Below are 162,056 nucleotides of genomic sequence, written 5' to 3' on the forward strand. Positions count from 1 at the left end.
CCAGCTCGGTGACGTCCGAGAGGTCCTCGAGTTGCCAGGCCGCGAGCCGCTCCCGGACCAGCTTGCGGGCCACACCCGCGGCCGAGCCGTTGCCGGGCAGGTCCCACGTGTACAAGTCCGTGCCCAGGAGCGGTGGTTGGGTCGCCGCGACGAGGACGACGGCCTCGTCGAAGCGGGCGCCGCCGCCGGTGACGAGGTCGCCGAGCGCGCCCGAGTCCAGTTCGGTAGGGCTCATCGAGGCGGCCCGGGTCCGCAGCCGGGCCAGTTGTACGTCGATGTCCTCGGTGCGCGACTTGACCAGCCCGTCGGTGTAGAGCACGAGCCGACTGCCCGGCGGGACGGTCAGCCGCAGCGGGTCGTACGGGATCACCCCGGAGCCGATCGGCGCGCCGATCGGCACGTCCACGAAGGACGCCTTGCCGTCCGGGGCGACCAGCAGGGGTGGCGGGTGGCCGGCGCTGACCAGGGTGTAGGTCGACTCGGCCGGATCGTAGACGGCACACAGGCAGGTGGCGACCTGGTCGTCCTCCAGGTCGCGGGCGGCCAGGTCCAGCCGGGCGAGCATGCGCTCCGGCGTCAGGTCCAGGGCCATCAGGGTGCGGGCGACGGCGCGCAGCACGCCGGTGGTGGCCGCGGCGGACAGGCCGTGGCTCATCACGTCGCCGACCACGAGGGCGGTGCGCCCGCCCGGCAGCGGGGCCACGTCGTACCAGTCGCCGCCGACGCCGAGCGGGTCGGCGGTCGGGATGTACCGGGAGGACGCCGCCAGACCGGGGGTGCGCGGGGTGACCCGGGGGAGCAGGTTGCGCTGGAGTCGGGCCACGTGCTCGCGCTCGCGGCTGTACAGCCGCGCGTTGTCCACGTCCACCGCGGCCTTGGAGGCGAGTTGCAGGGCCAGCGCGAGGTCGGCCTCGGAGAAGCCGGGCCGGCCGCCCGCGCGGATGAAGTCGGCGGAGCCCAGGAGCACGCCGCGGGCGATCAGCGGCACCATCATGTAGGTGTGCACGCCCGCCTGGCGCAGCTTGGCGGCGGCGCTGGGGGTGGGCGCCAATTCCTCGTAGTCGTCCGGCCCGAAGCTGGAGATCAGCAGCGGCCGGCCGTCGGCCAGGGCTCGGGTGAAGCGCGAGTCCCGGTCCGGGGAGGACGTGGACAACTCGCCCACCTCGTCGGGTTCCAGATCGGCGACTCGGTCTATCGCCGCCACGGCCATCGCCCGCCGGACCGGTCGGCCTCGGCCGCTGGGGCGGTGTCCCTCCTCACCCTGGATCACCGATTCCAGCAGATCCACCGCGGCACCATCGGCCAATCGGGGGACGGCGAAGTCGGCGAACTCCTGTGCGGTGGTCTTCAGATCCAGCGTGGTGCCGATCCGCAGTCCCGCCTCGTTGAGCCAGTTGAGCTGATCGCGGGTGGCGCGGGTGCGAGTGCCCGCGGCCGGCGCCGCGCTGCGTCGACGCACGTGTCTCCGGCCGCGTCCGCCATCCACTCTCCCGCTCACCCGCACCTCTTTCCGTCGGCACCGGATCGTCGCATGCGACTCTGCCGCCCGTCGTACCCCCGAACCCACCCCACAAGTGATTCGGTCGGCCGACGCGTGGGTTGCGACTGTACCCGCGCCGACTTGCGATTGCATGGAATCGATCGAGGTCGAGGGCGCGGTCGAGTCGTTCCGTGACCTGCGCGGCGATCACCGGCCGGTCCGGATCCGGCCCATCGGGCTGGGCGCGGGGGCCGTCGAGGTGTCGAGCCCGGCGCGTCGGGGCGTGGCGGATGCGACCGCTCGGGCCCTCGCGCGCGCCGCGAAGCCGGTGGTCGGCTCGCCGAAACGTGTCGGCCGATCGGGTAACACAACGGCAGTATGGGCGAGTTCGAGTCACCAAGAGGCTCTGCGGCGGTGGCCGGTCGGTGCGTTCCAGGGGCGATTTCGGGTCGGAATCGGTGTTCGGGTTGCCGGGCCCGGAGCGGGTTTCCCACACTGGCCGGATGGTCCGTTCGGGTCGGGCCCTCACGGAAGGGAATCGATGGCACGGCACGGGGTGGGGAACGGTTCGGGCGTGGCGGCCGGGCGGACGGGGGTGACGGGGTGGGTACGGGGCTGATCGTGGCGGCGCTCGTGTTGTCGGTGGTGGCGCTGGGCGTGGTGGCGGCCGCGGTGGTCAAGGCCGGACGCCGCGAGCGCGACGGCGAACGGGCGCGGGTGGCCGACGAGCAAAGGCTGGACCGGGAGAGGTCGTTGACGTCGGTGGACGCGATGAGCGGGACCGGGTTCGAGGACCACGTCGCGGCCCTGTGTCGGCGCGACGGTTGTACCGAGGTGGCCCGGGTGGGCGGCGGCGGGGACTTGGGCGCCGATGTGGTGGGCCGACTGCCGGACGGCCGCCGCCTGGTGATCCAGTGCAAGCGGTACGCGACGCATCGATCGGTCGGCAGCGGCGACGTGCAGCGCTTCAACGGCACCGCCCGCCTCGAACACGGCGCGGACGTGCCGGTGATCGTGACCGCGACCGTGTTCACCACGCCGGCCCGCGAGTTCGCCGCGAAGCACGCGCTGACCCTGATCGATCGCGACCTGCTGGGGTTCTGGCAGAACGGCACGCCGTTGAGTTCCTTCCTGGCCCTGGACATCAAACGTTCCGGCCGCGCACGACCGCGCCGCCCCTCGAAGCAATAACGCGGATCGCCCGACCACGCGGCGGACGGCGAGCGCGGGCCGGGCGGCGGACGGCAGTGCGAGTCGGGCCGAGGGATTCGACCGACTCGACGCGCCGGTCGACCCGCCGACGCCTCGGCGGGTGCTCACCCGGGGACCCGGGACGGGGCGAAGGCCAGGCCCTAGGATCGTGGACCATGTCGCTTTGGGGTCGTTTCACGTCTTCGCGCTTGCCCACGCCCGTGCTCGTGACCGATGCCGCGCTCGACGACGTCGAGATTCGCGAGATCGGGCAAAACCTCACCCTCGGCGGTGACTTCGCACCCGCGGCGGAATTGCTGAGTCGAATAGGACCGGACTGGGCGCGGCGCGCGGTCGCGGTGACCGCACTGGGCGAGGTCGCCGCCGCGCGGCCCGAGTGGCTGCGGACGTGGCGGGCCGAGCAACCCGAGTCGGCGGACCCGCTGGTGGTCACGGCCGCGGCGATGGTGCGCACGGCCTGGGACGCACGCGGCGCGGCGCGAGCCAGTCTCACCAGTGGCCAACGGTTCGCCGACTTCCGGGAATTGCTGGTCGAGGCGGACCACGCGTGCCTGCTCGCGACCGAGGCCGCCCGGGACGATCCCACCCCATGGGTGTCCTGGCTGCGCGTGTGCCGTGGACTCGGCGTTCCCCGGGACGTGTTCGAGGCCCGCTGGCAGGCGTTGTGCGAGCGCGACCCGCAACACCGCGCGGGGCACGACGCGGCATTGCAGTACCTGTGCGAGAAATGGCACGGATCGCACGACGACATGTACGCCTTCGCCCGCAAGGCCGCGGCCGAGGCGCCGGACGGCTCACCGCTGGTGGTGTTGGTCGTCGAGGCGCACATCGAGTACGCGCTGCGGATGAATTGGAACGGCGACACCGAGGACACCGCCTTCTGGCTGGCCGCCGCACAGCAGACGGACCTGGACACGGCGTTGGACCGCTACCCCGTCGACGCCGCGCCGCGCCATCCGAGCGCCCTGTCCGACCACAGCGCGCTCGCCTACGCCCTGGACAAGGCCCAACGCTGGGCCGAACTGGGCGTGCGCTTCGAGGCAACCGCCCATCAGGGCTCCCACCTGCCATGGTCCTACGGCGGAGGCCGCGTCTACTTCGAACAGGCCCACGCCCGCGCGATGCGCGCGCGCCCACGCGGTTGAGGCGGCGGGGGCCTGGGGTTTGCCCGGTCCGGAGGTGATGCGTGCCCGACGGGGACGGTCGTCGACCGCCGCCCCGCGATCGCGGGACGGCGGTCGGTGCACTCGGCGGAGTGCGAGGGGTTGGTCAGGCGGTCGCCGGGCGGCGGCGACGGATCACGAAAGTGCCGACGCCGAGGACGAGTACGCCGGCGGCGCCTACCGGGAGGGCGAGGTCCGAGGCGGAGTAGCCGTCCTCGTGAGCGGCCGGAGCCGAGGCGGGGTTCGAGGTGAAGCCGCCGATCTTGCCGGACCGCTGGTAGTCCGACCCGGGGAGCTTGTCCGCGTACCGGTCGTGCACGAGTCGGCGGTAGGCGGCCACGGTGACGCCGCTCTCGCCGACCGAGTCCCGCGCGGCCGGGTTCAGGGGCAACACGCGGCCGTCGCGCATGTGGTACCACGCGGCGATCTGGGGTTCGGTGAACACCGTGTCTCCGCCCGCCCGGCGGGAGTAGCCGATCTCGTCGGTGCCGGAGAGCACGTTACTCACCCGCCACTCGCGCGTGGCGCGATCGCGGACCGTCCACACCGTCGCCTCGACTCCGGCGGCCGAGCGGGCCTCGGTCGCCAGATAGGCGAAGTCGGCCACCGGGGCCGACGTCTTCCCCCGGACGAAGTCCGCGCTGAGCGAGTACACCGCGACCGGGTCGCCGACGAGGCGCGGGGCCTGCGCGGCGGCGGCCTCCGGGGCGACCCTCGACTGCACCACCCCGCCCGAGGGGGCCGCGGTGCGCTGGTCGAGGTGGACGAAGAACGCGGCCAGCCGGTTCGTGGTCGCCGGTGTGCTCAACGTCTGCTGGGCCAGCCCTCGGTCGGCGTCGGTCGGTGCGTCGGCGACGACCGGTGCGCCACCGTCGGCGGCCGACGCACTGCCCACGATCGGGGTCAGGAACAACACCGTGCCGATGCCGACGGCGGCGAGCGCGCCACCGCGACGGCGCGTGCGGGAGCGCACGGGAGAAGAGCCGAGAACGGAACTCGCGTCGTGCGCACGGCGGTTGTCTTCGGTCATCGCGCTCACGCCTCTCCGTACACGGACTCGGCCCACCGGAACTGGTAGTTGCTGACATATGAGTCGTAGTCCATCTCGCCGTAGCGCGGGCTGCTCGGCCACGGGTCCGCGTACATGACCGTCCCGTTGTCGGTGTCGTAGCCGTATAGGACGTTGGCGTGCCCGCCGCCCGAGGTCCAGTAGATGCCGACCACGATCGGCGAGTCGGCGTCGATCGAGGAGGCCACCGTGGCCAGGGGCAACGTCCCGGCGAGCCGACCGCGGCTCATCCCCAGGGCGACCCAGGCCCTTTGGATGTCGGTGAGTTCGGCGGGCCGGTTGGGACACGGGTAGCCGGCGGGCAACCCTCGGGCGTAGTCGCAGAAGTTGTTCTGACTGGTGCTCCGGCCGCGACCGAGGTAGCGCGCCACGGACAGGCCGGTGGCGGCCCAGCACCACTGGTTCTGTACCTGGGTCAGCTCGGTGAAGGGCAACTGTGCGGAGCCGTAGGCGGTGTTCGAGTCCGCCGGGGCGCTCAGGGGCGCGGCGACGGAGGGCTTCGCGGGGGTCGCCGACGCGGTACCGGCCGGCGCCGCGAGGCACACCGCGGCGGTCAGGGTCGCGCAGACGGCCCGCCAACGCCGAGGTGGGGAGGCGGGTACGGCCTCGGTGCTCCGGGACGTACCGCGATTCCGCGGAATCATCGGGTCTCCTTCTCGCCCGGCATGCGGGACACCGGGCGGAGATCGAGGGGGACGCGACCGGCGAGGCCACACCGCGAGTGGAACGGGACACGCGGTGTCGGACAACCGGGACGGCGGAGCGGGCGACATGGCGGGCGCACGCACCGACGTCCGGGATGTCGAGGAAGACCCTCACCGGTCGGCGGAGGAGGAACACCTGCAACGCTGATCCACCGCGGGTGCGGCCCGGAACCCCCGACCCGAAAGCAGGGGGTTCCCCCGTGTCCCCCTCGGCGGTCGCCCCCGCCGGGTTGACTCAGGGCGTGACGCGCAGTGCGGGCAGACGCTTCGGGGTGCCCCGGCCGGTCGAGTCCGGCTCCTCGGAGGGGTCGAGGGAGAGCCTGATCAGTTCCGCGCGGGAGCGGATGCCGAGTTTGCGGTACACCCGGGTCAGTGTCGACTCGACCGTCTTGGCGGACAGGAACAGGCGGCCGGCGATCTCGCGGTTGGTCGCACCGTCGCCGACCAACTCCGCGACGCGGTGCTCGGCGGCGGTCAGTGCCCGCGACGGTGTGCGGAGCGGGCCGTCTGCCGACTCCGGATCGTCCACGCTGGTGAGCCGGGCGAGTTCGACGCGGGTCTGCTCGAGCCAGGGGCGGGCCGCCGTCTTGTCGAAGGTGGACTCCGCGGCGCGCCAGGACGCCAGCGCGGCGGCCGGATGACGCCGCCGCAGTTCCACCGAGCCCAGCGCCAGCAGGTCGCGGCCGTGTTCGATCGGCAGACCGAGCTCCAGATGTCGCGCGGCACTCTCGCGCAGGCTCGTGGCCGCGCCCGCCAGGTCCCCGGACTCGCCCCGGACCAGCGCGTGTGCCCGGGCCAACGACGCGAGCACACCGGACCGCCCCAACCGGCCCGCCGTGTCCCGGACTTCGGCCACGATCGCGCGCGCCTGGTCGTGATCGCCCACCGCGACGAGCGCCTCGGCCAGGTCGGCCGACCACGGGATCGCCGCCGGATCGACGATCCCGCGCCGGGCGGCGATCGCCCGGGCCCGACTCAGACAGCCCACCGCGCCCACCGGATCCCGCAGGCGCCCCTGGGCCTGTCCCAGGACGCACAACGCGAGCGGCAGGTACACCAGGTCCCGGTCGGCCCGTGCGGCGCGCACCCCCTCGCGCGCCAGCGCCGCCGCGCGTGCGAGATCCCCGCCCGCGGCCTCCGCGACCGCCGCCGAGTAGTAGGCCAGCCCGAGATGGGCGCCGATGTCGCGGCCCAGGCGCAATGCCTCGTGCGCGACCGTCATCGCCTCCGCGCATCGCCCCGCCCGGACGTCGACGTCCACCTTGCCGCACAGGCCGAACAGTCGCTCCTCCGCGTCGTCGGACTCCTCGGCCCGACGCAACATCCGGTCGAGCTCGGCACCGGCGTCGACGAGGCGGTCGGCGAAGAAGTCGAGCCGGGCCTTGACCCCCCGGGGCCCGGCGTGTCGACCGGTGGGCCCCGCGTCCTGCGGGCGGGCCAGCGCGCGGGCGAGCGGCACGCACGCGTCCGGGCGGCCCTGGAGGGTGCCCACGAACGCCTGGAGCGCCAGCGCCACCTGCTCGGTGCCGCGATCGTCGGCCTGCCGGGCGATCGCGGCGGCACGGGCCGCCTCCGCCCACGCGATCGCCGAGTCACCGTCGCTGATGTGCGCCTTGCAGGCGCGCAGGTAGTGCAGTCGGGCGCGACCGCCCGGGTCGTCGCCGACCTGGGCGAAAGCCTCGGCGAACACCTCGTCCAGGTCGTGCAGGGCCTGGTTGGCGGCGTTGATGATCACGATGCAGGCCCGTACGCGTTGCCCGGGGCTCGGCCCCGACGCGAAGACCTGGTGGGCCAGTTCGCGTGCGAGTTCGAAGTCGGCCGCCGCGTACGCGTGCCCGGCGCCGTCGAGGCAACGTTCGCAGCGACGGTCGGCGTGTTCGTCGGGGGTCCGGGCGACGGCCAGTCGGGCCAGGGCCGCGGCGTCCTCGGACATACCGCGTCGACGGGCCTGTTCGGCGGCGGACATCAAGGTCGCCGCGACCCGTTCGTTCGGCGCGGGCGCGGCCAGCGCCAGGTGCCGGGCCCGATCGATCGGCTCACCCGACAACGCGGCGAGTGCCGCGTGCGCGGCCCGACGCTGCTCCGGCGAGCCGTCCGCGTACAGCGCGGCGGCGAACAGCGGGTGGGTGAACCGGAGTCGACCGTCGTCCCGGTGGGGGTCGAGGATGCCGGCGGAGGTCGCGTCGGCGAGGGTACGCCGGACCAGGTCCTCGCCCGCCCGATCCGCGGCGGCGACCCGCGCGTCGCGGGAGTCGTAGGAGAGCCCGACTGCGGTGCGCAGCAGCCCGACCGTGGGGCGGGCGGCGGCGCCTGCCAGCAGGAGCAGCCGGCGGGCCTCGGGAGCCAGACCCTCCAGCCGGGCGATCAGCAGCCGGCGCAGCCGGTCGGGCACCGGCAACGGCTGGTCGCGGTCCGGCAATCGGGCCGACCTGCGTACTGATCCGGCGAGTTCGAGCGCATACATCGGGTTGCCGGCGCTCGCCTCGTACACCTGCCTGCTCAGCCAGTGCGGCAGGGACCGGTCGGGGAGTCGATCCGGGTCGAGGTCGTGGTCGAGGTCGTGGTGGTCCAGGAGGTCGCGGGTCTCCGACAGGCCGAGCGGCGGGAGTTCGAGTTCGGAGGGTGTGCCGGGACAGAACCGCGTCCCGTGGATCGGGCCGGCGGGTGGGTCGGTGGTCTCGGCGACGATCACGCGTACCCGGGTCGGATCCAGGCGGCGGGCGGCGAACGCGAGCACTTCGGCGCCGGCCGCGTCCATCCACTGCGCACCGTCGATCGCGACGTGCACCGGAGTGGCGGCGGACAACGCGCGCAACACGGTGAGCACGCCCAGCCGCAGCGCGAGCGGGTCGGGGCCGTCGGGTCCGGGCGGTTCGCGGCACAACACGACGCGAATCGCGGATCGTTGCGGGCAGGGCAACGCCTCGATCACCTCGTCCGCGACCGGATCCAGCAGGTCGGCGAGCGAGGAGAAGGCCAACTCCGCTTCGGCGGAAGTCGGTTCGGTGTGGAGTATGGGGATGCCGCGGGCGGCGGTGGGGAGCAGCGAACGCAGCACGAACGTCTTGCCGATGCCGGCCGGCCCGTGCAGGACGACACCGCCCTGGGTGAGTCGGCGGCGGGCCAGCACCATCAGATCGTGCCGCGTGGGATCGGTGTGCGCCAAGAGCCGTCCTCCCCATGCCGAATCCGGATGCGGGTCCACCGAGTCTACGCGGGGCCGACGCACCGCTCACCGACGATGGCCGACGAGTGGAGCGCGAGGCGGGAGTTCGCGCGATCGGCTCGATGTGACACCCCAATCGGCTCGTCAACGGCGTTCCGAACCGCGCCGGTTCGCGCGTGCCGGCTCCCGTGCATCCGCCGGCGCGTGCCGGTCGTCGCGTCGGCTGCCACGCACCCGCCGGCCCGTACCGGCCCCGGCTGCCCCGCCCCGCCGGCCGGCCCCGCCTCCCGCCGCCCCCGCGCCGGCGATCCCGCTTCCGTGATGCCGCTTCGGCATCGTTTTGCCGCGCGTGGCATGTGCAATCCATGGGTTGCGCCTCACGAGACGATGTGCAACCCTGGGGTTGCATTGCATGATGGTGGTCAACGATGGAGGAGTACCTCATGAGCGAGGACCGGATCGAGCGCGAGACCCTGATCGAGGCTTCCCTGGAGCGGGTCTGGGCGTTGGTTGCCGAGCCCGGGTTCTGGGTGGCGGACAAGGCGAGTCTGCCCGGGACCGTGGCCAGGGAGGGCGAGTCGCTGGTGGCGAAGAACCCCGAGTACGGCGACTTCCCGGTACGGGTGGAGAAGGTCCGGCCGCCGACCTATCTGGCGTACCGGTGGGCCAGTGCCTTCCCCGGCGAGGAACTGCGCGAGGACAACAGCACCCTCGTGGAGTTCACGCTGAGCACGGAGGGCGACAAGACGCGGCTGCGCGTGGTCGAGAGCGGGTTCGCGTCGCTGGGTGGTTCCGAGGAACTGCGGGGCAAGGCGCTGCGGGACAACAGCGGCGGCTGGCCCCAGGAACTCGACGCCCTCAAGTCGCGCGCCGAACAGCCATCCGCGTGACCGAGGAACGCCACGGCGGCGACCGGGCGGTGGACGGCGTACTGGTCGCGCTGGCCGACCCGACGCGCCGCCTGTTGCTCGACCTGCTTGCGGCGCGGGGTGAGGCCACCGCGACCACGCTCGCCGAACGACTGCCCGTCTCGCGGCAGGCGGTGGTCAAGCACCTGGCCGTGCTGGACGCGGCCGGGCTGGTCTCCGGCGGCCGAGTGGGCCGCGAGGTGCGGTACACGGTGCGGCCCGAGGCGTTGGACGCGACGGCGCGCTGGATGGCCTCGCTCGCGGCCGACTGGGATCTGCGCCTGGCGACCATCAAGCGGATCGCCGAGGCGGCGGAACGGGACGAGGGATAGCCCGTCCACGCACGCGACGTCGGCGGCGGCCTTGTCCACCACGGGGGCGGACAAGGCCACCGCCGAGTTGTTCGGGGTGACGGTCACCCGTGCGGACACCTGCATCGCGCGTTGTGTGGCCGGCAGCGGCGTCACATTGGCGAGCACCTTCGCGAAGCTGCCCCGCCCGCTTCGGTAGGGCCGCAGCAGGTTGTGCATCTCCTGTTCGCCGTCGAGGCTGACGGTGAACCGCGAATCCGTGCCGCTCGAAGAATGTGCCGTCGTCGGACGTGCGCGCGTAACGACCACCTCCCGCGCGAGGGCCGTGCGGGCCACGGTGACGCGGGAGGTGGTCGTACGGTGTGGCCGCGGCGGTTCAGCCGCGGAGTTCGGACCGGACCTTGTCGATCTGGCCCTGGACGAGGTGGTCGGCGAACGCCGGCACGGTGGTGGTGTTGTCCTCGCCGGTCGCGCGCAGCTGCACCACGGTGGTGCCGACCCGGGCGACGGCCTGGGTCATCGGCGCGGCGTCCGGCCCGAGCCGCAACATCGAGGAGATCTCGATGCTGCCGGGGCCGTAGGCGTCCGGCCGCACACCGAGCACCGAGTACTCGGCCGTGCCGCCGTCGACCTGGAAGGTGAACCGCTTACAGGTCTTCGCGGCGGTGAGGTAGGTCGACCACTGGCGGTCGAGCTGCTCGTTCGGGTAGCTGCTCAGCACGATGTCGGTGTCGGGTTGCACGACTCCCCGTGGCCCGGTGCCACCGATGAGCTTGCGTTCGATCGTGGCGACGCTGGTCCTTCCCTGACCCAGCAGCGGTTGGCACTTGGGGTCCGAGACGGTCGGCACGTCGCGGTTCTGCGGCTCGGCCGTGCCCTTGACGCTCATTCCCGCCGGGAGTTCCTGGGCGTCGAGGAGCGCGGCCACCAGTTGGGCCTTGGTCGCCGGGGTGTTGCCCGCTGGTGGCCCGGTCCGCGGGGGCTTCGGGGCGACGGACTTGTCGTCGACCGGCTTGGGATCCGCTGAGCCGCCGGCACCCGGTGTGGCGTCGCCGGGCTTGCCCGGCTGGGTCGAAGCGGCTTTCGGCTCGGCCGTCTTGGCGTCGTCGGATCCGAACTCGCAGGCGCCGAGGCCCGCGACCAAGACGAGCGTGGACAGCGGCAGCGCCGCCCGGCGTACGTATCGACGGACCGCGTGCCTGGACATGACGGAGTTTCGCACCGTGTTCCCCCCGGATTCGGTGTTGTGGCGGAGACGAGCCGCGGACCCCGTCCCCCGGAGCGGTCCACGTACGAAACGCCTGTGGCGGCCCGTCGTCACTGGAAGCTAGCCGTCGTCGGCGGTCATCCGCCTCGCTGTTACCGGTTCCGCACACGGCCGAGACGGCTTCGGAAACTGTCGTCGCGGCATTCACCCTGGTCCGCGTGCCGCAGCGCGGCAAAAGCAGCGGACGTCCACGACCGGCGGTGTCATGATGCTCGATCATGGACGACTTCACACCGAGTCACGAGACGCTCGCCGCCATTGCCGCTCGGCACGGAGTCAGCGTCGGGGCGGTGGGGTCGATCCTCCCCGGGGCGGCCAATCACGTCTACGCGCTCGGTGACGACCTGGTCCTGCGCGTGCCGCGTACAAGGCGGTTCCTCGTCGATCTGGTCAAGGAGGCCGCCGTCATCCCTGCCGCGCGACGTGCCGGCGTGCGCACGCCCGACGTCGTCGCCTTCGACGACACCTGTTCGTGGGTGGACGTGCCCTACATGGTGCTCGAACGCGCGGCCGGCGAGGACCTTGCCGGGCTGCAACCGTCCGCCGCGGACACGGAGCGTGTGCTGCGCGAGGTGGGCCGGGAACTGGCCAGGCTGCACCGGGTGTCGCCGGACTCGGCCGGCGCGCCGGCCGGGGTTCCGGTGGATGACGACGCCGGGGATCCCCGGGTGTTGGTGCGCCGCCTGCGCTCCGGTGGCTGGATTGATTCCGGGACGGCCGACTGGCTCACCGGCTGGTTCGAGCGGCTGTCGGTACACCTGCCGGCGGACCCACCCCGTGTCCTGGTCCACGGGGATATCGCCGCCCAGAACCTGCTCGTGCGTGCGCGACCGGCGGCCCTGACCGGCATCGTGGACTGGGGCGACGCCCAATGGGCGGACCCGGCAACGGAGTTCGCCAAGATTCCGTTGACCGGAGTCGCGGCGATGCTGGACGGATATCGGCAGGAGACGGGTGAGCAGGCTCCGGCGGGCTCCGGCCCGCGGTCCTGGGAGGCCCGGGTACTCCGGGTGCACCTCACCTGGGCCCTGTACCGCGTGCCGGACCGCACACCACAACCGGGTCGACGGCACTGGAGCGCGCCTCCGGCCGGCCGACTGCTCGGCCTCCTGCGCTTCTTCGCCTCGGGACCGCCGAGCCCGTGGGCGGAACTCGCCTGACACACCCACGGCGTCGACCTCGGCATCGACGGCGAAGGTCGAGTGGTGAGCACCCCTCGACGACCTCGATCTCGCCGGACCTGTCCTCGGCCACTGCCGACGGGCGGTGGGTGGCTACCGTTCGTCCCTGGCACGCGGTGACATGCCGAACGCGGCCATGACGGTGTCGATGTAGGTGTGCGTGTCGTCGTCGGGAGCCGCGTCGACGCGCCGCAGTGCCGCCGTGCCGAGGTAGACGGCGTAGGCAGCGGCGGCGGCGTGCCGGGCCTGCTCGGGGGATCGACCGAGTTCGACGAGGCTCGGCAGCCCGGACGACGAGCTCTTTCCCCACGAATGGGGAAGCGTTCGGGCACCGGAGGGAATCCGCGGCGGCGCACCGTTCCATCACCGCGGCATGCTCTGCCGGATCGAGGCCGCCGAGCCCGGCCGCCGCCTGTGGATCGCCTTCCCACCCGACCACGGCGGTGAGCACGGCTTCACCCTCACCCGGGCGTCCGGCGGCGGCACCGTGGTCACCCACACCCTGCGCGTGCGCCAACGGGGCGCCGAATGGTTGTCCTGGCTCCTGGTGCCATCGCCCGGCGTGCGGAGCGCCTCGCCGCGAGCCGCTGAGGGCGGGGGGCCGGCCGACGGAGGGGCTACTTGCCGACGGGCACCAGCAGAATGGGCGCCTTGGCGTGGTGGAGCACGGCGTGCGTGACCCGGCCCAGGTTGGGGCCGAAGCGGCCGGTGTTGCGATGGGCGGCCAGTACCACCAGCTCGGCGTCGGAGCTCGCGTTGGTCAGGGCGTGCGCGGGGCTGTCGATCACGACCTCCTCGGTCACGACGACGTCGGGGTACTTCGCGCGCACGGGCTCCAGCGCGGCGGTCAGGGTGGTTTGCGCGACCTCGCGCCAGTCGTACATGGCCGGGGCGTAGCCCGCGCTGCCGGCCGCCATCGCCGGGTAGCGCCACGCGTGCAGGGCGTGCAGCGGGAGTGCCCGGGCCTGCGCCTGGTGGAAGGCGGCCTCCAGGGCGGGGGTGCAGTCGACGTCGGAGATGCCGACCAGCACGGGCTTCGGGGTATCGCCGCCGGCCGTGTCCTGGTCGGGGTGCACGACCAGGAGCGGGCAGCGGGTGGTGGCGGACACCGGGAGGCTGACCGAGCCCATCAGCAGGCCGGCGAAGCCGCCGAGGCCCCGGCTGCCGACGGCGAGCAGGGCGGCGCGGTCGCTCGCGGCCTCCAACGCGTCGATGGCGTTGGCGAGTTCGACGGTGGCCAGGACGGACAGGCCGGGCCGGCGCAGGCGGGCGCGTTCCGCGCCCCGGTCGACGACGTCGCGGGCGTCCGCGCGCAACTGCTGCCCGAAGCGGTCGTCGGCGCCGCCGAGTTCGACCCATTCGAGCGCGTACAGCACTTCCAGGGTGGTGTTCCGGCGGACGGCCTCGTCGGCGGCCAGGTCGACGGCGCGTTCCGCACCGGGCGAGCCGTCGAAGCCGACGACGACATGCCCGTGCAAGGGAGTGGGTTCAAAGGTCGAACCGGTGGATGTCGGAGCCTGGTTCACGGCGGATCCCTTCGGTACGCGCGGGTGGGCCCGGGTGGGCCGACCTGGGGCCAGTCTCGGGTGTCGAGGGGACGGAACACAGGGCCGTAGGTCCCGTTTCGGGTGAGCCGGTGGGCCCTGCGGACGCCGTTCGGCGGCGGGGTGGTCATCCGCCGGGTGCGTCAAGTGCCACGATCCATCGGGCGGCGCGCCGGCGCGAGCGGGACACGAGGTCACCGATGGGTCGCGGAGGCGTCGGTGCCGCCGAGCGGGTGATGCGGTTGCCGCCGGCGTACGCCCACCGGCCGCCCGCGGGCTGCTGCGCGCATTCGCGATGGGGACGGGGCGTACGGGTCAGGCTTCGCGCCGCGGCGGCGGAGGCGATGGCGGGGCCGCGTCGGCCTCCGCGTGGGGACGCGGGCCCGGGGACTCCTGGATGAGGTGTCCGGTGACCAGTTCCGTGGTGATGCGGAACCACGCCTGCCCCTCGTCCTGCGCGCCGATGGTCGGCACCAGGTCGTCCAGCCGGGCGACGGCCGACGGGTCGCGGACCAGGGAGGCCTGACCGGTGACCGTCGCGGTCCAGCCGGTTCGGGCGGACGGGTCCACACGGTCGGCCTGGAACGCCACCACGGAATCGCGCGCCGCCCTGGCCAGCCGCGAGTCGAGCGGGGCCCGGAATACGACGTACTCGCGGTCCAGCGCGAAGGGCACCAGGTAGACGGCGGGAAGCGCGCCCTCGCTGACGACGACGCGTCCCAGGGGCGCACTCGCCATCAGGTCCAGCGTCTCGCGGCGGCCGAGGGGACGTCGCGTCCCGGCGTGTTCGTTCATTGCTCAACCCTGGAGTCCGGGCACTAGCGGAAACAGGGCCGAACGGCCCTGATTCCGCCGATCGTGCCGAAACCGCCGGATCCGACGACGGGCACCGCGCCGAGCGTCCCCGGGACCGGTGCCGGATGTCCCGATCCGTTGGCCCGCTCCGACCTTCCGCGCGACCACCGGTTCACCCGCTACATGCACCATTGGTCACCGTGCAGGGACTCACCGTGCCGTACGGCCGGGGCCGGGCAAAGGCCGGGGCCCCGTGAGCGCAGGTGCGCTCGCGGGGCCCCGGGTGTCGGACGCGGAGGAGCGGCCGAGATCGGTGAGTGTGTGCGGTCAGCCGTGGTGGCCGCCACCACCGTGCTGCGGAGCCTCGTGGTGCCGGCCGCCGTGCTCGTCGTCGCCGTCGATGTTGGCGCAGAAGTTCCCGAACGTGGGGTTCACGAAGCCGACAAGGTTGAGGCTGTTCCCGCAGATGTTCACCGGGATGTGCACCGGCACCTGGACGTTGTTGCCCGACAGGACGCCGGGGGAGCCGACCGCGGCGCCGTCCGCCTCGGAGCCCGCGCTCGCCGCGCCGGCGCCGGCCATCACCAGCGCGGCGCTGCCCGCGACCATCACACCGGTCTTCTTGAACGTGTTCACTGCATTCTCCGTATCACCCACCCGCGCCACCCGATTGCGACGCACGACGAGTTCAACGACGTACCTCCACGATGGCAACCATCCAGTGGGTGAGTTCATTCGATCCGGTGAACCCGGCCTCGCGCCCCGACGGCCTCGGAACGCCGGCCCCGGGGCTTGGATCGTATGGCCGCAGTGCTCGATCCTCGCCGGAACCGCCGTTGTTCCGGCTCTGCCGCACTCCGCACTCCGCACGCCGAAGGCCGAACGCCGGAGCACGAATGCAGTGGCGCGCACCCGGAGCGCGGGGCCGGAGAGCGGACGGTCCGGCGCCCACGGACAGCCGGGAGCGGGTGCGATACCCGCCCCCGCTGCCGGCTACGGACGGGCGTACGGCCGGGTCATGATCTCCATGTTGTGGCCGTTCGGGTCCTCGAAGTACGCGCCGCGCCCGCCGAACCAGTCGTTGGTCTCGTCGGCTCGGGAGTGGCTGGGGTCGGCGTAGTAGGTGACCCCGAGCGCCTCCAGTCGCGCGATCATGGCGTCGAACCGGTCGTCGGGGACCAGGAACGCGTAGTGCTGGGACTGGATTGGTTCGTCGTTCTTCTCGTAGTAGTCGAGCGTCACGCCGTTGCCGAGGTCGACGGGCAGGAACGGCCCGAGTGGGGGGCCGACTTCCAGGCCCAGGATCGAGGCGAGGAACTCGGCCGCCTGCTGCCGATCCTTGGCGTAGACGGCGGTGTGGTTCAACAGGACCGTGTTCACCGGAAGTCGATCCCGGTCCTGTTCGTGTTCCTGCCGCCGTTGTTCCCGCTGTTCTTGCTTCCGGTCGTGCGACATCCGTGGAGCCTCTCCAGGTCTCGATTTTCCGCTGGGATTCGGCGCGCGCGGGCGCCGGAGGGGAAGAAAAGGAGAGGAGAGGGCGGGGCTCTGGCCCGCCTCGGACTCACGCCGAGGCCGGGTGCCCTACTCGTGTATGGCCCATGGCCGACCCGGCAGTCACCCGACCGACGTTAGTGCCCGAGCCGGACCGAGGCAACCATCGGGACCGCGGGCGCACGCTGTGTGGTCCGGCGGCGAGGTGCTTCCGGGCGAAGGCGACGGCCCTTGTGTGGGTGTGAACCGACGCGCCACGCCGACTGATTCATCCTGATATGTCGCAGCCTCGACTACATTGACCTCCGAGGAGGCGGATCTTGACGTCGGACACGCCATGAAGCACATGTTGTCGGCCGGCACGGACCCGGCCGGGCGGCGGATGGTGTTGTGGGGGCTGCTCCGCGGCGCGCTGATGTCGGCCCTGATGCTGGTGGTGTACTACCTCATCCCACTGGATCGTCGGCTCGACATCCAGGCCGCCATCGGACTCGTCGTCGGACTCGTCGCGTTCGTCGCGCTGGTGGTCCGGCAGGTCGACGCGATCGAGCGCTCGGAGCGGCCGCGCCTGCGTGCCTACGAGGCGGTGGCCGTCTCGCTGCCCTTCCTGCTGGTGCTCTTCGCCGCGACCTACTTCCTGATCGACTCCGACCAGGCGGACTCCTTCACCGAACGGATGTCCCGCACCGACGCGCTGTACTTCACCGTCACCGTCTTCGCCACCGTCGGCTTCGGCGACATCGCGCCGCAGACCGAGACCGCGCGTGTGGTCACGACGATCCAGATGCTGGTGGACCTGGTCGCGCTGGGCGTGATCGCACGAGTCATCCTGGGCGCGGTCCGGGTGGGCCTGCGCAGGCAGTCGGGTGGATCGGACGGCGATGCCGTTTCCGACCTCGACCCGGACCGGGACGACCTCCCGGAGATGCCTCCCGACCCGCCCCCACCCGGCGCGTAGGGCACCTCGGACGACCGGGCTCGAGGAAGCCGCCCGATCGGGGTTTACGACCATAAACTCATCTGTAAAAACGCCTTGCGATCATCACATCCACCCGGCCTGCTTCCGTGTGTCGACCATTCCCGAAAGGGCTCGACCGGCACAGGATGGTGCCCGTCGTTTCCGGCTGGTCGGAACGGTGGAAAAGCCCGCAAGGAGAGGAAACGACGATGAGCGACGCCCCGGTCGTCACGTACGGAAGCTATCTGCGCCTGGACACGCTGCTGTCCTGCCAGGAGCCGCGGACCGAAGCGCACGACGAGATGTTGTTCGTGGTCATCCACCAGGTCTACGAACTGTGGTTCAAGCAGATCCTGCACGAGGTCGCGTTGCTCCAGCGCCAGTTGGAGGGCGGCAACGGCGCCGGCGCCCTGCACACGGCACGTCGGGTCGCCAAGATCCTGAAGACGGTCGTCGGCCAACTCGACGTCCTCGAGACCATGACGCCCCGGCAGTTCGCGTCCTTCCGCGACGCGCTCGGCACCTCGAGCGGGTTCCAGTCGGCGCAGTTCCGCGAGTTGGAAGCCGTGCTCGGACGCCGGGAGTTCGGGTCCTTCGAAACCGGTCACGAAGAGCGGCTCAAGGCCGCCGCGCACCGCCCGTCGGTGTTCGACTCGCTGCTGCGCCACCTCGCCGTCCTGGGCTACGCGGTCCCCGCGCGGGTCCTGGAACGGGACACGAGCGTCGCGTGGCGACCGGACCCGGAGGTCCAGGAGGTCCTCGAGGCCGTGTACCTCGACGAGACCGCGCACGCGACACAGGTCTGCGAGGCCCTCGTCGACATCGACGAGGGCCTCCAGGAATGGCGCTACCGGCACATGAAGATGGTCGAGCGCACCATCGGCGCCAAGATCGGCACGGGCGGCTCCGCCGGCGCCGAGTACCTGCGCGCGACGTTGTTCTCGCCGGTCTTCCCCGACCTGTGGGAGGTCAGGTCCCAGGCCTGAGCCGCACCCCGCGGCGCAGCCCGGGGCCGGCCCCGGGCCCGGGCCCGGCCCGACTCTGCCCGCCCCATCCGCGGATCGGCGGCGCGCCCTACTCCGTCCGCAGCGCCGTCGCCGTGCGCGCCTTGGCCGCCCAACTCGCGGGCAGGGCCGCGCCCAGGACCGCGATCAGCACGCCCGCGAGACCGAGCAGGACCAGTTGCCACGCGTCGTACACCTCGAGGATGCTCGGCGGCAGGTTGGTGCCCGCCGCGTGCCCCATCACCGGCACCACATAGGCGTGCAGCGCGAACCCGGCCGGCACACCGACCAGGCCGCCGAGCAGGCCGATGCCCGCGACCGAGGCGAGGACCAGGCTCAGCGTCTGCCTCGGCGTCATGCCCAGGGCCTTGCACACACCGATGTCGTGCACGCGCTCCCTGGTGTCCAACACGACCGAGTTGAGCACGCCGAGCGCCGCCACGGCGACCAGCATGAGGGTGAGCAGGACGGCCATCGTGTTCAGGATCAGGATCATGCCCTCCGCCTCGGTGGGGGAATTGACCAGCACATCGCCGCCCAACGGCCGTACCACCGCCTCGAGTTGCCGGGCGTACTCGGCGGGTGACAGGCCCGAGCCGACCTCGACCAGGAAGATGTCGGGACGGGCGGCGGCGAAGGCGGCGAGGTCAGCGTGCAGGCGCATGCCGTCGTCCGAGGTGTCGAAGGCCTCGCCGACAATCCGCAGGGTCTGCGTGTCGCCCCGATAGGTCACCCGTACCGGGTCGCCGATCCTGGTTCCGGTGCGTTCCAGGAAACGGGTGGGCACCGCGACCTCGCCGGGTCCGGCGATCCAGTGCCCGGAGATCATCTCGTAGCTGCCCGGCCGGGAATCGCCCTGGTACAGCGTCGCCCGAACCGAGCCGGCCACCCCGGTCACGGTGACGTCCGCCTGGGCCAGGCCGTAGTACGACGCGGTGCCCCGCTGCGCCTCGATCGCGGCGCGCACCCGTGCCGTGTCGACGGCGGCCTCGGCGGTGTCGCCCTTCCCGGGCTGCGGTCCGCCCGGCCCGACCGGTCCGCCCGGCCCCTCGGACAGCCCGCCGCCGATGACGGTGATCGCGGCGCGGTTCTCCGGGTCCTGCGCCTCGCCGACCGCGTTCAGAGACGAGGTCAGCCCCACCGCGAAGGTCGCCGCGACCGTACCGAAGGCCACCGCGAGCAACATCGCGAGCATCCGCACCGGGTGCGCGAACGGACTCGCGAGGCCGTACGTCAGCGCACGCGGCAGCGGCAGCCGGCCCGCCGCGCGGTGCGCCCACTGGCCCCGTCCGGTACGCGGCGCGCGGCCGATCGCGATGGCCTCGACCGTACGCAGCCGCCCGGCCCGCAGCGCGGGCACCAGCGCCGCGAGCACGACCACCAGCAGGGCCGCCGCCGGCACCAGGACGTCCACCCACCAGGCCACCGCCAGCGACGTGTCGCCGTAGACCTCCTCGGTGTCCGACAGCAGCGGCAGCGCCATCAGGTTGCCCAGTACGACACCCACCCCGATGCCGACGGAGGCCGGGATCAAGGCTTGGGCCACATAGGCCCGGACCACCTCGCGCGGGGTGAAGCCGATGGCCTTGAGGATGCCGATCCGGCGCAGCCCGGTGCCGACCGCGCCACTGACGACGCTGCCGACGATGATCACCGACATCGCGATGCCCAGCGCGCCGAACGCCATCAGGAACGGGATGGTCGGCGCGGCGTTCTGATCGGCGGCGCGTTTGGTGTCCAGGTACGACTGGCTGCCCAACAGCGCGTCGGGCGGTACGGCCGCGGCGAGTCGGGCCCGGGCGGTGGTGATGTCGTCGTTGCCGCCCGCCGCGGCGAAGCGGTAGAGCATCTGGGTGGTGAGCGGCCCGGTCGACGCCGCGATCGCGGTGACCTGCTCGGGCGTGGCCCACACGTCGGCGGTCTTGCTCGCCGACATGGCGATGCCCACGATGGTCAGGGTCGGGGCGTCCGCGGCATCGGACGCGCGCAGGATGGAGCCGAGCCGGATGTCGGGGCCGCCGAAGGAGGCGGACACGACGATCTCGCCCGGGCCGGCCGCCCATCGGCCGGACCTCAGGTCCAAGTCGTCCACGTCGGCATCGGGACCGGGCCGCCCGACCAGGGTCAGCGGTGGCAGGTGCCCGCCGCCGCCGGTCACCGGGCGCAACGTCGTGGACGGGAACGGCCCCGCGGTCGCGGTGACGCCGGACTGCCTTCGGGTGGCGTCCAGTTGTGCCGCGCTCGCCGCGGCCGGGTCGTACTGCACGCTCAGGTGTGCGCCGTGCTGCTGTGCGAAGGCGTGGTCGAACGGCGCGTTCGCGGCGACCATGAGCGACCCGGCGACCACGGCCGAGGCCACCGCCATCATCGTGGCCAGCGCGATCACCAGGGTCTGCACCCGCCGTCGACCCACACCGGAACGCACCACCCGGCCCAGTGCGGAGCCGCCGAGGCCGATCATCGGACGGCCTCCGCGCGCGTGTCGAGCGCGAGGTGCCCGTCGACCAGATGGATCGTGCGGCTCGCGCACGCCTGGGCCAGCGCCAGGTCGTGGGTGACCAGCACGATGGTCTGCCCGTCCCGGTGCAGGTCCACCAGCAGCTCCCGTACGTCGTGCCCAGACGCGGTGTCCAACGCGCCGGTCGGCTCGTCCGCGAGCAGCAGTGCGGGCCGATTGACCAGCGCCCGGGCCACCGCGACGCGCTGGCGTTCGCCGCCGGAGAGCCGGCCCGGGTAGGCGTGGGCGTGCCGTTGGATGCCCAGCACCTCCATCAACTCGGCGGCGCGGGCCGCCGAGTTGCGTCGGGAGGAACCGGTGAGTTGGGCCGGAAGCCGGATGTTGTCGGCGACGGTGAGGTCGTCGAGCAGGTTGAAGAACTGGAAGACCATGCCGATGTGTTCGCGGCGAAAGCGGGCCAGCGCGTGCTCGCTCAGCCCGTCGATCCGCCGGCCGGCCACGGTCACCGCGCCCTCGGTCGGCTTGTCCAGCCCGGCGATCAGGTTCAGCAGCGTGGACTTGCCGCTGCCCGAGGGACCGGTCACCGCGAGCGCCTCGCCCTGGGCGACGCCGAGGTCGAGCGGTCCGAGCGCGGGTGCGCCGGCGCTGTCGTAGCGCTTGGCCACGCCCGCCAGTTCGATCACGTGAGTCATGGGGATCGTCCGTCCTTGACGTCGAGAGGGAGGTGTCATTGCCGGCTCAGCGAACGTAGGGGCGGGTGCCGATCCGGCGCGTCGGCCGCCCAACCGACATTCGGCCCTCCGCGCGGAGGACCCGGGCGCGGGGTCATCCCTGCGAAGTACGTCGCACGGAGCGCGGCTTGGTCGCGCGGGCGGATGCGGCCCCGCGTGGGCGGACCGCACAATGAGCCGGTGGATACCGAAGACGAGCCGGGGGTCCGGCGTGGATGGCGGGCGCAACTGGCGTTCACGCTGCGCTCGGAGGCGGGTACGGCCCCGCTCTCGCGGCGGGCGATATCCGTCGATGTGGTGTTGGCCGTCGTGCTGACCGTGCTCGCGCTGGTGGTGGCGGCTCGGTATCCCGACAGCGGTCCGGTCCAGGACGCGCGGCAGGTCCCGTACGAGTCCGCCGAGCATCCGGCCCCACGGATACCGCCGGTTCAGCCGGTCCAGCCGGTCCAGCCGGTTCAGCCGGTGCCGCCGGGGGTCCGGCCACCCGAGGAACGGAGGCCGTCCTCCGTCAGCGGTCCGGTCCAGGACGCGTGGCAGGTCCCGTACGAGTCCGCCGAGCATCCCTCCCCACCGCGACCGCCGATACCGCCGGAGGGCTGGCCGCCCGACGAACGGGGACTGTCCTCCGTGCCCTGGCCGTTCGTGGTGCTCTCCGCGCTGCCGCTGGCCGTGCGACGCCGGTACCCGCTGGCCGCGTTCGCCGCGGTGCTGAGTGCAGGGGTGGCCATCGGCGAGGACGACGCGTCCTGGATCAACGTGCTGACCTGCGTGATCGGCGCCTACAGCGCCGTCGTCTACAGCCGCTACCGGGTGCGCGCGGTGTCCGTGCTGGTGGGTGCCGCGGTGTTGGCCGGCGCGGCGTTCCGGGACTCGGCGCCGATCCTGCCGGGCTGGTCGAGCCCGGGAGTGGTGCTGCTGGTCGCGGGCGGGATGGCCGGCCTGGTGCTGTTCTGGCGACGGCAGTTGGCGGCGAGCCGGGATCGGTACACCCGGCTCCAGCAGGACCAACAGGAGGCCACCCGCCGGGCGGTCGAGGAGGAGCGGTCCCGGATCGCCGCCGAACTGCACGATGTGGTGACGCACAATGTCAGCGTGATGGTGATCCAGGCGGGGGCCGCGCGCAAGGTGATGGACGCGGCGCCGGAACGCTCGAAGGAGGCACTGCTCGCGGTCGAGGCCGGCGGGCGGGCCGCGATGGCCGAACTGCGCCATGTGATGGGACTGCTCGCCGCCGCGGACCACGAGCGCCCCGACGACCTCGAACCCCAACCCGGACTCGACCGACTGGGCGAGCTGATCGAGCGGGTGCGCGCGTCCGGTACGCCGGTGCGCGTGGCGATGTCGCTGCCGCCGGACCCGCTGCCGCCCGGGGTGGATCTCGCGTCGTATCGGGTGGTCCAGGAGGCGCTGACCAATACGATCAAGCACGCGCCCGGCGCGGCGGCCAGTGTCGTCATCGGCTATACGGGGGACTGCTTGGAGATCGAGGTCATCGACACCGGAGGCACGCACGGCGGCCGGTCGATGGACGGCAACGGCCGGGGGCTGATCGGGCTGCGCGAGCGGTTGGCGGTCTACGGCGGCGAGTTGACCGCCGGGCCGACCCTGGTCGGCGGGTACCGGATCCGGGCCGCGGTCCCGTGGCGGACGGCGTGAATCGACCGGCGCTGCGGGTGGTCATCGCCGACGACCAGGCACTGGTGCGTACCGGCTTCGGGATGATCCTGGCCTCGGACGGCATCGAGGTGGCGGCCGAGGCGGCCAACGGGGTCGAGGCGATCGCCGCGGTGCGGCGCACCCGACCCGACGTGGTGCTCATGGACATCCGCATGCCGCAGATGGACGGCATCGAGGCCACCCGCCGGATCCTCGCCGACGGCGGCTCGGCCGGCACCCGGGTGATCATCCTGACCACGTACGACCTGGACCATTATGTCTACGCCGCGCTCACCGCCGGGGCCAGCGGCTTCCTGCTCAAGGACGTCACCCCCGAGCAACTGGTCGCCGCCGTGTGCCTGGTCCAGGCCGGCGACGCGCTGCTCGCGCCGACCATCACCCGCCGGCTGATCGAGCGTTTCGCGCATCGCGACGAACCGCGTGGCACGCCGCATCGCGATCTGTCCGAGCTGACCCCGCGCGAGTTGGAGGTGCTCCGGCTGCTGGCGACGGGTCTGAGCAACGCCGAACTCGCCGAGCGGTTGTCGCTGAGCCCGACCACGGTCAAGACCCACATCGGCCGCATCCTGTCGAAGCTGAACCTCCGGGACCGGGTGCAGGCGGTGGTGCTGGCGTACGAGACCGGGCTGATCGCACCGGGCGGCGCGGCCTAGCGGCGGCATCCGGTATCGCTCGGCGTCGCCTGCCCGGTCGGGCGAAGGCCGACGCCCGCATCCCGCTCCTGCGCCGGCGGCACGCGTCCGCGACCCGTGCGCCTGGCCGCAGCGCGGCCGGCCACCGAGTCCGGTATCCCGCGCTCGCGCCGGATGCGGCGCTCGCGGGCGGGTGCCGTGCGCGGGCTGCCCCTATGCTGCCGATCATGGGGAGTCTTTCGCGAATATCGGTGTGGGTGCCGCGCGGTCCGGCCATGGGGATGGTGTGCACGGCGGCCGTCGGCGTGCTCGTGGTGGCGTTCACGATCGTGGACATGGTGCCGATGGACGGTACGGACACGCTGGGCCTGGTACCGGTCTTCGCCGCGTGTGCCGCGTTGTTCGCCCGCCGGGATCACCCCATCACAGTGCTGCTGCTGACCCTGCTGGCGTCGGCGGTGTACTACCCGTTCGTGGTGGCGGACGGACCGCTGTTCCTGACCTTCGCCGTGGCCCTGTACAGCGCGGCGGCGCACGGGCACCTGGTGATCACCATGGTCGTCGGCGCCGGATTCGCGACCGCCGTCGGCGTCTCCGAACACCGCGCCGGCGCGAACCATCTCGCGGACGCCGCGCTGTTCCTGATGTTCGGCTGGATCGTCGCGGTGATCGCGATCGGCGGGATGCTGCACAACCGCAACGCGTACCTGGCCGAGGCGCATCGCCGCGCGGAGGAGGCGGAGCACGCCCTGGAGGCGGAGGCCCGGCGCCGTGCGGTGGAGGAACGGCTGCGAATCGCACGGGAGTTGCATGACGTGCTGGGCCACCACCTGTCACTGATCAACGTGCAGTCCGGGGCCGCGTTGCACGGTTTCGCGCGTGCCCCGGACCGGGCCGAGCAGGCGCTCGACGCGATCAAGCGGACCAGCCGCGACGCGCTGCGCGAACTGCGCGAGACGCTCGGCGTGTTGCGGCAGGTGGACGAGGAGGCGCCGACGGCGCCCGCGCCCGGCTTGGCCGCGCTCGACGAGCTGATCGCGCACATGGGTCGGGCCGGTATCGAGGTGCGCCTGGAACTACCCGGCGACTCACGGCCCTTGCCGCCGGCAGTGGATCTGGCCGCGTATCGGATCGTGCAGGAGGCGCTGACGAACGTGACCCGGCACTCGGGGGCGGCGTCGGCCGTGGTGCGGATCGAGTTCGAGGAGAGGCGGGTACGAGTGCGGATCGACGACGACGGGCGGGCCGGCGCGGGGGGTTCCCCGGACGGCCGCGACGCGGTGCGTCCGGAGGATGCCCACGGTGCGGCGGGTGGACCGGGCGGCGGGAGCGGGGTCGCGGGCATGGGTGAACGGGCCCGGGCGTTGGGCGGCGAGTTCGAGGCCGGCGCGCGGCCGGGTGGCGGGTACCGGGTCAGCGCGTCGTTGCCGCTGCGCCGGGAGGGCGCCGCGTGATCCGGGTGTTGCTCGCGGACGACCAGGCCCTGGTCCGGGCCGGCCTGCGCTGGATCCTGGACAACGAGGACGACATCACGGTGGTCGGCGAGGCCGTCGACGGCACGGAGGCGGTCGCGCTCGCGGGCGAACTGCGGCCGGACATCGTGTTGATGGACATCCGGATGCCGCGACTGGGCGGCCTGGAGGCGGCCCGACGAATCATCGCCGACGAACTCCTCGCCGAGGTGCGGGTGGTCATCCTGACCACCTTCGACCTGGACGAATACGTGTACGGTGCGCTGCGCGCGGGCGCGAGCGGCTTCCTGGTCAAGGACACCGAACCGGTCGAACTGATCCACGGCGTACGGGTGGTCGCGCGCGGTGACGCGCTGATCTCGCCGACGATCACCCGCCGGCTGATCGCCGAGTTCGCCGGCCGGGTCGCGCCGCCGGAACCGGACCCGCGGGTCCAGGCGTTGACCGATCGAGAACGCGAGGTGATGGCCCTGGTCGCGGCCGGGTTGTCCAACGACGAGATCGCGGCCCGGCTGGTGCTGAGCCCCGCTACGGCCAAGACGCACGTGAGTCGGATCATGACCAAGGCCGCGGTCCGCGACCGGGCCCAACTCGTGGTGCTGGCCTACGAATCGGGGATGGTGACGCCCGGCTGGCTGGGCTGACCGGATCCGGGCCGGTGCGGGAATGGCCGGGGCCGGTCGGGGGCGGCTCCGGGACCACCCGCAACCGGGGGTGTACACCGGACGCAACCGTGGGGGTATCCGCCGGCGCGGCGGGCCCACCGGGGGCGTCCGGCCGTACCGTGCCTGCGCAGGACGCCCGGCGGCCGTCCTGCCGAGAGGCTTGTGGACAAGAGACACCACGTCCCCAAGCCCCTCCTGCGGATCGAGGAAGCAATGTCCGAGACCCCGGTTTCCTACCCCCCGCCCGGCGTCGACCCCGGCCCGCCGGCCCGGCGACGCACCGACCGCCCGAGCGTGTTCGAGCGCATCGCGGGCTGGGCGCACCGGCGCCGCAAGGCGGCCCTGCTGGCATGGGTCGCGGTGCTGATCGCGGTCAGCGGCATCGCGATGGCGATCGGCAGCGATTACCACAACGACTTCTCGCTCCCGGGCACCGAGTCGCAGCAGGCCGCCGACACGCTGAAGCAACACGGCGCAACCCAAGCCGGCGACAGCGTACAGATCGTCCTGCACGACAAGGCGCCGGTGTCGGTACCCGCGACCCGGGAACGGGTCGAGCGCATGCTCGGCGCGGTACGCGACCTCCCACACGTGGCCGAGGTGCGCAGTCCGTACGACGACGCGAACGCCGTCTCGCGGGACGGACTGACCGCGTACGCCACGGTCACCCTGGACGGCGTCGGCACGGACGTGCCCAAGGACGCGGTGACCAGGATCATCGATACCGCGCAGGCCGCCGAGACGCGCGAGGCGACGCTGCGGGTCGAACTCGGCGGTGACCAGATCCGCGGCGCCCAGGAGGGCGGCGGCGGTGCGGCCGAGGGCGCGGGCATGCTCGGCGCGCTGGTCGTCCTGGTGTTCCTGTTCGGTTCGCTCGTGGCCGCCGCCGTACCGCTGCTGACCGCCATCTTCGCGGTGGGCAGCACCCTCGGCCTGGTCGTGCTCGCCTCGCACCTGGCCAACATCGCCGACTTCACGCCGCCGGTGATGATGCTGGTGGGCCTGGGCGTCGGGGTGGACTACGCACTGCTCATCTTCTCCCGCTACCGCGCCGAACTGCTGCGTGGTGCGGACGCCGAACAGGCCACCCGACGCGCCCTGGACACCGCGGGTCGCACCGTGTTCTTCGCCGCCTGCACGGTGATCATCGCGCTGCTGGGCCTGGTCACGCTGGGCTTGGGCTCGCTGCGCGGCGTGGCGCTCGCCGTCGCGCTGACCGTACTGATGACCATGCTCGCGTCGCTGACCCTGCTGCCCGCGTTGCTCGGCCTGTTCGGCAAGCGCATCCGGCGCAACGTCGAGCGCCGCGCGGCCAAGAGCAAGGTTGTCGAGGGCACCCGCTGGCGCTCCTGGGCCGCCCTGGTACAGCGCCGTCCGTGGCTCGCGCTGATCGTCCCGGTCGTCGCGCTGGTCGGCCTGGCCGCACCCGCGGTCGACATGCGCCTCGGCTTCGCCGACGCCGGCAACGACGCGGCGGCCAAGACCAGTCGGCAGGCGTACGACCTGCTCGCGGACGGGTTCGGGCCCGGCTTCAACGGGCCGCTGTTCGTGGTCGTCGAGGGTGACGCCGGCGCGGCGGAGCAGACCAGGAGCACGCTCGAAGGCACTCCCGGGATCGCCGCGGTGAGCCCGATCCTGCCGTCCGGTGACCCGCGGGTGTCCACGGTGATCGCCTACCCGAAGTCCGCACCCCAGGACGAGGCGACCACCAGGCTGGTCGAGCACCTGCGCGAGGACGTCATGCCGGACGTGGAACGCGGCACCGGCGCCACCGTCCTGGTCGGCGGCGGCACGGCCGCGGTCGAGGACTTCGCGGCCAAGGTCGCCGACCGACTGCCGCTGTTCGTGGCGATCGTGGTGGGTCTGTCGTTCGTGCTGCTCCTGCTGGTGTTCCGGTCGATCCTGGTGCCGCTGAAGGCCGCGCTGCTCAACCTGCTCAGCATCGGTGCCGCGATGGGCGTGATCACGCTGGTGTTCCAACACGGCATGTTCGGTGTGCAGGAGGGCCCGATCGAGGCGTTCATCCCGGTGATGATCTTCGCGATCGTGTTCGGGCTCTCGATGGACTACGAGGTCTTCCTGCTCGCCCGTGTCCACGAGGAGTGGCAGCGCACCCGGGACGCCGGGCAGGCGGTCCGCGAGGGTCTGGCGACCACCGGCAAGGTGATCACCGCGGCGGCGGCCATCATGATCGTGGTCTTCGGCGCCTTCGTACTGAGCGAGGACCGCATGTTGCAGCAGTTCGGCCTCGGCCTGGCGGTCGCGATCCTGCTCGACGCGCTGGTGATCCGCTGCCTGATCGTGCCCGCGGTGATGCGTCTGTTCGGTGCCCGGGCCTGGTGGCTCCCGCGCCCGCTGGAGCGCGCACTGCCGCGGATCGCTCTCGAGCACGACTGACCCGCGAGGCGTCGAGCACACCGGTCGGCCGGCGGTGGCGGCGAAGGACTCACGTCCTTCATCGCCACCGCTCTCGCGCGTTCGACGTGCGGTACGCGGTCGGCCGCGAGTGAGCAGCCTCGGGCACGCCTTCAGGTGGGTGTGCGCGGGGCCGTCGACGCGAGCAGTAGGAGCAGTTCGATCACGAGGGCGACCAGGCAGGCCAGGAGGCCGAGGGCCAACACCGCGCCCTGGACCACCGGATAGTCGCGGTCGAGGATCGCCTCGACCAGGCACGAGCCGAGCCCGGGCCACGCGAACACGCTCTCCGCGATCACCGCACCGCCCGACAACGCGATGGTGGCGGTGAAGGCGCGGTCCAGGCCGCGTCGGTGACCACCCCGGCGGCTGACCGCCACCGCGATCCCGAGCGGGACGGCGACGAAGGGCAGTACCGACACCACGGACAGCGCCGACTCGACGGCACGCGGCAGCCGTTGCGCGAGCACGTCGGTCACCGGCTCGCCGCTGCGGAACGAGGTGCCCAGATCGCCGGACGGCAGCCCGGACACGTAGTCGCCGAACTGTGCGACCCGCGACCTGTCCAACCCCAGTTCGTGCCGCACCTGTTGGGTTCGCGCGGAATCCGCGTTCCGGCCGGCGACGACAGCGGCCGGGTCCCCCGGTATCAACCGCACGATCGTGAACGTGCCCACGACCAGGACGCCCAACACGAGGACGACCCCCACGAGGCGACCCAACAGACGGCGCACGCCATGCGTGGGCGGGTCGTCATCCGGCGCGCACGGATCGACCGGTGGCACGTCGACGCCGATGCTGGTGCCGACACCGTCGGCTCGGTGGACGCGAGTGCCCGGGATGGTCATGAACGCTCCTTGGCCGGGGGAGAGGAACGGACGGGCGGAGCAGCACGGTTGGGACGGATCCGGGGGCGAATGGGTTCCGTGGGAAATGGGATGCCGCAAGCGGGCCGTGGCGCGGACGCGGTGCGCCTGTCACCCGCGGCGGCGGGTCACCGGTGACGGGTCGAGGGCTGCGATATGCGCGCTCCGGCGGCCCGGTTCGGTCTCTCGCTCGGGATCGCCGGCTTCCTCTCGCAGGCCCCGGGCGTCGCCGACGGGCATCACGCGTGCGGCTCGGAGCGCGGGGGCGTCCACGTGAGGAGTCCGGTTGCCGGTCGTGCCCGCGCCGAGGCGGCCGGCTTCCCACCGGTGGACGGCTTTCGGCCCTTCGTCCCGGTGGTGGACGCGGCAAGCGGCGCGCCGGCGGTGTTTCGTGCGCCTCGGTCTCGTGGGCGGTGGTGTTTCCGCGGTGTTGTCCGAGTGGTCGGCCGGGCGTTTCTCGGGTCAGGTCGGGTTGCTTCGGTGGATGTGATCGAGGACCAGGCGGCCGCGTGGGGAGAGCCGGTAGCCGACGTCCAGGCTTTCGGTGAGGCCGCGTTCCTTGAGTTTGCGGACATCCACCTTGAAGGGGAGCTTCTCCCGGTCGACGCCGGCGGCCAGGTCGGCGGCGCGCACCGCGGGATTCGCGTCGATCAGTTCCAACATCGCGGTGGTCCACGGCCCGTGACCGCTTCGTGCGTCCAGGCGGCGCAGTCCCGCGACGATCTCGTCGAGCTCCTTCGCCGACAGGTCGGTGTCCGAGCGCAGGCTCACCCGTGGGTCGGCGCCGACGAAGCGCAGGCCGATCCGGTACAACTGCCGGTCTTCGCCGGGGCGCTGATGGGCAAGCACTTCCGCTCTGGTGGCGTAGCCGGCCCGTTGTGCGTCCCGGTCGGTCACACTCGCCTCCGATACGGCCGCGACCTCGTCCACCTCCAGCACGCCGACCTCCGTGCGCAGTGTGCTGCCGAGGCGGACGGCGGGCGTGCGCCAGCGACGGAAGGCGAGGTCGACGTCGCCGGACGCGATCTTGACCAGTACGTCGTGTGTGAACAACAACGGCAACTCCGTGTCCTGGATCCCGGCCGGCGCATGGCCCCGCCGACGCCGGTGTGCTGCCGGTGTGGTGCCCACGCGGCACGGACGACACACCGGGTCGATCCCCGAATACCGACGATACGGGCCCGGATGCGGGGCGGACGGCTCAGGCCCGGGGTTCCCGGAGGGTGGGGACGAGGAGCGTGGCGACGATTTTGTGGACGGCTTCGGGTGTCGGTGGGGTGCCGTTCCGGTCGGCGAAGAGCATGTGGCCGGTGCCGATCAGGGTGGGGGCGAGCGTGTCGATGTCGGCGTCGGCGGCGATGCGGCCGAGGTCGCGTTCGGCGGTGAGGTAGGAGGCGAGCATGGCGGTGGCCTCCGTCAGGACCGGGATGCCGGTCGGCGTGCTGCGGCGGAGGCGGGTGCGCAGGTCGTCGCGGGAGGTGACGAGGCCGACGATCGCGACGGCCACCGATTCGAACAGGCCGGTCAGCGCGCCGGTGACGTTGTCGGCGACGGTCCCGGTGCCGGCCTCCTCGCGTAGGACGTCGGCTCGGCGGTCGATGCGGGCGATGCGGTCCAGTACGAGGTCGGCCAGGAAGGCGTCGAAGTCGGTGAAGTGCCGGTGCAGTACGCCCTTGGCGCAGCCCGCCTCGGTGGTGACCGCCCGGCTGGTCAGCGCGCTGGGGCCGGCGCGGAGCAGGACGCGCTCGGCTGCGTCGAACAACTGCTCGCGCGCGTCGCGGATGGCCGTTCCGGTGGGCACCGTGCATCGCCTCTTTCTGTCGCCGTCTCTTCGTGCCGTCGCGGTCCGATCGCGCGATCCCCTCGCGCGGGCTTTCGCGCCGTCCCATCGTGCCGTCTCTTCACGTCGTCTCGTCGTGCCGTGTCGATTCCGTCGATTCTCGCGCGTGCGGGTGGCCCTCGTTGACGAGTGGGCATCTGCCCATTCATAGTGGGCGCATGCCCACTATGCCGCCGGGGCCCGAGCGCGTACCCGGTTCCGAAGCCCCGCCCCACCTGCACCGCCGAATGGCCGAGTCGTTCGGCATGGATCCCGAACGCTACGACCGGGCCCGGCCCCGCTACCCGGACGCCCTCGTGGCGCGGATCGTGGCCGCCGCGCCCGGGCCCGCCGTTCTCGATGTCGGCATCGGTACCGGCATCGCGGCCCGGCAGTTCCGGGCGGCCGGCTGCGATGTGCTCGGTGTCGAGGTCGACGCGCGTATGGCCGCGTGGGCGCGCGGGCGTGGACTCGACGTCGAGGTGGCCGCGTTCGAGGAGTGGGACCCGGCCGGCCGAGCGTTCGACGCGGTCGTCGCCGCGCAGACCTGGCACTGGGTGGACCCGGTCGCGGGGGCGGTGAAGGCGGCCGAGGCGTTGCGGCCCGGCGGGCGGCTCGCCCTGTTCTGGAACGTGGAGCTACCGCCCTCCGAGATCGCGGAAGCCTTCGCCGAGGTCTACCGGCGGATGTTGCCCGACTCGCTCGCGGCACGGCGATGGGCGAGCGGCTCGGTCGGACACGCGGCGCTGTGCGCCGGGGCCGAGGACGGGATACGCGCCGCGGGCGGGTTCGACGAGCCGGAGCGGTGGCACTTCGACTGGGAACGGCACTACACCCGGGACGAGTGGCTGGACCAACTGCCCACCACCGGCGACCACACCCGACTCCCGGCGGCCGAGACGGCAGCGTTGTCGGCGGCTGTCGGAGCCGTCGTCGACGCGTCGGGAGGCGGCTTCACGATGCGCTACACCGCGGTGGCGGTGAGCGCGTCGCGCACCGAGGTCCGCTGACCGGGCGACCCGGTCGCGGGCGCCGGGCCGGGTGCTCGCCTTCGTCGCGCCGGGGCTCGCCGTCGCCGCGCCGGGCGAAATCGCGTGTCGGGCGGCACGTACGGATGCCGCCGCCTCGCTATCTTGGGCCGTCTCGGGGGAGCGCACTGGGCGATCCTCCCCGGACCGAGGAGCCGCGTGTGTCCAGGGAACCCGCTTTCGAGGAAGCCGAGGTGATCGTGTTCCGTGATGTCGCGGAGTTCGAGACCTGGTTGGACACGCACGTCGAACTGGCGGTCGGGGTGTGGCTGAAGATGGCGAAGAAGGGTTCCGGCATCGCGTCGCTGACCAGTGACGAGGCGGTCGACGTCGGCCTTTGCTACGGCTGGATCTCGGGACAGCGCAAGTCGTACGACGACGACTACTACCTGCAGAAGTATGTACCGCGCCGCCCGCGCAGCCGGTGGTCGCAGGTCAATGTGGCCAAGGTCGAGGAACTGAGCGCGGCCGGGCGGATGCGGCCCGCCGGGCTGGCCGAGGTCGAGGCGGCGAAGGCCGACGGGCGGTGGGAGGCGGCGTACGAGTCGCAGCGCGACGCCGTGGTCCCGCCCGATCTGGCCGCCGCCCTGGCGGAGAACCCGCGGGCCGCTCGGGCGTTCGAGGAACTCGGCCGGACGCAGCGGTACGCGGTGATCCTTAAGCTGATCACCGCGCGCACCGCCGCGACCCGCGAGAGTCGGCTGCACAAGGCGATCACCGAACTCGCGACGACCGACGCCGCCGGCTGACGGACGCCCGCGCCCCGCATTCCGCACGTGCTCGGGCGCGCCATATCGCCGAGGTGACCGGCTACGTGCTCGCCGCGCGCAGTTCGTCGCGCAGCCGCAGGAGCCGTCGGCCTCGCGCTCGGGCCGGCCGCAGCGCCGACGTGACGACCGGGGTGGCGCCCGTCAGCGCTGTCGTGGTGGTCGCGGTCGTGGTGCCGCGCGCGGCGGCGACCGCGGTGCCGAGGGCGGTGGTCGCGGCGAGGGCGATTCGTCCGCGACCGGCGCCGATTCGAGCGTGCCTCGCGGATATCGGCACCGCGGGCGTGCCATGTATCCACCAGTTCGGTGAATGCCTCTCGCTCCCCGAGTCGGCATCGCACCACCGGCGGTTCGCTGTGCTTGTCCCCGGCCACCACACCTCCTTGCCGACTGTGTGCCGGGTAAGTCGGTGGTGCGGGCGAAAGGGTTCACGACCCGAGGAGTCGACGGGAGCCGTCACACGTCCGTGACTCCCCGGATCCGGCTGATCCCGGCGGTGCTCGTGACCACGACGAACGGGTTGGCGATGGCCGCGCGTTGGGCGTCGAGGTACAGCAGGCCGCGCTCGCCGACGGTGAGCTGCGGACCCTCGGCGATGGTCGCGGTCCACCCGCGCGGGAGCACGTCGTCGGTGAGCGGTGGGTCGTACAGGTCGAGGATGACCTCGATCTCGCCTCGGCCCGGCAGCGACACCGAACCACGCGTCCGCAGGATGTCCATGTGTCGAGTGTCGGTCGGGCGACTCCCGTGCGCCGGCCCGGAAGCGAACGCGCCACCCGGGGTGTGGGGGCGCGGGGGCGCGGTCAGCCCTCGCTCCGGGTGAGGATGACGGCGTAGCGGCACTCGGTGGTGCCGGTGTTGGCGAAGACGCACGGGGTGGGCTCACCCAGTTCGAGCGTGTCGCCCGCGTCGAGTTCGTGGACCGTATCGCCCTCATGGAAGGTCAGTCGGCCGTCGAGCACCCAGACGACCTGGCGGATGAAGGCGAAGGCCGCGGCCGGATAGGGCACCCGGGCGCCGGCGGGGAGGCGGATCTCGGCGATCTCCGCGGGGAAGTGTGGCCGGGTGATCTGTCGGCGGCGATACCCGGTGGCGGGATCGCGCCACTGCGTGGCGTCGGCCAGGCGCCGCACGCGACCGGCATCCTCCCGGCCTTCGTCGTTCCCGGGCACGCCGTTGTCTCCTTCCTGCTCGCCCTCTCCGGCAGTGCCTTCGGCGAGAGCGAGCAGGGAGGAGACGCTGAGTCGGAAGGCGGCGGACAGCCTGCCGAGGATGACGGCGGTCGGGTTGCTCTCGCCGCGTTCGATCCGGTTGATCATGGCGCGAGAGACGCCGGAGGCGTCGGCGAGTTGCGCGAGCGTCCAGTGGCGCCTTTCCCGTTCGGTGCGGACGCGGGCTGCGATCTGCCCCACCAGAGGATCTACTATGTTGGACATGAATCCAATATACGAGAAATCCGAGTCGGCGAGGACCCACCCCGAGATCCCGGGATCACCGACGGCGAGCCGGGAGAACCGCGTCGCGGCACCGACGGCGGGTAGAGAGGGCGTCGGATCGCTCATCCGCCCGGCTCACTCCGGCGACGTGGACGCCGTGCTCGCCATTCGCAACCACGCGATCGAGCATTCGACGGCGCTGTGGACCGAGACGCAGCAGTCCCGCGCCGAGGGGGTCGCGTGGCTGGACGCGCACCTGGATCGCGGCTCGGCGTTCGTGGCCGAGGACGAGGGGGAGGTCGCGGGCTTCGCGGTCTACGGTCCGTGGCGAGGACTGGACGGGTATCGCCATACGGTGGAGAACTCGGTTTACGTCCGCGAAGGTCGGCACGGGCGCGGCATCGGTTCCGCGCTGATGACCACCCTCGTCCGCTCGGCAGGTTGCGCCGGCCATCACGTGATGATCGCGGACATCGAGGCCGGCAACGCCGCGTCGATCCGGCTGCACGAACGGTTCGGCTTTTACCACGTGGGCACGGTGCGCGAGGTCGGCACCAAGTTCGGCCGGTGGCTCGACCTGACGATCATGCGCCTGCCACTGACCTGAGCCGCCGAGGTGGTGCCGCCCCGGTCGATCAGGCTCCGCGGGAAAGGCGGGAAGGGACTTTTTCCCAGGCGGGCGAGCGGGGGCGGCACCATGCACGGCGAGGACAGGGTCGGGCGGGCGGCCGTCACCACCGGGCCGGTACGCAGCCCCAGTGGTCGGCCGGGAAGCCGCCGAGGAGCGAGCGCCCGCGTCGAACCCACCGCCTGCGAAGCCGGCTACGGACCCATCCTCGACGCGTCGGGCGACGGCGTGCCGCTGATGCGTGTGCAACAGCGAAGACGACGTCCGGGAAGCCTTCAGGGGCACTCGTGGAACGAGCGGGCCTCAGGGGTGAGAGGTGCGCAGAAGTCGTCGATTTGGTCGTTGACTTGGCCTGCGACGTAGCTGAGACCGGCTAGCAGGATCGCGTAGGTCACGATCGCGACGACGACTCGACCGTAGGAGGCGGCGGACGCGGCTTGGGCACGGTGCGGCCTGCGGGGAGGGTGGATCAGCGGAACCGGCGAGCCGTGGCGGTGCCGGCCCTCGACCGTACAGCGGTGCGGAACGCCGTTGTGGTCGGTGTAGGCGACGGTGGTCACGTACACGTAGTGGACGTCGTGGCCGGTGCGGTCGGGGTCGGAGCTTGCCCGGGTGCGGCGCTCGAGCCGGGTGGATACGGCGGTGCCGGTCGTACGGATGCCCGACCTGCGCAGGTAGCGGACCCGCAGGGCGATCAGGATGATGACGAACGGGCCGACGAACAGGACGAGTTGCCTCGCCGCGAGGAAGTAGTGCGGGTGCTCGCGCATGACGGGTGTCCTTCGGTGTCTACCGATGTACACCAGTACACACCGATCTGTGTCGGTGCGGGCCGGTGTGCGACCACCGGGTGTGGCCGCTCACCGGGGATGTGGTCGGGGGCGGCGAGATCTCTCCATTTTTCGAGCGCCGATTGCGTGTGCTGCGCTGTGATGCGCGATTTCCCGGACCAACGCTCTTCCGTTGCCGGATAATCGGTCGCGCGAAAGTGGAGAGATCCGCGCCCCTCGGGCCACGTTCCGGGTGACAGAGCCGCGTTGCCATAGCGGAGGGTGCCATGACACAGACCCGACCGGACCTGCCCGGAGACCTGCCGTCGGATCGGCGGCCGTCGGAGCTTCCCCAGGTCCCCGACGAACCGGCCGTGCCGCCGGCCGAGCACACCGAGTCGCCGGGCACTGAGCCTGGTTCGGCCGGGAGTTCGGTCTCGGGCTCGGGTCCGAAACCGGATCCGAGCCCGGGGTCGGACGTGGATTCGGGCGGGGATTCGGAGTTGGACCCGGGTTCCGATGGGGACCCAGGCGCGGATGCGGATGCGGACACGGAAGTGGGTTCGGATCCAGGTGCGGACGACACGTGGCAGCGGTTGCGGGACGGTGACGAGGCCGCCCGGATCGCGTTGTACGAGCGTCACCGGGACGTGTTGGTCCGCTGGTTCCGGGCGAATCTGCCCTCGGCGGCCGAGGCCGACGACTTCGTCAGCGAGGTGTTCGTCCGCGCGCTCGACGGCATCGCCCGCGACCTGAAGCCGCAGCGGGGCGTCGACCGGTGGTTGTGGGGCATCGCCAGAAACCTGTGGAAGGCGGAGTTGACGGCGCGGCGGCGTGCCGCCGGCCGGCCCGTCGAGGAGGATGCCGCGCCGGACGTGCAGAACGCGGTCGCCTCGGGGGCGGTCACGGTCGGCACCGATCTCGGCCACGCGTACGGCAAGACCCAGGCGTTCGCCGCGCTCTACACCGCCACCGACGCGTTGTCGAAGACCCAACGCGCGGTGGTGAGCGCACACTTGGACCACACGCTCGCCGAGATGCGGTTGGTCAGGGGCGCCGAGCTCGCCGCCCATCTGGGGTGGCCACGCGTCAAAGTCGACCGCGAACTCAGCCGCGGCCTGAAGAAGGTGCGCGAGCGGGTGGGGTTGTTGGCGGCGGCGCGCTCGGTGCGCTCCTGCTCCGAGGCCGCCCAAGTGCCGGGGCTCGCACGGTTGTTCGTTGCCGAGGAGGCCGGATCCGCGCTGGTTCCGACCCGCGCGGAGTATCGCGCGCTCGGGACGCACGCGAAGACGTGTGGGCGCTGCTCCGCCGTGGCCAGGGACGCCGTCCTGCAACGCACCTGGGTGCTCGGCCCGGGCCTGGCGTTGGCGGCGGCCCGACAGGGCACGGACGAGGACGAGCGGCGCCGTGCGGCGGTGGCCTGGTGGACGGGTCGTCCCGCCGCGGCCGAAGCCGCGCCCGCGACCACTGCCGAGACGGCCACTGCCGAGGCCGCATCGATGGCACCCGGCGTGACCCCCGAGGTGGTCGCTTCCGCCGCCGCCGCGGCGCCCGCACCGGCCGATCCGGGCCGGTTCGGTGAGATCGGGCGGATCGTACGCCCGGCCCTGGAGGCCGTCGCCCGGCCGCTGGTCACCGGCACGCGCGCCGTACGCGACGCGGTCCTGCAGCAGTTGTTGCGTGTTCCCGGCGTCGCCCCGGCGGTGAGCACCGCCTCCCGGCTCGCCACCGACAACCCCATGGCGGTCCGCGTCGGCGGCACGGTCGTCGCCCTGGTCGCGGCGGCCGCCCTGACGTTGTTGGCCGTCGCGCCCGACGCCGCGCACACGCGGTCCGCCCGGCCGTCCCCCGGCTCTTCGGCGACCCCCGGCGGAGCGGGTCCGGATCCGGCGGCGAGCCCGGCGGCGGACGGCATTCCACCAGCGAGTCCCGCCCCGACGGATGCCTCCGCGCCACCGCTTCCCGGCGACACCTCAGCGCCCGGCGGCGCGACGCCCCCCGGCGATGCGGACACCGGCGCCGGTCGGCCGGGCGCGGTTCCCGGCGAAGCCGGTTCCGGCCCCGGCCCCGACCAAGGCCGTGCGGGCAACACGCCGGGGACGGGCGGCCGAGCCGGCACCGGCGGCAGCACACCGGGCGGCGGTGGCGACGGCGCGAGCAGCGGTCCGGTTCCGGCGGCCTGGGGCTTTTGGCAGGTTCGCTACGCCGACGATCCGATCGGCAGCACGCGCGAACTGTCGCCGTCCCCGCAACGCCCGGACAGCCACGAGCCGAACTGGACCTACGGCGCGTGGCGGCTCGGCAACCCGCCCGTCGTCAAGACGGTACGGGTCACGCACACCGACGTCGGCCGGCATGTGGTGATCCTCCCGGACAGCGGCGCGCCCGGCGGCATCGCCCAGGTCGGGGTGTCCGACTACGCCGCGAACGGCGTGTCCTGCCAGCCCGTCCGATGGTGGCCGGACGGTACCGACGAGAGGATCGAGGTCGCCTGCTTCAACCGCGCCGGCAATCCCGCCGACGTCCCGTTCACCGGCCTGTTCCTCGCCGGCGACCGCAACGGCCCGTACGGCCAGACGGGTTCGCGCGGCTACGTGCACGCCGGCGACCCGACCGCCGCGCGCCAACTCCCCGCCGCGGCGTCCCGGCAGAACACCGGCCCGGTGGCCCGTACCGGCACCGGGCGCTACGCGGTGGCGGTCGCGGCGGACACGGAGTCCGTGCAGGTCTCGCCGATCGGGACGGCGCCCCGGCACTGCGCGGTCGCCGGCCTGTCCGCCGGCACCGCGTCGGTGGCCTGCACCACGCACACCGGCGCGCCGGCCGACACCGCCTTCGTCCTGAGCCACACCGGCCGACAGAGCATGCTCGACGACGGTCGGGTCCCGCACGCGGTGCAACTGACCGTCGCCGACGCACCCGGCGCCGGCGCGCCGACGATCACCCGGTCGTGGATGTCCCGGCCGGGTTCGGCGACCGTGACGCGCACCGCGACCGGCCGCTACACGCTGCGCCTGTCGGTCGGCTACCTGACCAGCTACGCCCACCTGACGGCCACCGGCGGCGGGTACTGCACTACGGTGCTGCGCAACGACTACGGCGCCAAGGACGACGTCCTCATGTACCTGGCCTGCTACACCCCGACCGGCGCACCGGCCGACAACGGATTCCAGCTCGCCTACACGACCGCGTCGCCGCACTACCCGTAGTGTGGCGATCCCGTTCGCCCGGACAAGATCGCCACGCCCGACCGCGCGGAGCCGCTACGCGTCGGGCACGACGCGCAGGGTGCAGCTCAGCAGTGTGGGTGCCGCCGGATCGCTCACCAGGGGCCGGGAGACGCGGGCGGTCTCCACGCAGACGAACTCCCGATGGCCGTCGTCGGGTACGTCGGCCATGGAGCGCGCGAGGTCGGCGCCGGGGTTCCACACGACCACGTCGCTGTGTCCGTCGTGGCGCACCTCGACGACGCGCTTGCCCGCCGGGTCCTGGACCAGGCTCACGTCGCCGGGTCGGGTGTAGACGCGGTCGACGCGTTCGTGGAAGGCGATCCCGTCCGGTTCCGGAGCCGGGTTCGAGTCCACCGGCGGGTCGGGGACCTTGTCGACGTACGGGCCGTCCACGCCGGTGACCCGCGCCTCGTCGAGCTCGCCGACCCGCAGGTAGGTGTGCAGTGCGGCGGTGCTCTCGAAGTCGCCCCGGGCCTCCAGTTCGATCCGGCACTCGCGACCCAGCGTGAACCGGGCGAACACCTCGAACTCGTGCGGCCAGTACGCCCGCGACTGCTCGCTCGCGCGCAGCACCAGGCTCAGCCGCACCGTGTCGTCGTCCTCGCGCGCGTCGAGCAGCGTCCACGGCAGCACCCGGGCGAAGCCGTGGTTCGGCCGACCGGCCGGGCCGAACCACGGCCAGCAGATCGGCACCCCGCCGCGCACGGCACGCCCCTCCGCGAACTCGGTGGCCTCGCTCAGCCACAACACCGGTTCCTCGCCCGTCGGCTGCCAGGACAGGAGTTGGGCGCCCTGGAGGGTGACCGCGGCGCGTACCCGCGGGTGGGTCACCACGACCACCGGTAGCGCACCGACCCGACGCAGCGTGATGTGGGCGTCCAGCCGCCGGACGACGGGAAGGGCGAATACGTCTTCGGGCACGTCAAGGCCTCTCGCGTTCGTCGGGGCGCCGTCGCGCACTGAACCCGCCACGATGCCACAACCGCGTACGCGCGACGGAATCACCCACGACATCCGCGGGTTCACCGCGCCGCCGGCCGCGCGAGCCGGGACGGGGCACGATTTTCGTGGCAGCCGACCACAGGCCGCCGCACGCCCGCGCTTCATCTCGCGCGGCACGCTTCTCGTGGCAGCCCGCCACAGGCCGCCCCACGTCCACGCTCCATCTCCCGCCGGGCTGCGCGAGCAGCGACCGTGTGCTGGACTCCTCGGCATGGAGGACCGCTACCGGTCGCCGGTGGACGCGGCAACGAGTGACGTGACGAGCGGGGTTCGTGGTTCGCGACATGTGCGAGTCGGCGTTCTGCGGGCAGATGACCATCGGACGAGGGAAGAAGGGGGACGGCGGAGCGTGTGGACGAAACGTCGAGGGGCGGGGAGCACCACCGTCGAGGGGCGCGGCTTTCGTGGTGCGGCGGTCGCGGTCGGAGTCGTCGCGGTGGCGGTGGTCGCGTGCCTCCTGTCGGCCGCGTGCTCGACGCGGGAGCGCATCTGTAGGTCGGGCGAGTATCCGGTGAAGGCGGTCGGCAACAGCACCGGCCGAACCTGCGTGCCCAACGGTCGTGAGCCGGAGCCGGGCTGGGTCCGTTACCCCGAGGGCAAGGTGCCCCGATATCTCGACGACAAGTGGGACAAGCACTGGTCCACGACCGTCTTCGACGCCGACGGCAATATCGTCGCGGGCTGACCCGCGTCGGCGCCGTTCCGGCGTGGGCGCGTCGTTGCGGGGTCGAGGTCGCGCGGAGCGGTGACCGGTCGAGCGGCTTGTGCCCCCGGTGTTTTCCCGGCGGTTGCCCCGCGCGGACGCGGTGAGCGCTTGTCCCGAAGGCGACCGACCCTGCGGGACCTCATGGCCCTCGCCGGCCTGCTCGCCTCGGACGCACCGTTCGACAGGCGACGAAGGCGCGACCGGCGGGGAGCGGGCCAACGGGACCGGGCCGGGCCGAACCGCTCACCCGACCTCGGCGGACTCTCGAACGGTCGTGCCTTCGAGCCTCGCGAACACCCCCGCGAGAGCGACGTCGAGGCGACGGAGCCAATCCCGCGCACTGCCGCGCACGCGGGGGTGCTCCGCGCGAAACGCCGCCCAGTCGGTCTCCGCGACCTTGACCGCGTGCGACCCGAACGCACTGCTCGCGGTCGCGGTACGCAACGTGTGGGTGCGCAGCACCTGTCGCAGGAGCGGTACGGAGAGCGCGGTGCGGGTGTCCTCGGCCAGGAGCACGGCATCGTGGAGGTCCTTGCCGCGAGAACTGGCGCCGTCGGCGCCGTCGGCGTACAGCCACAACAGCTTCCAGGCCAGGGACAACTCCCGACTCGCCGTGCGCATCAGAGTGGGCGCGGCACCGTCGGCGCGCGGCACCAGGGTCCACACCGGAGGTCGGTGGAGCGTTTCGTCGAAGGCGAAGTCCAACTGTGCCGCACCGGAGCCCAGTCCCGCCGCGCGCCACGGGACCAGGACGCGGATCCCGCCGGACTCGGATCCGTCATAGGCGTACGACCAGGTGCTGTCGCGGTTCACGCCGCTCGCGTCCAGGGCGATTCCCGGTGCCGCCATCGGGCGGCTCCGCACCCGGTCGACCAGGTCGTGGTAGTCGGGGACGAGTTCCGGCGGGTCCGGGTCCGGGTCCCAGCGCAGCCCGTCGGGGGGAACCCTCGGCCGCAGTCCGCGCATCTCGAACTCTTCCTCACCGTCCGTCCAGATCTCGTACCGGGCCGCGCCGTTCGCCGCCTCGGGCCACTGCTGGACGACCTCGGTGCGCGCCACGAAGGGGTACGGATCCAACGCGTCCACTCGGGCGGGCGGCGCCGTCATCACGACGAAATCCAAGTCGGCCGGCTCACGCGCCCGGTCGCCCACCCACGCGGGCATCACCATGCTGCCGCGCAGGACCAGGCTCTCGCTCCACGGGGCGTCCGCGATCAGACTCAGCAGGTGGTCCAGGACGGCACGCCGGGCCACGCTCTTCCGGTTTGCCCGCACGGCTCCTCCGTTCACCGTCGTCCCGACCTCGACAGACCGCCGAGACGTGCACGGCCGAGGCCGGGAGGCCCTGCCTACCACGCTCCTCGGACACCCACGCGCGGCCCCCGGCAGGCCGTCGGAGGGGACGAGGAACCGCCCGCGTCGCCGACGCGGGGCCACCGGGCCGGCGACGTGCCTGTCGGAGATCGTTAGTACCTTCATCTCCGTCCCGCCGACCTCTCGGCGCGGAATCCCCCTCGGTGTAAAGGAGATGGTGTGTCCTCAGCCACGGAAGTGTGGGAGGGCGCGAGCGCGGCCCGGGTGATACCACCCGCCCGGCCGCGCAGGCTCGCCAAGGTCCCGTTCGTCGAACTGGCCGACGGACGCCTGCAAGGCGTGGTGTCCAGCGGCTCGGACATCGGACGCGTCTACGTCTCGTCGGTCGCGGCCGGCACGTACGCCTTCGCGTGCAGTACCAACAACAACCGGGCGTGCGGAGGCGCCCGGGGCTCGTTCTGCAAGCACATCGAGGCACTGGTCGTCGAGTCGGTGGTGCAGTACGGCGCCGAGCGTGTGGCCCGCTACCTGCGGGTCGAGCCGGTGAACGGCAAGCCGAACGCGCAGAGCATCCTGGCCGACATGCGCGTCACCCGCCCGGCGCAGGCCGCCGCCACGGCCGCCGCACCCGTCTTCAGCCGGTTCCTGCGCCACCTGACCTACCTCGAACTCGCGGCGACCACCACGCCGTTGCCCGAGATGCAGTGGTTCCCGCCGACCAGGGCGGTGGCCTGATGCGGGTCGACCTGCTCGCCGAACCCATCGCCGGGCTCGACGAGGCGCTCGCGGTCGTCGAGGCCTTCGACCGCACCCTCGTCGGCGGCCTGCTGCGACCGCAGCCCGCCCACGCCGGCGCGCTGACCGAACTGGCCGCCGCCGTCGCCGGGACACCCCTGGCCTCCCGGGTCGCCGAAGCGGCCGAGAAGGCGCTCGCCGGCGCCGCGAGCGAGGACCACCTCGTCGTCCTCGCCGCCGCCCGCGCCGCGTTGCTCGGAGCCATCCACGACGCGCTCACCACCCGCGTCGACGAGGCGACCGGCCGCACCCGTACCCGGGACGCCGACGCGGTGCCGGACCGGCCGGCCGCGGTCAACCTGCTTGCCGCCGCCCGCTCCTGGCTCGCCGATCTCGCCCGCGCCGGATGGCAGGGCATCGACCACGACCTGGTCTCCGGGTCGGCACAGGTCGTCTTCGCGATGCTCCCCGACCCGTCACTGCGGCGCCTGGCCACGCTCCTGGACGGCTTCGCCGCCGAACTGGCCGCCTCCTGCCCGGGCGCGGCCCTGGACCGCTTCCCGGTGCGTCGCTGGGCCGATCTGTGGGCCCGCGCGATGTTGCTGACCGTGCCCGGCGCCGCCGCCGCGCCCGCGACCGACACCGTCACCGGCCGACTGCTGCCGCTGGGCGTCGACCTGCACGAGCACGCGACCGCCGCGCAGGCCCAGGTACACGCGGTGTTCGAGCCCGCCGACGGTGGCCCCGCACGCCTGGTGCGGGCGAGCGTCTCGGTTCCCAAGCCGGACACGGTCGTGGGAGTCGGTGTGTGGCAACTGCTGCGCCCGCACCTGTCCCTGCTGGCGGTCGCCGGCGAAGGCCGCTCGATGCACCTGGAGAACATGCCGATCACCGTCGACGGCGACCTGATCTGGGCCGACGAGCACGCCCGCGCCGGTGAACCCGCCGACGCCTTCGCCACCGCCCGGGTCGCCCTGCCCACCGCCGAAGCCGCGGCCGGCGCGCCGCCGGCCAGGCATCCGGCGGGCATCGCGATCCCGGTGTTCCTGGAGAACTACACCGTCGATCGGGACGCGGAGGCATTGGCGTTGGCCCTCGCGGGGCACCGCCTCGCCGTCGACGTCGACCGCATCCCGACCGCCGGCCCGCTCACCCCCGAGGCGGTCGCCACGTCCGGTGCGTGCATCGGGCTGCTGCGCTGGGACGCCGGCGGCTTCCGCGTGCAACCGCTCGCCGTGGAGACCACGGTCAAGAAGAAGACCTCGGTCGTGCACGCCGGGGCCTGGGCCGGCGGCACCGACGACAAGTCGGCGGCCAAGGCCGAGAAGGCGGCCACCGAGGCCGTGGCGGTGCTGCGTGAGCGCGCCGGAAAGCTGCTGCGCACATGAGCGAGCCGCAGACCGAACCCACCCCCGCACCGGATCCGGACGAGAACCGCCGCCAAGTCCTGTATTGGCGACTGCTGGCGCGTCTGTTCGACCACGAGGAGCAGGCTTCGCTGGAATCGGCGAGCCTGGCCGTCGTCGAGGACATCGGCCTGCCGAGCGCGCTGCTGGATCCACAGGCGTCCGTGGACGCCATCGTGCAGCGCCACCCGGACCTGGCCGCCGAGTTCGAGGGCCTGATGGTGCCCGAGCCCGACGAGGACGGGCGTGATCGCGCCGCCGAGGTGCGGCGCGCGGCGCTGGTGTCCAAGGTGCTGCTCAACGTGCTGGGCACCGGATCCGGCACGGTCAGCGCCGAGCGACTCTCCCGCTGGCAGTCCGACGCGGGTTGGCTGGAGCGCACGTTGGGCTGCAAGCCCGGCGAGTTGCGCGGCGGTCGACCCGGCCCGGGCGCGGGTGCCGGTCGCGGTGTGTCCCCGACCGGGACCGGCGGCCGGAGCGGCACCCCCGACCTCGGCAACCTGATCCCCACGATCGGCCCCGAACTCGCGGACATCGAAGCGGACCTGGTCAAGCGCATGCACCTGCGCGAGGTGCTCGCCGACCCCGCGCTCGCGGCCCGACTGACCCCCAGCATGTCGCTGATCGAGCAGTTGCTCCGGGACAAGGACAACCTGTCCGGTGTCGCTCTGGCCAGTGCCAAGGACCTGATCCGCCGCTTCGTCGCCGAGGTCGCCGAGGTGCTGCGCACGCAGGTGGCCAAGGCGAGCGTCGGGACGCTGGACCGCTCGATCCCGCCCAAGCGGGTGTTCCGCAACCTCGACATCGACCGCACCATCTGGAAGAACCTCACCAACTGGAGCCCGGAGGAGGAACGGCTCTACGTCGACCGGCTCTTCTACCGGCACACCGTCCGCAAGACCACGCCCACCCGCCTGATCGTGGTCGTGGACCAATCCGGCTCGATGGTCGACTCGATGGTCAACTGCACCATCCTGGCCTCCATCTTCGCCGGACTGCCCAAGGTGGACGTGCACCTGATCGCGTACGACACGCGCGCGGTCGACCTGACGCCGTGGGTGCACGACCCCTTCGAGACGCTGCTGCGCACCCAACTCGGCGGCGGCACAGACGGCACGGTGGCCATGGCACTGGCCCAGCCCAAGATCGCCGAACCGCGCAACACCGTGGTCGTGTGGATCTCCGACTTCTACGAATGGCACACCGATCGGCTGTTCGAGAGCATGGCCGCCGTGCACCGCTCCGGGGCCAAGTTCATCCCGGTCGGCTCGGTGACCAGTTCCGGCCGCGGCAGCGTGAACCCCTGGTTCCGCGAGCGCTTCAAGGACCTCGGTACACCGGTGATCTCCGGCCACATCCGCAAGCTCGTCCACGAACTCAAGACCTTCCTCGCCTAGAAAGGCCACGAAATGTCCGACCTGCTGCGCGCCCCCGCCGAAATCAAGTACGCCGAGGAACTGGACTGGCTCGAGTCGATCGACGACGGCCCCAAGCCCTTCAGTTGGCGGCTGTCCCCCAAGATGGTCCGCCTGTTCGTGCTGGGCTCCGAGCGCTCCGACGGCCTGGATCGCGAGATCGCACAGAAGTGGTTCGGGGACCGCTCCATCGTGGAGCGAGCCATCGTCACCCTGGCCTCCGACCGAGGTCTGCTGCTGATCGGCGACCCCGGCACCGGCAAGAGCTGGCTGGCCGAACTGCTGGCCGCCGCGATCTGCCGCAACTCCACCCTGGTCGTCCAGGGCACGGCCGGCACCACCGAGGACCACATCAAGTACTCGTGGAACGTGTCCATGGTGATCGCCAAGGGCCAGTCCCGGGAATCGATGATCCCCTCGCCGATCATGACCGCGATGGAAAGCGGTGCGATCGGCCGCTTCGAGGAACTGACCCGCTCCACCAGCGACGTGCAGGACGCGCTCATCTCCATCCTGTCGGAGAAGTACGTCTCCGTTCCCGAACTCGACAGCGACAGCATCGTCTTCGCCAAGCCCGGGTTCTCCATCATCGCCACCGCCAACAGCCGTGACCGGGGCGTCAACGACCTCTCCTCCGCGCTCAAGCGCCGGTTCAACTTCGTGCGCATCCCGGTGGTGACCAACAAGAAGAGCGAGGCGGAGATCGTCCGCTTCCGCACCGAGGAACTGCTGCGCCGGCACCGGATCGAACTGGACGTGCCGCCCACGCTGCTGGACGTGCTGCTCCAGAGCTTCGCCGACCTGCGCGCCGCGGCGGCCGCGGCCGGCAGCGACGACGAGAAGCTGGAGTCGTCGTTGTCCACCGCCGAACAGATCGGCGTCCTGGAGGACGCCATCCTGCACAGCAACTTCTTCGGCGAGCGCGCGCTGACCGCGCACACCCTCGCCTCCTCGCTCGTCGGCTCGCTGGCCCGGCGCGAGCCGGAGGACCTGGCCATCATGAACAAGTACCTGCACGGCGTCGTCGAGCCGCGCGGGAAGGAAGAGGGCGGGCTCTGGCCGGAGTTCCTGGAGGGCGGTCGCCACGCGATCGCCGGCCTGTCATGAGCGGCCCGAACGAGGGCGCGTTCGACGGCCTGCGCGGCCAACTCGAGCAAGCCGCAGCGACGTTCGCCGACGGGCCGGACGCGCTCAAGGAGATCCTGCTGGGCATCGTCGACGACGTGGACCGCGCGGTGCGCGAACCACTGGAGATCTTCCCGGTCTGCCACCACTCGCCCGCCTCGGCGATCGCCATGGCGCGCAGGCTGCGCGAGAAGCGGCCGAAGGTGGTGTACCTGGAACTGTGCGAGGACATGGCGCCGCTGCTGACCGAGCTGCGCAACTGCACCCTCCCGGTCGCGGTGCAGTCCTTCGCCGCCGAGATCGAGGGTTTCCCGGCCGAGTGGGCACCACTGTCGGTGGTCGCGCCGATCACCGAGGCGTCCGCCGAATACCAGGCGATCGCCTACACGTTGGACACCCCCGGCACCGAACTGGTCCTGGTCGACCGCTCCTCGGACCACGTCTTCCAGTGGGAGCCGCGCGGCACCAAGTCCGCCGAACCGGCCGACCCGGACGCGGCGCCGGCCGACGAGGAGAGCGCGCTGCACGGCGACGCCGTCGGCCTGGAGATCGGTGACCTGCGCCCGCGCTTCGCCGAACTGGAGGAGCACCTGCTGCGCCACGGCCGGGTGCGGCACTGGTCGGAATGGTGGCACCAGTACGTCGAACTGCCGCTCGGCGACTGCGACCACGACACCTACCGGCAGGTCATGCTGCTGATCGGCAGCCTGTTCCGGCGGCTGGCCCCCGGCGATCCGCAACGGGTACGGGTGGACGAGGACCGCGAACGCTACATGTGGACCCGGACCCGCGAACACCTCGCCGCGACCGGCACCGATCCGGCGGACTGTCTCTACGTCTGCGGCGCGTTCCACGCGGCCTCGCGGGTCGCCGAGTTCGGCGTGCACGGCGCCGATACGTTCGAGATCACCCCGCGCACCGCGACCACGTGGCAACACGGCCTGATCCCGTCCAGCCACGCCGCGATCGAGGCGCAGTTCGGCCTCGCGGCAGGGTCCGTGTCGATCGCCGCGACGGTGTGGGCGAAGAACCTCTCGCGCACCGGCGTGGCACCGTTCCGGCTCACCGGACAGGCGGGCGCGAAGAAGACCGCGAAGCCCAAGAAGAGCGCCGCACGAGCGACCGCGTCGACGGCGGTCGTCCCGGCGGCCTCCGGGCCGAGCGATCCGCTTCCGGCGGCCGATCGGCTGACCGGCTTCCTCGGCCGGTCGCCCGTGCTGGACCGCCTGGACGAGGCCGAACTGCTCGGCTGGTCGGTGGACGTGGTCCGCGCCGCACGGCGCAACGGCTACCTCGCCTCGACCGCCGACGCCATCTCGGTTTTCGAGACCTCGATCCTGCTCGCCGGGATGCGTGACCGGGCCAAGCCCACGCCGTACGACTTCCAGGACGCGGCGGTCACCTGCATCGAGAAGGACAGCGTGCCGGGCCGCCGCGACGTGCGCCGCATCGTCGAGATCATGATGGGCGGCGACCGGATCGGCAAGGTCGGCTACGACGCGTTGCCGCCGCTGGCCCGCGACGTGCATGACCGGCTCGCCCCGCTGCAACTGAACCTGGAACAGCGGGGCGTACGCAGGGCGTTGCTGGACATCGCGGCCCGGCCGGAACTGGAGCGGTGCGCCGATGTGTTGTGGATGCTCCGCTACCTGATGCCACCCGGCGCGGCCCGCCCGATCATGGGCGAACGCCGACTCGGCGAACGACCGATCCAGGAATCGTGGGACCTGTCGCTGGGCACCCACCAGCGCGCCCTGATCGAACTCGGTTACGAGGGCGTCAGCATCGAACAGGTGCTGGAGCAGCGGCTGCGCCGGACGGCGTACGGCCCGCACGCGACCGCGGCGACCGTCCTGGAGGCGGTCGAGGACGCCACGCTGTACCTGCGTGGCCGCCGCCTGGCCGACGAGTTGGGTACCCGCGCGCTGGAAGTCCTGGCGACCGAACGCAGCGTCGACGGGGCACCGGAAGTATTGCGCCGGGTAAGGCGGTTGCTCGCCTACTACCGGACGAGTGAACCGGTGCTCCCGGCGTGGATCGAGTCGTTCGTCAAGACCGGGTACGCGCACTACTGCACCCTGTTGCCGACGGCGTTCACCGACGAGGACGCCGGCGTGCGTCAGGTCGCGGCGATGCTGGGCTTCCTGTTCAGCATGGAGACCCTGGCGCTGTCGCTGGGCTGCGACCGCACCCAACTGGAGTTGGCGGTCGGGCAGTCGCACCCCGAGGAGCCCGCGAAGGTGGCGTTGTTGTGGGCGGCGCAGGTGCAGTTGGGCGTGCTCTCGCGCGCGGACCTGCGTGCGCGGTGCGACGACATGCTCGACAACCCGATGGTGCTGCCCGCCTATCCGCACTACCTCAGTGGCTTCGTGCACGCGCTGGAGCCGGTGCCCGGGCTGACCGACTTCGTGGTGGAGGCGGTGTCGAACGCCTTCGCCCGACTGCCCGACCCGTTGCTGCTTCCGTGGTTGCCGACGCTGATCGGTACGTTGCGATCCGGCGGCGCCGAGTTGGCGCCGCTGCTGATCCGCGAGGCGGGACGGATCTTCCCGGGTCGGCTGCGGGCACTGGACGAGTGGGTGCCGCCGTGGCTTGCGCCATCGGTGCCGCCGGCCCGGTTCTCGGCGCGGCGTGGAGGCGGCGCCGGCGGCCTCGCGCTGCTCACCGCGCACCCCGCCACGTGCGATGCGGTGGCACGGTTGCTGGGCTGCGACGATCCGTGGGAGGCAGCGGAACAGGGTGCGCCGGGTGCGGTGTTGGTCGACCGCCACCCGGACGCGGCGACGGCCCTGGCCGTGCTGCTCGACGGCTCGTGAACCCGACCCGGGCGGCGGCGCGCGTCGCGAAGTCGCCGCCCGGGTCTGCCGTCGGAGAGCGGGCTCAGCGGGCGCAGAACTTGCGTTCGGCGGCCTTGGGGTCGGGCGGGATGGTCAGGGTAGCGCGGTCGAAGGATCCGGTGAGGTTGCGCAGGAAGCGGCCGGGCGACATGGGCTCGGTACTCGATCGCAGGAGTTCCTTCAGGTCACCGCAGTCCAGCGCCGCCCGGGCCGCGCGGATGTCCTCGATCGGGACCACATGCGCGGGAATCCGGGCCCACGCGGCGGGATCGACGTACAGGGCGATGTTCCAGGCGAGCGGGAGGAGTTTCTCGTGCCCGGCGGCCACGTGCTCGGTCTGTTCGATGTGCGCGCCCACCGTGTTGCCCAGACCCCACACGTCGACCACGATCCCGCGCAGCGGGGTGACCACGCCACCGACACCGAGCCGCCCCATGACTACCCCCTCCCTCGCCGGCAGGTCGGCGCGCAAGGGAAGCGGCGGCAACGCGGCGGCGTCGGCGAGGTAGTTGCCGTCCGGCACGAGCATGCGCCTGCCGTCGGCGTCCATCCGGAACAGTTCCGCGCGCAGTCCCGGCAGCGTCGCGCTGTGCGCGTGCGACGTGGTGGGGTTCGGGGTGCGGGTCCAGTTCACGTACACCATACGTTCGTTCCAGGTCTGGTACACACCGGCCCGGGGACCGTCCGTGGTCACCAGACCGGAGCGCAGAGCGAAGCCGCACCACGTGGCCCAGACCGGGACCAGGACGACCAGGACCCCCACGCGCCGGTCGACGGGAACCAGCAGGATCGGCAGCAGGGCAAGCATCAGCACCGGCAACCACATCCGCCCGTGCATGAAGTCCCCGCCGACCCGGAGCACGTACAGGCCCTGCACCGCCGCGGCGACGACCGGCGCCGCGCCGAGGAACCAGGTGCGTCGCTCGCGCGGGCCGCGCCGGACCAGGAGCGCGGCGACGAGCAGCAGCACCAGCACGGCCGGAATCCACAACCGGTAGGGATCGGCGAAGTCGACGAGGTAGTCGAAACCGCGCCCCCACAACTGCCGGGTCGCACTCTTGGTGACGGCGGGCATCGGGTAGGGCAGGCCGTAGTAGCCCATCCGGAAGACCTGATACAGACCGGGCAACAGGCCGGCGCACACGCATACCGCGAGCGTGGCCCGCCGGGGCAACCGTGTCGCCATCGCCATGGCGACCAGGAACACGAGCGAGGTCGCCGCCAGTTCGGGGCGGATCAGCGGACCGAGTCCGAACACCACCGCGATCCCCAGGACCCGCCCGGTCGTCGCGGCGTTCGGGCCGCATGTGACGAGCAACCGCCAGGAGAGCCCGATCCAGGCCGTCGCCAGTCCGGTTTCCAGTCCCGACGTGGCGAAGTCCCAGACCGGGGGCAGCGCGACGAACACCAGCGCACCGGCCGGGACCAGGTACCGTCCGGTCTCGGCGCGCAGGAAACGGCGGGTGCCCGCGAGGGCGAGCCACACCCCGGCGATCGACAACACGAGCCCGGCGTACACGGCGGTCCGGGCCGGGTCGCCCGGCGTGAGCAGGGCCGGCAGCGCCAGCAGCCACTGCCACAGGGTGCCCGTCGAGGTCTCCACCCGCTCGCCGGGGCTGTACACGGGACCGTTGCCGGCCGCGATCTCCCGGGCCGCGCGCACGTAGATCAGACCGTCGTCGGTGATCCACCGACGGTGCCACCCCATCACCGCCACCACCAGCAGGGGCAGGGCGATGGCGAGTCGGTCCGCGATCCGGAACCGGCGCCCGGTATGCGGGTCCTCGCGGGCGGGCTCGGTCGGCACGGCGGAGGCCCGGGCGGTGTCGGACATATGGATGGGCATGGTGGCGCGGTTCATGTCGTCCTTGCGTTCCGGTGCGGTGGGCGGGGCGGCCGGCGGGGCGGTGTCGCGCCCGCCGAGGGTGCGGGCCATGCCGCTTACGGTCGCCGGTGGGAAGTGGTCGAGGGTGAGCGCGATCCGGTGACCTCGGCTACCGGGTCGCCGGGCATGATGTCGACTATGTCGCGCTTCAGCACGGTCGTTTCCCACATCACCGTCCCGTTCGGGTGATTTTCGCCGGGCGTCGCGAGCACGCCCCGCGTGCCCAGGAAGACCCGGCTGCCCCTTTCGAAGACCAGTTCCCCGCGTATGTTGGTGACCGGATCGGTACGGTTCAGCCCGATCCCACGCCGGCCCCGTCCGTCCACCGCGTCGGCGACGGCCACCACGCCCGGCGTACGGGCCGCCACCTCGTACAGCGCCTCGGCGATTCCCGGCGGCAGCACACCTTGGTCGAGGATGTTCCGGATCTCGTCGAAGACGGCCTGATCCGGATCGACCTTGCCGCCCCCGGGCCACGCGTCGCGCCCGCGAAGCGCCGCCGACACCGCCTCCGGGGTCGCGGGCAGCGCGGCCAACTCCGCGTAGTTCCACCGCATCGGCCGATCGTTGAGGACCAACCCGGAGACGGGGGAGCCGGGTTCGTCCAGGAACCACCGACGACCGTCCTGGGCGAACCACTCCTTGCGGGCATGCGGCGGGATCTCCACCGGAACCCCGTCGACAGCGGACCACGAGGACGTTTCGAGTTCGACGTACAGGACCTGCCCGGGCCGTGGCACCGCGGACGCGTCGGGCGCGGCGGCGGTCTGCGCGGGCCGCCGGGTCGTGGGGTCCGGCGCCGCGACCAGGAACACGGCGGCGGCCACGGCGCCGACCGCGACCATCGCGCCGATCGGCGCCAACTGCCGCCGGGCACGTCGGCGGGGCGCGGCCGTGCGCGCGGCGTCGGCGGTGATCGCGCGCATCAGGTGTTCCTCGAGCAGCCGTTGCCGAGCGGGGGTCGGCCGGGCATCCCCGACCAGGGCGCGCTCGGTCGGGTCGCCGGCCGGTCGGGCGCGGTCGGTCGAGACGGACTCGGTGGACTCGCCGGACATGGTGGGCTCTTCGGGTGCGGGCACGTCGTACTTCATCGGGTCGGCTCCCGGAGGATCGTCGGAACGGGCGCGGGACGTGCGGCGGTGGCGACGCGGGAGAGGAAGGGGGCCCGGACGGACCGAAGTTCCTCGTCGGCCAAGGCGCGCAACCTGACCCGGGCCCGGGACAGGCGGGAGCGTACGGTCCCCACCGGCAGGCCCAACGCGTGCGCGGCCTCGGCGTAGGTCAGTTCCGAACACACGCACAACAGGAAGACCTCGCGGTCGGTGCGCCGGAGCCGGCCCAGCGCGGCACGCGCGGCGGCCAATCGTTCGCCGTCGTCGATGCGGGTGACGACCGCGTCGGCGATGTCGGGAACGACCGTGTGCGCGGGCGACCTTGCCATCGCGTGTCGATGTCTTCGCGCGGCCCGATTACGGTTGCGCAGCACGTTGATCGCGATGCCCATCAACCAGGGACGCGGGGTTTCGCCCTCGTCCCGCAATCGCTCACGCAGCCGCCACGCCTCCAGGAACGTGAGCGAGACGACGTCCTCGGACGCCGCCCAGTCCCCGGTGACGCGGTAGGCGTGCGCGTACACCACCCGGTGGTGGTCCTGGTACAACTCGCGAAAGGCGACCGGATCGCCGCGTGCGTCGAATGGTTCACATGCCGAGTTGTCCGCGCGAAGGGTCGGGTTCCCGTGATCCGGATCACGGTACAGCCACGGTGGGGGCCGGCGTCGGTCGGCGCCGGCGCACGGTCGCGGGCTCCGGGACGTGCGGGAGATCGGAGTCGGTGGCCCGCGCCGCGCCGCAGGCGGGTTCACTCCGCGTGTCGAGGTCCGGGGGCCGAGGAGTGGGCGGGCCGGTCGGCGTGCTCCAGGGCATCGTCGATCGCGTCGGCCAGGACGTGCAGTTGGGCCGCCCAGTCGGCGCGGGACATCGCCTCGGGGGCGATCCGGGCGCAGCCGGCCGCGGTGATGACGGCGACGGTCTCGGCGGCGGTCAGCGGGACGGCGCCGAGGACGGGGCCGGCCGGGCTCGCGTAGGGGTCCAGGTACAGGAGCAGGTCGGCGTCGACGCCGGGGTGTGGCGGCCGGTCCGGCCCGGGGCCGGTGGGCTCGCCGACGTGCAGGCTGCGCAGGACGTGCTCGATCGCGCCGGCGAGCGCCCACGCGGGGCCGCCCGGGCGACCGTGCGCGCACAGCCACGCGCCGGCCCGCTCGCCGGCGGCGGTGACCCGCTCCAGGGCGGCGTGCTGCTCGGGCGAGATACGGGCGTCGGCGGAGGTGGGGGAGTCGCCGGGCGGTGGCGCGTGGTTGCTCATGCCCGGTGAACGAGCGACCACGCGACAGGTCGCTGTGCCGCCGGCGGGCGGGTGGAATCCGGCGGCGGACGGCGCCCGGTCGCGGCACGCCGAGGTGTCGCGCGGTCGGTGTCAGGGTTTCGGCGTCCGGCCGGCGGATGGCAGGTGGGTGCGTTCCCCGTTGTGGTCGAGGATGATCAGCAGTTCGACGGGACCGTCGTGCGCGCCGACGGAATGCGGCGTCATGGTGGAGAACTCGGCCGCGTTGCCGGCCTGGATCAGGATGGTGCGCTCGCCCAGTTGCAGCCGGGCCGTGCCGGACAGGACGGTGAACCACTCGCGGCCCGGATGCACCTTGAGGTGTTCGGTTCCGGTCGGCCGGTCGGGGGTGATCCGCAGCTTGGCCACGGTGACCCCGTGCAGCGAGCGTTCGTTCGACAACAGCCAACTGGTCATGCCCTGCGTGTGACAAGGCTCGGGGCGGATCACCACATCCTCGTCGTCGGCGGATTCGACGAGTTGGTCGAGCGTGGTGTCCAGCGCGCGGGCGATGCCCACCAATTGGTCCAGAGCGATCCGGCGGTGCCCGGTCTCGATCCGGCTCAGGTTGGACGGGCTCAGGTGGCAGCGGGCGGCGAGGGCGTCCAGCGACCAGCCACGGGCGAGTCGCAGGCCGCGAATGCGGTGGCGGACGATGTTGTCCAGGCCTACTTCTTCTTGCGCCATAGGCAAGAGTATATGTGTCACGCGCATGGATGTGCCTATCGTGAGGCCATGGAAACGCACTCGGATCGGCACGGCCACCACCGGAACCACGAGCACCATCAGCAGCAGGACCGGCACCGGCACGACCACGACCACGACCACGGTGACGGGGCCACGGGGCACGACGAGTCGGCGTCGGCGGACATGCTGGACCTGGACGCCGAGATGCTCGGGTCGCTGCTCGACGAGATGACCGACTGGGTCGGGCGGCACGGCCCCGACGCACCGAAGCGGGTCGCCGACGTGGGCGCGGGCACCGGTACCGGGACCCTGGCGCTGGCCCGGCGATTCGAGGCGGCCGAGATCGTCGCGATCGACCGGTCGCCCGCGCTGCGCGACCGCCTGCGCGCGACCGCACACGGCGCGGGACTCACGGATCGGCTGCGCGTCGTGTCGGCCGACCTGGACGTCGCCTGGCCGTCCGTCGACGCCGTCGACGTCGCGTGGGCGGCCTCCTCGATGCACCACGTCGCCGACCCGGACCGGGTGCTCCGCGACATCCACGGAGCGTTGAACCCCGGCGGCGTGCTGGCTGTCGTCGAGATGGACGCGCTGCCGCGCTTCCTGCCGGACGACATCGGCGTCGGCCGCCCAGGGCTGGAGACCCGCTGCCACGAGGCGGCGGCGCGAGCGGGCTGGAACGCGCACCCCGATTGGCGGCCACACCTGGAACGGGCCGGCTTCGAGCCGGTCGCGCAGCGCACCTTCACCGTCGAGGCGAGCCCGGCGCCGCCCGCCGCGAGGCGGTACGCGCGGCGCCAGTTCGCCGCCTTCCGGGTCGCCGTCGAGGGTCGGGTGGCCGCCGACGACCTGGACGTGCTCGACCTCCTGTTGACGCAGGACCACCCCGGCGCGTTCCCGAACCGCCACGACCTGACGCTGCGGAGCAGCCGTACGGTCTGGACGGCCCGCCGTCCCTGAGTCCGCCCCGGACGCCGACGCGCCCACGGTGCCGCCGTTTCGTCGCGCGGTGCCCTGGCCGGTTTCCACCCGTCGGATTGCCCGATGTGCGGACGGAGAGGGAAGCTTGAATGTCGAGATGTCGGTACAGCCCGTCGGCCGTGTGCCCGGGACGCTCCGTTCCGCTCGGGAGCACCGGAACCGGTCGGCACGAGCACCGGAAGCGGAACTCGGTACTGAGCACCGCAAGCGGAACCCGGTGCAGGCACCGGCGGCGGAAGGAGCCCGCCATGGCGGTCGAGGCGAACCGGCTGGTCGTCGTGCCGTTGGAGGCCGAGCGGGCCCACGATCCGCGGCTGACCGGCGGCAAGGCCGCCCAACTGGCCCGCGCCGCGGCCGCCGGCCTGCCCGTCCTGCCGGGGTTCGTGCTCGTCCCGGCCACCCGCGCCCCCGATGCCCCGCACGGCGAGGAGTCGTTGCGTCGCGCCTGGCACACGCTGGCCGAGGGCGGTTCCCGGTCGCTGATCGTGCGGTCGTCCTCGGTACACGAGGACACCGCGACCTCCTCCATGGCCGGGCGCTTCGCGACGGTCGCGGACGTGCGCGGCTGGGACGCCTTCACCGCGGCGGTGGACACGGTCCTCGATTCGGCGCGGGCCGCCGACCCGGACCTGCCCGGAGACGGCACCGGGGGCGACGGCATGGCCGTTCTGGTCCAGCCGATGTCGTACCCGGTCGCCGGCGGGGTGATGTTCGGGGCCGATCCCGTCGAAGGGCGCGAGGACCACATCCTGATCAGCGCGGTGCCGGGCAGCCCCGCCCGGCTCGTGGACGGGCGTAGCGACGGCGTGCACTACCGGCTCACCCGCCGCGGCCGTCGGCTGCCCACGCGTCCCGCCGAGCCGTCGGGTCGGCATGTACTGGGCCGGCGCCGGTTGCATCGGCTCGTCGTGCTCGCCGGGCAGACCGGGCGCCTGTTCGGCGCGCCGCAGGACATGGAGTTCGGCTTCGACGCCGACGACCGTCTGTGGCTGTTCCAGTCCCGCCCGATCACCGCGATGAGCGCGCGGCCCGCGCGGGGCGCGCGACTGCTGGGGCCCGGGCCGGTGGCCGAGACCCTGCCGGACGTCCTGCAACCACTGGAGGAGGACCTGTGGGTGGCGCCGATGGCGCACGGCCTGGCCGTCGCCCTCGACGTCACGGGCACCGCTCCCAGGCGCCGGCTGCGCACCGTCCCGGTCGTGCGCACCGTCGACGGCCTGGCGGTGGCCGATCTGCGCCTGCTGGGCACCGTGCCCTCGCCGCACCCCGTTCTCGACATCCTCAACCCCGCACCCGGTGCCCGTGCGGCCGGAGCGGCGTGGCGGGTGGGACGCCTGCGATCCGCGCTGCCCCTGCTCGCGCTGGACCTGATGGCCGACGTCGATCGCCGGCTCGCCGAGTTCCCGGCGCCCGGCGAGATGCTCGGCGGGCGGCTCGTGTCCGCCGCGTCGTGGGGTCGCCGGGCCCTGTCGGCGCTGCACGCGCAGGAGGCGCTGGCCGGGGCGCTCCTGGGCGGCGGTGCGGGCGCCACGCTCGCCGGCGAGGCCCTGGCCGTGCTGTCCGAGGGGCGTACGGCGGGCAGATCCGACGCGGACCTGGTGGCGGACCACCCGGTCCTGCTGGCGCTGTTTCCGCCGTCGCTGCATCGCGCGCGTCGGCTGCCCGGGCGCACCGGCTGGACGGGCGCGCCCAGGGGAGTGGGCACGCTGCCGTTCCGGGAGGGACTGCGGCTGCGGATCCGGTGGGTGCAGGAGATGCAGGTGGGCATGGTGCGCGAGTTCGCCGCCCGGCTCGCGACGGCCGGTCTGATCGAGGATCCGGCCCAGGTGGCGCGGTTGCGCTGGAGCGAACTGGTCGCGGCAGCCGGTGGCGCCGACCTCCCGGCCGACCTGCCCGCCCGGGTGCCCAGGCCGGACCGGCCACCGCTGCCCGCCGCGTTCCGCCTGGTCGAGGGTCGGCCCGTCGCGGCGCCGACCCGGACCGGTCGCGGCGACGGCGGCCGGGGCGCGGGCGGCGGTACCGGTACGGGCACGGTCTGGGACGGTGGCGGGGCACGGCCCGAGCACGCGGTGCTGGTGGTGCGTGTCCTCGACCCGGCACTGGCCGCGCTGCTGCCGGGCCTGGCCGGACTGGTGTCCGAGACCGGTAGCCCGCTATCGCACCTGGCCGTCCTGGCCCGCGAACGCCGCGTTCCCACCGCCGTCGGCGTGGTCGGCGCGGTGGACCGGTTCGTACCCGGGACGACACTCACGGTGGACGGCGGCACCGGCCTGGTGACTTCTCCCGCCGACGCGGGGCGACCGGCGGCGGACGGAGCGGACGCGGACGTCGAGGGCGCCGGGGACGGGGAGCGTGGGGTGGGGGCGGGGTCCGGGAAGGGAGCGGGCGCGTGAGGTACCTGGCGTTTCTGTTCGGCGGCATCGCCGGAGCCGCGTCGGCCTGCTACGCGGTGGTCTACCTGTACCGGTGGGAGTGGAACCGGGCGGTCTTCTGCCTGTTGATCTTCGTGATCGTGGAGATCCTGGTCGTCGCGGCCGTGCTGCTCGGCCGGATCGCCCGGCTGGAGCGGCACCTGGGGGAGGCGGACGAGCGTACCGAGGAGGCCCGGCGGCGGTTGGAGCAGGCGCGCGACGAGACCGGGACGGGCCGGTTTCGTTGGCTGGACGCCGAACGCATGGACAGCCGTGACACCCACCACGTGTTCGTGCCCGTCCTGCTGGCCGCGGGCGTCGTGCTCTCCGGGGTCGCCTGGGTGATCCAGCGGATCGCGCGGCTGACCTCGCATCCGGTCTCGAGCGGGATGCTGGCCCGGCGGTTGGTGGCCCTGAACGCACCGGCCGACGACCAGGCCCTCGGCGTCGAGCCACAACTGGAGGATCGACCCGCCGTCGCACCCGCCCGCCGGGTGCGCGCGGTCGCGGTGGTCGCCGGCGCCGTGCTCGCGGCAGTCCTGCTCGCCCTCGCGGTCGACCGCTTGGCGGACGCCACCGAGAGCCGGTCCGAGGGGCCGCCCGAGTCGGTCGCCAGCACCGTGGTGTTCCGGGTGATCTCCCGCGAGGAGCGCGAGATCGCCCGCGAGGTGGCCGCACGCGAGCTGTGGGAGGGCTGCCGCAGCTCCACCGGGGCCCGACCCGAGTACGCCCTGCTCGGCCGCCTCGACACCGATGTGTGGGTGGGCGTCGTGCGGCCGGCGCTCAACGACCACGACATGATGCGGCTGCGCGGGTGTCTCCAGGACACGAGGGCCTTCCACGCGCGCGCCGAGATCGTGGGCGAGGGGCAGGCGCCACCGCGACCCTGAAAATGGTTGATTTGAGGCTTTTTACCGTTAAATCAATATTGTTACTAATATCTTGAGATCGATCGGTTAACCTTGAAGTACGACCCGTCGGTTCCCCAGGGCCCGGGACGTTGCCCGTAGCCCGCAAACATCGACGGTGATTCCACTTGTCCGGACCCAAGGTCCTCACGCGTTCCGCCTTCTCCCCCACGCCTGCCACACCTGCCGCCGGAGCCCCTTCGGCCGCGCCCGCCGGTCCCCGGCGGCGCACGACTCGACGGGTTCTGAAGTACGTACTCGTCGCCGTGCTCGCTTACGGCGTGATCTGGCTGGTGTCGGTCCTGGGCATGCTGGGCGCGCACGCGGTCGCCCAGCAGGGCGAATCCTCGGGCAGTTCGATCGCCGGGATGAACCACGTCAAGCAGGTGGACGACAAGGTGTGGCGCGGTTCCGCTCCGGGTGTCCCCGGATACCGGGAGCTCGCCGACCGCGGCGTGCGGACCGTCGTGGACCTGCGCGCGGAGAAGATGAGCCAGGCCGACCTGGAGCGTCCGGCGCAGGCCGGACTGAAGCTGGAACGGCTGCCGATCCGGGACGGTCAGACTCCCACCCAGGCCCAGGTCGACGATTTCCTGCGGATCGTGCAGACCTCCGACGGACCGGTGTTCGTGCACTGTGGTGCGGGCGTCGGCCGGACCGGCGCGATGACGGCCGCCTACTCCGTGCGGACCGGCGAGGCCACCTCCCAGCAGGCCGCGCGCCAGGCGCTGGCCGTCGGACCCCCCTCGGTCGAGCAGGTCTACTACATCCTGGGCAACGACCGGAACGGCAGCGAACAGCCGCCGCTCGTGATCCAGATCATCAGCCGCATCCTGGACGCCCCGCGGCGGATCAAGGCGTCGATGTAGCCCCACATCACCCCCGGACGGCATCGTTCTCCGCAAGGGTCGAAAAAAGTTCGGCCGATGATGTCGAGAGCGCGTGACCGGCTCCGTCCCCGGTGTGCAGGCGACCACAATGGGTCGCATCACACCGAGGAGAAACACGATGGCCAAGTACCTGTTGCTCAAGCACTACCGCGGCGCTCCGGCCTCGGTCAACGACGTGCCGATGGAGAAGTGGACGCCGGAGGAGATCTCGGCGCACGTGAAGTACATGAACGACTTCGCGGCCCGGTTGGAGGAGACCGGCGAGTTCGTGGACAGTCGGGCGCTCGCCCCGGAGGGGACGTTCGTGCGGTACGACGGCGAGGGGCGCCCGCCGGTCACCGACGGTCCGTTCGCCGAGACCAAGGACCTGATCGCCGGGTGGATGGTGATCGACGTCGAGAGCTACGAGCGCGCCGTCGAACTGGCCGGGGAGTTGTCGGCCGCCCCCGGGGCGGGCGGGCGCCCGATCCACGAATGGCTGGAACTGCGCCCGTTTCTGGGCACGCACCCCACCGTCACGGAGTGACCCCACCGATGGACGAAGCCCTGCTCCGGAGCCTCACGCCGGGCGTACTCGCCGTCCTCGTGCGCCGCGGAGCCGACTTCGCGGCAGCCGAGGACGCCGTCCAGGACGCCCTGGTCGAGGCACTCCGCGTCTGGCCGGCCGACCGGCCGCGAGATGCGAAGGGCTGGTTGGTCACGGTGGCCTGGCGCAAGTTCCTGGACGCCACCCGCTCGGATGCCGCCCGCCGTCGGCGCGAGGACCGCGTCGACGAGGAGCCGGCACCCGGGCCCGCGCCCGCGGCGGACGACACCGTCCAGCTCTACTTCCTGTGCGCCCACCCCTCGCTGACGCCCTCCTCCGCGGTCGCGCTCACGCTGCGCGCGGTCGGCGGGCTGACCACCCGCCAGATCGCCCAGGCCTACCTGGTGCCCGAGGCGACCATGGCGCAGCGCATCAGCCGGGCCAAGCGCACCGTCTCCGGCGTGCGGTTCGACCGGCCCGGCGACGTCGCTACCGTGCTTCGTGTGCTCTACCTGGTCTTCAACGAGGGCTACTCCGGCGACGTCGACCTCGCCGCCGAGGCCATCCGGATCACCCGGCAACTCGCCGCCGCGATCGACCACCCCGAGGTCGCCGGGCTGCTCGCCCTGATGCTGCTCCACCACGCCCGGCGGGCCGGCCGTACCGCGCCGGACGGGAGCCTGGTGCCGCTCGCCGAGCAGGACCGCGGTCGGTGGGACACCACGTCGATCGCCGAGGGCGTCGTGATCCTCCAGGCGGCGCTCGCCCGGGACCGGCTGGGCGAGTTCCAGGCCCAGGCCGCGATCGCGGCGCTGCACGCCGACGCGCCCACCGCCGAGGAGACCGACTGGGTGCAGATTCTCGAGTGGTACGACGAACTCGTGCGCCTGACCGACAGCCCCGTGGTCCGGCTCAACCGCGCGGTCGCCGTCGGCGAGGCGGACGGACCGCGCGCGGGCCTGGCGGCGCTCGCGGCGCTGGAGGACTCGCTGCCTCGGCACACCGCGGTGGCGGCGTACCTGCACGAGCGCGACGGCGACCCGGCGACGGCGGCACGGCTGTACGCCGAGGCGGCCCACAAGGCGTCCAACCTCGCCGAACGCGACCACCTGACGCGCCAGGCCGCCCGGCTCAACTCCCGCCGAGGTCGCTGACGGGTCGCGCCGGGGTCGCGCCGGGGTCGCGCCGGGGTCGCGTCGGATTGCGACGGGATCGTCCCGCGGTATTCGGCGCGGCCCTCGCGGCCTCGGGGCCGGAACGGTCGGCGTACGGTCGAAGCCTGCGGGCTTGAACGGTCCGCCGCCCCGCGAGGGGTGCGCCTGGGGGCGGCGGACCGTTCGTCTCGCCGCCGGACCTGGTTGGGGGGCAAGTCTCCGGCAGCCTGAAGAATGTAGCGGTCCGCTCCGACACCGCACGTCCCGGCGGACCGGACCGGGCCGGTCGCCCGGTTGCCCCTCGCCGCCCCGCTGCCCCTCGCACCGCCCCGAGCCGCCTTCCGCGCCGCGCCCCGCGCCGGCCGATCCGTCCGACGCGGCCTTTCTCCGGCGTTGACCCTGGCCGCCCGTGGTGCGCCGAGACGTGCGCCTTCGCGCCGTCGCCGCCGCGGGCCGGACCGAGCCGCGCGGGAAAACGGTGCCGAGTCCGGAACCGGAGGCGATCGCCGCCCGACTACTCGGATGCGTGTGCGGACGTGTGTGCGTGTCGGTGGTGCGATGGCTCCCTCGTCGCCGCCCGTGCGGGCGGATCGCCGCGAAGATCGAGACCGAGATCGACAACACGGGCCCGCCCGTCCCATCCCGAACCGATGTGACGGCTTCGCCCCGTCTCCCGACCGAAGGACGGACCACGTATGTGCGGTATCACCGGCTGGGTGTCCTTCCGGGACGACGCGCGGCCACGGCGCTCGACCCTCGACGCGATGACCGCGACGCTCGCCCGGCGCGGACCGGACGCCGGTGGTGCGTGGCTGGACGCCCATGCCGCCCTGGGACACCGGCGATTGGCCGTACTCGACATCGCGGGCGGCCGGCAACCCATGACCGACCGGCGCGACGATCCCGAAGTGGTCCTCGGCTTCAGCGGCGAGGTGTACAACCATCACGAACTGCGCGCGGAACTCCGGTGTGCCGGGCACGAGTTCCGCACGCGCAGCGATACCGAGACGGTGCTGCGCGCCTACCGGGAGTGGGGCCAGGGCTGCGTCGACCATCTGGAGGGCATGTACGCGTTCGCGATCTGGGACGTCCGTCGGGCACGGCTGGTACTGGTCCGCGACCGGCTCGGCGTCAAACCGTTGTACTGGGCGAAGGTCGAGGGCGGGATCGCCTTCGCCTCCGAGCCCAAGGCGCTGTTCGCACATCCCGAGATCGACCCTTGCGTGGACGCGGACGGGCTGCGCGCCGCCTACGGCCTGCTGTTCGACACCGGGCCGACCGTCTGGACCGGGATCCGCGAGATCGCGCCCGGCTCGATGTTGACCCTCGACCGCGACGGCATCCGCGAGCGTGCCTACTGGCAACTGGCGATACAACCCCACCACGACGATCGCGACAGCACCGTCGAGCGGGTGCGCGACCTGGTCGAACACGCCTGCCGCAGCCAACTGGAGGCGGACGTGCCGGTGTGCAGCCTGCTCTCCGGCGGCCTGGACTCCACCGTCGTCACCGCGCTGCTCGCCGACGAACTGCGTCTGCGGGAAAGCCCCGACGCGCGCATTCGCTCCTACGCGGTCGACTACACCGACCAGGCCCGCTCGTTCACCGCCGACGTGCTGCGCACCGGGCACGACACCCCGTTTGCGGCGGAGGCGGGCCGGTTCATCGGCACCGACCACGACACCGTCGTCCTGGACCCGCTCGCCCTGCTCGACCTCGACCACCGCCGTGCGGTCGTCGCCTGCCGCGACTCGCCGATCGGCGTGGGCGACATGGACACCTCGCTGTACCTGCTGTTCGGCGAGATCCGTCGGCACTCCACCGTCGCGCTCTCCGGCGAGGCGGCGGACGAAGTCTTCGGTGGCTACCCGTGGTTCCACGATCCGGCCGCGCTCGCCGCCGACACCTTCCCCTGGTTGCGGGTCACCGGCGACGAGGCCGCCATGCCGCTGCACCCGGATCTGTCCCGAACCCTGCGGATCGGCGAGTTCCGGGCGGACACCTACCGCGCCGCGCTCGCCGCCGTCCCGCACGCGGACCACGAGGACGCCGGCGAACATCGGCTGCGCGAACTGCGGCACCTGTCGCTGACCCGCTGGCTGCGCCAACTCCTGCACCGCAAGGACCGGTTGAGCATGGCCCAGGGACTGGAGGTGCGGGTGCCCTACTGCGACCACCGCCTCGTCGAATACGCCTACAACGCGCCGTGGTCGCTGCACACCTTCGACGGTCGGGAGAAGAGCCTGCTGCGGGCCGCCGCCGGCGACACCCTGGCCCCGCCCTCGGTGCTGCGCCGAGCCAAGAACCACTACCCGGCCACCCACCACCCGGACTACAACCGCGGCCTCCAGGACCTGGCCCGCGAGGCGCTCGACGCGCGCGGCGGCGAGATACGCGGCATCGCCGACGAGACGGCCATCAAAGCCTGCCTCGACGCCCCCGCCGACCGGCTCCCGTGGGGCCATCGGCTGCGCCTGGAACGTGTCGTCGACCTGGCTCTGTGGCTCGACGAGTACAACCCGCGCGTCACGCTCTGACCGCCCCCGCCGCGCCCCCCGCGCCCCGCGCGCACCCCGCACCCACCGCGTCCCGCACACCCGCCGCGCACCCGACCCGCCCCACGACCTCGTCAGGAAGGCGAACACCCGTGACCCAGGCCGAATCCGGCGCGAACAGCCTCGAACCCGTGGAACCGGTGGAACTGTACGGGGCCGAGTACAAGCGTGACCCGTACCCCCTGTACACCAAGCTCCGCGACGCCGGCCCCGTTCATCGGGTGCGCTTCCCGAGCGGGGTCGGGGCCTGGCTGGTCACCGGATACGACGCGGCGCACGCGACGCTCAACGACCCGCGTCTGGGCAAGAACCACGACCTGGGCAACGACCGGTGGCGGGCGCTGGCCTCGATCATGCCCGAGCCGCAACACGCCCAATTGCAGGTGCACTTGCTGCACCAGGACCCGCCCAAGCACACCGCGATGCGGCGCCTGGTCACCGACGCGTTCGCGCCGCGTCGGATCGACGCGCTGCGACCGCGCATCCAAGAGCTGGCCGACATCCTGGTCGACGCCATGCCCGCGGACCGGGGCGCGGACGTCGTCGCGTGCTTCGCCGCCCGCTTCCCGTTCCTGGTGCTGGCCGAAGTCATCGGTCTCCCGGCCGAGTCGGCCGCCGGATTTCGCCGCGAGTGGTGCAAGGTGGTCCAGCCGGTGGGTCCCAAGGACCCCGGACGCGATGCCTACGAGGGCCGGTTGCGCGCGCTGCAGGCCTACATCGCCGACGTGGTCGCCGACCGGCGCGCGAACCCGGACGACGGGCTGCTCGCGCGACTGGTCGCCGCGCACACCGCCGGCGAGCTCACCGACCACGAGCTGGACTCGATGGTCTTCCAACTCCTGGTCGCCGGACAGGAACCGGTCACCAATCAGATCAGCACCGCGCTGATGACCCTGCTGCGCCATCCCCGACACCTGGCCCGGCTCCGCGAGGACCCCACCCTGCTCCCCGCCGCGGTCGAGGAACTGCTGCGGTACGACAGCGCGTTCGAGCTCACCACGTGGCGCTTCCTCGGCGCGGACGACGACCTGCACGGCACGACGGTGCCCGCCGGCGACTCGGTGATCGTCTCGCTGTGCGCGGCCAACCGCGATCCCGCACGTTTCCCGGACGCCGACACCCTCGACTTCGACCGCAGCCCCAACCCGCATCTGGCGTTCGGGCACGGCATGCACTTCTGCCCGGCCGCCGCCCTGGCCCGGGTCGAACTCCAGGTCGCCCTCGGCACCCTCCTCGCGCGCCTGCCCGGCCTGGCGCCGGCGGTACCGGTCGAGGACATCGCGTGGATTCCCGCCGTCCTCGCCCGCGGTGTCGACTCCCTCCCGGTCACGTACACCGAACGCGTCTGACCCGAGCACCCGAACCCGCCACCGCCGCCCGGGTCGTCCCGCCCGTGCCGCCCCCACACCGCCCGCCGCCCGCGCCGAGGCGTCCTGCCGCCCTGCCCCCGTGGAGAAGCCGACCCATGCACGCCACCCACCCCCACGATCCCGCGGACCGCGCGAACACGTCCGCGACCTGCGCCGCGATCCTGAACCTCCTGCTGCCGCACCGCCGCGCGACGGAGGAGGAACGCCGCACCGCGACCGAGGCCGGAGCCGGCGCCGCGGACACGGGCGGGGTGGTGGGCGAATCGGTCGCGGACTTCCCCATCCAACTCGACCGACTCGCCCGTTTCGTCGGGCGCGACGAACCCGTCGTGTTCACCCTGCCCGGCTTCCCGTGCAAGTCGCCCAACCCCGCCAAGGTCCTGGGCACGTTGCCCGACGAGGGCGAACGCCTGAGCCTGGCGTTCCTGCACCGCCTGTGCGCGGCGATCGCCGCCGTACACCCGCCCGGTGCGCGGATGGTCATCTGCTCCGACGGCCACGTCTTCGCCGACCTGATCCACGTGCCCGACGGGCACATCGACGCCTATGCCGACGAACTGCGCGCGATCATCGCCCGCGAGGACCTGCACCACCTGAGCGTCTTCGACCTGCGCGACGTGCGTGGCGAGGACTCGCACGACGACAAGCGCGCCTGGCTGCACGCGCGCCACGCGCCCACGATCGCGCAACTGCGGGCCCAGGTGCGCGCCGACGAGGACACCCTGCGCCTGTACCGGGGCATCACCCGGTTCCTCTTCGAGGACGCCGTCGACTTCCCCGGCACCCGCTCCGCGCTGCAACGCGACTGCCGCGCCCGCGCGTACGGCGTCATCCAACGCAGCCGCGCCTGGAGCGACCTGGTCGCCGAGCACCACCCGCACGCACTGCGGCTGTCCATCCACCCGCAACGACGCGGCGCGGAGAAGTTCGGCATCCGCCTCCTGGACGCCCCCGACGTGTGGGCCACTCCCTGGCACGCCACCGTCCTGCACCACCCCGACGGCCGCCCGCACCTGCTCCACCATGCCGAAGCGGCACGATCGGGCGTCCTGGTTTACCGGGACGGCCGCCCCAGCCACTTCCGCCGGGAGACACCGAGCCCCGCGCCCGCACCCGGTACGACCACCGGTGCGGGATCCGCCGGCGCGGGCAGTCGGGTCGCGTGACGCGCCTGCGTGTCGGTGACACGCAGTGATCGCCGCCCCGCCCCTCGCGGAGGTCGATGTGTCCGAGGAGGGGCCCATTGAGGCGCGATGGTCGTTTAGCTTAGGCTGACCTAACAAGCGCGACATTCTCGGGCTGTACGACACCGCCCATGCTCGGCTACTCACTGTAGTGGGTTGATCGCCGACTGTTCGGTTGGCAAGGAAGAGGTCATCGATGTCCCCGCTGCCCAAGGGCATGATCCGCCGCCGATTCGCGGTGCCGGTCGCCGCCGCCGTGCTCGCCCTCGCGCTGGGCGCCTGCGGCTCGAAGGACGACGACAAGAAGTCGGCCGGCACCGATGGCGCCGCGACCCCGGCGCCCGCCGGTTCGGGCGCGCCCGCCGCGTCGGCCTTCCCGGTGACCATCAAGAGCGCGCTCGGCGATGCGAAGATCACCAAGAAGCCCGAACGCATCGTGACCCTGGGCCAGGGATCGACCGAGACCGCCATCGCCCTGGGCCAGGTGCCGGTGGGCATCGAGAGCTACGAGTGGGGCAGCGACAAGTCCGGCTACCTGCCGTGGGTGCACGACGCGGTCACCAAGGCCGGCGGCAAGCTGCCCAAGCAGTTCAAGGGCGGTGAGGAACTGGACATCGAGGCGATCGCCGCGCTCGACCCGGACGTCATCCTCGCCCCCTGGTCCGGCATCACGCAGAAGCAGTACGACCTGCTGAAGGACATCGCGCCCACGGTCGCCTACCCGGACAAGGCGTGGAGCACCAACTGGGACCAGCAGATCGACATCGTCAGCAAGGCCCTCGGCCGGCCCGACAGGGCCCAGGAGCTGACCGGCAGGATCAAGCAGCAGCTCGCCGACGCGGCGGCCACCCGGCCCAACTACAAGAACGTCACGTTCTCCTACATCTACACGACCGGCCCCGGCACCCTCGGCGTCTTCAAGCCCGAGGAACAGCGCGTGTCCGTGGTGTCCTCGCTCGGCCTCAAGGTCGACCCGATCGTGAACACCTTCCCGGAGACCGACGGCACCGACTCGGCGCTCATCGGCTTGGAGAACGCCGACAAGCTGGCCGCCAGCGACGTGGTCTTCACCTTCTACACCGACGCCAAGACCCGCCAGGAGATCGAGGCCCAGCCGCTGTACGCCTCGATACCCGCGGTCAAGCGCGGCGCGGTGGTCGCGAGCAACGACAACCCGTTCGTGACCGCGTCGTCGATGATCAACCCGCTGACCGTGCCGTGGAGCATCGAGCGCTACCTGCCGCAGATCGACGCGGCGGTCGCCAAGGCCGGCAAGTAGCCGCGGCCGAGAAACGAATCGGATGACCGCCGACACGCGCGTGCGTCCGGCCGGAACCGGGACCGGTGCCTCGCGCACCGGTCCCGCCGGTCGCGTCGCCGCTCTCTTCGCCGGATGCCTCGTGCTGCTGGTCGTCGCGCTCTTCGCGAGCGTGATGTTCGGCAGCAGGACGACGTCGTTCGGCGACGTCGTGGACGTACTGACCGGGCACGGCGACCCGTACCTGACCACCGTGGTGGAGAGCCGCTACCCGCGCACCGCGCTCGGCGTGCTGGCCGGCGTGTGTCTGGCGGTGGCCGGCGCCCTCATGCAGGGCGTCACCCGCAACCCGCTGGCCGACCCCGGCCTGCTGGGCATCAACGCCGGGGCCGCGGCCGGCATCGTCACCGGCACCGCGTTCGCCGGTGCCACCGGCTCCTGGGCGGCCCTGTGGTGGGCCCTGCCCGGGGCGCTGCTCGTCGGCGTGTTCGTGCACGTCCTGGGCGCGGGCGGCGGCCCGGTGCGGCTCGTGCTGGCCGGCGCGGTCCTGTCCGCCGTGCTCGGCGCGTACATCCAGGCGGTCACGCTCGGCAAGCCAAAGGTCTTCGACAGCTATCGCTACTGGGTCGTGGGCGCGCTGGGCGGGCACGGCTGGGACGTCTTCTGGTCGATGTTGCCGTTCGGCGTACTCGGCGTGTGTGTCGCGCTGTTGCTCGGGCCCGGCCTGAACGCGCTCGCCCTGGGCGAGGAATCGGCCACCTCGTTGGGCGCCGATCCCGCCGTGCTGCGCGCGGCCGGCCTGGTGACCGCCACCGTCACCAGTGCCGCCGCGACCGCCGCCGTGGGGCCGATCGCCTTCGTCGGCCTGGGCGTCCCGCACATCGCCAGAGCCCTCGTGGGCGGCGACTTCCGCCTGCAGATCGGCTTCGCGGCGCTGCTCGGTCCGACCCTGCTGCTGGCCGCCGACGTGGTGGGCCGGATCCTGCTGCGCCCCCAGGAGTTGATGGTGGGCGTCGTCACCGCGTTCGTGGGTGCGCCCGCCCTGCTGTTCGCGGTACGCCGGATGCGGGTGAGCACATGAGCACCACACCGCGGACCCGACGCCCGGGCGGCTACCTGCGGATCGGGAGCACGATCGCGCTGCCCGTGCGCGGGGCGACCGTGCTCGTGGCGATCGTCATGCTCACGCTGACCGTCGCGGCCGCGTTCGCCACGCTGACCATGGGCCGGCTCGGCATCGCCCCGGGCGACCTGCTGCCCGCGGTGTTCGGCGGCGCGGAGGGCAAGGAGAAGTTCGTGCTCAACCGGCTGCGCGGGCCGCGCCTGGTGGTGTGCCTGGGCGCGGGTGCCGCGTTCGGCCTCTCCGGCGCCCTCTTCCAGACGGCCACCCGCAACCCGCTGGCCAGCCCGGACGTGATCGGGCTCAGCAGCGGCGCGGGCGCGGGCGCGGCGATCTTCGCGCTCGTGGTGCCCGGCGACACCCCGGTGTGGATCGGCGCCCTGCTCGGCGCGATCGGCGCGATGGCCATCGTGTACCTGGCCACCGGCACCGGGTTCCGCGATCCCGGACGCCTGGTCGTCGCCGGGATCGGCGTCGCCGCGATCGGCACGGCGCTGACCCAATACGTCGTCTACGTCGTCGAACGCGACAAGGCGAGCGCGCTGAGCGCGTACGTCAACGGCAGCGTCGCGGCCCGGTCCTGGGACGACGCCGGCACCATCGGGCTGGTCCTGCTCGTCGTCGCCGGCCCGGCGGTGGCCCTGTCCCGGCATCTGGACCTGGGCGAGATGGGCGACGAGGTGGCCCGCGCGCTCGGCGGCAACCCCGGCCGGGCCCGCAGCCTGGCCGTCGTACTGGCCGTCGTACTGTCCGCGGGCGCGGTCACCGTGGCCGGTCCGATCGCGTTCATCGCGCTGACCGCGCCGCAGATCGCCCGCCGGCTCACCCGGGGCACCGGCCCACACCTGGTGTTGTCCACGCTGACGGGCGCCCTGCTGCTGACCGTGGCCGACCTCGCCGCGCAACAACTGCCCTGGGTCGAGCCGCTGCCGGTGGGCATCTACACCCTCGCCTTCGGCGGGGCCTACCTCGGATTCCTGCTGACCCGCGAATGGAGGAGTGGACGACTGTGAACGACCAACCGGCGCCCGCCCCGGCCGGGCTGAGCGCCCGCGACGTGACCCTGTCGTACGGCCGCAAGCCGGTTGTCGAAGGCGTCGACCTCGACCTCCCGCACGGCGGCCTCACCGTCATCGTCGGTCCCAACGGGTGCGGCAAATCCACCCTGCTCAAGTCGTTCGCCAGAGTGCTCAAGCCCGTGCGCGGCACGATCACCCTCGACGAGAGGGACGTACACGCGCACCGCGGACGCGAGTTCGCCCGCCGGGTCGCGCTGCTGCCGCAGAGCCCGATCGCGCCCGAGGGCATCAGCGTGCGCGGCCTGGTGCGGCGCGGCCGGCACCCGCACCACACCCTGCTGCGTCAGTGGTCGCCCGACGACGACCGCGCGATCGCCTTCGCGCTGGAGCGGACCGGCCTGGTCGACCTCGCGGACACCCCGGCGGGCGACCTGTCCGGCGGGCAGGCCCGGCGGGCCTGGATCGCGATGGTCCTCGCCCAGGAGACCCCGATCGTCCTGCTGGACGAGCCGACCACGTTCCTCGACATCGCCCACCAGTACGAGCTCCTGGAACTGTGCGCCGAGTTGAACGCCGAGGGCCGCACTGTCGTCGCGGTGCTGCACGACCTCAACCAGGCCGCCCGCTTCGCCTCCCACCTGGTGGTGATGAAGGCCGGCCGAGTCGTCGCCGAGGGCCCGCCGGGCGAGGTGCTGACCGCCGCCCGCGTCCACGACGTGTTCGGCCTGGCGTGCGACATCGCGCCCGACCCGATCACCGGCACCCCCATGGTGATCCCGCACGCGCGGCGCGGCGCGGTGGTGGGGTGAGCGCGGCGGCGTGCGCGCGAGCCGGCCCGCCGTATATCGGTTGAGCCGTGCGGCCGCGGCCGGCTAGCGTGGCTGGTCATGACGAAGATCGAGGCCGCGGCCGACTGGCGGGACGTCAATCGGGCCAATTGGGACGAGCGGGTCCCGATCCACAGTGCCAGCCGCTTCTACGACGTTCCCGGCTTCGTCGCGGGCAAGGACGCGCTCCGGGACTTCGAACTCGCCGAGGTGGGCGACGTCGACGGCCGTACGCTGGTCCACCTCCAGTGCCACATCGGCCTGGACACGCTCTCCTGGGCCCGGCGCGGAGCCACGGTCACCGGCCTGGACTTCTCCGAACCGGCCGTGGCCGAGGCCGGCGCCATCGCCGCGCGGATCGGTGCGAGCACGGCCCGATTCGTCACCTCCGACGTGTACGACGCCGAGGCCGCGCTCGACGGGGCGACCTTCGACATCGTCTACACCGGCCTGGGCGCGCTGTGCTGGCTCCCGGACATCGACCGCTGGGCCCGTACGGCGGCGGCACTCGTCGCGCCGGGCGGCTTCCTCTACCTGGCCGAGTTCCACCCGTTCACCGACGTCCTGGCCGAAGACGGCCGCACCGTCGAACTGGACTACTTCCATCGCGAGCCGACCGTCTGGGACGAGCCGGGCACCTACACCGACGCGGACACGGAGACCTCCGCGAACATGACGGTCGAGTGGCAACACGGCATCGGCGACGTGGTCAGCGCCCTGATCGCCGCCGGGCTGCGCCTGGAGTTCCTGCACGAGCACGACTACTCGCTGTTCGCCCGCTTCCCGATCCTGGAACACGACGACGGTCGCTACCGCTTCCCCGCCGGACAGCCGCGTGTTCCGCTGATCTACTCGCTGCGCGCGACGAAGGCGGCGTAGGCCCGCCGGCCTCGTACGCGGACCTGCGCGAGCGGCCGGCCGACGAACCGGGACCCGGCGCGTGGACCGGGTTGCTGACGCGGTGTCAGGGGAGACCGCTGCGGCGGCGTCGCCTGCGGCGGTATTCCGGGTGTCATCCCGGAGAGGGGCGCGTTCACCCGAGCGGCCCCAAGGCCGGCACCGGGTTCTTCCCCGTTCGGGTGGGCTTTCAGGGGCGCCGGCCCCGGGTCCGAGCGTGCGCGGCGCGGCGCCGGCGGCTTATCTGGTGAGGGCGACGGCGCTACACCTCATCGAACAGGAGTGCACATGCGCGGGACGAGAGCGACCGGGAACACGCCGGGTGCCGGCAGGCGGGCGACGGGTCGTGCGGGTACGAAGCGGAGCGGCGGCGCCACGCCGCCGCGCGGGCACGACGACGAGGGCCGACGCCGACGGGAGATGTTCTGTCCGCGATGCATGGGCGTGACGGAACGCTGTACGCACGCGATCGGCGAACTCTCCGCCGCACGCCCGGGATTCCTCCTCGGAGCCGACCCGGCTCGCGGCGTCGAGCACCCGTGACGAAGCGGCGCCGGGCCCGGGGACGCCCGGCGCCGCACGAACACCCCTCGGCCCGGGCCCGCACCGCCGCGATGAGTTCTCGCCATCGCGCGAGTCCTACCCGGAGCCGGCGCCGCCGAGGAGGAGCCCACCCATGACCGACGAGCAGCAGATCCGCGATCTCATCGAACGCTGGGCCGGTGCCGTGCACGACGGCGACCTGGCCACCGTGTCGGCCGACCACGCGGCCGACATCGTCATGTTCGACGTCCCGCCCCCCGAGCAGGGCGTGCGCGGCATCGAGGCGTACCGCGAAACCTGGCCCGGCTTCTTCGAGTGGCAGGCGTCCGGCGCCGTCTTCGAGATCGAGTCGCTGGAGATCACCGCCGGCACGGACGTCGCCTTCGCGATCGCCCTACTCCGCTGCGGCGACCCCACCGACCTCGCACACCACCCCGACCGCCGCCTACGCCTGACCCTCGGCCTCACCAAGCCGAACACCCACTGGACCATCACCCACGAACACCACTCCTTCACCACCCCACCCACCCCCACCCACCCCGACTAGCCACCCCGCCCACCCCGAGCCGAACCGACTCACACCCGGGATCCGCGTCGCGATCAGCGTTGTCGGATCGGACCGAAGTCCTCGGTCGGGCTGCCCCCTTCGGTCAGGTCGAGAGGTACGACAAGGTCGCCCAAACGTACGGAGAGCGTTGTGGGATCGCCTCCGCCCGCGGACCGGCCGTAGACGGCGGAGGCGACGACCGCGGCCGACATCCTGGGGTCGGCGGATTCCCAGCGCACGGTCGCGCGCCAACCGGACGACGTGCCCACGACACACGCGCGGACCCCGTCCGGGAGCGCGGCGACCCGGCACCCCGGGTGGGCGCGGAGCAGTTCCGCGAGGTGTCCCGCGGAGGCCGGCGGCCGACCCACGACGACATCGGCCCGAAGTCGGAGGCGGTCGTCGGGCTCCGCCTCGTCGACCACGAGATGAGCGTCGGTCAGGAGTGCGTCGGTTCCGCCGGCAAGGTGCGCGGGGTAGCGGCGCAACGCCACGACGTCCCCCTCGAAGGTGACGGCCGACATCGACGCGGGCGCCACGGGTGATCGCCGCGACTCGACCACGGACCGGGCATCGGGCACTTCGACGGGCCGCACCACCACCGGTTCCGCCGGTTCGTTCAGGCCCAGCCGGTCGTAGAACAACGTGCGCAGCGTGCGTGCGGATCCGCCGGGTAGGGAGGTCGCGTTGGCGGTGACCTCGGCGACGGCCGGATCTGTGCGCAGGCGACGCTCGGCCGCGTCGAGTTGACGCGGCAGGGGTAGCGTCGCGTCCACGCGTGGCAGCAGCGGAAGCAGTCGGGCGATGGGGGAGCTTTCGGCCAGGGTGCCGTCGGCGGGAATTCCGGACAGGAGGGTGGGCAGTCCGAGAGCGGCGCCGTAGAAGGTCACCGAGCCGTAATCGCCGATGAGCGCGTCGGCCGCCACCAGCGCGGCCTTCCATCCGTCACCCTCGGGACGCACGAGCGTCAACCCGGCGGATTGCAGGGGAGCGAGCCAGGAACGCACCTGCCAGGGACTGTGGGCGTACCAGACGTTGGGATGGATCACCGCCGCGACGCGGAATTCGTCGCGGGGCAGCGTCGCCAGCACGTGCCGCAGGACGTCTCGGGATTTCCCGAGCTGCGATTCCCGGCTCCAAGTGGACGAGACGACCACCAGCTTTTGGCCCGGAAGCATCCCCCAGGCGGCCCGATAGTCGTCGCGAAACGGCAGGCCGGCCCGTAACTCGTCCAGGCAGGGGTCACCGGCGACAACGGCCGAGGGCAATGCCTCCGGGCAACCTTCGGCGAGTCGCGACAACTGCTCGTCGTGGGACAGGACCACGGCCGACGGGACGACCGCACCGTCGTGCGTGAGCCACTCCGCCGTCAGGCCGAAACTTCCCGGACTCGCGGTTTCGCGCGGCCGTGGGCTGCTTCCGGCCTCCTGCCGCAGGATCTTGTTGTAGCCCATTCCGTGCGGCGTACCGATGATCGGCGCATTGATCCGATGCAAATCTCCGCCGCGACTCGTCGTGATGGCCAGGTCGAACTTCGTGGCAATCGCCTGAGCCCAGGGAAGGCACACGAGCCCGTGGTCGCGAACGAATTCCGGAATCCCGTGTTCGAAGGCCGAGGAGCCCGTGCACGTGAAGACCGTCTGTATGCGGGTGTCGCCCTCGAAGAGCCGCAGAAGATCGAGCAGGCGCGTCGCCGAGGTGACGTTGTGGATGACGCCGAGAACGGTCCGCTCGGGCCGTACGGTCAGCCACCGGTCGGCGGCGGCGCCCACCGGAAGTGCGATCGGGTCGTCCCACGGTATTCGCGGCATGCGTTCCCCCAAGCTTCCGGCGTCCGGGAGACCCTAGCCCAACCGAGCCGACGTACACGCTCTTCGGTGTGGGATCAGGTGTGGGGTTTGGGGGTTGGGGGGTTGTGGCGGAGGGTGTTTTGGGAGGTTACGTATTTGAGCATGAGGCGGGCGAAGTCGAGGCGTTCCTGGGCGGGCCAGTCGGCGGTGATGTATTCGTAGGCCGAGCGTTGGTGGCGGCGGAAGCGCTTCATCAGGTCGATGCCGTCGGGGCTGAGGTGGAGGACTGTGCGGCGGCCGTCCTGTTGGGAGGCGGCGCGGATCAGGTAGCCGGCGGAGATGCAGTCGGAGACCATGCGGCTGGCCACCGACGGATCCACGCTCAGGTGGTCGGCCACCGCGCCGACGGTGACCTCGCGGGCGTCGTCCTGTTCGGCCTCCAGGACGATGTTGAGTACCAGGGTGCGGCTCAAGTCCTTTTGGGAGATCGGGTTTTCGACGTCCAGGAGGGAGGAGCGCCGCAGCTTCCCGAAAGCCGGGCCCACGGCGTCGAGCAGCTCGTCGGCTGTGCGCGGCTCGTGCTTCGTCATGTCCTCATCGTACACATACGTGACCAACCGAAGACATGTGTTGACGCGAAAACGTATGCATGACAGCATGCATATGTCGGCACGGTCGAAGCGACGTGCAGACCGCAACCTTCAGACCATCGAACGTGCAGATCATCCGAGAGCAAACGAACGGGGCTTTTCCATGACTATCCTCATCACCGGCGCCCGCGGCAAGGTCGGTCGCGCGATCATCGAGCGCCTGCACTCCGCCGGACACGCGTTGCGCGCCGCCAGTGCCAACCCCGCCGAGCTGACCGTTCCGGCCGGCGTCGAGGTTGCCGAGCTCGCCTTGGACCGTCCCGAGACCTTCGAAGCCGCGCTTCGCGGCGTTCGCCAGGTCTTTCTGTATCCCGAGCCCGCCGGCATCGACGAGCTGATCAAGGCCGCCGGCACGGCCGGCGTCGAGCATGTCGTCCTGTTGTCCTCGTCCTCGGTCCTGGGCCCGGGCGCCGAGAACGACCCGCTCGCGAGCCACAGCCTCCGGGTCGAGCGTGCGCTCGCCGACTCGGACCTCTCCTGTACATTCCTGCGCCCCGACGCCTTCGCGAGCAACGCGCTCGGCTGGGCGTACTTCATCGGCAAGGCGATGCCGATCCAACTCGCCTACCCGGACGCGCGGATCGCCCCGATCCACCCCGAGGACATCGCCGACATCGCCGTGGAGGCGCTCACCGGCGACTCCCTCACCGGCCGCCGGGTCACCCTGACCGGTTCGGAATCGCTCTCCTTCCGCGAGCAACTCGCCGTCCTCGCGGGCACCATCGGCCGTGAGATCCCTGTCGAGCGGATCACCCGCGCCGAGGCCGAGCAGCAGATGGGCCACCACATGCCCGCGCCGATGGTCTCCTCGCTGCTCGACCTGTGGGAAGCCGCCGACCACGGCCCCGCGGCCATCGCCGACACCACCGAGTCCCTCCTCGGCCGCCCAGCCCGCACCTTCGAACAGTGGACCCGCGAGAACGCCGCCGCCTTCACCGGCCGCTGACCGAACGAGCCTGCGCCGCACGCCCGTTCGCCCCGTCGCCCGCTCGACCCCGGCATCGCCGATCCACTCGGGAGCAGGACATGAAGCCCATCGGCTACTGGCTCAACCGCACCGACAAGGCGATCACCGCCGCCATGGACTCGATGGTGGCCGAGTTCGGCCTCACCCGCCTCGCCTGGCAGGTCCTCAACGTCGTGCAGGGCGACCCGCGGGCCACCGACACCGACGTGCGCACCGTCCTGGCCGCCAACGCCGACGTCGCCGACCTGACCGCCGCGGTCGAGACGGTCCTGGCCGACGGCTGGGTCTCCCGCCCGGCACCGAGCAGGCTGGCCCTGACCGACGACGGCCGCGCTCGGCTCGCCGAGGTCGCCGAACGTGTCGGCGCCTTCCGCCAGTTGTCGACGGCCGGCATCACCGACGAGGAATATCGGATCGCGGTGAGCGTTCTCGAACGCATCACCCGCAACCTGGAGACCGGAGCGGAACACCGCGACTGACAAACCCGGTTCGTGCCCGGGCGGCCGCGCAGGCCGGTTCAACCGTCGATGCGGTGCCGTGTCCAGAACGGTGTCAGGTCGTGGGTGGTGGCTGCCTGGGCCGCGCGCTTGAACTCGGCCGTGGTGGAGATCCCGTACCAGTGGTCCGCGGCATACCGGCGCAGCAGCGCCTCCATCGGGGCATCGCCGATCAGTCGCCGCAGCTCGTGCAGTGCGCACTTGCCGTAGTCGTAGACGACGGCCTCGTAGCGGGACGGGTGGGCGTCCCAGTACCGCATCGAGTCGGTGATCCGTTCCGTCGGCGCGGCCCAGGAGAAGCCGTCTCGGCAACCGTCGCCGGTCCTGCCCAGGGCGAGGTCGGTGGCGTACTCGGAGAACGACTCGTCCAGCCAGGGGTCGTTGTACTCGTCGTTGCCGACGATCCCGTACCACCACTGGTGCGCGATTTCGTGGACGAGTGCCGTGGACCGGACCCGGTCCAGGACGAAGCCCGGGTACTCCATGCCGCTGAACCACAGATCGTCGTCCAGGACGACGTCCAGTTCGGCGTACGGGTAGGCACCGAAGCGCCCGGCGTGGGCGTCGACGCTCGTCAGCGCGACGTCCAGCATGGCCCGGGCGTCGGACGGGTCGATGCCGGCGTCCGCGTGGACGTTGATCCGGACCCCGCCGGCGGAGGTGCCGGAGACGCCGGCGAACGGCCCCGCGGCCCACACGAAGTCCCGGACCTCGCGCGCCGTCGCGATGGTGACCGTACGACCGGGCGCGCCCGGGGACTCGACCGAGGTGCCGGTGGCGGGCACCCGGAGCCGCGCGGGGTGGTCGAGGGTGACGTCGAAGTCCGCGGCGAGGGAGTAGAAGGACTCGCCGTGGTTGGTATAGGGGTCCAGATGCGTGCCTGCGGCGTCCCGAATCGCCAGCAGTGGCAACGCGTTGCCGAGTACGGCGTACTCGCCGTCGTGGCCGAACCGGTCGACGCGGTCCGGGACTTCGATCCGCAGATCGAAGGCGATCGAGGTGCGCTCGCCGCGGCCGAGCGGCTTGGGCAGGACGACCCGCAGGGCCGTGCAGTCGACGGACAGGGCCACCGGGGTGCCGCCGGTGACCTCGGAGACCGTGATCGGCGGCGCCGCACACGTGCCGTGCGCGTTGTCCCACAACCGCAGGTACACCTCGGGGAGCGGATCGACCGAGGCGTTGGTGAAGCCCACCCGCTCATGGCCGGTCCACACACGGCCCGTGGCGTCGGCGGCGAGGTCGACCGTGTACGAGGGCGCCGCGGGTGTTCGCACCCGGTCCGCGGCCGTCCACACCCTCTCCGCCGGCGTCCGGACCGCGTCCGCGGCCGGCACCTCGTCGCGCACCGACGCGACGCCCACGACGGGGCCGGGGCCGGCGCCCGCTCCGGAGCTCGCGCCGACCCCGCCGAGCAACACGGCGACGGCGGTGAGCACGGCCGTGGCGATTCTCATCGGCTGATCCCCGTCGGGTCGGCGGCGTTCGGAGGCAGGCGGCCGGACGTGACCCGGCCGCCTGCCGATATGGCGGCGCGGGTCAGCCCGTGCGGGTCGTCTCGCGGTGGCGCGACACCGCCCGGTGCAGTGCCAGGTCGAGTTCGGGCAGGGCTTCCGCGACGTCCGTGTACTCCACGTACTCCACGGTGGCCACCGTGTGCAGCCCCTGGACCAGGAACGTGTACTCCCGGCCCCGCTCCAGCATCAGCACGATGGGTTTGTCGAAGGCACTGGCCCAACCCACCTCGATGTGGGTGCCCGGCGAGGCGGGGAAGCCCGGGAGCGCGACGAAGACGTCGGCCTTGCGGATCTCGTCCTGGTCCAGCCGGGTGCACTGGTCCGGACGCATCAGCTCCGCGCCCCACGCCTCGCGGCGGTGCGCGTTGTGGACGGCGAGCCCACGCGCCTCGAAGTGCTTGATCAGGATGTCGAAGGGGGCCCGTGCGTGCTCGGGCATCTCCCCCGTGGCCGGGTCCAAGAGTTGGATGAAGGGTCCGGCCAGGAACAGCGAAGCCACGTCGAGGCCGCACAGGTAGTCGGTAGAGGGGGCGGTGGTCATACGGCTGCCTCCGGATTGGGGCCGTGGGGATGGCATGGGACGAGATGCGACGCCGTGGGGCGCGCCGCCGGCCGCGGGCGCCGGGCCGGCGGGCGGCACCGGCTCGTGATCAGGTCTTGCGGAAACACTGGATGTAGGCCTGGCCGCTCGTGCCGTAGGTGTACTCGGTGGTGTCGTACGCCCGGTACGGGTGGGACTCGACCCGGATGCTCCGGAAGTGCGGCAGGTACTGCCAACGCAGCTCCGGCTTGGTGCTGAAGAAGGGGATGAACACCCCGCCGGGGCGCAGCGCCCGGACGACCTCCGGCATGGTCTTGGCCCACAGGGCCTCGTCCTTCCAGACGTCCATGTCCAGGGCCGGGTCGAAGAACATCCCGTCGAGGCTCTCCGAGGGCAGTTCGAAGACCCGCTCGAAGAAGTCGCCGCGCTCGATGGCGAGGTTGTCGGGCAGCGAAGGGTGCCGGCTCCGGAAGAGGTCCTCGACCTCGCCGAAGAGTTCGAGCACGGTGTGGCTGCGGGTGGCCGGGTTGCCCGCGATCCGCAGTGCGGACAGCCCAAGGCCCAGGCCGACTTCGTAGAAGTCCCGGCCGTACTCGCACAACATGTCGGCGCTCGCCCACATCAGATCGCGCTCCCAGGCCTGCATCGCCTGCTCGCCGCCGATGTTCAGGGTCACTTCGCCGTCGGTCTCGACGAGTTCGATCTCGGGCTTGGAACGGGTTTCCATCGCATTCGTCCTTTGCTGTGGCGGGGTCGGGAGTCGGGTTCGGCTCAGGTACGGCGCGGCACGACGCCGAAGTGCCGGCGGGCCGTGGAGACGGCGAGGTCCTGGACGGCGAAGACGGTGAAGTAGTACGCCTGTGGCGCGGTGTCGGCGGCGAAGCGCACCCGGAAGGCCACGTCCTGAGGCCGGTCGTGCCCGGCCCGGATCCTGACCACGCCCGGTTCCACCGTGGTGTCCTCGCGCAGGTAGGTGGGTACGAACAGCCCCAGCCGCACGGGTCCGGTACGGGCGACCGTGAGGGCGGCGCGCACCTCCAGCACGCCGCCCTGCTCGACCTCGTCGGAGGCGTAGGCCAGCAGGGAAGGGGCGTCGGGGACCCGGAAGGTGACGTCGCCGCAGCGCATGCAGACCGCGCAGATCGTGTCCGACACGTGCGGGAGCAGGCCCCGCCGGGTGAACTCCTGGGCGGGACGACCGCAATGGCAGGTCACCTCGCGCACGTGCGGGTCCAGCGAACTGCGGTCCCCGAAGTGCGCGGGGTAACCCATGATCTCGTTCTCGGGGTTCGCCGCGACCTGTTCGGTGATCACGTGGTCGAGCGATTGCAGGTCCGCCGTGAGCGAGGAGCGAATCTCGTCGGGCGACTGGTCGGCGAGATGGGTAGGGCGGGACACCCACAGGTCCACCTTGCGCGCGAGCTTGACCAGCCTCGGGCGCAACGCGTGGTTGTGCGGCAGTAGTTCCGAGCCGAGCAGGGTGGTCAGGCGTCGTCCCACGGTCAGTACGAGCGGGTCGGGGCGGTGCTCGGCGGGCGGCGGTGCGGCGGGCGCGTCGCCCTGCGGGAGGCCGAAGCGCATGAACGCGGGGTAGGGGTGCGACCCGGCGAGGCTGGCGTTGAGGGTGTCCACGGAGTCCGCGCCGGACAGGGCCGCGCGCATCCACGCGACGTTCTCGGGCCGGTCGGAATCGTGCACCGAGACCGCGGAGACGACGGTGCGGGCCGGGCCGTCCAGGGCGTTGAGCAGCAGTTGGTACCTGGGGTCGTACAGCGCGAGATCGGCGAGCGGGCCGCTGTTGCAGGCGCTGAGCACCACCTCGACGGCTTCCACCCGATTGAGCGGGACCAGCTTGTCCTCGGGCTTGTAGCAGGGCAGTCCGTACGCGCAGCGTGGGCCGAGCAGTCCCGCGCGGGCGGGGGCGGCGGGGTTCAAACCGCAGATGGTGAACTCGCCGAGGTTGACGCTGTCGTCCTTGCCGTGGCCCTGGAACGCCACTCGGCGCCAGCGCGTGCCGAGGATTTCGGCCTGGATGTCGACGCGTTCGAAGTCGCGGTCGTCGAAGACCCGGACGCCGTCCGGGTGCGGCGGCCGGTCGGTGTCGGTGAACAGCCCGATCGCGTGGACGCCGGTCGCGGCGGTCGCGTACTGCTTGGCCACGTTCCAGGCCACCGAGGCCGCGTCGCGTCCGCTCAGCAGCGTCAGTCCGGGCTCCCGGTCACGGTAGGTGGTCAGCAGCAACGCCCGGACCGGATCCAGGTTGAGCCGGTCGTAGCAGCCGACCATCAGCAGCGTTCCGGGGTGGCGCCGCCGGAACTCGGCGGCGTCCGCCAGTTCCTCCTCGGCCACCCAGGTACGGGCGAGCGGGCGGGCGAGCGCCGGTACGCCGTCGGGCAGGTCACGTGGGCCGAGCAGGACTCCGACATCCAGCGGTCGCGGGAGTTCGACGCCGGCGTACAGGCGGGCGGCCAGGTCGACGGCGTGTGTGAGATCCGGGCGTCCCAGGCCCGGCACGGGGATCGCAGTGTGCGCGGGTGCGGCGAGGAACTCCGCGACCGCCTGCGGCAGTTGCTCGAAGTCGACCACACCGAACAGCGCAGGGGCCGGGATTGCATCCGGGCGGTCGTGTGCTTCGGTGACGACGGGGGCGTTCATGACGGGTGACCTCGTGTTCTGTGGGCTGACCCGGCCGGGAACGGGTCGGCCGGGGTGGGGCGGACGGGCTTCACGCACCGTCGGCGGCGATCAGGTCGCGCACCGCGCGGGGGCGGCGGCATCGGGCACCGGCAACCGGCGGCCCGCGAAGGCCAGTCCCGCTCCCGCCAGGGCCACGCCGAACGCGAGGGTGAACACGCCGCGCGGGCCGATCGGTTCGATCAGCAGACCGCCGACCTGCTGGCCCACCGCGTCCCCCAGAACGGTGGCCAGCGACGCCCAGGTGAACGCCCGCGCCAGCAGACGCTTGTCCGCGAGCGCGCCGACCAGGGTCATCTCGGCCGCCGACACCAGGGCGATCGGCATGCTGCCGACGGCCAGGGCGATCGCCAGGGTCAGCGGGGAGGTGCTCAGCACGGCCAGTCCCGTGCCGGCCGCGAAGGCCAGCACCAGGCGCGGGAAGCGCACCCGCATCGGGATCCGCGACGGGGCACGCCCCAACCACAGGGCGCCCACCGCGCTGCCGACGCCCCAGCACGCGTAGACCACACCCGTGCCGTCCGGTGATCCGTGGGCCGACACGAAGGCCGGGATGGCGAGCGTCATCAGTCCGATCGGGACGGCGCACGCGGTCATCACGCCCAGGAGCACCAGCATCGAGGGATCGCGCAGCGGGTGGCGCGGTATGCCCAAGGCGTCGGCGCCGGCCGTGTGCGGGCCGGTCGGGGCCGCGGCTTCGGTGCTCGCGGGCAGCCGGACACAGGCCAGGCCGAGGGCTCCCGCGCCGCCGATGACGGCGACCGTGGTCAGCGCCGTCCCGGCGGATCCGGACCACATCAGGGCCGCGAGCATCAGCGGCGCGCCGATGACCAGGACCTCGGTGAGCAGCGCCTCCCACAGGTAGGCGGTCTCGCGTTCCTCGTCCGTGAGCGGCATGCGCGCCCACAACGAGCGCATGCACGCGTTCGTCGGCGGGAGCGCGACACCCGCGGCGACGGCCAGGACGGGCTGCGCCCACGAGCCCGGCCGGGTGGCCCACACCAGCGTCGCGAGCGCCGCCGGGTAGGCGAGGCCGGTGAGCACCAGGACGCCTCGGCGGCCGCTGCGGTCGAGGTGACGGGCGATCAGCGGGCTGCCCAGGGCCATGCCGAGCGTGTACAGCGCGGCGATCAGGCCGGCCTGCGCGTAACTGCCGCCCTGTTCGCGGATGGTCAGCACCATGGCCAGGGACATCAGGTAGACGGGCAGCCTGGCCACGACGCTCCACCCGGCCGCCGGGGCGACCTGCGGGCGGGTGAGCAGGTCGCGGAAGCGCCCGAGCAGGCCGCCGGTCCCGGAGGGCGCCGGTGGTTCCGGTGGGCTCTGCGCGGACGCGGGTTCGCCGTCTCGGCGCGGATCGGCGCTCATCGGGCCACCGGATCGGGCTCGCGGGCCGGGGCCACCTCGATCGTGAAGGCGTCCAGGACGGCCCGCATGCGTTGTTCGACCCGCGCGATCGAGTCGCCGACGACATGGACGTGGCCCGAGGCGTTGTGCGAGGCCCGGCGGGCCGCCACCGTGTCGCCGACGCCGGCGCGCAGGACCGCCTCGACGACGCCCGGCAGGCGCAGGAGTTCGTCCGCCGAGGTGACGCGGCGCACGGTTCCCGATCCGGGCAGGGGCAACAGCAGGTCGCCCGCGCAGCGGCGTTCGCGGTAGTCCAGGCGTGGGCGGTGGCCCAGGTAGACGTCCAGCGTGGCCGCGAACACGTCGAATCCGTAGGCGTGTCCGTGGTTGGCCGGGATCTCGCAACCCGCCAACCGGATCCCGATCTCGCCCGCGAACACCTGCCCGTCGACCACGAAGAACTCCATGTGCGCGTACCCGTGGTCGATGTCCATGCCGGTGACGATGCGTTGGAGCAACTCGCGCAGGTCCACCGGAGGACCCTCGTCGGTGCCGACGCTGATGTTGGCGTTCATCGCGCCGTCCACGATGTCCAGCGGACGGCAGGGCATCGCGCTGGGCCAGGCGGTCAGCACCTCCCCGTCGTGGATGAGCCCGCACACCTCCCACTCGGTGCCGCCGAGATACTCCTCGACCATGAAGTCCCGGGTGCCGTAGTCGATCTCGGCCGCGGCGGCCGGTCCCGGGAGCAGATAGGTGTCCACGCAGGCGAACGAGTCCACCGGCTTGAGGACGAGCGGCCGCCCGTAGCGCGCGGCGAACCGCTCCACCTCCGCGGCCGACCGCACCCGGGCGAACGCGGCGGTACGCAGACCCAGTTCGCGGAACCGCTCCTTCATGGCGACCTTGTCGCGCACCCAGCCCACCTGGCGTTCGTCCAGATGGGGCAACCCGACCAAGGCGGCGAAGCGATGCGCGACGTGCTGGCGCGGCTCGGAGGGATTGCAGAACCGGGTAGGCGGCTCCCGCAGTTCCGCCGCCCACTCCCGGTAGCGTTGCGCCTCCTCCGCCAGGGACACCCCTTCGCGGACCCAGAACGCCGGCAGGTGCGCGGTCTCGCGCAGGTAGTCCTCGCGCAGGTCGCCGCGAAGCTCGGCGAAGCGCAGCAGCACCAGATTCTCGGACAGCGCGCGGGCCGCGTAGCGGGTGAACGAGGAGGCCCGGTCGTCCACCATCAGCAGCACGGGACGCGGGCTCACACCGCCTCCAGCACGCGCCGGATCGCCTTGACCGCGCCGACCTGCTCGGACTCGGGCAACTCCGGGGACAGCGGTACGCACAGGGTGCGGTCCAACCGGTCCCGGGTGCGCACGAATCCGTCGTGGCTGAGCGCGAGCGAGCCCTCGGGGGCGTGGTTCCAGGGGAAGCCGTCGGCGTAGAGCGAGCGCCGGCCGGTGAGCACCGGATGCTCGGGCAACAGGTACTTGTTCAAAGTCCAGTTGGCGATGCCCTCGGCGGTCAGCGCGGCCACGGCGGCGTCGCGCAGGGCGCGGTCGCGGCAGCGGAAGCGCAGACTGACCTTCACGTCGCCCGCCGCGCGCGGCCGTACCTCCAGGTCCGCGCGGTCGGGGAGTTCGCGCATCGCGATGGCGTACATGCGCTCCAGCCCGTCCAGGAGCTCGCCGAGATGGCGGAACTGTTGGCACTGGACGGCGGCGACCTGCTCGCTGGTGACGAAGTTCTCGCCGTAGTAGGCGTCCTGGTTCCAGGTGGGATAGCGGCCGGGTACGCGCGCCGAGCCGTGGTCGTGATAGCAACGCATCGTTGCCCACGCCTGCTCGTCGTTGGTGACCACCAGGCCGCCCTCGCCCGAGGTGAGCACCTTGTTGTGGTGGAAGCTGAAGGTCCCCGCATAGCCCGCGGTTCCCACCGCGCGTCCGTCCGGGAAGCGGGCGCCGAGCGACTGCGCGCAGTCCTCGATCACGTACCGCACGCCCTGGGGCAGCGGCGCCACCGTGCCCTCCATGTGGGCCACGATCACCCGCTCGGCGTCCGGCGGCAGCAGCGTGGGGTCCAACGACAACGAGTCGTCGGTGTCGACCAGCACCGGGATCAGGCCGCAGGACAACACCGCGCCGGCCACGGCGACGAAGGTCACGGCGGGGATGTACACCCGGTCGCCGATGGACGGGCGGGTGGCGATCAGCGCGAGCCGCAGCGCCTCGGTGCAGTTGTGCACGGCCAACGCGTGGGCGGCGCCCAGGTGTCGGCAGGTCTCACGTTCCAACCGCGAGGCCATGCTTTCGGTTTCCGTCTGGTAGCGGAACAGCACCCGGTGGTCGATCGCCTCGCGCAGTTCCGCCATGTCGGACCAGTCGAGGTAGTTCGCGCCGTAGGGCAGGAAACGTTGTCCGAGACGCTTGTCCAGGGTCATCGTGCGTCCGCCTCCGTGATCGGGCATGCCGTGGTGTCGAGGAGCATCTCCTCGCCCCGGAAGTTGCGCAGGCGCAGGCCCTCCGGGGTGACCGTGAAGTACGGCTGTGCGATCGGGATCTTGCCGATCCTGGTGGTCAGCACGTATTGCGGCACACCGAAGCCGGTGATGTGACCCTGTAGGCCCTCCATGATCTCCCAGCCCTTGGCCACGGAGGTCATGAAGTGCGAGACGCCGGTGACGTTGTCGCAGTGGTAGAGGTAGTACGGCCGCACCCGGATGCGCAGGAGGTCCGTCATCAGGGTGCGCATGGTGGCGACGTCGTCGTTGATGCCCCGCAGCAGCACGGTCTGGTTGCCCACCGGGATCCCGTGGCGCAACATGCGGTCCACCGCCGCGGTCGCCTCCGGGGTGATCTCCTTCGGGTGGTTGAAATGGGTGTTCACCCACACCGGGTGGTGGCGCGCGAGCATCGCGCACAGGTCGTCGGTGATGCGTTGTGGCAACAGGACCGGGAAACGGCTGCCGATCCGGATGATCTCCACGCTCGGGATCGCCCGCAGCCCGGCGATGATCTCCTCGAGCTTGCCGTCCTGATAGGAGAGCGGGTCCCCGCCGGTCAGCAACACGTCCCGGATCTCCGGGTGGTCGGCGATGTAGCGCAGATCCTCGTCGAACGACTCGCCCTCGTCGTCCCGGAAGTACGTGCCGTTGACGTCGGTGGTGTGGAATTTGCGGGTGCAGTGCCGGCAGTAGACCGGGCACGCCTCGGTGATCAGCATGATCACCCGGTCGGGGTACTTGTGCACGACACGGTTGGTCTTGCGGTAGTACGTGTCGCCGACCGGGTCGACTTCGGCACCGGAGAACTCCATCAACTCCCCGGCGGCGGGCACGGCTTGCTGCCGGACCGGACACAGAGGGTCGTCCGGATCCATCAGCGAGGCGTAGTACGGCGTGACGCTCCAGCGGTACTTGCCCGCCACCCCGGCGATCGCCTTCTCCTCGTCGGGGCTGAGGTTGATCCATTGTCGGGCCTTGTCGACGTTGGTGATGCGTCGCCGCATGTGCCAACGCCAGTCGTCCCAGTCCGTGTCGGGGACGCGGGGTCGCGCGATCCTGGGATCGACCGAGGTGGTGGCTTCGAGGGGCGTGGCGGACATGGCGGACTCCAGGGTTGACGGGCCTTCGACGACGCGAGGCGTTCGGCCGGGGCGCAGGTGGCGGCCGTGCCGGCGTCGTGGGGCGGTGGGTGGTTCGCGGTGTCGCGGGCCGTTCGGAGGAGGCGTCCACGGCGAGATGTCCGCGCGAGATGCCTACGGCGAGATGTTCACGGCGGGCCGTTCACAGTGGGCTGTTCACATTGGGCTGTTCACAGTGGGGCGAGCGAGAGTTGGCGGAGTGTACGGGCGACGCGTTGCGCGCCGCGCAGGTCGTCCAGGTCGGGGTCGAGCACGCTCCACAGCGCGGTGGCGTTGCGCGCGGGCGGTACCCACATCGCGTCGTCCTCGGGATCGTCGGCGGGCGGAACCGGAACCAGGTGTCGTACGCGCGCGGCCAGATCGCGCTGGGTGTCGCCCAGCGCGGGCAGGAACACCAGGGGTGCGCGCCGAGCTTGGGCCAGCGCCAGGGCACCCAGGGTCGGCGCGGCCAGGAACACCTCGGCCCCGGCGTGCAGCGCGTCCACGTCGACGTCGACCGCGCGGCTCACCCGCACCTCCGGGCGGCCGGCAAGTCCCGCCAGCGCGGCGCGGATCGGCGTCAGCCGCGTGTCGCCGACCACGTCGCATCGGCCGGTGCGACGCAGCGCCTCCCGGACCAGCGTGGGCAGCGTCCCGGTGATGAACGTGTCCGCCTCGGCGTCCGGCACGTCCCACGCGGACAACAACAGCAGGGTTCCCGCGCGTTCGCGCTTGCGGGCGGAGCGGGCGGGGGCGAGCAGCCCGGTGGGCCGAACGCCGTTGGGGCGCGGGTCTGTTGACGCGGTTGCGGGGTCGGGCAGCCAACCGGGTCGGTGGACGCGATGCAGCGCCCGGCCGGCGGCGCCGTCCGCCGCGGTCGTCCCGCTTGCCGCGGTCGTCCCGATCGTCCCGGTCATGGCCGTCGTCCCGGTCGTCCCCTCGTGACCCGAGGTCAGGTGCACGACCGGTACGCCCGATTCCAACAGCCGGTTCGTGGCTGCCTCGTCGTCGCAGACCAGGGCCACGTCCGGGACCGGGAGTGGTCGCCCGGTCGCGTTGTGCACGGGTCGCAGGTCGCCGAGATGGGCGGCGACGCGTCGCCGGGCGAGCAGCGAGTCCAGGTGGTCGTCACGCGAGACCAGCAGGATTCGGCGAGTCGGCTCGGCGGGCCCGAGTTCGGACCCGTCGGTGGCCGTTCGTCGCGGGTCCGGCCGTCGTGTGTCCGGCCCTTCCCGGGGAGTCAGTACTGCCATGGGTTCACCGACCCCAGCCGGGCGACGTCGTCGCTGTAGCCGGCGGCCGTGGTGGAACAGCCGTTGCACACCAGGGGTCCGCGTTCGCGGTAGAAGTCGGCGTGCTCACGGAACGCCGGTGTGTCCAGGCCGATCACCCCCGCCTGGCGCAGCGGCGCTCCGCCCGGGCCGTCCTCGCCCTCGCGGTGCGGAATGCAACTGCACGCGTACATCCGCCCGTACTTGCCGTCGATGTAGATCACGTCGTCGGTGACGTGGCACTGCGGCAGCGACGCGCGCGGGGTGACCGATTCGGCGAAATAGCGAGCCTGTTCCTCCGGGTCGTCGCCGTAGAAGCGCTTGCCCATCGGCACCAGCAGGGAGTTCGGATCGGCGTCGTAGACGCGGTCGCCCACCCGGCGCACGTCGTCGGGATCGGGGTAGGTGATGCTGCGATCCAGTTTGAGCGCGGACAGTTCCCACTGTCGGACCCCGGCGCGGGTCAACACCTCCTGGAGCAGCGGCATTTCGCCGTAGTTGTGCGGCCCGACCACGGTGTTGACCCTGGGCAGGATCCCGAGGTCCGCGGCGGCGCGCAGTCCGCGCAGCCCGTTGTCGAACATGCCGGGGGAACGGCGGTAGACGTCGTGGGTCTCGGCGGACGCGCCGTCCAGGCTGACGATCACCTGGGCCAGGCCCGCCTCGGCGAGGCTCTCGGCCATCCTCGGCAACATCGAGCCGTTGGTGATGAGGGACATCCGCATTCCCGCCGCCGTGCCGGAGCGCACCAGCTCGACCACGTCCGGATGCATGAGCGGTTCGCCGCCGGTGAACCGCACATAGGCCACGCCGGCGTCGCGGGCCTTCGGCAACAGATCCTCGAAGTCCTCCCGGGAGAAACGGAACGTGTCGCGCGACAGCGCGAAATCGCACATGAAGCAGTCGGCGTTGCAGGCTTCCAGGATCCTGACGAAGAGATATCGGTGACGCTCACGCACAGGGGGACCCCTTCGGGCCGGTCGCGGGCAGGACGGGTCGAGGTGAGGGCAGGGCGGGTCGAGGCGACGGTCAGGCGGGTCCGGGCGCGCCCGGCAGGATCGCGAGCAGGGCGTCGGCCACCTGGGCCGCTCCGTCGACACCGACGGTCGCGGTCAGCGCGCCCCAGTCGGTGCCGTCGGCGGGGCCGCGCAGCGCGGTCAGGATGTCGTCGCGAAGTGCGACGGTCGTTCTCCGGCCGTCCGGGTCGGCGGCCACTGCGGCGATCGCCGCGTAGATCAGTTCCAAGGCGTGGTCCTCGCCGCGGGTGCGCAGCGACAGCGCCTCCTCCTCGGTGAACACCCCCTTGGGCCAGACGATTCGGGTTTCGGCGCCGATCGCACGGCTGTGGAATCGCCCGTTGAAGATCTGGCTGAGGTTTTGCGGCGGCAGGCAGATGGTGGGCACGCGCAACCGGCCGGCCTCGAGCAGGGTGGTCAGTCCCGGGGAGGTGAGCAGGACGTCGCAGCCGGCCACCCGGTCCAGGAATTCGCCGTGCGCGAGCGCCCCCGTGCTCACTCGCGGGGGTGTGATGGACGCGTCCACGAGCTGCCCGGCGAGATCTGCGGGCAGGTTCCCGGCGACGTGCACCTCGTGGATCCCGTACGCGGCGAGCGCCTCCAGGACGGCCGGAACCACGATGCGCGGGTAAGCCGTCCAGTCGGCGAGGGAAGGCGCGCGCAGACCGCCCAGACTGACCACAGCCGTGCGGTACGGGCCGGCGACGGGTGCGCTCGGCCCGGCGACCGACGGTGCGGCGACGACGGCCTCCACCCAGCGCAGGGATCGGACGGACGCCAGTACGTCCCGGCACTCGGAGGGAAGTTCGACGCACTTCTGCGCGCAGTAGGCCGTGGCGTCCAGAGGCAGCGCGGCCCGGTCGCCCTCGGTCCACAGGAAGGGCAGGCTGTCCACGAACACGGTGGGTACGCCGGACGCCTCCAGCGTCTTCGCGAGCGCACCGTCCAGGACGACCACCGCGGCCGCCGCCCGTTCCGATCGGGCGATGGCGTCGATGCCGGCGGGTACGTCCTCTTCGGCGTCCGGCAGGTCGTACCAGCGGTCGATGGCGTGTTCGGACAACACGGGGCGGCCGAGTTCGGAGGCCAGGCCGACGAAGCGCAGCGGCTCGGCCGATCGTTCTCGTGCGGCCGACAGGATCGCGCCGAGTTTTCCCGTACTGCCCCAGCCGAATTCCACACCGGAGACGACCACGGTTCGTGCATTGGAATCGGTGCGCATTGAATCCGTCTCGACTTCCGGGCGGGCGAGTTGGCGGAATCAATATAGGTCGATATTCCGGATCCATGCAACCGGTTTGTCGGTCACGGTCGAGGTGTGTAATGGATATGCCGAAAACGCATTCAATGATTCGATGCGAAGGATTGTTTATACGACGAATAACGTCGATGGGGATTTCATGGAGCGGTTGCGTCGGCGGCGACCGGCCCGGTCAGTAGGCGAGTCGAGCGAATACCGGTGCGTGGTCCGAGCCGGGCTCGCCCTGCCGCTCGGCGGGCCGGGCGCTCACCGACGGCAGCGGGTGGTCGGCTCCGGTGCCGGCGGACTCGACGCGGGCGAGGAGGGCGTGGCTGACCAGGATGTGGTCGATGAGTTCGCCCTGGCCCTCGAACACGCGCGAGAAGCGTTGGTCCTCGGGTATGCGCGGGGCGAGGTTCCACAGCCGGGAGGCGTCGCCGCGATCGGGGTGGGTGAAGCCGGGTGTGCCTATCTGCGAGCCGGGCGGGCCGTACAGGATCTGGGTGGTGGCGGCCTGCGGCTGGTCGTTGAGGTCGCCCATCAGCACGACGTCGTGGGTGCGACCGTCGCCCGCGAGGAGTCGGTCGGCGAGGGCGCGCATGGTGGCCGCCTCGGCGCCGCGCCGGGACAGGGCGTAGGCGGCGTAGCGGGCGCGTTCGCCTTCGTCGCGCGGGGCATGGCGGTTGCCGGGGTAGGTGAGCAGCTTGGACTTGAGGTGGCAGACGGCCGCGGTCAGGGGTCGGCCGGCCGCGGGTTCCGTGGTGACGGCGAGGCCGCCTCGACCCATGCCGCTCGCCGGGGCGCCGGTGTCCTGGGTCTGCACGGGCGCGAACAGGGCGGGGAACGCGGTGACGTCGGCGACGGTGATGAGCGGCGTACGGGCGATGAAGCCGACCCGGATGCCGCGCCCGTCCGGGTGGGCGGACAGCGCGCTGTGCCAACGGCCGGGCAACAGGCCGACCAGGTCGGCGAGTGCGTCCGGGTTGCCGACTTCCTGGATGCCGAGCAGGTCGGGTTCGAGCCGGCCGATCGTGGTCGCCGGCGCGGCCAACTTCATCCGATAGGTCGCGTCGTCCTCGGGGCCGTCCGGGTCGCCGGGGCGGAAGAGGTTCTCCAGATTCCACGTGCCGATGGTCACCCTCACGGGCTGCTCCTGACGATGCCGAGGACCGGAGCCTCCAGTGTTTCCGCCCGCGCGGGCCGCAGGTAAGGCCCTCGGCGAAATTCACGCCCGCGCCGCGGCGAACGCGCAGGTGGCGTCGCGCAATTGCACGGAACCGAGGGTGGGTCACCGATCAGCCTTCCTTGATCCCCTCCTCGATCCCCTTCCTCGATTGCCGTTCATCGATCACCGTTCACGGGGACGGGATCCCGGTATCGATCCGGTCGGCGAGCACGCGGCGGAAATGCGGACACCGGGCGACATCCTCGTGGTCGCAGTCCAAGGCGCATTCGATGAGATCGAGTCTGGATCGGGCGGCGGCGATCGCGGACCGCGCGGCCTCGGCTTCCCGGCGCAGGATTTCCCGGCGCGCCGCGGAGTCGGCCGTGGTTAGGGATCGAATGCCCACCAGGCTCAGCCCCGCTTCCTTGGCCCGCAGGATCACGGCGACGCGGGTGAGGGCGTCGGTGTCGTATCGGCGCCGACCGGCCGTGTCGCGCGCCGGGCTCAGCAGACCCATCGTCTCCCAGTGGCGCAGGACGTGTGTGGGCAAATCGAAACGCCCCGCGACGGCGCCGATGCTCAGGGTCTCGTTCGAGTCGCTTGACTTCATGCCGACATTAAGCCGGAGCCTTGGGGACATGTCCAAGGAACGGAACGAAGAACGCGCGACGCCTGCTCTCGTCGCCCTGCTCGACGCGGCCGAGGAATTGTCGGGCGCCCGACAACTACGCAGGCGAGCCTACGAGTTGCTGGACGCCGGGCCGGGATCGAGGGTGTTGGACGTGGGGTGCGGCGCGGGTCGCGCGGTCGACGAGTTGGCCCGGCGCGGCGTCGAGGTCGTCGGGGTGGACCCGGACGGGCGAATGATCGAGGTGGCGCGAAGCCGGTGGCCGGAGCGGGACTTCAGGCGTGCCGACGCGCGGCGGCTGCCGCTGCCGGACGCCTGCGTCGACGGGTACCTGGCGGACAAGGTCTACCACGAACTGCACGCGCCTGAGGAGGCGTTGGTCGAGGCCCGGCGCGTGTTGACCCCGGGTGGGCGGATCGTGCTGGTCGGTCAGGACTGGGACGCCTTCGTGATCGACTCCGACGACCCGGCGCTCACCCGCACGATCGTGTGGGCGCGCGCCGATTCGATCGCCGGGCCGCGGAGCGCGCGGCGCTATCGAAATCTGCTCCGGGATGCCGGATTCGGGGATGTCACGGTGGAGGCGCGGATGGAGATCTTCACCGATGCCGCGATGCTTCCCATGGTGGCGGGGCTCGCGGAGAAGGCCCGCGCGACCGGCGCGGTGACTCGCGTACGGGCCGACGCGTGGATCGCCGAGCAGCGCGAACGCGCGGAAGCCGACCGGATGTTCCTGGCCCTGCCGATGTTCGTGGCCGCGGGCACCGCCCCGCGTCGTGCCGACAGCGATCTCACCCTCGCGGATCCGGACGCGGAGCGTCGGTGACCGCTCGGCAACCGGGCCGGGCGCAACTCCCGAATTCTCGCCGGGTGGAGGTCGATCCGAGGTACGCCGCCGGATTCGCGCGTTTGATCGGGCAGGAACGGCTCGACGATTGCGCCGGTTTCCTGCGACCCGTCGAACTCTTCGACGAGCCGCCGCCCTGGTCCCGCCACGATCGGTTGTCGTGGGACTCGAGTGGGACCTGTGCCCCGGGTGCCCGGGACAACGGGCGGCCTAGCGTGGCGGGGGTCCGGACGAGGAGGGGACGCCGATCCGATCGACGTCTTCCGCTCGCGACATCCGCAGTACGCAAGGGATGGAGAAGATCATGACGTACGACGACAGCTACGAACCCCCGGCGCTGGTCGAGGTCGGCGACTTCACCGAACTGACCCTCGGCCTCTGGTGGGGTTGCCCGCACGACGTTTTCGGCGGTCCGACGCCGCTCGCCTGCTGACCTTCGCGTCGGCAGGTCGCCGGGGCATCGGGTGCGGGGGCGTCTCACGCGCCTCCGCACATCCTCCGGCCGCCGCGCACCTCGCGCGCATCCCGGGTACGCCGCGCACCTCGCGCGCATTCCGGGTACGCCTCGGACCCCGCACGCATTCCGGGTACGCCTCGGACCCCGCGCGCCTCGCGGATACGCCTCGGACCCCGCGCACGTCCCGCGTACTTCCGCCGACCGTGCGCGTCTTCGCGTAGCCCTCGGACCCGGTAGCGCAACCACACCGGATCACCACGCCTGGAGAAGGCCATGGACTTTCTGATCCTTCCGGACGTCTCGGTGCCGGCGTCGATCACCATCGGGAACGCCGGACAACCCCCACTGCGGTGCATCGCGCACGCCTCGGCCCGACCGTGGCTGGTCGGTCATTGGGCGGACGAGGACGTCACCGTGCTCGTGGCCGGCACCCGTCGACTCGTGGTGTTCGGACGGACCCGCCTCGACACCGACGCCGCGACCCGCGAACTGGCCCGTGCCCGCTCACCGCACGATCTGGACGCGTTGGCCCGCACCCTCCCCGGCAGCATCCACCTCCTCGCCTCGATCGACGGCCGGATCCGCGCCCAGGGCGCCCTGTCCGGCACCCGACAGATCTTCCACACCCGGTTCGCGGGCGTCACCGTGGCGGCCGACTCGCCGCGGCGGCTCGCGCACCTCGTCGGGGCGCCCCTGGACCGGGACGTCCTGGCGCTGCGCCTGGCGACCCCCGGGGCACCCTGGCCGCTGAGCACCCGCACCATGTGGACCGGCATCGACCAACTCGACGCCGGTTGCCGGCTGGACATCGACACCCGCGGCACGCGGAGCACCGTGCGTTGGTGGCAGCCGCCCGCGGCCGAAGTCCCGCTGCCCCGGGCTGCCGCCACCGTGCGCGCCGCGATCCGCGACGCCGTCGCCGTACGTACCGCGGCCGGACGCACGGTCAGCGCCGACCTGTCCGGCGGACTGGACTCCACCGGCCTGTGCTTCGTCGCGGCGGCCGGCGAGGGCACCCTGCTGACCCACCACTGGCAGCCCGTGGACGCCGCCAACGACGACACGACCTGGGCCGAACGGGCCGCCGCACTGCTGCCCGCGGCGCGGCACCGCGTGGGCGGTCCCGCCGACGGCCCGGGCTGGCTCGACGAGGTCACCGATCCGGGCATCGTGGACGGCGCGCACGGTCCACTCCCATGGAGCCGCAATCTGGCCCGGATGGAACACGTCGCACGCGACTCCGCCGCCCGGGGCGCGACCGTGCACCTGATGGGCGTCGGAGGCGACGAGTTGTTCTCCGTCACCCCCACCCACCTGCGGACACTCCTGCGCACTCACCCCCTCACGGGCCTGCCGGCCGTGCTCCGCTGCCGGTCGCTGAACCGCTGGGGCCTGCTCCCCACCCTCCGCGGTCTCACCGACAACGGCTCCTTCGCCGACGCGCTGCTCGCCGGCGCGCGCGACCTCCGCGCTCCCGCGCCGCGGCCGTCGCAGGTCTTCATGGGCTGGGCCCCCCACCCGCGCCTGCCCACCTGGGCCTCCGCGAGCGCCGCAACATCCGTACACCGGCTGCTGATCGACGCGGCGGCGGACGACCCTCTGCCGCTGCACGCCGATCGGGACCGGCACCAGATCCTCGAGGGCGTACTCCACGGCGGGGCCGCGATCCGCGGCATGGGGGCGGTCCTGTCCCGGTTCGGCATCGAACTCGCCGCACCGTACCTGGACGACCGGGTCGTCGAGGCGGCCCTGTCGGTCCGGACCCGGGACCGCATGTCGCGCGGCGGCTTCAAGCCGGTCCTGACCACCGCGCTGCGCGGACTGGTACCCGACGAACTCCTGGCCCGGCGCGACAAGGGCGACTTCAGCGCGGAGTTCCACGCGGGCGTGGAGCACAATCGGCGCCGGCTCGCGGAGTTGTGTGAGGACCTGCGCCTGGCCCGGCTCGGGCTGGTCGACGCGGGAGCGCTGCGCGCCGCGCTGCTGGGGCCCAAGCCCGACACCGCGGCACTGGCGCCCTTCGAGAACACCCTGGCCTGCGAGAGCTGGCTGCGCTCCGCCGAAGCGTGCCGGTCGCAACCGGTTCCGCGATAGCCACAGGAGGATTCCGATGACCATCACCCTGGCCCCGGACGTCACCGCAACGGAGGTGCCGGACGGGCTCGTCCTGCTCGACCAACGCAAGGGCCGATACTGGCAGTTGAACCCGACCGGGGCGCGCACGTTGCGCCTGCTCCTGGACGGTCACACCGCGGCCGACACGGCGGCCCGATTGGCGCAAACGTCCCCGGCCGCCGCCGCACGGGCGCATGACGACGTACGGAACCTGCTGCGCGCGCTGCGCGACGCCCGTCTGGTGGTGGCGTCATGACGATGCCCGTCGTCGCGGAACAGCCGGTGCCCCTGGCCTGGCAGCGACACGTCACGGCACGCTGGGCGGTCGCGGTCGCTCGGCCGTTGGCGCTCCTCCCGCCGCGGCGGCTGCGCCGGGTGTTGTGGGCGGTGGGCCTGGGAACCCGACCCGCCGGCGCCGCCGAGACGCTGGAGGCGAGGCGGGCCGTGGTGTCGGTCAGCGCGCGCTGCGCCGGTCAGGGATGCCTGCAACGATCGGTGGCCACGCTGCTGCTGTGCCGCCTGCGGGGCGTGACTCCGGACTGGTGTACGGGAGTTCGCACACAACCGTTCCGCGCGCACGCCTGGGTGGAGGCTCGGGGCGTGCCGATCGGGGAGAGCGCCGACATGGCACTGTTCCACACGGTGCTCAGTGTGCGACGTCCCGACCGGCGGTCGTCATGAGCATCGCCGCCGAGGAGGGAACGGCCGCCGCCCATGGGGTCGTCGACGATGCGATCGCCATCCGCGCCGAGGGGCTCGGCAAGCTCTACGGCGACACCGAAGCCGTGGTGGGGCTGGATCTGGAGGTCCCGGCGGGCCGGATCTTCGGTTTCCTCGGCCCCAACGGCGCGGGTAAGAGCACCACCATCGGCATGTTGTGCACGCTCGTGCGGCCGACGCTGGGCCAAGCCCGGGTCGCCGGCCGTGACGTACGCACGGAACCGGACGAGGTGCGGCGCCGGATCGGGCTGATCTTCCAGGAGTCGACGCTCGACGTGGATCTCACCGCCGAGGAGAACATGCGATTCCAGGCCGACCTGTTCGGGATCCCGCGACGGCGTTCGCGCACGACGATTCCGGCCCTGCTGGACCTGGTGGACCTGGCACGGCGCGGGAACTCACCGGTGCGCACACTCTCGGGCGGCATGCGGCGCCGGCTGGAGATCGCCCGGGGTCTCCTGCACGCCCCCCGCGTGTTGTTCCTCGACGAGCCCACCACCGGGCTGGATCCGCAGACCCGCGCGGCCGTGTGGGAGCACCTGCACCGCCTGCGACGCGAGCAGGGCATCACCATCTTCCTGACGACGCATCACCTGGAGGAGGCCGAGAACTGCGACCTGATGGCCGTCATCGACGCGGGTGAACTGGTGGCGCAGGGAACTCCCGCCGCGCTCAAGGCCGTTGTCGGCGCGGATCTGGTCACGCTGCACACCGGCGACGACGAGCGGGCGGCGCATGCCGTACACGAGCGGTTCGGCCTGACGGCGGAGGTCCACGAGGGAGGTCTGCGGCTGAGGGTGGCCGACGGCGCGGCGTTCGTGCCCCGACTGTGTGCCGAACTCGACGTGCCGGTGCGGTCGGTGCGGGTGACCGCGCCCTCGCTGGACGATGTCTTCCTGCACTACACGGGCCGCACGATACGGGAGGCCGACGGCGGTCCGAGCGCGCCGTCCGGCTTCGGACCGAGGAGGTGAACCCATGGCGAGCATCGAGGCCGCGCGGGATCTACGCACCGTTCGGGTGCTGTGGCAGCGCGAGATGATCCGGTTCGGCCGCAATCCGGTCCGGCTCGCGATGGGGCTGGTCACGCCCCTGATGTTCCTGCTCATTTTGGGAACCGGACTCGACTCCCTGGTCGGCGGCTCGGCGGACGGGTTCGGCGACTACCGCGCGTACCTGTTCCCGGGCGTGCTGATCATGGCCGTGCAGGCGCCCGCGATCGCCGTGGGGGTCACCATCGTGTGGGACCGCCAGGCGGGATTCCTACGGCAGATGCTCGTCGCGCCGGTGCGCCGCGGAGTGTTGTTGACGGGCATCTGCCTCGGGGGAGCCGCCACGGGGGCGGCCTACGGCGCGCTGGTGCTGGCCGTCGCCGGAGCCGCAGGAGTCCCATATCGTCCGCAACTGCTGCTGGTGCTGCTGGAGTTGACGCTGATCGCGTTCGCCTTCACCGCGCTGGGGGTGCTCGCGGCGGTGTGCATTCGCCGGATCGAGACCTTCCAGGTCGTGGTCGGCATGTTCATGATGCCGCTGCTGTTCCTGTCCGGCGCGATGTTCCCCGCGCGCGGACTCCCCGGGTGGCTGGGCGGAGCGGTCCTGATCAACCCGCTGACGTACGGCGTCGACGCGCTGCGGCGCACCCTCCCCGGGGATGCGGCGGCTCCGGGCGGGATGGCGACCGGACCACAGTGGTGGGGGTGGGCGCCGCCGGTACTGCTGGAGGTGTCCTTCCTCGCCGCCGCGGCACTGATGGCGTTGAGCCTGGCAACACGCCGCTTCTCGCACACCGAGTAGCCGGGCGAGCCGATCGGCTCGGTGTCGGTGGGGAGCGGTCGCACCCGGCCCGGGTGTGTCGTTCAGGACACGGTGTGTATGCGTCGGTACACGGACGTCAGCGTCTGGGACTTCGTCGGGCCCTCCACGCGCCACAGCAGGTGCCACTCGTCCTGCGACACGATGGTGAACTCGCCGTCGTAGCGATCGGCGGCGCAGGGGTGTCGGGTAGTCCATCTGCCGGTGCGCAGGTCGAGATGGTGGAACGGTCGCCCGTCCGCGAAGAGCACGTCTGCCGTGCCGTCGGCACGTGGTACGAGGCGGTGGGTGCGGCTCGCCGGGTTGGCCGTCCCGGCCCAGACGAACTCGCCGGACTCCACTTCGAGCAGCTCGTCGTCGGTGCGGCGAAAGACCGCGGTCCCCACGAAGGTGCCCCGCGCGCCGGAGCGCTCGTCGGTCACGGCGCGGTCGATGGACCAGCGGCCGACGAGATAGGCGGCGGTGTCGGGAACGGGACGCATCCGCCCATGATGCCCGGGCCGGGCCGCTCGGATCACACCCGGTGTGCCGTGCGCCGGCCCGAGCGGCCGTCGGGTCAGGTGTAGTCGATCAGGAGCGGTCGTTCCGTGACCCGCACGGTGTCCCGCGAGTCCACGCTGCGGGTGCTCCCGTCGAGCCGACGCACCCGTGTCGCCCCGGCGCCCACCCGGACGTCCGCGGTCCCGGTGTGGGTCCAGCGGATCCGGGCGCCGCGCGGGGTGCCGTGCTCGTCGGGGACGACGAACTCGCACTGCCACACGTTCTCCGGCAGGCCGATCTGGTCGCCGTTGCCGCAGGAGACGATTCGCGCGTGCGCGAGCCACTGCTGAAGGCGGTCGACGAACAGCCCGGCGCGGGTGGGTTGCCGGCCTTCGGCCTGGAGCACGAGCGGGATCTTGCCGTTGCCCCACGCATAGAAGTACATGCGTTCCAGGCCGCGATTGCGGGCGTACAGGCCCGTCAGGTAGAAGCGCACCGCGAAGTCCGCGGCGGTGTCCGGGTCCAGCGGGTCGTTCAGCGGCAACGATTGGGTGGTGCCCGTGTTCCACAGCGGCAGGTGGTAGCCGGCCTGCTGGAAGGTCCGGTCCACGTCGTTCACGGCCGTCAGCATGGTTTCCGGCGGGTCGGTGACCTGCCGCTGGTAGAGCTTGACCCCGGCGGCGTCGCAGTATTGGTAGCCACCCAGTTCGGCGAACCTCAGCAGGTAGTCGTGCGACTGCCGCTTCCACAGCTCGGTAATGGACGGGCACACCACGGTGGCGCTCGGGTCGTCGGCCCGGACGATCGCGCTCGCGCGGCGCGTCATCTCGACCAGGGTCTCCACGCTGCCGTTGTAGTGGTGTTCGTGGTTGGCCATCACCCACAGCTCGTATGCGTCGATCCGGTCGCCCGCATGTCGCACGAGGGACCGTACGAAGCCGTCCCAGTCCGCCAGGTCGTCCGGCGGCGCCGCTCGCGCCCCGTCCGGGTAGGCGGCCTTGCGGGCCTCCGGGGCCGCCCAGGCCGGCGTACCACCGAACACGAACAGCGTCGGCAGGCCCTGTTGTTGCGCGCCGTCCAGGAGTCGGTCGAGCGTGGACCAGTCGAACTCGTCCCGGCGCGGCTGTACTTGCGCCCAGCGGGTCTCACTGTCCCACAACCGCAAGGCGCCGACCCGGAACGACGGCATCGCCCCGCTCGAACTGTTCATCGTGACGCCGAAAAGCTGGGCGGGCACCGCTGACGGAGCCCGTGTCCAACTCGTGGCCTCGACGGGCACGCGCTCGGTCCGCCGCCCCTGCTCCTGCGAGGTGCTCGCGACGGCGGTGGCGAGTACGACCAGCACCACACCCACCGCGGCCGCGACCCGCACCGCCGAGCGGCGCCGACGCGTCGGCGGGCGGCCCCCCACCGGCGTGCCGGCCGTTGTCGCGGGGTCGGTCGGCGCACCGGGCTCGGCGACCACCGGGGAGGGAACCGGGGCTTCTCCCTGTCCGGTCGCCGCGTTCCAGCACTTGAGCAACGTGTTCAGGTCGTCCGGGTCGGCCCCGCACTCCTTGGCGATCCGGACGACGAGGGCGTAGTCCGGCGGTACCGACTCGCCCCGACAGTACCGGTGCAGGGAGGAACTGCTCGTGAAGACCCGCTGCCCCAGGTCCTGGTAGCTGAGACCGCTGCGCCGTTTCAGTGCCGCCAACACGGCGGACAACTCGCGAACTGCTGCTGCTCTGTCCTGTGCCTCGTCCATGCGGCCCACCCCCGTGACGGCGCTCTCCATTTCCCGCGTCAGTATGGCAAGCCCGTCCCGGCCCTGCCGCGATTGTGCAGGTCAGCCGTGGGATGCCCGTCCCATGCCGGGATGGGATGCGATCACCCTGGTCATCGGCCCTACCGGGGACCACAGTTGATCCCGCCGCGCCGACGGGGGAGACCGGACGGGGGCCGTCGGCGGCGGCTTCAAGACTGCGCACCGCGAGACCGCGGGTATGCGCACGGCGCTCGTCGTCATCGGGCGACGGCGGCGGGCCGGTTCCTGTTGTGAGGTCGGCCCGCGACGTCGAATCGCGAAGTCGGCCCGCGAGGTCGGCCCGCGATGTCGCCCCGCGAACTCAGGTCGTTGCCGTCGGGTCGCCGCGTCGTGTACGCCGTGCCGCACGGCCACATCAACCGCCTGGTCGACGAGGCCCTGCGCGTCGCCGATCACCGCATCGGCAATCTCCCACCGCACGACTGACCCCGGAGCCCACCGCCCCGAGGCGCCGACGCACGTCAGGTTGTGGTCGCGGTCAGGGCGAGGAGGTCGAGGGAGAGTTCGCGGTCCTGTTCCTCGAGGCTCCATTTGCCTTCCCGAGCCACGTGGTTGCTGACCCAGAAGACCATGGTGCGGTCGGCCGGACGGATCAGGAAGCGCGCGTAGGACCAGTCGTTGCCGCCGTCGTGGGTGGCGATCGGGCCGGACGCGGAGGGCAGGACGCTCCAGCCGTAGCCGTAGGACTGCGGTGTGTCGGGGCCTTCGGGGACGTGCGGACTGAACATCTTCGCCTTCGCGGCGGCGGGCAGGATCGATTCGCCGTCCAGCGCGCGGTACCAGCGGTACATGTCGCGCGCGGTGGACAGCAGGCCGCCGTTGCCGCGCAGGTTCCAGTACGGGCCGTCCGGCGCCCACGGGTGGTCCAGCGGGATGCCGTGGGCGTGGCCGTCCGCGTCGTACTCGACGGCTATGTCGTCGCGGCGCGGGTCGGCAAGACGGTAGCCGGTGCGGGTCATCCCGGCCGGGGTGAACAGGTTCCGGGTGAGGAACTCGGAGTAGCTCGTGCCGGAGGCCTTCTCGAGGATCGCGGCCAGCAGCGAGTAGCCGACGTTGGAGTACCCGAACGTCTTGCCCGGCGCCGAGTCCAGTGGAGCCGCGAGCGCGCGGGCGAGCATGTCGTCGCGGCTCACCGGATCGTAGTCGTCGCCGAGGCCCTCGGGCAGGCCCGAAGTGTGGGTGAGCAGGTGGTGCACGGTGATGCCGCGCTTGTCGGCGGGGACGGGTCCCAGATAGGTGCCGATCGGTTCCGTCACCCGCAGCGCACCGGTCGTCTCCAGCTTCAGGATGGCCGCGGCGGTGAAGGACTTGGTGATCGAACCGATGTCGAAGACCGTGTCGCATCCGGCGTCGACGCGCGCCTCGATGTTCGCTCGGCCGCGCCCCTGGCAGCTCACGAGTTCGCCGTTCCGAGCGGTGGCTATCGCCCCACCCGCACCGGACGGCCAGTGCTTGTCGAGATACGCGGCGACGGCGGTCGCCCGTGCGGACGTCGGCGGGGCGGCCGTGGCGGGGGCGGTGGCGGTGCCCGCCGCAGTGGCTTGCGCGGTTGCGGTGGGTGCGCCGGCTGCCCCGCTCGTACTCGCGGAGGGCAACCCCGAGGGCCCTTTGTCGTGGTCGTTCGCACCCGAGCAGCCCGCCAGCATCAGCGCCGCTGCCGAGGCCCCGGCCAGGAACGCGAACCGACGTCGTCGCACACGTGAGATTCGTGGCATGGCGTTTCCCCCGAAGTCCGGACGCGGACGTTCCGCGTCGTCCCCGACAACGCTATGAATCCGCGAACCGCGCGTCTTCCCGCATCCGAGCCAACCTCGGTTCCCCGCTCGGGGGGGAAAGCAGGGCACAGGGATCCCCCGGCCGAGGGACCTACCGGCCGGGTGTGGGTACGGAGTGCACGTACGCGGCTGCCGCCGCCACCCTCGCGCGGGCACGCGCGGACGATCGCGACGGGCAGACCGCGCCCACTCACCGGCGGTCGCATGGTCGGGCAACCAAAGTCACCGAAGTACCCTACCGGTGGGGCGATTTCCGTAATGCCCGACGCGTCGGTAGGCCGCACGGCCGTTCGGCACGGCCGGTGCGGATCCGCCGTCACGCTTGGGGACGGCCGATTCGGGCGTCGTCCCCGCCGAATGTGTCGGCGGGGACGACGCCCGAGTGGCGGCGGCACGGCCCGAGGAGACCGTGGGGGCCTCGATGCGTACGGAGTGCGTGCCGGGGTGCCGGGAGTGCCGGGGTTTCGAGGGCTACTTCACCCACAACTCGTAGTTCTCGAACTGGCCGCCACCGGTGCACTGATAGGTCGACCAGCGATGGGCGTTGATCCCCTGGTTGCCCGTGTCGTTGCACGCACTGGCCCAGTAGTAGTCGGTGATGTAGGTGTAGCCGGGGCTGGCCGGCGGGTGACACGGATGGTCGCAGGCGACCGTCGCGGGGGCGGCCTGGGCGGGAGCCGCGCCCAGCACGGTGCCGGTGAGGATGGCGCCACCGGTGGCGAGACCGAGTACGAAGTTGCGGAGACGCATGACGATGTCCCTTCGAAGCGCAATGTGTGGACATCCCGTACACGGTCGGTGACGGCTTTCGGTATGACACGGGGAATGTGACCTGCGTCACATTCAGGGCAAATATGGCTTTACCGGGCCACCGCCTCGGCTGTCGCGGGCAGTTCCGGGACGGTGCCGGTGAAGTCCGCGAACAGGTGCAGGCCACGGTCCACGCCGCCGGCAGGTCCCAGCGCGACGCGTGTGCGGCCTGCGCGGCGCTGCCGCGCACGGCGTACACCTGGTCGCGCAGGCGCGGTGTCAGGCGGCCGTACGGCAGCAACTGCCGTACCCCGCGGGGGTCCAGGACCGGAATCATCGCCCGCGTCGCCTCCTCGGGCGCGCGGCCCGGGACCCGGCTTCGCTCCGGTCGGGCTCGCTCAGTCCGGGACGGCCGTCGACGTGTGCTCGACGGGTGTGCGGCGGATCGCGATCACGGCGTCGTCCGAGCCTCGGTAACGCCTCGGGGCGGGTGGGCGCAAGGTGTAGTCCGGGTCGCGGGTGTCCCGTACGCCGCGACCGGTGGCGCCCGCCCACGCGATCAGCACGAGGGCTGCCATCCAGAGCAGGGTCACCGCCATGCTTCGGTCCCCGGGAACGCGGTCTCGACTGTGTTCATACGTCGACCCTGTCGGCCCTGTGGTCTGGTGCCCAGGTCCACTTCCCAAGCGGTCGACCGGTCCATTGCGTCCGAGGCAGGCTTCCTCCGGTGAGCATCGTCGGCGCGCCGGCGCGCCGACGGGCGAGTGTCCTCAGGCCCAGCCCTTGCGGGCCGCTCGGGCGCCGGCCTGGAAGCGACTGGTCGTGCCCAGGAGGGTGAGGAGGTCGCCGACCCGGCGGCAGTACGTCCGCGCGGACAGGCCGATCCGGGCGGCGGCCGCGTCGTCGGTCAGGCCGGCGAGCAGGCAGTCGAGGACCGGGACCAGGTGGGCCGGCAGTTCCTCGTCGGACGAGGTGGCGTTCGGATCCTCGCCGGACCGCCACGAGCACTGGTGGGCCCGGACCAGGGCGCGTACGACGACGGGATCGCGGACCAGGAGCATGCCGTTGTACAGGACGTCGAGATCGATCGGGACGAGCGCGACCGAGCGGTCCATGACGCCCATCCGGAAGGGGATTCGGTCGATCACGCGAGCCTGTGCTCCGTGCCGCCAGCGGATGGTGCCCACGTCCGCGTCCTGGGCGAGGCCGCGTCGCGAGGTGATCTGGCGGACCTCGGGCCCACGATCCACGATCCGACCGATGCACGCCGCGGCGTGGACGAGCATGCGCTCGGGGACGCCCTGACCGATACAGCCGGACGGGTCGTCGAAGGTGAGCAGTTCGTGCCGGGTGGCGGCGGCGAGCCGAGCGGCGGCCGTACCGACGTTTTCCGGCCGTACGCACTGCGCGGGTGGCCTGATGCCGCGATCGGCGTGAAAGGCGGACTCCTCGAGCGTTTCACTCAAGGTCTCGCGCAGCACCGAGCGCGTGGGCACCCGACCGGAGGCCACCACCGACACGCGCTTCCTCCTCGTGTGAGTACGACAGGCCCGTCATTACCAAGAGTACGCATTCATATGCGTCACGTGTCGACTCGTTTCCGTGGCCCCGTCCCCACCGAGGCCCGTTCGGGTGGTCGACGCCGGGCGCCGGATGTCGGCGGCGGCCGGCGAGTCGTTGAAGCCTGTACCAGTGGCGCGTTCACGCCACCGCGGCGCGCGAGCGGTCCCGGCCCGGGCACTGTGATCCCGGGGCGCACATCCGGCCACGAACACGATGCGACAAGGCGCCGTGGCCGGGACCGCCGGCGGGCGCCACGGCGCCGGCCACGCGAGAAACGAAACCCCATCGTGAACGACCCCGCCGAGGCCAAGACCTCCGGCGACAACGACAAGGAATCACCATGACTCGCCTGCGTACCACCCTCGTCTCCGTCTCCGCCGCCGCGTTCCTCGCGATCCCGGCCACGCTGCTCACCGCCCCGATCGCCGCCGCCGGCCCCGGCCTCGCGGTGGAGGGACCCGGGTGCGCGCAACTGGGCGACCACGGCCCCGGCTGGGCGAACATCAGCAACGACTGCTCGCACGGGATCAACGCCTCGGTCGAGGTCGACGGCTACGACCCGGACTGCGTCGCGATCCCCGCGAAGGAGTCGCGCCGGGTCACTTTCGCGGCGGACGCAGCCGCCTACTACGCGTACGAGTGCTGAACACCCACTCCCCGCGGAGGTGCCCCGACCGGCCGCAACGGCCGTGCGGGGCACCTCCCTTGGCTGCCCGGGCCATCGGATCCCGGTCACCGGGGCGACGGTCGCCCCGCGCAGCCGGTGCCGTTCGCGTTCCAGAAAACGAGGTTGTGGATGCTCGCGTAGTCGACGGGCGCGATCCGGTCCGGAGCCAGCGACTGGGTGCGCGGCGGAGTGGACGGATGGTGCGCGTCGTCGAACCGCGGCCAGTACGGCAGGCCGGGTCCGTTCGGACTGCCGCCGGTCGCGAACGCCGCCCAGTAGTCGCTCATCATGTTCGACAACCGCACCTGGGCGGGCGTGAATCGGGGCTGGGCCTGCGGATCCTCGAAGAGGTACGGCGTATCCGAGGCGTGGTAGGCGCCGAAGTCGAAGGACGCGGGAAACGGCAGGTACATCGGCGCGTCCCGATCGGCGAACTCGTAGGCGTACGTCGGCACGAAGCGGCTCAAGGCGATGTGCTGCGCGTAGGTCCCCCTGGCCCACATGCGGTCGGTCACCACCGCGGACCAGGCCAGCGCCGGCGAGGAATGGTCGCGGACCGGGTACTCGGCGAGCACACACTCCCGCATGCCCGGGAACGCCGTCTCCACCGCCCGGCCGAACTGCTCGTCGGTGAAAGGCCGTTGCACCGCGTCGTGCGCGGCGCCGACGAACAGGCGATGCTCGTCCCGAGTGGCCCCGGACAATACCGGAACGCGGTGGAATCGGCCCTCCCGCAGCGCCTGTTCCGGCAACTCGGGCAACACCTCGTTGCCGAAGGCGAAAGCTTGGAAGGCGTTCATGATGTACGGAACGCGCAACAGGCGCTCCACCGGCAGTGCTCGCAGGCACCGCAGCGCGGCTTCGGGATCGGGTGCCGAACACCCCAGCGACGAGGCCGTCTCGGTCCCGGTGTCCTGCATCTCGCGCGTGGTGCGCCAGCCGTACCACGGGTACGCCGGTACACCCGGGCCCATGGCGCCGGCGGGCATGTCCATCATGCCCTCGCCGCTGGACAGGGCCGCACGCTGGAACAGCCCCCGGGCGGACGGCGAGGTCAGGTGCGCGGTGATCGCCGTCGCACCGAACGACGAACCCGCCACCGTCACCCGGTCGGGGTCACCGCCGAACGCGGTCGCGTTGCGCCGTACCCAGCGCAGCGCGGCCTGCTGGTCCTGGAGCGCGAAGGTGCCCGAACCCGGCAGACCCGGATGGGCGAAGCCGCCGAAGACACCCAGCCGGTAATTGACGGTGACCACGACCACCCCTCGGTCGGCGAGTCGGCGGCCGTCGAAGAACTCGCCCGCGCCGACCGTGCCGTCCCCGTGGATCCACACCAGCACCGGCGCGGTCCGTCCGGGCGCGCGGGTCCGCGCGGGGGCGGTGACGTTCACGACCAGGCAATCCTCCTCGACGGCGGCCAACTGCGCGTGCGCGGCGGGTACCTGCGCGCACAGCGGGCCGGGCGCGGTCGCGTCCCGAACCCCCGGCCACGGCGGGACCGGCCGCGGCGCGGCCCAGCGAAGGTCGCCGGTCGGGGCGGCGGCGTACGGGATGCCGCGGAAGGTCCGGTGGGCGGCGGTACGGACGCCGCGCACCAGACCCGCGTCCGTGCGCGTCACTGCGCTACCGGCGGGTGTGGGCGATGCGGTGTCGCGGAGGTGGCCGAGTCCGGTCGCGGATCCGGTCGACGCGGCGGTTGTCGTCGTCGTGGTCGTCGCCGCGGTCGTCGCGGACAACACCGCGGCGGCCAGTGCCGCCACCGCAAGGGCTCGTTGTGCTCGCAAGGTTCTTCCTCTCCTGGACCCGGGCTCTGCCGGTCCTCCCATCCGGGCGGTGATGAATCGGCTTCGTGGCGGGGCTCCGACCCCGGGGCGAGCCGGCCCCGTGCGTTGTCGATCGCAACGGCCGACACACCCGGCGCTCCGGCGTCGGTCACAATCGCCAACGCACCCGCGGATCCGGCGTGTAGCAGCACGTCGACCCGGTCGACACACTCGCGCGCAGATGCGCCGCCAGCTCGGGATGTCGCTCGTCCAGGCGCCGCAGCGTGTCGCGGATGCGCGCGGTGATCGTCTTGCGGGCGCGCTCGCCCTGGTCGCCCAGACGGCGTACGCGCCCGGCGAGGCCGGCCGCGCGGCGCAACTCCGCCAACAGCGCGGCCCGCTCCCGGTCGTACTCCGCCGCCCGTACGTCGTCGCCGCACCGCTCGGCCCGGGCGATCTCCTCGTCGAGCCGATCCAGATGCCGGCGGTAGCGCCTGCGCGCCTCGTCGTCGAGGAGCGCGTCCGCGCCCATGGCTCCCGCGGCCGACACCGCCGCCTCGCCGTCCGGGTCGAGCAGTCGCGCCGCCGGGACGGGCGTACCGGGCCGTTCGAGCAGGTGACGCACGTCCCGCAGGCCCTTGGCATCCGGCACGTGCACCACCCGGCCGGCGAAATCCAGCCGCCACACGGCCCCCTCGCGACGGAACTCGGCGGTACGCTCCACCGGTTCCGAGTGAGCGGCCGGCGGCGGGAGACTCGGCCGACGGGCGCGGTCGACCAGGTGCGCCATGCCGAGTTCGTGCGCCTCCGCTCCGGCGTCCGCCAGGAGCACATCGGCCCGGGCGCGATCGTCGCCGAGGTGCCGGGCCAGCAGGGCCTCGGCCAGTTCGATCCGGGCGCGCACCGACCAGGGACGCGCGTGCAGGCGGTCGGCGGAGCGGCGCGCGTCGTCGAACGCCTCCACCGCGTCGTCCCAGCGCTCCTGGGCGGCGTCCACGATGCCCGTCCACAGCGACGCGGGACCGCCGATGTCCCATCCGTAGAGGGATACCAACCACTGCCCCCGGTACGGACCCAGCGCGGCGCGGGCCTGTTCGCAACGCGCGGGATCACCTTCCGCGGCGGCGGCCTGCGCCTGGTGGCGCAGCCACAGCGGAACGACGCTGCGATGCGCCACCGTGGCCTCGCCGTCGCCCACCGGCACGGGACACGGAAACCGCGGACGCTCGCCCGACTCCAGCGCGGCGATGTTCGCCAACAGGTCCGCGAACGGATGGTCGTCCTCCCGCAACGCATCGTGCACCGACGGCAATTCCGCGAATCGGCCGCGCAACAGCGTCAACGCCCAACGGTGGTGACCGCCGAAGTGCCGGTAGCTGGGGTGCGGCCCGTCGAGCGTGGCGAGTTCGGTGAGCAGGGTCTCGGCCTCCTCGAAGCGGCCCTGGCAGGCGTACACCACGCTCCGGTCGATCAGCGCGGTCAACCGCATCCGGGGCGAGCCGCCGGCCCGGGCCACCGCCACCAGGGACTGCAATTGGTCCAGGTAGCGCGGATCGGCCAGTTCCAGCAGCGCCACCCAGCGCAGGGACATCGCGATGTGTTCCATCCAGCGGTCGCCTCGGCGTCGGGACACCTGGCTCAACTCCGCAGTCAGCGAAGCACGTTCGGCTACGGCGTGCGGCTCACACGAGGCCTGCACGGCGGCCCACAACCCGGTCTGGAGGGCGTCGTCGTCACCCGTACGACGGGCGGCGGCGATGACATGGCGGGCCACCTCCGCCGCGCGGGGGGTGGGGTCGTCCTCGGGTGGCGGTAGGCACGGGGGTTCCAAGGGAGCGGGTGGCGCGGCAGCGGGAGGTGGGGGAGCGGATGGTGTCGGGTCGGCGGGCGGGGGTGCGGGGTGGTCGGGACGGGCGGGTCGTGCGTTCGGGCGGGCGGTGGTCAGGGCGGTGTGTGCCTCGTGGGTGAGGCGGGACTTGAGGCCGGACACGTCGCCGCGGCCGTCCATGCCGAGCAGGGTGAGCGCGACCATGCCCAGCAGCACGGGGTCCTCGTCGCGGGCCGACACGGCCGCGTCCTCGAACACGAGCCACGAGCGTCGGTAGTCGCCGGTGAGTTGCAACGCGAGAGCCAGGTCCAGGGTCAGCGTCACTCGCCGGCGCCCTGTGTCGGAGCCCAGCCGCTCCAACGCGCGCCGATAGTGGCGCACCGCCTCCTCGTTGGCCAGCCGGTTCGCCGCGTGCCGGGCGGCGGCCACCAGGAGGTCGACCACCGTGCCGCGGTCGAGTTCGGCTCCGGCGAGATAGGCGTGGTGCGCCGCCTCGTTCGGCCGCGCCGGGTCGGTGACGGACGCCGCGACGGGCAACTCGCGTACGACGGCGGCATGCAGGCGACGGCGGTGGTCCTCGGCTGCCGAGACGTAGAGGGTCTCGCGTACGAGATCGTGCCGGAAGGCGAACTCCGCGCTCGCGGACGGCTCCACCAGGTGTGCGTCCACCGCGTCCGTCAACAACCGCCCCACCGTGACCGCGCCGACACCCGCCACCCGCGCGAGCAGGTCGGTCTCGAAGCGCCGACCCAACACGGCTGCGACGCGGAGGAGTTCCACGACGGACTCGTCCAGGAGTTCGAGTCGTCGCCGGACCGCGGCCCGCACACCGGCGGACATCGCGGTGACCGGTTGCCCGGCGGACCACAGCCGAGCCGTCTCCTCCACGAAGAACGGATTGCCGCCTGTGCGCCGGTGGACCTCGTCGACGACCGCGTCCGGCGGCGAGGTGCCCACCGTACGGGTGATCAGCTCCGCCACCTCCACGCGGGTCAGACCGGCCGGCCGAACGATCGCCGTCTCCGCGCCCGCCGCCGGCAGCCGCCGCCCGGCCTGCCGGGCCTCGAACTCACGGCAGGTGCCCACCACCAGCAACCGCTCGAACCAGGTGTGCCGTGCCACGAACTCCACCAGGTCCAGCGACGCCGCGTCGGCCCAGTGCAGATCCTCGAGGACGACCAGGACCGGTCGCGTGCGGGAGACGGTGGTCAGCATCGTCGTCACGGCGTCGCCGATCGCGAAGCCGTTGGGCCGCCCGTCCGGATCCCTGTCCGGTTCCGTGTCCGGACGCCCGTCCGGACTGCCGTTCGCGATGTGCTCGGGTGGCAGGACCGGAAGCGCTCCGCCGGCCACCGCCGTCATCCGGTCCCACTCGTCGGCGGCGACCTCGCTCCGCAGGCTGCGCAGGGCCTGGGTCCAGGGCCAGTAGTCGGGCGTGGCGCCGGAGTCCCAGCAGGTCCCGCGCAGCACCAGCATCCCCAGGCCCGGCGCCTCGTACGCGATGTGGCGCACCAGGGTGGTCTTGCCGATCCCGGCCTCCCCGCCGACCAGTACCAGCCCGCCGTGCCCCGTGCGGGCCCGCTCCACGTGCGACCGCAACACGTCCAGACAGTCGGCCCTGCCGATGGGTGCGGAAGGCACGACGTCCTTTCGCTCTCGGGCGGGACCATGAGGCGGCGATGAACCGCCGCATGCCGCGTCGGACCGGTCGGCCGCCGTCGACTCCGGACTGTCGACAGGATGTCGACTCTAGGAAGGCGGCGCGTCGGTGTGCCGCACGCGGCGCTTGGATTCGCTCGAAAGGATGGTTGGGCGGTGGCGTCGGTCCGGGAGGGATCGCGGTGTGTCGGGTCGACGACATTGCCCGGGGAGGGCGCTTCTTCTCTCGGTGACAGCGTTCCTCCCGGTGCGGCGATCCTTCGGTGACGGCATTCCATGGGTGGCGACGTTCCTTCGGCGCGGATTCGGGAGGGTGCTCCGCTACGACTTCTCCGGGCGGGGCCGCTGCGTGCGCGGTGCCCCGACTCGGTAGGCCTCGGAGGAGAGGTAGGCCGTCACCCTCGGTGGGTGGCCTGCGGCCTGCACGAGGGAGAGGTACGAGATCAGGCCCACCCCGTCGGCCGGGCGGCGCCTGGACACCGCGCCCAGCGCCCGATCGAGCAGGGCCGTGGGCAGACCTTGGTCGCGCAGTACCGACGCCGCGCGGTCGCGGGCGCACGCGTCGTCCCCGACGTAGTCGCGTACCGGCAGGTGCAGCGTGTAACCGGTGGGGCCGCATGTGTCGGGGCCACCGTTGAAGGACAGGCACGACAGCAGGGGACGACCGTCGAAGCGGTTCGTGGCGCCGGCGACGCGGGAGAACCGCACCACCTGCTCCGGACATCCGCCCCCGTACAGTCCGGCGACGCGGCGGACACCGTCGAGGTCGAAGCGGTGATGGGCGACGTAGACCTTCACGCGTGGCGCCGCCCACGACCCCAGATCCACCCCGACGAACGCGAACCGATCGTCGTCGGGGCGGCGTGCCGCGACGTGCGCGCGTACCGCCGCCCAGGCCCGCGCGTACCCGAACCGGGCCATGGCCTCGTCGACCACCTCCGCCGCGGGTCCGGGCCCGTGCGCCCCGGGATTTACGTACGCCTTGAACCCCGGGCCTTCGTGCGCCCGCAACTCCATCGCGCACCACAGCGCGAAGGCACCCTGCGGCGCGGCCGGGAAGAAGAGGGTCTCGACCCGACGCAGCGGCTCCAGGGAGAATTCCCAACGACCGGCCAGCCGGCGCAGCGCCGCCCACCCCGACCTGCTGTTGCCGGCGAGTGTCGCCGCACCGCAGCCGGGCTCGGTCAGCACCCGCACACTCGGTGGGCCGCCGCGCGGGACCGTCACCGAGAACTCGGCGGGCGTGTGATCGTCGGAGACGAAGGACGGCCAGGCGGGCGGCGCGCCGAGGGGTCGGTCGGCCGAGGTGCCGAGCAGGTCGGTCAGCGAGTCCGCGTATCGTCTTTCGGGATCGGCCACCCCGGTCACCCGACACAGCCGGTCGAGTTGTCCTCGGACGTGACTTCCCAACGTGGCGGGGCGTCCCGCCGCACGCCAGGCGGACAAGATCTCGTAGGGGTTGACGACAAGGGTCACGACTGCCTCCCGGTGCTCCGTTCTCCGTCCCGCGGCCCGGTCGGCTGCCGCCGACCCGCCCGGGAGTGCCGGGAGCGCGGATCGGTGTCGGCGGTTGGCCGGCCCCGGGCCCGGGCTCCACCTGGAAGGCGCGAGATCGGAGCCGGCACCTGCTGGGTCGGAGCCGGCACCCCTTGGATCGGAGCCGGCACCTCCCGGATCGGAGCCGGAAGCCGATGGTGCGGTCGCGGCATCCGTGAGCCGGGAGGGGGCGCCGGTGACCCGGAAGCGGGGCGGCGACGGATGCAGGGTGATGGGGGCGGATGCGGCTCGGAGCCCGCCTCCGGTTCGGTCGCCGATGGGGTCGGGCGCACGGACGTCCGGGGCGGATTGCCGGGCGGGGCCTGTGAGGTGGGCAAGTCCGCCACCAGCGGCCATAGTTGATTGCCTATGGCTTCCGGTCGGATCCGGTCTTGGACACGTGGCGACGGCCCTTGATGTGCTGCCCCCGTAATCGCAACGGAACGGGGAGCACGAGATGTGTGAGAACTGCACGACCGCCGGTGGGCAGGCGGGCGCGAGTCGTCGAGGACTGTTGCGAACGGCGGTGATGGGTGGTGCGGGGCTTGCCGCGGCGGGGCTCGCGGTTGCCGGCGGCGCACCGGTCGCGGCGGCGGAGCCCGAGGTCGCGGTGGAAGCGGCTCGCGGACCCGTGGGGGTGGGTCTGCGGTGGCTCGGCGTGGCCGGCTGGGAAATCACCTTCGACGGGCGCGTGTTGTACTTCGACCCGTACCTGAGCCGCTTCGACTATCGCCTCCAGGGCGGCGCGTTGCGCACCGACCCGCGCGTGATCGAAGGGCTGTTGGCCTCCGGTCGACTGGCGGGACCGCCCGAACTGGTCATGGTGAGCCACGGTCACTGGGATCACATGGCGGACGTGCCCTATTTGTTGACCCGCAAGGAGTGGGCGGCGCGCACGATCGACACGATCGGCACGGAGACGCACGCCCATCTGCTGCGGGCCATGGGCGTCGAGCGCCCGGTGATCGTCGCCTCGGGTGGTGAGTACCTGAGCTTCGGCGGCGGCGCCTACACCGTCGAGGTGATCCGCAGCCTGCACAGCCAGTCCGCCGGCCACGGCTTCTTCGCGCCCGGCTCGCGCACCGCGCCGCCTCCGCCGCCGACGACCACGGCCGACCTGGTCGAGGGCGGCACGCTCGCGTACCAGGTCACCGTGCCGGGCCGGCTGAAGGTGATGCTGTTCGGCGGCACCAACTTCGTGGAGCGGGAGATCGCGGGGATGCGGCCGGACGTGGTGATGGTGTCGATGACGGATTACAGCACGGTCCACGAATACCTGCCGAGGCTGCTCACCGCGCTCGGCGGGCCGCGCTACGTCATCCCCAGCCATCACGACGACATGATCACGGGCTACGACGACCCGGCCCTCCCCGGGACCGTGAATCCCAAGGCGGTCGCCGAACTTCGTGCGACGATCGCCCGGGCGGGGCTTGCCTCCAAGGTCGTTCCGGCCGTGCATCTCCAGCGCTTGAATTTCTGACCGGGCCGCGATCGGGAATCGGGTCGGCTCCCGATCGCTCACCGGAGCCGATGCCAACCAGACGCGCTGCCAACGACGTTCCGTCATCCGCACGATATGGTCCGACCCGGGCGGTCGGTCCCATTCCCACAGATGAAGACGCGAGGCATTGTCGATGCTCGACCGGAGCGGATCCGCAGGACGCGAGCCCGTGCGCAGGCCTTGGCGGAGGGGGTCCGGGAGGACTCCGTCGAGGCGGTCGTGCGGCGGGTCCTGGCCATCCAGGCCCAGGACGCCACCGCCGCCGACCTGGGCATCCGCGTACGAGGCAGGGGCATCGGAGCGCGCGACGTCCGCGCGGCGTACGAGAACGAGCGCAGTGTCGTGCGCACCTGGCTCATGCGCGGGACCCTGCACACCGTCGCGGCCGAGGACGTTCGCCGGCTCCTGCGGCTGCTCGCGCCCCGCCTTCTCGACGGGACCGGTCGCCGTTACCGGGAACTCGGCCTGGACGAGGGCCTGCGCGAGCGCGCCGACCGCCTCATCCGGGACGCCCTCACCACACATGGGCCGCTCACGCGCCAGGAGCTGACCGACCGCCTGGGCACCCTCGGCGTCCCGCCGGAAGGACAGGCGTCGTTCCACCTGATCCGCCACGCGGCCCTCACCGGCATCGTGTGCCACGGTCCCGAACACGCGGGTGAGGCGACCTACGCCCTTCTCGACGACTGGGTACCGGCGCAACCCGACGACTCCGGAGGGGAGTCGGAGTCGGACCTCGCCGAACTCGCGCTCCGCTACCTGAAGTCGCACGGACCCGTCGACACGGAGGACTTCGCGACCTGGTCGGGCCTGCCCATCACCTGGGCCCGCAAGGCATGGAAGGCACTGGCGTGGTCGGGCGCGATCACCGACGACGGCGTACCGACCGGGTCCGTCGATCCTGCGGCGGACTCGGCCGCCAGGTCGTCCGAGGCGCCGGACGTGCGGATGTTGCCCGCCTACGACGGCTACCTCGTCGGCTATCGCACCCGCGAATCGGCCGTTCCCGCCGCCTACGAGCACCGGGTTCGCCCGGGCGGCGGGCTCATCCGGCCCACGATCACGGTCGACGGGCTGGCCGTTGCCACCTGGACCCGCCTCGCCGGCGGACGCACCGTCGAGGTGAGCGCGTTCGAGCCGCTGTCTGCCGTGGTCGAAGCGGGCATCGAGGCCGAACGGTCGGAGGTCGTCGGCTTCCTGCGGCCTGCGGTATGACCGTGGCAGCGGTTCTCGCGGTGGGCGCGGCGGTGGCGGCGTCCGCCGGCACGGCGACCGTGTGTGCCGTGCGCGACTTCCGACGGCACACGTGCGGTCGGCGTGCGGCAGGGGTCAGCAGGCGTTGAGGAGCGTGGTGAGGGCGCTCTTCTCGGTGGCGTCGACGGTCAGTGCGTAGTCGTGCTTGACCTGGACCCAGGCTCGGGCGTAGGTGCAGCGGTAGGAGGCCTGGGGGAGCCATTCGGCGGGGTCCTTGTCGCCCTTGGAGCGGTTCGACGAGGCCGAGACGGCGATGAGTTGAGGGGCGTTCACGTCGTTGCCGAAGGCGCGGCGCCGGGTCGTGGTCCAGGCCCAGGCGCCGGACGCCCAGGCCTCGGACAGCGGTACGACGTGATCGATGTCGAACGTCGACGGGTTCGTGGTGACGGCGTTGTCGTAGGCGCTGGTCCAGGTTCCGGAGGTGGCGGTGCAGGCGCTGTTCGTGGTCACGCCGTTACCGTCGCGCTTGAGGATCCATTCGCGCGTGTCGCAGGTCCCGGAGATGGTGATCCAGGTCGGGAACAGGTCGCGGTCGTAGCTGTCACCGTGTGTCTCGGCGGTCGCGGACATGCCGGACAGGTAGGAGCGGGCGGTTGCCGCCGATATCGGTGTGGGCAGCGCGGCCTGCGCGGGGGTGATCGCGGTCGCCGTCGCGGCCAGGGCAAGACCGGCTATACACAGGGGGGTTGCGGCGCGGCGCAGCACGGTCGCAGTGGTCATGGCGGGGTCCTCCCGAGGGTCGTGGTGACGTCCGGCCCGGGACGGGCACGGATCGGCGCGCCCAGCGTGCCCGAGTCGTGTGCGTCACCGGGACCCCACGCGGCGTGAATTCTTCGTGACGAGCACTGCCGTCCCGACCGATTCGCCGCCCCCGGAAGCCGGCCGAACGCGGCGCCGCGGCACCGGCATCCGGGACCGGCACGGGCCTCCCCCGATTCGTTTCCGGCCGCACACCCGGCCGGCCCGCGCTCGACGGCCGGCAACAGGCGCGGTCTCGACGGCACTTCACCGCGATGCCGGGGTGTGAACGGGACACGATTTCGGCAACGTGGCCGCGCTACCGGAGCTCGCGGCCCGCCGTGTGCGAATCACCATGGGCCATCCGGTGCATCCGCTCGTTCCCATCGGCTGAGCGCGTCGGGGGTTAGCCCTACCCGGAACCCGGCGGGTAACGGGATCGTTCGGAGTGGCCGCGTCCGGACATGCTGGGTCCTGCACACACGGTTGGTTTTCAGCGATTCCACAGGAGTTGGCTCGTGCGTAAGCAGGCATGGCAGGGATTCCGTTCTCCCACGCGGCGTGGTGGTCGGCGCAAGGCGGTTTCGGCCGCGGCCGCAGTGGCCGCGGGCGTCGTGACGATGGGCATCCTGGCGCCGCCCTCGGCGTCCGCCGCCGGTAGGCCCGACAACGTCCAGCGGGGTCTGAACGCGCTGATCCAGCCGGAAGGGCCGCCCGGCGCGCTGGCGAGCGTCCAGGGTCGCGACGGCCACGACCGTACCTACACCGCGGGGGTGGGCGATCTGGCCACCGGCTCGAAGGTGCCCAGGGACGGTCAGGTTCGGATCGGCAGCAACACCAAGACGTTCACCGCGGTGCTCGTGCTGCAACTGGTCGCCGAGGGGAAGATCGGCCTCGACACCTCGATCGATACCTACCTGCCCGGCCTCGTTCACGGCGAGGGCATCGATGGTCGAAAGATCAAGGTCCGTCACCTCCTGCAGCAGACCAGCGGGCTGCCCAACTACAGCAACCATCTCGGCGACGAGGTCCGGTACTTCGAGCCCCGCGAGCTCGTCGACATCGCGCTCCGGCACCCGGCCGACTTCGATCCCGGGGAGAAGTGGGCGTACAGCAACACGAATTACGTGCTGGCCGGCCTTCTCGTCGAGAAGGTCACCGGTCGACCCCTCGCCAAGGAGATGGACCAGCGCATCTTCAAGCGCATCGGATTGCGTCACACCTACTTCCCCGCCCCCGGTGACGTGACCATCCGAGGGCCCCACCCCAAGGGCTACTACCAGGATGCGCCGGGCGCGCCGCTGCGCGACGTCACCGGAACCGACCCCTCCTGGGGCTGGGCGGCAGGTCAGTTGATCTCCACCAACTCCGACGTCAACAGGTTCTTCACCAAGCTCCTGTCCGGTCACCTCCTCCCGCAGGCCCAACTCACCGAAATGCGCTCCGCCACCCTTCCCGCCGATGCCACCTTCGGTGCGGGCGCCCGCTACGGGCTGGGGATCGTAAGCAAGCCCCTGCCGTGCGGCGGCGGCGACCGGCTCTACTGGGGCCACGGCGGCAGCTTCCCGGGTTACGAGACCCGCGGCGGCGCCACGGACGACGGCCGTGCCGGCAACGTCGCGGTCACCATCCAGCTGAACGACGCGGCATCCAGGAAGCGGGTGGACAACGTGGTGGAAGCGGCCCTGTGCCGCTGAACCGCGCCCGGTGAGGCCCATCCCGACGGTCGGCCCGCGCATCCGACCTCGAACCGCGCCCACGGTGCCGTGCCTCCGTCGCGCTCGCCAACTGAACTTGCCCCTCACGCACGGGGTTTGCGGCCTCCGGGCATGCGGCCCACCAACCTCCTCGATGGCCCCGGGTGAACGTGTCGGGTACCGCCCGGGATCATGTATGCGGGTCACGGTCGGTGGGGTCGGGGCGGGAACGGATCGGGGACGTCGATGGCGCGCGTGGGTTCGGCTGTGCGGGTGGTGGCAGCAGCGGTGGGGATGGCGTTGATGACGGGGTGTTCCGCGGCTGCGGACCTGGCCGACTCGGCCTCCGCGGATCTGTCGCGACTGGGCAACAAGGCGCTGTACGAGATTCGGACGCGGACTCGATCAGGGTGACCTGGTCGGAGTACGACCGCCCCGTCGAGATCAAGGCGCCCGCGCGCGACTTGGTCGTCGAGTTGCCCACGCTCGGGAACGCGCCCCTCCCCGGGCTGTGATCGACGCGCGGCGGGCGGGTGACCGCCCGCCGCGCGACGGTTCTGCGACATGCCACCCGCCGCGGCACAACGACCCGACGGCGACGCGACGACCCGACCTGATGTGCGGGATCCGAGTCGTGCTCCGCGCGCCGACCCTGGGACTGCGTTAATAATAGACCGACGGGTCGATCAATCAATCGCCGAACCGTCCGATATCCCACGTCTTCAAGAGGGGACACGCACATGACCGACTCTTCACGACCCGGTTGGGCGACCAGCCGCCGAGGATTCCTACAACGGGTGGGTGCCGTGGGTGGTGCCGGAGCGGCGCTGAGCGCGATGGGCGCGCTCGGCCTCGTCCCGAGTTCGGCGAGCGCCGCGACGCCGCCGTTTCGCGCGCCGCGCGCGTCCGACTTCGGGCTCACCGGACGCGGCGCGGGGCGCGTCGCGGTGGTCGGCGCCGGTGTGGCCGGTCTGACCGCCGCGTACGAGTTGGACAAGGCCGGCTACGACGTGACCGTGCTCGACGCGCGCCCGCGGATCGGCGGGCGCAGTCTCACGGTGCGTGGCGGCGACACCCTGACCGACCTCAAGGGCGTGACCCAGCACGCACGTTTCGCGCCGGGTCAGTACTTCAACGCCGGACCCGCGATGCTCCCGCAGTGGTCGGTCAGCACCGACTACTGCCGTGAATTGGGGGTTCCCCTGGAGGTGTTCTCGATATCGAACACGAACACCTTCGTGTTCGACCCGAACGGGCCGGGCCGGCCGCGTTTTCAGACCGCGCAGGCGGACGCGTACGGCGTGGTCGCCGAGTTGCTGGCCAAGGTGACCGACCAGGGGGGCCTGAACCGGCAGTTGACCGCGGCTGACAAGGAACGCCTGTTGGGGTTCCTGAAGGCGATGGGCGATCTCGGCGACGACCTCGCGTACCGCGAGGACCCGCGGCGGCGCGGGTTCGCGGTGAACCCCGGCGGCGCGGGCTCGCCCGGCACGCCGTTGCCCCGGCGGGGTTCGCTCGACCGCGTGTTCTCGGAACAGTTGTTGCGGCACTGGTACCTCGACGCGAACTTCGACATGGCGTCGACCCTGCTCCAACCGGTCGGCGGCATGGACCGCATCGTCGAGGCCCTGGCGGAGCGGATCGGTCGTGGGCGCATTCGATGCGGGGTCGAGGTCACCGCGATCACCGACGGCCCGCGTGGGACCCGGCTGACGTATCGCGGGGTGGCGAGCGGCGTGCTCGATGTCGACTACTGCATCGTGACCACGCCGCCGCTGGTGGCCGCGCGCATCGCCGGGCTGCCGGCCGAGGTGACCGCCCTGCTGGGCGGCTTCATGGCGGAGTTCCCCGGCAAGATCGGGCTGGAGTACCGCAGTCGGTGGTGGGAGGACGACTTCGCGATCTACGGCGGCCTCACCTCCTACGGTGCGGACGGGTCGCTGTGGTACCCGTCGTACGACCACCATCGCGAACGCGGGGTGATGGTCGCCTACTTCGAGCGGGCGGAGACCACGGTGCAGGGACTGCCGCCGGCCCGGAGGTCGGCCGAGGCGGTGCACCGCAACGTGCGCGTGCACGGTCCGAAGGCGCGTACGGAGCTGGCGAGTTCGCTCTCCGTCATGTGGGGGCTGGAGCCGTTCGTCGAGGGCGGCTGGCAGGCGGCCGATACGCAGAACAACGGCGCCGTCAACACCCCGCGCTTTCGTCCGCTCACCGATCCGAGCGGGAGGGTCTTCTTCGCCGGTGACTGGCTGAGCAACATGTTGGGCTGGCAGCACGGTTCGATGGTGTCGGCGCGGCAGGCGGTCGAGAAGCTGCACGCGCGGGTCCTGGCCGCGTGATCCGGCGCACCTTGCGGTGTACGACGCGACGTACGACGCGACGGTGTCCCGTCCACCCTGGGGCTGATGCGCTCCTACCCCGCATGGTTGACGTCGGCGTCCGACCGTCTCGTTAAATTAGACCGACTCGTCGATCTATTATTCTGTTCGCCCCTCGGGGCGGGCCTGCCCGCGCCTCGAACGAGGCGCGGGCTGTACCGATGGAGAAGCCCATGAGCACACCCCGCCACAGCCGCACCGCCGCCGGACCACGTCCACCGTCCGCCGGCCGTGCGCCATACGCCGCCGTGGCCACGAACCTGATGAAGGTCTACGGCGAGGGAGAGACCGAGGTCAGGGCCCTCGACGACGTGTCCGTGGGCTTTCACGCCGGCGAGTTCACCGCGATCATGGGCCCCTCCGGCTCCGGCAAGTCGACGCTCATGCACTGCATGGCGGGCCTGGACAGGATCTCCTCGGGCTCGGTCCGGCTGGGCGCCGTCGAACTGGCCTCGCTCGACGACACCGGCCTCACCCACCTGCGGCGCGACAGGCTCGGTTTCATCTTCCAGGCGTTCAACCTGCTCCCGACGCTGACCGCACTGGAGAACATCACCCTGCCGCTGGACATCGCCGGACGGCGGGCCGACCCCGCGTGGCTCGACAAGGTCGTGGAGACCGTGGGACTGGGCCACCGCCTCGACCACCGGCCCGCGCAACTGTCCGGCGGTCAACAACAACGCGTCGCGTGCGCCCGCGCCCTGGCCGGACGACCCGAGATCATCTTCGCGGACGAGCCCACCGGCAACCTCGACTCGCACTCGGGCACCGAGGTGCTGAACTTCCTGCGCGCGTCGGTCACCGAATCCGGTCGGACCATCGTGATGGTCACCCACGACGCGGTCGCCGCGTCGTACGCCGACCGGGTGCTGTTCCTGGCCGACGGCCGCATCGTCGACGACATGGCCCAGCCCACCTCCGACCGGGTGCTGGAGCGCATGCGCCGGTTCAACCGGAAACCGGACGAAGCCGTGCCCGCCGTCTCCGCCCTCCCCCTCTGAAGGACGCGACCGTGCTTCGCACTTCCCTGCGCAACCTTGTCGCCTACAAGGTGCGCCTCGCCCTCACCGCGCTCGCCGTCGTCTTCGGCGTCGCGTTCGTGTCGGCCGTCCTGGTCTTCGGCGACACGCTCAAGCAGGCCATGACGGACGCCGCGCTGCGCGAACACCGCGGCATATCGGTCGACGTCCGCGGCACCAAGCACGCCGTCGACCACCTCCAGATCCCGCCCCTGGACGAGTCGCTCGCGGCCAGGCTCCGTGCGCTGCCCGGCACCGCCTCGGTCACCGGTCACGTCACCGGCTTCACCGCCGTGGTCGACCGCGCCGGCGCGCTCGTCCGCAAGAAGACGAGCGCGATCGGCGCCAACGCGGTGCCCGGTCCGGACGGCAAGGACCCCAGATACCCGCTGATCACCGGACGCCTGCCCGTCAAGGCGGGCGAGGCGGCGCTCGACGAGCGGACCGCCGAGGCCGCCGGGTACAAGGTCGGCGACCGGATCCGGATCGTAGCGCGCGGACCCGTGCTGGATCAGACCGTGGTCGGCGTCTTCACCACCGACAGCGCCGCGGTCGAGGCCGGCGGCACGCTCACCCTCCTGGACACCGCCACCGCGCAGGAGCTCTACCTGGAACCCGGCGTCTACGGCGAACTGCGCCTGAACGCACGACCGGGCACCTCTCAGGAGCAACTGCGCGCGGCGGCGGCCCCGTTGCTTCCCGGCGGTGCCGAGGCACTGACCGGTGACAAGCTGCGTCAGGACGACCGGAACAGGGTGAACAAGGAGATCGCGTCGCTGCGCACGCTGCTCCTGGTGTTCGCCGGCATCGCACTGTTCGTCGGCAGCTTCATCATCGCCAACACCTTCGCGATGCTCGTTGCGCAACGCACCCGCGAACTCGCGCTGTTGCGCGCCATCGGTGCCACCCGCAGGCAGGTGACCCGCTCGGTGATGTTCGAGGCCCTCGCGGTGGGCGTGGTCGCCGGACTCGGCGGGTTCGTGATCGGCATCGGGCTCGCGATCGGCCTGCGCGACGTCCTCAACGGTGTCGGGGCCAACCTCACGCCCGGTCCGACCGTCGTCGCCGGCACGACCGCGCTGTGGAGCCTGCTCGTCGGCATCGGCGTCACGCTGGTCGCCGCGTGGCTGCCGGTGCGTCGGGCCGCCAAGATCCCGCCCGTCGCGGCGTTGCGCACAAACCTGCCGCCCAGTACGTCGAGCCTGCGCCGGCGCAACATCGCGGGCGCGCTGACCCTCGTACTCGGCGGCGCCGTCCTGCTCGCCGGCATCAAGGGCTCGGCGACCGGCAACGCCAAGGTGTTCACCGTGATGGGCGGCGCGGGCATCGTCCTGATCGGCGTCATCGTGCTCACGCCCCTGCTCGCCGCGCCCGCGGTGCGTGTGTTCGGCGCGCTGCTGCGGCGGATCCACCCGGTGGAGGGCCGGCTCGCGTATCAGAACGCGGCCCGCAACCCGCGCCGCACCGCCGCCACCGCGTCCGCGCTGATGATCGGCATGGTGCTGGTCACCTCGCTGACGATCTTCGGTACCTCGCTCAAGCACCTGGTCGACCGCACCCTCTCGAAGGGCATCACCGCCGAGTTCGTGCTCAGTTCGTCGGCGGACGGGCAGAGTCTGGCGCCGGAGATCGCCGCCGCGGTCGCCAAGGTGCCGGGGGTGACCGCCGTCAGTCCGGTCCGCGAGGCGCGGGCGACCGTCGACGGCAAGGAACACGGGATCACCGCGGTCGACCCGGCGAGCGCGTTCTCGGTGCTTGCGACCACGTTCACCCAGGGCGGCCCGCAGTCGTTGTCCAGCGGGTTGTTGGTCTCGAAGCAGACCGCCGACGAGCGCAAGTGGCGGGTGGGAACCTCGGTTTCCGTCACCTTCCCGGACGGCGAGCGCGCCCGATTGGCCATCGGTGGAATCTACGACGAGGCACCGCTGCTCGGTGCCCTGACCGTGTCGCTGCAGACGCTGACCCCACATGTGGACGTCGCCGGCGACGACTTCGTGCTCGCCAAGGTCGCGCCGCGGTCCAAGGACGGCATGCGGGACGCGTTGCGCAAAGCGGTCGGCAACAGCCCGGCGGTCAATGTGCAGACGGCGAAGGAGGTGCGCAAGGACTTCAACAAGCTCTTCGACGTCATGCTCGACATCGTCTACGGGTTGTTGTCGATGGCGATCGTCATCGCGGTGCTCGGCGTGGTCAACACGCTGGCCATGTCGGTGTTCGAACGCACCCGCGAGATCGGCATGATGCGGGCCATCGGGCTCGACCGGCGGCGCACGCGACGGGTGATCCGGCTGGAGTCCCTGATCATCTCGGTCTTCGGTGGCCTGCTGGGCGTCGTGCTCGGGCTGATCGCCGGGGTGGGCGGCGTCAAGGGCATGGCCCGCTCCACCAAGGACCTCACGGTGGTCGTTCCGTGGGACCGGGTGCTGATTTTCCTGGTCCTGGCCGCGATCGTGGGCGTGCTCGCGGCGGCCTGGCCCGCCCGGCGCGCCGCGAGGCTCGACGTGCTCACGGCGCTGCGTACCGATTAGACGCGGCGTGTCGCACGCGCGGCGCCGCCTCGGCCGTGCCGCCTCGGACTCGGCGACGCGCTTTCTCCGACCCGGCGACCCGCTCCTCGGACCGGGCGACTCGTGCCCCGGCCGCGCCGTCCACGCGTCCGGGGCCCGTGGCCGGCACGAACCGATCCCTGCGCGACCGGGTGCCGCGCGGGTCCGTCCCGGGGTGGCGGCCGGGCTCGGGGAACGGTCGCGAACGTCTCTTGTCAGTAACGGAATTCGATGAACAATGAGGTGCCGGAAAGATGGACTGGGGAGACCTCGCAGATATCGCGCTCGACCGGCTCGGCGGCGCGAACTCCATGACGCGCGACATCGCCGAGACCGCCGTGCCCGGCGAGGTCCCGCTGCTGGTGACCTCCGCGCGGGCCCGTCAGGAGTGGACCAACGGAACCCTGGTGCTCACCACGCGCCGGCTGGTCTACACCAAGGAGGGCAGACCCACGGTGGCGGTGCCGTTGGCGGGCATCGCCGAGGTCGAGGTGGGCCGGTCCCGGCTCACCGGGAACATCGTCAAGGTCACCGCCGTCGGTGGTGACCACGCTTGGGAGAACGTCGCCGAGGTCGCGACCTTCGCCGCACGGCTGCGTGATGCCGTCGCCGCCGCCGCGAGTGCGGAGCGGGCCCTCGACCGGGCGGGAACGCCCGGCCGGCCGCAGGAGGAGCCGCTGCTGCTCGACCGGATCGAACGTCTGGTCGTGCTGCACCGCCACGGCGCCCTGACCGACGAGGAGTTCGCCCGGGCCAAGCGGCGGCTGCTCGGCGGCTGACGTCGTGGTGCCTCCCGGCGCGCACCGCCGTCGCCGGGGGCGGTGGCGGTGGCGGTGCCCGGGATGACGGCCGAGGCGGTTGCCGGGGGCGGTTGCCGCGCCCGGGGCGGTGGCCCGGATGACGGCCGAGGCGGTGGCCGCGCCCGCCTCCGGATCCCGGACGTCCCCGCTCGCTAGGACGGTTCGCCGGGGGCGGGGTCGGGCGCGGCGGGGGTGTCCGGTGCGGTGAACCCGGACGCCGCGCGAATGATGCGCTTGGTCATCGGGTCCGACCAGGCCTTGGGGGAGAGCACCTCGATCCAGATCGCGCGCACCGTCTTGCGGCCGACGTTCTCCCAGGAGATCAGGGTCCGGGACGGGAAGGAGACCGAGTCGCCCTCGGCGACGTCTATCGGCTCCGCGACCTGCGCGTGGTCGCCGAGCCCGCCTCCCACCCGGAAGCGCAGGGACCCGGACATCAGGAAGGCGAAGGTCTCCCCGGGCCGGGAGTAGGGGCCGCCGCTGGAGCCGCGCGGCGGAATGGACAGCAGGGCCGGTTCGAGATCGTGGCCGGGGAGGAGGAGTTCCTCCCACTGGACGCCGCCCTCGAGGACCACGGTGGCCCGCTCGTCGGCGCGTACGACGCTCGCGTTCGTCTTGGTGAAGGACGCGAGGCTGCTCATGGGAACGCCGAGCGCGTCGGTGATGCGCGCGATCAACTGGGTCGAGGCCCGTTCGACGCTGCGTTCGATCGAGGACAGGTGGGACACCGACGTGTCCGTCATCGCCGCGAGTTCCTTGAGCGAGAGGCCACTCGCCAGGCGCGCGCGTCGGAGCCGACCGCCGTCGGCGGCCTCGTTTGTGGGAGCCGGGCTGTCGGGGCTGCTCAGCGAGGTGCGAATCGCCGCGGGGTTCCAGCCGTGTCGCTGCCGCAGGTCGGCGATCCGGCGCGCCCGGCTCACGTGCTCGGGGCCGTAGCGGCGTTGCCCGCCGGCCGTTCTGTCCGGCACGAGCAGGTCTTGTTTCTCCCACGCCCGCAGGGTCTGGGGACTGACCCCGACCTCGGCGGCGACATCGCCAATGCTTCGCCAACTCATGCTCGGAGTCTAGGACGGCCCGGGTCGGGAGTCTCGACAAACCTACATTGTTACTGTAACTATGGCGCCCCAAGCGGAGAGGGGAGCCCAATGTCATCCGTGGATCGCATCTTCTTCGGAGCAGGCTCGGGGTCGGCGTTGTCGCGGCGGGGCGGAGCGGCCGGCTCCCCGACGGTGCTCTTCGTCCACCCGGCCAACCTCCAGGCCAGATGCTGGCAGGCGGTGCTGGCGGCGGTGCCGGCCGAGTGGACGTGCCTGGCGATCGACCTGTCCGGGCACGGGTCCTCGGTGCGCCACGACACCTACGGTGTCGACCGGTGGCTGCGCGAGTGCGTCGAACTGCTCGACGCCGCCGAGGTCGCGGACGTGCACCTGGTGGGCGCCTCGGTCGGCGCGGCCGTCGCGGTGGAACTCGCCGCGGCACACCCGGATCGGGTCCGCAGCGTCACCACGGTCGGCGGCGCCTTCCGCGCGGCCGATCCGGCCGACTCGCACGCGTTCCTGGCGGCCGTCGCCGCCAAGGGCACCCGGGCGGCGGTGCTGGACATCCTGGCGAGCGAGGCCGGCATGGACGCCGCCTTGGTCGCCGCCGTCGCCGCCGACATCAGCGTCAACTCCGACGAGGAGGCGGCGCGCGTCTGGACGGCCGCCGCCGTGGCCGCGGGCCTGCGCGCGGCGCCCCGACTGCGCTGCCCGACCCTCGCGATCGTCGGGGACCGGGACGTGGGCTGCCCCGTCCGGGACTCCCGCGCGTTCGCGGAACTCACCGGCGGCCGGCTCGCGGTCATCGTCGGACACGGACACCTGCCGATGTACACCGCCCCCGCCCGGGTCGCGGCCTACCTCGGATCACTCGTCGAGGGAACGCGGCCCGACCGCACCCCCCATCGACGTTCCACCACCGGAACAGGAAGCCGATCATGACCGAAACCACGTTCGCCGAGCGCACGGCGCCCGCAGCGGACATCGCCGAGATCCGCAGGCTCCACACGCAGTGGTGGGAATCCAACATCGGCTGGGACATCGACCGCATGGTCGAGGTGTTCCCGTCCCCGGGCGACGAGTACCTGATGTTCAACTTCAACGGACACCCGTACTTCAACATGACCGAGAAGGTCGCGCTGTGGAAGTGGTACCGCGAGATCATCGCCCAGACGGGCGGCCTGACGACGCGGATCATGCGCCTGGAGGTTCGCGGCGACACCGCCTGGCTGGCCTGCGAGTTCACCGTCGAGGCGGAGATGCTCGACGGCGGGGAGTGGACCGCGGACTCGGTCGAGGCGACGGTGGGACGGGCCACCGAGATCTACCACCGCGACAACGGGCAGGGCGCACCCGAGTGGCGCATGTGGCACACCCACATCACCGCGCTGCCCGACCTGGACGAGACCCGGCCCGGTTTCGACGACTCCACCAACAGCCGCGGCCTGGGCTGGGTCCCGTGGAACCCGCTCCCGAAGGGAGTCTGAGCATGGGTATCGCCGACGGTTCCGCGCGCACGGCCCAAGGATCCCCGCGCATCGCACTCGTGCTCGGCAGTTCGCAACGTCCGGCCGAGATCGTCGCGGCGGCCAAGGCCGCCGAACGCGGCGGCTTCGACGAACTGTGGGTCGGCGAGGACTACTTCTACACCGGCGCGATCGCCTCGGCCGGCGCCGTCCTGGCCGCCACCGAACTCCCGGTCGGGATCGGCATCGTGCCCACCACCTCACGTCATCCCGCGCTCCTGGCCATGGAGTTGGCCACCCTCGCCGGGCTGTACCCGGGGCGGCTCAAGGCCGGCGTCGGCGCGGGTGTGCCGGACTGGCTGGACCAGATGGCGATCCGATCGAGGAAGCCGCTGTCCTCGGTGCGGGACGTGATCGCCGGGCTGCGTACCCTCCTCGCCGGGGAGACGCTGACCGTCGAGGCGTCCTCGTACCAGGCCCGGGAGGTGCGACTGGCCCATCCGCCCGCGGTGGTGCCGCCGATCCTGGCGGGTGTGGGCGGACCGAAGGCGCTCGCCATGTCGGGCGGGTCCGCCGACGGGACCGTGCTCTCGGTGCTCGCGGGAACGGAATACGTCAAGTGGGCGGCCGATGCCGTGGCAGGCGGCGGCGCCGGTCCCGCGCACGACCTGGTGGCGTACGTCCTGTGCTCCGTCGACGCCGATGCCGCCGTCGCCCGCGAGCGGTTGCGCGAACTGTTCGGCCTCTACCTGCTGGCCGGACCACGCAACCCGATGACCGAGGCGCACGGGATCGCGGACGCGGCCGAGGCCCTGGCCGCGCTGGACTTCGACGACGCCGTGCGGGCGATTCCGGACGCGTGGATCGACGAACTGGCGGTCGTGGGCACGCCCGATGACTGCGCCCGCAGGATCGCGCTGCTGGCCGAGGCGGGAGCGCACTGCGTGGCGCTGTGTCCGCTGCCCGACCGGGACGCCGAGGCGCAGGTCGACCTGCTCGCGCGCGAACTCCTGCCCCGTGTCCGGGCGGTTCGCTCCGCGGGGTGAGATGTCGCGGGGCCGGGCCGGCCGGACCCGGGTACGGAACCCGGTTCAGGGGGCTTCGGTTCGGCCCCGGGACACGAATCACTCGGGCGGGATCCCTCGGCCCGCCCGGCGTTCGAGGGCCCGACGGGCGCCCGGCGCGCCCGCCCGTCGCGGCCGGGAGCGGTGCGACGGCGCTTCGAGATCGGGTGGTGGTCGGCCCCGGGGTTCGGGGCCGGCGCGCCGTACGGCATCGGGTGGTGGTCGGCCCCGACAGCGGGGCCGGCACGCCGGTACAGCACACACCAGCGATGGGAGACACCGATGACCTATTCGATAGTGAGCTTCGATCCACACGACGGTTCCCTCGGATTCGCGGCGCAGTCGCACTTCTTCGCCGTGGGTTCGGTGGTCGGCGACGCCGAGGCCGGCGTGGGCGTGGTGGTCAGCCAGGCCTTTGCCAACACCGACTGGCCGCACGAGGGGCTGGCGATGTTGCGCGCGGGGGCGGCGCCCGACGACGTGCTGGCGACGTTGACCGCGAGTGATCCGCTGGCCGACTACCGGCAGGCCATCGTCATGGACGCCGGCGGCGGCTACGCCTGCTTCACGGGTGACCGGTGTGCGCCGCACGCCGGCGTCGCACGCGGCGAAGGTGTGGCCGTCGCCGGAAACATGCTGGCCTCGGACGGCGTGTGCGCCGCCGTACTGACGGCCGCCCACCACGACCCGGGAACGGCGCACGCCCGGCGCCTGGTGTCCGCGCTCCAGGCGGGCGAACGCGCCGGCGGTGACGCGAGGGGATCGCAGTCGGCGGTCCTGAAGGTGGTGAACGGCGTACGCGGCGAGCGGCCCTGGCGGCACGTGCTCGCCGACATCCGGGTCGACGACCACGCCGACCCGGTGGGTGAGTTGCGGCGCCTGTTGCCCGTACACGAGGGCTTCCGGGCGATCGGAGCCGCGTTGTTCGCCCCGCCGCTGGTGATCGGCGACGCGTCGCGGATCACCGACGCCGATGCCCGGGGGATGGTCGAGGCGCTCGCGGGCGCCGCGTCCGGCCTGGGCGCCAACCGCGAGGCGGACCTGTGGCGGGCGGTCATCCTGCTGCGCTGCGGCGAGAGCACGGCCGGCGGCGCGCTGCTCGCGGAACTCGCGGCCGATCGGCCGCAGTTGGCCGAGTTTGCGCGTGGTCTCCAGCGGGTCGGGATCCTGCCGACGGTCGAGGTGCGGTCATGAGGCCGGCCCGGCCCGGGGGGTTCGACGCGAACCGCCCGCGCCCCGCGGTGGACACGTTCGTGCGGGTCGACCGGGTGCGTGAGACGGCGGCCGAACTGGTGCGCATCGACACCCGGAACCCGCCCGGCAGGGAGTCCGCGGCCGTGCCCGCGTTGGTGGAACTGCTGGGTGCGATCGGTTGTGCCACCGAGGTGTTCACGTCGCGATCCGGGCGGCCCTCGGTGCTCGCCGGCTACGGCCGCGCCGCGCCGGGCCGCCCGACACTGCTGATCAACGGCCACGTGGACGTCGTACCGGTGGCCGAGTCGGACTGGACGGTGCCCCCCTTCGAGGGTGTCGTGCGCGACGGGCGCCTGATCGGGCGCGGTGCGGCGGACATGAAGGGCGGCATCGCCGCGGCGATCGAGGGGTTGCGCGCGTGCGTCGACGCCGGCATCGACCTCGGCGCCGACATCGTCTTCCACCTCGTCGCCGACGAGGAGACCGGCGGCGTGCACGGGACGGAGGAACTCGTGGCCGCCGGTGTGGTCCGGGCCGACGCGTGCATCGTTCCCGAGCCGACCGACCTGCGGCCGGCCGTGGCCGAACGCGGCTCCTGGCAGGCCCGGATCGAGGTGTCGGGCACGGCCGGGCACGGTGGCGACCCGGCGCGGGGACGCTCGGCGGTCGCGGACGCGGCCCGCGTCACCACCGCCCTGCATCTGGCCCGGTTCCACGACGTCCCGCATCCGCTGCTGGGCAGCCCGACGTGCAATGTGGCGATGGTGCGCGGCGGAGTCGCCGCCAATGTGATCGCGCCGAACTGCGTGCTGACCATCGACCGGCGCACGCTGCCGGGGGAGACGGCCGACGACGTGTACGCCTCGATCGTCCGCACGATCGACGCGGCCTGCCCGGATGTCGACTACCGCGTGGTCCCGACGTTCTTCTGCGAGGCGTCCGAACTGCCGCTGCCGCACCCCTTCGCGGACTTCGTCGACAGGTGCCGTCCCGGCGAGGCGTGGGAGGACGGGGGCTTCGTCGGGCTGTTCCTCGGCTCCGACGCGCGCTTCCTGCGCAACCGACTCGCGATTCCCACCGTCGTCTACGGGCCGGGGTCGATCCGGCAGGCGCACGGCGCCGACGAGTGGGTGGAGATCGAGGACCTGGCCACGGCCGCGCGGACCTTCGCCCGCGCGATGGCCGGGTTCGCCGACTTCGTGGCGGGCACCGGCGCCCGGGAGGGATCCGAGACGCGGACACCACGGACGCCGCCGACGACGGCATCGGAGCGTGCCGGGCAACCGCGCGACTGACCGGAACCCGACCCTCGCGGTCGGATGCGCACGATCAGGCGCCGCCGGACCCGCCCGGGTCCCGCCGGCGCCGGGAGGTCGACGGGTTCGTACGCGACCCGTCGGCGCGGGGATCGGGGACCGCGCCGCATCACGTCTTCACCGCAAAACCACCCATTGCGCAGACAAACCTACAGGAAAAGTGTATGTTTTGCGCCACATGAAGGAGGGCACATGGCTGACCAGTCAGGCGCGGTGACAGGCCGGCAGGCAGCAGCAACCGGGACCGCCCGCGGCCCGGTGTTGGAAACGCGTTCGATCGACTACATCCCGCAGTCCGAGCGGCACGGCCGTGCCTGGCACCAGGCGCCGTTCTGGTTCACCGGGCAGTTCGTGCCGACCACGATGGTGGTCGGCTTCGCGGGACCGGTCATGGGACTGTCGATCGGATGGTCGATCGCCGCCACCGTACTCGGCGTCCTGTTCGGCACCTGCTTCATGGCGTTCCACGCGAACCAGGGGCCCACCATGGGCCTGCCCCAGATGATCCAGTCGCGCGCCCAGTTCGGCACCCGGGGCGCGTTGGTGCCGATGCTCGCGGTCATCTGCGTGTACATCGGCTTCAGCGCGTTCGGCGTGCTGTTGGCCTCCCAGGTGCTCGAATCGGTGCTGCCCGGCTCGGGGACGCTGTGGGCGGCCGTCATCGTCGTGCTCGCGGCGACCGTGGCCATCGTCGGCTACGACCTGCTGCACGCCGTGCTGCGGCTGCTGCCGTACCTGGTCGTCCCGGTGTTCGCGGTCCTCACCGTGCTGGCGCTGACGCACCTGGAGCCGCACCCCGTCCCGCACGACTCCGCCTTCACCCCCGCCGCGGCACTCGCCCAGTTCGTCGCCGCGGCCGGCTACCAACTCGGGTACGCCGTCTACGTCTCCGACTACTCCAGATACCTGCCCGCGGACACCTCCGAACGCGGGGTGATCGGCTGGACGTACGCCGGGGCCGCGCTGTCCGCGATCTGGCTCATGGTGCTCGGCAACTTCATCGCCGGCTCCGTGCCGGTGCCCGACGCGCTGGTCAACCTTCAGGACATCGGCGACACCCTGTTCGACGGCTTCGGCAAGACCGCCGTCGTCGCCGTCCTGGTGCCCAGCGCGATCGCCATCATGGGCGTCAACCTCTACGGCGCGATGCTCTCGGGCCTGAGCATCGTGCAGGCCTTCCGCCCCGTCGCGCTGACGGTGCGCACCCGCGTCACCGGCATCCTCGCCGGCGCGACGCTCGCACTCGCGGTGGCCGAGGGCCTGCCGTCGAAGTACCTCGGCAGCTTCAACGACTTCATCACCCTGATCCTCTACGTCCTGGCGCCGTGGACCGCGGTCAACCTGATCGACTACTACTTCGTGCGTCGAGGCCACTACGCGATCACCGAGATCTTCAGCCCCGACAGCATCTACGGACGCTGGGGCAGCCGCGGCCTGCTCTCCTACGCGCTGGGCGTCGCCGCCCTGGTGCCGTTCATGGTCACCGGCTTCTACACCGGCCCCATGGTCGACACCCTCGACGGCGCGGACATCGCCTTCGTCGTCGGACTGGTCGTCTCCGGCACGGCCTATTGGATCACCACCCGGGGCCTCGACCTCGACGCCGAACAGCAGGCGATCGAGCGCAGCAAGACCCACCTGGACGGAGCGGACGCCGTCGTACGCGCCCGACCTCGCGCGACCGGCTGACCGGTCCTCGGAGTCGACCCGCCCGTCGGGAGCCCTGTCGGCTCGCGGCGGGCCACTCCGCGTTCGGCCACTCCGCTCCGCGTTCGGCTATGGCGCGTCCGGCCGCGCCGACGACGGATCCGCCGGTTCTGCGCCCGGTCGTTCGCCCGGCAGCCAACGCAACGCGAACCACAACTCCATCCGCACGTCCGCGTCCCCCAGGTCCAGATCCAACGGCTCGCCGATCCTGGCGACGCGCCGGCGCACGGTGTTGCGGTGCAGGCCCAGCGCGGTCGCGGTGCGGTCCCAACTGCCGTGATGCGCGAGCCGGGTGCGCAGGGTCCCAAGCGCCGCTACGACTCGGCGCACCACGCGTCGCCGGAGACCGCCGGTCACAACGCGGCGCTCGTGGACGAGGTGGGCCTCACCGGTTGGCTCGCCGGACACTCCACCGTGGCCGGCCCCATCCGGTACTGCGCCGAGCGCCTCGCCGAGATCGAGGAGTCGGGCATCGACAACGTCATCGTCGCCCGGTTCGTCCCGGAGCCGTTGCGCTTCAAGCGCGAGTGCGCCGACAAGGTCGTCGCCCGCCTGTCCTGACCGTCCGTGCCCGGACCGGCGTACGGGCGCGCGCGCCGAGAGGCATGCGATCGGTTGCCCTTGTCACACGCTCGGTGATCGACCGAGTGCGCCTCCGTGACCTGCGACATCGTTCGCCACGGCTGTGCCTATTCTGGTCCCCGCGCAGCCCATCGGAGGACCGAATCGGTTCGACTCCACAGAGGTGACCCCCACGTGACGACCCATCCCCGCAGAAGCCTCGGTCGGGTGCTGGAGGACTTCGGCTCCACACTCCTCGACCTGATCCACGGTGACGCGGACGCCGTGGAGGAGATCGGCGGGGTGGTCATCCACGACCCGTACGACGAACCGCAGTACCCACCGCACGCGGTCGTCCTCGGCGCCGCCGTGCACGGGCACGCCGAGATCGCCGGCCTCCTGCGCACGTTGGGCGCCCACGGCGTCGCCGCCCTGATCGTGCGCGGGCCGGTCGAGCCCGACGCCGCGGTCGAGCGCGCCGCCGCCGGGGCGGGGGTGGCGCTGCTGGCCTTGACTCGGGGGGCGTCCTGGGCGCAACTCGCGGCGATGCTCCGTACGTTGCTCACCGAAGGCGATGTCGGCGAAGCCGGCACGCAGACCCTGGGCGGCGTGCCCTCCGGCGACCTGTTCGCCCTGGCGAATGCCGTGGCCACGCTCCTCGACGCCCCGATCACCATCGAGGACCGCCGCTCGCACATCCTCGCCTTCTCCGGCCGCCAGGACGAGGCCGATCCCTCGCGCGTGGCGACCATCCTGGCTCGCCGAGTACCCGACACATACCTGCGCATTTTCGAGGAGCGCGGCGTCTTCAAGGAGCTGTACCGCAGCCGGGAGCCGATGTTCATCCCCCCGGTGATCCTTGCCGGCGAGGCCGCGCTCGCCCGTACCGCGATCGTTGTTCGGGCGGGCGACGAGATCCTCGGTTCGATGTGGGCCGCCGTCCGGGAGCCCCTCAGCCCCGAACGCGCCGGGGCCTTCGTGGAGGCATCCAAGCTGGTGGCCCTGCACCTGTTGCGGCACCGGGCCGGTACCGACGCCGAAAACCGGTTGCGCGCGGACCTGGTCACCACCGTGCTGGAGGGCGGCCCCGGCGCCGTCGACGCACTCGCCCGCCTGGGACTGGGGTACGAGCCCACGGTGGTGCTGGCGCTGGGCCTGGCCCGCGGCCACGGCGAGGACCACACCCAGTCGACGGCCGAACACCAACGCTTGACCGCGGCCCTCGCGATCCACCTCAACGCCGTGCAACCGCGCTCGGCCGTCGCCCTCCTGGGCGACACCGCCTACGCCGTCCTCCCGGCCCCCGGCGACCCGGCCGCCGCGTGCGAGCGCGCGGTGCAGATCGCCACGAACTTCCTCGACCGCACCGGCGACCGGGTCAAGGCGCTGATCGGCATCGGGACGATCGCGCACGAACCCACCGCACTGCGGCGCTCACGCACGAACGCGGACCGCGCGCTGCGGGTGCTGGGCGGCGGGCAGGTGAAGCAGCGGGTCGCCTCGATCACCGACGTCTACATCGACGCGCTGCTCCTGGAGATTCGCGACCTCGCCGCGGCCAACGGCGACGAACTCGTCGGTCCGCTCGCCCGGCTCGTCGCCTACGACGCCAAGCACAACACCAACCTGGTCGACACGCTGCGGGCGTGGCTGGACGCGTTCGGCGACGTGACCTCCGCTTCGGCGAGCATGTTCGTGCACGCCAACACCTTCCGGTACCGGATGCGTCGGATGGCCGAGGTCGGCCGGATCGACCTCCAGGATCCGTCGGCGCGCTTCGCGATCACCCTGCAACTGCGGTTGATGAGCCCGCAGCCCGGGGACGCGCCCCCGGCCCCACTCTCCGCCCCGCCTTCGGCCCCGGCCGATGGCGTCACGAGAGCCGAACCCGGTGCCGCACCTCCACGCGATCCGGCGCGGACGGCACCCGCGGACCGGTGCGGACCCGTACCCGGACGCCACACCGGATGGCGCACTCCATGACCATCGCCGCCCGCGCCGGCTGATCAACACCACGAGTATGTCGAGGAGTTCGTCGCAGCGTTCACCCCACCGGCGGAGCGCTGATCCGGCGCGACCCGCGCGAAGCCGATCGGAGCCCGCCGGCCCGCGGACGTCGGTCACCCGACCAGGCACGGGTGACCGACGCCGGGCGCCGGAGTTGTGCCGGCCCGCAGCCGGCCCGCGGCCGCTCCGCGGTTGATCCGCCGCTCCGCGGTTGATCCGCGACGCCGCCGTCGCGCTAGTCGGCCGCCGCGATCAACTCCGCGCCCAGCTCGCCCAGTGCGGTCGCCAGCAGGTGGGTGTTAGCGCGTGGCACGGTCGGCACGACCGAGGCGTCCACGATGTGCAGGCCGCTCAGGCCGTGCACGCGCAGCTCCGCGTCGACCACGCCGGCCGCCGGATCGATGCCGATCCGGCAGGTGCCGACGCCGTGGTAGAAGGCGTAGTGCGAGGCGGCGAAGGACAGGCACAGCACATCGTCGGGCATGTCCGACACCCGCGACACGGCGTCCGGAGCGAGCGCGAGGCCGGAGGCGGCCACGACGCGCGCGGCCAGGCGCACCCCGATCGCCAACCGTTCCAGGTTGTCGCGGTCGGTGGTGAACGGCCAGGAGATCCGGGCCGGGGCATCCGGCGCGGCGCCGGTGGGGACGATCGAGCCGAAGCCGTTGGGCAGTTGCAGGGCGACGCTGATCTCGATCTCCCGCGTGCCGTCCGGATTGCGCCGGGCCACGGGGGTCAACTGGAGGTCGTGGGTGCGTCCCTGGTCCGGACGGGCCGTGGCGCGGGCGATCGTCTGTAGCGTGGGTCCACCGTCGGGCACCGCGTCCGGTCGGACCGCCGCCCGATAGGACACCACCATGTGATCGCTCAAGCCTGCGCCGACGGCCGGGAGTTCGTGCACCGGCTCGATGCCCAGCCCGGAGACGCCGTGCGCCGGTCCCACACCGGAGCGCCACAACAACAGCGGGTTCTGCACGACGCCCGCGGACAGCACGACCCGGCCCGCGTATATGCGTTCGCCGTCGGCCAGTTCGATGCCGACCGCGCGGCCGCCGGTGAGCAGGACGCGCCGTACGTGGGCATCGCCGCGTACGGTCAGATTCGGGCGGGCGCGTGCCGGGTCGAGGTAGGCGACCGTGTTCGACACGCGTCGGGTGCCGCGCCGGTTCATCGGGATCGGGCCGACCCCGGTCGATCCCGGACGGCTGTGGTCGGCGCACAACGGCAGTCCCTCGGCCAGGCATCCGTCGACGAAGCCACGCTGCAACGGGCTCCATTCGGCCTCCGGGTGCCGCACGATCGGGATCGGTCCGGCGTTGCCGTGGTGGGGGTCGTCGCCGAAGTCCAGGTCGTCTTCGATCCGGTTGAGGTAGGGCAACATTCGCTCCCACCGCATTCCCTCCGGCCAGGACGCGAAGTCCTCCGGCTCCGGGCGCATCGCCACCGCGCCGTTGGTCGCCGACGAGCCCCCGACACCGCGCCCGCGTGCGTAGTTGAGCATGCGCCCCGCGGTCGAGGCGACCTTGTCGCCCCAGTTGTACGGCCAGGCCACCGGCCGCGACAGATGCCGCAGTTCGTCCGGCATCGTGTCGACGCGATGGTCGGGACCGGCCTCGACCAGCAGGACCGTACGACCCGGTCGCTCGGACAATCGGGCGGCCAGGACACATCCGGCCGAGCCCGCGCCGACCACGACGACGTCGAACGTGCCCGGACCGCCGCCCGGGGATCGGCCGTCGCGCGTGGACGCGGTCGCGGACTGGGGATCGGGCTTCGGTCGGCCGGCTGACATGGGCGACTCCTCCACTTCGGTGACTACGGACTCGACTGTTTCGTTCAAGGGACAGGCTTGTTCGGGTATCGCCGGCCGTGCCTACGCGGAGTGTGCCGCCGTCTCCCAGGCCGTGCGGGTCGCGGCGAGGGTGGCCTCGGCGAACGTGTGCAGGTCGGCGGTGCGCCAGTCGTCGGCGAGCAGTTCGACGCTCACCACGTCGTCGTAACCCTTCGCCGCGAGCGTCGCGCAGAACCGGTCCAGGTCCAGGACGCCTCGGCCGGGGAGGACCCGGCGGTGCATGGACTCGTGGTGCGTGTCGTCGGTCACCGGCGCGGGTGCGTCCGCGAACTGCACGAAGCCGATGCGATCGAGCGGCAGCGCGACCAGGTCCGCCCACGTGCTCGGCCCCCGGAAGAAGTGCCAACTCTCCACGACCAGGCGCAGATTCGGATGCGCCACCCGCTCCCACAGGCGCAGCGCCTCGGGGATCGAGTCGACGTGCCGGGTGGGCAGGAACTCCACGGACAGGCCGACTCCTTCCTCGGCCAGGGATCCGGCGCACCGGGCTGTGTTGGCCACCACCGCCTCGTCGATCTCGCCGGTGACCACACACAGCACCTGTTCCGGGCGCAGTACACGCGCCACCCGAAGGACATGTTCCAGGCTGCGCAGCGTCCTGGTCTCGTCCGCGGAGATCGACAACGAGACCAGCTCGTGGCAGGGCAGATCGTGCCGCCCCAGGTGGGCGGCGAGTTCGCTCACCGGCAGACCCTCGCGTTCGTGCGCGAGCACGGAGAGGAGATCGAGCCCGATGTGGTCGTAGCCGGCCGCCGCGGCGGCGGCGATCTGCCGCGGGAGGGACGGCGGCAGTCCGTAGTAGGTCGAGTGGTTGAAGGTGTTGAAGCTGTAGCGCATCGCATCCTCACGTGCCCCTTGGTCGGCTCGGCCTGCCGGGTGGTGGGCGGGTCACATCTTGTGAGGCCATCATAACCATGATAGCCATGAAACAAGACGGGCCCGGGAGTAGGCCGTCGCCGCATTCCCCACGGACGAGGAGTTCCGGCCTGGCCGTTTCCGACGACGACCCCGCGCTGCGCCGGATCGCGCACGCGGAACTGCTCCACCGCCCGGGCGAGCGCGCGCGGCCCCGGCGCGTGCTCGTTTCGGGCTCGGCCCCGACTCCCGCCCCGGCGTCCGCCATCTCCATCCGTCATCGCCATCCGAGTTGACGGCCTCCGGGGCGTGGTGCGGTTTCCGGTCGTGGGCGCGATCCACCTCGATACGGACCCGTGTGTGGGGTCGGCGCCCGTGGGTGATACTGGGCAAATCGACCTCGGAGTCCGGAAGGATCGACGGGTGACGGAAGACGGTCACAGCGCGCTTCCCTTCGAGCTGCCCGCGGACTGGGCGAGCCCGCTGGCGCACGCCGTCTTCGATCAGGGCGCGATGCTCCTCGCGGCGGTGGATCCGGATCTGCGGGTCGTCGCCACCAACGCCACCGCCGAGCGCTTTCCGCAGATCCCGATGGGTCCCGGGGACGACATGGCCGCCGTCTTCGCCGCCCTCGGCCTCGCATACCTGGTGCCTGTGCTCGGGCGGGCGCTGTCCCCGGCGGGGCCGCTCCTGCGCAGGTGGCAGTTGGTCGCCGCACGTGCCGCGGGCGGGAACCTGCTGCACCTCACCATCGGCATCCTGCGCATCGAGCGCGCGCCGGGCTCGACCCTCGGCCTGCTCGTCACCGTGAACGACATGACCGACCTGGTGCGCTCCGAATCCCGCTTCGAGGTGGTCCGCGAGGCCGCCCAGACCATCGGCGACTCGCTGGATGTCGCCCAAACGGCCCAGCAGCTCGCGGACCTGGTGGTGCCACGACTGGCGGACCTCGCCGCCGTGCACCTCGCCGAGGCGGTCGTCGCCGGCGAAGAGCCCGCGGTCGACCCGACGACCGGCTACACACCCGAGCTCCGGGCCGGAGTGGCCTTCGTGGGTGACGCGTGGCCCGGGGAACTGGTCCAGGTCGGCGAACGGCTGCCCGTACCGCCGGACATCCCCTCGGTTCGGGCCATGGAGGGCGGGGCCACCCTGCTGATCCCGCGACTCGAGCCGCTGCCGGGCGACTCCTCGGTGCCCGCGAACGCGCACAGTCTGCTGGCCGTACCGCTGTTCGCGCGCGGCCACTCGCTCGGCAGCGTGCAACTGTGGCGCACCGAGCGCCCGGATCCGTTCGACGAGAACGATGCCCGCCTGGTCGAGGAGATCGCCTCGCGTGCCGCGCTGAGCGTGGACAACGCGCGCCGCTTCACCCGGGAGCACAACGTCGCGCTGGCCCTGCAACGCAGCCTCCTGCCCGAGGAGGGCAGCGACGAACCGGCCGCCGAGACCTTCGCGGCCTACCTGCCCACGTCCTCCTCGGCCGGGATCGGGGGCGACTGGTACGACACGATCCCGTTGTCCTCGCTGCGCCTGGCCTTCGTCGTCGGTGACGTGACCGGGCACGGCCTGCAGGCCAGCGCGACGATGGGGCGCCTGCGTACCGCCGTCCAGGCGCTCGCCGACATGGACCTGCCGCCGGACGAGCTGCTGACACACGTGGACGACCTGGTCCAGCGGTTCCCGAACCGGTCCCATGGTGCCGAGGCGGTGTCCGGCGCAACGTGCCTGTACGCGGAGTACGACCCCGTGACCGGCCGCTGCCGGATGGCGTCCGCCGGGCATCCGCCGCCGGTGGTCCTCGCCCCCGACGGACGTGCCCACTTCGTGGAACTGGAGGCCGGTCCGCCGCTGGGGGTCGGCGGCATGCCGTTCGAGATCGCCGAGATCGAATTGGCGCCGGGCAGCGTACTGATCCTGTACAGCGACGGCCTGGTCAGCGGGCCCGACCACGATCTCGGCGCGGGCATGCGGCGCCTCCTCGATCGTCTCGAACACACCGACGCCCCGCGGCAGGATCTGGCGAAGATCGGGCGCGACCTGCTCGACCCGGCGGTGGTCGGCTCGTGCGACGACGACACCACCCTGTTGCTGGCCCGGGTCCGCCCGCTGCCCGACGAGGATTGCGTGGTCTGGGAGTTGCCCGTCGATCCGGCGCATGTGGCACGGGCCCGCGACCTGACGACCGGGCAACTCGCGGCCTGGGGGCTGGAACACCTCGCGTTCACCACCGAACTGGTCGTCAGCGAACTGGTCACCAACGCGATCCGCTACGGCGAAAGCGGCCCCATCACACTGCGGTTGATCCGCAGCCGGGATGTGTTGATCTGCGAGGTCTCCGACCCCAGCAACACCCAACCGCGCCTGCGCCGCGCGCACAGCACCGACGAGGGCGGCCGCGGTCTGTTCCTGGTGGCCCAACTCACCCGCAGGTGGGGGAGCCGCTACGAGCGGTCCGGAAAGACGATCTGGGCGGAGCAGGGAACCGCGCCGATCGAGGAGGCCTGGGACTTCGACTGAACGGGTCGTCCGTTGCCGAGTCGTCGACGGGTCGCGGGTGCGCGGCCGACAGCGTACGTGGGTCGACATCCGGCGTGAGCGGTTCGGTGCGGCGGCGGCGCGCGGTCGACGAGAGTGACGAGGGTGACGAGGGTGACGAGATCGCGCCGACCGTCGTGGCGGCGGCCGGATACACGTCGTTCCCGATCCCGCGGGGTGCCACGCGACCGGCCTGTCCCGGCCCCGTAGTCGGACGCCGTGCGTCGCCGTCGACGCCCGCCGTTCGAGAGTTGGGACGATCACATCGGATTTTCGAACGATTCTCTTGTGTGTGACGGGTCGTCCGCCTACCTTCGGCGGTGGTCGGCCGGTGGCCACCCGGGGTGCGCGTCGCCTGTGCGGGAGTGTCGCCCCGAGCCACTGCGACCGGGCCCGGGTCGAGCCCGCGACCTCGCCACACGACGAAGGAATCCGATGGCAGCAGACGCCGAAACGTCCGACCGCGACACGGCTCCCGCGGTGATCCCACTGGCCGACGAGAGCCCCGAGTCCCTGTACGCGCTGCTCGCCGAACGCGGATGGGGCGACGGACTTCCGATCGTCGCGCCGACCCCGGGACGCGTCGACGCGATGCTGGCCGGCTACGACGGCGACCCCGACGAGGTGATCGGCGTCCTGCCGCCGCGCCTGGGCGAGGCGACCGCGCGGGTGCTGGCCGCGAACGCGGTGATGGCCGGATGCCCGCCACGGTCGCTGCCGCTGCTCGTCGCCGCGGTGCGGGGAATGTGCGCGCCCGAGTTCAACCTGCGTGGCGTCAACTCGACCACACACCCGGTGTCGGTGATGGTCGTCGTGCACGGGGAAGCGGTGCGCCGCTGCGGCTTCAACGCCGGCACCGGCACCCTCGGCCCGGGCAACCGCGCCAACGCCACCCTCGGCCGTGCGGTGCGCCTGGCGCTCATGCACATCGGCGGCGGCACCGCCAAGGGCGTCGGCGACGAGGGTCTGGGCGACGCGGCGACCCAGGGCCAGCCGTCCAAGTACACCTTCTGCCTCGCGGAGAACGCCGAGGCCAGTCCGTGGCCGACCTACCCGCGCTCGCTCGGCCTGGACGTGCCGAGCGCGGTGACCGTCGCGGGCATGGAGAACCCGCACAACGTGCACGACATGGAGACCCGGAACAACCCCGCGCCGATTCTGGACAAGGCCGCCAGTGTCATGGCGACGTTCGGCACGAACAACGCGGTCGTCTCCAGTGCCGAGTACTTCGTCGTGGTCGGCCCCGAACACGCCGCGACGCTCGCGGCGGCGGGCTGGGCCCGCCAGGACGTGCAGGCCTACCTGTTCGAGAAGGCCCGCCGCCCCGCGGGCGACTTCCGCGCACACTTCACCGCCGCGCTGTGGCGTCCGTGGATGCGCGCGCTCGGCGACGACGACCTCCAGCCGATGACCGAGAGCCCGGACAACATCCGCGTCCTGGTGGCCGGCGGCCCGGGCAAACACTCGCTGGTCGTGCCCAGTTGGGGTCTGACCCGCAGCGTCACCGTCCCGCTGGCCTGATCATCCGAGCCTTTCCCACGGAGCCGCATCCATGAGCGTCACGATCATCGACCCCACCGGCCACGTCGGCGAACCCGCCAAGCGGCTCGCACCCGGCCTGGACGTCCTCACCGGCAAGCGCATCGCGGTCCTGGACAACCTCAAACCGCACGCCGGCCACATCCAAGGCGGCATCGCCCGCCTGCTGGCCGAACGCACCGGCGCCACCGTCACGTTGGAGATTGCCAAGGTCAGTGCCGCGCTGCCCGCCGAACCGGAGGTGATGCAACGCATCCTCGAGTGCGCCGACGTGGTGATCACCGGTTCCGCGGACTGCGGCTCGTGCACGTCCTGGAGCAGCCACGACACCGTCGAACTGGAGCAACTGGGCGTCCCCACCCTGCTCCTGGCCACGGCGGGCTTCACCGAGATCGCCCGCCAGGTGTGCTCGCTGTACGGACTGCCACAGGCGCGGGTGCTCACCGTGCGTGGCCCGCTGGGCGGTTCGACCGACGCCGAACTCGACGCGATGGCCGCCGAAGCCGTCGACGACGCGCTGTTCCTGGCCACGACCACGCCCACCGCTTCGTGAACGGCCCCGCATACGCCGGGTCTCCCGCACAGCCGTGCGCGCGGCTTCGCGCGCAGCCCTGTGCTCGGCTCCGCACGGTGCACGGGACGGCACGCAGGAGGGGGAACCGATGGCTGTAGAGATCGACCTGACAGGCCGTGCGGCCCTGATCACCGGTGCCGGGGCCGGGATCGGGCGGGCCGTCGCGGTCATGCTGGCGAGTGCCGGCGCGGACGTCGCGGTCGTGGACATCGACGCCGACGGCGCGGCGGAGACCGCGGCGCTGGTGCGCGCGACCGGGCGCCGGGCGATCGCGCCGGTCGGCGACATGACGATCCCGGACGACGTCGAGCGCACCGTACGGGCCGCCGCGGACGAACTCGGCGGCCTGCACATCGCGGTCAACAACGTGGGCATGATGGCGGGTCATCCGGCGGTGCCCTTCCTGGACTGGACCCCGCAGGCGATGCGCGACGTGGTCGCCGGGAACCTGCTCGCCACCGCGTACTCCTGCCAGGCCCAGGCCCGCGTGCTCGGCCGCGGCGGTGTGATCGTCAACGTCAGCTCGGGCGAGACCACCCGCCCGGCGCCGCTCACCGCGCTGTACGCGGCGGCGAAGGCCGCGGTCAACCACCTGACCGGGACCCTGGCGATCGAGCTGGCGCCGCTCGGCATCCGGGTCAACGCCGTCGCGCCCGGCACCACGTTGACCCGCGACGTCGAAGCGGCGCTGAGCCCGGAGTACCGCCGCGCGCTGGAGACCTCGATCCCGCTCGGCGGCCTGTCCGATCCGCAGGACATGGCCCGGCTCGTACTGCTGCTGGTCTCCGACTTCGCAGCCCACACCACCGGCCAGTTCGTGCTCTCCGACAAGGGCGCGTTCCTCTCCCGCAACCGCCCCGAACTCACCGTGGACTGACCCGCCGCTTGCGCGTCGACGATCGCTGGGGGGTGGGCCCACCCGAGCAGCCGCCGGCGCCGCTACTTCGATCCGCGGGCGCGCCGGTGATCGTCGCCGCTCTCGGGCGCGCGGCCGCCGGTGGACTCGGTGACCTCCGCGGCGGCGGCCAGCAGGCGCTTGCCGGCGCGGGTGATCTCCGTGCCTCGCAGTGGTTTGGCCATCAGCAGGGACAGCACCACCGAGGTGCGTCCGTGGGCGTCGAACGCCGGGGCGGAGATGCTGTTCACGTCGTAGCGGACGCGGTCGTCCAGGCGCTCCGGCAACGAATCGATGTGGCTGAGCTCGGTGTACAGCAGGGCGACGGCATCCTGCTGGGCCGCGGAGAGGTCCTCGCGCATCAGCCCGTACAGCGCATCGCGCAGGCGCATCGACGCCTGGCTCTCGCGGTGCACGTCGTAGCCGCGACGGCGGATGGTCTCCAGTACGCCGATCAACCGGCCCCGGAACTCGTCGTCGGCGCGCGGTGCCCGGTCGAGCCACGCGCGGATCGCCTCCTCGCCCGACCAGGCGATCTGGACCGCGCCGTACGGCGGCACCAACGGAATGCGCAGGCCGATCCCGGAGGCGTCACCCGCAGACCCGGGCCCCGCCGCGTCCACCACCGTGATCGTCTCGGCGTCGTGCACCGCGGCGGTACAGGGCACGCCGAACTCCTCGGCCAACGACACCAGATGGTGCTGCGCGGCGCGGGCGGCCGGGAAGGAGCGCTCGGCCGCGTGGCCGACCGCGATCAGCGCCGGACCCAGGCTGTACCCGGTCGGCGTGTGCAGCAGGTAGTGCGCGTCGGCCAGGCGGCGTACCACCGCGTGGCAGGTCGCCTTGCTGATCCCGCTGTGCCGGATGATCTCGGTGAGGGTGAACTCGCGGCCCGGGTGGGCCGAGAGCAGATCGAGTACGGCGATCACCCGGTCGGTGGGCGGGGAGGCGGACCGGTCGCCGGGTTCGGCGGCGGGATGCGCGAGCGAGGGGGAGGGCCGAACAGGGGTCATCAGGCTTTCCACCAGAGGTCGAGTGCGGTGTGGCCGAGAAAGCCGGCTCGATCCGCGGGGGAGAGGCGGCGTGCGGCGTGCCGGCCCAGCGCGGCCATCTCCGGGTAGGTCGAGCCGACGGTCTGCGGGTGGTCCGACCCCCACATGACCCGGTCCGCGCCGAAGGTGGCCGCGAGCTTGTCCACCACATCGGCCGGATCACCCTCGGCCGCCGCGTGTCTCAGCACGTGCGTGGACACCTTGACCCGCACCGCCGGGAGAACGGCGAGTTCGAACAGCGGGGCGGCGGAGGCGAACGGCGCACCGCCCGACAGGTCGGCGAACCCGCAGTGGTCCAGCGCGACCGGGACGTCGGGGTGCGCGGCGACCACCGCGCCCAGCCGGGGAAGGGCCTCGGGGAACAGCACCGGGACCATCGTCAGTCCCGTCTCGTCCGCCAGTGCCCACACCTCGTCCGCGCGCCCGTCCTCCAGCCAGCGCGGCCGGTGCCCGTGCACGCCGAAGGCCCGCACGCCGCGCAGGAGTTCACCGGCGTCGCGGGCGAGGGCCGCGAGCGCGTCGACGGGGTGGGCGCAGTCCATGTCCACCGCGCCGACCAGGGCGAAGCGATCCGGGTCGGCGCGCACCGCGTCGATCGCGTACGAGCAGTCGTACCCGTACGCGCCCACCGCCTGCACGATCACCGCGCGGTCGACCCCGCCCGCGCGCATCCCGGTCGACAGGTCCCGCGTACCGACGTCGTCCGCGTGGAACCAGGTGCTGCCGACGCCGGAGGGCGCGAGGGGGTAGCGATCGCGGTCCGCCGACGCCGCGTGCACGTGGGCGTCGACCACGACGGGTTTCCGAATAGTCGGATCGGCGGGTCGCATAGTCGAATGCTAGGAGCCGGGTGGGCCGCGGGCAACGTGGCACTGCTTACAGGCATGATGGGGTCGAATATTCGAACGACATTGATAGCTTTTTCGAACGAGGTTAGGGTGGGCCGGCTTCCACGACAGTGAAATGCCCGAGAAGGAGAGCACGATGTCGCCATCCGCCGAGGAGATCACCCGTGCGCTCGCGCCGTTGTCGGTGGTGCTCGCCGCCGACGACTTCCGCCTCGAGGTGAGCCGCCGCGGCGCCGACAACGTCACGCTGACGATCACGGCCGGGCCCACGGCGTGCCCCACCTGCCTGGTGCCCGAGCACATCACCCGCCGAATGGCCGAACAGCACCTGAACAAGCTCTCCCGCGAGGACTGGCTCATCGAGATCGCCTACCCGGCGTTCGCGGCCGACGCGGCCGAGTGACGCGAGGGCGAATGCTCTTTCGGCGCCCGGAGTTGTGGTCGGCGCGGGTCGGCGGACCGGCGTGGGCAGGGCCATGCGGGGGAGTTCGACGCCTCCCGGGAGTCGGTGCCCGCCGGCGGCGGCTCACGTTCGGTCGAGGACGGCGACGGCCTCGACCCGGTTGCGATCGACACCCGACGGTACGCGTCCATCCTCGGCAGACCGTCCGGGCTCGGCAGGACGCCCACGTGCTCTCTTGTGGTTACTCGAGAACTGTAGGAAAGTGAGTGCCGACCTGGGAGAACGCGATTTTCGGCGACTGGGGACCCTGATGGTGACCAAGCAGTTCAAGGGCTCGACCGAGGACGCGGACCTGAGGCGCGCGGACTCCCTGGCGCGGGAGATCTTCTCGGACATCGCCAACAAGTGGGCGCTCCTGATCACCGGCGCACTCGACGACCGAACGCTGCGCTTCAGCGAGCTGCGCAACGAGGTCGAGGGCATCAGCCACAAGATGCTCACCCAGAACCTGCGCATGCTGGAGCGCAACGGCCTGGTCGAGCGGTGCGTGTATGCGACCGTGCCGCCGCGCGTGGAGTACACCCTCACCGGGCCGGGCCGGGACCTGCGGAAGACGGTCGACGGCATGTGTGACTGGACCCAGCGACACCTCGGTCACATCGAGGCGTCCCGGGACCGCTTCGAGGCCTGAGGGGTGAGGCACCCGTCGAGGCTCAGCTTCCTCCGTTGGGATTGCTGCCGCCGGTCCAGGTGACGGGCCCGTGCACCTGGCGCAGGTGGTTCGTCAGGATGTCCGAGATCAGGTTCAGCCACGCGGTCCAGGACTCGTGCGATCCCGAACCCAGACCGCGTTCGATCCGGAAGAAGCGGTACAGCGCGCCGTCGTCCGGGAACAGCGCCAGTGCCTCCGCGCATTCGGCGACGACCATCGGCAAGTACCAATGGCACAGCCCTTGTTGGTGGGTGTGCTCGACATACAGGGCGATGCCTTCGGCATCGGACAGGGTCTCCTCCTCCAGGGCGATCCCATCCTGGCCGAAGTACAGTTCGAGCATGTCCGCCAGGCGCCCGAACCGCTGCCGCAGTTCCCACGCGGTGGGTATCTGTCCGGCCAGTCGGGCGCTGAGACCGACCGTCCAACTGTCGACGTATTCGGCGACGTCCAGGAACACCTCGGGTCGGCCGCCCGCGCCGGAGCGCCGGGCGAGTTCCTGGAGATCGTCGGGCACCTGGTCCTCGGCCGTGCCGCCGGTCGCCAGTGCCTTCCCGACGGCCCGGATCTGCGCGGCGGCCTCGAACACGGTCAGGCCACCGCGTTCGGACCGGTCCCACAACACGCGTAGCGGCGGTTGCAGGGCCTCGGCCCGCTTCTCGGGGTCGACCGGGATGCCCTCGGACACCGGGTGAAGGAAGGGCGTGAGCAGCAGGCGGGCGCCGGAGTAGCGAAAGTGGTTCTGGTACACGCGCTGGGTCCCTCCAAGTACACGGACCGATCCGTGCGACCGGGCCCAGGCTCATGATCTCGGCCACCCGGCGACTGAGCGAACGATCCGCGCCAATCGGCAGTTGGTGTGCGGAATTCGGACACCCGGATCGCCCCGGCCCGGCCCGATCGCGCGTCGGGCCGGCCCGGGGCGGGTCCGGGTGGGGAGGTCAGTGCGGGTGGGGGTGGGGCTTCTCCGGGGCGTCGGGGGTGGGGGTCACGTCGTGAGCCAGTGCTCGTTTGTCGGTCTTGCCGATGGCCGTGCGCGGGAGCGCGGGCACGAAGTGCAGGACGTCGGGGGACTTGTAGGCGGCGAGACCGCGGGCGGTGAGGAAGGATTTGAGGTCGGGCAGGGTCGGGGGAGCGGCGGGGTCGGCGGGGACGATCACCGCACACACGCGTTCGCCCAGGACCGGGTCGGGGAGCGGGATCACCGCCGCGTGCCGCACGCCGGGGTGGGTGGCCAGGTGCTCTTCCAACTCGCCGGCCGGAACGCCCTCGCCGCCGCGATTGACCACTTCCTTGACGCGGCCCTCGACCACGAGGTATCCCCCGGCGAGGCGGCGGACCAGGTCGCCGCTGCGGTAGTGGCCCTGTGGGGTGAACGCGCCGGCGTTGTGGTCCTCGGCCCGGTAGTAGCCGCGAATCGTGTACGGGCCGCGCACGAGCAACTCGCCGATCTCGCCCTCGGCGACCGGTCGTCCCTCGTCGTCGACGACCAGCACCTCGTCGTCCGGGCTCAGCGGCCGGCCCTGGGTCTCGGCGACCAGGTCCGGACCGTCGTCGAGGCGGGTGTAGTTGAGCAGGCCCTCGGCCATCCCGAAGACCTGTTGCACCGTGCAGTCCAGGCTCCGGCCCAGGGTGCGGGCCAGGTCCGCGTTCAGCCGCGCGCCGCCGACCTGGATCAGCCGCAGCGACGAGCGGTCGCCCGGCTCCCACTCCCACATCTGCGACCACAGGTCGGCCAACGGCGGCACGACGGCGGTGACGGTGACGCGTTCGCGTTCGATCAGCGGGAAGACCGTGTCGGGGCTGGGGTCCGCGGCGAACACGACGGTGCCGCCGACGCCAAGAACGCCGAGGATGCCCGGGCACGCGAGCGGGAAGTTGTGCGCCGCCGGCAACGCGACCAGGTAGACGTCGTCGGCGGTCAGGCCGCACACCTCGGCGCTCGCCCGGGCGTTGTACGCGTAGTCGTCGTGGGTGCGCGGAATGAGCTTGGGCAGACCGGTGGTTCCGCCGGAGACGAGCAAAACGGCGACGTCGGCAGGTGCCGGGCCGGGGAGTTCGCCCGGTTCGGCGTCGATGTCGGCCAGCCTCGTCTGATCGGGGCCGTCCGGCTCGCCCGCGACGATCACGTGCCGCAGGGAGGGGACCCGGTCGCGGATCTCCCGGGCCAGGGTGCGGTGGTCGAAGCCCGCGTACACATCGGGTATGACGTACGCGACGGCCTCGGACAGGGCGGCGAGGTGGCCGATCTCGTGCGCGCGATGCGCCGGCAGGCACAGCGCGGGTACGGCCCCCAGCCGGGCCAGGGCCAGCAGGACGACGGCGAAGTCGGCGGAGTTGGGCAGGTGCACCACCACCCGGTCGCCCGCGGTCACACCCAGTTCGGCGAACCCGGCCGCCGTGCGTTCGGCCCGGTGGTGCAACTCGGCGTAGGTGACGCGGCCCGCGGCGTCCACGAGGGCGGTGCGTTCGGGCCACGCCTTGGCCCACGAGCGGGAGAGGGCGCCCAGCGTGTCGCCGCGCCAGTACCCGGCCGCGCGGTAGCGCCGCGCGAACTCGTCCGGCCACGGCACGCAACCAGGCAGGGACATGGTGTTCTCGGCATGCATCGAGGGCTCCGGGATCGAGGGAATCGACGGGATCGAGGGGGTCGAGGGGTGGTGGTCGCGCGGGTGGGGGACCGCCTCGGGGCGGTCGCCCGGGGCACCGGTCACGGCGTCGTGGGGGGCTGCGCCGCGAGCGCGGCGTCGACCGCCTCGTCCGACAGCGCCGCGACCCGCACGTGGATCCCGGCGATCCGCTCCAGTCGACCGGGCGTCGTCTCCTGCGCCCGCAGGCGCGTGGCCAGGGACGCGACCGTGCGGGCGGCGAAGACCAGGCGGACGGTGACCGCCCCGGCACCGAGGACCTCACGCAGGCGGCCCACGATCGCCGTGGCCAGGATCGAGTCCCCACCCAGCGCGAAGAAGTCGTCGTCGCGCCCGAGTTCGCGCTCGCCGGCGGGCAGTGCCTCCTGCCAAACCGACGCGATCAGGCGTTCGAGGTCGGTGCGCGGCGGCTCCGGCGGTGGGCCCGCCGGTCGGCGTCCCCACAGCGGGGCCAACCCGCGGCGATCGATCTTCCCGTTGGCGGTCAACGGCAGTTCGTCGACCCGCACGATGTGCTCGGGGATCATGTGCGCCGGCAGCGACTTCGCCGCCGCGTCCCGGAGTTGCTCCACACCTACGTCGGACCCGGCGGCGACCGCCGCGACCAGGGCACCCTCGTGCACGCCCGCCACCGCGCGGCGCACCCCGGGAACGCCGGCCAACGCGGCCTCGATCTCGCCCGGCTCGATCCGGAACCCGCGCAGTTTGACCTGGTGATCGGCGCGGCCCAGGAACTCCAAAGCGCCGTCGGGCAATCGCCTGGCCAGGTCGCCGGTGCGGTACCAGCGTAGCCCGGCCACCTCGACGAAGCGGTCCGCGGTGCGCTCGGGATCGCCGCGATATCCGGCCGCGACACCGTCGCCGCCGATCCACAGTTCGCCCGGCACCCAGTCCGGGCAATCCCGGCCCACCGCGTCCACGACCCGGCAGCGCACGTTGCGCAGCGGCGTGCCGTACGGGATCGCCCGCCACTGGGCCGGTAGTTCGCTGCCGGCCGGCACCTCGTGGACGGTGGAGTGGATGGCCGTCTCGGTCGTGCCGCCGAGCGCGACGAAACGGCATTGCGGCACCTGCGCGTGCAGCCGCCCGGGAAGATCGACGGTGACCCAGTCGCCGCCGAGCAGCACCACCCGAAGTGTGTCGCCCAGGCCCGCCGACGTCGGTCCCGCGCCCGCGGTGAGCAGCATGTCGAGCAGTGCCGGTACGCAGTTGACCACGGTGACCTGCCGTTCGCGGACCAGGTCCACCCAGCGGCCGGCCTCGCGTCGGTCCTCGTCGGCGGGCAGGACCACCGCGCCGCCGGCCGACAGCAGGCCGAACACGTCGAACACCGACAGGTCGAAGTCGAGAGCGGACAGGCCCAACGCGCGATCGTCGGGTCCGAGCGCGAAGCGCTCGACGAGGTCGTCGATCGTGTTCATCGCGGCGCGGTGCGGGACTTCGACACCCTTGGGCTCACCGGTGGAGCCGGAGGTGAAGAGCACGTAGGCGATGCTCTCCTCGTCGACGCGAACCGGCGGCTCGGCGGTGGGCGCGGGGAGTGCGGCGGCCTCGGCGAGGGCGAGCGCGGGCGCGAGGGGCGAGGCACCGCCGGCGCCGTCGGTGTCCAGGACCAGCCGGATGCCCGCGGTGCGGTGGATGCGTTCGCGGCGCGCGGCCGGCTGCTCGACGCCGATCGGAACGTAGGCCGCGCCGGCGGCGAGGATGCCCAGCGCCGCCACGATCTGCTCCGGCCCCTTGGGCAGGGTGACCGCCACGCTCTCGCCGGGCGCGACGCCCCGCGTGCGCAGGGCGGCGGCCACGCGCAGTGCGCGCTCGGCGAGTTCGCCGTACGACAAGGTGCCGCCGTCGGCGTCCGAGGGGCCCCACAGCAGGGCCGGCGCGTGCGGTCGTGCCGCGGCGTGCGCGAAGAATCCCTCGTGCAGGCTGTGCCGCGACCGGGGGGCGTCGGTGGTGTTCACCCGATCGAGGACGGCCCGCTGCGCGGCGGGCAGCAGGTCCGGCATCGGCTCCCGCCAGTCGGCCTCGGCCGTGCCCAGGCGGGTGACCAACTCCCGATAGGCGGCGAACATCGCGTCCACGACACCGTCCGGGAAGGCGTCCTCGCGCACGTCCCAGTTGATCAGCAGTCCACCGCGCACCTCGGTGATCTGGGCGTCGAGCAGCACCTGCGGCCCCTGCGAGACGATCCACGACGGTTCGCCGAACAGTCGGCGAACGTCGGCGTCGAAGAGTTCGCCCAGGCCCAGTGCGCTGGTGTACACGATCGGGGCGAGCACCTGTTCGCCCCGAGCGCGGGCCAGGTCGCGCAGTACGTGCAGGCCCGAGTGGTCGGCGTGCGCCGCGTCGCGGTGCATGCGGGACTGGAGCGCGCGGGTGTGGTCCAGGAACGAGCGCGGCTCGGACATGTCGACGTCCAGGAGCACCGATCCGGTGAAGTCGCCGACCAGGCGCGGTACGTCCGGGTGCAGGTCCTCGCGGTCGAACAGCGGCACGTTCAGCAGGAACCTGGGGCCGGCGCTCCAACCGGCCAGGACGGCGGCGAACGCGGTCGCGAAGGCCATCGCGGGGGTGATCCCGTGCGCGTGCGCGCGGGCGGACCAGTGCCCGTGCTCCTCGGTGGTCAGCCACAGGTGACGCCGGGTCACTCGGGTCAGGTCGGCCGGAAGCGGGGCGCGCAGCGGGAGATCGGGCGCGCCGGGCAGGTCGGGGATGCGCTCGTGCCAGTAGGCGGCGGCGCGTTCGGCCGCGGCGCGCCGCAGCGGGGGACGGGCGGCGAGGTAATCGCGGTAGTCGTAGCCGAGTTCGGCGGGCACCCGCTCGGGGTGCGCGTACAGGTGGGCCAGATCGGCCAGCAACACCCGGTAGCTGAGCGCGTCCGCGGCCACCATGTCCACGTCCAGGTGCAATCGGCTGCGGCCGTCGGGCAGCAGGCTCACCCGCAGGTCGAAGACCCGGCCGGCTTCGATGTCGAGCATCTGGTGCGAACATTCGTCGCGGACGCGGTCCAGGTGCTCGGCGGCGGTCGCGGCGTCCGCGTCGCGCAGGTCCAGCACCCGCAGCACGTCGCCGGGCACGGTGGGGCGGATCTCCTGACGACCGTCGTCGGTGATCCGCACGCGCAGCATGGGGTGTCGGGCGACCAGGGCGCGCGCGGCGGCCTCCAGCCGGGCCGGGTCCACGGCGGCGCCGGGTTCGGTGTCGAACTCGGTGTACAGGTGCGCCGCGACACCGCCCAGGGTCTGTCCCTCGGAACGACCGATCCAATAGGCGTGTTGCATGAGTGCGAGCGGGAACGACCCGGGCCCGGTGCCGGGTTCCGCCGCCGGCTCGACCGTCGGTAGCGGATCCGGCTCGGCCGCCGCCGGCTCGCCGCCCGCCAGCAGCGCGACCCACGCCCCGACGGTGGGTGCGGTGGCCAGGTCCGCGAAGGTGACCCGGGCGCCGGCCCGGCGCCATCCGCCGGCCAGGCGCATCAGGCGCAGCGAGTCGAGTCCGTGCGCGATCAGGTCGTCCCCGTCGCTCAGGGATTCCGGTGCCACGCCCAGCATTTCCGCCACGTCGCGCCGTACGTCCTCGACGGTCAGCCGCACGCTGTTCTCCTTCGATCACGAATGTGTCCGCGGGACGCGAGTGCGACGGTGTCCATCCGAGACGTCCTTGACACCCACCCCGAGCGTCACAAATATAGGCTAGGCAAACCTAAGTCGGGCAAGGCTTTTCGATCGATCAAGACAGTTCGCCGCTCCTCGGACCGGCGCCGAAGGGGCCACGCCTTGACGAGTGCGAACCAGGCCGCCGACCGTCGCCGCGAGCTGATCCGGCGGCTGCTGGCCGAAGCGGGTATGCAACCGGACACCCCCGCCGACGCCATCGAACCGCGCGACCGGAGTGCGCCCACGCCGCTGTCCGCGGTACAGCACAGCCTGTGGCTGCACCAGCAGGCCTACCCCGAAAGCACGTCGTACAACGGTTGCCTGCTGATTCGGATCCGCGGCCCGCTCGACGTGGCCGCGCTGCGCGTGGCCACGCGCGAACTCCTGCGCGCGCATGAGGTCCTGCGCACCACCTACCACGCGGACCCCACCGGCCTGCCGCACCAGGTGGTCACCGCGATACCTGAAGTCGCCTTGCCTATAAGTGACTTCGCCCACATCCCGGCCGAGTCGAGGGAGGCCGAGGCCGATCGGGTCGCGCTCCGTCTGGCCTCTCGCCCCTTCGACCTCGCGCGTGAGCGCTCCGTGCGCCACGAACTCCTCGCCTTCGGGCCCGAGGACCACACACTGGTCCAGGTCGTGCACCACATCGCCTGGGACGGCGGCACGTGGGGCGTGCTCGCGCGCGACCTAGCGGCGTTCTACCGGCGCGCCCACGAAGCGGAGTCGGCGTTCACCGCCGACGTGCCGCGCGTACAGTACGCCGACATCGCCGCATGGGCGCACGCCCGGCCGCTCGACGACGCGGGCACGAAGTTCTGGCGCGAACGGCTGACCCCGCCGCCGAACCCGCCCGAGCTGCCGGCCGACGGCCCCAGAAGGCCCCCACCGGACGAGCGCGGCGGCCGGATCGTGCGTCGCCTGGACCCGCAACTGCCGGCCCGCATCCGCGCGTTCGCCGCACAGGCGGGCGTCACCCCGTTCACCGTCGTGCTCACCGCGTTCGCGGCGGTGCTCCGGCGCTACACCGGCGCCGACGACCTGCCGATCGGCACGTTGGTGATGGACCGGGCGAACGCGCACGCCGCCGAGTTGATCGGCAACTTCGGCAACACCGTCGTGGTGCGCGCCGATCTCGCCGACGACACGCGCGAATCGACGTTCCGCCGGGCCGCCGTACGGCTGGGCGCGGTGTGCGCCGACGCGTTCGAGCACCAGGACATCCCCTTCGACCGAGTCCTGGACGAGGTCCGCCCGCCGCGCCGTCCGGGTCGGCCGCCGCTGTTCGACGTGATGTTCGGGCTGCTCACCCAGGAGTTGGGCGAACTCGACCTGCCCGGCCTGGAGACCTCCTGGCGGCACGTGCACAACGGCACCACCCAGTTCGACCTCGCCCTGGAGGGCTTCCTCCGGGACGAGGACCTGCTGGTGGAGGCCACCTACCGCACGCCGCTGTTCGAACCCGACACCATCGAACGCCTGCTCGCCCACCTCGAGACCCTGCTGACGGCCGCGCTGGCCGAGCCCGACGCGCCGCTCGCGCTGCTCGAGGCGACCCCCGCGGACGAGATCGTCGAGCAACCCCGCGACGAAGACGAGGACTTCCCCGCCGGCGGCGTCGCCGCGCTCGTGGACGCATGCATCCGGGAACGACCGCGGGCCGTCGCCGTCCGCGCCGGCGACACCACCTGGACCTACGCCGACCTGGACGCGCGCGCCGACCGGATCGCCGCCGCCCTCACCGAGGCCCTGCGCGCGAACGGCGGCGGTGGCGAACCCGTCGTCGCCCTGGCCCTGTCACGCACCGCCGACCTGATCGCGACCCTGCTCGCCACCCTGCGGATCGGCGCCGCCTACCTGCCGCTCGACCGCACCCACCCGCCCGCGCGCGTCGCCGCGATGCTCGCCGACGCCGCACCCGACCTGCTGGTGTGCGACGCCGGCTACACCCCGCCCGCCGACGCGGCGCCCGTGCTGCGCGTCGACGACCTCCCCGCCGCACCCACCGGCGCCGCGACACCCGGTGCGGACCGCCCGCGGATCCACCCGCAGGCGCCCGCCTACGTCGTCTTCACCTCCGGCTCCACCGGCCGCCCCAAGGCCGTCGTCGGCACCCAACGCGCCCTGGGCAACCGGCTGCGCTGGGGCCGCTCCGCCCTCACCGCCGCGCCCGGCACGAGCGTTCGCGTGGCCAAGAGCGCCCTCGCCTTCATCGACGGCAGCACCGAGATCCTGGGCGCCCTCGTCGCCGGCGACACCCTGGTCCTGGCCGACGACGCCACCGCCCGGGACCCGCTGCGCCTGACCGAACTCGCCGACGGCCACGGCGCCGGCGTACTCACCGTCGTGCCCAGCCTGTTGGAGACGCTCCTCGACACCGCGCCGCCGGGGTCCCTCGCCGGCGTGCACACGTGGATCTGCTCCGGCGAGGCCCTGCCCGCCGCCCTGGCCGACGCCGTTACCGCACGTTGGCCCGACGCCCGCGTGGTCAACCTGTACGGCTGCTCCGAGGCCGCCGGCGACAGCCTCGCGCACGTCCACCGCCCGCCCGCCGCCGCGTCCGCGACCGTGCCGATCGGGCGGCCGATCTCGCGCACCCGCGCCCACGTGCTGGACGAGGCGCTGCGCCCGGTGCCCATCGGCGTACCCGGCGAGCTCCACCTCGCCGGCGACGGCCTCGCCCGCGGCTATCTCGGCCGCCCCGCCGCGACGGCGGAGCGATTCGTCGCGGACCCGTACGGGCCGCCGGGGAGCCGGCTGTACCGCACCGGCGACCTGGTCCGGCGGCGATCGAACGGCGAACTGGAATTCCTGGGCCGGGCGGACCACCAGATCAAGATCCGCGGTGTGCGGATCGAACCCGGCGAGATCGAGGCCCGACTCCTGGGACACCGGGGCATCGCCCGCGCGGTGGTGGTGCCGATCCGGTCCGGGAGCGCGCTGTGCGCCTATCTCGTGCCCACCCGGGGCACCTCGATCGACGTCGACGCGGTACGGGCCGGGCTCGCCCACACCCTGCCCGCGCCGTTGCTGCCCGACGCGTACGTCGTCCTGGACGCGTTCCCGCTCAACCCCAACGGCAAGCTCGACCGGGCCGCGCTGCCCGCCCCGCGGGCGAGCACCGCGCCGACGCGGGCACCGGCCGACGACCGCGAGCGCGCCCTGTGCGCGATCTTCGCCGAGTTCCTCGACCTGGCACCGGACCAGGTCGGGCCGGACGACGACTTCTTCGCGCTGGGCGGGCACTCGTTGCTCGCGGCACGGCTGGCGAACCGGCTGCGCGGCGCCTTCGCGGTCGAACTCGCCGTGCCCGACGTCTTCCACGCGCCCACACCCGCCGCGCTCGCCCGACTGCTGGACACCGCCGAGCCGGTGCGCCCGCGCGTCCGCGAGATCGCCGTACCCGACCCGGCACCCGCGTCGTTCGCGCAGGTCGGTCTGTGGTTCGAGGAACAGGTGCGCGGACCGTCCGCGGCCTACAACCTGCCGCTGGGGGTGCGCCTGCGCGGGCGGGTCGACCCGGAGGCGATCCGTGCGGCGCTGCGCGACGTGGTCCGGCGTCACGAGAGCCTGCGCACGCTCCTGGTGCCCGGTACCGACGGCACACCCGTACGCGAGGTACTCGCCCCCGCCGCCGCGCACTCGCGGTTGCACTGCGCCGTCGTGGCGGCCCACACGTGGCCGGCGGAGCGGCTCGCCGCCGAGGTGGCGGCCCTGGTCGCCCGCCCCTTCGACATCGGCGCCGACCTGCCGGTGCGGGCCGCGGTGTTCGTCGGACCCGCCGACGGGGAGTGCGTCCTGGTCCTGGTGCTGCACCACAGCGCGGCCGACCGCTGGTCGTTCGGGCCGCTGCTGGCCGACCTGACCACCGCCTACACCGCGCACACCACCGGATCCAAGCCGCAGGCGTGTCCCGAACCGGCCGTCGGGCACGGCTCGTACGCGGCGTGGCAACGCGCGATCCTGGGCGCGCGGAACACGCCCACCGATCTGACCAGGCGCCAACTCGACTACTGGACGCAGACCTTGCGCGACGCACCGGAGGAACTGGCGCTACCCGCCGAACGCTCCCGGCCCGCGGAGCGGAACCATCGTGGTGCGAGCGTCGAACACACCCTGCCCGCCGACCTCGTCGACACCCTGCGCGACGTCGCACAGGACGCCGGCACCAGCGTGTTCACCACCCTGCACGCGGCCGTGGTGGCCGTACTGCACCACCTCGGCGCGGGCGAGGACATCCTCCTGGGCGCCCCCGTCGCGGGCCGCACCGACGAGGATCTCGACCGTGTGGTGGGCTATTTCGTCAACACCGTCGTGCTGCGCACCCGAGTCGACGGCGACCCGACCTTCGCCGAGCTCCTCGAACGCACCAGGACCGCCGACCTGGCCGCCTTCGCGCACGCCGACGTGCCCTTCGACTGGGTGGTGGAGCGGCTGCGGCCCACCCGTACGCTCTCCCGGCACCCGCTGATCCAGGCCACCGTCACCCACCACCGCGCCGAGGAGATCGAACTGGCGCTGCCCGGCACGCACGCCGAGCCCTTCGCGCCGAATACGGGCGCGGCGATGTTCGACCTGGACCTGCGCTTCGTGGAGACCGCCACCGACGGCATCCGGGTGCAAGCCGGCTACGCGTGCGACCTGTTCGAGCACAGCGGCGTCGTCACGCTGCTGGACCGGCTGCACCGGCTGCTCTCCCGCGTGCTCGCCGACCCGCACGCGCGCCTGAGCGGCCTGGACCTGCTCACCGACGCCGAACGCCGGCTGCTCGTGCACGAGGTCAACGCCACCGCGCACGAGGTGCCCACGACGACCGTGGTGGAGCGCTTCACCGCCCAGGCCCGCCGCACCCCGGACGCCCCCGCCCTGATCGACGCGGCCGGCACGGCCACCGGGTACGCCGAACTGGCGGATCGTGTGCGGGCGAACGCGCGACGGCTGATCGACCGGGGGGCCGGGCCCGGCACCCTGGTCGCGATTGCACTGCCCCGCTCGGCCGACCTGGTGGTCGCGCTCCTGGCGGTGCTCGCGAGCGGTGCGGCGTATGTGCCGCTGGATCCCGGGGAGCCGCCCGCACGCCTGGCGCAGACGATCGCCGACGCCCGGCCGGCGTTCGTGTTCACCGACGCCGCGCACGCGCGGCGGCCCTGGGGCGTGCCGGTCATCGTGACCACCGACGACCCGACCGAGGCCGCGGCCTCGGCTGAACTGCCGGCACCGCCGCGGGCCGCGCACCCCGCGTACGTGCTGTACACCTCCGGATCCACCGGCCGCCCCAAAGGCGTGCTGGTCTCACACGGCGCCCTCGCCCACCAACTGGCCTGGGTGCAGGCCGAGTACGCGCTCACCCCCGCCGACCGCGTCCTGCACAAGGCGCCCGTCGGGTTCGACGTGTCGTTGTGGGAGCTGTTCTGGCCGCTGTGCCAGGGCGCGGCCGTCGTCCTGGCCGATCCCGACGGCCACCGTGATCCCGCCCACCTGGCCGCACTGATCGACACCCGTGCGGTCACCGTCGCGCACTTCGTGCCGCCCGTGCTGGACGCCCTCCTCGACGTCGTCGAAGCCGCGACCGGCCCGAGCCCGACGCCACCGGCCGAACGGGCGTTGCGTTTGCTCCTGTGTGGCGGCGAGGCGCTGCCACCGGCCACCGTCCGCCGCAGCGCCCGAGTGCTCGGGCTGATGCCGCACAACACGTACGGGCCCACCGAGGCCACGATCACCGCGACCGCGTGGAATCCCGCCGGCACCGTCGTCGAGGACGTCGTGCCGATCGGACGACCGGTGTGGAACACCGGCGCCCTGGTGTTGGACGCCCGACTGCGACCCACCCCGATCGGGCTGCCGGGCGAGCTGTACCTGACCGGGGCCCAACTCGCCGACGGATACCTGCACCGTCCCGGTCCGACCGCCGAACGCTTCGTGGCCGACCCCTACGGCCCGCCCGGCACCCGGATGTATCGCACCGGGGACCTGGTGCGCCGGCGCGCCGACGGCGCCCTGGTGTATCTCGGCCGGACCGACCATCAGGTCAAACTGCGCGGCGTGCGGGTGGAACTGGGCGAGATCGAGGCGCTGCTGACCGGGCGGGCGGAGCTGACGGCCGCCGTGGTCACCGCCCGGCCCGGGCCGACCGGTGCGCCGCTGCTGGTGGCGTACGTGGTCGCGAGCGCCTCCGCGTCCGTGGACCCCGAGGCGCTGCGCGGCGAGTTGGCCGATCACCTGCCCGAACACCTGGTCCCGGCCGCGATCGTGGTCCTGCCCGTGCTGCCGCTGCTGGCCAACGGCAAACTCGACCGGGCCGCGCTGCCGGATCCGGCCGTCGCCGCGCCGACCGCGGACGGCGCGCCGAGCGATCCCGCGCAGGCCGAACTGGCCCGAATCTTCGCCGAGGTGCTACGGGTGGACCGCGTCGGCGTGCGGGACGGGTTCTTCGCACTGGGCGGGGACAGCATCGGGGCCACGCTGGTGGCGACCAAGGCCCGTGCCGTCGGACTGCGGTTCACCGTTCGGGACGTCTTCCGGCACCAGAGCGTACGCGCGCTCGCCCGGGTCGCCCGCCGCGACGAGGTCCCGACGGCGCCCCCCGCACCGCTCGTGCTCGCCGACCCGCCGCTGGCCCACGTTTTCCGGGACGGCGGGACCGGGCCGAACGGCCACCATGTGTGCGCGGTGCGGGCCGTCGCTTCCGGGCGAACAGGGCTACTGGAGACGGCCGTTGCCGGACTCGCTCGTCGATACCCGGTGTTGCGGCTGCGGATCGAGACGGTCGGCAAGCGGTTGTGGCGCACCACGTCGACGGCCGAGGCGAACCCGAGAGTGGCTGTCGTCGCCGGTACGCGGGAAGACGTGGCCGAGCAGCTCGCGCGGACGGTGGCCGCGTTGGACGTGGTCGAAGGGCCGACGCTGGCGGTGACGCTGACGCCGGGGCGCCTGTTCGTGGCCGCGCACGCCCTGGTGCTGGACGCGGCGGCGGTCGAACGGATCGCGGACGAACTGGCCGCCGACGTACGGGCGGATCCGCCGTCGACATCGGCTGCCGAGCCCGACGCGGGGCCGGAGGTCGCCGCGCGAGCCGACAGTGCGGCGGCGGATGCCCTCCCCCTGGTCGCCGCGCGTGCGCACGCGACGCCGGCGGACGCTTCGCCGGCGGACGCCGATCGCATCGACGCGGATCCGGTCGCCTGGGCAGAGGAGTTGCGCGACGTGACGCCCGCGCCCGCCGTACGAGGCACGGGTTACGGCCGCTCCCTGTTCCTGAGCACCATCGTGGTCACCACCCCCGATGCCGGTTCCATCGAGGCCGTTCGGGCCGCCGCCGGCGAGGCGTTCCTGAGCGCGCTGCGCACGCGTAGCCCCGAACCGGAGAGATTGCTGATCGACCGGGTGGTGGACCCGCACCGATCCGGCGAAACGGTGGCGCCGGTCGGGTCGTTCGCCTACGCCTACCCGCTCGCCTTCGACCGGGAAGGGGCGTTGCCGGACGTGCACGCCGCCGACCTGCGCGGCGCCGGATACACCCGAGTGCGCTATGCGAGCCGATCCGGGGCCCGGGTCCTGGGCCGGGTTGCCCGCGCGCAGATCGTCCTGCGCGACGCGCCTGCCCACGGCTGGGCCGACGACCTGCCCTCGGCGGTCAGTACGCGCTGGCCCCTGGACGCGGCGATCGCCGTCTCGACGGGCGAGGACGGCACGCGGTGCCGGCTCACCCTGCATGCCGGGCCCACCGTCGACGCCGAGGACGCACGCCGCCTGCTGGCGACGTGGGTCGAGCGGACGACCGCGCGCATCCCGGGAGCCGGCACGACCACCGACCACGAGACGACCACACCGAACACGGACACCGGGCGGACGACGTGAGCGACCTCAACCCTTCGAACGACCACCCGGCCCACACCCCGGCGGCACTGTGGAGCCGCGAGGCGTTCGAGAACGCGCCGCCGACGGTGCGCGCGATGGTCGCCCCGCGCGAACTCGCACCCGACGCCGCGCACATCCGCGCGGTGGCGGTCCTGGCCCGACACCGGGACCTGAGTACCGGCGGCCCGACGGCGTGGTGCGGCACCTTCACGGTCGACACGGACGCCCGGCGCTCGACCGCCCGGGTGGCACGGGTGGACGGTACGCCCGCGACCGCGTGGGTGGATCGTGGCCCCGAACTGCCCGGGCTGCTGGTCCTCGCCCTGCCCGGAGCCGTCGTCGACGGGACCTCGTGGCGCATCCTCGCCGGCGAACTGCGCTCGGGACTGCGCGGCGAACCGATCGGACCCGAGCCCGCGCCGACCGCCGACTACGCCGCCGCCGTCGCCCGCGAGGCCGACGACCCGGAGCTGGTCGACCGGGCCACCGACTGGTTCACCCTGATCGACCGGGTGGACGACCTGGACGCGCCCGCGCCGTGGCCCGGGAGCGAGCCCGGGGCCTGGGACACGCCGCCCACCGGCGCCGCGACCATGCTCGAACTCCCCTTCGACACCGACCCCTTGAGCACGCGGACGCCGCTGCGCACGATCGTCGCCTCGACCGCGGCGCGGATCCTGGCCCGCTTCGCCCCCGGGCCGCTGTTCGTGGACGTCGTGGAGGACGACCGGGACCGCCACGACGGACGCTTCGCCCGCACCGTAGGCGACCTGCGACGCGTCTTCCCCGCCCTGCTGGAACCCGGCTCGCCCGACACCGACGCGCTGCCCGCGAACCCGCGCGCCGCCGCCGACTTCGGCCTGGCGCTCTACCTCGGCGAGCAGACCGCGGGTGCCCTCGCGGACGCGCCCGAGGCAGGCGTGCTGGTGGCCTACGGCCATACCGACCTCGGCGACGAGGAACTGCTCGCCTACGATCGCGAGAGCGACGGGTACGCCGTCTCGCGCTATCCGCTGCGCCTGGACCTGTGGGTGGACCACTCGCCCGCCGGGGCCGGGCGACGGGTCGCGCTGCGGGTTGTCGCCGATCCGAAGGCGCTGCCCGAACTCGACGTCGCGGCACTGCTCCGGACTTGGCGGGCGGCACTGGAACCCGCCCTGCTCGACGCGGCCCGGGCCGGACGCGAGGACGACGCGCAGGCCGGTGCCCTCGCCGCCCGTGACGCCGCCCTCGACTCTGCGATCGGCGGCCTGGGCGTGGCCGAGGTGCTGCCGCTGTCGCCGCTGCAGGAGGGTCTGCTCTTCCACCTGATGCTCGACGGCGCGGCCCGCGACATCTACGTACAGCAGGCCGTCCTGTTCCTCGACGGCCCCGTGGACGCCGATCGCCTCGCGGGCGCGGCGCGGTGGGTCCTGGAGAAGTACCCGAATCTGCGCGCGGGCTTCGTGAGCACCGAGGACGGCCCCGTCCAGGTGATCCCCGAGCGGTTCACCGTGCCGTTCGCCTACGCCGACCTGACCGACCGCGGGGCCGATGTCGACGCCGCCTTCGAGGCGTTCGCCGACCACCAACGGGAGATCCCGTTCGACGCGGCCCGGCCCCCGCTGATCCGCTTCGCCCTGGCCCGTACCTCCGACACCGGCCACCGACTCCTGCTCACGTCCCAGGTCGCGCTGCTCGACGGTTGGTCCGGCGGCCTCGCGCTGACCTCGCTCCTGGAGTTCTACACCGACGCCGAGGCCGAGAGCGCGCGGGCCACCACGCCCTTCCGGGTCTTCCTGCGTTGGCTGGGCACCCGCGATCGGGACGCGGCCCGCGACGCGTGGTACGCCTACCTGGGCGACGTCGCCGAACCCACGCTCCTGGCCGGCCCGCGCCCGCCCGGCGACGACGCCACGCCGGCCTCGGCCGGCGAGATCCACCGCGAGGTGCCCGCCGCGCTCGCCGCCCGCCTGGCGGCCCGCGCCCGCGAGGCGGGCGTCACCGTGGGCACGCTGTACGAAAGCGCCTGGGGGCTGCTGCTGGGCCGACTCACCGGACGCGACGACACGGTGTTCGGCGCGTTGGTGTCGGGACGCCACCCCGACGTCGACGGCATCGACACCACCGTCGGCGTGTTGTTCAACACCGTCCCGGTACGGGTCCGCGTCGCGCCGCACGAGCCGATCGCACAGCTGTGGCGGCGCACCCAGGACGACAAGGCCGACCTGCACGACCACCCCTACCTGGGCTTGAGCGAACTCCAGGCGATGGTGGGCGCCGGCCCGCTGTTCGATACCTTCTTTGTCTTCCAGAACCTCCCGTTGCCGGACAGGAACCGCGGGTTCGGCCCCGAGGGAGGACTGCGCGTCCTCGGCCACGCGGTGCGCGACGCCACCCACTACCCGGTGTCCGTGGTGATCACCCCCGGCGAGGTCACCCGCCTGCGCGCGATGTACCACGACGACGCCTTCGATCGCGCCGACGTGGAGCTTCTGACCGAGCGCTACCTGCGCATCCTCGAAGCCTTCGCGAGTCACCCCACCCGCGCGTGTGCCCGCGTCGACATCCTGGAAGCGGCCGAACGCCGACGCGTCGTGGCCGAGTGGAACGCGACTTCGCATCCGGTGCCGGAGGTGACGGTGGCGGATTTGTTGGAGGAGCGTGCGGGGTTGGTTCCGGATGCGGTTGCGGTGGTGCAGGATCCGGATGGTGCGGCGCCGTTGGTGTGGTCGTATCGGGAGTTGAACGAGCGGTCGAATCGGATCGCGCGGTTGTTGCGGGTGCGGGGCGCGGGTCCGGAGCGGGTGGTGGGTCTGGCGCTGCCGCGGACCGCCGACATGGTGGCGGCGTTGTTCGCGGTGCTCAAGACCGGTGCCGCCTACCTGCCCATCGAACGCGACGTGCCCGCCGAACGCACCGCGTGGATGCTCGCCGACACCGCGCCCGTCTGTGTCCTCACCAGCGGCCCCGGCCCGGATACCCCCGACGCCGTCGATCTCGACGATCCTTCGGTGCGGGCAGAGTTGGCGGGGTTGTCGGGGGCGGATCTGTCGGATGTGGAGCGTTCGGACTTCGTGCGTTCGGATGGGGCGCGGTTGGAGCATCCGGCGTATGT

Annotated in this window: 131 protein-coding genes (1 of these 131 only partly in view); 72 read left to right on the forward strand and 59 right to left on the reverse strand. The window is 72.3% G+C overall.

What is annotated here, in order from left to right; genetic code table 11:
• Window positions 1-1,459 carry the 5' portion of a SpoIIE family protein phosphatase gene (locus tag ACIRL2_RS33070; protein WP_395865230.1) on the reverse strand. 248 nt of this gene lie to the left of the window's left edge, so 1,459 of the gene's 1,707 nt are visible here — the first part of the coding sequence; its start codon is at window positions 1,457-1,459; its stop codon lies beyond the left edge, outside the window.
• Between the two features lie 624 nt (window positions 1,460-2,083).
• Here ACIRL2_RS33070 and ACIRL2_RS33075 point away from each other — a divergent pair.
• Entirely contained in the window at window positions 2,084-2,671 is a 588-nt protein-coding gene (locus ACIRL2_RS33075; RefSeq protein WP_331771694.1) for a restriction endonuclease, read from the forward strand.
• Between the two features lie 209 nt (window positions 2,672-2,880).
• Window positions 2,881-3,837, forward strand: coding sequence for a hypothetical protein (locus ACIRL2_RS33080; RefSeq protein WP_395865227.1), 957 nt, complete (start codon window positions 2,881-2,883; stop codon window positions 3,835-3,837).
• Window positions 3,838-3,961: 124 nt separating this feature from the next.
• On the opposite strand, the gene ACIRL2_RS33085 is transcribed toward ACIRL2_RS33080, so the two are convergent.
• The 3 genes from ACIRL2_RS33085 to ACIRL2_RS33095 form a co-directional block, all read right to left on the reverse strand.
• Window positions 3,962-4,885, reverse strand: coding sequence for a hypothetical protein (locus ACIRL2_RS33085; protein ID WP_402237019.1), 924 nt, complete (start codon window positions 4,883-4,885; stop codon window positions 3,962-3,964).
• A 5-nt stretch (window positions 4,886-4,890) separates the two neighbouring features.
• A complete protein-coding gene (locus ACIRL2_RS33090) occupies window positions 4,891-5,568 on the reverse strand; it encodes a papain-like cysteine protease family protein (RefSeq protein ID WP_395865223.1) in 678 nt (225 codons plus the stop codon).
• Window positions 5,569-5,863: 295 nt separating this feature from the next.
• The gene (locus tag ACIRL2_RS33095) at window positions 5,864-8,794 is read right to left on the reverse strand and encodes an AAA family ATPase (RefSeq protein ID WP_402237020.1); all 2,931 of its coding nucleotides are present in this window, start codon (window positions 8,792-8,794) and stop codon (window positions 5,864-5,866) included.
• A 443-nt stretch (window positions 8,795-9,237) separates the two neighbouring features.
• On the opposite strand from ACIRL2_RS33095, the gene ACIRL2_RS33100 reads away from it, so the two are divergent.
• From ACIRL2_RS33100 to ACIRL2_RS33110, 3 genes are read left to right on the forward strand one after another with little or no spacing between them, the layout of a single operon-like run.
• Complete coding sequence (locus tag ACIRL2_RS33100) at window positions 9,238-9,684, forward strand: SRPBCC domain-containing protein (RefSeq protein ID WP_395865219.1); 447 nt, start codon at window positions 9,238-9,240, stop codon at window positions 9,682-9,684.
• On the forward strand, window positions 9,681-10,034 hold the full coding sequence (locus ACIRL2_RS33105; RefSeq protein WP_395865217.1) for an ArsR/SmtB family transcription factor: 354 nt from the start codon (window positions 9,681-9,683) through the stop codon (window positions 10,032-10,034). Before ACIRL2_RS33100 ends, ACIRL2_RS33105 begins: the two co-directional genes overlap by 4 nt.
• A 31-nt stretch (window positions 10,035-10,065) precedes the next feature.
• Window positions 10,066-10,212: a hypothetical protein gene (locus ACIRL2_RS33110; protein ID WP_395865215.1), complete on the forward strand. Its 147-nt coding sequence runs from the start codon at window positions 10,066-10,068 to the stop codon at window positions 10,210-10,212.
• Window positions 10,213-10,389: 177 nt separating this feature from the next.
• On the opposite strand, the gene ACIRL2_RS33115 is transcribed toward ACIRL2_RS33110, so the two are convergent.
• Complete coding sequence (locus ACIRL2_RS33115) at window positions 10,390-11,220, reverse strand: hypothetical protein (protein WP_395865213.1); 831 nt, start codon at window positions 11,218-11,220, stop codon at window positions 10,390-10,392.
• 278 nt (window positions 11,221-11,498) lie between these two features.
• Between ACIRL2_RS33115 and ACIRL2_RS33120 the strand changes: the two genes are divergently transcribed.
• Window positions 11,499-12,440: a phosphotransferase family protein gene (locus ACIRL2_RS33120; RefSeq protein ID WP_402237023.1), complete on the forward strand. Its 942-nt coding sequence runs from the start codon at window positions 11,499-11,501 to the stop codon at window positions 12,438-12,440.
• Between the two features lie 638 nt (window positions 12,441-13,078).
• Here ACIRL2_RS33120 and ACIRL2_RS33125 read toward each other — a convergent pair.
• From ACIRL2_RS33125 to ACIRL2_RS33140, 4 genes are all read right to left on the reverse strand, one after another.
• Window positions 13,079-13,939: a universal stress protein gene (locus tag ACIRL2_RS33125; RefSeq protein ID WP_402237025.1), complete on the reverse strand. Its 861-nt coding sequence runs from the start codon at window positions 13,937-13,939 to the stop codon at window positions 13,079-13,081.
• Between the two features lie 381 nt (window positions 13,940-14,320).
• On the reverse strand, window positions 14,321-14,800 hold the full coding sequence (locus ACIRL2_RS33130; protein ID WP_395865205.1) for a pyridoxamine 5'-phosphate oxidase family protein: 480 nt from the start codon (window positions 14,798-14,800) through the stop codon (window positions 14,321-14,323).
• A 327-nt stretch (window positions 14,801-15,127) separates the two neighbouring features.
• Window positions 15,128-15,436, reverse strand: a complete 309-nt coding sequence (locus tag ACIRL2_RS33135; RefSeq protein WP_402237028.1) for a chaplin — start codon at window positions 15,434-15,436, stop codon at window positions 15,128-15,130.
• Window positions 15,437-15,793: 357 nt separating this feature from the next.
• Window positions 15,794-16,255: a VOC family protein gene (locus ACIRL2_RS33140; RefSeq protein ID WP_395865201.1), complete on the reverse strand. Its 462-nt coding sequence runs from the start codon at window positions 16,253-16,255 to the stop codon at window positions 15,794-15,796.
• Window positions 16,256-16,628: 373 nt separating this feature from the next.
• On the opposite strand from ACIRL2_RS33140, the gene ACIRL2_RS33145 reads away from it, so the two are divergent.
• Window positions 16,629-17,249, forward strand: coding sequence for a potassium channel family protein (locus ACIRL2_RS33145; protein ID WP_395865199.1), 621 nt, complete (start codon window positions 16,629-16,631; stop codon window positions 17,247-17,249).
• Between the two features lie 209 nt (window positions 17,250-17,458).
• Window positions 17,459-18,235, forward strand: coding sequence for a tryptophan 2,3-dioxygenase (locus ACIRL2_RS33150; RefSeq protein WP_402237033.1), 777 nt, complete (start codon window positions 17,459-17,461; stop codon window positions 18,233-18,235).
• Window positions 18,236-18,323: 88 nt separating this feature from the next.
• On the opposite strand, the gene ACIRL2_RS33155 is transcribed toward ACIRL2_RS33150, so the two are convergent.
• The gene (locus ACIRL2_RS33155; protein ID WP_402237036.1) at window positions 18,324-20,714 is read right to left on the reverse strand and encodes an ABC transporter permease; all 2,391 of its coding nucleotides are present in this window, start codon (window positions 20,712-20,714) and stop codon (window positions 18,324-18,326) included.
• Entirely contained in the window at window positions 20,711-21,403 is a 693-nt protein-coding gene (locus ACIRL2_RS33160) for an ABC transporter ATP-binding protein (RefSeq protein ID WP_395865193.1), read from the reverse strand. Before ACIRL2_RS33160 ends, ACIRL2_RS33155 begins: the two co-directional genes overlap by 4 nt.
• 183 nt (window positions 21,404-21,586) lie before the next feature.
• Between ACIRL2_RS33160 and ACIRL2_RS33165 the strand changes: the two genes are divergently transcribed.
• The 5 genes from ACIRL2_RS33165 (at window position 21,587) to ACIRL2_RS33185 (ending at window position 28,285) form a co-directional block, all read left to right on the forward strand.
• A complete protein-coding gene (locus ACIRL2_RS33165; RefSeq protein WP_402237039.1) occupies window positions 21,587-23,098 on the forward strand; it encodes a sensor histidine kinase in 1,512 nt (503 codons plus the stop codon).
• Entirely contained in the window at window positions 23,083-23,772 is a 690-nt protein-coding gene (locus ACIRL2_RS33170) for a response regulator (protein ID WP_395865190.1), read from the forward strand. The genes ACIRL2_RS33165 and ACIRL2_RS33170 overlap by 16 nt, the downstream gene beginning before the upstream one ends.
• Before the next feature lie 206 nt (window positions 23,773-23,978).
• Window positions 23,979-25,205: a sensor histidine kinase gene (locus ACIRL2_RS33175; RefSeq protein WP_395865188.1), complete on the forward strand. Its 1,227-nt coding sequence runs from the start codon at window positions 23,979-23,981 to the stop codon at window positions 25,203-25,205.
• On the forward strand, window positions 25,202-25,867 hold the full coding sequence (locus tag ACIRL2_RS33180; protein WP_402237042.1) for a response regulator: 666 nt from the start codon (window positions 25,202-25,204) through the stop codon (window positions 25,865-25,867). Before ACIRL2_RS33175 ends, ACIRL2_RS33180 begins: the two co-directional genes overlap by 4 nt.
• A 234-nt stretch (window positions 25,868-26,101) precedes the next feature.
• Window positions 26,102-28,285, forward strand: coding sequence for an MMPL family transporter (locus tag ACIRL2_RS33185; RefSeq protein WP_402237045.1), 2,184 nt, complete (start codon window positions 26,102-26,104; stop codon window positions 28,283-28,285).
• A gap of 131 nt (window positions 28,286-28,416) precedes the next feature.
• Here the strand turns inward: ACIRL2_RS33185 and ACIRL2_RS33190 are convergent, their stop codons facing one another.
• The 3 genes from ACIRL2_RS33190 to ACIRL2_RS33200 form a co-directional block, all read right to left on the reverse strand.
• Window positions 28,417-29,151 (reverse strand): ABC transporter permease subunit, encoded by a 735-nt coding sequence (locus tag ACIRL2_RS33190; protein ID WP_402237048.1) that lies wholly within the window; start codon window positions 29,149-29,151, stop codon window positions 28,417-28,419.
• Between the two features lie 480 nt (window positions 29,152-29,631).
• On the reverse strand, window positions 29,632-30,225 hold the full coding sequence (locus tag ACIRL2_RS33195; protein ID WP_395865180.1) for a hypothetical protein: 594 nt from the start codon (window positions 30,223-30,225) through the stop codon (window positions 29,632-29,634).
• 145 nt (window positions 30,226-30,370) lie between these two features.
• Window positions 30,371-30,970 carry a TetR/AcrR family transcriptional regulator gene (locus ACIRL2_RS33200; RefSeq protein WP_402237050.1) on the reverse strand — a complete coding sequence of 200 codons (600 nt, stop codon included), beginning with the start codon at window positions 30,968-30,970 and terminating at the stop codon, window positions 30,371-30,373.
• Window positions 30,971-31,167: 197 nt separating this feature from the next.
• Here ACIRL2_RS33200 and ACIRL2_RS33205 point away from each other — a divergent pair, with 197 nt between their 5' ends.
• Together ACIRL2_RS33205 and ACIRL2_RS33210 are read left to right on the forward strand one after the other, a co-directional pair.
• Window positions 31,168-31,998 carry a class I SAM-dependent methyltransferase gene (locus ACIRL2_RS33205; RefSeq protein ID WP_395865175.1) on the forward strand — a complete coding sequence of 277 codons (831 nt, stop codon included), beginning with the start codon at window positions 31,168-31,170 and terminating at the stop codon, window positions 31,996-31,998.
• A gap of 179 nt (window positions 31,999-32,177) precedes the next feature.
• A complete protein-coding gene (locus ACIRL2_RS33210) occupies window positions 32,178-32,765 on the forward strand; it encodes a YdeI family protein (protein WP_402237053.1) in 588 nt (195 codons plus the stop codon).
• Window positions 32,766-32,826: 61 nt separating this feature from the next.
• Here ACIRL2_RS33210 and ACIRL2_RS33215 read toward each other — a convergent pair whose 3' ends face one another.
• The 3 genes from ACIRL2_RS33215 to ACIRL2_RS33225 all read right to left on the reverse strand — a co-directional run bounded on the left by ACIRL2_RS33215 (window position 32,827) and on the right by ACIRL2_RS33225 (window position 34,219).
• Window positions 32,827-33,060: a hypothetical protein gene (locus ACIRL2_RS33215; RefSeq protein WP_395865171.1), complete on the reverse strand. Its 234-nt coding sequence runs from the start codon at window positions 33,058-33,060 to the stop codon at window positions 32,827-32,829.
• A 179-nt stretch (window positions 33,061-33,239) separates the two neighbouring features.
• On the reverse strand, window positions 33,240-33,503 hold the full coding sequence (locus ACIRL2_RS33220; RefSeq protein WP_402237056.1) for a hypothetical protein: 264 nt from the start codon (window positions 33,501-33,503) through the stop codon (window positions 33,240-33,242).
• Between the two features lie 83 nt (window positions 33,504-33,586).
• Window positions 33,587-34,219: a helix-turn-helix domain-containing protein gene (locus ACIRL2_RS33225; RefSeq protein ID WP_402237058.1), complete on the reverse strand. Its 633-nt coding sequence runs from the start codon at window positions 34,217-34,219 to the stop codon at window positions 33,587-33,589.
• On the opposite strand from ACIRL2_RS33225, the gene ACIRL2_RS33230 reads away from it, so the two are divergent.
• Window positions 34,209-34,826 (forward strand): GNAT family N-acetyltransferase, encoded by a 618-nt coding sequence (locus ACIRL2_RS33230; RefSeq protein ID WP_402237061.1) that lies wholly within the window; start codon window positions 34,209-34,211, stop codon window positions 34,824-34,826. The genes ACIRL2_RS33225 and ACIRL2_RS33230 overlap by 11 nt on opposite strands.
• 296 nt (window positions 34,827-35,122) lie before the next feature.
• Here the strand turns inward: ACIRL2_RS33230 and ACIRL2_RS33235 are convergent, their stop codons facing one another.
• Window positions 35,123-35,617: a DUF3592 domain-containing protein gene (locus tag ACIRL2_RS33235; RefSeq protein WP_395865164.1), complete on the reverse strand. Its 495-nt coding sequence runs from the start codon at window positions 35,615-35,617 to the stop codon at window positions 35,123-35,125.
• Between the two features lie 557 nt (window positions 35,618-36,174).
• Here ACIRL2_RS33235 and ACIRL2_RS33240 point away from each other — a divergent pair.
• Window positions 36,175-38,826 (forward strand): sigma factor, encoded by a 2,652-nt coding sequence (locus ACIRL2_RS33240; protein ID WP_402237064.1) that lies wholly within the window; start codon window positions 36,175-36,177, stop codon window positions 38,824-38,826.
• A gap of 54 nt (window positions 38,827-38,880) precedes the next feature.
• On the opposite strand, the gene ACIRL2_RS33245 is transcribed toward ACIRL2_RS33240, so the two are convergent.
• Complete coding sequence (locus ACIRL2_RS33245; protein ID WP_402237067.1) at window positions 38,881-39,768, reverse strand: D-hexose-6-phosphate mutarotase; 888 nt, start codon at window positions 39,766-39,768, stop codon at window positions 38,881-38,883.
• Window positions 39,769-40,198: 430 nt separating this feature from the next.
• Between ACIRL2_RS33245 and ACIRL2_RS33250 the strand changes: the two genes are divergently transcribed.
• On the forward strand, window positions 40,199-40,534 hold the full coding sequence (locus ACIRL2_RS33250; protein ID WP_395865158.1) for an SCO0607 family lipoprotein: 336 nt from the start codon (window positions 40,199-40,201) through the stop codon (window positions 40,532-40,534).
• A 264-nt stretch (window positions 40,535-40,798) separates the two neighbouring features.
• Here ACIRL2_RS33250 and ACIRL2_RS33255 read toward each other — a convergent pair whose 3' ends face one another.
• Window positions 40,799-41,830: a nucleotidyl transferase AbiEii/AbiGii toxin family protein gene (locus ACIRL2_RS33255; protein ID WP_402237069.1), complete on the reverse strand. Its 1,032-nt coding sequence runs from the start codon at window positions 41,828-41,830 to the stop codon at window positions 40,799-40,801.
• 258 nt (window positions 41,831-42,088) lie between these two features.
• Here ACIRL2_RS33255 and ACIRL2_RS33260 point away from each other — a divergent pair, with 258 nt between their 5' ends.
• Genes ACIRL2_RS33260 through ACIRL2_RS33280 form a run of 5 tightly spaced genes read left to right on the forward strand, consistent with a single transcriptional unit; the run spans window position 42,089 to window position 49,366 of the window.
• On the forward strand, window positions 42,089-42,604 hold the full coding sequence (locus ACIRL2_RS33260) for a hypothetical protein (protein WP_402237072.1): 516 nt from the start codon (window positions 42,089-42,091) through the stop codon (window positions 42,602-42,604).
• Window positions 42,574-43,992, forward strand: a complete 1,419-nt coding sequence (locus tag ACIRL2_RS33265) for a hypothetical protein (protein ID WP_402237075.1) — start codon at window positions 42,574-42,576, stop codon at window positions 43,990-43,992. The genes ACIRL2_RS33260 and ACIRL2_RS33265 overlap by 31 nt, the downstream gene beginning before the upstream one ends.
• On the forward strand, window positions 43,989-45,407 hold the full coding sequence (locus ACIRL2_RS33270; RefSeq protein ID WP_395865152.1) for a VWA domain-containing protein: 1,419 nt from the start codon (window positions 43,989-43,991) through the stop codon (window positions 45,405-45,407). The genes ACIRL2_RS33265 and ACIRL2_RS33270 overlap by 4 nt, the downstream gene beginning before the upstream one ends.
• Window positions 45,408-45,419: 12 nt before the next feature.
• The gene (locus tag ACIRL2_RS33275; protein WP_395865150.1) at window positions 45,420-46,532 is read left to right on the forward strand and encodes an AAA family ATPase; all 1,113 of its coding nucleotides are present in this window, start codon (window positions 45,420-45,422) and stop codon (window positions 46,530-46,532) included.
• On the forward strand, window positions 46,529-49,366 hold the full coding sequence (locus ACIRL2_RS33280) for a hypothetical protein (RefSeq protein WP_402237078.1): 2,838 nt from the start codon (window positions 46,529-46,531) through the stop codon (window positions 49,364-49,366). Before ACIRL2_RS33275 ends, ACIRL2_RS33280 begins: the two co-directional genes overlap by 4 nt.
• A gap of 64 nt (window positions 49,367-49,430) precedes the next feature.
• On the opposite strand, the gene ACIRL2_RS33285 is transcribed toward ACIRL2_RS33280, so the two are convergent.
• From ACIRL2_RS33285 to ACIRL2_RS33305, 5 genes are all read right to left on the reverse strand, one after another.
• Window positions 49,431-51,323: a hypothetical protein gene (locus ACIRL2_RS33285; protein WP_402237081.1), complete on the reverse strand. Its 1,893-nt coding sequence runs from the start codon at window positions 51,321-51,323 to the stop codon at window positions 49,431-49,433.
• Between the two features lie 5 nt (window positions 51,324-51,328).
• On the reverse strand, window positions 51,329-52,363 hold the full coding sequence (locus tag ACIRL2_RS33290; protein ID WP_402237084.1) for a CU044_5270 family protein: 1,035 nt from the start codon (window positions 52,361-52,363) through the stop codon (window positions 51,329-51,331).
• Complete coding sequence (locus tag ACIRL2_RS33295) at window positions 52,360-52,932, reverse strand: RNA polymerase sigma factor (RefSeq protein WP_402237087.1); 573 nt, start codon at window positions 52,930-52,932, stop codon at window positions 52,360-52,362. Before ACIRL2_RS33295 ends, ACIRL2_RS33290 begins: the two co-directional genes overlap by 4 nt.
• Before the next feature lie 200 nt (window positions 52,933-53,132).
• Window positions 53,133-53,636 carry a hypothetical protein gene (locus ACIRL2_RS33300; protein ID WP_395865140.1) on the reverse strand — a complete coding sequence of 168 codons (504 nt, stop codon included), beginning with the start codon at window positions 53,634-53,636 and terminating at the stop codon, window positions 53,133-53,135.
• Between the two features lie 111 nt (window positions 53,637-53,747).
• Window positions 53,748-54,341, reverse strand: coding sequence for a helix-turn-helix domain-containing protein (locus ACIRL2_RS33305; RefSeq protein ID WP_402237090.1), 594 nt, complete (start codon window positions 54,339-54,341; stop codon window positions 53,748-53,750).
• Window positions 54,342-54,389: 48 nt separating this feature from the next.
• Here ACIRL2_RS33305 and ACIRL2_RS33310 point away from each other — a divergent pair, with 48 nt between their 5' ends.
• The 15 genes from ACIRL2_RS33310 (at window position 54,390) to ACIRL2_RS33380 (ending at window position 72,531) form a co-directional block, all read left to right on the forward strand.
• On the forward strand, window positions 54,390-55,301 hold the full coding sequence (locus ACIRL2_RS33310; protein ID WP_402237093.1) for a class I SAM-dependent methyltransferase: 912 nt from the start codon (window positions 54,390-54,392) through the stop codon (window positions 55,299-55,301).
• Window positions 55,302-55,570: 269 nt separating this feature from the next.
• Window positions 55,571-57,715 (forward strand): PEP/pyruvate-binding domain-containing protein, encoded by a 2,145-nt coding sequence (locus tag ACIRL2_RS33315; RefSeq protein ID WP_395865134.1) that lies wholly within the window; start codon window positions 55,571-55,573, stop codon window positions 57,713-57,715.
• Complete coding sequence (locus tag ACIRL2_RS33320; RefSeq protein ID WP_402237095.1) at window positions 57,712-58,623, forward strand: hypothetical protein; 912 nt, start codon at window positions 57,712-57,714, stop codon at window positions 58,621-58,623. The genes ACIRL2_RS33315 and ACIRL2_RS33320 overlap by 4 nt, the downstream gene beginning before the upstream one ends.
• A gap of 284 nt (window positions 58,624-58,907) precedes the next feature.
• Window positions 58,908-59,510: a fused DSP-PTPase phosphatase/NAD kinase-like protein gene (locus ACIRL2_RS33325; RefSeq protein WP_395865130.1), complete on the forward strand. Its 603-nt coding sequence runs from the start codon at window positions 58,908-58,910 to the stop codon at window positions 59,508-59,510.
• Window positions 59,511-59,649: 139 nt separating this feature from the next.
• Window positions 59,650-60,057 (forward strand): YciI family protein, encoded by a 408-nt coding sequence (locus ACIRL2_RS33330; protein ID WP_395865128.1) that lies wholly within the window; start codon window positions 59,650-59,652, stop codon window positions 60,055-60,057.
• 8 nt (window positions 60,058-60,065) lie between these two features.
• Window positions 60,066-61,211: an RNA polymerase sigma factor gene (locus ACIRL2_RS33335; RefSeq protein ID WP_402237226.1), complete on the forward strand. Its 1,146-nt coding sequence runs from the start codon at window positions 60,066-60,068 to the stop codon at window positions 61,209-61,211.
• Window positions 61,212-61,906: 695 nt separating this feature from the next.
• Complete coding sequence (gene asnB, locus ACIRL2_RS33340; RefSeq protein WP_402237098.1) at window positions 61,907-63,748, forward strand: asparagine synthase (glutamine-hydrolyzing); 1,842 nt, start codon at window positions 61,907-61,909, stop codon at window positions 63,746-63,748.
• 110 nt (window positions 63,749-63,858) lie between these two features.
• Window positions 63,859-65,115 (forward strand): cytochrome P450, encoded by a 1,257-nt coding sequence (locus ACIRL2_RS33345; RefSeq protein WP_402237101.1) that lies wholly within the window; start codon window positions 63,859-63,861, stop codon window positions 65,113-65,115.
• Between the two features lie 116 nt (window positions 65,116-65,231).
• Window positions 65,232-66,302, forward strand: a complete 1,071-nt coding sequence (locus ACIRL2_RS33350) for an L-tyrosine/L-tryptophan isonitrile synthase family protein (protein WP_402237103.1) — start codon at window positions 65,232-65,234, stop codon at window positions 66,300-66,302.
• A gap of 214 nt (window positions 66,303-66,516) precedes the next feature.
• Entirely contained in the window at window positions 66,517-67,599 is a 1,083-nt protein-coding gene (locus ACIRL2_RS33355; RefSeq protein WP_395865121.1) for an iron-siderophore ABC transporter substrate-binding protein, read from the forward strand.
• Window positions 67,600-67,621: 22 nt separating this feature from the next.
• A complete protein-coding gene (locus ACIRL2_RS33360) occupies window positions 67,622-68,659 on the forward strand; it encodes a FecCD family ABC transporter permease (protein ID WP_402237106.1) in 1,038 nt (345 codons plus the stop codon).
• Window positions 68,656-69,711: a FecCD family ABC transporter permease gene (locus ACIRL2_RS33365; RefSeq protein ID WP_395865116.1), complete on the forward strand. Its 1,056-nt coding sequence runs from the start codon at window positions 68,656-68,658 to the stop codon at window positions 69,709-69,711. Before ACIRL2_RS33360 ends, ACIRL2_RS33365 begins: the two co-directional genes overlap by 4 nt.
• The gene (locus tag ACIRL2_RS33370; protein ID WP_402237108.1) at window positions 69,690-70,526 is read left to right on the forward strand and encodes an ABC transporter ATP-binding protein; all 837 of its coding nucleotides are present in this window, start codon (window positions 69,690-69,692) and stop codon (window positions 70,524-70,526) included. Before ACIRL2_RS33365 ends, ACIRL2_RS33370 begins: the two co-directional genes overlap by 22 nt.
• A 78-nt stretch (window positions 70,527-70,604) precedes the next feature.
• Entirely contained in the window at window positions 70,605-71,423 is an 819-nt protein-coding gene (locus ACIRL2_RS33375) for a class I SAM-dependent methyltransferase (RefSeq protein ID WP_395865112.1), read from the forward strand.
• Between the two features lie 694 nt (window positions 71,424-72,117).
• The gene (locus ACIRL2_RS33380; protein WP_402237111.1) at window positions 72,118-72,531 is read left to right on the forward strand and encodes a YybH family protein; all 414 of its coding nucleotides are present in this window, start codon (window positions 72,118-72,120) and stop codon (window positions 72,529-72,531) included.
• Window positions 72,532-72,584: 53 nt separating this feature from the next.
• Here the strand turns inward: ACIRL2_RS33380 and ACIRL2_RS33385 are convergent, their stop codons facing one another.
• Together ACIRL2_RS33385 and ACIRL2_RS33390 are read right to left on the reverse strand one after the other, a co-directional pair.
• Window positions 72,585-74,342: a hypothetical protein gene (locus ACIRL2_RS33385; RefSeq protein ID WP_402237112.1), complete on the reverse strand. Its 1,758-nt coding sequence runs from the start codon at window positions 74,340-74,342 to the stop codon at window positions 72,585-72,587.
• Between the two features lie 74 nt (window positions 74,343-74,416).
• On the reverse strand, window positions 74,417-74,911 hold the full coding sequence (locus ACIRL2_RS33390; protein WP_395865106.1) for a MarR family winged helix-turn-helix transcriptional regulator: 495 nt from the start codon (window positions 74,909-74,911) through the stop codon (window positions 74,417-74,419).
• A gap of 163 nt (window positions 74,912-75,074) precedes the next feature.
• Here ACIRL2_RS33390 and ACIRL2_RS33395 point away from each other — a divergent pair, with 163 nt between their 5' ends.
• Window positions 75,075-75,917, forward strand: coding sequence for an NAD(P)H-binding protein (locus ACIRL2_RS33395; protein WP_402237115.1), 843 nt, complete (start codon window positions 75,075-75,077; stop codon window positions 75,915-75,917).
• Window positions 75,918-75,997: 80 nt separating this feature from the next.
• Window positions 75,998-76,417, forward strand: a complete 420-nt coding sequence (locus tag ACIRL2_RS33400) for a MarR family winged helix-turn-helix transcriptional regulator (RefSeq protein WP_395865102.1) — start codon at window positions 75,998-76,000, stop codon at window positions 76,415-76,417.
• 38 nt (window positions 76,418-76,455) lie between these two features.
• Here ACIRL2_RS33400 and ACIRL2_RS33405 read toward each other — a convergent pair whose 3' ends face one another.
• From ACIRL2_RS33405 to ACIRL2_RS33465, 13 genes are all read right to left on the reverse strand, one after another.
• Window positions 76,456-77,889, reverse strand: a complete 1,434-nt coding sequence (locus ACIRL2_RS33405) for a M1 family metallopeptidase (RefSeq protein WP_402237118.1) — start codon at window positions 77,887-77,889, stop codon at window positions 76,456-76,458.
• A gap of 82 nt (window positions 77,890-77,971) precedes the next feature.
• Window positions 77,972-78,490: a nucleoside 2-deoxyribosyltransferase gene (locus ACIRL2_RS33410; RefSeq protein ID WP_331771768.1), complete on the reverse strand. Its 519-nt coding sequence runs from the start codon at window positions 78,488-78,490 to the stop codon at window positions 77,972-77,974.
• 109 nt (window positions 78,491-78,599) lie between these two features.
• Window positions 78,600-79,217: a class I SAM-dependent methyltransferase gene (locus ACIRL2_RS33415; RefSeq protein WP_395865095.1), complete on the reverse strand. Its 618-nt coding sequence runs from the start codon at window positions 79,215-79,217 to the stop codon at window positions 78,600-78,602.
• Between the two features lie 44 nt (window positions 79,218-79,261).
• Window positions 79,262-81,145: a hypothetical protein gene (locus ACIRL2_RS33420; RefSeq protein ID WP_402237121.1), complete on the reverse strand. Its 1,884-nt coding sequence runs from the start codon at window positions 81,143-81,145 to the stop codon at window positions 79,262-79,264.
• Window positions 81,146-81,235: 90 nt separating this feature from the next.
• On the reverse strand, window positions 81,236-82,552 hold the full coding sequence (locus ACIRL2_RS33425; protein WP_402237123.1) for an MFS transporter: 1,317 nt from the start codon (window positions 82,550-82,552) through the stop codon (window positions 81,236-81,238).
• Window positions 82,549-83,790: an ATP-dependent carboxylate-amine ligase gene (locus tag ACIRL2_RS33430; protein WP_402237125.1), complete on the reverse strand. Its 1,242-nt coding sequence runs from the start codon at window positions 83,788-83,790 to the stop codon at window positions 82,549-82,551. The genes ACIRL2_RS33425 and ACIRL2_RS33430 overlap by 4 nt, the downstream gene beginning before the upstream one ends.
• Complete coding sequence (locus ACIRL2_RS33435; RefSeq protein WP_402237127.1) at window positions 83,787-84,965, reverse strand: DegT/DnrJ/EryC1/StrS family aminotransferase; 1,179 nt, start codon at window positions 84,963-84,965, stop codon at window positions 83,787-83,789. The genes ACIRL2_RS33430 and ACIRL2_RS33435 overlap by 4 nt, the downstream gene beginning before the upstream one ends.
• Window positions 84,962-86,128 carry an arginine 2,3-aminomutase gene (gene blsG, locus ACIRL2_RS33440; protein WP_395865087.1) on the reverse strand — a complete coding sequence of 389 codons (1,167 nt, stop codon included), beginning with the start codon at window positions 86,126-86,128 and terminating at the stop codon, window positions 84,962-84,964. Before blsG ends, ACIRL2_RS33435 begins: the two co-directional genes overlap by 4 nt.
• Before the next feature lie 209 nt (window positions 86,129-86,337).
• Window positions 86,338-87,399, reverse strand: a complete 1,062-nt coding sequence (gene blsF / locus ACIRL2_RS33445) for a CGA synthase-related protein (protein WP_402237130.1) — start codon at window positions 87,397-87,399, stop codon at window positions 86,338-86,340.
• Window positions 87,387-88,376, reverse strand: a complete 990-nt coding sequence (gene blsE, locus ACIRL2_RS33450; protein ID WP_395865082.1) for a cytosylglucuronate decarboxylase — start codon at window positions 88,374-88,376, stop codon at window positions 87,387-87,389. The genes blsF and blsE overlap by 13 nt, the downstream gene beginning before the upstream one ends.
• A 70-nt stretch (window positions 88,377-88,446) precedes the next feature.
• Entirely contained in the window at window positions 88,447-89,655 is a 1,209-nt protein-coding gene (locus tag ACIRL2_RS33455) for a hydroxymethylcytosylglucuronate/cytosylglucuronate synthase (RefSeq protein ID WP_402237132.1), read from the reverse strand.
• Window positions 89,656-89,866: 211 nt separating this feature from the next.
• Window positions 89,867-90,811, reverse strand: a complete 945-nt coding sequence (locus ACIRL2_RS33460) for an endonuclease/exonuclease/phosphatase family protein (RefSeq protein WP_402237228.1) — start codon at window positions 90,809-90,811, stop codon at window positions 89,867-89,869.
• A 217-nt stretch (window positions 90,812-91,028) separates the two neighbouring features.
• The gene (locus tag ACIRL2_RS33465) at window positions 91,029-91,478 is read right to left on the reverse strand and encodes a MerR family transcriptional regulator (protein WP_402237231.1); all 450 of its coding nucleotides are present in this window, start codon (window positions 91,476-91,478) and stop codon (window positions 91,029-91,031) included.
• Here ACIRL2_RS33465 and ACIRL2_RS33470 point away from each other — a divergent pair.
• The 7 genes from ACIRL2_RS33470 (at window position 91,477) to ACIRL2_RS33500 (ending at window position 97,399) form a co-directional block, all read left to right on the forward strand.
• On the forward strand, window positions 91,477-92,292 hold the full coding sequence (locus tag ACIRL2_RS33470; RefSeq protein ID WP_402237135.1) for a methyltransferase domain-containing protein: 816 nt from the start codon (window positions 91,477-91,479) through the stop codon (window positions 92,290-92,292). The two genes, ACIRL2_RS33465 and ACIRL2_RS33470, sit on opposite strands and share 2 nt — an antisense overlap.
• Before the next feature lie 325 nt (window positions 92,293-92,617).
• Window positions 92,618-92,746, forward strand: coding sequence for a lasso RiPP family leader peptide-containing protein (locus tag ACIRL2_RS33475; RefSeq protein WP_395865073.1), 129 nt, complete (start codon window positions 92,618-92,620; stop codon window positions 92,744-92,746).
• 297 nt (window positions 92,747-93,043) lie between these two features.
• The gene (locus tag ACIRL2_RS33480) at window positions 93,044-94,864 is read left to right on the forward strand and encodes an asparagine synthase-related protein (RefSeq protein WP_402237138.1); all 1,821 of its coding nucleotides are present in this window, start codon (window positions 93,044-93,046) and stop codon (window positions 94,862-94,864) included.
• Between the two features lie 16 nt (window positions 94,865-94,880).
• Complete coding sequence (locus tag ACIRL2_RS33485) at window positions 94,881-95,141, forward strand: lasso peptide biosynthesis PqqD family chaperone (protein ID WP_395865069.1); 261 nt, start codon at window positions 94,881-94,883, stop codon at window positions 95,139-95,141.
• Complete coding sequence (locus tag ACIRL2_RS33490; RefSeq protein ID WP_402237141.1) at window positions 95,138-95,566, forward strand: lasso peptide biosynthesis B2 protein; 429 nt, start codon at window positions 95,138-95,140, stop codon at window positions 95,564-95,566. Before ACIRL2_RS33485 ends, ACIRL2_RS33490 begins: the two co-directional genes overlap by 4 nt.
• Window positions 95,563-96,579, forward strand: a complete 1,017-nt coding sequence (locus ACIRL2_RS33495) for an ATP-binding cassette domain-containing protein (protein WP_402237144.1) — start codon at window positions 95,563-95,565, stop codon at window positions 96,577-96,579. The genes ACIRL2_RS33490 and ACIRL2_RS33495 overlap by 4 nt, the downstream gene beginning before the upstream one ends.
• 4 nt (window positions 96,580-96,583) lie before the next feature.
• Window positions 96,584-97,399, forward strand: a complete 816-nt coding sequence (locus ACIRL2_RS33500; RefSeq protein ID WP_402237146.1) for an ABC transporter permease — start codon at window positions 96,584-96,586, stop codon at window positions 97,397-97,399.
• Window positions 97,400-97,461: 62 nt separating this feature from the next.
• Here ACIRL2_RS33500 and ACIRL2_RS33505 read toward each other — a convergent pair whose 3' ends face one another.
• Complete coding sequence (locus ACIRL2_RS33505; protein WP_395865061.1) at window positions 97,462-97,899, reverse strand: DUF6314 family protein; 438 nt, start codon at window positions 97,897-97,899, stop codon at window positions 97,462-97,464.
• A gap of 74 nt (window positions 97,900-97,973) precedes the next feature.
• Window positions 97,974-99,644 (reverse strand): helix-turn-helix domain-containing protein, encoded by a 1,671-nt coding sequence (locus tag ACIRL2_RS33510; RefSeq protein ID WP_402237149.1) that lies wholly within the window; start codon window positions 99,642-99,644, stop codon window positions 97,974-97,976.
• Window positions 99,645-99,989: 345 nt separating this feature from the next.
• On the opposite strand from ACIRL2_RS33510, the gene ACIRL2_RS33515 reads away from it, so the two are divergent.
• A complete protein-coding gene (locus ACIRL2_RS33515; protein ID WP_402237152.1) occupies window positions 99,990-100,130 on the forward strand; it encodes a hypothetical protein in 141 nt (46 codons plus the stop codon).
• 35 nt (window positions 100,131-100,165) lie between these two features.
• On the opposite strand, the gene ACIRL2_RS33520 is transcribed toward ACIRL2_RS33515, so the two are convergent.
• From ACIRL2_RS33520 to ACIRL2_RS33535, 4 genes are all read right to left on the reverse strand, one after another.
• Window positions 100,166-101,401 carry a serine hydrolase domain-containing protein gene (locus ACIRL2_RS33520; protein ID WP_402237154.1) on the reverse strand — a complete coding sequence of 412 codons (1,236 nt, stop codon included), beginning with the start codon at window positions 101,399-101,401 and terminating at the stop codon, window positions 100,166-100,168.
• 549 nt (window positions 101,402-101,950) lie between these two features.
• Window positions 101,951-102,229: a hypothetical protein gene (locus tag ACIRL2_RS33525; RefSeq protein WP_078981015.1), complete on the reverse strand. Its 279-nt coding sequence runs from the start codon at window positions 102,227-102,229 to the stop codon at window positions 101,951-101,953.
• A 398-nt stretch (window positions 102,230-102,627) separates the two neighbouring features.
• Window positions 102,628-102,828: a hypothetical protein gene (locus ACIRL2_RS33530; protein WP_402237157.1), complete on the reverse strand. Its 201-nt coding sequence runs from the start codon at window positions 102,826-102,828 to the stop codon at window positions 102,628-102,630.
• Between the two features lie 171 nt (window positions 102,829-102,999).
• Complete coding sequence (locus ACIRL2_RS33535; RefSeq protein WP_395865053.1) at window positions 103,000-103,749, reverse strand: DNA-binding response regulator; 750 nt, start codon at window positions 103,747-103,749, stop codon at window positions 103,000-103,002.
• Between the two features lie 383 nt (window positions 103,750-104,132).
• Between ACIRL2_RS33535 and ACIRL2_RS33540 the strand changes: the two genes are divergently transcribed.
• Entirely contained in the window at window positions 104,133-104,438 is a 306-nt protein-coding gene (locus tag ACIRL2_RS33540) for a hypothetical protein (RefSeq protein ID WP_395865051.1), read from the forward strand.
• A gap of 86 nt (window positions 104,439-104,524) precedes the next feature.
• On the opposite strand, the gene ACIRL2_RS33545 is transcribed toward ACIRL2_RS33540, so the two are convergent.
• From ACIRL2_RS33545 to ACIRL2_RS33555, 3 genes are all read right to left on the reverse strand, one after another.
• On the reverse strand, window positions 104,525-106,243 hold the full coding sequence (locus ACIRL2_RS33545) for a carboxylesterase/lipase family protein (RefSeq protein WP_402237162.1): 1,719 nt from the start codon (window positions 106,241-106,243) through the stop codon (window positions 104,525-104,527).
• Between the two features lie 148 nt (window positions 106,244-106,391).
• On the reverse strand, window positions 106,392-109,691 hold the full coding sequence (locus ACIRL2_RS33550) for an ATP-binding protein (RefSeq protein ID WP_402237164.1): 3,300 nt from the start codon (window positions 109,689-109,691) through the stop codon (window positions 106,392-106,394).
• A 339-nt stretch (window positions 109,692-110,030) separates the two neighbouring features.
• Window positions 110,031-111,185 carry a tryptophan dimethylallyltransferase family protein gene (locus ACIRL2_RS33555; protein WP_402237167.1) on the reverse strand — a complete coding sequence of 385 codons (1,155 nt, stop codon included), beginning with the start codon at window positions 111,183-111,185 and terminating at the stop codon, window positions 110,031-110,033.
• A gap of 517 nt (window positions 111,186-111,702) precedes the next feature.
• Here ACIRL2_RS33555 and ACIRL2_RS33560 point away from each other — a divergent pair.
• Both ACIRL2_RS33560 and ACIRL2_RS33565 read left to right on the forward strand, forming a co-directional pair.
• Entirely contained in the window at window positions 111,703-112,725 is a 1,023-nt protein-coding gene (locus tag ACIRL2_RS33560; RefSeq protein WP_402237169.1) for an MBL fold metallo-hydrolase, read from the forward strand.
• 132 nt (window positions 112,726-112,857) lie between these two features.
• Complete coding sequence (locus tag ACIRL2_RS33565) at window positions 112,858-113,961, forward strand: winged helix DNA-binding domain-containing protein (protein WP_402237172.1); 1,104 nt, start codon at window positions 112,858-112,860, stop codon at window positions 113,959-113,961.
• 114 nt (window positions 113,962-114,075) lie between these two features.
• Here ACIRL2_RS33565 and ACIRL2_RS33570 read toward each other — a convergent pair whose 3' ends face one another.
• On the reverse strand, window positions 114,076-114,720 hold the full coding sequence (locus tag ACIRL2_RS33570) for an HNH endonuclease family protein (RefSeq protein ID WP_395865039.1): 645 nt from the start codon (window positions 114,718-114,720) through the stop codon (window positions 114,076-114,078).
• Between the two features lie 536 nt (window positions 114,721-115,256).
• Between ACIRL2_RS33570 and ACIRL2_RS33575 the strand changes: the two genes are divergently transcribed.
• The 5 genes from ACIRL2_RS33575 (at window position 115,257) to ACIRL2_RS33595 (ending at window position 123,160) form a co-directional block, all read left to right on the forward strand.
• Window positions 115,257-116,435, forward strand: a complete 1,179-nt coding sequence (locus tag ACIRL2_RS33575; RefSeq protein ID WP_402237174.1) for a serine hydrolase domain-containing protein — start codon at window positions 115,257-115,259, stop codon at window positions 116,433-116,435.
• A gap of 740 nt (window positions 116,436-117,175) precedes the next feature.
• Window positions 117,176-118,777, forward strand: a complete 1,602-nt coding sequence (locus tag ACIRL2_RS33580) for a flavin monoamine oxidase family protein (RefSeq protein WP_402237177.1) — start codon at window positions 117,176-117,178, stop codon at window positions 118,775-118,777.
• Window positions 118,778-118,989: 212 nt separating this feature from the next.
• A complete protein-coding gene (locus ACIRL2_RS33585; protein ID WP_402237180.1) occupies window positions 118,990-119,817 on the forward strand; it encodes an ABC transporter ATP-binding protein in 828 nt (275 codons plus the stop codon).
• A gap of 11 nt (window positions 119,818-119,828) precedes the next feature.
• Window positions 119,829-122,363, forward strand: coding sequence for an ABC transporter permease (locus ACIRL2_RS33590; protein WP_402237183.1), 2,535 nt, complete (start codon window positions 119,829-119,831; stop codon window positions 122,361-122,363).
• Window positions 122,364-122,635: 272 nt separating this feature from the next.
• Complete coding sequence (locus ACIRL2_RS33595) at window positions 122,636-123,160, forward strand: SHOCT domain-containing protein (protein WP_402237186.1); 525 nt, start codon at window positions 122,636-122,638, stop codon at window positions 123,158-123,160.
• Window positions 123,161-123,333: 173 nt separating this feature from the next.
• Here the strand turns inward: ACIRL2_RS33595 and ACIRL2_RS33600 are convergent, their stop codons facing one another.
• Complete coding sequence (locus ACIRL2_RS33600) at window positions 123,334-124,236, reverse strand: MerR family transcriptional regulator (protein WP_395865029.1); 903 nt, start codon at window positions 124,234-124,236, stop codon at window positions 123,334-123,336.
• Window positions 124,237-124,326: 90 nt separating this feature from the next.
• On the opposite strand from ACIRL2_RS33600, the gene ACIRL2_RS33605 reads away from it, so the two are divergent.
• The 6 genes from ACIRL2_RS33605 (at window position 124,327) to ACIRL2_RS33630 (ending at window position 130,947) form a co-directional block, all read left to right on the forward strand.
• Entirely contained in the window at window positions 124,327-125,160 is an 834-nt protein-coding gene (locus tag ACIRL2_RS33605; protein WP_402237189.1) for an alpha/beta fold hydrolase, read from the forward strand.
• On the forward strand, window positions 125,157-125,705 hold the full coding sequence (locus tag ACIRL2_RS33610; RefSeq protein WP_331771812.1) for a nuclear transport factor 2 family protein: 549 nt from the start codon (window positions 125,157-125,159) through the stop codon (window positions 125,703-125,705). The genes ACIRL2_RS33605 and ACIRL2_RS33610 overlap by 4 nt, the downstream gene beginning before the upstream one ends.
• A 2-nt stretch (window positions 125,706-125,707) precedes the next feature.
• Window positions 125,708-126,730 (forward strand): LLM class flavin-dependent oxidoreductase, encoded by a 1,023-nt coding sequence (locus ACIRL2_RS33615; protein ID WP_402237191.1) that lies wholly within the window; start codon window positions 125,708-125,710, stop codon window positions 126,728-126,730.
• Window positions 126,731-127,030: 300 nt separating this feature from the next.
• A complete protein-coding gene (locus ACIRL2_RS33620; RefSeq protein WP_402237194.1) occupies window positions 127,031-127,942 on the forward strand; it encodes a DUF1028 domain-containing protein in 912 nt (303 codons plus the stop codon).
• Entirely contained in the window at window positions 127,939-129,237 is a 1,299-nt protein-coding gene (locus ACIRL2_RS33625; RefSeq protein WP_402237197.1) for a M20 family metallopeptidase, read from the forward strand. The genes ACIRL2_RS33620 and ACIRL2_RS33625 overlap by 4 nt, the downstream gene beginning before the upstream one ends.
• A gap of 213 nt (window positions 129,238-129,450) precedes the next feature.
• Window positions 129,451-130,947, forward strand: a complete 1,497-nt coding sequence (locus ACIRL2_RS33630; protein ID WP_395865018.1) for a purine-cytosine permease family protein — start codon at window positions 129,451-129,453, stop codon at window positions 130,945-130,947.
• 87 nt (window positions 130,948-131,034) lie between these two features.
• On the opposite strand, the gene ACIRL2_RS33635 is transcribed toward ACIRL2_RS33630, so the two are convergent.
• Window positions 131,035-131,322, reverse strand: a complete 288-nt coding sequence (locus ACIRL2_RS33635) for a helix-turn-helix domain-containing protein (protein ID WP_395865016.1) — start codon at window positions 131,320-131,322, stop codon at window positions 131,035-131,037.
• Between the two features lie 12 nt (window positions 131,323-131,334).
• Here ACIRL2_RS33635 and ACIRL2_RS33640 point away from each other — a divergent pair, with 12 nt between their 5' ends.
• Both ACIRL2_RS33640 and ACIRL2_RS33645 read left to right on the forward strand, forming a co-directional pair.
• On the forward strand, window positions 131,335-131,526 hold the full coding sequence (locus ACIRL2_RS33640; protein WP_395865014.1) for a hypothetical protein: 192 nt from the start codon (window positions 131,335-131,337) through the stop codon (window positions 131,524-131,526).
• A gap of 195 nt (window positions 131,527-131,721) precedes the next feature.
• The gene (locus ACIRL2_RS33645; RefSeq protein ID WP_402237201.1) at window positions 131,722-133,509 is read left to right on the forward strand and encodes a PucR family transcriptional regulator; all 1,788 of its coding nucleotides are present in this window, start codon (window positions 131,722-131,724) and stop codon (window positions 133,507-133,509) included.
• A gap of 259 nt (window positions 133,510-133,768) precedes the next feature.
• Here ACIRL2_RS33645 and ACIRL2_RS33650 read toward each other — a convergent pair whose 3' ends face one another.
• Both ACIRL2_RS33650 and ACIRL2_RS33655 read right to left on the reverse strand, forming a co-directional pair.
• On the reverse strand, window positions 133,769-135,325 hold the full coding sequence (locus ACIRL2_RS33650; protein ID WP_402237204.1) for a GMC family oxidoreductase: 1,557 nt from the start codon (window positions 135,323-135,325) through the stop codon (window positions 133,769-133,771).
• A gap of 81 nt (window positions 135,326-135,406) precedes the next feature.
• Complete coding sequence (locus tag ACIRL2_RS33655) at window positions 135,407-136,222, reverse strand: sugar phosphate isomerase/epimerase family protein (protein WP_402237206.1); 816 nt, start codon at window positions 136,220-136,222, stop codon at window positions 135,407-135,409.
• Window positions 136,223-136,663: 441 nt separating this feature from the next.
• Here ACIRL2_RS33655 and ACIRL2_RS33660 point away from each other — a divergent pair, with 441 nt between their 5' ends.
• The 4 genes from ACIRL2_RS33660 to ACIRL2_RS33675 all read left to right on the forward strand — a co-directional run bounded on the left by ACIRL2_RS33660 (window position 136,664) and on the right by ACIRL2_RS33675 (window position 141,765).
• Entirely contained in the window at window positions 136,664-138,757 is a 2,094-nt protein-coding gene (locus ACIRL2_RS33660) for a SpoIIE family protein phosphatase (RefSeq protein WP_395865006.1), read from the forward strand.
• 453 nt (window positions 138,758-139,210) lie between these two features.
• Window positions 139,211-140,296, forward strand: coding sequence for a hypothetical protein (locus ACIRL2_RS33665; RefSeq protein ID WP_402237209.1), 1,086 nt, complete (start codon window positions 139,211-139,213; stop codon window positions 140,294-140,296).
• A gap of 31 nt (window positions 140,297-140,327) precedes the next feature.
• Window positions 140,328-140,867 carry a hypothetical protein gene (locus ACIRL2_RS33670; protein ID WP_395865002.1) on the forward strand — a complete coding sequence of 180 codons (540 nt, stop codon included), beginning with the start codon at window positions 140,328-140,330 and terminating at the stop codon, window positions 140,865-140,867.
• Between the two features lie 109 nt (window positions 140,868-140,976).
• Complete coding sequence (locus ACIRL2_RS33675; RefSeq protein WP_395865000.1) at window positions 140,977-141,765, forward strand: SDR family NAD(P)-dependent oxidoreductase; 789 nt, start codon at window positions 140,977-140,979, stop codon at window positions 141,763-141,765.
• Window positions 141,766-141,827: 62 nt separating this feature from the next.
• Here the strand turns inward: ACIRL2_RS33675 and ACIRL2_RS33680 are convergent, their stop codons facing one another.
• Together ACIRL2_RS33680 and ACIRL2_RS33685 are read right to left on the reverse strand one after the other, a co-directional pair.
• Window positions 141,828-142,796: a helix-turn-helix domain-containing protein gene (locus ACIRL2_RS33680; protein WP_402237212.1), complete on the reverse strand. Its 969-nt coding sequence runs from the start codon at window positions 142,794-142,796 to the stop codon at window positions 141,828-141,830.
• Entirely contained in the window at window positions 142,796-143,665 is an 870-nt protein-coding gene (locus ACIRL2_RS33685; RefSeq protein ID WP_395864996.1) for an amidohydrolase family protein, read from the reverse strand. The genes ACIRL2_RS33680 and ACIRL2_RS33685 overlap by 1 nt, the downstream gene beginning before the upstream one ends.
• 154 nt (window positions 143,666-143,819) lie before the next feature.
• Here ACIRL2_RS33685 and ACIRL2_RS33690 point away from each other — a divergent pair, with 154 nt between their 5' ends.
• Complete coding sequence (locus ACIRL2_RS33690) at window positions 143,820-144,086, forward strand: hypothetical protein (RefSeq protein WP_395864994.1); 267 nt, start codon at window positions 143,820-143,822, stop codon at window positions 144,084-144,086.
• Between the two features lie 310 nt (window positions 144,087-144,396).
• Window positions 144,397-144,777: a winged helix-turn-helix transcriptional regulator gene (locus tag ACIRL2_RS33695; RefSeq protein WP_395865286.1), complete on the forward strand. Its 381-nt coding sequence runs from the start codon at window positions 144,397-144,399 to the stop codon at window positions 144,775-144,777.
• A gap of 22 nt (window positions 144,778-144,799) precedes the next feature.
• On the opposite strand, the gene ACIRL2_RS33700 is transcribed toward ACIRL2_RS33695, so the two are convergent.
• The 3 genes from ACIRL2_RS33700 to ACIRL2_RS33710 form a co-directional block, all read right to left on the reverse strand.
• Entirely contained in the window at window positions 144,800-145,549 is a 750-nt protein-coding gene (locus ACIRL2_RS33700) for a hypothetical protein (protein WP_331771841.1), read from the reverse strand.
• Window positions 145,550-145,739: 190 nt separating this feature from the next.
• Complete coding sequence (locus ACIRL2_RS33705) at window positions 145,740-147,407, reverse strand: (2,3-dihydroxybenzoyl)adenylate synthase (RefSeq protein ID WP_402237216.1); 1,668 nt, start codon at window positions 147,405-147,407, stop codon at window positions 145,740-145,742.
• 101 nt (window positions 147,408-147,508) lie between these two features.
• On the reverse strand, window positions 147,509-151,039 hold the full coding sequence (locus tag ACIRL2_RS33710) for an amino acid adenylation domain-containing protein (RefSeq protein WP_402237217.1): 3,531 nt from the start codon (window positions 151,037-151,039) through the stop codon (window positions 147,509-147,511).
• Window positions 151,040-151,222: 183 nt separating this feature from the next.
• Here ACIRL2_RS33710 and ACIRL2_RS33715 point away from each other — a divergent pair, with 183 nt between their 5' ends.
• Together ACIRL2_RS33715 and ACIRL2_RS33720 are read left to right on the forward strand one after the other, a co-directional pair.
• Window positions 151,223-158,959 (forward strand): amino acid adenylation domain-containing protein, encoded by a 7,737-nt coding sequence (locus ACIRL2_RS33715; protein ID WP_402237220.1) that lies wholly within the window; start codon window positions 151,223-151,225, stop codon window positions 158,957-158,959.
• A partial coding sequence (locus ACIRL2_RS33720; protein ID WP_402237223.1) for a condensation domain-containing protein occupies window positions 158,956-162,056 on the forward strand: 3,101 nt, incomplete at its 3' end. The genes ACIRL2_RS33715 and ACIRL2_RS33720, both read left to right, overlap by 4 nt.

The organism is Embleya sp. NPDC127516, from assembly GCF_044765325.1.
Taxonomy (GTDB): Bacteria; Actinomycetota; Actinomycetes; order Streptomycetales; family Streptomycetaceae; genus Embleya.

Bases quoted from the DNA above. Each gene is read 5' to 3' on its own strand.
- ACIRL2_RS33085 (WP_402237019.1), bottom strand. From the start codon at position 4,885: ATGACCGAAGACAACCGCCGTGCGCACGACGCGAGTTCCGTTCTCGGC.
- ACIRL2_RS33090 (WP_395865223.1), bottom strand. From the start codon at position 5,568: ATGATTCCGCGGAATCGCGGTACGTCCCGGAGCACCGAGGCCGTACCC.
- ACIRL2_RS33100 (WP_395865219.1), top strand. From the start codon at position 9,238: ATGAGCGAGGACCGGATCGAGCGCGAGACCCTGATCGAGGCTTCCCTG.
- ACIRL2_RS33115 (WP_395865213.1), bottom strand. From the start codon at position 11,220: ATGTCCAGGCACGCGGTCCGTCGATACGTACGCCGGGCGGCGCTGCCG.
- ACIRL2_RS33120 (WP_402237023.1), top strand. From the start codon at position 11,499: ATGGACGACTTCACACCGAGTCACGAGACGCTCGCCGCCATTGCCGCT.
- ACIRL2_RS33130 (WP_395865205.1), bottom strand. From the start codon at position 14,800: ATGAACGAACACGCCGGGACGCGACGTCCCCTCGGCCGCCGCGAGACG.
- ACIRL2_RS33140 (WP_395865201.1), bottom strand. From the start codon at position 16,255: ATGTCGCACGACCGGAAGCAAGAACAGCGGGAACAACGGCGGCAGGAA.
- ACIRL2_RS33145 (WP_395865199.1), top strand. From the start codon at position 16,629: ATGAAGCACATGTTGTCGGCCGGCACGGACCCGGCCGGGCGGCGGATG.
- ACIRL2_RS33150 (WP_402237033.1), top strand. From the start codon at position 17,459: ATGAGCGACGCCCCGGTCGTCACGTACGGAAGCTATCTGCGCCTGGAC.
- ACIRL2_RS33155 (WP_402237036.1), bottom strand. From the start codon at position 20,714: ATGATCGGCCTCGGCGGCTCCGCACTGGGCCGGGTGGTGCGTTCCGGT.
- ACIRL2_RS33160 (WP_395865193.1), bottom strand. From the start codon at position 21,403: ATGACTCACGTGATCGAACTGGCGGGCGTGGCCAAGCGCTACGACAGC.
- ACIRL2_RS33165 (WP_402237039.1), top strand. From the start codon at position 21,587: ATGCGGCCCCGCGTGGGCGGACCGCACAATGAGCCGGTGGATACCGAA.
- ACIRL2_RS33175 (WP_395865188.1), top strand. From the start codon at position 23,979: ATGGGGAGTCTTTCGCGAATATCGGTGTGGGTGCCGCGCGGTCCGGCC.
- ACIRL2_RS33185 (WP_402237045.1), top strand. From the start codon at position 26,102: ATGTCCGAGACCCCGGTTTCCTACCCCCCGCCCGGCGTCGACCCCGGC.
- ACIRL2_RS33190 (WP_402237048.1), bottom strand. From the start codon at position 29,151: ATGACCATCCCGGGCACTCGCGTCCACCGAGCCGACGGTGTCGGCACC.
- ACIRL2_RS33205 (WP_395865175.1), top strand. From the start codon at position 31,168: ATGCCCACTATGCCGCCGGGGCCCGAGCGCGTACCCGGTTCCGAAGCC.
- ACIRL2_RS33220 (WP_402237056.1), bottom strand. From the start codon at position 33,503: ATGGACATCCTGCGGACGCGTGGTTCGGTGTCGCTGCCGGGCCGAGGC.
- ACIRL2_RS33230 (WP_402237061.1), top strand. From the start codon at position 34,209: ATGTTGGACATGAATCCAATATACGAGAAATCCGAGTCGGCGAGGACC.
- ACIRL2_RS33225 (WP_402237058.1), bottom strand. From the start codon at position 34,219: ATGTCCAACATAGTAGATCCTCTGGTGGGGCAGATCGCAGCCCGCGTC.
- ACIRL2_RS33235 (WP_395865164.1), bottom strand. From the start codon at position 35,617: ATGCGCGAGCACCCGCACTACTTCCTCGCGGCGAGGCAACTCGTCCTG.
- ACIRL2_RS33270 (WP_395865152.1), top strand. From the start codon at position 43,989: ATGAGCGAGCCGCAGACCGAACCCACCCCCGCACCGGATCCGGACGAG.
- ACIRL2_RS33275 (WP_395865150.1), top strand. From the start codon at position 45,420: ATGTCCGACCTGCTGCGCGCCCCCGCCGAAATCAAGTACGCCGAGGAA.
- ACIRL2_RS33280 (WP_402237078.1), top strand. From the start codon at position 46,529: ATGAGCGGCCCGAACGAGGGCGCGTTCGACGGCCTGCGCGGCCAACTC.
- ACIRL2_RS33285 (WP_402237081.1), bottom strand. From the start codon at position 51,323: ATGGCCCGCACCCTCGGCGGGCGCGACACCGCCCCGCCGGCCGCCCCG.
- ACIRL2_RS33290 (WP_402237084.1), bottom strand. From the start codon at position 52,363: ATGAAGTACGACGTGCCCGCACCCGAAGAGCCCACCATGTCCGGCGAG.
- ACIRL2_RS33300 (WP_395865140.1), bottom strand. From the start codon at position 53,636: ATGAGCAACCACGCGCCACCGCCCGGCGACTCCCCCACCTCCGCCGAC.
- ACIRL2_RS33305 (WP_402237090.1), bottom strand. From the start codon at position 54,341: ATGGCGCAAGAAGAAGTAGGCCTGGACAACATCGTCCGCCACCGCATT.
- ACIRL2_RS33310 (WP_402237093.1), top strand. From the start codon at position 54,390: ATGGAAACGCACTCGGATCGGCACGGCCACCACCGGAACCACGAGCAC.
- ACIRL2_RS33315 (WP_395865134.1), top strand. From the start codon at position 55,571: ATGGCGGTCGAGGCGAACCGGCTGGTCGTCGTGCCGTTGGAGGCCGAG.
- ACIRL2_RS33330 (WP_395865128.1), top strand. From the start codon at position 59,650: ATGGCCAAGTACCTGTTGCTCAAGCACTACCGCGGCGCTCCGGCCTCG.
- ACIRL2_RS33335 (WP_402237226.1), top strand. From the start codon at position 60,066: ATGGACGAAGCCCTGCTCCGGAGCCTCACGCCGGGCGTACTCGCCGTC.
- asnB (WP_402237098.1), top strand. From the start codon at position 61,907: ATGTGCGGTATCACCGGCTGGGTGTCCTTCCGGGACGACGCGCGGCCA.
- ACIRL2_RS33350 (WP_402237103.1), top strand. From the start codon at position 65,232: ATGCACGCCACCCACCCCCACGATCCCGCGGACCGCGCGAACACGTCC.
- ACIRL2_RS33355 (WP_395865121.1), top strand. From the start codon at position 66,517: ATGTCCCCGCTGCCCAAGGGCATGATCCGCCGCCGATTCGCGGTGCCG.
- ACIRL2_RS33360 (WP_402237106.1), top strand. From the start codon at position 67,622: ATGACCGCCGACACGCGCGTGCGTCCGGCCGGAACCGGGACCGGTGCC.
- ACIRL2_RS33365 (WP_395865116.1), top strand. From the start codon at position 68,656: ATGAGCACCACACCGCGGACCCGACGCCCGGGCGGCTACCTGCGGATC.
- ACIRL2_RS33370 (WP_402237108.1), top strand. From the start codon at position 69,690: ATGGAGGAGTGGACGACTGTGAACGACCAACCGGCGCCCGCCCCGGCC.
- ACIRL2_RS33375 (WP_395865112.1), top strand. From the start codon at position 70,605: ATGACGAAGATCGAGGCCGCGGCCGACTGGCGGGACGTCAATCGGGCC.
- ACIRL2_RS33380 (WP_402237111.1), top strand. From the start codon at position 72,118: ATGACCGACGAGCAGCAGATCCGCGATCTCATCGAACGCTGGGCCGGT.
- ACIRL2_RS33385 (WP_402237112.1), bottom strand. From the start codon at position 74,342: ATGCCGCGAATACCGTGGGACGACCCGATCGCACTTCCGGTGGGCGCC.
- ACIRL2_RS33390 (WP_395865106.1), bottom strand. From the start codon at position 74,911: ATGACGAAGCACGAGCCGCGCACAGCCGACGAGCTGCTCGACGCCGTG.
- ACIRL2_RS33395 (WP_402237115.1), top strand. From the start codon at position 75,075: ATGACTATCCTCATCACCGGCGCCCGCGGCAAGGTCGGTCGCGCGATC.
- ACIRL2_RS33400 (WP_395865102.1), top strand. From the start codon at position 75,998: ATGAAGCCCATCGGCTACTGGCTCAACCGCACCGACAAGGCGATCACC.
- ACIRL2_RS33405 (WP_402237118.1), bottom strand. From the start codon at position 77,889: ATGAGAATCGCCACGGCCGTGCTCACCGCCGTCGCCGTGTTGCTCGGC.
- ACIRL2_RS33410 (WP_331771768.1), bottom strand. From the start codon at position 78,490: ATGACCACCGCCCCCTCTACCGACTACCTGTGCGGCCTCGACGTGGCT.
- ACIRL2_RS33415 (WP_395865095.1), bottom strand. From the start codon at position 79,217: ATGGAAACCCGTTCCAAGCCCGAGATCGAACTCGTCGAGACCGACGGC.
- ACIRL2_RS33420 (WP_402237121.1), bottom strand. From the start codon at position 81,145: ATGAACGCCCCCGTCGTCACCGAAGCACACGACCGCCCGGATGCAATC.
- ACIRL2_RS33425 (WP_402237123.1), bottom strand. From the start codon at position 82,552: ATGAGCGCCGATCCGCGCCGAGACGGCGAACCCGCGTCCGCGCAGAGC.
- ACIRL2_RS33435 (WP_402237127.1), bottom strand. From the start codon at position 84,965: ATGACCCTGGACAAGCGTCTCGGACAACGTTTCCTGCCCTACGGCGCG.
- blsG (WP_395865087.1), bottom strand. From the start codon at position 86,128: ATGTCCGCCACGCCCCTCGAAGCCACCACCTCGGTCGATCCCAGGATC.
- blsF (WP_402237130.1), bottom strand. From the start codon at position 87,399: ATGGCAGTACTGACTCCCCGGGAAGGGCCGGACACACGACGGCCGGAC.
- ACIRL2_RS33455 (WP_402237132.1), bottom strand. From the start codon at position 89,655: ATGCGCACCGATTCCAATGCACGAACCGTGGTCGTCTCCGGTGTGGAA.
- ACIRL2_RS33470 (WP_402237135.1), top strand. From the start codon at position 91,477: ATGTCCAAGGAACGGAACGAAGAACGCGCGACGCCTGCTCTCGTCGCC.
- ACIRL2_RS33465 (WP_402237231.1), bottom strand. From the start codon at position 91,478: ATGTCCCCAAGGCTCCGGCTTAATGTCGGCATGAAGTCAAGCGACTCG.
- ACIRL2_RS33475 (WP_395865073.1), top strand. From the start codon at position 92,618: ATGACGTACGACGACAGCTACGAACCCCCGGCGCTGGTCGAGGTCGGC.
- ACIRL2_RS33480 (WP_402237138.1), top strand. From the start codon at position 93,044: ATGGACTTTCTGATCCTTCCGGACGTCTCGGTGCCGGCGTCGATCACC.
- ACIRL2_RS33485 (WP_395865069.1), top strand. From the start codon at position 94,881: ATGACCATCACCCTGGCCCCGGACGTCACCGCAACGGAGGTGCCGGAC.
- ACIRL2_RS33490 (WP_402237141.1), top strand. From the start codon at position 95,138: ATGACGATGCCCGTCGTCGCGGAACAGCCGGTGCCCCTGGCCTGGCAG.
- ACIRL2_RS33495 (WP_402237144.1), top strand. From the start codon at position 95,563: ATGAGCATCGCCGCCGAGGAGGGAACGGCCGCCGCCCATGGGGTCGTC.
- ACIRL2_RS33500 (WP_402237146.1), top strand. From the start codon at position 96,584: ATGGCGAGCATCGAGGCCGCGCGGGATCTACGCACCGTTCGGGTGCTG.
- ACIRL2_RS33505 (WP_395865061.1), bottom strand. From the start codon at position 97,899: ATGCGTCCCGTTCCCGACACCGCCGCCTATCTCGTCGGCCGCTGGTCC.
- ACIRL2_RS33510 (WP_402237149.1), bottom strand. From the start codon at position 99,644: ATGGACGAGGCACAGGACAGAGCAGCAGCAGTTCGCGAGTTGTCCGCC.
- ACIRL2_RS33515 (WP_402237152.1), top strand. From the start codon at position 99,990: ATGTCGCCCCGCGAACTCAGGTCGTTGCCGTCGGGTCGCCGCGTCGTG.
- ACIRL2_RS33525 (WP_078981015.1), bottom strand. From the start codon at position 102,229: ATGCGTCTCCGCAACTTCGTACTCGGTCTCGCCACCGGTGGCGCCATC.
- ACIRL2_RS33530 (WP_402237157.1), bottom strand. From the start codon at position 102,828: ATGGCGGTGACCCTGCTCTGGATGGCAGCCCTCGTGCTGATCGCGTGG.
- ACIRL2_RS33540 (WP_395865051.1), top strand. From the start codon at position 104,133: ATGACTCGCCTGCGTACCACCCTCGTCTCCGTCTCCGCCGCCGCGTTC.
- ACIRL2_RS33560 (WP_402237169.1), top strand. From the start codon at position 111,703: ATGTGTGAGAACTGCACGACCGCCGGTGGGCAGGCGGGCGCGAGTCGT.
- ACIRL2_RS33565 (WP_402237172.1), top strand. From the start codon at position 112,858: ATGAAGACGCGAGGCATTGTCGATGCTCGACCGGAGCGGATCCGCAGG.
- ACIRL2_RS33570 (WP_395865039.1), bottom strand. From the start codon at position 114,720: ATGACCACTGCGACCGTGCTGCGCCGCGCCGCAACCCCCCTGTGTATA.
- ACIRL2_RS33580 (WP_402237177.1), top strand. From the start codon at position 117,176: ATGACCGACTCTTCACGACCCGGTTGGGCGACCAGCCGCCGAGGATTC.
- ACIRL2_RS33585 (WP_402237180.1), top strand. From the start codon at position 118,990: ATGAGCACACCCCGCCACAGCCGCACCGCCGCCGGACCACGTCCACCG.
- ACIRL2_RS33595 (WP_402237186.1), top strand. From the start codon at position 122,636: ATGGACTGGGGAGACCTCGCAGATATCGCGCTCGACCGGCTCGGCGGC.
- ACIRL2_RS33600 (WP_395865029.1), bottom strand. From the start codon at position 124,236: ATGAGTTGGCGAAGCATTGGCGATGTCGCCGCCGAGGTCGGGGTCAGT.
- ACIRL2_RS33605 (WP_402237189.1), top strand. From the start codon at position 124,327: ATGTCATCCGTGGATCGCATCTTCTTCGGAGCAGGCTCGGGGTCGGCG.
- ACIRL2_RS33610 (WP_331771812.1), top strand. From the start codon at position 125,157: ATGACCGAAACCACGTTCGCCGAGCGCACGGCGCCCGCAGCGGACATC.
- ACIRL2_RS33615 (WP_402237191.1), top strand. From the start codon at position 125,708: ATGGGTATCGCCGACGGTTCCGCGCGCACGGCCCAAGGATCCCCGCGC.
- ACIRL2_RS33620 (WP_402237194.1), top strand. From the start codon at position 127,031: ATGACCTATTCGATAGTGAGCTTCGATCCACACGACGGTTCCCTCGGA.
- ACIRL2_RS33625 (WP_402237197.1), top strand. From the start codon at position 127,939: ATGAGGCCGGCCCGGCCCGGGGGGTTCGACGCGAACCGCCCGCGCCCC.
- ACIRL2_RS33630 (WP_395865018.1), top strand. From the start codon at position 129,451: ATGGCTGACCAGTCAGGCGCGGTGACAGGCCGGCAGGCAGCAGCAACC.
- ACIRL2_RS33650 (WP_402237204.1), bottom strand. From the start codon at position 135,325: ATGTCAGCCGGCCGACCGAAGCCCGATCCCCAGTCCGCGACCGCGTCC.
- ACIRL2_RS33655 (WP_402237206.1), bottom strand. From the start codon at position 136,222: ATGCGCTACAGCTTCAACACCTTCAACCACTCGACCTACTACGGACTG.
- ACIRL2_RS33665 (WP_402237209.1), top strand. From the start codon at position 139,211: ATGGCAGCAGACGCCGAAACGTCCGACCGCGACACGGCTCCCGCGGTG.
- ACIRL2_RS33670 (WP_395865002.1), top strand. From the start codon at position 140,328: ATGAGCGTCACGATCATCGACCCCACCGGCCACGTCGGCGAACCCGCC.
- ACIRL2_RS33675 (WP_395865000.1), top strand. From the start codon at position 140,977: ATGGCTGTAGAGATCGACCTGACAGGCCGTGCGGCCCTGATCACCGGT.
- ACIRL2_RS33680 (WP_402237212.1), bottom strand. From the start codon at position 142,796: ATGACCCCTGTTCGGCCCTCCCCCTCGCTCGCGCATCCCGCCGCCGAA.
- ACIRL2_RS33685 (WP_395864996.1), bottom strand. From the start codon at position 143,665: ATGCGACCCGCCGATCCGACTATTCGGAAACCCGTCGTGGTCGACGCC.
- ACIRL2_RS33690 (WP_395864994.1), top strand. From the start codon at position 143,820: ATGTCGCCATCCGCCGAGGAGATCACCCGTGCGCTCGCGCCGTTGTCG.
- ACIRL2_RS33695 (WP_395865286.1), top strand. From the start codon at position 144,397: ATGGTGACCAAGCAGTTCAAGGGCTCGACCGAGGACGCGGACCTGAGG.
- ACIRL2_RS33705 (WP_402237216.1), bottom strand. From the start codon at position 147,407: ATGCATGCCGAGAACACCATGTCCCTGCCTGGTTGCGTGCCGTGGCCG.